194 protein-coding genes, 2 tRNA genes, 1 other RNA gene and 1 pseudogene (1 of these 198 cut by a window edge) are annotated in these 230,686 nt (G+C 73.8%); 80 read left to right on the forward strand and 118 right to left on the reverse strand.

Annotated features, from left to right (window positions below; all coding sequences use genetic code 11):
• From Q0840_RS00005 to Q0840_RS00105, 21 genes are all read right to left on the reverse strand, one after another.
• Nucleotides 1-1,461, reverse strand: a 1,461-nt coding sequence (locus Q0840_RS00005; RefSeq protein WP_298454513.1) for a serine/threonine-protein kinase, incomplete at its 3' end; no start/stop codon positions are given.
• Nucleotides 1,458-2,831 (reverse strand): FHA domain-containing protein, encoded by a 1,374-nt coding sequence (locus tag Q0840_RS00010; protein WP_298454516.1) that lies wholly within the window; start codon nt 2,829-2,831, stop codon nt 1,458-1,460. The genes Q0840_RS00005 and Q0840_RS00010, both read right to left, overlap by 4 nt.
• Nucleotides 2,832-2,843: 12 nt before the next feature.
• Nucleotides 2,844-3,629, reverse strand: coding sequence for a PP2C family serine/threonine-protein phosphatase (locus Q0840_RS00015; protein ID WP_298454518.1), 786 nt, complete (start codon nt 3,627-3,629; stop codon nt 2,844-2,846).
• 155 nt (nt 3,630-3,784) lie between these two features.
• Entirely contained in the window at nt 3,785-4,759 is a 975-nt protein-coding gene (locus tag Q0840_RS00020; RefSeq protein WP_298454520.1) for a MoxR family ATPase, read from the reverse strand.
• 76 nt (nt 4,760-4,835) lie between these two features.
• On the reverse strand, nt 4,836-5,843 hold the full coding sequence (locus Q0840_RS00025) for a polyprenyl synthetase family protein (RefSeq protein ID WP_298454522.1): 1,008 nt from the start codon (nt 5,841-5,843) through the stop codon (nt 4,836-4,838).
• On the reverse strand, nt 5,840-7,429 hold the full coding sequence (gene nuoN, locus Q0840_RS00030) for an NADH-quinone oxidoreductase subunit NuoN (RefSeq protein ID WP_298454524.1): 1,590 nt from the start codon (nt 7,427-7,429) through the stop codon (nt 5,840-5,842). Before nuoN ends, Q0840_RS00025 begins: the two co-directional genes overlap by 4 nt.
• Complete coding sequence (locus Q0840_RS00035) at nt 7,426-8,985, reverse strand: NADH-quinone oxidoreductase subunit M (RefSeq protein WP_298454526.1); 1,560 nt, start codon at nt 8,983-8,985, stop codon at nt 7,426-7,428. Before Q0840_RS00035 ends, nuoN begins: the two co-directional genes overlap by 4 nt.
• A gap of 12 nt (nt 8,986-8,997) precedes the next feature.
• Entirely contained in the window at nt 8,998-10,944 is a 1,947-nt protein-coding gene (gene nuoL, locus Q0840_RS00040) for an NADH-quinone oxidoreductase subunit L (RefSeq protein WP_298455490.1), read from the reverse strand.
• A gap of 57 nt (nt 10,945-11,001) precedes the next feature.
• On the reverse strand, nt 11,002-11,301 hold the full coding sequence (gene nuoK, locus Q0840_RS00045; RefSeq protein ID WP_298454529.1) for an NADH-quinone oxidoreductase subunit NuoK: 300 nt from the start codon (nt 11,299-11,301) through the stop codon (nt 11,002-11,004).
• Entirely contained in the window at nt 11,298-12,230 is a 933-nt protein-coding gene (locus tag Q0840_RS00050; protein ID WP_298454532.1) for an NADH-quinone oxidoreductase subunit J, read from the reverse strand. The genes nuoK and Q0840_RS00050 overlap by 4 nt, the downstream gene beginning before the upstream one ends.
• A complete protein-coding gene (gene nuoI, locus Q0840_RS00055; protein WP_298454535.1) occupies nt 12,227-13,000 on the reverse strand; it encodes an NADH-quinone oxidoreductase subunit NuoI in 774 nt (257 codons plus the stop codon). The genes Q0840_RS00050 and nuoI overlap by 4 nt, the downstream gene beginning before the upstream one ends.
• Nucleotides 12,993-14,414, reverse strand: a complete 1,422-nt coding sequence (gene nuoH / locus Q0840_RS00060) for an NADH-quinone oxidoreductase subunit NuoH (protein WP_298454538.1) — start codon at nt 14,412-14,414, stop codon at nt 12,993-12,995. Before nuoH ends, nuoI begins: the two co-directional genes overlap by 8 nt.
• Entirely contained in the window at nt 14,411-17,179 is a 2,769-nt protein-coding gene (locus tag Q0840_RS00065) for an NADH-quinone oxidoreductase subunit G (protein ID WP_298454541.1), read from the reverse strand. The genes nuoH and Q0840_RS00065 overlap by 4 nt, the downstream gene beginning before the upstream one ends.
• Nucleotides 17,176-18,525, reverse strand: coding sequence for an NADH-quinone oxidoreductase subunit NuoF (nuoF, locus tag Q0840_RS00070; RefSeq protein ID WP_298454544.1), 1,350 nt, complete (start codon nt 18,523-18,525; stop codon nt 17,176-17,178). Before nuoF ends, Q0840_RS00065 begins: the two co-directional genes overlap by 4 nt.
• Nucleotides 18,525-19,322, reverse strand: coding sequence for an NADH-quinone oxidoreductase subunit NuoE (gene nuoE / locus Q0840_RS00075; RefSeq protein ID WP_298454547.1), 798 nt, complete (start codon nt 19,320-19,322; stop codon nt 18,525-18,527). The genes nuoF and nuoE overlap by 1 nt, the downstream gene beginning before the upstream one ends.
• Nucleotides 19,322-20,722 carry an NADH-quinone oxidoreductase subunit D gene (locus tag Q0840_RS00080; RefSeq protein WP_298454552.1) on the reverse strand — a complete coding sequence of 467 codons (1,401 nt, stop codon included), beginning with the start codon at nt 20,720-20,722 and terminating at the stop codon, nt 19,322-19,324. Before Q0840_RS00080 ends, nuoE begins: the two co-directional genes overlap by 1 nt.
• Nucleotides 20,722-21,564 (reverse strand): NADH-quinone oxidoreductase subunit C, encoded by an 843-nt coding sequence (locus tag Q0840_RS00085; RefSeq protein ID WP_298454553.1) that lies wholly within the window; start codon nt 21,562-21,564, stop codon nt 20,722-20,724. Before Q0840_RS00085 ends, Q0840_RS00080 begins: the two co-directional genes overlap by 1 nt.
• A complete protein-coding gene (locus Q0840_RS00090; protein WP_298454554.1) occupies nt 21,561-22,112 on the reverse strand; it encodes an NADH-quinone oxidoreductase subunit B family protein in 552 nt (183 codons plus the stop codon). The genes Q0840_RS00085 and Q0840_RS00090 overlap by 4 nt, the downstream gene beginning before the upstream one ends.
• A 19-nt stretch (nt 22,113-22,131) precedes the next feature.
• Entirely contained in the window at nt 22,132-22,491 is a 360-nt protein-coding gene (locus Q0840_RS00095) for an NADH-quinone oxidoreductase subunit A (protein WP_298454555.1), read from the reverse strand.
• Between the two features lie 25 nt (nt 22,492-22,516).
• On the reverse strand, nt 22,517-23,812 hold the full coding sequence (locus Q0840_RS00100; protein ID WP_298454556.1) for a geranylgeranyl reductase family protein: 1,296 nt from the start codon (nt 23,810-23,812) through the stop codon (nt 22,517-22,519).
• A gap of 179 nt (nt 23,813-23,991) precedes the next feature.
• Nucleotides 23,992-25,068, reverse strand: coding sequence for a phosphatase PAP2 family protein (locus Q0840_RS00105; RefSeq protein ID WP_298454557.1), 1,077 nt, complete (start codon nt 25,066-25,068; stop codon nt 23,992-23,994).
• A gap of 156 nt (nt 25,069-25,224) precedes the next feature.
• On the opposite strand from Q0840_RS00105, the gene Q0840_RS00110 reads away from it, so the two are divergent.
• From Q0840_RS00110 to Q0840_RS00120, 3 genes are all read left to right on the forward strand, one after another.
• Complete coding sequence (locus tag Q0840_RS00110) at nt 25,225-26,847, forward strand: hypothetical protein (protein WP_298454558.1); 1,623 nt, start codon at nt 25,225-25,227, stop codon at nt 26,845-26,847.
• A 108-nt stretch (nt 26,848-26,955) separates the two neighbouring features.
• Nucleotides 26,956-28,305 (forward strand): FAD-binding oxidoreductase, encoded by a 1,350-nt coding sequence (locus Q0840_RS00115; protein ID WP_298454559.1) that lies wholly within the window; start codon nt 26,956-26,958, stop codon nt 28,303-28,305.
• Entirely contained in the window at nt 28,305-29,057 is a 753-nt protein-coding gene (locus tag Q0840_RS00120; RefSeq protein ID WP_298454561.1) for a decaprenylphospho-beta-D-erythro-pentofuranosid-2-ulose 2-reductase, read from the forward strand. Before Q0840_RS00115 ends, Q0840_RS00120 begins: the two co-directional genes overlap by 1 nt.
• Here the strand turns inward: Q0840_RS00120 and Q0840_RS00125 are convergent.
• From Q0840_RS00125 to Q0840_RS00140, 4 genes are all read right to left on the reverse strand, one after another.
• Entirely contained in the window at nt 29,002-29,466 is a 465-nt protein-coding gene (locus Q0840_RS00125) for a GtrA family protein (RefSeq protein ID WP_298454563.1), read from the reverse strand. The two genes, Q0840_RS00120 and Q0840_RS00125, sit on opposite strands and share 56 nt — an antisense overlap.
• The gene (locus Q0840_RS00130) at nt 29,463-30,344 is read right to left on the reverse strand and encodes a decaprenyl-phosphate phosphoribosyltransferase (protein ID WP_298454566.1); all 882 of its coding nucleotides are present in this window, start codon (nt 30,342-30,344) and stop codon (nt 29,463-29,465) included. Before Q0840_RS00130 ends, Q0840_RS00125 begins: the two co-directional genes overlap by 4 nt.
• Nucleotides 30,345-30,349: 5 nt before the next feature.
• The gene (locus Q0840_RS00135; RefSeq protein WP_298454568.1) at nt 30,350-30,847 is read right to left on the reverse strand and encodes a phosphatase PAP2 family protein; all 498 of its coding nucleotides are present in this window, start codon (nt 30,845-30,847) and stop codon (nt 30,350-30,352) included.
• 77 nt (nt 30,848-30,924) lie between these two features.
• On the reverse strand, nt 30,925-31,623 hold the full coding sequence (locus Q0840_RS00140; RefSeq protein WP_298454570.1) for a demethylmenaquinone methyltransferase: 699 nt from the start codon (nt 31,621-31,623) through the stop codon (nt 30,925-30,927).
• Nucleotides 31,624-31,695: 72 nt separating this feature from the next.
• On the opposite strand from Q0840_RS00140, the gene Q0840_RS00145 reads away from it, so the two are divergent.
• The 4 genes from Q0840_RS00145 to Q0840_RS00160 all read left to right on the forward strand — a co-directional run bounded on the left by Q0840_RS00145 (nt 31,696) and on the right by Q0840_RS00160 (nt 35,705).
• Complete coding sequence (locus tag Q0840_RS00145; protein ID WP_298454571.1) at nt 31,696-33,003, forward strand: isochorismate synthase MenF; 1,308 nt, start codon at nt 31,696-31,698, stop codon at nt 33,001-33,003.
• Between the two features lie 153 nt (nt 33,004-33,156).
• On the forward strand, nt 33,157-33,744 hold the full coding sequence (locus Q0840_RS00150; RefSeq protein WP_298454573.1) for a DUF6318 family protein: 588 nt from the start codon (nt 33,157-33,159) through the stop codon (nt 33,742-33,744).
• A 329-nt stretch (nt 33,745-34,073) separates the two neighbouring features.
• On the forward strand, nt 34,074-34,661 hold the full coding sequence (locus Q0840_RS00155) for a PKD domain-containing protein (protein WP_298454575.1): 588 nt from the start codon (nt 34,074-34,076) through the stop codon (nt 34,659-34,661).
• Between the two features lie 432 nt (nt 34,662-35,093).
• Complete coding sequence (locus Q0840_RS00160; protein ID WP_298454577.1) at nt 35,094-35,705, forward strand: DUF6318 family protein; 612 nt, start codon at nt 35,094-35,096, stop codon at nt 35,703-35,705.
• Between the two features lie 168 nt (nt 35,706-35,873).
• Here Q0840_RS00160 and Q0840_RS00165 read toward each other — a convergent pair whose 3' ends face one another.
• From Q0840_RS00165 to Q0840_RS00175, 3 genes are all read right to left on the reverse strand, one after another.
• Nucleotides 35,874-37,556 carry a S1C family serine protease gene (locus tag Q0840_RS00165; RefSeq protein WP_298454579.1) on the reverse strand — a complete coding sequence of 561 codons (1,683 nt, stop codon included), beginning with the start codon at nt 37,554-37,556 and terminating at the stop codon, nt 35,874-35,876.
• Nucleotides 37,557-37,682: 126 nt separating this feature from the next.
• Complete coding sequence (gene menD / locus Q0840_RS00170; RefSeq protein WP_298454582.1) at nt 37,683-39,554, reverse strand: 2-succinyl-5-enolpyruvyl-6-hydroxy-3-cyclohexene-1-carboxylic-acid synthase; 1,872 nt, start codon at nt 39,552-39,554, stop codon at nt 37,683-37,685.
• A 13-nt stretch (nt 39,555-39,567) separates the two neighbouring features.
• Nucleotides 39,568-40,560 (reverse strand): o-succinylbenzoate synthase, encoded by a 993-nt coding sequence (locus Q0840_RS00175; protein ID WP_298454585.1) that lies wholly within the window; start codon nt 40,558-40,560, stop codon nt 39,568-39,570.
• 109 nt (nt 40,561-40,669) lie between these two features.
• Here Q0840_RS00175 and Q0840_RS00180 point away from each other — a divergent pair, with 109 nt between their 5' ends.
• Nucleotides 40,670-41,626 (forward strand): 1,4-dihydroxy-2-naphthoyl-CoA synthase, encoded by a 957-nt coding sequence (locus tag Q0840_RS00180; RefSeq protein WP_298454588.1) that lies wholly within the window; start codon nt 40,670-40,672, stop codon nt 41,624-41,626.
• Between the two features lie 77 nt (nt 41,627-41,703).
• On the opposite strand, the gene Q0840_RS00185 is transcribed toward Q0840_RS00180, so the two are convergent.
• Complete coding sequence (locus Q0840_RS00185; protein ID WP_298454591.1) at nt 41,704-42,774, reverse strand: DUF3048 domain-containing protein; 1,071 nt, start codon at nt 42,772-42,774, stop codon at nt 41,704-41,706.
• Between the two features lie 77 nt (nt 42,775-42,851).
• Between Q0840_RS00185 and menE the strand changes: the two genes are divergently transcribed.
• A complete protein-coding gene (menE, locus tag Q0840_RS00190; protein WP_298454593.1) occupies nt 42,852-44,030 on the forward strand; it encodes an o-succinylbenzoate--CoA ligase in 1,179 nt (392 codons plus the stop codon).
• Between the two features lie 11 nt (nt 44,031-44,041).
• Nucleotides 44,042-44,926: a 1,4-dihydroxy-2-naphthoate polyprenyltransferase gene (locus Q0840_RS00195; RefSeq protein ID WP_298454596.1), complete on the forward strand. Its 885-nt coding sequence runs from the start codon at nt 44,042-44,044 to the stop codon at nt 44,924-44,926.
• 19 nt (nt 44,927-44,945) lie between these two features.
• Here the strand turns inward: Q0840_RS00195 and Q0840_RS00200 are convergent, their stop codons facing one another.
• On the reverse strand, nt 44,946-45,242 hold the full coding sequence (locus tag Q0840_RS00200; RefSeq protein WP_298454599.1) for a DUF4229 domain-containing protein: 297 nt from the start codon (nt 45,240-45,242) through the stop codon (nt 44,946-44,948).
• Between the two features lie 50 nt (nt 45,243-45,292).
• Here Q0840_RS00200 and Q0840_RS00205 point away from each other — a divergent pair, with 50 nt between their 5' ends.
• Nucleotides 45,293-45,772 carry a PLDc N-terminal domain-containing protein gene (locus Q0840_RS00205; RefSeq protein WP_298454602.1) on the forward strand — a complete coding sequence of 160 codons (480 nt, stop codon included), beginning with the start codon at nt 45,293-45,295 and terminating at the stop codon, nt 45,770-45,772.
• A 30-nt stretch (nt 45,773-45,802) separates the two neighbouring features.
• Here Q0840_RS00205 and ccsB read toward each other — a convergent pair whose 3' ends face one another.
• The 6 genes from ccsB to Q0840_RS00235 form a co-directional block, all read right to left on the reverse strand.
• Nucleotides 45,803-46,846, reverse strand: coding sequence for a c-type cytochrome biogenesis protein CcsB (gene ccsB / locus Q0840_RS00210; RefSeq protein WP_298454605.1), 1,044 nt, complete (start codon nt 46,844-46,846; stop codon nt 45,803-45,805).
• Complete coding sequence (locus Q0840_RS00215; RefSeq protein ID WP_298454607.1) at nt 46,843-48,567, reverse strand: cytochrome c biogenesis protein ResB; 1,725 nt, start codon at nt 48,565-48,567, stop codon at nt 46,843-46,845. Before Q0840_RS00215 ends, ccsB begins: the two co-directional genes overlap by 4 nt.
• Entirely contained in the window at nt 48,567-49,376 is an 810-nt protein-coding gene (locus tag Q0840_RS00220) for a cytochrome c biogenesis CcdA family protein (RefSeq protein WP_298454610.1), read from the reverse strand. Before Q0840_RS00220 ends, Q0840_RS00215 begins: the two co-directional genes overlap by 1 nt.
• 49 nt (nt 49,377-49,425) lie before the next feature.
• On the reverse strand, nt 49,426-50,034 hold the full coding sequence (locus Q0840_RS00225; RefSeq protein ID WP_298455493.1) for a TlpA disulfide reductase family protein: 609 nt from the start codon (nt 50,032-50,034) through the stop codon (nt 49,426-49,428).
• A 2-nt stretch (nt 50,035-50,036) separates the two neighbouring features.
• Complete coding sequence (locus Q0840_RS00230; RefSeq protein ID WP_298454613.1) at nt 50,037-50,714, reverse strand: histidine phosphatase family protein; 678 nt, start codon at nt 50,712-50,714, stop codon at nt 50,037-50,039.
• 106 nt (nt 50,715-50,820) lie between these two features.
• Entirely contained in the window at nt 50,821-51,294 is a 474-nt protein-coding gene (locus tag Q0840_RS00235; RefSeq protein WP_298454616.1) for a MarR family winged helix-turn-helix transcriptional regulator, read from the reverse strand.
• A gap of 138 nt (nt 51,295-51,432) precedes the next feature.
• On the opposite strand from Q0840_RS00235, the gene Q0840_RS00240 reads away from it, so the two are divergent.
• Nucleotides 51,433-51,987: a YceI family protein gene (locus Q0840_RS00240; protein ID WP_298454619.1), complete on the forward strand. Its 555-nt coding sequence runs from the start codon at nt 51,433-51,435 to the stop codon at nt 51,985-51,987.
• A 95-nt stretch (nt 51,988-52,082) separates the two neighbouring features.
• Here the strand turns inward: Q0840_RS00240 and Q0840_RS00245 are convergent, their stop codons facing one another.
• Both Q0840_RS00245 and Q0840_RS00250 read right to left on the reverse strand, forming a co-directional pair.
• Nucleotides 52,083-52,868, reverse strand: coding sequence for a redox-sensing transcriptional repressor Rex (locus Q0840_RS00245; protein WP_298454621.1), 786 nt, complete (start codon nt 52,866-52,868; stop codon nt 52,083-52,085).
• Between the two features lie 31 nt (nt 52,869-52,899).
• Complete coding sequence (locus tag Q0840_RS00250) at nt 52,900-53,181, reverse strand: glutaredoxin family protein (protein WP_298454623.1); 282 nt, start codon at nt 53,179-53,181, stop codon at nt 52,900-52,902.
• A 35-nt stretch (nt 53,182-53,216) separates the two neighbouring features.
• On the opposite strand from Q0840_RS00250, the gene Q0840_RS00255 reads away from it, so the two are divergent.
• Nucleotides 53,217-54,032: an HAD family phosphatase gene (locus Q0840_RS00255; protein ID WP_298454626.1), complete on the forward strand. Its 816-nt coding sequence runs from the start codon at nt 53,217-53,219 to the stop codon at nt 54,030-54,032.
• Between the two features lie 108 nt (nt 54,033-54,140).
• Here Q0840_RS00255 and Q0840_RS00260 read toward each other — a convergent pair whose 3' ends face one another.
• The 3 genes from Q0840_RS00260 to Q0840_RS00270 all read right to left on the reverse strand — a co-directional run bounded on the left by Q0840_RS00260 (nt 54,141) and on the right by Q0840_RS00270 (nt 55,907).
• A complete protein-coding gene (locus tag Q0840_RS00260; protein WP_003792170.1) occupies nt 54,141-54,239 on the reverse strand; it encodes a 30S ribosomal protein bS22 in 99 nt (32 codons plus the stop codon).
• Nucleotides 54,240-54,367: 128 nt separating this feature from the next.
• Nucleotides 54,368-54,574: a helix-turn-helix domain-containing protein gene (locus tag Q0840_RS00265; RefSeq protein WP_298454629.1), complete on the reverse strand. Its 207-nt coding sequence runs from the start codon at nt 54,572-54,574 to the stop codon at nt 54,368-54,370.
• 151 nt (nt 54,575-54,725) lie between these two features.
• Nucleotides 54,726-55,907, reverse strand: coding sequence for an acetoin utilization protein AcuC (locus Q0840_RS00270; protein ID WP_298454631.1), 1,182 nt, complete (start codon nt 55,905-55,907; stop codon nt 54,726-54,728).
• A gap of 82 nt (nt 55,908-55,989) precedes the next feature.
• Between Q0840_RS00270 and Q0840_RS00275 the strand changes: the two genes are divergently transcribed.
• Nucleotides 55,990-57,390, forward strand: coding sequence for a TrkH family potassium uptake protein (locus tag Q0840_RS00275; protein WP_298454634.1), 1,401 nt, complete (start codon nt 55,990-55,992; stop codon nt 57,388-57,390).
• A 4-nt stretch (nt 57,391-57,394) separates the two neighbouring features.
• A complete protein-coding gene (locus tag Q0840_RS00280) occupies nt 57,395-58,093 on the forward strand; it encodes a TrkA family potassium uptake protein (RefSeq protein WP_298454637.1) in 699 nt (232 codons plus the stop codon).
• Between the two features lie 98 nt (nt 58,094-58,191).
• On the opposite strand, the gene Q0840_RS00285 is transcribed toward Q0840_RS00280, so the two are convergent.
• The 6 genes from Q0840_RS00285 to Q0840_RS00310 form a co-directional block, all read right to left on the reverse strand.
• Entirely contained in the window at nt 58,192-62,547 is a 4,356-nt protein-coding gene (locus Q0840_RS00285) for an immunoglobulin-like domain-containing protein (protein ID WP_298454640.1), read from the reverse strand.
• Nucleotides 62,548-62,742: 195 nt separating this feature from the next.
• Complete coding sequence (locus Q0840_RS00290) at nt 62,743-66,474, reverse strand: alpha-L-arabinofuranosidase C-terminal domain-containing protein (RefSeq protein ID WP_298454643.1); 3,732 nt, start codon at nt 66,472-66,474, stop codon at nt 62,743-62,745.
• Between the two features lie 185 nt (nt 66,475-66,659).
• The gene (gene yjfF, locus Q0840_RS00295) at nt 66,660-67,697 is read right to left on the reverse strand and encodes a galactofuranose ABC transporter, permease protein YjfF (protein ID WP_298454645.1); all 1,038 of its coding nucleotides are present in this window, start codon (nt 67,695-67,697) and stop codon (nt 66,660-66,662) included.
• Nucleotides 67,697-68,740, reverse strand: a complete 1,044-nt coding sequence (locus Q0840_RS00300) for an ABC transporter permease (protein WP_298454648.1) — start codon at nt 68,738-68,740, stop codon at nt 67,697-67,699. The genes yjfF and Q0840_RS00300 overlap by 1 nt, the downstream gene beginning before the upstream one ends.
• Nucleotides 68,740-70,266 carry a sugar ABC transporter ATP-binding protein gene (locus Q0840_RS00305; protein WP_298454650.1) on the reverse strand — a complete coding sequence of 509 codons (1,527 nt, stop codon included), beginning with the start codon at nt 70,264-70,266 and terminating at the stop codon, nt 68,740-68,742. The genes Q0840_RS00300 and Q0840_RS00305 overlap by 1 nt, the downstream gene beginning before the upstream one ends.
• Before the next feature lie 74 nt (nt 70,267-70,340).
• Nucleotides 70,341-71,357: an ABC transporter substrate-binding protein gene (locus tag Q0840_RS00310; RefSeq protein ID WP_298454653.1), complete on the reverse strand. Its 1,017-nt coding sequence runs from the start codon at nt 71,355-71,357 to the stop codon at nt 70,341-70,343.
• A 596-nt stretch (nt 71,358-71,953) separates the two neighbouring features.
• On the opposite strand from Q0840_RS00310, the gene chvE reads away from it, so the two are divergent.
• The 5 genes from chvE to Q0840_RS00335 all read left to right on the forward strand — a co-directional run bounded on the left by chvE (nt 71,954) and on the right by Q0840_RS00335 (nt 78,155).
• A complete protein-coding gene (gene chvE / locus Q0840_RS00315) occupies nt 71,954-73,099 on the forward strand; it encodes a multiple monosaccharide ABC transporter substrate-binding protein (protein ID WP_298454656.1) in 1,146 nt (381 codons plus the stop codon).
• Nucleotides 73,100-73,213: 114 nt separating this feature from the next.
• Entirely contained in the window at nt 73,214-74,761 is a 1,548-nt protein-coding gene (gene mmsA / locus Q0840_RS00320) for a multiple monosaccharide ABC transporter ATP-binding protein (protein WP_298454660.1), read from the forward strand.
• Complete coding sequence (mmsB, locus tag Q0840_RS00325; protein WP_298454662.1) at nt 74,758-75,990, forward strand: multiple monosaccharide ABC transporter permease; 1,233 nt, start codon at nt 74,758-74,760, stop codon at nt 75,988-75,990. Before mmsA ends, mmsB begins: the two co-directional genes overlap by 4 nt.
• 43 nt (nt 75,991-76,033) lie before the next feature.
• On the forward strand, nt 76,034-77,245 hold the full coding sequence (locus Q0840_RS00330) for an ROK family transcriptional regulator (RefSeq protein WP_298454664.1): 1,212 nt from the start codon (nt 76,034-76,036) through the stop codon (nt 77,243-77,245).
• A 109-nt stretch (nt 77,246-77,354) separates the two neighbouring features.
• Nucleotides 77,355-78,155 carry an ATP-binding cassette domain-containing protein gene (locus tag Q0840_RS00335; protein WP_298454666.1) on the forward strand — a complete coding sequence of 267 codons (801 nt, stop codon included), beginning with the start codon at nt 77,355-77,357 and terminating at the stop codon, nt 78,153-78,155.
• 49 nt (nt 78,156-78,204) lie between these two features.
• Here the strand turns inward: Q0840_RS00335 and araA are convergent, their stop codons facing one another.
• From araA to Q0840_RS00365, 6 genes are all read right to left on the reverse strand, one after another.
• Nucleotides 78,205-79,713, reverse strand: coding sequence for an L-arabinose isomerase (gene araA, locus Q0840_RS00340; protein WP_298454670.1), 1,509 nt, complete (start codon nt 79,711-79,713; stop codon nt 78,205-78,207).
• Nucleotides 79,714-79,804: 91 nt separating this feature from the next.
• On the reverse strand, nt 79,805-80,524 hold the full coding sequence (locus Q0840_RS00345; protein WP_298454673.1) for an L-ribulose-5-phosphate 4-epimerase: 720 nt from the start codon (nt 80,522-80,524) through the stop codon (nt 79,805-79,807).
• A 49-nt stretch (nt 80,525-80,573) separates the two neighbouring features.
• Nucleotides 80,574-82,202, reverse strand: coding sequence for a xylulokinase (locus tag Q0840_RS00350; RefSeq protein WP_298454675.1), 1,629 nt, complete (start codon nt 82,200-82,202; stop codon nt 80,574-80,576).
• A gap of 110 nt (nt 82,203-82,312) precedes the next feature.
• Entirely contained in the window at nt 82,313-83,338 is a 1,026-nt protein-coding gene (locus tag Q0840_RS00355; RefSeq protein ID WP_298454678.1) for a LacI family DNA-binding transcriptional regulator, read from the reverse strand.
• 53 nt (nt 83,339-83,391) lie between these two features.
• Complete coding sequence (proC, locus tag Q0840_RS00360) at nt 83,392-84,234, reverse strand: pyrroline-5-carboxylate reductase (protein WP_367183050.1); 843 nt, start codon at nt 84,232-84,234, stop codon at nt 83,392-83,394.
• 124 nt (nt 84,235-84,358) lie between these two features.
• Entirely contained in the window at nt 84,359-84,907 is a 549-nt protein-coding gene (locus tag Q0840_RS00365; protein ID WP_298454681.1) for a hypothetical protein, read from the reverse strand.
• Between the two features lie 404 nt (nt 84,908-85,311).
• Between Q0840_RS00365 and radA the strand changes: the two genes are divergently transcribed.
• Nucleotides 85,312-86,739 carry a DNA repair protein RadA gene (radA, locus tag Q0840_RS00370; protein ID WP_298454684.1) on the forward strand — a complete coding sequence of 476 codons (1,428 nt, stop codon included), beginning with the start codon at nt 85,312-85,314 and terminating at the stop codon, nt 86,737-86,739.
• Nucleotides 86,740-86,900: 161 nt separating this feature from the next.
• Nucleotides 86,901-87,986, forward strand: coding sequence for a DNA integrity scanning diadenylate cyclase DisA (gene disA, locus Q0840_RS00375; RefSeq protein WP_298454687.1), 1,086 nt, complete (start codon nt 86,901-86,903; stop codon nt 87,984-87,986).
• A gap of 148 nt (nt 87,987-88,134) precedes the next feature.
• On the opposite strand, the gene Q0840_RS00380 is transcribed toward disA, so the two are convergent.
• The gene (locus Q0840_RS00380; RefSeq protein WP_298454690.1) at nt 88,135-88,854 is read right to left on the reverse strand and encodes a hypothetical protein; all 720 of its coding nucleotides are present in this window, start codon (nt 88,852-88,854) and stop codon (nt 88,135-88,137) included.
• A 274-nt stretch (nt 88,855-89,128) separates the two neighbouring features.
• On the opposite strand from Q0840_RS00380, the gene Q0840_RS00385 reads away from it, so the two are divergent.
• Entirely contained in the window at nt 89,129-90,040 is a 912-nt protein-coding gene (locus Q0840_RS00385; protein WP_298455498.1) for an A/G-specific adenine glycosylase, read from the forward strand.
• Between the two features lie 82 nt (nt 90,041-90,122).
• Here Q0840_RS00385 and Q0840_RS00390 read toward each other — a convergent pair whose 3' ends face one another.
• Together Q0840_RS00390 and Q0840_RS00395 are read right to left on the reverse strand one after the other, a co-directional pair.
• Complete coding sequence (locus Q0840_RS00390) at nt 90,123-90,635, reverse strand: amino-acid N-acetyltransferase (protein WP_298454693.1); 513 nt, start codon at nt 90,633-90,635, stop codon at nt 90,123-90,125.
• Between the two features lie 4 nt (nt 90,636-90,639).
• Nucleotides 90,640-91,683, reverse strand: coding sequence for a sugar-binding transcriptional regulator (locus tag Q0840_RS00395; protein WP_298454696.1), 1,044 nt, complete (start codon nt 91,681-91,683; stop codon nt 90,640-90,642).
• Between the two features lie 159 nt (nt 91,684-91,842).
• On the opposite strand from Q0840_RS00395, the gene Q0840_RS00400 reads away from it, so the two are divergent.
• From Q0840_RS00400 to glpK, 3 genes are all read left to right on the forward strand, one after another.
• Entirely contained in the window at nt 91,843-93,594 is a 1,752-nt protein-coding gene (locus Q0840_RS00400) for a glycerol-3-phosphate dehydrogenase/oxidase (RefSeq protein ID WP_298454699.1), read from the forward strand.
• A 103-nt stretch (nt 93,595-93,697) separates the two neighbouring features.
• A complete protein-coding gene (locus Q0840_RS00405; RefSeq protein ID WP_298454701.1) occupies nt 93,698-94,420 on the forward strand; it encodes an MIP/aquaporin family protein in 723 nt (240 codons plus the stop codon).
• A 112-nt stretch (nt 94,421-94,532) separates the two neighbouring features.
• The gene (glpK, locus tag Q0840_RS00410) at nt 94,533-96,050 is read left to right on the forward strand and encodes a glycerol kinase GlpK (protein ID WP_298454703.1); all 1,518 of its coding nucleotides are present in this window, start codon (nt 94,533-94,535) and stop codon (nt 96,048-96,050) included.
• Between the two features lie 115 nt (nt 96,051-96,165).
• Here the strand turns inward: glpK and Q0840_RS00415 are convergent, their stop codons facing one another.
• From Q0840_RS00415 to Q0840_RS00430, 4 genes are all read right to left on the reverse strand, one after another.
• On the reverse strand, nt 96,166-96,921 hold the full coding sequence (locus Q0840_RS00415) for an SDR family NAD(P)-dependent oxidoreductase (RefSeq protein ID WP_298454706.1): 756 nt from the start codon (nt 96,919-96,921) through the stop codon (nt 96,166-96,168).
• Nucleotides 96,922-96,968: 47 nt separating this feature from the next.
• Nucleotides 96,969-98,084: a sugar kinase gene (locus tag Q0840_RS00420; protein WP_298454708.1), complete on the reverse strand. Its 1,116-nt coding sequence runs from the start codon at nt 98,082-98,084 to the stop codon at nt 96,969-96,971.
• A gap of 110 nt (nt 98,085-98,194) precedes the next feature.
• Nucleotides 98,195-98,818: a bifunctional 4-hydroxy-2-oxoglutarate aldolase/2-dehydro-3-deoxy-phosphogluconate aldolase gene (gene eda, locus Q0840_RS00425; RefSeq protein ID WP_298454711.1), complete on the reverse strand. Its 624-nt coding sequence runs from the start codon at nt 98,816-98,818 to the stop codon at nt 98,195-98,197.
• Nucleotides 98,819-98,920: 102 nt separating this feature from the next.
• Nucleotides 98,921-99,691 (reverse strand): IclR family transcriptional regulator, encoded by a 771-nt coding sequence (locus Q0840_RS00430; protein ID WP_298454714.1) that lies wholly within the window; start codon nt 99,689-99,691, stop codon nt 98,921-98,923.
• A gap of 123 nt (nt 99,692-99,814) precedes the next feature.
• Between Q0840_RS00430 and Q0840_RS00435 the strand changes: the two genes are divergently transcribed.
• Nucleotides 99,815-100,768, forward strand: a complete 954-nt coding sequence (locus Q0840_RS00435; protein ID WP_298454717.1) for an AEC family transporter — start codon at nt 99,815-99,817, stop codon at nt 100,766-100,768.
• Between the two features lie 72 nt (nt 100,769-100,840).
• Here Q0840_RS00435 and uxaC read toward each other — a convergent pair whose 3' ends face one another.
• Nucleotides 100,841-102,265: a glucuronate isomerase gene (gene uxaC / locus Q0840_RS00440; RefSeq protein WP_298455501.1), complete on the reverse strand. Its 1,425-nt coding sequence runs from the start codon at nt 102,263-102,265 to the stop codon at nt 100,841-100,843.
• A 194-nt stretch (nt 102,266-102,459) separates the two neighbouring features.
• Between uxaC and Q0840_RS00445 the strand changes: the two genes are divergently transcribed.
• Nucleotides 102,460-103,476, forward strand: coding sequence for a LacI family DNA-binding transcriptional regulator (locus Q0840_RS00445; protein WP_298454720.1), 1,017 nt, complete (start codon nt 102,460-102,462; stop codon nt 103,474-103,476).
• A gap of 5 nt (nt 103,477-103,481) precedes the next feature.
• Nucleotides 103,482-104,999 (forward strand): mannitol dehydrogenase family protein, encoded by a 1,518-nt coding sequence (locus Q0840_RS00450; protein ID WP_298454723.1) that lies wholly within the window; start codon nt 103,482-103,484, stop codon nt 104,997-104,999.
• 91 nt (nt 105,000-105,090) lie between these two features.
• Here the strand turns inward: Q0840_RS00450 and Q0840_RS00455 are convergent, their stop codons facing one another.
• Nucleotides 105,091-105,594, reverse strand: coding sequence for a GNAT family N-acetyltransferase (locus tag Q0840_RS00455; protein ID WP_298454725.1), 504 nt, complete (start codon nt 105,592-105,594; stop codon nt 105,091-105,093).
• Nucleotides 105,591-106,016: a glyoxalase gene (locus Q0840_RS00460; RefSeq protein WP_298454728.1), complete on the reverse strand. Its 426-nt coding sequence runs from the start codon at nt 106,014-106,016 to the stop codon at nt 105,591-105,593. Before Q0840_RS00460 ends, Q0840_RS00455 begins: the two co-directional genes overlap by 4 nt.
• A gap of 239 nt (nt 106,017-106,255) precedes the next feature.
• On the opposite strand from Q0840_RS00460, the gene Q0840_RS00465 reads away from it, so the two are divergent.
• Nucleotides 106,256-106,471 carry a hypothetical protein gene (locus Q0840_RS00465; protein WP_298454731.1) on the forward strand — a complete coding sequence of 72 codons (216 nt, stop codon included), beginning with the start codon at nt 106,256-106,258 and terminating at the stop codon, nt 106,469-106,471.
• A 16-nt stretch (nt 106,472-106,487) separates the two neighbouring features.
• On the opposite strand, the gene Q0840_RS00470 is transcribed toward Q0840_RS00465, so the two are convergent.
• Together Q0840_RS00470 and manD are read right to left on the reverse strand one after the other, a co-directional pair.
• Nucleotides 106,488-108,041 carry a UxaA family hydrolase gene (locus Q0840_RS00470; RefSeq protein WP_298454734.1) on the reverse strand — a complete coding sequence of 518 codons (1,554 nt, stop codon included), beginning with the start codon at nt 108,039-108,041 and terminating at the stop codon, nt 106,488-106,490.
• A 191-nt stretch (nt 108,042-108,232) separates the two neighbouring features.
• Nucleotides 108,233-109,459, reverse strand: a complete 1,227-nt coding sequence (gene manD, locus Q0840_RS00475) for a D-mannonate dehydratase ManD (protein ID WP_298454737.1) — start codon at nt 109,457-109,459, stop codon at nt 108,233-108,235.
• A 332-nt stretch (nt 109,460-109,791) separates the two neighbouring features.
• Between manD and Q0840_RS00480 the strand changes: the two genes are divergently transcribed.
• From Q0840_RS00480 to Q0840_RS00500, 5 genes are all read left to right on the forward strand, one after another.
• On the forward strand, nt 109,792-110,802 hold the full coding sequence (locus tag Q0840_RS00480) for a LacI family DNA-binding transcriptional regulator (RefSeq protein ID WP_298454740.1): 1,011 nt from the start codon (nt 109,792-109,794) through the stop codon (nt 110,800-110,802).
• Between the two features lie 117 nt (nt 110,803-110,919).
• Nucleotides 110,920-112,155, forward strand: a complete 1,236-nt coding sequence (locus Q0840_RS00485) for an ABC transporter substrate-binding protein (protein ID WP_298454743.1) — start codon at nt 110,920-110,922, stop codon at nt 112,153-112,155.
• Nucleotides 112,156-112,157: 2 nt separating this feature from the next.
• On the forward strand, nt 112,158-113,300 hold the full coding sequence (locus Q0840_RS00490; protein WP_298454746.1) for an ABC transporter ATP-binding protein: 1,143 nt from the start codon (nt 112,158-112,160) through the stop codon (nt 113,298-113,300).
• The gene (locus tag Q0840_RS00495) at nt 113,297-114,262 is read left to right on the forward strand and encodes an ABC transporter permease (protein ID WP_298454748.1); all 966 of its coding nucleotides are present in this window, start codon (nt 113,297-113,299) and stop codon (nt 114,260-114,262) included. Before Q0840_RS00490 ends, Q0840_RS00495 begins: the two co-directional genes overlap by 4 nt.
• The gene (locus Q0840_RS00500; RefSeq protein ID WP_298454750.1) at nt 114,262-115,179 is read left to right on the forward strand and encodes an ABC transporter permease; all 918 of its coding nucleotides are present in this window, start codon (nt 114,262-114,264) and stop codon (nt 115,177-115,179) included. The genes Q0840_RS00495 and Q0840_RS00500 overlap by 1 nt, the downstream gene beginning before the upstream one ends.
• A 62-nt stretch (nt 115,180-115,241) precedes the next feature.
• On the opposite strand, the gene Q0840_RS00505 is transcribed toward Q0840_RS00500, so the two are convergent.
• Nucleotides 115,242-116,294 (reverse strand): D-2-hydroxyacid dehydrogenase, encoded by a 1,053-nt coding sequence (locus Q0840_RS00505; RefSeq protein ID WP_298454752.1) that lies wholly within the window; start codon nt 116,292-116,294, stop codon nt 115,242-115,244.
• A 31-nt stretch (nt 116,295-116,325) separates the two neighbouring features.
• Nucleotides 116,326-117,366: an aldo/keto reductase gene (locus tag Q0840_RS00510; protein WP_298454755.1), complete on the reverse strand. Its 1,041-nt coding sequence runs from the start codon at nt 117,364-117,366 to the stop codon at nt 116,326-116,328.
• A 77-nt stretch (nt 117,367-117,443) separates the two neighbouring features.
• Here Q0840_RS00510 and Q0840_RS00515 point away from each other — a divergent pair, with 77 nt between their 5' ends.
• Nucleotides 117,444-117,710 carry a hypothetical protein gene (locus Q0840_RS00515; RefSeq protein ID WP_298454758.1) on the forward strand — a complete coding sequence of 89 codons (267 nt, stop codon included), beginning with the start codon at nt 117,444-117,446 and terminating at the stop codon, nt 117,708-117,710.
• 96 nt (nt 117,711-117,806) lie between these two features.
• On the opposite strand, the gene Q0840_RS00520 is transcribed toward Q0840_RS00515, so the two are convergent.
• Nucleotides 117,807-121,982, reverse strand: a complete 4,176-nt coding sequence (locus Q0840_RS00520; RefSeq protein ID WP_298454761.1) for an S-layer homology domain-containing protein — start codon at nt 121,980-121,982, stop codon at nt 117,807-117,809.
• A 378-nt stretch (nt 121,983-122,360) separates the two neighbouring features.
• Here Q0840_RS00520 and Q0840_RS00525 point away from each other — a divergent pair, with 378 nt between their 5' ends.
• From Q0840_RS00525 to Q0840_RS00555, 7 genes are all read left to right on the forward strand, one after another.
• A complete protein-coding gene (locus tag Q0840_RS00525; protein ID WP_298454764.1) occupies nt 122,361-123,377 on the forward strand; it encodes a LacI family DNA-binding transcriptional regulator in 1,017 nt (338 codons plus the stop codon).
• Between the two features lie 161 nt (nt 123,378-123,538).
• Nucleotides 123,539-124,828 carry an extracellular solute-binding protein gene (locus Q0840_RS00530; protein WP_298454767.1) on the forward strand — a complete coding sequence of 430 codons (1,290 nt, stop codon included), beginning with the start codon at nt 123,539-123,541 and terminating at the stop codon, nt 124,826-124,828.
• A gap of 98 nt (nt 124,829-124,926) precedes the next feature.
• Entirely contained in the window at nt 124,927-125,910 is a 984-nt protein-coding gene (locus tag Q0840_RS00535) for a carbohydrate ABC transporter permease (RefSeq protein WP_298454770.1), read from the forward strand.
• Nucleotides 125,907-126,725, forward strand: coding sequence for a carbohydrate ABC transporter permease (locus Q0840_RS00540; RefSeq protein ID WP_298454773.1), 819 nt, complete (start codon nt 125,907-125,909; stop codon nt 126,723-126,725). The genes Q0840_RS00535 and Q0840_RS00540 overlap by 4 nt, the downstream gene beginning before the upstream one ends.
• 2 nt (nt 126,726-126,727) lie before the next feature.
• Entirely contained in the window at nt 126,728-128,659 is a 1,932-nt protein-coding gene (locus Q0840_RS00545; protein WP_298454775.1) for a glycoside hydrolase family 127 protein, read from the forward strand.
• Nucleotides 128,656-130,710, forward strand: coding sequence for a TIM-barrel domain-containing protein (locus Q0840_RS00550; RefSeq protein ID WP_298454778.1), 2,055 nt, complete (start codon nt 128,656-128,658; stop codon nt 130,708-130,710). The genes Q0840_RS00545 and Q0840_RS00550 overlap by 4 nt, the downstream gene beginning before the upstream one ends.
• Nucleotides 130,711-130,880: 170 nt before the next feature.
• Nucleotides 130,881-131,342 carry a tRNA (cytidine(34)-2'-O)-methyltransferase gene (locus Q0840_RS00555; protein WP_298454781.1) on the forward strand — a complete coding sequence of 154 codons (462 nt, stop codon included), beginning with the start codon at nt 130,881-130,883 and terminating at the stop codon, nt 131,340-131,342.
• A 61-nt stretch (nt 131,343-131,403) separates the two neighbouring features.
• Here the strand turns inward: Q0840_RS00555 and Q0840_RS00560 are convergent, their stop codons facing one another.
• The 11 genes from Q0840_RS00560 to Q0840_RS00610 form a co-directional block, all read right to left on the reverse strand.
• Entirely contained in the window at nt 131,404-133,272 is a 1,869-nt protein-coding gene (locus Q0840_RS00560; protein WP_298454783.1) for an ABC transporter ATP-binding protein, read from the reverse strand.
• Nucleotides 133,269-135,077 carry an ABC transporter ATP-binding protein gene (locus Q0840_RS00565; RefSeq protein ID WP_298455504.1) on the reverse strand — a complete coding sequence of 603 codons (1,809 nt, stop codon included), beginning with the start codon at nt 135,075-135,077 and terminating at the stop codon, nt 133,269-133,271. The genes Q0840_RS00560 and Q0840_RS00565 overlap by 4 nt, the downstream gene beginning before the upstream one ends.
• A 368-nt stretch (nt 135,078-135,445) precedes the next feature.
• On the reverse strand, nt 135,446-137,071 hold the full coding sequence (locus tag Q0840_RS00570; protein WP_298454787.1) for a methyl-accepting chemotaxis protein: 1,626 nt from the start codon (nt 137,069-137,071) through the stop codon (nt 135,446-135,448).
• Between the two features lie 164 nt (nt 137,072-137,235).
• Nucleotides 137,236-139,812 carry an ATP-dependent Clp protease ATP-binding subunit gene (locus Q0840_RS00575; RefSeq protein ID WP_298454790.1) on the reverse strand — a complete coding sequence of 859 codons (2,577 nt, stop codon included), beginning with the start codon at nt 139,810-139,812 and terminating at the stop codon, nt 137,236-137,238.
• 158 nt (nt 139,813-139,970) lie between these two features.
• On the reverse strand, nt 139,971-140,396 hold the full coding sequence (gene dtd / locus Q0840_RS00580) for a D-aminoacyl-tRNA deacylase (protein ID WP_298454794.1): 426 nt from the start codon (nt 140,394-140,396) through the stop codon (nt 139,971-139,973).
• Complete coding sequence (locus Q0840_RS00585) at nt 140,393-141,388, reverse strand: asparaginase (RefSeq protein WP_298454797.1); 996 nt, start codon at nt 141,386-141,388, stop codon at nt 140,393-140,395. Before Q0840_RS00585 ends, dtd begins: the two co-directional genes overlap by 4 nt.
• Nucleotides 141,385-141,723, reverse strand: a complete 339-nt coding sequence (locus Q0840_RS00590; RefSeq protein WP_298454800.1) for a DUF2516 family protein — start codon at nt 141,721-141,723, stop codon at nt 141,385-141,387. The genes Q0840_RS00585 and Q0840_RS00590 overlap by 4 nt, the downstream gene beginning before the upstream one ends.
• Nucleotides 141,724-141,757: 34 nt before the next feature.
• Complete coding sequence (locus tag Q0840_RS00595; RefSeq protein WP_298454803.1) at nt 141,758-142,870, reverse strand: aromatic acid exporter family protein; 1,113 nt, start codon at nt 142,868-142,870, stop codon at nt 141,758-141,760.
• 65 nt (nt 142,871-142,935) lie between these two features.
• Nucleotides 142,936-144,054 carry a folate-binding protein YgfZ gene (locus Q0840_RS00600; protein ID WP_298454805.1) on the reverse strand — a complete coding sequence of 373 codons (1,119 nt, stop codon included), beginning with the start codon at nt 144,052-144,054 and terminating at the stop codon, nt 142,936-142,938.
• The gene (locus Q0840_RS00605) at nt 144,054-144,695 is read right to left on the reverse strand and encodes an FABP family protein (protein ID WP_298454809.1); all 642 of its coding nucleotides are present in this window, start codon (nt 144,693-144,695) and stop codon (nt 144,054-144,056) included. Before Q0840_RS00605 ends, Q0840_RS00600 begins: the two co-directional genes overlap by 1 nt.
• 273 nt (nt 144,696-144,968) lie before the next feature.
• Nucleotides 144,969-145,703, reverse strand: coding sequence for a hypothetical protein (locus Q0840_RS00610; RefSeq protein ID WP_298454811.1), 735 nt, complete (start codon nt 145,701-145,703; stop codon nt 144,969-144,971).
• 193 nt (nt 145,704-145,896) lie between these two features.
• On the opposite strand from Q0840_RS00610, the gene Q0840_RS00615 reads away from it, so the two are divergent.
• Nucleotides 145,897-146,640, forward strand: coding sequence for a response regulator transcription factor (locus Q0840_RS00615; protein ID WP_298454813.1), 744 nt, complete (start codon nt 145,897-145,899; stop codon nt 146,638-146,640).
• Nucleotides 146,641-146,714: 74 nt separating this feature from the next.
• Entirely contained in the window at nt 146,715-147,641 is a 927-nt protein-coding gene (locus Q0840_RS00620; RefSeq protein ID WP_298454816.1) for an alpha/beta fold hydrolase, read from the forward strand.
• Nucleotides 147,642-147,651: 10 nt separating this feature from the next.
• Here the strand turns inward: Q0840_RS00620 and nth are convergent, their stop codons facing one another.
• On the reverse strand, nt 147,652-148,347 hold the full coding sequence (gene nth / locus Q0840_RS00625) for an endonuclease III (RefSeq protein WP_298454819.1): 696 nt from the start codon (nt 148,345-148,347) through the stop codon (nt 147,652-147,654).
• Between the two features lie 190 nt (nt 148,348-148,537).
• Here nth and Q0840_RS00630 point away from each other — a divergent pair, with 190 nt between their 5' ends.
• A complete protein-coding gene (locus Q0840_RS00630) occupies nt 148,538-149,215 on the forward strand; it encodes a Crp/Fnr family transcriptional regulator (RefSeq protein ID WP_298455507.1) in 678 nt (225 codons plus the stop codon).
• A 67-nt stretch (nt 149,216-149,282) separates the two neighbouring features.
• Here the strand turns inward: Q0840_RS00630 and Q0840_RS00635 are convergent, their stop codons facing one another.
• Genes Q0840_RS00635 through Q0840_RS00645 form a run of 3 tightly spaced genes read right to left on the reverse strand, consistent with a single transcriptional unit; the run spans nt 149,283 to nt 150,254 of the window.
• Nucleotides 149,283-149,753, reverse strand: a complete 471-nt coding sequence (locus Q0840_RS00635; RefSeq protein WP_298454824.1) for a RidA family protein — start codon at nt 149,751-149,753, stop codon at nt 149,283-149,285.
• A gap of 11 nt (nt 149,754-149,764) precedes the next feature.
• On the reverse strand, nt 149,765-149,923 hold the full coding sequence (locus Q0840_RS00640; protein WP_146899220.1) for a DUF4177 domain-containing protein: 159 nt from the start codon (nt 149,921-149,923) through the stop codon (nt 149,765-149,767).
• 13 nt (nt 149,924-149,936) lie between these two features.
• Nucleotides 149,937-150,254, reverse strand: a complete 318-nt coding sequence (locus tag Q0840_RS00645) for a WhiB family transcriptional regulator (RefSeq protein ID WP_298454834.1) — start codon at nt 150,252-150,254, stop codon at nt 149,937-149,939.
• A 165-nt stretch (nt 150,255-150,419) separates the two neighbouring features.
• On the opposite strand from Q0840_RS00645, the gene Q0840_RS00650 reads away from it, so the two are divergent.
• The 3 genes from Q0840_RS00650 (at nt 150,420) to Q0840_RS00660 (ending at nt 154,000) form a co-directional block, all read left to right on the forward strand.
• Nucleotides 150,420-152,918, forward strand: coding sequence for a transglycosylase domain-containing protein (locus Q0840_RS00650; RefSeq protein ID WP_298454837.1), 2,499 nt, complete (start codon nt 150,420-150,422; stop codon nt 152,916-152,918).
• Between the two features lie 5 nt (nt 152,919-152,923).
• Nucleotides 152,924-153,850, forward strand: coding sequence for a metallophosphoesterase (locus tag Q0840_RS00655; protein ID WP_298454842.1), 927 nt, complete (start codon nt 152,924-152,926; stop codon nt 153,848-153,850).
• Between the two features lie 76 nt (nt 153,851-153,926).
• Nucleotides 153,927-154,000 (forward strand) — tRNA-Pro (locus Q0840_RS00660).
• A 48-nt stretch (nt 154,001-154,048) separates the two neighbouring features.
• Here Q0840_RS00660 and xerC read toward each other — a convergent pair.
• The 5 genes and pseudogenes from xerC to Q0840_RS00690 all read right to left on the reverse strand — a co-directional run bounded on the left by xerC (nt 154,049) and on the right by Q0840_RS00690 (nt 158,927).
• A complete protein-coding gene (gene xerC / locus Q0840_RS00665) occupies nt 154,049-155,245 on the reverse strand; it encodes a tyrosine recombinase XerC (RefSeq protein WP_298454845.1) in 1,197 nt (398 codons plus the stop codon).
• Nucleotides 155,246-155,331: 86 nt separating this feature from the next.
• Nucleotides 155,332-155,544 (reverse strand): helix-turn-helix domain-containing protein, encoded by a 213-nt coding sequence (locus tag Q0840_RS00670; protein ID WP_298454848.1) that lies wholly within the window; start codon nt 155,542-155,544, stop codon nt 155,332-155,334.
• Between the two features lie 34 nt (nt 155,545-155,578).
• A pseudogene (locus Q0840_RS19000) lies at nt 155,579-157,077 on the reverse strand (replication initiator).
• Nucleotides 157,074-158,108 carry an FtsK/SpoIIIE domain-containing protein gene (locus tag Q0840_RS00685; RefSeq protein ID WP_298454858.1) on the reverse strand — a complete coding sequence of 345 codons (1,035 nt, stop codon included), beginning with the start codon at nt 158,106-158,108 and terminating at the stop codon, nt 157,074-157,076. Before Q0840_RS00685 ends, Q0840_RS19000 begins: the two are co-directional and overlap by 4 nt.
• Before the next feature lie 444 nt (nt 158,109-158,552).
• Nucleotides 158,553-158,927 (reverse strand): plasmid replication, integration and excision activator, encoded by a 375-nt coding sequence (locus tag Q0840_RS00690; RefSeq protein ID WP_298454861.1) that lies wholly within the window; start codon nt 158,925-158,927, stop codon nt 158,553-158,555.
• A 316-nt stretch (nt 158,928-159,243) separates the two neighbouring features.
• On the opposite strand from Q0840_RS00690, the gene Q0840_RS00695 reads away from it, so the two are divergent.
• Nucleotides 159,244-159,915 (forward strand): hypothetical protein, encoded by a 672-nt coding sequence (locus Q0840_RS00695; protein ID WP_298454864.1) that lies wholly within the window; start codon nt 159,244-159,246, stop codon nt 159,913-159,915.
• Nucleotides 159,912-160,718: a hypothetical protein gene (locus tag Q0840_RS00700; RefSeq protein WP_298454867.1), complete on the forward strand. Its 807-nt coding sequence runs from the start codon at nt 159,912-159,914 to the stop codon at nt 160,716-160,718. Before Q0840_RS00695 ends, Q0840_RS00700 begins: the two co-directional genes overlap by 4 nt.
• A gap of 97 nt (nt 160,719-160,815) precedes the next feature.
• Here the strand turns inward: Q0840_RS00700 and Q0840_RS00705 are convergent, their stop codons facing one another.
• Both Q0840_RS00705 and Q0840_RS00710 read right to left on the reverse strand, forming a co-directional pair.
• Complete coding sequence (locus Q0840_RS00705; RefSeq protein WP_298454869.1) at nt 160,816-162,972, reverse strand: AAA family ATPase; 2,157 nt, start codon at nt 162,970-162,972, stop codon at nt 160,816-160,818.
• 91 nt (nt 162,973-163,063) lie between these two features.
• A complete protein-coding gene (locus Q0840_RS00710; protein WP_298454875.1) occupies nt 163,064-164,500 on the reverse strand; it encodes a Shedu anti-phage system protein SduA domain-containing protein in 1,437 nt (478 codons plus the stop codon).
• A 607-nt stretch (nt 164,501-165,107) separates the two neighbouring features.
• Between Q0840_RS00710 and Q0840_RS00715 the strand changes: the two genes are divergently transcribed.
• The 3 genes from Q0840_RS00715 to Q0840_RS00725 all read left to right on the forward strand — a co-directional run bounded on the left by Q0840_RS00715 (nt 165,108) and on the right by Q0840_RS00725 (nt 168,578).
• Nucleotides 165,108-165,326: a hypothetical protein gene (locus Q0840_RS00715; RefSeq protein WP_298454878.1), complete on the forward strand. Its 219-nt coding sequence runs from the start codon at nt 165,108-165,110 to the stop codon at nt 165,324-165,326.
• Between the two features lie 777 nt (nt 165,327-166,103).
• The gene (locus Q0840_RS00720; protein ID WP_298454881.1) at nt 166,104-166,490 is read left to right on the forward strand and encodes a hypothetical protein; all 387 of its coding nucleotides are present in this window, start codon (nt 166,104-166,106) and stop codon (nt 166,488-166,490) included.
• A 396-nt stretch (nt 166,491-166,886) separates the two neighbouring features.
• On the forward strand, nt 166,887-168,578 hold the full coding sequence (locus Q0840_RS00725; RefSeq protein ID WP_298454883.1) for an S-layer homology domain-containing protein: 1,692 nt from the start codon (nt 166,887-166,889) through the stop codon (nt 168,576-168,578).
• Nucleotides 168,579-168,603: 25 nt separating this feature from the next.
• On the opposite strand, the gene Q0840_RS00730 is transcribed toward Q0840_RS00725, so the two are convergent.
• On the reverse strand, nt 168,604-169,506 hold the full coding sequence (locus tag Q0840_RS00730) for a PfkB family carbohydrate kinase (RefSeq protein WP_298454885.1): 903 nt from the start codon (nt 169,504-169,506) through the stop codon (nt 168,604-168,606).
• A gap of 256 nt (nt 169,507-169,762) precedes the next feature.
• Here Q0840_RS00730 and Q0840_RS00735 point away from each other — a divergent pair, with 256 nt between their 5' ends.
• Nucleotides 169,763-170,863, forward strand: a complete 1,101-nt coding sequence (locus Q0840_RS00735; RefSeq protein WP_298454887.1) for a hypothetical protein — start codon at nt 169,763-169,765, stop codon at nt 170,861-170,863.
• Nucleotides 170,864-170,966: 103 nt separating this feature from the next.
• Here Q0840_RS00735 and Q0840_RS00740 read toward each other — a convergent pair whose 3' ends face one another.
• The 3 genes from Q0840_RS00740 to Q0840_RS00750 form a co-directional block, all read right to left on the reverse strand.
• Nucleotides 170,967-172,199 (reverse strand): RtcB family protein, encoded by a 1,233-nt coding sequence (locus tag Q0840_RS00740; protein ID WP_298454889.1) that lies wholly within the window; start codon nt 172,197-172,199, stop codon nt 170,967-170,969.
• A gap of 107 nt (nt 172,200-172,306) precedes the next feature.
• Entirely contained in the window at nt 172,307-172,642 is a 336-nt protein-coding gene (locus Q0840_RS00745) for a hypothetical protein (RefSeq protein ID WP_298454891.1), read from the reverse strand.
• Nucleotides 172,643-172,735: 93 nt separating this feature from the next.
• Complete coding sequence (locus tag Q0840_RS00750; protein WP_298454894.1) at nt 172,736-173,272, reverse strand: DUF2809 domain-containing protein; 537 nt, start codon at nt 173,270-173,272, stop codon at nt 172,736-172,738.
• A 136-nt stretch (nt 173,273-173,408) separates the two neighbouring features.
• Here Q0840_RS00750 and Q0840_RS00755 point away from each other — a divergent pair, with 136 nt between their 5' ends.
• Nucleotides 173,409-173,900: an NUDIX domain-containing protein gene (locus Q0840_RS00755; protein ID WP_298454897.1), complete on the forward strand. Its 492-nt coding sequence runs from the start codon at nt 173,409-173,411 to the stop codon at nt 173,898-173,900.
• A 1-nt stretch (nt 173,901) separates the two neighbouring features.
• Here Q0840_RS00755 and Q0840_RS00760 read toward each other — a convergent pair whose 3' ends face one another.
• The 3 genes from Q0840_RS00760 to Q0840_RS00770 all read right to left on the reverse strand — a co-directional run bounded on the left by Q0840_RS00760 (nt 173,902) and on the right by Q0840_RS00770 (nt 177,239).
• Nucleotides 173,902-174,990, reverse strand: a complete 1,089-nt coding sequence (locus Q0840_RS00760) for an aspartate-semialdehyde dehydrogenase (RefSeq protein ID WP_298454900.1) — start codon at nt 174,988-174,990, stop codon at nt 173,902-173,904.
• Between the two features lie 2 nt (nt 174,991-174,992).
• Nucleotides 174,993-176,336: an aspartate kinase gene (locus tag Q0840_RS00765; protein ID WP_298454903.1), complete on the reverse strand. Its 1,344-nt coding sequence runs from the start codon at nt 176,334-176,336 to the stop codon at nt 174,993-174,995.
• Between the two features lie 120 nt (nt 176,337-176,456).
• Nucleotides 176,457-177,239, reverse strand: a complete 783-nt coding sequence (locus Q0840_RS00770) for a TSUP family transporter (protein ID WP_298454905.1) — start codon at nt 177,237-177,239, stop codon at nt 176,457-176,459.
• A 210-nt stretch (nt 177,240-177,449) separates the two neighbouring features.
• Here Q0840_RS00770 and Q0840_RS00775 point away from each other — a divergent pair, with 210 nt between their 5' ends.
• On the forward strand, nt 177,450-178,436 hold the full coding sequence (locus Q0840_RS00775) for an ABC transporter ATP-binding protein (protein ID WP_298454906.1): 987 nt from the start codon (nt 177,450-177,452) through the stop codon (nt 178,434-178,436).
• Nucleotides 178,433-179,539 (forward strand): ABC transporter permease subunit, encoded by a 1,107-nt coding sequence (locus tag Q0840_RS00780; protein ID WP_298454908.1) that lies wholly within the window; start codon nt 178,433-178,435, stop codon nt 179,537-179,539. The genes Q0840_RS00775 and Q0840_RS00780 overlap by 4 nt, the downstream gene beginning before the upstream one ends.
• Before the next feature lie 39 nt (nt 179,540-179,578).
• Here Q0840_RS00780 and Q0840_RS00785 read toward each other — a convergent pair whose 3' ends face one another.
• From Q0840_RS00785 to ffs, 5 genes are all read right to left on the reverse strand, one after another.
• A complete protein-coding gene (locus tag Q0840_RS00785; RefSeq protein WP_298454910.1) occupies nt 179,579-180,202 on the reverse strand; it encodes a DUF5063 domain-containing protein in 624 nt (207 codons plus the stop codon).
• Nucleotides 180,195-180,794 carry a recombination mediator RecR gene (gene recR / locus Q0840_RS00790; RefSeq protein WP_298454911.1) on the reverse strand — a complete coding sequence of 200 codons (600 nt, stop codon included), beginning with the start codon at nt 180,792-180,794 and terminating at the stop codon, nt 180,195-180,197. Before recR ends, Q0840_RS00785 begins: the two co-directional genes overlap by 8 nt.
• 76 nt (nt 180,795-180,870) lie before the next feature.
• Entirely contained in the window at nt 180,871-183,222 is a 2,352-nt protein-coding gene (locus Q0840_RS00795; protein WP_298454912.1) for a DNA polymerase III subunit gamma and tau, read from the reverse strand.
• A gap of 166 nt (nt 183,223-183,388) precedes the next feature.
• Entirely contained in the window at nt 183,389-184,105 is a 717-nt protein-coding gene (locus Q0840_RS00800; protein WP_298454913.1) for an ABC transporter ATP-binding protein, read from the reverse strand.
• Between the two features lie 170 nt (nt 184,106-184,275).
• Nucleotides 184,276-184,372: signal recognition particle sRNA small type (gene ffs / locus Q0840_RS00805), an RNA gene on the reverse strand.
• A gap of 133 nt (nt 184,373-184,505) precedes the next feature.
• Between ffs and Q0840_RS00810 the strand changes: the two genes are divergently transcribed.
• From Q0840_RS00810 to Q0840_RS00820, 3 genes are all read left to right on the forward strand, one after another.
• Nucleotides 184,506-184,590, forward strand: a tRNA-Ser gene (locus Q0840_RS00810).
• A 304-nt stretch (nt 184,591-184,894) separates the two neighbouring features.
• A complete protein-coding gene (locus Q0840_RS00815) occupies nt 184,895-187,042 on the forward strand; it encodes a DEAD/DEAH box helicase (RefSeq protein ID WP_298454915.1) in 2,148 nt (715 codons plus the stop codon).
• Nucleotides 187,043-187,074: 32 nt separating this feature from the next.
• Nucleotides 187,075-187,326: a toxin-antitoxin system YwqK family antitoxin gene (locus tag Q0840_RS00820; RefSeq protein WP_298454917.1), complete on the forward strand. Its 252-nt coding sequence runs from the start codon at nt 187,075-187,077 to the stop codon at nt 187,324-187,326.
• A gap of 188 nt (nt 187,327-187,514) precedes the next feature.
• Here the strand turns inward: Q0840_RS00820 and Q0840_RS19005 are convergent, their stop codons facing one another.
• A complete protein-coding gene (locus Q0840_RS19005) occupies nt 187,515-191,093 on the reverse strand; it encodes an S-layer homology domain-containing protein (protein WP_367183051.1) in 3,579 nt (1,192 codons plus the stop codon).
• Between the two features lie 273 nt (nt 191,094-191,366).
• On the reverse strand, nt 191,367-192,833 hold the full coding sequence (locus Q0840_RS00835; protein WP_298454919.1) for an MFS transporter: 1,467 nt from the start codon (nt 192,831-192,833) through the stop codon (nt 191,367-191,369).
• A gap of 156 nt (nt 192,834-192,989) precedes the next feature.
• Here Q0840_RS00835 and Q0840_RS00840 point away from each other — a divergent pair, with 156 nt between their 5' ends.
• The 3 genes from Q0840_RS00840 (at nt 192,990) to Q0840_RS00850 (ending at nt 196,429) form a co-directional block, all read left to right on the forward strand.
• The gene (locus Q0840_RS00840; protein WP_298454920.1) at nt 192,990-193,670 is read left to right on the forward strand and encodes a TetR/AcrR family transcriptional regulator; all 681 of its coding nucleotides are present in this window, start codon (nt 192,990-192,992) and stop codon (nt 193,668-193,670) included.
• A 123-nt stretch (nt 193,671-193,793) separates the two neighbouring features.
• Nucleotides 193,794-194,759 carry an ABC transporter ATP-binding protein gene (locus Q0840_RS00845; protein WP_298454922.1) on the forward strand — a complete coding sequence of 322 codons (966 nt, stop codon included), beginning with the start codon at nt 193,794-193,796 and terminating at the stop codon, nt 194,757-194,759.
• The gene (locus tag Q0840_RS00850) at nt 194,756-196,429 is read left to right on the forward strand and encodes an ABC transporter permease (RefSeq protein ID WP_298454924.1); all 1,674 of its coding nucleotides are present in this window, start codon (nt 194,756-194,758) and stop codon (nt 196,427-196,429) included. The genes Q0840_RS00845 and Q0840_RS00850 overlap by 4 nt, the downstream gene beginning before the upstream one ends.
• A 67-nt stretch (nt 196,430-196,496) precedes the next feature.
• Here Q0840_RS00850 and Q0840_RS00855 read toward each other — a convergent pair whose 3' ends face one another.
• Nucleotides 196,497-197,165 (reverse strand): hypothetical protein, encoded by a 669-nt coding sequence (locus Q0840_RS00855; RefSeq protein ID WP_298454927.1) that lies wholly within the window; start codon nt 197,163-197,165, stop codon nt 196,497-196,499.
• A 246-nt stretch (nt 197,166-197,411) separates the two neighbouring features.
• On the opposite strand from Q0840_RS00855, the gene Q0840_RS00860 reads away from it, so the two are divergent.
• A complete protein-coding gene (locus tag Q0840_RS00860) occupies nt 197,412-197,855 on the forward strand; it encodes a hypothetical protein (RefSeq protein WP_298454930.1) in 444 nt (147 codons plus the stop codon).
• 124 nt (nt 197,856-197,979) lie between these two features.
• Here the strand turns inward: Q0840_RS00860 and Q0840_RS00865 are convergent, their stop codons facing one another.
• The 3 genes from Q0840_RS00865 to Q0840_RS00875 all read right to left on the reverse strand — a co-directional run bounded on the left by Q0840_RS00865 (nt 197,980) and on the right by Q0840_RS00875 (nt 201,317).
• Nucleotides 197,980-198,744: an SRPBCC family protein gene (locus Q0840_RS00865; RefSeq protein ID WP_298454932.1), complete on the reverse strand. Its 765-nt coding sequence runs from the start codon at nt 198,742-198,744 to the stop codon at nt 197,980-197,982.
• A 169-nt stretch (nt 198,745-198,913) separates the two neighbouring features.
• Nucleotides 198,914-200,425: a diguanylate cyclase gene (locus Q0840_RS00870; RefSeq protein ID WP_298454935.1), complete on the reverse strand. Its 1,512-nt coding sequence runs from the start codon at nt 200,423-200,425 to the stop codon at nt 198,914-198,916.
• Between the two features lie 202 nt (nt 200,426-200,627).
• The gene (locus Q0840_RS00875) at nt 200,628-201,317 is read right to left on the reverse strand and encodes a DUF2993 domain-containing protein (protein WP_298454938.1); all 690 of its coding nucleotides are present in this window, start codon (nt 201,315-201,317) and stop codon (nt 200,628-200,630) included.
• Nucleotides 201,318-201,520: 203 nt separating this feature from the next.
• Between Q0840_RS00875 and Q0840_RS00880 the strand changes: the two genes are divergently transcribed.
• The gene (locus Q0840_RS00880; RefSeq protein ID WP_298454941.1) at nt 201,521-202,867 is read left to right on the forward strand and encodes an ABC transporter substrate-binding protein; all 1,347 of its coding nucleotides are present in this window, start codon (nt 201,521-201,523) and stop codon (nt 202,865-202,867) included.
• A 49-nt stretch (nt 202,868-202,916) separates the two neighbouring features.
• Here Q0840_RS00880 and Q0840_RS00885 read toward each other — a convergent pair whose 3' ends face one another.
• From Q0840_RS00885 to Q0840_RS00905, 5 genes are all read right to left on the reverse strand, one after another.
• Nucleotides 202,917-204,356 (reverse strand): NAD(P)/FAD-dependent oxidoreductase, encoded by a 1,440-nt coding sequence (locus tag Q0840_RS00885; protein ID WP_298454944.1) that lies wholly within the window; start codon nt 204,354-204,356, stop codon nt 202,917-202,919.
• Nucleotides 204,357-204,458: 102 nt separating this feature from the next.
• The gene (locus Q0840_RS00890) at nt 204,459-206,972 is read right to left on the reverse strand and encodes a hypothetical protein (RefSeq protein ID WP_298454947.1); all 2,514 of its coding nucleotides are present in this window, start codon (nt 206,970-206,972) and stop codon (nt 204,459-204,461) included.
• Nucleotides 206,973-207,302: 330 nt separating this feature from the next.
• Nucleotides 207,303-209,378 carry a fibronectin type III domain-containing protein gene (locus tag Q0840_RS00895; protein ID WP_298454949.1) on the reverse strand — a complete coding sequence of 692 codons (2,076 nt, stop codon included), beginning with the start codon at nt 209,376-209,378 and terminating at the stop codon, nt 207,303-207,305.
• Nucleotides 209,379-209,612: 234 nt separating this feature from the next.
• Nucleotides 209,613-211,823 (reverse strand): amidase family protein, encoded by a 2,211-nt coding sequence (locus Q0840_RS00900; protein ID WP_298454952.1) that lies wholly within the window; start codon nt 211,821-211,823, stop codon nt 209,613-209,615.
• Between the two features lie 106 nt (nt 211,824-211,929).
• Complete coding sequence (locus Q0840_RS00905) at nt 211,930-213,435, reverse strand: nitrate/nitrite transporter (RefSeq protein ID WP_298454955.1); 1,506 nt, start codon at nt 213,433-213,435, stop codon at nt 211,930-211,932.
• 188 nt (nt 213,436-213,623) lie between these two features.
• Here Q0840_RS00905 and Q0840_RS00910 point away from each other — a divergent pair, with 188 nt between their 5' ends.
• Nucleotides 213,624-214,733, forward strand: a complete 1,110-nt coding sequence (locus Q0840_RS00910) for an S-(hydroxymethyl)mycothiol dehydrogenase (RefSeq protein WP_298454958.1) — start codon at nt 213,624-213,626, stop codon at nt 214,731-214,733.
• Nucleotides 214,730-215,371 carry an MBL fold metallo-hydrolase gene (locus Q0840_RS00915; RefSeq protein ID WP_298454961.1) on the forward strand — a complete coding sequence of 214 codons (642 nt, stop codon included), beginning with the start codon at nt 214,730-214,732 and terminating at the stop codon, nt 215,369-215,371. The genes Q0840_RS00910 and Q0840_RS00915 overlap by 4 nt, the downstream gene beginning before the upstream one ends.
• Before the next feature lie 7 nt (nt 215,372-215,378).
• Here Q0840_RS00915 and Q0840_RS00920 read toward each other — a convergent pair whose 3' ends face one another.
• Nucleotides 215,379-217,232 (reverse strand): hypothetical protein, encoded by a 1,854-nt coding sequence (locus Q0840_RS00920; RefSeq protein ID WP_298454965.1) that lies wholly within the window; start codon nt 217,230-217,232, stop codon nt 215,379-215,381.
• 356 nt (nt 217,233-217,588) lie between these two features.
• Between Q0840_RS00920 and Q0840_RS00925 the strand changes: the two genes are divergently transcribed.
• From Q0840_RS00925 to murJ, 7 genes are all read left to right on the forward strand, one after another.
• Nucleotides 217,589-219,079, forward strand: a complete 1,491-nt coding sequence (locus tag Q0840_RS00925) for a SulP family inorganic anion transporter (RefSeq protein WP_298455513.1) — start codon at nt 217,589-217,591, stop codon at nt 219,077-219,079.
• Entirely contained in the window at nt 219,079-219,612 is a 534-nt protein-coding gene (locus tag Q0840_RS00930; protein WP_298454967.1) for a MarR family winged helix-turn-helix transcriptional regulator, read from the forward strand. Before Q0840_RS00925 ends, Q0840_RS00930 begins: the two co-directional genes overlap by 1 nt.
• A 56-nt stretch (nt 219,613-219,668) precedes the next feature.
• Entirely contained in the window at nt 219,669-220,490 is an 822-nt protein-coding gene (locus Q0840_RS00935; protein WP_298454969.1) for a DUF4397 domain-containing protein, read from the forward strand.
• Nucleotides 220,491-220,664: 174 nt separating this feature from the next.
• Complete coding sequence (locus Q0840_RS00940) at nt 220,665-221,348, forward strand: class F sortase (RefSeq protein WP_298454972.1); 684 nt, start codon at nt 220,665-220,667, stop codon at nt 221,346-221,348.
• 80 nt (nt 221,349-221,428) lie between these two features.
• A complete protein-coding gene (locus Q0840_RS00945; protein ID WP_298454974.1) occupies nt 221,429-222,004 on the forward strand; it encodes an RNA polymerase sigma factor in 576 nt (191 codons plus the stop codon).
• Nucleotides 221,988-222,827 (forward strand): anti-sigma factor, encoded by an 840-nt coding sequence (locus Q0840_RS00950; RefSeq protein WP_298454978.1) that lies wholly within the window; start codon nt 221,988-221,990, stop codon nt 222,825-222,827. The genes Q0840_RS00945 and Q0840_RS00950 overlap by 17 nt, the downstream gene beginning before the upstream one ends.
• Before the next feature lie 58 nt (nt 222,828-222,885).
• Nucleotides 222,886-224,400 (forward strand): murein biosynthesis integral membrane protein MurJ, encoded by a 1,515-nt coding sequence (murJ, locus tag Q0840_RS00955; RefSeq protein ID WP_298454981.1) that lies wholly within the window; start codon nt 222,886-222,888, stop codon nt 224,398-224,400.
• A gap of 15 nt (nt 224,401-224,415) precedes the next feature.
• Here the strand turns inward: murJ and Q0840_RS00960 are convergent, their stop codons facing one another.
• The 3 genes from Q0840_RS00960 to Q0840_RS00970 all read right to left on the reverse strand — a co-directional run bounded on the left by Q0840_RS00960 (nt 224,416) and on the right by Q0840_RS00970 (nt 226,902).
• Complete coding sequence (locus Q0840_RS00960) at nt 224,416-225,615, reverse strand: hypothetical protein (protein WP_298454983.1); 1,200 nt, start codon at nt 225,613-225,615, stop codon at nt 224,416-224,418.
• A gap of 76 nt (nt 225,616-225,691) precedes the next feature.
• Nucleotides 225,692-226,174, reverse strand: coding sequence for a VOC family protein (locus Q0840_RS00965; protein WP_298454985.1), 483 nt, complete (start codon nt 226,172-226,174; stop codon nt 225,692-225,694).
• Between the two features lie 113 nt (nt 226,175-226,287).
• The gene (locus Q0840_RS00970) at nt 226,288-226,902 is read right to left on the reverse strand and encodes a GNAT family N-acetyltransferase (RefSeq protein WP_298454987.1); all 615 of its coding nucleotides are present in this window, start codon (nt 226,900-226,902) and stop codon (nt 226,288-226,290) included.
• Between the two features lie 127 nt (nt 226,903-227,029).
• On the opposite strand from Q0840_RS00970, the gene Q0840_RS00975 reads away from it, so the two are divergent.
• From Q0840_RS00975 to Q0840_RS00995, 5 genes are all read left to right on the forward strand, one after another.
• A complete protein-coding gene (locus tag Q0840_RS00975) occupies nt 227,030-227,521 on the forward strand; it encodes a CrcB family protein (protein WP_298454990.1) in 492 nt (163 codons plus the stop codon).
• On the forward strand, nt 227,518-227,895 hold the full coding sequence (locus tag Q0840_RS00980) for a CrcB family protein (protein WP_298454992.1): 378 nt from the start codon (nt 227,518-227,520) through the stop codon (nt 227,893-227,895). Before Q0840_RS00975 ends, Q0840_RS00980 begins: the two co-directional genes overlap by 4 nt.
• Before the next feature lie 60 nt (nt 227,896-227,955).
• Complete coding sequence (locus Q0840_RS00985) at nt 227,956-229,071, forward strand: AI-2E family transporter (protein ID WP_298454995.1); 1,116 nt, start codon at nt 227,956-227,958, stop codon at nt 229,069-229,071.
• 9 nt (nt 229,072-229,080) lie between these two features.
• Nucleotides 229,081-229,377, forward strand: a complete 297-nt coding sequence (locus Q0840_RS00990) for a type II toxin-antitoxin system VapB family antitoxin (RefSeq protein WP_298454997.1) — start codon at nt 229,081-229,083, stop codon at nt 229,375-229,377.
• A gap of 100 nt (nt 229,378-229,477) precedes the next feature.
• The gene (locus tag Q0840_RS00995; RefSeq protein WP_298455000.1) at nt 229,478-230,125 is read left to right on the forward strand and encodes a LytR C-terminal domain-containing protein; all 648 of its coding nucleotides are present in this window, start codon (nt 229,478-229,480) and stop codon (nt 230,123-230,125) included.
• A 27-nt stretch (nt 230,126-230,152) separates the two neighbouring features.
• Here Q0840_RS00995 and Q0840_RS01000 read toward each other — a convergent pair whose 3' ends face one another.
• Nucleotides 230,153-230,686, reverse strand: partial view of a uracil-xanthine permease family protein gene (locus Q0840_RS01000; RefSeq protein ID WP_298455003.1) — the final stretch only. It continues 774 nt past the right edge of the window; only the last 534 of its 1,308 coding nucleotides appear in the window; its start codon lies beyond the right edge, outside the window — the gene reads right to left on this strand; its stop codon occupies nt 230,153-230,155.

Genomic DNA, 230,686 nt, shown 5'->3' on the forward strand with positions numbered 1-230,686 from the left:
CCCCCCCCCGCCCGGCCGGGCCCCCCCCCGGCCCGCCGGCCCACCCCCCTGCCGCCCCGGCCCCCCCCCCCCCCCAGGGGCCGGGGCCGTGCGGCAGACGGGGGGGGGGGGGTCCTCCCCCGGGGGGGGGACCGGGGCCCCCCCGCGGGGGGCGGCGCCGGCGGCCGCGCCCAGGACGACGACCGCCGCCAGCGCGGTCAGCGCCCGGTGGGCACCGGTCCGGCCGGGCACCGGCCCGCCGACCGCGGCGGCGTCGTCCCCGGGCTCGGTGGGGGGCGCCGCCGCGGCCGGCACGGCGAACGTCGGCAGCGCCGCGGCGGTCACCGCGGCGGTCACGGTGGCGGTCACGGTGGCGGTGCCGGCGGGGGTGGCGCCCTCGGGCGAGATGCTGGCGACCGGCCGACGGCGGGTGACCGTCGCGGCCTCCTCGGCGGCGGTCCGGACCGGCCCGGCCGGCGCCGGAGCCGGGCCGTCAGCGGGGTCGCCCTCGGGGTCGATGGTCACCACGGGCCGCAGGCGGGTCGGGCCGTCGTCGGCACGCTCCGGCGCCCGGACGCCCGCGGCCGGGTCGGTGCGCGGCTCGGCGCCCTCCTGGGCGAGCTCGACCGGGGTGCCGGGGAGCATGAGCTCGAGCTCGACGGCCTGCAGCGCGCGGGCCAGCGCGAGGGCGGAGTGGAAGCGGTGGACCGGGTTCTTCTCCATGGCGCGCGCGAGTGCCGCCTCCAGGCTCGGCGGCACGTCGGTGCGGCCCGTGCCGGCCAGCGGCTGGCGCTCGATGCGCGCAACCAGGTCCGCCGCGCCGTTGGACCCGCCGGGCACCTCGAACGGGGACCGCCCGGCGAGCAGGGAGTAGACCGTCGCGGCCAGCGAGTACACGTCCGCGCGCACGTCCCCGTCCGGGACCGCGGCGAGCAGCTCCGGCGGCGACCACGGGATGGACATGCCGACCGCGCACCCGCCGGACCAGCCGGTCGTGGCCGCGATGCCGAAGTCGGTCAGTGCCGGCCAGCCGAAGTCGGTGGTGAGCACGTTGGCGGGCTTGATGTCGCGGTGCAGGATGCCGGCCCGGTGCGCGGTCTCCACCGCCGACGCGAGCCGGATCCCGATCCGCAGCGCCTCCGCCACCGAGATCCGCTCGGTGCGGTAGCGGGCACCCAGCCCGGGGCGCGCGCAGTACTCCATGACGAGGTAGGGCCGGCCGTCGTCGGCGACGGCGGCGTGGTGGATGGTGACGATGGACGGGTGGTGCGACAGCTGGGCCATCAGGTCGGCCTCGGTGCCGAAGCGCGCCAGCACGTCGGCGTCGAGCGACTCGGCCGGCACCACCTTGACGGCGACGGGCCGGCGCGGCAGGTGCTGGGTGTAGAGGAAGACGTCCGCGAACCCGCCCATGCCCAGCAGCCGCCCGACGGTGTAGCCGGGGATCTGCGGCGGGGAGGACGGTCGACGACCGGTGGTCACGCGCTGCGCTCCACGGTGAAGGTCACACCCTCCCCGAGGTCGACGAGCACGCCGGGCTGCAGGACGGTCGCCTCACCGGGCTGCAGCCGCTGCGGCGTCGCCGCGGGCCGGACCACCAGGACGCCGTTGGTCGAGCGCAGGTCCGTCAGGACGACGTCGTCGCCGTCCATGCGGACCTCGGCGTGCGTGCGGGAGATGTCCTGCAGGGGGCTGGGCACGGTGACGAGCTGCGGGACCTGGCTGCTGTGCACCCGGGACGCCTGCGGGGCGCGTCCCAGCAGCACCGGGCGGGTCAGGGTGACCCGCTCACCGGTGGACAGCGCGAGCCGGGCGGGGACCGGGGCCGTGGTCACGGGGACGGCGGCCGGGGTCGGCTGCGCAGCGGTCCGGCTGTGGCCGGCCCAGTCCGGCAGCCGCCGGCGCAGCTCGACGACGTCGGCGCTGAGCACGGTGGTGCCGTCGTGGTCGGTGGACCCGGGCGCCGCCACGGCCGGGGCGACGCCGGAGGCGGGGGCGTCGTGGGCGGGCGCGTCGACGACGGGCGTGTCGGTGTCGGGTGCGGCGTGGGTGCCGTCATCGGGGTCGGTGCCGGCGGCGGGGTCGGTGCCGTCGTCGGGGTCGGTGCCGCCGGCGGGCTCGGACGCGGTGGACGGGCGCAGCACGGTGAGGTCGACGGGCTCGTCGTCCGGGACGTCGTCCCCGGCGGTCGCCGGCGTGGGCAGCACCGCACTCGTCGATCCCGGTGAGGCGGGGGCCGCGGGGGGGACGGCGGGTGCGAGCACGAGGGCCGGGACGGGTGCGGTCGGCAGGCCCGCGGATGCCGCCGGCACCGGGGACTGGTCGATCAGCGCCTCGGCCGGTGGCTCGGCCGACTCCCGGACCGGCTGCCCGGCCGGCAGGCTGCCGGGCAGGGTGCCGGGCAGGGTGCCGCGCGCCGCGACCCGGAGCCGGACGGCGCCGGCGCGGGCCACCCCGGCCACCAGCGGCAGCCCGGGGCCGGCGGCCGGCTCGTCGCCGGGGACGCGCACGGTGACGTGCTCGACGCCGTCGACGACCTCGTCGGACCAGGTGGACACCCCCGGCGCGGTCAGCACGAAGGTCCGGCCGGACGCGGTGACCTCGACCTCCACGGCGCCCCGCACGACGGCGTGCAGGCGTGCGCCGTCCACCGTCAGCAGCGCGAACGGGGGCAGCGTGGCCAGCCCGTCCCGTACGAGCACCTGCAGGTGGTCGACGACGCCCGCGCCGTCGGCCGAGCGCAGCGACTGCCACAGCCGGCCGACGACCGGCTCGGTGGTGGTGGGCGGCAGCAGCGCGACCGCGCCGTCGGTCACGACGGCGACCCACTCACCGGGGGTGTACTCGGTCACGTCCACGCCTCGTCACTGCTCCGTTCCGGCCCCGCCGGCGGGCGGGGTCACGGGTCGTTCGATGGTCGCCTCGTCCACCCCGGCCGGCTGGGCGTCGTCGACGTCGACCACGACGACGGTGACGTTGTCGCGGCCACCGGCCTCGACCGCCGCCTGAACGAGGATCTGGGCGGCGGCCTGCGGGTCGGGCTGGTCGAGCAGGAGGTAGCGGATCGCGTCGTCGTCGAGCTCCTGGGTGAGCCCGTCCGAGCAGAGCAGGAGCCGGTCGGCCGCGCCGGCCGGGATGAGCCAGTAGTCCGGCTCGGGGACGGCGCCGGTGCCGACCGCGCGGGTGATGACGTGCCGGTCGGGGTGCCACTGGGCGTCCGCGGGCCGCAGCCGGCCGCTGTCGACCAGGTCCTGCACCACCGAGTGGTCCACGCTTACCTGCTCCAGGGCGCCACCGGCGAGCCGGTACACCCGCGAGTCGCCGACGTTGAACACGAGCCAGTAGGGCGCACCGCCCGCGGCGACCGCGACGCCCGCGACGGTGGTGCCGGCGGTCCGGCCGGCGCCCACGGCCTCGCGCACGCGGCCGGCCGCACGCGCGAAGGCCGCCTCGACGTCGTCGTGCGTGACGCCGTCGCGACCGCCCAGGGCGGCGAACTCCTCCACGGTGACCCGGCTCGCGACGTCCCCCGCGTCGTGGCCGCCCATCCCGTCGGCGACGACGAACACCGGCGAGTGCGCGAGCAGCGAGTCCTCGTTGAGCCGGCGGACCCGACCGCGGTCCGTGGCCGATCCCCAGGATGTGCGCACGTGCCCTCCTCCGCGGTCGCTCGACGTGGCGCGCCCGTGCCGGACGGCAGGGCGGTCTCACCGTCCCCATCGTCCGGTTCGCCCCGGCTGTGAGGGTTTCCGCGGGGAGCAACCGGTACGGACGCCGCACATCCGGCCGCGGACGGGCCGCCGGGTCAGCCCGCGGTGCGGCGCTCCAGCGGCGCGGGCACCTCGCCCAGCACCCGGGCCAGCACCGCGTCGGCGGTCGTCCCGGTGAACTCCGCGTCCGGGTCGAGCACCAGCCGGTGGTTCCACACCGGGTGCACCAGCCCCTTGACGTCGTCGGGCAGGACGTAGTGGCGGCCGTGCGCCGCCGCCCACACCTTCGCCGTGCGGACCAGCGCGATCGCCCCGCGCACGCTCACGCCGAGACGGGCGTCCGGTGCGACGCGGGTCGCCTCCGCGAGCCGCGACACGTACTCGAGCACCGCGCCGTCGACGTGCGTGGTGGTGGCCAGCGTGATCATGGCGGCGACGTCGTCCGTGCTGACCAGTGGCTGCAGCCGGCCGGACCGGTCCCGTTCGGCGGCGCCGGCCAGGATCTGCACCGTGGAGGCGTGGTCGGGGTAGCCGATCGACGTCTTCATCAGGAACCGGTCCAGCTGCGCCTCGGGCAGCCGGTAGGTCCCGGCCTGCTCGATCGGGTTCTGGGTCGCGATCACCATGAACGGGCGCGGCGCCGGGTGGGTGACCCCGTCCACCGTCACCTGGGCCTCCTCCATCACCTCCAGCAGCGCGGACTGGGTCTTGGGGGACGCCCGGTTGATCTCGTCCGCGAGCACGATGGAGGCGAACACCGGCCCCCGGTGGAAGTCGAACGCCCGGGTGGCCTGGTCGTAGATGGTCACCCCGGTCACGTCGCTGGGCAGCAGGTCCGGGGTGAACTGGATCCGGCTGTGGCTGCCGCTCACGGTGGCGGCGATCGCCCGCGCCAGCGACGTCTTGCCGGTGCCCGGGGCGTCCTCCAGCAGCAGGTGCCCCTCGGTGAGCATGCACGTCAGCGCGAGGCGCACGACGTCGGCCTTGCCCAGCACGGCGCCGCCGACGTGGTCGACGAGGCGCTCGAAGGTGCCGGCGAACCCGGCGGCCTGCTCGGGTGTCATGGTCATGCGGTCGGTCCCCCTGTCGGCGACGGCGGACCCTCGCCGCCGCGCACGGGCCGCCGCGACGGCGTGCCCGTGATCCCTAGGATGCCCGGTCCACCAGGGCGTCGGCGAAGGCGACCAGCGCGTCGCGGGCGTGGCTGGCCGGCAGCGGGCCCAGCTCGGCGACGGCGTCCCGCGCCCACGCCACGGCCAGCGCGCGGGTCTCCTCGACCACGGGGTGGACGCGCAGGGCGGCCACCGCCTCGGACAGCGCGGCGTCGTCGGACAGGTCCGAGTCGAGCAGGGTCAGCAGGGCGCGGTCGGAGGGTGTGGCGTCGGCGGCGGCCACCCGGGCGCGCAGCAGCAGCACGGGCATCGTGGGCACCCGCTCGCGCAGGTCCGTGCCGGGCGCCTTGCCCGTCCGGGACCCGTCGGCGGACAGGTCGATGACGTCGTCGGCGAGCTGGAACGCGACGCCGACCTTCTCGCCGTACCCGGTGACCGTGCGCAGCACCTCCGGCGGGCAGCCGGCGAACATCGCCCCGAACCGCGCCGAGGTCGCGATCAGCGACCCGGTCTTGTCCGACAGCACCTGCAGGTAGTGGGCGACGGCGTCCTCGTCGGTCTGCGGGCCGACGGTCTCGTGCAGCTGCCCCAGGCACAGCCGCTCGAACGTCGCGGCCTGCAGCCGCACGGCCTCCGGGCCGAGCCCCGCGACGACGCTGGACGCCCGCGCGAACAGCAGGTCGCCGGTCAGGATCGCCACCGAGTTGCCCCACACCTCGTGCGCCGCGGGGGCACCGCGTCGCAGCGGGGCGCTGTCCATGACGTCGTCGTGGTACAGCGTCGCCAGGTGCGTCAGCTCCACCACGACGGCGGCGTCGAGCACCTCGGGGCGGTGCCCGTCACCGAGCTGCGCGGTGAGCAGGGTCAGCAGGGGGCGCAGCCGCTTGCCACCCGCGTTGACCAGGTGCCGGGCGGTGGCGTCGGCGAGCAGGTCCGCGTGCGCGACGGCGTCGCGCAGCCGCTCCTCGACCACCGCCAGGCGGGCCGTGAGCAGGTCCGCCAGTGCAGGGTCGGGCAGCGGGAACGCTGTCGTCGGGGTCACGGGATGAACCTAGCCGCCTCACCGACCAGATCGAGAACCGGCGTGGGCAGCACGCCCAGGCCCAGGGTCGCCAGCGCGGCCACCGCGATCGCGACCGTGGTGAGCCCCTCGGACCGCACCACGGTGACCGTGCCGTGGCCCGAGTCGGCGGGCCGGTCGGTGAAGAACAGCAGCACCACGATGCGGATGTAGAAGAAGACGGCGACGGCCGACCCCAGGACGCCGGCCACCGCCAGCGCGGTCGCGCCGCCGTCGACGGCCGCCGAGAAGACCGCGAACTTGCCGACGAAGCCGGCGGTCAGCGGGATGCCGGCGAAGGACAGCATGAACACCGCGAACGCCCCCGCCAGCCACGGGCTGCGCCGGCCCAGGCCCGCCCACTGCGACAGGTGCGTCGCCTCCCCCAGGACGACCCCGTCGGCGTCGACCTCGCGGACCAGGGTCACGACCGCGAACGCCCCCACCGCCGCGGCGCCGTAGGCGAGCAGGTAGAACATCACGCCGGACACGCCCCGCACGTCCAGCGCGACGACGCCGGTGAGGATGAAGCCGGTGTGGGCGATCGCCGAGTACCCCAGGATGCGCTTCATGTCGGTCTGGACCAGCGAGGCGAGCGTGCCGACCGCGATGGTCGCGATGACGACCGTCCACAGCGCGCGGCGCAGGTCCCACTCGATCGCGGGTGCGACGACGTACACGACCCGCAGCAGCGCGCCGAACGCGGCGATCTTGGTGCAGGCGGCCATGAAACCCGTGATCGGCGTCGGGGCGCCCTGGTACACGTCCGGGGTCCAGGAGTGGAACGGCACCGCACCGACCTTGAAGAGCAGGCCGACCAGCACGAGCAGGGTGCCGGCCAGCAGCAGCGGGTCCAGCCCGACGACGGCCGCGGTGGCCGCGGCGATGGCGCTCAGCCGGACCGACCCGGCGAACCCGTAGAGCAGCGCGACCCCGAACAGGAAGAAGGCGGAGGCGAAGGAGCCGAGCAGGAAGTACTTCATCGCGGCCTCCTGCGACAGCAGGCGACGGCGTCGCGCCAGGCCGGACAGCAGGTACAGCGGCAGCGAGAGCACCTCGAGCGCGATGAACATGGTGAGCAGGTCACCGGCGGCGGGGAAGATCATCATCCCGCCGGTCGCGAACAGGACCAGGGGGTACACCTCGGTCTGGGCCAGGCCCTGCCGGCGCGCGACCTCCTCGTAGTCCGAGCCCGGCACGGCGGCGGCCTGCGGCGCGAAGGCGTCCTGGCCCGCGGCGCCCCCGGCACCCCGGTCCGCGACGACCAGCACGGCCACCAGCGCGAGCAGCGCGACCAGCCCCTGCAGCACCAGCGCGGGGCCGTCGAGGATCATCGCCCCGCCCAGCACGACGGTCCCGCCGGTGTCCCGCACGTCGGCCCACAGGGCCGCGAGCACCACGAGCGCGCCGGCCGTGGCGGCGAGCGTGAGCGTGAGCTGGACCGGTCGGCGCACGCGCTGCGGCGCGAACGCCTCGACCAGCACCCCGATCACGCCGGCGCCCAGCACCAGCAGGACGGGCGCGAGCTGCGCCCAGTCGATGTGCGGCGCGGTGAAGGCCCCGGTCACGTCGTGCTCCCCTCGTCGTCGGTACCGGTGCCCACCAGCAGGCCCTGCGTCGGGGCGACGTCGTCCACCCCGACCTGCTGCAGCGTCCCCTGCGACGGCTCACGCACGAGGTCGACCATGGGCGCCGGGTAGAAGCCGAACACCACCATCAGCGCGATCAGCGGGGCGACCACCCAGCGCTCGCGGCCGGACAGGTCCGGCGTGGCCGCCAGCTCGGGGCGGACCGGGCCGGTGAAGACCCGCTGGTAGGCGATCAGCACGTACAGCGCGGCCAGCACGACCCCGATCACGGCGACGACCGCGGCGGGCCCGGACCGGGCGTAGGTGCCCACCAGCACCAGGAACTCGCTGACGAACGTGGACAGCCCCGGCAGGGAGAGCGCGGACAGGCCGGCCACCAGGAACGTGCCGGCGAGCACCGGGGTGACCTTCTGCAGCCCGCCGTAGTCCGCGATCCGCTGGCTGCCGTGGCGCGAGACCAGGAAGCCGGCGGTCAGGAACAGGGCGGCCGTCGACAGCCCGTGGTTGACCATGTAGAGCGCCGACCCCTGCACGCTGACCGACGTGAACGCGAAGATGCCGAGCACGATGAACCCGAAGTGGGACACCGAGGTGTAGGCGATGAGCCGCATGAGGTCCTGCTGGCCGATCGCGAGCAGCGCCCCGTAGAGCACCGAGACGACCGCGAGCACGATGATGACCGGCGCGGCCCACCGGGAGGCGTCCGGGAACAGCGGCAGGCACAGCGTGAGCATCCCGAAGGTGCCCACCTTGTCCAGGACGCCGACGAGGAGCGTCGACGTGCCGGCGGTGGCGTTCTGCGCGGCGTCGGGCAGCCAGGTGTGGACCGGCCACATCGGCGCCTTGATGGCGAACGCCAGGAAGAAGGCGAGGAAGAGCAGCCGCTCGGTCAGCACGGGCATCTCGAGCCCGGTCAGCCGGGTGGTGAGGAACCCCTCGGGCCCGCCGGGGCCCTGCAGGTACAGGGCGATGACGGCGACCAGCATGATGAGCCCGCCGGCGAGGGAGAACACGAGGAACTTCACCGCGGCGTAGCGGCGCTGCACCCCGCCGAACACCCCGATGAGGAAGTACACCGGGATGAGCATCGCCTCGAACAGCACGTAGAACAGGAACACGTCCCGCGCGGCGAACACCGCGACCATGAACGCCTCGAGCACGAGCACGAGCGCCAGGTAGTGGCGCAGCCGGTCGGCCGACCCGGCGGTGGTCCGGTCCGAGGCCAGCACCACGAGCGGCGTCAGCAGCACCGACAGCAGGACGAGCAGCAGCCCGACCCCGTCGACGCCGACGGCGTAGCTGGCGCCGATCGCGGGGATCCACGGGTGGGTCTCGGTGAGCTGGTGGGTCGCGGCCGCCGCGGTGTCGAACGCGGTCAGCGCGGCGAGCCCGACGACCAGCTCGAGCACGGTGACCACCACCGCGACCGTGCGGACCCGCTCGCGCAGGCCCGCTGGCAGGGCCCACAGCACGACCGCGCCGACGAGCGGCAGCACGATGAGGACCGTGAGCAGGGGAAGTCCTTCGAGGTTCACGTCAGATCTCCCTCAGATCCGGGTGGCCAGGACGACGACGCCGAGCACGACCAGCCCGATCGTCATCGTCGAGGCGTAGGAGCGGACGAACCCGGTCTGGACGCGGCGTGCGGCGTCGCCGGCGCCGACCAGCACCTTGCCGAGGCCGGTGAACGCGCCGTCGACCACGGTCCGGTCGCCGTACACCAGCGAGCGGGTCAGGTACTGGCCGGGCTGCACCAGGAGCGTGTCGTTGACGGCGTCCTGGTGCAGGTCCCGACGGGCGGCCCGGGTCAGCGCGGAGCCGGCCGGGGCCGGGACGGCCACCGTGGACACCGCGTACTGACGCCAGGCGAGGAAGGCGCCCACCAGGACGAGCAGCATGGTCAGGGCGATGATCAGCCACACCGGCAGCACGGGCTCGTGGTGCTCGACGTGCCCGGTGACCGGCTCCAGCCAGGTGACGAACCCGTCGCCCAGCGCGAGCAGCCCGCCGAGCGCGACGGACCCGACCGCGAGCACCACCATGGGGACCACCATGAGCAGCGGCGCCTCGTGCGGGTGGCGGACCGGTGCGGCGGCGACGTCCTGCTCCGCGCCGTGCCCGTCGTCCCACCGACGCCGGCCGTGGAAGGTCATGAAGAACAGCCGCGACATGTAGAACGCCGTCAGCCCGGCCCCGAGCAGCGCGGCGGACCCGAACACCCACGGTCGCCAGCCTTCACCGGTGAAGGCGGCCTCGATGATGAGGTCCTTGCTCCAGTACCCGGACAGGCCCGGGAACCCGATGATCGCCAGCCAGCCGGCGGCGAAGGTGAGCCAGGTGATCTTCATGTACCGCGACAGGCCCCCGAAGCGGCGCATGTCGACGGAGTCGTCCATGCCGTGCATGACCGAGCCCGCCCCGAGGAACATGCCGGCCTTGAAGAACCCGTGCGTCACGAGGTGGAAGATCGCGAACGCGTAGCCGATCGGGCCGAGCCCGGCGGCCAGCACCATGTACCCGATCTGGGACATCGTCGAGGCGGCCAGCGCCTTCTTGATGTCGTCCTTGGCGCAGCCGACGATCGCCCCGAACAGCAGGGTGATCGCCCCGACGATCACCACGACCAGCTGAGCGGTGGGCGCCCCCTCGAAGATCGGGCCGGAGCGCACGATGAGGTAGACCCCGGCGGTGACCATCGTGGCGGCGTGGATGAGCGCCGACACCGGCGTCGGGCCGGCCATGGCGTCCCCGAGCCAGGACTGCAGCGGGAACTGCGCGGACTTGCCGCACGCGGCGAGCAGCAGCATGAGCCCCATCGCGGTCAGCACGCCCTCGCCCGCGCCGGGGGCGGCGGCCAGCACGGTGTCGAAGTCGACCGCGCCGAAGGTGGCGACCATGAGCATGAGGGCGATCAGCAGGCCCAGGTCGCCGATCCGGTTCGCCACGAACGCCTTCTTGGCGGCGACCGCGTTCGGCGTGTGCTGGTTCCAGAAGCCGATCAGCAGGTACGACGCGAGGCCGACGCCCTCCCAGCCGACGAAGAGCAGCAGGTAGCTGTCCGCCAGGACCAGCACCAGCATGGCCGCGACGAACAGGTTGAGGTAGGCGAAGAACCGCCGCCGGTCGACGTCGTGCTCCATGTACGCGACCGAGTACACGTGGATGAGCGTGCCCACGAAGGTCACCAGGAGCACGAACGACAGCGACAGCGGGTCGATCCGCAGTCCCGCGTCCACGTCGAGCGGGCCGGTCGGGATCCACCGGAACAGGTGCAGGTCCAGCACCCGGTCCTCGGCGTCCCGGCCCAGCAGGCCGATCAGCAGCAGCAGCCCGACGACGAAGGACCCGGCGGACGCGGCCACGCCGACCCAGTGCCCCCACCGGTCGGCGCGGCGCCCGGCGAGCAGGAGCACGGCGGCGCCGAGCAGCGGCAGGGCGATGAGCAGCCACGCCTGGGTGAAGGTGCCGTCCGCCGGGACGGCGCCGGGGAGCACGGCGCCCGGCAGCGGCGCGGCCGTGACGGTCGCGATGGTTGAGGTCACCGGGGCCTCTCAGCTCTTGAGCAGGTTGACGTCGTCGACCGAGGCCGACCGGCGGGTGTGGAAGATCTGCACGATGATGGCCAGCCCGACGACGACCTCGGCCGCGGCGACGACCATGACGAAGAACGCCATCACCTGGCCGGACAGGTCCCCGTGCATCCGCGCGAAGGTGACCAGCACGAGGTTGGTCGCGTTGAGCATCAGCTCGACGCCCATGAACACGATGATCGCGTTGCGCCGCAGCAGGACCGTCGTGGCGCCGATCGCGAACAGCACGCAGGCGAGCACGAGGTAGTGGGTCAGGGTCACGGGACGACCTCCGGGCCGCGGCCGGTCGTGATGGGCGTGGTGGGTCCGGCGGTCTCGCCGGGGTCGCCGGCCTCGGGCGTGGGCCGGTCGACCTGGCCGCCGCCGTGCTCGCCCGGCCCGAGCTGGACCGCCACGTCGGCGACGCCGCGCTCCTGCCCGCGCACCCGCAGCACCCGGGAGATCGAGGTCTCGATGGGCCTGCCCTGCGGGTCCAGGGCCGGCACGTCCATGGCGTTCGTCCGGGCGTACACGCCCGGCGCGGGCAGCGGCGTCAGCGACCCGCCCGCGGCGACCCGGGCGTCGGCGCGCTCACGCTGGCCCACGCGCCGGGACAGCCGCTGGCGGTGGGTGAGCACGAGCGCGCCGAGCGCGGCGGTCACGAGCAGCACGCCGACGACCTCGAAGGCGAAGAGGAAGTCGCTGAACACCAGCCGGGCGATCCCGACCGGGTTGGACACGGCGTTGGCCTCGAGCAGCCCCACCGGCACCGCGTAGGTCGCGCGGGTGACCACGCCGACCAGCAGCGCACCCAGCCCGACGCCGAAGATCAGGCCGATCCAGCGCTGGCCACGGATCGTCTCGGTGAGCGAGTCCGAGGCGTCGACCCCGACCAGCATGAGCACGAAGAGGAACAGCATCATGACCGCGCCGGTGTAGACGACGATCTGCACGATCCCCAGGAACGGGGCGTCCTGGGCGATGTAGAGCACCGCCAGGGAGATCATCACGAAGACCACGCACATGGCGGCGTGGATGGCCCGCCGCGCGAACAGCAGCCCGAGCGCCGCCAGCACCATGAGCGGCGCGACGACCCAGAACAGCACCGTCTCGCCGGTGGAGGTCTCGCCCAGCTCGGTGAGGGACGCGGGCACGGAGGTGGGCAGCGCGCCGGTCAGCGCGCCGACGCCGGCGAGCAGCGGGCCGCTCATCGGGCGTCACCGGGCGCACCGGCGGGCACGTCGGCCGGTGTGGACGCCGCGGTCGCGCCGTGGGTGACCGGACCGTCGACCGTCTCCAGGCTCGGGTCGTCGGGGCGGTGCGCGCGGACCCACTCGGCCTGCTCGGGCGTCGGCCCGCTGATCTCGCCGCGGTAGTACTCGGTGTCCGTGGTGCCCGCGACCATGGGGTGGGGCGCGGAGAGCTGGCCGGACCGCAGCGGTGCGAGCAGGTCCTCCTTCTCCCAGATCAGCCCCTCCCGGGTCGGACCGGCGAGCTCGTACTCGTTGGTCATGGTCAGGGCCCGCGTCGGGCACGCCTCGATGCACAGCCCGCAGAAGATGCACCGCAGGTAGTTGATCTGGTAGACGCGGCCGTACCGCTCCCCGGGGGAGAACTGGGCGTCGGGGGCGTTGTCGGCGCCCTCGACGTAGATGGCGTCGGCCGGGCAGGCCCAGGCGCACAGCTCGCAGCCGATGCACTTCTCGAGCCCGTCGGCGTACCGGTTGAGCTGGTGGCGACCGTGGTACCGCGGCTTGGGCGGGACCTTCTCGAACGGGTACTGCTCGGTGACCGTCGGCTTGAACATCGAGGCGAACGTGACGCCGAAGCCGGCGACGGGCGCCAGCACCTCGCCGATCCCCGTGCGGGGCTCCCGGAGCGGCCGGTACGGCTCCGCGGCGGGCCGCCCGACCTCGCCGCCGCGCTGCCGGGGGGCGACGGCGCCGTCGTCGTCGGGCTGGGGGGTGCGGCGGTCAGCCACGGGGCACCTCCGGGTGGTGGTCGGGCTCGGGATCGGCCGTGGCGGTCGCCGTGCTCGACGCCGTGCTCGACGCCGTGCTCGACGCCGTGCTCGACGACGCGGCGGCCATCGCGGCACGCCGGCGTGGCGAGGGCGGCAGGTGCTGACCGGGCAACGGCGGGACCGGGTAGCCGCCCGCGAACGGGTCGAACTCACCGGCCGGCGGCGGCGTGGGGCGGTCGGCTCCCCGCGCCCCGCGGCGCCGGTCGACCACGGCCATGACGACGTACGCCACCAGCACGATGCCGAAGATCGCCCCGAACAGCGGCAGCAGGTCGACGTCGCTGAACTGGCGGATGCCCTGCACGACGGCGACCAGGACCACCCAGGCGAGCGCGAAGGGGATCAGGACCTTCCAGCCGAACTTCATGAACTGGTCGTAGCGCAGGCGCAGCAGCGTGCCGCGGACCCAGACGAACAGGAACATGAACATCCACATCTTCGCCAGGAACCACAGCACCGGCCACCAGCCGGTGTTGAGCATCCCGTCGTTGATGGCGGACAGCGGCCACGGCGCGCGCCAGCCGCCGAGGAACAGCGTGGTGGCGATCGCCGAGACGTTGATCATGTTGATGTACTCGGCGAGGAAGAACCACGCGAACTTCATCGACGAGTACTCGGTCATGTACCCCGACACGAGCTCGCCCTCGGCCTCGGGCAGGTCGAACGGCAGGCGGTTCGTCTCGCCGATCATCGAGATGACGTAGATGACGAACGCGGGCAGCAGCGGCAGCGCCCACCACAGGGCCTCCTGGGAGGCGACGATCTGCGACGTCGACATGGACCCGGCGAGGATGAACACGCTGACCAGCGACAGCCCCATCGCCAGCTCGTAGGAGATCACCTGCGCGGTGGAGCGCACCGAGCCCAGCAGCGGGTACGTCGAGCCCGACGACCAGCCGCCCAGCACGATCCCGTACACGCCGACCGCGGCGCAGGCCAGCACGTACAGCGCCGCGACCGGCAGGTCGGTCAGCTGCAGCGGCGTGGTCACACCGAACACCGTGACCGCGGGCCCGAACGGGATCACCGCGAACGTCAGCAGCGCGCAGAACACCGAGATCATCGGCGCCAGGATGTAGACGAGCTTGTCCGCCGCCTTGACGGTGATGTCCTCCTTGAGCAGCAGCTTCATGGCGTCGGCGAGGGACTGCAGCAGGCCGAACGGCCCGTGCACGTTGGGCCCGGGCCGGATCTGCATCCGCGCCACGACCTTGCGCTCGAACCAGATCGCGATCAGCACGCTGGTGAGCAGGAACACCAGGATCGCGACCGCCTTGATCAGCCAGACCCAGAAGGTGTCCTGGCTGAAGTCGGCGGCGATGGCCGGGTCGCTGCCGATCGTGGTCGTCCCGAGCTGGGTCAGCACGCTCATGCCCGTCCCTCCGAGGTGAGGTCCTCGCCGGGGGTGCCCGCGACGTCGGCCACGCCCCACTCCTCGGCCCGCTCGGCGGCAGCGGCTGCCCCGCCGGCGCGGACGTCCGCCGGCGGCGCGGCGACGCCCACCGGTGCCGGCGACAGGTTCACCAGCGCGCCCGCGCCGATCCGCAGGGTCGTGCGGACCGCGCAGCCGGGCGAGTTGGTGGGCAGCCAGACGACGTGGTCGGGCATGTCGGTCACGACGACCGGCACGACCACCGCACCGGCCGGTGTGGAGACCTGGACGGCCGACCCGTCGCCCACGCCGACCTCGGCCGCGGTGGCCGCGGACAGCCGGGCCACGGCCCGCTTCGCGGTCCCGGCCAGGAAGGCCTCGCCGTCCTGCAGGCGGCCGGCGTCGAGCATCGTCTGCCAGCTCGCGAGCACGGCCTGCCCGGGTCCGACGGCGACCGGCTCGGCGGCCGGGACCTGCGGGTCGGCGAGCCGCGCACCCTCCCAGGCCCCGAGCTGGTCGAGCTCGGCGTGCACCGCGTCGAGGGTGCGCAGGCCGAGGTCGGCGCCCATCGCGTCGGCGAGGGCGTCCAGCACCCGGTGGTCGGACATCGCCGTCGAGGCCAGCGCCTGCGGGAAGGGGCGCGGGCGCCCCTCCCAGTTGAGGAACGTGCCCGGCTTCTCGGACGGCGGCGCGACCGGCAGCACGACGTCGGCCCGCTCGGTCACCGCCGACCGGCGCACCTCGAGGCTGACCACGAACCCGGCCCGCTCGATCGCGGCCAGCGCCAGGGCCGGGTCCGGCAGGTCCGCCGGGTCGACCCCGCCGACCACCAGTCCGCCGAGGGAGCCGTCGCGTGCGGCCTGCAGGATCTGGGCGGTGGAGCGACCGGGAGTCGCCGGCACGTGCGCCACGTCCCACAGCGCCGCGATGTCCACCCGCGCACCGGGGTCGGTGACCGGCCGGCCACCGGGCAGCAGGGACGGCAGCGCCCCGACCTCCACGCCGCCGCGCTCGCCGGCCCGGCGCGGGATCCACGCCAGGCGCGCCCCGGTGCGTCGCGCCAGACGCAACGCGGCGGACAGCCCGCCCGGGACCTCGGCGAGCCGCTCACCGACCAGGACGACCGCGCCGTCGGCGGCCAGCGCCTCGGCGGCCCGGCCGAGCGGGCCGGCCGTCGGCGCACCGCTCGCGGCCGGCCCGCCCAGGGCGTCGAGCACCTCCGCCTCCGTGCCCGGTGCGGCGGGCACGAGCGTGCCCTCGAGCCGCTCCAGGCCGCGGCTGGCCAGCGCGGCGACCGCGAACACGTGCGTCCGCCCGGCCAGCACACCCTTGCGCAGGCGCAGGAAGGTGACGCCGGCCTCCTCCTCTGCCTCCAGGCCCACCAGCAGGACCGCCGGGGCGGTCTCCAGGTCGGCGAAGGTGACCCCGACGCCGGAGCCGGCGACGTGGGCACCGAGGAAGGCCTCCTCCTCCGCCGAGTGCGGGCGGGCCCGCAGGTCGACGTCGTTGGTGCCGAGCGTGACGCGGGCGAGCTTGGCGTAGGCGTAGGCGTCCTCGACGGTGAGCCGGCCGCCGGGCAGCACGCCGACCCCGCCCCCGCGGACGGCGGCCGCCAGACCACCGGCGGCCACCTCCAGGGCCTCGGCCCAGCTGGCCGGGACGAGCTCCCCGGTCGCCTCGTCGCGCACCAGGGGCGTGGTGACGCGGTCCGGCGCGGACTGCCAGGTGAAGGCGAACCGGTCCTTGTCGGTGATCCACTCCTCGTTGACCACGGGGTCGTTGCCGGCGAGCCGGCGCAGCACCACGCCGCGGCGGTGGTCGACCCGGATCGCGGACCCGGACGCGTCGTGCTCGGAGACCCCGGGCGTCGAGACCAGGTCGAAGGGGCGGGCGCGGAACCGGTACGCCGCGCCGGTCAGCGCGCCGACCGGGCAGATCTGGATGGTGTTGCCCGAGAAGTACGAGGCGAACGGCCGGCCCGACTCGTCGGCGAGCGCGGGCCCGCGCGGGGAGTCGCCGGTCCGGGCGTACCCGGCCGCCGCCGCGGCGCCCGCGCCCCCGGGGACCTCGGCCCCGCCCGGTGGCAGCTCACCGGCGAAGCCGAGCACCTCCGGGGAGAACGTCCCGATCTGCTGCGCCGCGCCGCGCTGCTGCAGGTCGATGAACGGGTCGCCGGCGATCTCGCGGGAGAACCGGGTGCACCGCTGGCACAGCACGCACCGCTCACGGTCGAGCAGCACCTCGGTGGAGATCGCGATCGGCTTGGGGAACGTGCGCTTGACGTCCACGAACCGGCTGGTCGCGCGGCCGTTGCTCATCGCCTGGTTCTGCAGCGGGCACTCCCCGCCCTTGTCGCAGACGGGGCAGTCCAGCGGGTGGTTGATCAGCAGCATCTCCATGATGCCGTGCTGGGCCTTGTCGGCGACGGCGGACGTGCGCTGGGTGCGCACGACCATGCCGGCGGTGGCCTCCAGCGTGCAGGACGCCTGCGGCTTGGGCATGGGCTTGAGGTTGCCCTCGCGGTCGGGCGTGGACACCTCGACCAGGCACTGCCGGCACGCGCCGACCGGCGCGAGCAGCGGGTGGTCGCAGAACCGGGGGATCTGGATGCCGACCTGCTCCGCGGCGCGGATCACCAGGGTGCCCTTAGGCACGGCGACCTCGACCTCGTCGATCGTGAAGGTGATCTCGTCGGCCTTCGGCGGCTGGTTGGCGATCGCGCCGCCGGCTCCCGGGCTGGTCTTGGGGGTCGTCGTGGCGGTCATGCGTGCACCGTCCCGACCAGGGCGCGCCCGGTCTCGCGCGGGGTGTAGGGGAACAGCGAGGACCGCTCGGGCGGGAACAGCACCCACGCCGGGGTGTGGGTGCCCGCCTCGAACTCCTCGCGGAAGTACTGGATGGCCGACGTGATCGGCGACGTCGCGCCGTCCCCCAGCGCGCAGAACGCGCGGCCGAGGATGTTCTCGCAGGTGTCCAGGAGCAGGTCGATGTCCTGCGGCGTCCCCTGCCCGGCCTCCAGGCGCCGCAGCACCTGCTTCATCCAGAACGTGCCCTCGCGGCACGGGGTGCACTTGCCGCACGACTCGTGCGCGTAGAACTCCGTCCACCGGGTCACCGCCCGGACCACCGACGTCGTCTCGTCGAAGATCTGCAGGGCCCGGGTGCCGAGCATGGAGCCGGCCGCGCCGACGGACTCGTAGTCCAGCGGGACGTCCAGGTGCTCCGCGGTGAAGATCGGGGTGGACGAGCCCCCCGGCGTCCAGAACTTCAGCTCGTGCCCCGTGCGGACGCCGCCGGCGAGGTCGAGCAGCTCCCGGAGAGTGACCCCGAGCGGCGCCTCGTACTGGCCCGGCCGCTCCACGTGGCCGGACAGCGAGAACAGGCCGTGGCCGGCGGACTTCTCGGTGCCCATCGAGCGGAACCAGTCCGACCCGCCGGTCAGGATGCCGGGGACCGAGGCGATCGACTCGACGTTGTTCACCACGGTCGGCCGGGCGTACAGGCCGGCGACGGCGGGGAACGGCGGCTTGAGCCGCGGCTGACCGCGCAGCCCCTCGAGCGAGTCCAGCAGCGCGGTCTCCTCACCGCAGATGTACGCCCCGGCGCCCGCGTGCACGGTGATGTCGAGGTCGTACCCGCTGCCGAGGATGTCCGTGCCCAGGTACCCGGCCGCGTAGGCCTCCTCCACCGCCCGCAGCAGGCGTCGGTACACGTGCAGGATCTCCCCGCGCACGTAGATGAACGCCTGGCGGCAGCCGATCGCGTACGACGTGATGATCGAGCCCTCGATGAGCGCCTGCGGCGACGCCATCATCAGCGGGGTGTCCTTGCAGGTGCCCGGCTCGGACTCGTCGGCGTTGACCACGAGGTACCGCGGGCCGCCGTCGGGCGCGGGCAGGAAGCCCCACTTCATGCCGGTGGGGAACCCCGCTCCGCCGCGCCCGCGCAGACCGGAGTCCTTGACGGTCGTCACGACGTCGGCCGGGTCCAGCGCCAGCGCCCTGCGCAGGCCCGCGTAGCCGCCGTGGGCCTCGTAGGTGGCCAGGGTCCAGGAGCGCTCGGCGTCCCAGTGCGCGCTGATCACGGGTGCGAGCGGGGTGGTCGCGGCCATCAGGACTCCTTGTCCGAGGACGTCTTCGTCGCTGCCGAGGTGTCGGCCGGGGTGGTCGGGGGACGCTCCGCGCTGGACTGCGGCTGGCCGTCGTCGGGCACGCCGCCGCCGGCGTCCGCGGCGTCGTCGGCGGGCACGTCGAACTCCGGGGCGCTCCACCCGCGCTCGCGGGCGAGCACGGTGCCGCGCACCGTCGCCGGGCCGGCGCCCACGCCCTCGTCGGCACGGCCGTCCGGGAAGCCCGCCAGCACCCGGGACATCTGCCGGAAGGAGCACACGGTGTCCGCGCCCCGGGTCGGGGACACCGGCTGCCCGGCGCGCAGCCGCTCGACCGTCTCGACGGTGCTGGCCGGGGTCTGGTTGTCGAAGAACTCCCAGTTGACCATCACGACCGGGGCATAGTCGCAGGCCGCGTTGCACTCGATCCGCTCGAGGGTCACCGCACCGTCGTCGGTCGTCTCGTCGTGCCCGATGCCGAGGTGGGCGGAGAGCTCCTCCCAGATGGCGTCGCCGCCCATGATCGCGCACAGCGTGTTGGTGCAGACCCCGACGGTGTACTCCCCGTTGGGGTGGCGCTTGTACTGGGTGTAGAAGGTCGCCACCGCGGACACCTCCGCGGTGGTCAGCTCCAGCAGCCGCGCGCACAGCGCGATGCCCGCGGGGCTGACGTACCCGTCCTCGGACTGCACCAGGTGCAGCATCGGCAGCAGCGCGGAGCGCGCCTGCGGGTAGCGGGCGATGATCTCGCGCGCGTCGGCCTCCAGCCGGGCCAGGGTCACCTCGTCGTAGCCGGCCATCAGCGGTCCACCCCTCCCAGGACGGGGTCCAGCGAGGCCACCGCGACGACGACGTCGGCCACCTGGCCGCCCTCGCACATCATCGAGACGGCCTGCAGGTTGTTGAACGACGGGTCGCGGAAGTGCGCACGGTACGGACGGGTGCCGCCGTCGGACACCAGGTGCACCAGCAGCTCACCGCGGGGCGCCTCCACGGACTGGGCCACCTGCCCGACCGGGACGCGGAACCCCTCGGTCACCAGCTTGAAGTGGTGGATCAGGGCCTCCATCGAGGTACCCATGATCTCGCGGATGTGGTCCAGGGAGTTGCCCATGCCGTCCGAGCCGATCGCCAGCTGCGCCGGCCAGGCGACCTTCTTGTCCGCCACCATGACCGGCCCCGGGCCCATCGTCTGCAGCCGGTCGAGGGCCTGCTCGATGATCCGCATCGACTGGTAGCACTCCTCGATCCGCAGGATGACCCGGGAGTAGGAGTCCGCGTCGGTCGACGTCGGGACGTCGAAGTCGTACGTCTCGTAGCCGCAGTAGGGGGACGCCTTGCGCACGTCGTACGGCAGGCCCGTCGACCGCAGCACCGGCCCGGTCACACCGAGCGCCATGCAGGCGGACAGGTTCAGGTGGCCGACGCCGACCAGCCGGGCCTTGAAGATCGGGTTGGCCAGCATGAGGTCCTCGAGCTGGCGCAGGTACGACCGCACCTGGCCGAGCGCCTCACGCACGCTCTCCAGCGTCCCCGGCGGGATGTCCTGCACGACGCCGCCCGGCCGGATGTACGCGTGGTTCATCCGCAGCCCGGTGACCATCTCGAGCAGCTTGAGGACCTCCTCGCGGGCCGTGAAGCCCAGGGTCATGATGGTCGTCGCGCCGAGCTCGTTGCCGCCGGTGGCCAGGCACACCAGATGGGACGAGATCCGGTTGAGCTCCATCATGAGCACCCGGATGACGGTGGCCCGCTCCGGGACGTCGTCGGTGATGCCGAGCAGCTTCTCCACCCCGAGGCAGAACGCCGTCTCCTGGAACAGCGGGGCGAGGTAGTCCATGCGGGTGCAGAAGGTCACGCCCTGGGTCCAGGTGCGGTACTCCATGTTCTTCTCGATGCCGGTGTGCAGGTAGCCGATGCCGGCCCGCGCCTCGGTGACGGTCTCGCCGTCGATCTCCAGCATGAGCCGCAGCACGCCGTGCGTGGACGGGTGCTGGGGGCCCATGTTGACGACGATGCGCTCCTCGCCGAGGCGCGCGGCCTCCTCGGCGATCTGCGACCAGTCACCGCCGGACGCCTCGAACGTGGTGGTGCCGCTCGCGCGGTCCTCGAAGCCCCGGGTGGCGCGGGTGGCGCCGCCGGATCCGGTGGCGCGCGTCGCGCCGGGGGCGCCGGCCGGGCCGGCGTGGGACGGAGACATCAGCTGTACGCCTTCCGCTGGTCGACCGGCGGCACGGTGGCGCCCTTGTACTCCACCGGGATGCCGCCGAGCGGGTAGTCCTTGCGCTGGGGGTGCCCGGGCCAGTCGTCGGGCATCTCGATGCGGGCCAGGGCCGGGTGACCGTCGAAGACGATCCCGAAGAAGTCCCAGGTCTCGCGCTCGTGCCAGTCGTGCGTCGGGTACACCGACGTGGTCGACGGCAGGTGGGGGTGGGCGTCCGGCACGGCGATCTCCAGGCGCAGGCGACGGCTGTGGGTCACCGACACCAGGTGGATGACGGCGTGCAGCTCACGTCCGGTCTCGTGCGGGTAGTGCACGCCCGAGACGCCCATGCTCAGCTCGAACCGCAGGTCCGGGTCGTCGCGCAGGGTCCGGCACACCGCGAGGAGATGACGGGCCGCCACGTGCAGGGTGAGCTCGCCACGGTCCACGACGACCCGCTCGACGGCGGCCGCGAAACCGGGTCCGTCCTCGTCCAGCACCTCCGTCAGCACGTCGACCGCCTCGTCGAACCAGCCGCCGTAGGGCCGCTCGCTGGCGCCCGGCATGGCGATCCGGCGGACCAGCCCGCCGTAGCCCGAGGTGTCCCCGCCGTCGGCGGCGCCGAACATGCCGGTGCGCACGTCGATGACCTCGATCGGCTCGCGCCCGCCCTGGTCGGGCCCGGGCGGGGCCTGCCCCTGCTGGGCGCGCTCGACGTCCGCGTGCACGACGGCGTCGCGCTCGACCGGTGAGGCGTCCGTGCGGATGGGCGCCGGCGGCGTCTCGGCCGGCGCCGCGACGGCGTCCAGGGGGCCCTTGTCGTCCGGTCCGGTGGTCACCGCAGCAGGCCCTTCTGGTGGGACGTCGGCGTCGCGGCGAGCGCGGCCGCCTCGGCGGCGCGGGCGGCCTCGCGACGGTTCACACCGAGCGGCTCGGCCTGGATCTGGTCGTGCAGCGCGAGGATCGCGTTCAGCAGCATCTCCGGGCGCGGCGGGCAGCCGGGCAGGTAGATGTCCACCGGGACGATGTGGTCGACGCCCTGGACGATCGCGTAGTTGTTGAACATCCCGCCCGAGGACGCGCACACGCCCATCGACAGCACCCACTTGGGCTCGGGCATCTGGTCGTAGACCTGCCGCACGACCGGCGCCATCTTCTGGCTGACCCGGCCGGCGACGATCATCAGGTCGGCCTGGCGCGGGGACGCCCGGAAGACCTCCATGCCGAACCGGGAGATGTCGAACCGGGGTGTGCCGGTCGCCATCATCTCGATCGCGCAGCACGCCAGCCCGAACGTGACCGGCCACAGGGAGCCCTTGCGGAAGTACCCCGCCAGGTTCTCCACCGTGGTCAGCAGGAAGCCGGACGGTGCCTCTTCGATGCCCATCAGAACCCGCTCCGTCCTGTCAGTCCCACTCGAAGCCGCCACGGCGCCACTCGTACACGAACGGCACCGTGATCAGCAGGAGGAACGCCATCATCGCGACGAGCCCGTACACGGCGACCTCCGCGAAGGAGACGGCCCACGGGTAGAGGAAGACCACCTCGATGTCGAAGATGATGAACGTCATCGCCACCAGGTAGTACTTGATCGGGAACCGGCCGCCGCCGGCCGCGTGCGGGGTCGGCTCGATGCCGCACTCGTACGCCTCGAGCTTGGCCCGGTTGTACCGCTTGGGGCCGATCAGCACGCTCGAGGCGACGCCCCCGAGCGCGAGCACCGCGGCCACGCCCATGAGCACCAGGATGGGGACGAAGGGATTCACCGTTGACTCCTTGCCGTCGTCGTGCTCATGCCGCGGGCACCAGCCGGGTCAGCCCGGAGATGACCCGGTCGACCATGTCGCCACCGCGTGGCTCGTAGCAGTCCGAGAGCAGCTTCAACGTGAAGCGCATGACCAGCGGCCGGGGCAGCCCGTACCGGGTGCACACCCGCATGACCTCGGGGTGCTCGATCAGCCGCACGAAGTACCGGCCCAGCGTGTAGAAGCCGCCCAGGTCCTCGCGCATGGTGGTGGCGTAGGTGGCCAGCGCCCGCTCCTTGGCCTGCGGGGTGGTCCGGGCGTGCGCCTGCACGACGGCGTCCGCGGCGACCCGTCCGGCCTGCAGCGCGTAGGCGATCCCCTCGCCGTTGAACGGGCTGACCATCCCGCCGGAGTCCCCGACGAGCATCAGCCCGCGGCCGTACAGCGGGGTGCGGTTGAAGCCCATCGGCAGCGCGGCGCCCTGCACGGGACCGACCTGGTTCTCGGGCGTGAACTCCCACTCGGCGGGGGCGTTGGCCATCCAGCGGGCGAACAGGTCCTTGTAGTCGACCTTCGTGGCGTTCGGCGTCGAGGCGACGCTGCCGAGGCCGACGTTGGCGGTGCCGTCGCCGAGCGCGAAGATCCAGCCGTAGCCGGGCATGAGGTCGGAGGCGCCGGGGGCGCCGTCCCACAGCTCGAGGTGGCTCTCCATCCAGGCGTCGTCGTGCCGCGGGGTCCGGAAGTAGGTGCGGACGGCGACGCCCATGGGCCGGTCCATCCGCTTCTCCAGGCCCAGGGACAGCCCGAGCCGGGCCGAGACGCCGTCGGCGGCGATGACGACCGGGGCGCGGTACTCGACCGGGTCACCCGAGCGGCGTCCGGCGTCGTCCACCGGGCGCGCGGTCACCCCGACCACCCGGCCGGTCCGGTCGTCCAGCAGCGCCCCGGTGACCTGCGTCCGCTCGAGCAGCTTGGCCCCGGCGCTGCGGGCGTGGTCGGCGAGGGCCTGGTCCAGGCTCATCCGCGAGCGCGCGAGGCCGTACGAGGGGTAGCTGGACAGCTCGGGCCAGGGCAGCTCGAGCCGGTGCCCGCCACCGATCACGCGCAGCCCCTGGTTGCGGATCCAGCCGTCGCTCTCGCGCAGCGGGACGCCCATCGCGACGAGCTCCTTGACGGCGCGCGGGGTCAGCCCGTCACCGCAGACCTTGTCCCGCGGGAAGGAGGCCTTCTCCAGCAGCAGGACGTTCAGACCTGCGCCGGCGCACCAGTAGGCGGCCGCGGACCCGGCAGGTCCCGCACCCACGACGATGACGTCAGCGTCATCGTTCCGCCCACCGATCACGGCTCGCCTCACCTGTGAAGACGTTCACGAACTCCAGCGCTGCCCACTGTAGTCAGCGGCCGTGGGCGCTGTCTGCGAAGGCTTGCCTCACCCGCCGAACGGGTGCCACCGGAGCCGGCCGGCGCCCGCGCGGCCGGGTGCACCGTGGCCTGCTCACCGGGCTTGCTCACCGGGCTTGCTCACCGGCCGACGGCGCGCTCCTCGACCGCACCCAGGCCGCGCAGCTCGCCGGACACCCGCGGGTCCTCCCCGGACCCCCGCCCGACCGCCATCGCCGCCAGCCGCACCGCCAGCCAGCCGACGGCGACCCCGGCGAGCACGTCCACCAGGTAGTGCCACCCGAAGTAGACGGTCGCCAGGACGGTCAGCAGCACGAACAGCCACAGCGCCCACCGCACCGGCCACGGGAGCCGGACCAGGTGCGCCACGAGCGCCGCCGTGACCACGATCGAGACGTGCAACGAGGCGAAGGCCGCGATGCCGTGCACGGATTGCGTGGCGTGCGGGCCGGCCAGCACCTCGAGCCGGTTGTTCCACAGGGCGTTCTGCAGGTCCGACACCCCGGTCGACGGCAGGTCGGCGAACCGGAACCGCTCGACGTAGATGGGTCCCAGGGACGGCAGCACGTAGTACGTCGCCGTCCCGAGGATCCAGTTGAAGCTCAGCGCCGTCGCGTACCAGGCCCCCCGCGCGAGGTCGGAGGACCAGACCAGGGCGGCGGCGAGGGAGAACGGCACGAAGGTGAGGAAGAACAGGTACACCCACGACAGGACGTCGGCGGCCACGCCGGTGCCGAGGACCTCGTGCAGCACGTTGCCCGGGTGGTGGCCGAAGGCGAGCAGCCGGTCGGAGGCGACCAGCGACGCGTCGGTCAGGTGCTGCCGCAGGAACGGCAGGAAGCTCTTGAGGTTGCGGTAGGCGACGTAGGCGACGTAGAAGGTCGCCAGGCCGGCGGCGACGACGGCGAGCCGGGACGGGTGCCACCGCGTGCGCACGACGTCCCGGAGCACCGCCGGCGCGTCCCGGGGCGCGGGTCGACGGGCCAGGACGCGCGGCACCACGTCGAGCGCGATCATCGCGGCCACGATGAGCGGCAACCGGACATAGCTCGGGCCGAGGAAGCCGTCCGGGTCCCGCAGCGGCAGCCCGTCCACCACGGCGACGACCAGCGTCATGGCGCCGAACACGAGCGAGACCGTCAGCGCGACCCCGAACAGCGCACGCCATGAGGCGCGCTCGACGTCGACCTCACGCATCATTGCCTCCTTCGATGCGACCCGCGCATCGACCTCATCCCACGACGGGGCGGGCGGTCCCGGCACCAGGGTCCGCCCGGCTCGTCATCGAGCAGCGTCGGAGCCGCCGTGCACCGCCCGTCGCGAGCACCATCCTCCCAGACGCCGGCCGGGGACGTGCCCGAGCCCGCCCGGCGAGCCGCGCTCGCCGTCACCGTCGTGGCCTGCCTGGGCTACCTGTCGCTGTGCTGGGCGCTGCGGGGGTTCGTGGCCGACGACTCCTGGATCTCGGTGCGGTACGCGGAGAACCTCGCGGCCGGTGCCGGGCCGGTGTGGAACCCCGGCGGCCCGCGGGTCGAGGGCTACAGCAATCCCGCGCTGGTCGGGCTGGAGGCGGTGGCCGACGCCGTCGGCTGGTCGGCGCTGGGGGCCGCGCGGGCGGTGGGCGTGCTCAGCGGTCTGGTGTGCGTGCTCCTGGTGCACCGGGCCGGGCGCGCCGTGGTCGGGCCGGTGGCCGCCACGGCCGGGGCGGTGCTGACCGCCGTCAGCGCACCGTTCGCGCTGTGGGCGGTCGGTGGGCTGGAGACGACGGCCACGGCCGCGGTGCTGACCGCCGGGGTGCTGCAGCTGGCCCGGCCGGACGGTGGCCGCGCCGGTCTCGCCGGGGCGCTGCTCGCCGTGCTCCCGTGGCTGCGACCCGAGGGGCTGGTGGTCGTGCTCGCCGTCGTGGTGGCGTCCGAGGCGCCGGCGCTGCTGCGCGGCGGGCACCGGCGTCGTGCCGCGCGCCGGCTCGCGCTGGCCGGCGGGGTGCCCGTGCTGTCCCAGGTGGCCCTGGAGGGACTGCGCCTGATCGTCTACGGCCACGCGCTGCCGAACTCGGTGCTCTACAAGTCCGGCACCGGCGAGACGCTCGGGGTCGCGCTGAAGTTCGCCGACGAGTCCCTGCCGGTGCTGCTGCTCGCCGGGGCCGGGCTGCTCGGCCTGCGGCACCGGGGCGTGCTGCTCGCCGTCCCGGCCCTGGTCTACGGGATCGGGTCGGTCGGCACCCTGGACAGCGCGAACCCCTTCAGCCGCTTCTTCATGCCGGTCTGGCCCCAGGTCGCCCTGCTCGCGGGCGTGGCCGTCGGCGCGGTCGCGACGCTGGCCGTGCGGTGGGTGCGGTCGGCGCGGGCTCGGGGGGCGGGGCACTCGGTGCGGCGTGGGGCTGCCGCTGCCGCCGTGCTCGCCGGGGCCCTCGCGCTCGCCGCCGCGCTCGTGGTCCCGGCCGACGTCCCCCGGGTGTCCGGGTGGCAGGAGCGCTACATGGGCTGCCGGGCCGCGGCGCGCCAGGAGGCCGCCCGGTGGCTGGTGGACTCCACCGCGCCGGGCACGTCCTTCGCCGTCTCGGACGCCGGGTACGTGCCCGCCCGCGCCGGCGGGCGGACCGCGATCGACAGCTTCATGCTGAACGACCCCCTCATCCAGCGGACCGGCCCCCTGTCCCCGCGGCAGCGCGCCGACGTCGTGCACGCACGCCGGCCGGACGTCCTCGTGCTCGCGAGCCGCGACCCGGCGACGTTCGACCCGGTGTACCCCACCGAGCGCGCCCTGCACGAGCACCCCGCGGCCGGGGACTTCCGCCTGCGCCACGTCGCCAGCGGCGAGCCCGCGTGCGGCTACCACCTGTTGCTGCTCGAGCGGTCGGCACCGGCCGGCGCACGAGTACGGGCGTCGAGCCGCTGCACGACCTGCGGATCCGCTGCTGGGGGACGTCCACCTCGCGTGGACGGCCGACGACTGGCCGTCGGCGGGCGCGGGTGAGACGGTCGGGACCGTGATCGGGCTGCGTCCGCGGTGGGGCCGGCTCCTGCTGCTGCGCAGCCGCGCGGTGGTCGTCCTGCGCACCGGCACGGGCGGGGGCCGGTCGCGATGACGCCGCGGAAGACCCTCACCGGCTGGGGCGGGACCGCGCCCACCGCCGCCGACGTCGTCCGGCCCGGCGACGCGGACGGCGTCGCCGCCGCGCTCGCCCGCCGCGACCCCCGGGGGGTGGTGGTGCGCGGGCTGGGGCGCAGCTACGGCGACGCGGCCCAGAACGCCGGCGGCACCGTGCTGGACCTGACCGGGCTGCGGCGGGTGCTCGCCGTCGACGTCGAGCGGGCCACGGTGACCGCCGAGGCCGGGGTGTCGCTGGACCACCTCATGCGGACCCTGCTCCCCCTGGGGCTGTTCGTGCCCGTCACCCCGGGCACGCGGCAGGTCACCGTGGGCGGGGCCATCGCCGCCGACGTGCACGGCAAGGACCACCACGTGCGGGGCAGCTTCTCCCGGCACGTGGCCGGCATGGATCTCATGCTGGCCGACGGCAGCGTGCGCCACCTGACCCCCGACGGCTCACCGGACCTGTTCTGGGCCACGGTCGGGGGGATGGGCCTGACCGGCGTGATCCTGCGGGCGCAGCTGCGGATGCTGCCGGTGCAGACGTCGTCCGTCGTCGTCGACACCGAGCGCGTCCCCGACCTGGACGCGGTCATGGACCGCATGACCACCGACGACGAGCGCTACACGTACTCGGTGGCGTGGGTGGACTGCCTCGCCCGCGGCGGCGCGCTGGGCCGGTCCGTGCTGACCCGCGGCTGGCCGGCCCGGCTCGACCAGCTGCCGCCCGGAGCCCGCGGCCGGGCGCTGGCGTTCGCCCCCCGCCGGGCACCGACGGTCCCGGTGACCAGCCCCGTGCCGCTGGTGAACCGGTCCGCGGTCCGCGTGCTCAACGAGGCCTGGTACCGCCGCGCGCCCCGCGAGCGCCGACGCGACGTCCAGGGGATCGCGGAGTTCTTCCACCCGCTGGACGTCGTGGAGTCGTGGCCGCGGGTGTACGGCCCCCGCGGCTTCGTCCAGTACCAGCTCGTCGTCCCCTTCAGCGCGCCCGACGCCGTCCGGCGCTGCCTGCAGACGCTGCACCGGCACGACGTCGTCGTGTCGCTCGCGGTGCTCAAGCGGTTCGGCCCGGGGACGCCCGCGCCGCTGTCCTTCCCGGCCCCCGGCTGGACCCTGGCGCTGGACCTGCCGGTCGTCCCGGACCTGGCCGGCGTGCTGGACCGGCTCGACGCCCTGGTGCTCGACGCCGGTGGCCGGGTCTACCTCGCCAAGGACGCCCGGTTCCCGGCGAGCGACCTGCACCGGATGTACCCCGACATCGACCGCTGGCGGCAGGTACGCCGCAGCGTCGACCCGGACGGCGTGCTCAGCTCCGACCTGTCCAGGAGGCTGGGCCTGTGATGGATGCCGTCGGGACGCCGCAGTCCGTGCTGGTGCTGGGGGGCACGTCCGACATCGGGCTGGCCGTGGCGCGCCGCCTGGTGGCCCGGCGGCCGGCCCGGCTGGTGCTCGCCGCGCGCCCCTCCCCCCGCCGGGACGCCGCCGTCGCGAGCCTGAGCGCTGCGGGTCACGAGGTGACCGCGGTCGACTTCGACGCCGAGGACCTGCCGGGTCACCCCGGCGCGGTCGACGCCGCCTTCGCCGGTGGCGACGTCGACGTGGCGGTCGTCGCGTTCGGCGTGCTGGGTGACCAGGAGCGGGCATGGCGCGACCACGCCACCGCGGTGCACCTGATGCAGGTGAACACCACGGCGGCGGTCAGCGTGGGGGTGCTCCTCGCGAGCCGGATGGCGGCCCAGGGGCACGGCACCGTGATCGCGCTGTCCTCCGTGGCCGGTGAGCGACCGCGGCGGTCCAACTTCGTCTACGGGGCCAGCAAGGCCGGCATGGACGCGTTCTACACCGGGCTGCGGGAGGCCGTGCGGGCCGACGGCGTCCGCGTGGTGGTCGTCCGGCCCGGGTTCGTCACCAGCGCGATGACGCAGGGGCTGGCGCGGGTGCCGCTGTCCACCGACCCGGACACGGTCGCCGAGCACGTGGTGCGGGGGCTGGCGCTGCGGCGCGAGACCGTGTGGACGCCCCCGGCACTGCGCTGGGTCATGAGCGCCCTGCGCCACCTGCCCGGACCCGTCTTCCGCCGGCTGCCGATCTGAGCGCGGGCGCGCGGAACACGACGGTGCGGAACGCCCAGAAGCGGAACGCGGTCGCGATCGCCATGCCGACCACGTTGGCGGAGACGTTGTCCGCCACCGGGCTGCGCAGGCCGAGCACCCCCCGGGACACCAGCAGGCACGCGACCTGCAGCGCCGCCGCGAGGAGGCTGACCGCGACGAACCGGACGGACTCCCGGGCGACGTCGGGCCCGCGCCGGTCGCGCCACGTCCACCACCGGCTGCCCGCGTAGGCGACCACGATCGCGGCCCCGCCCGCGCCCACCTTGGCCGGCACCGAGGGCACCGCCGCCCCGAGCAGCAGGACGTTGAACACGACCAGGTCGGTGCCGTAGGCGGTCAGCCCCACCGCCGCGAACCGCATCGCCTCCCCCGGCCGTGGGCGGCTCACAGCAGCTCCGCGACGACGAGCGACGCCGCCCAGATCAGGCCGAGCGTCAGCAGCATCCGGTCGTGCAGGACGATCTCCTCGGGCTCCTCCGCGCGCCCCGCGTCGACGTTCATGGCGTAGCGCAGCAGCGCCAGCACGAACGGCACCGTGGAGAGCATCGTCCAGGTGGAGTGGCTCTCGGAGTCCACCTGGAACGCCCACAGCGAATAGGTCCCCACCACGATGGCCGCGGCGGTGGTCCACACGAACCGCAGGTAGCTCGGGCTGTACGCGCGCACGACGTCGCGGACGTACGTGCCGTCGGCCTCGCCGCGGCGCGCCTCGCCGTAACGCTTGCCCGCGGCCACGAACAGCGAGCCGAAGCCCGCGGTGAGCAGGAACCACGGGGACAGCGGGATGCCCGCGCCGACGCCGCCCGCGAGCGCCCGCAGCAGGAAGCCGGACGCGACCGCCCCGAGCTCGAGCACCGGCACGCGCTTGACACCCAGGCAGTAGGCGACCTGGATCGCCAGGTAGGCCACCGCCACGACCACCAGGTCCGTCCCGCGCACGGTCGCCAGCCCCAGACCGCCCAGCAGCAGGGCGCCGGCGAGGACCAGCGCCGACCCGGCGGTCACGGTCCCGGCGGCGACCGGCCGGTGCCGCTTGACCGGGTGCGCACGGTCGGCCTCGACGTCGAGCACGTCGTTGAGCAGGTAGATCCCGGACGACAGCAGGCAGAACATGGCGAAGGCGACGCCGGCGCCGGCCAGCGCGTCCGGCCCCACGAGCTCGGCGGCCGGCAGCAGCGGCGCCACGACCAGCAGGTTCTTGATCCACTGCCGCACTCGCAGGGCCGCGAGCATGCTGCCGGTCGCACCCAGCGCGAGCGTGGTCATCGCCGTTACCGCCGCAGACCGAGCGCCGCGATCGCCCCGACGGCGCAGCCGGCGACGACGTCGCTCGGGTAGTGCACCCCGAGCACGAGCCGGGACAGGGCCATCGCGGGGGGCAGGACCATCGTCGACCGGGTCTGCAGCAGCCGGCCGAAGACGATCGCGGCGGCGGTGGCGGACGCCGTGTGCGACGACGGCATCCCCCACCGTCCGCCCCGTCCGCGGTGCACGTGCAGGTCCGCGTGGACGGGCCGGGCGCGGCGTGCCGCCTGCTTGAGCGCGACGCTCGCGGCGTGCGCCACCACGACGACGCCGGTCGCCCGCAGCCAGCGGAACCGGCGGGGGGCGTCCAGGACGGCACCGGCCGCGCCCGCGGCGATCCACGCGCCGGCGTGGTCCCCGGCCACCCCCAGCGCGTGGGCCGCGCCCACGGCGACCGGCGCGCGCAGTCGTCCCTGCACCCGCAGCAGGAGATGGAGGTCCGCGGTGCGGACGTCGCCGGCCACCCGCCCACGATGGCTCCTCGGGCACCGCACCGCACGTCGTGGGCGGGCCTCAGGGACGTCCGGAAGAGGTCAGGCGGTCAGCCCGCCGGGCGCGTCGCCCGGTGCAGCGCGACGACGCCCCCGGTGAGGTTGCGGTAGGCCACCTGCTCCCAGCCCGCGGCACGGATCTGACGCCCCAGGCTGCGCTGGTCCGGCCAGGCCCGGATGGACTCGGCCAGGTAGGTGTAGGCGTCGGTCTCCTTCGAGACCGCCCGCGCCACGGTCGGCAGCGCCCGCATCAGGTAGTTCTCGTAGACGGTCCGGAACGGCGCCCAGGTCGCGTGGGAGAACTCGCAGACCACGAGCCGCCCGCCGGGCCGGGTCACCCGCAGCATCTCGCCGAGCGCACGCCCGGTGTCGACGACGTTGCGCAGCCCGAAGGAGATCGTCACCGCGTCGAACGAGGCGTCCGCGAACGGCAGCCGGGTGGCATCCCCGGCGATGAACCCCAGGTCGGGCCGGCGCCGCTTGCCGACCTCGAGCATCCCGAACGACAGGTCGCACGGGACCACGAGCACGCCCCGGTCGGCGAGCGGCGAGCTCGAGGTGCCGGTGCCGGCCGCGAGGTCGAGCACGCGGTCACCCGGGCCCACCTCCAGCGCGCCCAGGGTCGCCGCGCGCCAGGCACGGTCCTGCCCCAGCGACATCACGTCGTTCGTGACGTCGTAGCGGCGGGCGATCCCGTCGAACATCCGGGCGACCTCATGCGGCTGCTTGTCCAGGCTGGCACGCGACATGTGCTCATCGTCTCAGGTCGCGGCGCTGCCCCGGTGCCGCGGGCACCGCGAGGCCGTCCTACGCTGGCGGAGATGACCGCCGACCCGACCCAGGACGCCGTCCCGCACCCGCTGGTGGTGCGCACGGTCCGCGTCGAGGACCCCGGCTCGCTGCTCGACCTGCTGCCCGCGGACGCCCCCCTGGCCTGGGTGCGGCGTGGGGACGGCCTCGTCGGCTGGGGTGAGGCGCTGCGGCTGGAGGTCGTCGGCCCCGACCGGTTCGCCGACGCCGAGCGCGCCTGGCGCCGCGTGCTCGCCCACGCCGTCGTGCGCGACGACGTCCGACTGCCCGGCACCGGGCCGGTCGCGTTCGGGTCCTTCGCGTTCGACGCTCATGCGGCGGCGCCGTCCGCGGGCGCGCTCGTGGTGCCGCGCGTCGTCGTCGGGCGCCGAGGCGGCACGACCTGGCTGACGACGATCGACGTGGGTGCCGTGATCGGGGGCGCAGCCACCGTGCGCGGCGCGACCGGTCGGCGCACCGCGGTGCGCGCCCCGGGCGACGTCACCTACACCGACGGCGCGGTGCCGGCCGACGGCTGGCGCGACGTCGTCGCGCACGGGGTCGCCGCGATCCGCGCCGGGCGGGTGGACAAGGTCGTGCTCGCCCGTGACGTCTCGGCGCGCACGTCCGAGCCGATCGACCCCCGATGGCTGCTCGGCCGGCTGGCCGACGCATACCCGACCTGCTGGACCTTCAGCGTCGACGGCATCCTCGGGGCGACGCCCGAGCTCCTCGTGCGCAGCGAGAAGGGACTGGTCACCTCGCGCGTGCTGGCCGGCACCATCCGCCGCACCGGCGACGACGACGCCGACCTCGCCCGGGCGGCGATCCTCGCGCACTCCTCCAAGGACCTCGAGGAGCACGAGTACGCCGTGCGGTCCGTGGCCGACGCGCTGGAGCCGTTCTGCTCCTCCACCAACGTCCCAGACGTGCCGTTCGTGCTGCACCTGCCCAACGTGCTGCACCTGGCCAGCGACGTGACCGGTGTGCTCGCGCACGCATCCGGTGGGGCGCCCGCGCCGTCCAGCCTCGCGCTCGCCGCCGCACTCCACCCGACCGCGGCCGTCTGCGGGACCCCGACCGTCGCCGCGCGCGACCTCATCGCCGAGGTCGAGGGCATGGACCGCGGCCGGTACGCCGGCCCGGTGGGCTGGCTCGGCGCCGACGGCGACGGCGAGTGGGGCATCGCGCTGCGGTCCGCCGAGCTCGACCCGCGGGACCCGCACCGGCTGCGGCTGTTCGCCGGTTGCGGGATCGTCGCCGCGTCGGACCCGGCGGCCGAGCTCGCCGAGTCCGAGGCCAAGCTCGAGCCCATGAGGCACGCGCTCGGCAGCGACTGAGCCGGGAGCGCCGTCGCCCGTGCGACGACGGCGCCCGTGCGGTGACGGCGCCCGTCCGGTGACGGCGCCCGTCCACAGCACCCTCCCGAGGTCTGTCGGCCGCGTGCTCGGCGTTGGTACGGTCGCCGCCGGGTCCTCACGCAGGGGGTGGGCATGCTGCTCAGGCGCGGCATCACGCTGACCGCGACGCTCGCCGTGCTGCTCGCGGCCGGGTGCACCTCGCAGGACCCGGAGCCCGAGCCCCCGCCGGTCGCGCAGTCGCCGACCCCGACGGTCGAGCCACCCGAGCCGACCCCCACGGTGGCTCCCGTGGTGGCGCCGCCGCCGCCACCCGAGCTCGAGCGCACCGACGAGGTGGGGGCGGCAGCGGCGGCGGAGTATTTCCTGGAGCTGTACGGGTACGTCATGCAGACCGGCGACGTCGCAGCGTGGGACGCCTTAAGCTGGGAAAGCTGCGGCTTCTGCTCGCGAACTAGCGGCATTGCGACCGAAATCGCCGATGCGAATGAGAATTTCGAGGGCGCAAATATCACGGTAACCGATACGTTCGTTCACCCATACGACGACCTGGTCGGCGGGTATCCGGTCGACGTCGATTTTTCGCAGGATGAGGGCACACGTCGCGACGCGTCCGGCGACCTCATCGAGGCGAGCCAAGCGGACAGCGGCACCATCGGAGTTGACGTGATCCACTCCGATGGCGGCTGGAAGGTCGTCGCCGTTACCGCACAGGACCGATGATGCACCGATCTCTAATCTCGATGCTTGTACCGGTGGTCGCGATCATCACTGGATCGCAGAGCGTCCCAATGGCTACAGATCCGGCTACGCCAGGGGGAACTTCGGCTCGCGCCCTTTTCGACGGCAATTCAGCGTTCGTTCGGGGTGAGCGTGCGGACTATCCGGCGGGGACGCGCGCGAACGGCAGGCGCGACGCGTCGCCGGAGGAGTTCCGGCGTGCGCCTTGGTGGGTGTGCGGTCCGACGTTCGACAAGGTCGACTTCGCCGATCCGCCTCCGGTCGTGGACACCAGGCCGCAGCCCGAGTGTGGCGACAACACGCTGAACTTGGTGCGGGACGCAGCGACCTGCGCCCCGGACCAGCGCTCGGTCGAGCCCTTGTTCCGCCGCACGCAGGACACCGCGGCAGCGGGCGGATGGTCGGACTGGGCGATGATCGACCCCGGCGGCTGCGTCGTGGACGTCGACCTGCGCGCAGCCATCGCCCAAGAGCTCCAGCGACTGCCGCTCACACCATCGGCGCTCTCCGTCGAACCACCGTCGGGCTGGACCCTGGTCAACGCCGACACCGTGGTGTTCACCGACGACTCCGCACAGGTGCTGGACACCACGGTCGTCGGCATCGCCGTCCGGATCCGCGCGACACCGACGACATTCGCGTGGGACTTCGGGGACGGCTCTCAGCCGCTCCGCACGACCGACCCGGGCCACCCATGGCCCGACCACACGGTCGCGCACCGCTACAGCACCGAGGGCACCCGCCAGATCAGCCTCACCACGACCTGGTCGGCCCAGTTCCAGGTCGCCGGCACGACCGGCTGGGAACGGGTCGACGGCACAGCAACCACCACGTCGACGAGCCAACCCCTCACCGTGCACGAAGCCCGCGCCCACCTCGTCGCCGAGCCGACCACCTGATCGCCCCGACTCCAGAGGCGTGACGGCGGGTGGCCGCGCTGTCGATCCGGTCGTCTCACGCCACGGTGGACCGCCCCGAGCCGACCGGGCCCTGGCACGGCTGCTCCGCGCGCGCACTGCCGCAGCGTCCCGACCGTCTCAAGCCCGGCCCGCGGACGATGCGCCGTCTCGAGCACACTCCTGCCGCTCCTCCGGCGTCGTGAGCCCGGCCCCACCGATTCCCCGGCGCGGCGCTCCGAGCCGGTCGTTGTGCGAGCCACCGTCCCGGCAGTCGCGCGCCGGCGTTCCACCGGCTCGACCAAGCCCAGGGCACGCGGCCGACCCCACAACTCCACGAGTGCGAGCGCGTCCACAGCCACCGGTCGACGCCACACCGGCAGCCTCCGACGCCTCGATACGGTCGCCGCCCGGTCGTCGTCGAGGGAGATGCGCATGCTGCCGAAGAGGTCATCGACGTTCGCGGTGGCGGCCACCGCGATCATGCTCGGCGCGTGCACCGTGCAGGTGCCCGCACCCGCGTCCGAGCCGGCGTCCGAGCCGGCGCCCGTCGTGTCGACCACCCCTGCGGCGCCGCCGGCACCTGCGATGGCGCCACCCGTCGCGCCGGCCGAGCTGGAGCGCACCGACGACGTGGGGGCGCAGGCCGCCGCCGAGTACTTCGTGACGCTGTGGAGCTACACCATGCAGACCGGCGACGTGGCGGCCTGGGACGCCCTCAGCGACGAGCTCTGCCAGTTCTGCCTGTGGACCCGTGGCCTCGCGCTGTCGATCCGCGATTCGGGTGACACCTTCACGGGCGGTGAGATCACCCCGGTCGGCACGTACCTGCACCCCTTCGACGCCGCCGCGGCCGCGTACCCCGTCGACGTCGACTTCGTCCAGGCACCCTCGCTGCAGGCCGACGCCACCCGCGCGGCCATCTCGGCCGGGCCCGCCCACTACGGCACGTTGGGGGTCGACGTCGCCCGGCTGGACGAGGGCTGGAAGGTGCTGGAGGTGACGTCCCAAGGCGAGTCCGACCTCGGGGCCGAGCCGAATGGATGACGCCCGGCTCAGACCCCGACCGGGCACGTGCGAGGCGGCCCGATCACCGGACCGTCCGGCGCACCGGACGGCCCGGACCCGCCGCGATGGCCCCGGACGGACTCAGCGCCACCGCGGGGGGCCGCGATGGCGCTGAGTCGATGCTTCACCCGGCAGGCAGGCGCTGGGTCAGCCCCGGCCGCCGAACCAGTCGAAGCCCGGCACGTTGTTCGGGTTGGTCGGGTCGCCCGACCCGTCCAGACCCGGCAGCTGCAGGCCGTCGTCGGACGAGTCCTGCGAGCCGCTGTCCTGGCTGGTCAGTGCGTCCTCGCGGGTGGCCAGGGTGACCGTGACGTCGAGCGCCTGACCGTCGCGGACGACGGTGAGCTCGGTCGCGTCACCGGACGCACGCTCACGCACGTACGCCGTCAGCGACTCGGCACCGGCGACGGCGTCCCCGTCGATGGCGACGATGACGTCACCCTGCTCGAGGTCCGCCGCCTGCGCGGGCGAGCCCGAGGTCACCTGCTCGACGACGGCGCCGCGGCGGGTGACGCCGTCCGCCGTCGCGGTGCCGTCGCTGAGCGAGACCCCGAGGAAGGCGTGCTCCGCCGTGCCGTCCTCCACGAGCTGCGCGGCGACGTCGCGGGCGAGGTTCACCGGGATCGAGAAGCCCAGACCGATCGAGCCGGACTGCGAACCACCGCTCGAGAGCGTCGCGATCGACGACGTGATGCCGATGACCCGGCCCTCCGCGTCGAACAGCGGGCCGCCGCTGTTGCCGGGGTTGACCGCCGCGTCGATCTGGATCGCGTTCGTGACGACCACGTCGGACGCACGGGTGGCGCTGCTCGACGACGCCGAGACCGGCCGGTCGATCGCGGACACGATGCCCGTCGTGACGGTGTTCGCCAGACCGAGCGGGTTCCCGACCGCCATCACCGGCGCACCGACGATGACGTCGTCGGAGTCGCCGAACGCCGCCGGCTGCAGGTCGTCCGGCACGTCGTCGATCTTGACGATGGCGAGGTCGGTCGAGGGGTCGAGGCCGACGATCGTGGCCGTGAAGAGCCGCCCGTCGGTCAGGGTCACCTGGACCGTGTCCTCCTCGGCGCCGGCCACGACGTGGTTGTTCGTGAGGATGTGCCCGTCCTTGTCGATGATGACGCCCGAGCCCTCACCCCCACCGTTCGCCGTGCTGACCTGGATGGCGACCACGGAGGCCGACACCGCCGAGGCGACCGACTCCCAGTCCGGGTTGTCCGACGTGGAGCCGGAGACCGGCACGGTCGCGGTCGAGGTCTGACCGATCGCCGCCAACGACGAGGGCGTCGTGGTGCGCTCCTCACCGAAGCCGCCGGTCAGACCGACGGTCGCCACGCTGGCGAGCACGGCCGTCGCGGCCGCGGTGCTGACGAGAGGCAGCCAGGTCGGACGGCGGCGGTCGGTGCGCGCCGTGCCCTGCGGCTGACCCGCGGTCGCCTGGGCACCCCAGTCGGTCGTACCGGGGATGCCGGGTCCGGCGGGCCCCTGAGCCGTGGCCCAGGCGGGTGCGGCGCCTGCTCCCGTGCCAGTTGGGTGGGCGCCGGCCGGCGACGTGGGCGAGGGCGACCCGAGCGTCCAGTCCGGCACCGGCGTTCCGACCGGAGCCGGACCGTCGGTCGGCGCGGCGCCGGCGACGGTCGGCATGGGGGCCACCGGCTGCGTCGGGGCGACCGGCATCGGGGCGGTCGCGTCGGTACGGGCGGTCGGCATGGCCTGCGTCGCGTCGGGTGCGCGGAAGGTCTGGGTGGGCTGGTCGTGGTGGTGCGGGTGCGGGGCCGTCGCGTCGTCGGTGCGGGCGGCCTGCGGCGCCTGGTCGTGCTCGTTCATGGGTGCCTCCTGTCGTTGGTGACCATGGAAGGCCCTCGACCTGGAACGACCCTTCGGGTTGCCTGGGAGTTGGCTGTGAGCGCCGACGGCGCGCCGTGCGTCCGGGAGGCGACGTCGGACCTGGGGTCAGTTCAACGCGTCGCTGACCGCCGCGGCGATGCGCTCACCGAGCGCACGCCGCCGCGCACGGTCCACGCGGACCTCCACGACGCTCACGCCGGGACCCGGCGTCGCGAGCGCCACGGCGACCTCGTCGGCGTCGCGCACCAGCTCGTGCCGCACCCCGTACCCGGCGCACAGGGCGCCGAGGTCGGCGCCGTGCGGGGTGCCGAACACCCGCTCGAACGCGTCGGCGTGCTCACGGGCCCCGTGCTCGAGCGTGGCGAAGATCGACCCGCCGTCGTCGTTGGCCACGACGAGCTGGAGGTCCGGCTGCGGCTCGAACGGGCTGCGCAGGAGACCACCGACGTCATGCAGGAAGGTCAGGTCTCCGAGCAGCGCGCGCACCTGCCCGACCCCGTCCAGACCGCGCGCCGCCAGGGCGACCCCCAGAGCCGTCGACACCGTGCCGTCGATGCCGGCCAGCCCCCGGTTGGCGAGGACGACGGGGGGCCCGTCCGCCCAGGCTCCGACCAGGTCCAGGTCGCGCACCGGACTGCTGGAGCCGACCACGAGCACGTCCGCCGCCCGGCAGACCCGAGCGACCTGCCGGGCCAGCTGCGGGCCGGTGATCCGAGGGCCGCTGCGGGACCGGCGTCCGCGGGGGGCGTCGTCGAGCACACCGTCGACCGCGGCGGCGGCCCGCTGCCCGGCGTCCCGCCAGCGCTCGAGCCACGCCCCCGGCTGGGCGACCGGCGTCACCGGCACCCCGTTCTCCTCGCCGACCAGCCGCGGGGGCACGTCGGCCAGCACCGTCCCGGCCCGGCGGGCGGCGTCCGGCCAGGTCGCTCCGCGCGGCGCGACGACGAGGACCTCGACGTCGTCGCGCGCGAGCAGCGCCTGCACGGGGCGGGACAGCGTGGGCCGGCCCAGCACGACGGCCCGTCGCACCGCACCGCCCAGCGGCTCGTGCCCGAGCAGCAGCCGGTACGCCGGGACGGCGTTCGGCCCGCCCAGCGCCCCGGACGACGGCTCGGCCAGCAGCGGCCACCCGTTGACCTCGGCGATCCGGCGGGCGACCGGACCCGCACCGTCCCCGGCGACCACGACGGTCGGCACGGTGTCGTCGGGACGGCGGCCGTCCGTGCCGGGTGCGGCCTCGAGCACCGCGCTCTCGCCGTAGCCGTGCCAGACGGCCGACCCGAGCGCACCGCGCGGCACCACCGACACCAGGCCGTCGCCGCTCGGCTGCGGCCAGTCGGCGTCGTCCGGGCCGGGGGCGAGCGGCTCGCGGTACGCCAGGTCGAGGTGCACCGGGCCGGGGTCGCCGGTGCGCGCTCCCCGCGCGGCGGCCACGGCCCGCGCGAGCAGCTGGCGCAGGTCCCGCGACTCCCCCGGCCGGCCGCTGGGTGCGGGCACGTCGACCGCGAAGCGGACTGCGGCGCCATACAGGCCGACCTGGTCCGTCGTCTGGTTCGCGCCGGTGCCGCGCAGCTCGTGCGGCCGGTCGGCGGTGAGCAGGATCAGCGGGACGCCCGCGTGGTGCGCCTCCAGCACGGCCGGGTGCAGGTTCGCGGTCGCGGTGCCGGACGTGGTGACGACGGCGACCGGTCGCGGCCCGGCGAGGCCGTCCGCCGACCCGTCGAGCGCCGCGGTCCCGCGCGCGATCCCGAGCGCCAGGAAGGCCGCGGCACGCTCGTCGACGCGCACGTGCAGGTCGATCGCCGGGGCGCCGGCGGGGCGCTCGCCGTCCGGCAGCGCGGCAGCGGCCAGGGCGTACGCGAGCGGCGCGGACCGCGAGCCCGGCGCGAGGACGACGTCGCGCACCCCGAGCCGCGCCAACGACTGGACGAGCACCCGGGCCGCCGTGGTGGCGGGGGCAGGGGCGGGCTCGCTCATGCGTCCACCGTAGTCACCGGGCTGCGGTGGTCCGGTCCAGCCCCCGGACGCGGTTCACCCGCTCGAGCCACCACGCGCGGGACTCCGGCGACGCCTCGGCCGCAGCCAGCCGCCCCGGCTCGGGCAGCGGGCGCCGGACCGCGATCGCGCCGTCCACCGGCAGCAGCGGATGGGCGACGACGTCCGCCGTCAGCAGCTGGGCGGTGGCCAGCCCGCAGGCGTGCGTGAGATCGGGCAGGGCGGCCGCCAGCGCGATCCCGGCCGCGAGGCCGACCGAGGTCTCCAGCGCGGACGACACGACGACGGGCAGCCCGACCTGCTCGGCCAGCCGCAGGCAGGCCCGGACGCCCCCGAGCGGCTGGACCTTGAGCACGACCACGTCGGCCGCCTCGGCGCGGGCGACCTCGAGCGGGTCCGTCGCCCGGCGGATCGACTCGTCCGCCGCGATCGGCACGTGGGTCGCGCGGCGCACGGCGGCGAGGTCGGCGACGGTCGGCACCGGCTGCTCGGCGTACTCGAGCCCGCCCGCGGCCCGGTCCAGGACGCGCAGCCGGGCGACCGCGGTGTCGACGTCCCAGGCGGCGTTCGCGTCCACCCGGATGTGGCCCTCCGGTCCGAGGGCGTCCCGCACCGCCTCGAGCCGGGCGATCTCCTGCCCGACGTCCTGGCCGGGCTCGGCGACCTTGACCTTGGCGGTGCGGCAGCCCCCCGAGCCGGTGACCAGGCGGTGCGCGGTCGGGCCGTCCACGGCGGGGACCGTGACGTTGACCGGGATCCGGTCGCGGACCGCCGCCGGCCACTCGTCGTCGGCGGCTTCCCGGGCGGCGCGCCACCACGCGAGCGCCTCCGCGTCGTCGTACTCGGTGAAGGGGCTGAACTCCCCCCAGCCGGCGGCGCCCCGCACCAGCACGCCCTCGCGGACCGTGATCCCGCGGAAGCGGGTCCCTAGCGGGATGCTCCACACGACGACGTCGCCGGTCGCGGGGGGCGAGGTGGCAGGGCTCACCGGGCCAGGCTAGGCGGCACCGCCCACGCATCGCCGGCCGCGACACCGCCGTCGAGCACCGTGCGCCCGGCGAACCGGGGTGTCGGTGCCCGCGGCTAGGGTGACGCGCGTGAGCGACCTCCCCGCCTCCGTGTCCGCGACCTTCGACCCGTCGCGGTGGCGCACCGTGGTGGGGTTCGAGGGCCTCACCGACCTCACCTACCACCGCGGGGTCGAGCGGCACCAGGACGGCACGGAGCGGGACCTGCCGGTGGTCCGGATCGCGTTCGACCGGCCGGAGGTGCGCAACGCGTTCCGCCCGCACACCGTCGACGAGCTGTACCGAGCGCTCGACCACGCCCGGATGACGTCCGACGTGGGCACGGTCCTGCTGACCGGCAACGGTCCGAGCCCCAAGGACGGCGGCTGGGCGTTCTGCTCGGGCGGGGACCAGCGCATCCGTGGACGCGACGGGTACCGCTACACCGACACCACCCAGGCGCAGACGGCCGACGCGATCGACCCGGCGCGCGCGGGCCGGCTGCACATCCTGGAGGTGCAGCGCCTGATCCGCACGATGCCCAAGGTCGTGGTGGCCGTGGTGAACGGCTGGGCCGCGGGCGGCGGGCACTCCCTCCACGTGGTCGCGGACCTGTCGATCGCGTCCCGCCAGCACGCCCGGTTCAAGCAGACCGACGCCAACGTCGGGTCCTTCGACGGCGGCTACGGGTCGGCGTACCTGGCCCGGCAGGTCGGGCAGAAGCGCGCGCGGGAGATCTTCTTCCTCGCCCGGGAGTACTCCGCGCAGGACGCCGAGCGGTGGGGCGCCGTGAACGAGGTCGCCGACCACGACGACCTGGAGGACCTGGCGCTGGAGTACGCGGCCATCATCGCCACGAAGTCCCCCCAGGCGGTGCGCATGCTGAAGTTCGCGTTCAACCTGCCCGACGACGGCCTGGCCGGCCAGCAGGTGTTCGCCGGGGAGGCGACCCGGCTCGCCTACATGACGGACGAGGCCGTCGAGGGGCGCGACGCCTTCCTGGAACGGCGCGACCCCGACTGGTCCCGCTTCCCGTACGCCTTCTGACCCTGCTGCCCTGCCGACCCCGGCGGTCGCCGCAGGTCCCGTCGAGCGCTGCTGCCCCCTGCGGGGCCGTCGGGCGGTCAGCCGACCGACACCGCGCCGCTGCCGTTGGGCACCAGCTCGACCCAGGTGACGCCGGGCGCCAGGCGGACCTCCTCGCCGTCGGCCGTGGTCAGCCGCAGCGGCTCCGTCACCGAGCCCTTGTTCCAGGTCGCGGCGAGCGTGCGACCACCGGTGGCGACCAGCGCCTCGCCGGTCCCCTCCAGCAGCGTCTCGGGGACGACCGCGCCGGACGGGTCGCGGGTGCCGGAGTCCACCAGGTCCACGCGCAGCACCACGACGTTCGCGGCAGCCAGCCGCGCGCCGGACGCCGCCGTCGCCGGGGTGCCCTTCTCGGTCCGCAGCCACGCCGCCGTAGCCGGGTCCCAGGTCCAGCCGGGCCGGGAGTAGGACGACATGGTCACCGCCACGGACGTGGTCGGCGCACCGGTCGTCGCGACCGTCGCCAGGTCAGGCCGCAGCGCGTAGGCGAACTGCGGCGGCGGAGCGGCGGTGTGGTCGGGGTCGGCCTGGTCGAGGAACGTCGTGGGCCGGCCGAAGACGTTGTGCGGGGCGCCGATACCCGACCGACGCCAGAACCCGTCGTCACCGGCGTCATGGCTGACCACCTGCAGGCCGGCGTCGGCGAGGGCCGAGACGAACCTCGGCTGCCCGCCGGAGAACGCGATGACCCCGTGCAGCGGCGCCGCGATGGCCGGGTCCATCGGCCGCACCGACCGGATGGGCCCCACCTCGTCGGGCAGCGTCGAGTGGAAGACCACGACGAACCGGGTCACTCCTCCCTCCACGACCTGCTCCCAGACGATGTCGGCTGCGTCCAGGCCGGTCTGCGGACGCACCGACACGGGGTTCTCGATCTTGACCGCCAGCGCGGGCCGCGCCGCGACCTCGGCGGTCTCCACACCCGTCAGCGGCCACGTCACGGGCACCTGCGGCGGTGGTGGGGCGACCTTGTCGGTGGTGATGTCCGCGGTCTGGGTGACCGGGGCGGGGACCTGGGGCGCCTCGGCGGAGCACCCGCCGATCGCGAGCAGCGCACCGACCGCTGCCGCCAGCAGGGTCGGACGCGTCAGGGCGGGACGGGTGCGCACGTCGACAGGCCTCTCCTCGCACCGACCGCGGCGGACGGCGACCGCCGACACTCTACGGCGGCACCTACCCTGGGCCGGTGACCCGCGCCCTGCGCGCCGTGCCTGCCGGGCCCGGCGACGTGACCCGGCTGGCCGACGCGCTGCGGGCCGCCCTGGACGGGGACGGCGCCGCCGTCCAGCCCGTGCCCGACGAGGGCGGCCCGGGCCCCGATCCGTCCGGGGCCGGCGCGCGCGGGGTGCCCGACGACGTCGCCGTCGTCGTCCGGACCTCCGGGTCCACCGGGGAGCCGCGCGGGGTGATGCTGTCCGCCGCCGCCCTGCGCGCGTCGGCCGCGGCGACCGAGACCCGGCTCGGCGGGCCGGCCCAGTGGCTGCTGACCCTCCCGGCCCACCACGTCGCCGGGCTGCAGGTGGTGGCCCGGTCCGTCCTGGCCGGGACCCGGCCCGTCGTCGCCGCGCCGGGGACCTTCCGGCCGGACCGGTTCGTCGCCGACACGGCGCGGCTGACGGCGGACCGCCGCTACACCTCGCTCGTCCCCACCCAGCTGCACCGACTGCTCGACGACGACGCCGGGCGGGCGGCGCTGCGCCGCTACGACGCCGTGCTGCTCGGCGGTGCCGCGACCCCGGCCCCGCTGCTCGACCGCGCGCGCTCCGCCGGGATCCGGGTGACCACCACCTACGGCATGTCCGAGACCTGCGGCGGCTGCGTGTATGACGGCGTCCCGCTCGACGGGGTGCGGGTCCGGCTCGACCCGGACGACGGCATCCTGCTGACCGGGCCGGTGCTCGCCACGGGGTACCTGGGGCGCCCGGACCTGGACTCCCGGACGTTCGTGGACGTCGAGGCCGCGCGCTGGCTGCGCACGCACGATCTCGGCCGGCTCGACGACGGGCGGCTGGTGGTGCTCGGCCGGGTCGACGACGTGCTGGTCACGGGGGGCGTCAAGGTCGCGCCCTCCGCCGTCGAGCGCGTCGTGGCCGAGGTGGTCGGGGTGGGCGAGGTCTGCGTGGTCGGGGTCGCCGACCCGGAGTGGGGCCAGGCCGTGGTGGCCGTGGTGGTCCCGAGCCGCGGGCGGCGCGCGCCGTCCCCGGGGCAGGTCCGTGAGCACGTCGCCGCTACCCTGGGGGCGCCCGCTGCACCACGGCACCTCGTCGTGGTGGACCGCCTGCCGCTGCGCGGACCGGGCAAGGTCGACCGTCGCGGTGCTGCCGCGCTCGCCGCGGCGCGCCTCGACCGCCCCCTGCCGAGCTGAACGGAGCACGCATGGCCACCGCCGCCGAGTGGATCGCCGGTGCGCGTCCGCGCACCCTGCCGGCTGCGGCTGCGCCGGTGCTCGTGGGCAGCGGTGCCGCGGCGCACGCGTCCGACTGGGGCCTGCGCGAGACGGGGCTCGCGCTGCTCGCGTTCGGTGTCGCCGCCGCGCTCCAGGTCGGCGTCAACTACGCCAACGACTACTCCGACGGGGTCCGCGGGACCGACGTCGACCGGGTCGGCCCCCTGCGGCTGACCGCCTCGGGCACCGCGCCGCCTGCGGCGGTCAAGCGCGCCGCCTTCGCCGCGTTCGGCGTCGCCGCGGCGCTCGGGCTCGCCGTCGTGCTCGTCACCGGCCACCTGTGGCTGCTCGCCGTCGGTGCCGCGTCCATCGTGGCCGCCTGGTACTACACCGGCGGCCGGCGGCCCTACGGCTACCGCGGCCTGGGCGAGGTGGGCGTGTTCGTCTTCTTCGGCCTGGTGGCCGTGCTGGGGACCACCTACGTGCTGATCGACGCGACCACCTGGCCCGCGGTCGCCGGCGCGGTCGGCGTCGGACTGCTCGCCTGCGCACTGCTCATGGTGAACAACCTGCGGGACGTGCCGACGGACGCCGTGGTGGGCAAGCGGACCCTGGCGGTCCGGCTGGGCGAGCACCGCGCTCGACGGCTGTACGTGGCGTTCCTCGCCGTGCCCGTGCTGCTCGCCGTCGCGTGCGCCGTCGCGGCGCCGTGGACGCTGCTCGTGCTCGCGCTCGTGCCGTGGGCGGCGTTCCTGGCGATCGCGGTCCGGGTGGGCGCCCGCGGCGTCGCCCTCGTCCCGGTGCTGGCCGGCACCGGGATGCTCGAGCTGGCCTACGGCGTGCTGCTCGGTCTCGGGCTCGCTGTCTCGGGCTGACCCGCGTGCGCCGACCCGCTCAGCGCTCGCGTGGCTCCGTGCCGGACGCGCCGTCCACCACGGAGTCCTCGTGCTCGGCGTCCGACTCCGCAGATCCCGAGAACCGGCGCCCGCTGACCCGCCGGTCCTCGGCCCGCTGCGCGAGGTAGGTCGCGGCGCGGTCGCGGGGACCGGCGAGCAGCACGTAGGACAGGCCCCACGCGGCCAGCGTCGCCACGACCAGCAGCAGCCAGGTCCGCAGTCCGGCCCAGTAGCCGAGCCCGAAGCACGCCGCGAGCAGCGTGATCCGGAGGGCGGAGTACGTCACCAGGGGCACCCGACCAGGGTAGGCCCGAACGGTGCGCACCCCGACATAGGCTGTCGTCCATGCGGAACCTGCTGTTCGTCGCGCTCCTGGGGCTGGTCGTGTACTCGGTCCTCGACGTCTGGCGCAGCGAGTCCGACGAGCGGTACGGCATCTCCCGCGTGCTGTGGATCCTGCTCATCGTGCTGCTGCCGGTGCTCGGCTCGATCGCCTGGCTGGTCGCCCGGTCCCAGGCCCGCGCGCGCGGTGCGGGCGGGGGCTCGGGCGGCACACGTCCGCGGGCCCCGCGGCCGGGTCCGCGCAGGCCCCCGGGTCCGCTGGCACCCGACGACGATCCCGAGTTCCTGTGGCGGCTCGAGCAGCAGCAGCGCCGCGCGGACGCGGCCGGCCGGCGCACCGGCGAGGAGCCCGGGCGGCAGCCGGGCGACCCCGCCCGGGGCTCCGACGGCGGATCGACCGGTGAGGACGACGCCCCCGGGCACGACTCCCCCGGTCACGACTCACCCGGCCGCGGCACCCCCGGCCCGCGCACCGGCGGCTGACGCCGCCACCGCTCCTTGCGGCCCGGCCGGTCACAGGCCGGAGTACGAGTGCTTCCCGTCGAAGAACATGTTGACCAGCGTGAAGTTCGCCAGCACGCAGGCGTACCCGACCAGGACGAACCACGCGGCGCGGCGTCCACCCCAGCCGCGGGTCGTGCGCGCGTGCAGGTACGCCGCGTAGACGACCCAGATGACGAACGTCCAGACCTCCTTGGGGTCCCAGCCCCAGTAGCGGCCCCACGCGTGCTCGGCCCAGATGGCACCGGCGATCAGCGTGAACGTCCACAGCACGAAGCCAACGGCGTTCAGCCGGAACGACAGCGCCTCGAGCTCGGTGGGCCGCGGGACCGCCTCGAGCCAGCGCCAGCCGCGCCCGGCCAGGGCCGTCGACCCGCGTCCGCGGGAGTCGCGGAGCAGCTGCAGCACGCTGGTCGCGCAGGCGACGGTGAAGACTCCGGTCGAGGTGATGGCCACCCCGACGTGGATCACCAGCCAGTAGCTGTCCAGGGCGGGCTGCACGCCGTCGGCCTGGATGAAGAACACGAGCAGCCCGGCCGCGAGCGCCAGCACGGCGAAGCCGGTGACCACCACCCCGAGGAACGGCAGATCACGGCGACGCAGCACCGCCAGCAGCACGACGACCGCGACGAGGGTGCCGACGAGCGTGAACTCGTACATGTTGGCCCACGGCGCGCGGCCGGCGGCGAAACCGCGCGCGACCACCGCGACGACGTGCAGCACGAGTCCGAGCGTCGTCGTGGAGCGGGCGATGCCCCGCGCCTTGGACCGGCGCCGCCCCGGGGCGCCCACCCCCGGCGCGGTGCCGGGCACCCGGCCCGCCCCTGCGCCGAGACCGCCCGCGGCCGTCGCGCCGTCCCGGTCGCCCCGGTCGGCCACGAGCGTGCCGGTGGCCCGCCCGCCGGACCGGACGCCGGCCGCGGCCACCCGGGCGGCCGGCAGCCGGTCGACCATCCGTGCGAGGTCGAGCGTGTACGCGACCAGCGCGATCGTGTAGACGGTCGCCGCCGCCCACACCATGCCTGTGCTGAGGTCGCCGAGCTGCGCCGTGGTCATCGTGATCCCTCCGGACGCGTGCCCGCGTCCTGGTGTCGGTCGTGCTGCTGCGGGTGCGGTGGGGCGTCCGCACCCGGCGGGGCGTCGTCGTCCGCACCGGGGTCCGGCCCGGCCACCTGGGCCACGACCGAGTCCAGCTCGGCCTGCAGCCCGACGTCGTCGCCGCGAGCCAGCGCTGCGGCGGTCACCACTGTACGACCGTCCGGACCGGGCACCGCCCGCAGCCAGACCCGCCGCCGCGGCGTGAACAGCGACACCGCGAGACCGGTCAGCGCGGTCAGCGCGAACACCAGGACGAACAGCAGCGTGGGGTCGTGCCGCAGGTCGAGGGCCACGAACCGTGGGGTCGCCGCGTAGGTCAGCTCGCCGAGGCCGTCCGGCAGTGCGACGGTCTCGCCCGGACGCAGGTAGAGGGTGACCGGTGCGCCGCCGGCGTCGACGGACTGCTCGAGGCCGGACTGGTCGAGCTCGTAGACGTTCTGCGGGACGCCGTCGTCCAGGCCGAGGTCGCCCGAGTACACCGTGATCACCATCAACGGGTCGCGCGGCAGGGGGTGCGTCGAGCGCCACTGGCCCGGCAGCAGCTCCTCCGCCGTGGGCAGCAGGAAGGCGATCATGCCGATCTGCGGCCCGGCGGACACGTCCGGCACCTTGATCACGCCGCGCGAGGTGTACACCTCGTCCTGCGGCAGGAACGGCACGGCGCCGCTGAACGCCACCTCGCCGGCGGCGTCGCGCACCGTGACCTCGGGCGCGTACCCGTTGCCCTGCAGGTACACCTTCGCGCCGCCCGCGGTCAGCGGGTGGTTGACCCGGATCGACTCCGCCCGCTCCGCGCCGTCGGGGTCACGGACGGTCACGTCCGCGCGGAAGTACCGCGACGCGAGCGTCTGCGGGTCGAACTCGGCGGTGAACGCGTCGAGCGTGAGGGAGAACGGCACCAGGCTCGACGGGTCGAAGCCGGCGCCGCTCTCGAAGGTGTCGTAGTCCACGACGGCGTTGGCGAACCCGCGGCCCTCGAGGACGATCGCCTGGCCGCGGTAGTGCAGGAACTGTCCCGTCCCCACCGAGATGAGCAGGCCCACGAGCGCGAGGTGGAAGGCGAGGTTGCCGGTCTCGCGCAGGTAGCCGCGCTCGGCCGAGACGGTGACGCCCGGGCCCTCCTCGCGCACGTCCACCCGGTACCGCGGCAGCCACCGCAGCCGGCCACGCAGCGCCGCCCGGGCCGCGCCGGCGACGTCACCGGGTGACTGCGACGTCGTCCACCCGCCCTGCGCCGGGAACCGGTCGAAGCGGCGCGGCGTGCGCGGCGGGCGGGCACGCAGTGCGCCCAGGTGCGCCCGGGTGCGCGGCACGATGCAGCCCACCAGCGAGATGAACAGCAGCAGGTAGATCGCCGAGAACCACACCGAGGCGTAGACGTCGAACGCACCGACCCGGTCCAGCCACGGCCCCAGGTCCGGGTGGTCCGCCAGGTACTCCGCCACCCGTGCCGGGTCCTGCGGACGCTGCGGCAGGACGGATCCCGGGACGGCGGCGACCGCGAGCAGCATGAGCAGCAGCAGCGCGACGCGCATGCTGGTCAGCTGTCGCCACATCCACCGCAGCCACCCGACGAGGCCGAGCCGCGGCAGCTCGACGGGCGCCCCGGGGCGCCCGTCCGCGGCCTGGGTGCGCTCGTCGAGCGTGTCCTCGATGCCCTCGGGCCGGTAGCCGACCATCAGACCACCGGCCGGAAGCCGGCGACCAGGCCCTGCAGCGACTGGGTCCAGCTGCCCCACAGCCCGGTGACCAGCGCCAGCCCGATGACGATCAGGAGCCCGCCGCCGATCCGGCTGACCGCGAGCCGGTGCCGGCGCAGGAACGCCAGCGCCCCCGCGCTGCGGCCCAGTCCGAGCGCGATCACCAGGAACGGCAGCCCCAGGCCCAGGCAGTAGGCGACCGACAGCGTCGCCCCGCGCGCCGGGGACCCGCCGTCGAGGGACAGCGCGATGACCGCGGCCAGGGTCGGGCCGATGCAGGGAGCCCAGCCGAGGCCGAAGACGACGCCGAGCAGGGGCGCGCCCCACAGACCGGCGGTCGGCGTCAGGTGCGGGCGGGTGTCGCGCTGCAGCGCGGGCACGAGCCCCAGGAAGGCGAGCCCCATCGCGATCACGACGACGCCCAGGACGCGGGTGAGCGGGTCCTCCCAGCGCCCCAGCAGGGCACCCACCGAGCCGGCGAGGGTCCCGAGCGCGACGAAGACCACGGTGAAGCCGGCCACGAACAGCCCGACACCGGCGAGCAGCCGGCCCCGGCCCGCCGCCGCAGCCGGACGCGCGCCGCGACCGAGCCCGGTCTGGCCCAGCGCGGCGCCGCTCATCCCGCCCAGGTACCCCAGGTAGCCGGGCACCAGCGGCAGGACGCACGGGGAGGCGAACGAGACCAGCCCCGCGATCAGGGCGACCGGGATCGCGAGCAGCATGGACCCCGAGAAGGCGGTGGTCGCGAAGTCCGCCCCGACGCCGGCGGCAGCGTGGGCGCCGGTCATGTCGACCTCACGGTGACGTCATCGCCGCGCCACGTCGACCCCTGGGTGCTCACGCCTGCTCGGGCTCCTGGTCGCCGGCCGGCTCGGCCAGCAGGTCGTCCACCATCGCGCGCAGCGTGGAGCCGTCCGCGAGGCCGAGGATCCGTGCCGCGACGCGCCCCTGGCGGTCCAGGACGACCGTGGTCGGCACCGCCTCGAGCGGCACCGACCCCTGCAGCGACGCGACGGCCCGGCCGTCGGTGTCGGCGAGCGAGGGGTACGGGATGTCGAAGGTGCGCTCGAACGCCTCGGCGGCGCCGGCGTCGTCGGTCCCGTTGATGCCGAGCAGCCGCACGCCGTCGTCGGCGTAGTCGCCCGCGATCGCGGCGAGCTCGGGCGCCTCGGCGCGGCACGGCGGGCATGCGGCGTACCAGGTGTTGAGGACGACGACGTCGCCCCGCCACTGCGCGACGTCGACCGGGGCGCCGGTGAAGTCGGTGCCGGCGACCTCGACCGGCTCACCGCGCTCGTCCGGCGCCCACGTGCGGGTGCTCCCGTCCGCGGCGATGTAGCCGCCCGGCTGCCCGTCCTCGGTCCGGCCGCCCCCCGCGGCGGACCCGGACGTGCAGCCGCCGACCGCCAGCACGGCGGCCAGCACGAGGGCCGCGCCCCGACGCACGCTCACGCGCCCGGGACCTGGTTGGCGGCGGGCAGCAGCGCGGCCGCGGGCTCGGTGTAGTGCAGACCGACGAGGCGGTCGTCGGAGTAGCGCAGGGACGTCAGCGACGCCAGCGAGCACTGCCGGCGGCGCGGGTCGTGCCACAGGCGCTCCCCGGACAGGGCCAGCCGCGTGACCCAGATGGGCAGCTGGTGGCTGACCAGCACGATCTCGTGGCCCCGCGCGGCCGCGCGCGCCGCGTCGACGACCGCGAGCATGCGCCGCACCTGCCACCGGTAGGGCTCGCCCCAGGAGGGGCGCAGGGGGTTGAGCAGCAGCGGCCAGTGCTCGGGCCGTCGCAGGGAGCCGGCGCCCACCCCGAAGGTCAGGCCCTCGAAGCGGTTCTCGGCCTCGAGCAGCCGGTCGTCGGTCCGGACGGTCACACCGAAGGCGGCGGCGACGGGCGCGGCGGTCTCCTGCGCGCGCTCCATCGGCGAGGCGACGACGTCCACGACGTCGGAGCGCTCGCGCTGCGGCGCGTCCGGCTCCGGACCGGTCTCGCCGGCGAGGTAACCGGCGACCCGCTGGGCCATCGCGACCCCGCGCTCGGACAGGTGGTACCCGGGCAGCCGCCCGTACAGCACGCCCGCAGGGTTGTGGACCTCGCCGTGCCGCATCAGGTGGACCGTGGTGGCGACCATGCCCTCAGTCTCGCAAACCCGCACGCGTGCTGGGCGCCGGGGAGCCCCGCACGGGGTGTGAGATCCGCCCGGACGCGCCCGCCCGGCCGGCTGTGCCGGGACGCCCCTAGGCCGGCTCGAGCGCGTCGCGGACGGCGGCCATCGCGTCGCCGAGGGCTCCGAGCTGGTCGTCGGTCAGCACGTCCACCAGGTGCGCCCGCACGGCCTGCACGTGACCGGGGGCTGCGGCCTCGAGCCGCGCGAAGCCGGCGTCGGTCATGTGGCAGTTCACCCCGCGCCCGTCGGAGTCGCATGCCTGCCGCTCGACGAGGCCGGCGCTCTCCAGCCGGCGCACGGTGTGCGTGATCCGGCTGCGGGAGTGCGCGAGCTCGTCCGCGAGCAGGGACATGCGCAGCGTGCGCCCCGGCGCCTCCGAGAGCCGGACCAGCACCTCGTACTCGCTCAGCGACAGGTCGCTGTCCCGCTCGAGCTGGCGACCCAGCGCGTCCTGCAGGCGCGCGGTCGCCACCAGGTAGGCGCGCCAGTGCGCCTGCTGCCCGGCGGACAGCCAGCGGACCTCGGTCGGCGACGGGGTGGACATGGACGCACCTCCTGCGGGCGCCGCCCCGACCGGTCGTTCCGGGCAGGGCCTTGCGCATCACCGCCCATCATAGTAGAAATATCAACTAACAGGTCGTTGAGCCTTCAACGACTGGCCCGGCCCACCACGGAGGACACCATGACCAGCACCACCCTGCCGACCGAGACGCTCACCGGCACCTGGACGATCGACGCGTCGCACAGCGAGGCGGGCTTCACCACTCGCCACGCCGGCATCGCCAAGGTCCGCGGCTCGGTGGCGATCACCGAGGGCACCGTCGAGATCGGCGACGACGTCGCCTCGTCCTCCGTCACGGCCGTGCTGGACCCGACCACGATCGACACCCGCGACGCGAACCGCGACGGCCACCTGCGCAGCGCCGACTTCTTCGACGTGGAGAGCTTCCCGACCTGGACGTTCACCTCCACGTCCGTCACCGCGCGCGGCGACGACTACGTCCTCGTCGGGGACCTCACCATCCACGGGGTCACCCGGTCCGTCGAGCTGGACCTGGAGTTCAACGGCACCGCGACCGACCCGTTCGGCAACGCGCGCGCCGGGTTCTCCGCCTCGACCGAGATCTCCCGCAAGGACTTCGGCCTCACCTGGAACGCCGCGCTGGAGACCGGCGGCTTCCTGGTCAGCGACAACGTCAAGATCGCTCTCGAGATCTCGGCCATCAAGCAGGGCTGACCTCCCGCCGATCGGCCGACCGGTCCACCGGCCGGTCCGGCACCCGGGCGTCGAGCCGCCGCACCCCGCGGCCGGCTCGGCGCCCGGGCCGCGTCTCAGGGCGCGAGCACGCCCCGCCTGGTCATGCCCTGCGCCTCCACGCCGCGCTGCTGGACACCGGGCTCGGGCGCGCCGAGCTCGCGCACGCCCTGCTTGCGGCGGTCGTGGAACGCCAGGATCTGCAGCTCGGACCCGAGGTCCACCGTGCGCAGGTCGACGTCGTCCGGCACCCGCAGCGCGCGCGGGGCGAAGCACAACACCCCCGACACACCCGCCGCGACCGCCCGGTCGCACACCTCCTGGGCGACCTCGGGCGGCGTCGCGATGACCGCGATGGTGGCCCCCGTCCCGGCCACGACGTCCTCCAGCCGCTCGGCCGGGTCCACCCGCAGCCCGGCCACGGTCGTCCCCACGACCGCCGGGTCGGCGTCGACCAGGCCCACGACGGCGAAGTCCGGACCGACGAAGCCGGTGTAGTTCGCCAGCGCGTGACCGAGGTGGCCGACGCCGATGATGACCACGCGCCGCCGGCTGGTCAGGCCGAGCACCACGGTGACCTGCCGGCACAGGTGCGCGACGTCGTACCCCACGCCCTTGGTGCCGTGGCTGCCGAGGTAGGACAGGTCCTTGCGCAGCTGCGCCGACCCGACGCCCGCGATCGCCGCGAGCGCCCGGGACGACGTCGTCACCACTCCCTGGTCGGCGAGCACCTGCAGTGCGCGCAGGTACACGGGCAGGCGTCCGACCGTCGCCGGCGGCAGGTCGCGCACGCTCGCGGTCGCCAGCCCCGGACCGGTCGTCCGGGCCGTGCTGCTCGTGCTCACCGCGCTCGCCGTGCTCACACCGGGGCTCCCTCGCCGTCCTGCGGCCAGGCTAGGGGGTGCGGCGGGGCGCTGACAGGGCCTTGCGCAGCCGGTCGGGGTCGATCCGGAAGAACCCGCGCGGGACGCCGTCCACCAGGACCACCGGGACGTCCTCGCCGTGCTCCCGCCGCAGCGCGCCGCCGTCGTGCGCCGCCGCCGCGTCGACGTCGACCTCGACCCAGGTGTCCCCGGTCTGCGCGGTGACCGTCCGGACGACCGCCCGGGCGTCGTCGCACAGGTGGCACCCCGCCCGCCCGAGCAGGACGACCCTGGCCCCGTCGCCGACCGTCATGAGGCAACCCTAGGCCCGCTGGCTACAGTGATCGGGTGCCCGATCCGACGCCCGGCGAGTCCGTCGCCTCCGAGCCCGGCCCCCGGATCGCCGCCTTCTTCGACGTCGACAACACGATCATCCGCGGTGCCAGCGCCTTCCACCTGGCGCGCGGCCTGTTCGAGCGGGGGTTCTTCCGCCCTCGGGACATCCTGTGGGCGGCCGTCATGAACGCCCGCTACCAGCTCTTCGGGGAGAACACCGAGCAGATCGACGAGATCCGGTCCTCGGCGCTGAGCATCATGACCGGGCACTCGGTGGCCGAGGTCGTCGCGATCGGCGAGGAGGTCTACGACCAGGTCATGGAGCTGCGGATCTTCCCCGGGACCCGCGCCCTGCTCGACGAGCACCTGGCCGCCGGCCACCAGGTGTGGCTCGTGACGGCGACGCCGGTCGAGATCGGCGAGGTGATCGCGCGCCGGCTCGGCGCGACCGGGTGCGTGGGGACCGTCGCGGAGCACCGCGGCGGCTTCTACACCGGCCGGCTGGTCGGCGACCTGCTGCACGGCAAGGCCAAGGCCAGCGCCGTCCGCGCGCTGGCCGAGCGGGACGGCATCGACCTGGCCGCGTCCTACGCCTACGGCGACTCGGCGAACGACGTCGCGGTCCTGTCCTCGGTCGGGCATGCCTGCGCGATCAACCCGGACAAGCGGCTGCGCCGGCACGCACGGGCGGCCGGCTGGCCGATCCGTGACGTGCGCGGGCGTCGACGCGCGGCCACCCGTCACGGGCTGCGTACCGCCAGCTGGGCGGGCGTGGCGTGGGTCGCGGGGCTGGCGCTGCGCCAGGTGCGACGCCGCCTGCAGGGCTGACGGCGAGGGCTGGCGGCACGAGCCGACGGCGCGCACGCCGCCCCGGGACGACCGGGCTCGCCGCCCGGACGCACCACGGGCCCGGCATCGACTGCCGGGCCCGGAGCACTACTTCTTGTTGCGACGCTGGTGGCGCGTCTTGCGCAGCAGCTTGCGGTGCTTCTTCTTCGCCATGCGCTTGCGGCGCTTCTTGATGACGGAGCCCATGAGTCCTCACAATCTCGGGTGCTGGTCGGATCGACACGCGGCGCGGTCAGATCGTCCACGCACGCCGAAAGTCCTCGGTCACTTTACCCGCTCCCCCGCCACCGACGCGACGCGCCCGGGTTCGCCGGTCAGGACGTCAGCCGGTCGCCCTCGATGTAGGCCGTGGACAGGTAGTGGTCCAGGGCGTCCTGCGGGACCCGGAACGACCGGCCGACCCGGACGGCGGGCATCTCCCCGGAGTGGACCAGGCGGTACACGGTCATCTTCGACACGCGCATCACCTCGGCGACCTCGGCCACCGTGAGGAACCGCACGCGGGGCTGGTCGCTCGACATGTGGCGCTGGACTCCAGGGGACGGGCCGGCGGTGCGGCGACGGTCGCGATCCGCCGACGGCGGGACACGCAGCGCTCACCCTAGGGCCTGTGGCGTCGGCGGGAAAGGGGACCGAGCGAGCCCACCCCGCCTGGCCCATCCGCCGCGCGCGTCACTCGTACAGGGTGTCCAGGCCGTGCAGCGGGAACGACGCCTGCCGGGCCGCGCGGATGGCGCGGTCCAGCTCGTCAGCGGGGTCGAAGCCGTCCGCCCACCGCGGGAAGTCGGGCTCGACGCCGTCGCCCATGGTGTGCGGCGCGGACGCGCCGGAGAGCGTCTCGACGGTCTCCCGCCAGGTCTGCGGCACGGGGGTGGACGCGTCCAGGCCCGCGTGGGCGGCGATCGCGATCAGGTGCGCCCACACCCGCGGGACGACGTCGTACAGCGCGTAGCCGCCGCCACCGAGCGCGAGCCACCGTCCGGCGGCGACCTCGTGCGCGAGGTCGTGGACCCGCCCGGCGACGTACCGCTGCGCGTCCACGCTCACCCGCAGGTGCGCCAGCGGGTCGCGCCGGTGCGCGTCGCACCCGTGCTGGCTCACGACGACGTCCGGTGCGAAGGCCCGCACCACCGGCTCGACGACGGCGTCGATCGCCCGCAGCCAGCCACGGTCGCCGGTGCCGGCCGGCAGCGGGACGTTGACCACCGTGCCCTCGGCACCCGGCCCGCCGAGCTCGGTGACGTGCCCGGTGCCGGGGAACAGGGTGCGCCCGCTCTCGTGCACCGACACGGTCAGGACGCGCGGGTCGTCCCAGAACACGCGCTCCACGCCGTCCCCGTGGTGGGCGTCCACGTCCACGTACGCGACCCGCTCGGCGCCCGCGTCGAGCAGCCCGCGGATCGCCACCGCCGCGTCGTTGTAGATGCAGAACCCCGACGCCGCGCCCGGCATCGCGTGGTGCATGCCGCCCGCGATGTTCACCGCGTGCGCGACCTCCCCGGCCCACACCGCGCGCGCGGCCGCCAGGCTCCCGCCGACGATGCGGGCGGCGGCGTCGTGCATGCCGGGGAACACCGGGTCGTCCTCGGTGCCCAGCCCGCGCGCCAGGTCCAGCTGCCCGTCCCGCGACGCCTTGACGACCGCGGCGACGTAGTCGGCGTCGTGCACGGTGAGCAGGTCCGCCTCGGTGGCCGGCGCGGCGTCGACCACCTGCACGCCCTCCTCGGCGAGCGTGCCCAGCGCCCGGGACAGCTGCATGGTGAGGTCCAGCCGCAGGGGCGACATGGGGTGCCCGTGGCCGAAGCTGTACGCGAGCAGCGCGGGGCTCCACACCACGCGCACGGAGTCGCTCATGAGAGGTCACGGTAGCCGTGCGCGCACCCGTCCAGCACGCCGCGTGCGCCACCGGGGGCACGGCGTGCGAGAGTGGGCGCTCATGAGCGTCGGCGGCAGGAGCGCAGGGTTGCGCGACCGCCTGCGGGACCGGCCACCGGGCCGTGACGGCCTGGACCGGCTCGCCCGGCAGTCGCCGGCCCGCCTGGCGATCGGTGTGTTCGCCGCCGTCGTCGCCGTCTTCGCCGCGCTGCTGTCCATCCCGGCCGCGACGGCGACCGGTCAGCGTGCCCCGTTCGTCGACGCCCTGTTCACGGCGACGTCGGCGGTCTGCGTCACCGGGCTGGTCGTGCAGCCGACCGGCACGTACTGGTCGACGCTCGGCCACGTGATCATCCTCGTCGGCATGCAGATCGGCGGGCTGGGGGTGATGACCCTGGCGTCGCTGCTCGGCCTGGCCGTGTCCCGGCGGATCGGGCTCACCCAGCGGCTGCTGGTCAGCGCCGAGACGAAGACCGGGCGCCTGGGCGAGGTCGGGTCGCTGCTGCGGATCGTCGTCCTGACGTCGGCGGTCTTCGAGGTCGCGATCGCGGCGGTCCTCATCCCGCGGTTCGCCATGCTGGGCGAGAGCTGGGGCGACGCCGTCTGGCACGGCGTCTTCTACGCCGTCTCCGCGTTCAACAACGGCGGGTTCGTGCCCACGGCCGAGGGGTTGGACCCGTACGTCTCGGACTGGTGGGTCCTGCTGCCCATCATCATCGGCGTGTTCGTCGGCTCCCTCGGCTTCCCGGCCCTGCTCAACGTGCTGACGCTGTGGCGCACGCCGCGCCGGTGGAGCCTGCACGCGAAGCTGACCATCGTGACCAGCCTCGTGCTGGTCGTCTCCGGTGCGCTGATCGTCGCCGCGTTCGAGTGGACCAACCCGCGCACCTTCGCCCCGCTCGACGCGGACGCCACCGTGCTCGCGTCGCTGTTCGCCGGGGTCATGCCCCGGTCCGGCGGCTTCTCCACGGTCGACGTCGGGCAGATGCACGAGGGGACCTGGCTGCTGCTCGACGCGCTCATGTTCGTCGGCGGCGGCAGCGCCTCGACCGCGGGCGGCATCAAGGTGACCACGCTCGCGGTCATGCTGCTGGCGATCGTCGCCGAGGCCCGCGGCGACCGGGACGTCGAGGCCTTCGGCCGGCGGATCCCCCGCGAGGGACTGCAGGTCGCCATCGCGGTCTCGCTGGTCAGCGCGACGATCGTCCTGGTCGCGAGCCTCGCCATGCTCGCCGTGACCGGCCTGACCCTGGACGTCGTGCTGTTCGACGTCATCTCGGCGTTCGCGACGGTCGGGCTGTCGACCGGCATCACCTCCACGCTGCCGGACGAGGGCAAGTACATCCTCACCGTGCTCATGTTCGTCGGCCGGACTGGCACGATGACCCTCGCCGCCGCGCTCGCCCTGCGCAGCCGTCGGCGTGTGATCCGCTACCCCGAGGAGAGGCCGATCATTGGCTGACAGCATGCGCTTCGACCGCGGCAGCCGGGCGTCCCGGGAGAAGGAGAAGCAGCAGCGGGACTCCGGCGTCCTGGTGATCGGGCTCGGGCGGTTCGGCTCGGCCATCGCGTCCACGCTGGACAACCTCGGCCAGGACGTGCTGGCCGTCGAGCGGCAGCCGGAGCTGGTGGCGCAGTGGACGGGGCGGGTGCCGCTGGTGGAGGCGGACGCCGCCAACCCCGAGGCGCTCGAGCAGCTCGGCGCCCGGGACTTCCCGGTCGCCGTCGTCGGCGTCGGCTCCTACCTCGAGGCCAGCGTGCTCATCACGGGCAACCTCGTCGACCTCGGCACCCCGCAGATCTGGGCCAAGGCCACGTCCAACGAGCACGCGCGCATCCTGCAGCGGATCGGCGCCCACCACGTGGTGCTCCCGGAGGCGGACGCGGGAGCGCGGGTGGCCCACCTGGTCTCCGGCAAGATGCTGGACTACATCGAGGTCGAGGACGGCTTCACGATCGTCAAGATGCGCCCGCCGCGGGAGACGCAGGGGTTCACGATCGGCCAGACCAAGATCCGCGAGCGGTACGGGGTCACCGTGGTCGGGGTGAAGTCGCCGGGTCAGGACTTCGTGTACGCCGAGCCCGACACGCGCATCTCGCCCGACGACCTGCTGGTCGTCTCCGGGCACGCCGACCTGCTCGAGCGCTTCGCCGCCCGCCCGTAGCCGCTCGCCGGCGAGCGCCGCCGGTCGGCGCCCGGTCCGGCGGGACGCCCGAGGGCCGGGCACCGATCGGTGCCCGGCCCTCGGATCACTGCTCCGGCTCAGTCCGCCGCGCGTGCGGGACGGAACAGGAACTGGTCGAACCGGTAGAGGAACGCCGCCATCGCCTGTCGGGTGACCGGCGCGGTCGCCCGGAACGTGTGGTCCGGGTACCCCTCGGTGATGTCCGTGTCCTCCAGCCACCCGATCGCCGTGGCGAACTGGTGGTCGGCCGGCACGTCGGAGAACTCCGGCGCGTCGGCCTTCGGGGAGCCCGCGAGGCGGTGCAGGAACGCCGCCATCGCCTGCCGCGAGACCGGAGCCGTCGGACGGAACGTGCCGTCCGCGTACCCGTTCGAGTACTCGGCGGCGTGCATCCACTCGATCGCCTCGTAGAACGGGTTGTCGGGATCGACGTCGGAGAAGGTCTGCTGACCCTCCTCCGGCGTGTACTCGACCCCCGAGTAGCGGTACATGAACGCCGCCATCGCCTGCCGCGACACCGGCACCGCCGGGTAGAAGAACCGCTGGTCGCCGACGGGGGTGCCCAGGCTCAGGCCCCGCTCGGCCATCCAGCGGATCTCGTCGTAGAACGGGTGGCCGGCCATGACGTCCGCGAACTGCGGCGCCGCGGCGACCACGGTGACGGTCGCGGTCGCCCGGGCGCTGACGCCCGCACCGACCGTGCCGGTCACCGTGAACTGGCCCGGACCGGCGTACGACGCGGGGTCGACCGCGTCCCACGTGACCGGCAGGTCGTTCGTCGAGCCGTCACCCATCGTGACCGTGACGGTCGCCGGCAGGACGGGCGCCTTGCCGGCCGTGGTGCTCACGGAGACCGGTGCGACCGACTCCACGAAGGCGTCCGGCTGGTAGCTCGCGAGCAGCCGGTCGTACTCGGTCTGGGTGACCGGGATGACCGTGCCGTGCCGCGGGCTGGACGGCAGGTCCGCCGAGGGGATGGACGTCCAGTCGCCGGAGGCGATGTCGTCGGTCTCGAAGGCCATGTACCCCTGGCCGCCGTGGTACGAGGGCTGGTCGATGAACATGAACCAGTGCGACGGGTCCTCGTTGTCGCGGAACGCCAGCGGCCCCTCGCCCTGGGTGAACGTCCCACCCCAGGGGTTCGGCTGGCCGACGCCCACGCGCTCCTTGACCAGCTGCCACGGCGACGACGTCGTCGTCGGCAGCGTCCCGGTGACCACGGCGGTCAGCTCGGGCGAGCGCTCCTGGCGGACCGTCATCGAGGCCTCGTCCTTGATGAACCGGTAGAAGGTGTCCCCGTCCTGGACGACGGTCGCGTCGATCATGCCGCGGCCTGCACCGCGCCGGACGTCGACCCACGGCCGGGGCTCGCTGAAGGTCACGAAGTCCCGCGTGGTCGCGAACATCATCCGGTTGTAGCTCGTCGCGACGTCGCGGGACGCCTCGTCGGTCGTCTCGTACAGGTTGGAAGCCCAGTAGACGACGTACTGACCCGACTCGGAGTCGTAGAACGCCTCCGGCGCCCAGGTGTTGCCGGCGAAGTCGGAGGAGACCTCCACCGCACGCGGCTCGGACCAGTTCACCAGGTCCGTGGACTCCCACACGACGATGTTCTGGCTGCCCGACTCCTGCGCCCGGCCGAAGTCGAACCCGCCGTACAGGTCGTGCATGTTGAGGTCCGTCGCGATGAGGAAGAACCGGTCCCCCTCGGGCGAGCGGATGATGAACGGGTCGCGGACGCCCTCCTCGCCGACGTCCGACTGGAGCACCGACTCACCGTCGTTGAGCTGCTGCCAGCTGAGCGGGTCGTTGCCCTCGCTGACGGAGAAGTAGATCTCCTCGAAGTTGGTGTTCGTCTCCCCGCGGAAGTACGGGAAGAAGTACGCCGCCTTCTCCTCCTGCACGGGCATGGGCTGCACGGTGGCCACGATCGTCCGCGACGCGCTGGCCCCACCGCGCGTGGCCGTGACGGTCAGCGTGACCTCGACCGGCTCGGCGCCGGGCGCCGGGCGGGTGACCTCACCGGTCGCGGTGATGACCGTCGGCGCGCTGGAGGTCCACGTCAGCGTGGAGCCCTCGTCCCCCGCCGTCGGCAGCGTGATGTTGCCGCGGACGTCGTCGACCGAGGGGATCGCCACGTCGCCGAGGTCGGCCGCGACCGCGGCGGCATCCGTCGCCGCCTCGCCGTAGGCCGCCTGCAGCGCGGCCCACTCGCCGCCGGTCACGGGCAGCACGGTGCCGTGCCGGAACCGGGCCGGGAAGTCGACGTCGTCCTCGGGGACGAGCGACCACTGCCCGCTGTCGAGGTCGGTGGTCGTGAACGGCAGGTAGCCGCGGCCTCCGTATTCGTCGATGAACATGTACCAGCGCTCCTCGGTGTTCGACTTGAACACGAGCGGGCCCTCACCCCGGTCGATGCCGGGAGCGGTGTCGGTCGGGGCGCCGATGCAGTCCGCGACCAGCTCGTAGTCCGTCGAGAGCAGGTCGGTCGACTTCTCCCCGGTGATGTACTTCGAGCACGGGGTGCTCGAGGTGTTGTCCCGCTCGTCCTTCGTGTACCGGTAGTACACGCCGTCGTGCTCGACGACGGTCGAGTCGATGACCGAGTAGCCCGGGTCGATCCAGACCTGCGGCTCGCTGAACGTGTGGAAGTCCCGGGTGGTGACGTACATCATCCGGTTGTAGGTGTCCCCGGTGTGGTCCGGGTCGTCGTCGGCGTAGAGCTTGGACGCCCAGAAGACGACGTACTCCCCGATCGCCTCGTCGTAGAAGGCCTCGGGTGCCCAGGCGTTGCCGGCCTCCGGCGGTGCCACCTCGGCGAGCCGGCCCTCGGACCAGGTCACCAGGTCGGTCGACTCCCAGATGACGATGTTGCGGCTGCCCTGGCGCTGCACCTCGTCCCAGCTGCCGCTGGACCCGTTGTACATCCGCAGGTCGGTGGCGATCTGGTAGAACTTGTCGCCCTCCGGGGAGCGGATGATGAACGGGTCGCGCAGGCCCATCTCGCCCGTCTCGGACGTCATCACCGGCTCGCCGTCGTTGAGCATGGTGTAGCGCAGCGGGTCGTTGCCCTGGCTCAGCGCGAAGTACACCTGCTCCCCCTGCGGCAGCCCCTCGCCGAGGAAGTGCGAGAACAGGTAGCCCTCGTACTCCTGCGGCGCCGGCAGCGCCGGGACGGTGGCGGTGAAGACGCGGGTCGCGGTCGCGGCACCGATCGTCACGGTGGCCGTGAGGTCCACCGATGCGGCGGCGGACCCGGGCGCGGGGCGGTTCACCTCACCGGTCGCCGTGATGGTCGCCGGGGCCGACGACGCCCAGCTCACCGTGCTGCCGTCCGGACCGGTGGCGGGCAGCACGAGGTCGCCGCGCACGTCCCCCACGTTGTGGACCACGAGCGCCGCGGCGGCGGCGTCCACGCGGACCTGGTCGGTGGGCTGCGGGAGCACCGTGACGGTGAACTCGGTCGTGGCCGTCGCGCCGCGCTGGGTGAGCGTCGCGGTCAGCGTGGCGGACGCAGGCCCCGCGTCCGCGGCGGGGCGGGTGATGGCGCCGTCGGCGGTGACCACGCCGGGGTCCGACGACTGCCAGGTGACGGCCGAGCCACCGGGCGTGGTGGCCGGCAGCACGAGGTCGCCCGACACGGCCGAGGTGTCGCCGATCGTGAACGTGGCGGCGTCGGCCGCGACGGCCGCCGCGGCATTCGCCGCGCTGATCTCGGCGACCTCGCCGGCGTCCAGGGCCCGGTCGTAGATGCGGAAGTCGTGCACCGCGCCGCGGAAGTACGGGTCGGCGGTGTAGAGCGAGCGGCCGATGTAGTTCGCGGTGGTCGTGCCGTCGCCGATGCTGCCGGGGGTGATGGTGATACCGGTGTTGCGGGCCACCTCGGCGCCGTCCTCGTAGATCACCGCGGTGCCGTCGGCGAGCGTGTACGTCAGGTGCTTCCACACGCCACGGGTCAGGTTCGCCGCCGGGGACGCCTGCGTGTTCTGCTCCGTCGACCAGTTGCCGCTCGCGATCGCGGTCCGGTACGGGTTGCCCTCGGTGAACAGGTAGCCGTCGCCGGCGCCGTCGGCGCCGGTGTTGCCGAGCCCGTAGATGAAGTAGTTGCCGGCCTGTGCCGGGTCGATGCGCACGTCGAGCGCGATGCTGATCGCGTCGAGGCCCGCCATGAGGTCGTCGGGCAGGTCGACGTAGTCGTCGACGCCGTCGAGCACGAGCCCGTCCGGGGTCAGCTCGGCGCCGCCGAGGACCTCCGCGTCGTTCCCGTTGCCGGAGGCGTCCGGGACGGCCGTGCCCCCCGCACCGGCGAGTGCGTAGTGCGCGACCAGCCCGTCGGTGGGTGCCGCCGCGGCGGCCGCCATCGGCAGCGTGGTCATCACCCCGCCCGCCAGTGCTGCGGCCGTGAAGGCGGCCGCTGTCCGTCGATGTCTCATCGCCGGTCCTCTCTGCTGTCGCCGGCGCGCGTCGTCGCTCGCCGGGATCCGTCGGGTGGTGCCCCCGCGTGCGTCGTCGCCCGTCGGGGTCGTGCGCCGGCGCACGTGGGGCGCGCGCCGGGTGTCACCGGTCCGCGCCCTGGGCGCGGAGAGGCACAGGGGCCGGCGGGAGAGCTCCCGCCGGCCCCTGTGGTGTCAGCCCTCCGTGGGGAGCGCGTCGAAGCGGTGCAGGAACGCCGCCATCGCCTGCCGGCTGATCGGCGTCGCCGGGCGGAACGTCCCGTCGGGGTAGCCGTTGGCGACGTCCGCCTCCTCGACCCATGCGATGGCCTCGGCGAAGTCGTCGGTGGGCCGCACGTCGGTGAAGGACGCCGCACCCTGCGGCGCCGGCTCACCGGCCGCACGGTGCAGGAACGCCGCCATCGCCTGCCGGCTCACCGGACGCGTCGGACCGAACGTCCCGTCCGCGTACCCACCGGCCAGCCCCATCTCGGCCATCCACTCGATCTGCACGTAGAACGGGTCCGTCGGGTGCACGTCGGTGAACGACCGCGTGCCCTCGGCAGGCACCCACGTCGCACCGGCGTACCGGTACATGAACGCCGCCATCGCCTGCCGGCTCATCGGCGCGGTGGGCAGGTAGAACACCTGGTCACCGATGGTCGAGCCGGTCGACAGGCCGTTGTCGGCCAGCCAGCGGATGTCGGCGTAGAAGGGGTGCCCCGGGGAGACGTCGGCGAACACCGGGCCCTGCGGGGGCTCGGCCTCGGTCGTCGGGATCCGCAGGAAGCTGATCGAGTACGCCGGGAAGGTGTACTCGAACTGCTCCGACAGACCGGTCAGCTCACGCTCGACCGGCACGATGTTCGTCGGGTCGGCCTTGGTGTTGGTCGCCGTCAGGGAGTCAGCCGTCATCTCGATGACCGAGCCGGTCCCGGCCACCTCGACGTCGGTGATGGTGACGTCGGTGGCGATCGCCGCCGGCGCCGTGTTGACGACCTTGACCAGGAGGTCCCCGGTCTCGACGTCCCGCGTCACGACCTGGTGCACGACCTCCGGCGGGACCGGCTCGGTGTACTCCAGCTGCAGCTCGTCATCCAGGTACAGCCGGACGGTGGACCCGTCGACCTCGACCCGGATGTCGTAGGTCTGCCCGGTGACCAGGGAGAAGTTCTCCCGGGCGGCGACCTCACCCTGACGGGCGCCGTTGGCGCGCTCCAGGACGGAGCGGGTGTTGTTCCAGCCGCCGAGGTTCCACCAGTAGAAGTCCTGGGCGCCGTTCGCCGCGAAGCCGACGAGGAAGCCCTCGTTGCCGGCCTCCTTCGTCGCCTGGAGCTCGAACGTGTAGTTCGTCCAGTCCTGCCCGTAGGCGTCCGGCGCGAGCGTCCGGGCGTCCTCGACCGTGGTCGACGTCTGGCGGTACTCGCCGTCGACGACCTCCCACGTGCCGCGCTCGGGCGTCCAGTCGTCGGCGCCGTCGGAGAAGTCCTCGGCGTACAGGACCTCGCCGTCCGCGCCGGTCACCTGCAGGTTGTCGTAGCTCGCGCTCGTCGCCCACGTGGACAGGAACACCCCGCCGGAGATGTCCTGGGTGGGGACGGTGACGTCCGGCAGGTCGAAGTCGCTCGGGACCGTCTGGTCGCCCCGGTTGTTGGCGAACAGCTGCTGCACGTAGTAGTTCGGCGTGCCCCACACCTCGTCGTTGTCGAACCAGATGGCGTCCGGGGACCACTGGATGTAGTCCTCGTTGGCCAGCAGCGGGGCGTACGACGCGAGCTCGACCAGGTCGGAGTTGCGCTCGATCCCGGTCATGAACGCGGCCTCGGCGAGCGCGTTCCAGAAGGTGTTGCCGCGCGAGGCGTACTCACCGAGGAAGACGTGCGGCCCGTCCCGGTCGTAGTCGTCGTAGCGGTGGGTGTTCGACAGGAACCACGCCGGGTCGTTGTAGTAGTGCTCGTCGACCATGTCCACGCCCTGCGCGCGGTTGAACTCCCACAGCTCGTCGAACCGGGCACCGGTGTCGTCCGGACCCGAGTTCGAGATGATCGTGATGTCCGGGTAGACCTCTTCGATGGCGTCCCGGAAGACCGGGAAGTTCGCCTGGAACGTGTCGGTGTTCTCCTCGTTGCCCAGGCCGATGTAGCGCAGGCCGAACGGCTCCGGGTGACCGAGCTCGGCGCGGACGGCGCCCCACTCGGTGGTGACGTCACCGTTGGCGAACTCGATCAGGTCCACCGTGTCCTGGACCCAGCGGTCGAACTCGGGGTGGTCCTGCGTCATCTCGGGGATGGTGCTGCCGCAGCCGTTCGCACCGACGGAGACGACCGGCAGTGGCGTGGCGCCCAGGTCCTCGGCGAACTTGAAGTACTCCAGGTAGCCGATTCCGTAGGACTGGTTGTAGCCCCAGAAGTTCCAGTTGGTCGCACGCTCCTCGACCGGACCGATGGTCTCCTTCCACTGGTACGTGCGGCGACGGTCCTCGAAGTCGCTGCTGACGTAGCTGTCGAAGGTGCCGACGTTCGTCACGCAGCCGCCGGGGAACCGCAGGAACGACGGGTTCATCGCGGCGATCGTGTCCGCGATGTCCTCGCGCAGGCCGTACTCGCCGTTGACCGGCCCCTCCCACTGGTCCTCGGGGAACAGGGACACCATGTCCAGCGCGACGGTGCCCGCCGCGCCGGCGACGACCGCGAGGCGGCCCGCCGTGGTGGACCCCGTGGCCGTGAGCGTCGTCTCGTACTTCTTCCACTCACCGGACCCGTCGACGGCGACGGTCCCGGTCGCGAAGGTGGCCTCGCCGGCCGCGTCCTCGACGGCCACGGTGAGCGGCTGCGCCGTCTGCGACCGCGCCCACACCGAGAACAGGTACTCCTCGCCCGCGACGACGGGGACGCCGGTGTTGTAGCTCGTGTTGCGGATGCCCGCACCGGCGCCCGACGCCTCGAGCTGCAGGTAGAACCTGTTGGTGTCGTTCAGCCGGCCCTCGTCCGTGACGACCGCCGTGGTCGCGGTCGCGCCCGCGCGCTCGACCTCCTCCCACGCCGTCATGCCGGTGAAGGACGCGTTGTCCGCGCTGGTGAACTCGAAGGACCGGTTGCGGACCAGCTCGGCGTACAGACCGCCGTCGGCCGCGTAGTTGATGTCCTCGTAGAACAGCCCGTACAGGTCCGGGCTCATCTCGACGCCGGTCGCGTCACCGTCGATGGTCAGCTCACCGGGCAGGACCTCGGGATCGACCGGCCCCGGCTCCTCGGGCTCGTCGGCCGGCACGATCGCGAAGTAGTCGAACGTCGCCGTGTGCGACGGCGCGCCGCCGGCCGCGAGGGCGTACAGGCCGACCTGCGTGATGTCGAAGCCCACGGTGACCTGGGCGGCCTGCACCCACGCACCGTCGACCCAGATGCTGGTGGTGACGGTGTCGCCGGTGCGCTGCAGCCTCAGGGTCTCCCCCGTGGAGTCCGCGCGGGCCGTGGTCGTGGACCCGAACACCCCGCCGGTCTCGACCGCGTTCTCGACCACGAGCGGGCCGTTGGTGGCGATGCTCACGTGCGCGAAGCCGGCACGGATGTAGTTGTCCAGGTCCTGCATGGCGATCAGGCCGGCGCCCTGGAAGTCCACCGAGGCGGGCGCGACGAACGAGGTGACGGCGGTGAAGTCGCCGACCGGGACGTCGACGAGGAAGAGGTTCCGAGCGTCGTTGCTGTCCTGGTACGTGTCACCGACCAGCGACTCCAGCGTCAGCGTCCCGGCCCCGGCGTCGAGCGACCAGCTGTCGGGTGCCTCGTTCATGACGGTCCAGCGCTGGTCGAGGGTCTCGCCGTCGAACTCGTCGACCCACGCGCCCTCGGGCAGCACCTCCGGCGGTGCGGCGGCCGTGGCCGCGGTGGCGCCACCCAGCAGGGTGACGGCCAGGGTGAAAACGGTCACAGTTGCCAGGCCCGCTGACGCGCGGGCCCGTCCTCGCGAAACAATCATGGTGCTCCTACCACTCGGCAAGGGTGTTCGGGGGCCCGGAGGCGGGCGTCGTGCGGAGATCTCCTCTCGTGCGGACGGTCGTCGACGGCGGCGTGCCGCGCACCGGGAGGTCGCACCCTCCCGGTGTGCGGCACGTGTCAGTGCCGTCGACGGATGACGAGCAGCCGCTGCAGGATCACGAACGCCAGCAGCAGCGCGCCGATCACGATCCGGGTCCACCACGAGCTGAGGGTGCCCTCGAACGTGATGATGGTCTGGATCAGACCGAGGATGAGGACGCCCACCAGGGAGCCGAGGACGAAGCCGCTGCCGCCGGTGAGGATCGTGCCGCCGATCACGACGGCGGCGATCGCGTCGAGCTCCATCCCGACGCCGGTCAGCGAGTACCCCGACCGGGAGCCGACGGCGAACAGGAACCCGCCGATGCCGGCGCAGGTGCCGCTGATGACGTAGACCAGCACCTTGGTCCGCGCGACGGGCAGACCCATGAGCTGGGCGGACTGCTCGCCGCCGCCGATGGCGTACACCGTGCGGCCGAACCGCGTGTGGTGCAGCACGTAGAAGCCGACCGCCACCACGACCAGGGCGATGATCACGCTCGGGGTCGCCGACCAGGTCTCGCCGATCCGCAGGCGGGTGCTGGACAGCCACACGATCGTGGGGTCGGTGATGGTGATGGAGGACAGGCTGATGACGTAGGCCAGGCCGCGGGCGAGGAACATCGCCGCCAGGGTCGCGATGAACGGTTGGACCTCGAACACGTGCACCATCACGCCCACCACCAGCCCGATGACCGAGCCGACGAGGATGATCATCGGGATCACGACGGGCGCGTCCCAGCCGGCCTGGAACAGCGAGGCCGCCATGATCCCCGAGAGGGCCACCACCGCACCGACCGACAGGTCGATGCCCCCGGTGATGATCACGAACGTCAGGCCCACCGCGAGCACGATCAGGTGCGCGTTGTTGATGAAGAGGTTCGACACCACGCGCCCCGACAGGAAGTTCTCGTACCGGGACCCTCCGATGGCGAACATCAGCGCCAGGACGACGATCGTCCCGATGACCGGCAGGAATCGCCGGTCGAGGCCGCCGCCGCGCAGCGGGCCGGTGAGCCGGCCGACCAGGCCCGGTCCGGTGCTCTTGGTCGGCGTGACGAGCTGGTCCGCGGACATCAGGCCGCCACCTCCACGGGGGTCTTGGGTGCCGGCGCGGTCTGCGTGGGGCGCGGCGGGCCGGACGACATCCTGCGCCGCACGATCGGCGCCTGGACGAGGACGACGGCGATCACGACGATCGCCTTGAACAGCGGCGTGATCGACGGCGAGATGCCGAGGATCGTCACGGTCAGGGTCAGGGTCTGGATGATGAAGACCCCGACGACGGTGCCGGCCAGGGAGAACTTGCCGCCGGCGAGCGACGTGCCACCGATGACCACGGCCAGGATGGCGTCGAGCTCGATGAACAGGCCCGCGTTGTTGGCGTCGGCCGCCATGACGTTGGAGCTGATCATGAGGCCGGCGATGCCCGCGAACAGGCCCGACAGCGCGTACACCGTCCACACGATGCTGCGGGACTGGACGCCGGCGAGGCGGCTCGCCTCGGGGTTGATCCCCACCGACTCGATCAGCACCCCCAGCGCGGTTCGCCGGGTCAGCACCGCGACGAGCGCGAAGATCGCACCCGCGATGAGGATCGACACCGGCAGCCCGATCCAGTAGCCGCCGCCGATCACCCGGTAGGGCGCGCTGTTGATCGTGGTGATCTGGCCCTCGGTGATGAGCATGGCGATGCCGCGTCCCGCGGTCATCAGCACGAGCGTGGCGATGATCGGCTGGATCCCGAGCACGGAGACGAGGAAGCCGTTCCAGACGCCGAGCACGAAGCACAGCGCGAGGGCGATGCCCACGGCGACGAGCACCGTGGACAGCGCGCCGGGGTCGGATGACGACCCGATGAAGCTCAGGGCGACGGCACCGGAGATCGCCACCACGGCACCCACGGACAGGTCGATGCCGCGGGTGGCGATGACCAGCGTCATCCCCAGCGCCACCAGCAGGAGCGGTGCGCTGTTGCGCAGGATGTCGATGGGCGCTCCGAAGAGGTGGCCGTCCTGCAGTCGCAGCCCGAGGAAGTCCGGGGTGTTGATGGTGTTGGCCACCAGCAACGCCACGAGCGCGACGAGGGGCCAGAACAGCCGGTGTCTGGTGAAGCGCATCAGGACCTTCCCCCGCTGGCGATGAGCTCGACGACGTCGTCGACCGACGTCGTGGAGTCGTTCGTGATCTCCGCGACCTTGGTGCGGTCGCGCATGACGGCGATCCGGTGGCTGAGCCGGAGCACCTCCTCGAGCTCGGCCGAGATGAAGACGACCGACATGCCGTCGGCGGCGAGCTGCGCGACCAGCCGCATGATCTCCCCCTTGGCGCCGACGTCGATGCCCCGGGTCGGCTCGTCGAGGATGAGCACCTTGGGCGCGGTGGCGAGCCAGCGGGCCAGCAGCACCTTCTGCTGGTTCCCGCCGGACAGGTTGCGGACCAGGGCCTCGGGGTTGGCGGGCCGGATGCCCAGCGCGTCGATGTACTTCGCGACCACCTCGTCGGCCTTGCGGGACGGGATCCGCCGGGCCCACCCGCGGTCGGCCTGCAGGGCCAGCATGATGTTCTCGCGGACGGTGAGGTCACCGACGATGCCCTCGGCCTTGCGGTGCTCGGAGGAGAACGCCACCCCGAGCTTCATCGCGGCACGCGGGGTCCGCAGCCGGCCGGAGTGCCCGCCGATGGTCAGCTGCCCGGTGTCGGCGTGGTCGGCGCCGTAGAGCAGGCGGGCGAGCTCGCTGCGACCCGAGCCGAGCAGGCCGGCCAGGCCGACCACCTCGCCCTCGTAGACGTCGAGGTCGAACGGCGAGATCGCGCCGCGTCGGCCCAGGCCGATCGCCTTGACGGTGGGCTCGCCCCCGGTCGACGCGCTCGACCGGGCCGGGACGGCGGCGTCCAGCGCGCTCAGCTCCTCCACGGACTGGCCGATCATCTTCGCCACCAGCTCGCGCCGGGACAGGTCGCCGACGAGGTACTCCCCGACGAGCTGGCCGTTGCGCAGCACCGTGAGCCGGTCGGAGATCTCGTAGACCTGCTCGATGAAGTGCGAGACGAAGAGGATCGCCACGCCCTGGTCACGCAGGGACCGCATGACGGCGAACAGCTGCGCGACCTCCCCGGCGTCCAGGCTCGACGTCGGCTCGTCGAGGATGAGCACCTTGGCGTCGACCACCATGGCGCGGGAGATCGCGACGAGCTGCTGGATGGCCAGGGAGTGCGAGCCGAGGGCCGACCGGGGGTCGATGTCCAGACCCAGTCTGGCCAGGTAGGTCCCGGCTTCCCGGCGCAGGGAGCGCCAGTCGATGCGCCCGCCCCGGCGGGGCTCGTGGCCGAGCATGATGTTCTCCGCGACCGAGAGGTTCTCGCAGAGGTTGACCTCCTGGTACACCGTGCTGATCCCGGCCTCCTGGGCCTGGGCGGGGCCGGAGAACGTCTTCGGCTCGCCGTACACGGTGATACGGCCCGAGTCGATGCCGTAGACGCCGGTGAGCGCCTTGATCAGGGTCGACTTCCCCGCGCCGTTCTCCCCCATGAGGGAGTGGACCTCACCGGGGTACAACCTGAAGTCGACACCGTCGAGGGCCTTGACCCCGGGGAACTCGATGGAGATCCCGGTCATCTCGACCGCGGGTGCGGGCGTTGTCATCGTCGACCTTCCGTGCGGCAGGGTGACGGAACCTGACCGGCCCCGGGCGCGGGGCCGGTCAGGTTCCGGTGGGCTCAGTACTCGCGGGTGGGCAGGGCCTCGATCGCGGCGGCCTGGTCGAAGGCCTGGTCCTCGACCACGATGCGCTTCTCGACCTCCTCGCCGGCGACCACGCTCTTGATGATGTCGGCCAGGTCCGGGCCCAGCAGCGGGTTGCACTCGACGATGTAGTTGATCTTCCCGTCCGCCAGCGCCTGCATGCCGTCCTTGACCGCGTCGATCGTCACGATCTTGATGTCCTCGCCCGGCGTCAGACCGGCGGCCTCGATCGCCTCGATGGCACCCAGACCCATGTCGTCGTTGTGGGCGTACACCAGGTCGATGTCGTCATGCGCCTGCAGGAAGCCCTCCATCACCTGACGGCCCTCGGTCCGGGTGAAGTTGCCGGTCTGGGACGCGATGATCTGGATCTCGGGGTTGCCCTCGATCGCCATCTCGAACCCTTCCTTGCGGTCCACCGCCGGCGCCGCACCCGTGGTCCCCTGCAGCTCGACGACGTTCAGCGGCTCACCGCCCAGGTTCTCCACGACCCACTCGCCCGCACGCTGACCCTCCAGCACGAAGTCCGAGCCGATGAACGACTCGTACAGCGACTCGTCCTCGGAGTCCACCGCGCGGTCGGTCAGCACGACCGGGATCCCCGCGTTCTTCGCCTCTTCCAGGACCGCGTCCCACCCGGACTCCACCACCGGGGAGAACGCGATCACGTCCACCCCCTGGGCGATGTACGACCGGATCGCCTGGATCTGGTTCTCCTGCTTCTGCTGCGCGTCGGAGAACGAGAGCTCGAAGCCGTTCTCCTCGGTCAGCGTGTCCTTGATGGACTTGGTGTTCGCCGCGCGCCAGCCGCTCTCCGCGCCGACCTGGGAGAAGCCGACCGAGATCAGGTCGCCACCGCCGCCGCCCTCGCCGCCCGCCCCGGCCTGCGCGTCGTCGCCGCCGTCACCACCGCCACAGGCGGCCAGACCCAACGCCATGAAGCCGGCCGCGACCGCTGCCACAGTCCGCTTGGTGAAGTTCGTGCTCCGCATGGTTCTCCTCCTCGAGACGCGTCTGCCGGTCGGGTCCTCGGTGGCCCGGGGGCACGGCAGCGCGGTGTCGCCCTCGACCCGCTGCGAGCAAGTGTTAACGCTCACATGCAGCCGGTCAAGGTGCATCAGCATCACAGGTCGATAACGGCGTGACCGGCACGGGAACCAACTCGGAGGCGGCCGAGCGACCCGGTCCGTCGGGGCAGACGAGCGATCCTGTCCGGCGGTCACCGACCGGACCGCAGATCGGGCGACGCCCGTGGCGGCGACGGGCGCGAGCCGCAGGGACGGTCCGCGCCGACCGGTCCTCACCGTCGCATCGCCGGGCGACGGACGACGGCCCGGGCGGCGCGAATGTTGAGTTCACGGTCCGGACGCAACGCCGGCCCCCCTCGGTGTCGAACGGCCCAACGGGCGCAAAAGACACGGTTCGGTCACGACGCTTGGCACGCTTGGCTTCAGGTCCTAAAGTCAGGACCACAACAGCGGCATGGCCGGCCCTCTGTCGCAACGACCGGGGCCGGCCTGGACCGGGCGTCGACGCCTCGTCCCTGCCCGGGCGGCCGGAAGCCGTACAGAACAGAAGGTGGACAAGGATGTCTCGTATGTGGAAGAGGACCGCGGCTGGTCTCCTGACGGCCGGCCTGATGGTCGGCTCGCTGACCGCGTGCAGCAGCGAGCGGGAGCCCGCCGCGGGCGGCGGTGACGCCACCGCGGGTGGCGCCGCGGCGGCCGAGGACACCCTGGTGGGCATCGCGATGCCGACGAAGAGCCTCGAGCGCTGGAACCGTGACGGCGCGAACCTGGAGGAGCAGCTGCAGGAGGCGGGCTACGAGACCACGCTGCAGTACGCCGACAACAAGGTCGACCAGCAGATCACCCAGCTGCAGAACATGATCAACCAGGAGGCCGACATCCTCGTCGTGGCCTCCATCGACGGCACCGCGCTCGCGCCCGTCCTGCAGACGGCCGCGGACCGCGACATCACGGTCATCGCGTACGACCGCCTCATCAACGACACCGAGAACGTCGACTACTACGCGACGTTCGACAACTACCAGGTCGGCCAGCTCCAGGGTCAGTTCATCGAGGAGCAGCTCGGCCTCGCCGACGGCGCCGGGCCGTTCAACCTCGAGCCCTTCGCCGGGTCGCCGGACGACAACAACGCCAAGTTCTTCTTCTCCGGCGCGTGGGACGTCCTGCTCCCCTACGTCGAGAGCGGCCAGCTCCAGGTCCCGTCGGGCAAGGCCCCGGCGTCGAACGACGACTGGCAGAGCATCGGCATCCAGGGCTGGGGCTCGGACACCGCCCAGGCCGAGATGGAGAACCGCCTCAACTCGTTCTACAGCGGCGGCACGAAGGTCGACGTCGTCCTGTCCCCCAACGACTCGCTCGCGCTGGGCATCGCCCAGGCGCTCGAGGGCGCCGGGTACACCCCCGGTGAGGACTGGCCGATCATCACCGGTCAGGACGCGGACAACGCCAACGTGCTCAACATGCTCGCCGGCAAGCAGGCCATGACGGTCTGGAAGGACACCCGCGAGCTCGCCGACCGCACCGCCACCATGGTCGACCAGATCGCCCAGGGCGAGACCGTCGAGGTCAACGACGAGGAGACGTACGACAACGGCGTCAAGGTCGTCCCGACGTTCCTGCTCCCGCCGGTCGTCGTCACGCCGGACAACGTCCAGGAGACCCTCGTGGACTCGGGCTTCTACGAGGCCGGCGACCTCGGTCTGTAGACCGACCGCACCTCGACGCCGCCGGCGTCCGCCTCCGCGGACGCCGGCGGCGTCGAGGTGGCCGTGCCCACCACCGGACATCGACCGTCGGGTGACCGACAGGGGCGAGGGAGCATGAACGACCACATCCTCGAGATGCGGGGCATCACCAAGCGGTTCCCCGGCGTGATCGCGCTGCAGGACGTCACGCTCGCGGTCCGCCGCGGCGAGGTGCACGCGATCTGCGGCGAGAACGGCGCCGGCAAGTCGACGCTGATGAAGGTGCTGTCCGGGGTGTACCCGCACGGCGACTACGAGGGCGACATCGTCCTCGACGGCAAGACCGTGGAGTTCCGCGGGATCCGCGACTCCGAGGCCGAGGGCGTCGTCATCATCCACCAGGAGCTCGCCCTGAGCCCCTACCTGTCGATCGCCGAGAACATCTTCCTCGGCAACGAGCAGCTCTCCTCGCGCGGCGTCGTCGACTGGAACCGGACCAACGCACGGGCCGCGGACCTGCTCCGGCAGGTGGGCCTGACCGAGCGACCGGACACCAGGGTCATGGACATCGGTGTCGGCAAGCAGCAGCTCGTCGAGATCGCCAAGGCGCTGTCCAAGGAGGTCAAGCTCCTCATCCTCGACGAGCCCACCGCGGCGCTCAACGACGAGGACAGCGCGCACCTGCTCGGCCTGATCCGGGGCCTGCGGGACCGCGGCATCACGTCGATCATCATCAGCCACAAGCTGAACGAGATCGAGGCGATCGCCGACTCCACGACGATCATCCGCGACGGCCGGACGATCGAGACCCTCGAGATGCACGGCGCCGAGCCCGTCAGCGAGGAGCGCATCATCCGCGGGATGGTCGGCCGCTCGCTCGACAACCGGTTCCCGGAGCACACCCCGAGCATCGGCGCCGAGGTGCTGCGGATCGAGGACTGGACCGTGCACCACCCGGTCGACCAGAGCCGGCTCGTCGTCGACGGCGCCAGCATCACCGTGAACCGCGGCGAGATCGTCGGGCTCGCCGGTCTCATGGGCGCGGGCCGCACCGAGCTCGCCATGAGCGTCTTCGGCCGCTCCTACGGCTCGCGGATCTCCGGGCGGGTCTTCAAGGACGGCAAGCCCGTCCACCTGCACACCGTCGACCAGGCCATCAAGAGCGGCCTCGCCTACGCGACCGAGGACCGCAAGCACTACGGGCTCAACCTCATCGACACGGTGCAGCACAACGTGTCGGCGGCCGCGCTGGACAAGCTCTCCCGCGGCGGGGTCGTCGACCGCCGGCAGGAGGGCACCGTCGCCGAGCGGTTCCGCAAGGACCTCAACATCAAGACCCACACCGTGCAGGCCTTCGTCGGCAAGCTCTCCGGCGGGAACCAGCAGAAGGTCGTGCTGAGCAAGTGGATCTACGCCGACCCGGACGTGCTCATCCTCGACGAGCCCACCCGCGGCATCGACGTGGGGGCCAAGTACGAGATCTACACGATCATCAACAAGCTCGCCGAGCAGGGCAAGGGCGTGCTGGTCATCTCCTCCGAGCTGCCCGAGCTGCTCGGGATCTGCGACCGCATCTACACCCTGAGCCAGGGGCGGGTCACCGGTGAGGTGCCACGCGCCGAGGCCACCCAGGAACGACTCATGCAGTACATGACCATGGAGAAGGACGGGAAGGCGTCATGAGCGTCGACATGAACACCACGCCGAACCTGCCGGCCGGTGAGCGCGCCCGCGTGCCGCTCTCCCAGCGGCTCGGCGGGCTCGGCGGCAACGCGCGCCAGTACGGCATCTTCGGGGCGCTCGTCGTCATCATCCTGCTGTTCCAGGTGCTGACCGACGGCAAGCTCCTGCTCGCCAACAACGTCGCGTCCCTGTTCCAGCAGAACGCCTACGTGATGATCCTGGCGATCGGCATGGTGATGGTCATCGTCGCCGGGCACATCGACCTGTCGGTGGGATCGGTGGTCGCCTTCGTGGGCGGCATCGTGGCCCTGTCGATGCGGGACCTCGACCTGCCGTGGGCCGTGGCGATCCTCATCGGCCTCGCGGCGGGTGCCCTGGTCGGCGCCTGGCAGGGGTTCTGGGTGGCGTACATCGGCATCCCGGCGTTCATCGTCACCCTGGCGGGGATGCTGGTCTTCCGCGGCCTCGCCCTGGTCCTCGTCGGGGAGACGGTGGCCGGGCTGCCGCCCGAGTTCATCTCGATCGCCGGCGGCTCGCTGCCCAACGTCCTGGGCTTCGTCGGCAACGCCGACGTCGTCACGCTGGTCATCGGCGCCGTGGCGTTCCTCGCCCTGGCGTTCACGCAGGTCCGCGCCCGCCAGTCGATGCGCAAGCACAACCTGCACGCCGAGCCGGTGGGCGTGTTCATCACCAAGCTCGTCCTGGTCGCCCTCGGCATCGGTGCCCTGACCGTGATCCTGTCCTTCTCGGCCGGCGGCACGCCGATCGTGCTGGTCATCGTCGGCGTCCTGGTGGTCGTCTACTCCTTCCTCATGGGCCGGACCGTCTTCGGCCGGCACATCTACGCGATCGGCGGCAACCGGGCGGCGGCCGCGCTGTCCGGGGTGAGCACCAAGCGCGTCGACTTCTGGATCTTCGTCAACATCGGCGTGCTCGCCGCGGTCGCGGCGATCGTCACCACGTCGCGGGCGGGCGCCGCGATCGCGGCCGCCGGGCAGAACTACGAGCTGGACGCCATCGCCGCGTGCTTCATCGGTGGCGCGGCGGTCACCGGCGGCATCGGCCGGATCTCGGGCGCTATCGTCGGGGCGCTCATCATGGGCGTGCTGAACATGGGCCTGTCGATCATGGCGGTCGACCCGGCGTGGCAGCAGGCCATCAAGGGTCTCGTGCTGCTGCTCGCGGTCGCCTTCGACCTGCTGAACAAGAGGCGCGCCGGCACCCGCTGAGGAGCGACGTCCGGACCGGATCGCGACACCAGGGGGGCGTGCGGTGAGCAGGCGCGCAGGGGCGACGGCGGGGTCGCAGTCGTCCCTGCGCCTGGCGAACCGCTCCCTGGTGGTGGACACGGTCAAGCAGTACGGCGGGCTCACGCAGGTCGAGCTCGCCGCGGCGACCGGCCTGTCGGCCGCCACGGTGTCGACGATCGTCCGTGAGCTCCTCGCCGCGGGCGTCGTCGACATCGCGACCACCACCCGCAGCGGTCGACGTGCCCAGATGGTCACCCTCGCCCGGCGGGTCGGGCTCGCCGTCGGCGTCCAGGTCGGGCACCGGCACCTGCGGATCGTGCTCGGTGACTTCACGCACGAGGTGATCGCCGAGCAGAGCCTGCCCCTGCCCCACGAGCACCGCGTCGACACGACGCTGGACCGGGTCGCCCTGCTGGTGATCGACCTGCTCGAGCAGATGGGCTCCACCCTCGAGGACGTCGTGGGGCTGGGCATCGGGCTGCCCGCGCCGGTCGACACCGCCACCGGCACCATCTCCGTGCAGGACATCATGCGAGGCTGGGAGGACGTCCACGTCGGCCGGATCATGTCCGAGCGACTGGGCCGGCCGGTCTACGTGGACAACGACGCCAACCTCGGCGCCCTCGCCGAGAGCACGCTCGGGGCCTCCGCCGACCGGGTCGACTCGGTGTTCGTCCGGGCGTCCTACGGGACCGGCGCCGGCATCGTGCTGAACCGGTCGCTGCACCGCGGCTTCGCCGGGACCGCCGGGGAGATCGGCCACCTCCAGCTCGACCCGCAGGGTGCGATCTGCCGCTGCGGGAGCCGGGGCTGCCTCGACACGGTCGTCGGGGCGACGGCGCTGATCGACGCGCTGCGCAGCGCCTACGGGAGCCTGACGCTGCGCGACGTCATCTCCCGTGCGAACGACGGCGACCGCGGGTGCGCCCAGGTCATCTCGGACGCGGGCGCCACCATCGGCGCCGTCATCGCGTCGCTGGCGGTCGCCGTCAACCCGCAGTGCGTCGTCGTCGGCGGCGAGCTGGCCGAGACCGGGGAGCTGCTGCTCGCGCCGCTGCGCGAGGCGGTCAACCGCCGTCTGCTGCCGAACCGCGTCGCCCCCATGGAGGTGGTGCTGGGTGCCCTCGGCACCCGGGCCGAGGCGCTCGGTGCGATGCTGCTGGCCCTGCAGTCCACCGACGTCCCGCTCGACGAGCTCGACCGGGACGCGTCCGCACCGGGGGTGCTGCGATGATGCGAGGCGCCCGGACCGGGGTGCCGCCACGGCGGCGCCGGTCCACGACCTGGGACCCGCCGGGTCGACCGCACGGGGAACGAGCCGACGAGGGAGCAGGTGAGAGGCGATGAGCGACGAGGCTCGGGTGCCCCTGCTGGCGATGCGCGGCATCACCATGCGGTTCGGCGCCGTGGAGGCGCTGGTCGACGTGGACCTCGAGGTGCACGCCCACGAGGTGGTCGCCCTGGTGGGCGACAACGGGGCCGGCAAGTCCACGCTGGCCAAGATGATCTCCGGCGTGCTCCAGCCCGACGCCGGGATCATCGAGATCGACGGCGAGCCGGTGACCGTGCCGACCCCCCAGGCCGCCGCGGCGCTCGGGGTCGCCACCGTGTTCCAGGACCTCGCGCTGTGCGAGAACCTGGACGTGACGTCCAACCTCTTCCTGGGCCGCGAGCTGCGCTCGCGCTGGGTGCGCGACGACGGGCAGATGGAGGAGGTCGCCCGCCGGATCCTGCGCAGCCTCAGCTCCCGGATCCCGTCGGTGCGGTCCCCGCTGTCGACCCTGTCCAAGGGACAGCGTCAGTCCGTGGCGATCGCCCGCACGCTGATCGGCTCGCCGCGCATCGTCGTCCTGGACGAGCCCACCGCCGCGCTGTCCGTGGTGCAGACGGCCGAGGTGCTCACGCACATCGAGCAGCTGCGCAACCTCGGCCTCGCCGTGGTCCTCATCAGCCACAACATGACCGACGTACGCGCCGTCGCGGACCGCATCGAGGTGCTGCGGCACGGCCGCAACAACGGGTCCCTCGACGTGGCGACGTCCAGCTACGAGGAGGTCATCGCGGCGATCACCGGCGCCCCGACCGAGCCGCGCCCCGCACAGCACGCGCCCCTGCGCAGCTCGACCACCGCTTGGCCGGCCTGACCGCCGGTCGCACGGCCCGACCCCGCGGGGCCGGGCCGCGCGGCGCGTCCTACAGCCCCTGCGCGAGCCGGTAGTACGCCTGGTTGGTGCGGACCTCGCGGGCGAACGAGCGGCGCGTGGTGTCCTCGTCGATGACCAGCAGCTCCGTGCGGGCGATCTCGGCGAAGTCCTCCCACACCTCCACGTCCAGCGCGGTGGTCAGCACCGTGTGGTGGGCGCCGCCCGCGGTGAGCCACGCCTCGGCCGACGTCGTGAAGTCCGGGCGCGGCTTCCAGACCGCCCGCGCGACCGGGAGGTTGGGCAGCTCCGCATCGGGCGCGACGACGTCGACCACGTTGGCGGTGAGCCGGAACCGGTCGCGCATGTCGGCCAGGGAGACCACCACGCCGACGCCGGGGTCGGTGTCGAAGACGAGGCGGACCGGGTCCTCGCGGTCGCCGATGCCCAGCGGGTGCACCTCGAGCGACGGCCGGCCGGTGGTCAGGGTCGGGCAGATCTCGAGCATGTGGGCGCCGAGGATCTTCTCGTCGCCCGGCACGAGGTCGTAGGTGTAGTCCTCCATGAGCGAGGCACCGCCGGGCAGCCCCTGGCCCATGACCTTGGCGGCGCGGACCAGGATGGCTGTCTTCCAGTCGCCCTCGGCGCCGAAGCCGTACCCGTCGGCCATCAGCCGCTGGACGGCCAGGCCGGGCAGCTGCCGCAGCCCGCCGAGGTCCTCGAAGTTGGTGGTGAACGCCTGCGCACCGACCCGCTCGAGCAGCGTGCGCAGGCCGATCTCCTGCCGCGCGCCGTAGCGCAGCGACTCGTGCCGCTCGCCGCCCGCGCGGAGCTCGGGGACGACGTCGTACTGCTCTTCGTACTGCCCGACCAGGGCGTCGATCTCGGCGTCGCCGACGGCGTCGACCACCTCGACGAGGTCGTTCACGCCCCAGGTGCTGACCTCGACGCCGAACCGCAGCTGCGCCTCGGTCTTGTCGCCCTCGGTCACCGCGACGTTGCGCATGTTGTCGCCGAAGCGCGCCAGCCGCAGCTCGTGGGTGGCCTTCCAGCCCGCGGCGGCGCGGACCCAGCCGCCGATCCGCGCACGCACCGCCGGGTTCGTGGCGTGCCCGACGACCGTCTTGCGGGCGACCCCGAGCCGGGTCTGGATGTATCCGAACTCGCGGTCGCCGTGCGCGGCCTGGTTGAGGTTCATGAAGTCCATGTCGATGTCCGCCCACGGCAGCTCGACGTTCGCCTGCGTGTGCAGGTGCAGCAGCGGCACGCGGAGCGCGTCCAGGCCCGCGATCCACATCTTGGCCGGCGAGAAGGTGTGCATCCACGCCACCACCCCGAGCACCTCGTCGGCGGCGTTGGCCTCCAGCGCCATCCGTCGGATGGCGTCGGAGCTCTTCAGGACGGGCTTCCACACGATCTTGACCGGGATCTCGCCGGACTCGTCCAGCACCCGCGCGATGCCCTGGGACTGCTCGGCGACCTGGCGCAGGGTCTCCTCGCCGTACAGGTCCTGGCTGCCGGTGAGGAACCAGATCTCGCGGTCGGCGTACGGCTTGGTCATGTCGGGCTCCTGGTGCTGGGGGTCGATCGGGCGGGCGCCGGGCTGCGTCCCGCCGGGGGTCGGGTGGTCCCGGGGGCCACGACCGGGGCGGTCAGCCCTGGCCGTAGACGTTCTGGTAGCGCGCGTACAGCGAGTCGACGTCGGACTGCGCGATCGGCAGCGGGTCGCCGAGCTGACGCGCGATGTGGATGGTCCGGGCGACCTCCTCGGCCATCACGGCCGCCTTGACGGCGGCGCGGGCGTCCCTGCCGATCGTGAACGGCCCGTGGTTGCGCATCAGCACCGCCGGCGACCGGCTGCCGCGCAGCGTCTCGACGATCCCGCGGCCGATCGAGTCGTCGCCGATCAGCGCGAACGGGCCGATCGGGATGGGGCCGCCGAACTCGTCGGCCATCATGGTCAGCACGCACGGCACCTCCTCGCCGCGCGCCGCCCACGCCGTCGCGTAGGTGGAGTGGGTGTGCACCACGCCGCCGACCTCGGCCATGTGCTGGTAGACGTACGCGTGCGCCGCGGTGTCCGACGACGGCGACCGGTCGCCGTCGACCAGGGCGCCCTCGAGGTCGCACACGACCATCTCGGCGGCGGTGAGCGCGTCGTAGGAGACCCCGGACGGCTTGATGACGAGCAGGTCGTCCGGCCCCGGTCCGGCGTCGGGATCGACGACGACGCGCTGCGAGACGTTGCCCGCCGTCCACACGACGAGCCCCCACCGGGGCAGCTCGGCGTGCAGTGCGGCGACGACGTCCCGGGTCCGCGCGACGGCGTCGCGCACCTCGTCGGGGTACGCGTCCAGTCCTCGCGTGGTCATGCCGGCCTCCTGCCGTGGGTGGGGGTGCGCGTGCCTGCGGCCGCGCGGGTCAGTCGAGCTCGACCGTGGTCGCCGCCTGCTCGATGGCGAGCCCGGCGACGTAGCGCTCGAGGAAGGTGGTGAAGCCGGCGACGTCGGCGGCGTCGGGCTCGACGACGTCCACCGCGGAGCCGGCGAACACGTGGGCGCGCAGGTAGGAGTCCAGGTCCTGCCCGCCGCCGGCGCCCAGGTATCCGGCCAGCACGGCCATCCCCCACGGCCCGCCCTCACTCGCCGTGCGGGCGACCCCGACCGGCGCCCGGACCGCCGCGGCCAGCAGCCGCTGGGCCACCCCGGCGGTGCGGAACATGCCGCCATGGGCGTACAGGGTGTCGAGCTGGACCCCCTCGCCCTCCAGGACCCGCATGCCCAGGCTGAGCGTGCCGAAGGCGCTGAGCACCTGGGTGCGCATGAAGTTCGCCAGCGTGAGCCGGCTGCCGGGGCTGCGCACGATCAGCGGGCGGCCCTCGGTCAGCCCCGTGATGGGCTCGCCGGACAGGTAGTTGTAGGCCAGCAGGCCGCCGCCGTCCGCGTCGCCGTCCAGCGCCGCGCCCAGCAGGGCGCCGAAGACGGCGTCGGGCTCGGCGGGACGGCCGAGCGCCGCGGCGAACTGGCCGAAGACCTCGGCCCAGGCACCCAGCTCGCTGGCGCCGTTGTTGCAGTGGACCATCGCGACCAGGTCGCCCGCGGGCGTGGTGACCACGTCGAGCTCGTGGTGGACGCGCTCGAGCGGACGCTCGAGGACGACCATCGCGAAGATCGACGTGCCGACGCTGACGTTCCCGGTGCGCGGCGCGACGGCGTTGGTCGCGACCATTCCGGTCCCGGCGTCCCCCTCGGGCGGGCACATCGGGATCCCGGCCCGCAGCGTCCCGGACGGGTCGAGGAGCGCGGCACCCTCCTCGGTCAGCCGGCCGGCCTCCTGCCCGGCGACCAGGACCTCGGGCAGCAGGTCCCGCACCGCCGGCATGCCGGGACGACGCTCGGACAGCAGCTCGTCGAGCTGCCCGAGCATCCGGGCGTCGTAGTCGCGGGTCTGCGGGTCGACCGGGAACATGCCCGACGCGTCGCCGACACCCAGGACGTGGCGTCCCGTGAGCCGCCGGTGGACGTACCCGGCCAGGGTCGTCAGGGTGCGGACCCGGGCGACGTGCGGCTCGTCGTCGAGCACGGCCTGGTACAGGTGGGCGACCGACCAGCGCAGCGGGATGTTCTGGCCGAACAGCTCGGTCAGCTCCCCGGCGGCTCGCTCCGTGGTGGTGTTGCGCCACGTCCGGAACGGGACGAGCAGCTCGCCGTCGTCGTCGAAGGCGAGGTAGCCGTGCATCATCGCGGAGACGCCGAGACCACCGACGGTCGTCGGCCGCACGCCGTGCCGGCGCTCGGCGTCGTCCCGCAACGACGCGACGCAGCTGCGCAGACCGTCCCAGACGGCGTCCAGCGAGTAGGTCCACATCCGGTCGACGAGCTGGTTCTCCCAGTCGTGGCTGCCGCTGGCCACGGCGGCGCCGTCGGGACCGATCAGCACCGCCTTGATCCGGGTCGAGCCCAGCTCGATGCCCAGGGACGTGCGCCCCTCGACGATGGCTGCGGGCGTGCCGGCGCGCGGGTCGGTGCCCTGCTGCGGGTCGACGGCCATGTCGCTCCCGTCCGTGACGACGTGGGCATCTCCGCGCAGCGACGCGACGGAGAGTACGGCGCCGGCAGGCCGCCGGCGATGCCGCCATGTTAACGCTCACACGGGGCGCGTCAAGGCACGGCGTCCGCGGCGGGCGCGTCGTGCGACGCCGGCATCCGTGGTGGGCCCGTGGTGTCACGCACGACCAGGCGGGGCTCGATGGGGGCGTGGTCGGCGGGCCGACCCTCCATCACGTCGAGCAGCACCCGCAGGCAGCGCCGGCCGAGCTCGCCGAAGTCCTGCCGGACGGTGGTCAGCGGCGGGTAGAAGTGCGCGGACCCGTCGACGTCGTCGAACCCGACGACCGACACGTCGTCGGGCACGCTGACGCCCGCCTCGGCGAACGCGCGCAGCAGGCCCAGGGCGAGCTGGTCGTTGGCGGCGAACACCGCGGTCGGCACGCCCTCGGCCGCGAGCCCGCGGCCCACCTCGTACCCCTGGCCGGCGTGCCAGGTGCAGGCGATCGGCGCACCGGGATCAAGCCCCCATGCGATGAGCTCGTCGGACCAGCCGCGCACCCGCTCACGGGCGTCGAGCCAGTCCTGCGGGCCGGCGAGGTGGATGACCTGTCGGTGGCCGAGGTGGAGCAGGTGGCGGGTTGCCGCACGGGCGCCGGCGTACTGGTCGACGGCGACCGTGTGCAGGCGCGGGTCGGCGAGGTCGCGCGGGCCCACCATCACCAGCGGCACGGGGGCCCCGAACGAGCGGACGGCCTCGACCGCGTGGTCGTGCGCCGCGATGACCACGACGCCGTCGACGCCCTGGGACATGAAGTGCTCGAGCACCTGGTGCACCCCCGCGGCGTCCCAGCGCGCCAGGGTCGCCATGCTGACGAACAGCCCGGCGTCGCGCGCCGCGCCCTCGACCGCGATCAGCGTGCTCGTCGGTCCGAACAGGGCCGAACCGGACGTGACCACGCCGATGGTCCCGGTGCGCCGCGTCACCAGCGCGCGGGCCGCGGTGTTGCGCCGGTAGCCCAGGTCCGCGATCGCGGCCAGCACCCGGTCGCGGGTCTCGGCCCGTACGCTCGGGTGGTCGTTCAGGACGCGCGACACCGTCTGGTGGGAGACCCCCGCCACCCGCGCCACGTCGCTCATCGCGGGCGGCCGCGGGCGGGCCGGCACCGACGCCGACGGACGGGGGGGTGCGGTCACGACCCCTGCGCCCCGAGCTCGACGGAGCGGTCGCGGGCGGCGGCCACGGCCGCGACGACGGCGGCACGGACGCCCTGTGCGTCGAGCTCGCGGACGCCGGCGACCGTGGTGCCTCCCGGGGACGACACCCGCTCACGCAGCACCACCGGGTGCTCGCCGGTCTCACGCACCATCGCCGCCGCGCCCTCGACCGTCGCGACCGCCAGCTCGCGCGCCCGGTCCCGGGTCAGCCCCACCAGCACCCCCGCCTCGGCCATCGCGTCGATCAGGTAGAAGACGTAGGCAGGGCCGGACCCCGACAGGGCGGTCACCGCGTCGAGGTCCTTCTCGGGAGCGCGCACGACCAGCCCGGTCGCCGCGAGGATGCGCTCGGTGAGGGCCAGGTGCTCCTCCCCGGCGTGCGTGCCGGCGCTGACGACGCTGGCCCCGCGACCGATCACCGCCGGGGTGTTCGGCATCACCCGGACCACCGGGGTACCCGCCGGCAGCGGACCCTCGAGCTGGGCGCACGTCAGGCCCGCGGCGACCGACACCACCAGCGTCCCGGGGCGCAGCGAGTCGCTGACCTCCGTGAGCACGCCGGCCACGTCGTGCGGCTTGAGCGCGACGACGACGACATCCGCCCACCCGGCGACCCGGGCAGCGGGATCCATCGCCCGGACGCCGTACCGCTCGGAGAGCTCGTTGGCCCGCACGGCCGACCGCTCCACCACGCGGACGTCGTCGAAGGTCCAGCCGGCCCGCAGCGCGGCGGAGACGACGGTCTCCCCCATCACGCCGCCGCCCAGCACGCCGAGGCGAGGTGTCGTCGCGTCGTCGGTCATCTCGTCCCTCTCCACGCCCGGCACGGTGGCCCCACCGTGGCGGGACGCTCGCGGACAGCGTAGTGAGCGCCGCCACCCCCGGCGCCGGGTGCCGGTCCGGTCGGCGGTCGCCGACGGCGCGACCGGCGGCGGCCGGCCGTCAGTAGGGGTAGGCGGCGTGGACGTCCCGGACGGCGGCGAGCGGTCCGGCCACCTGGAACGTCGCGGTGCCGTTGCTCCAGACGAGCACCGCCGTCCCGTCCGCCCCGGACGCGAGCGCCCAGGTGCCGGCGGGCGCGCCGGCGACCGTGACGTCCCCGGACGTCGGCCGGCCGTCGTCGACCGTCCCGGCGCCACCATCCGGCACCACCCGCGCTGCGGCCTCGCGGGCGTCGTCCGGGGTGCGCCACTGGGCGGCGATCACGGTCACCCCGCCACCACCGCCGTCGGAGTACTCCAGCCGGTACGCCTCGAGCGCGCCGGCGGCGACTAGGGGCGTCTCCTCGGTCAGTCCGGTCAGCGCGAACGACAGCACGGCGGACGGCAGCACGTCCGCGAAGGCGCTGACCGGCGCCCGCTCGACGGGCGCGAGCGTCGGCGTCGGGGACGGCAGGACGACGACCTCCGGTTCCGCCGCGGGGGGAGCCTGCGTGCGGAGCATCCCCTGAGCCACGGCCGCACCGCCGAGGAGCACCAGGGCCGCGGCCACGCCGGCGACCCACGCACGACGGCGGCGGCGGAGTGGGGCGGGCGTGGCGGGGTTCCCGCGTGGGTCGCCGCCGCCGGACGTGGCCGCCGACCCGCGGTACGACGTCGTGGGGTCCGACGACCACCGGGCGTCCGGACCTCCCGGGCCTGTGCGCCGCGTCGCCCGTCCCATGCCTACCCCCTGTGCCGCACCCGTGTGCCCGTGCCCGCCGTCGACCCGTGCCGGTCGCTCTCCGCTCCGCCACGGGCACCGGCGCGGCGTCGGCGCGAGCCTACGCAGCGCGCGGCGGCCGGGGCACGGCACCACGCGGCACGGCCGACCCCCGGTCCTGCGTGCCGACGGCCTGCGCACACTCCGGTGCGGTGCGCCCGACCGTGTCGGTGGGGGTGGCTAGCCTCCCGAGCATGGCCACCTCCTCGACCGCCCGCCGTCCCGAGCGCACCCCGCGGCCGGGACTGCGCTGCGCCGAGTGCGGCTGGACGACCGCCAAGTGGGTCGGCCGCTGCGGGGAGTGCCAGGCGTGGGGCACCGTGGTGGACGACGCCGGCGCGGGCGGCGCGGCGCCCCGGACGGTCACCACCTCGCCGGTCCGCACCCCGGCCCGCCCGATCGGCGAGATCGACGTCGAGCTGTCCCGCGCACGCCCGACCGGCGTCGCCGAGCTCGACCGGGTGCTGGGTGGCGGGCTGGTGCCCGGAGCGGTCGTCCTGCTGGCCGGGGAGCCGGGCGTGGGCAAGTCGACCCTGCTGCTCGACGTGGCCGCGCGCGCGGCACGCGGGGGCAGGCGGGTGCTGTACGTGACGGGCGAGGAGTCGGCCGGGCAGGTGCGGTTGCGTGCGGAGCGGATCCACGCCCTGGATCCCGGTCTGCTGCTCGCGGCGGAGACCGACCTGGGCACCGTGCTGGGCCACGTGGACCAGGTCGCGCCCGACCTGGTCATCGTCGACTCGGTGCAGACGATCGCGTCGGCCCAGGTCGACGGGACGGCCGGCGGGGTGAGCCAGGTCCGGGAGGTGGCCGCGGCGCTGATCGCGGTGGCCAAGGACCGGGACATCCCCACGGTGCTGGTCGGCCACGTGACCAAGGACGGCGCGATCGCCGGGCCACGCACGCTCGAGCACCTGGTGGACGTCGTGTGCCAGTTCGAGGGCGACCGGCACTCGCGCCTGCGGATGGTGCGGGCGACCAAGAACCGGTACGGCCCCACGGACGAGGTCGGCTGCTTCGACCTGTCCGAGACAGGCATCGTGGGCCTGACCGACCCCAGCGGGCTGTTCCTGTCCCAGGCGCTGCACCACGTGCCCGGGACCTGCGTCACCGTCACGCTCGAGGGACGGCGGCCGCTGGCCGTCGAGGTGCAGTCCCTGGTCGCGCCCAGCGTGCTGACCAACCCGCGACGCACGACGAGCGGCGTCGACTCGAGCCGGCTGGCGATGGTGCTCGCGGTGCTGCAGCGACGGGTCGGCGCACGCCTGGCGGACTCCGACGTCTACGTCTCGACCGTCGGCGGCGCCCGGGTCGTCGAGCCGTCGGCCGACCTCGCTCTCGCACTGGCCACGATCAGCGCGCGGGAGGACGTCGCGCTCATGACGAACCTCGTCGCGGTCGGCGAGGTGGGCCTGGCCGGTGAGATCCGTCCGGTCGCCGGTGTGTCGCGTCGCCTCGCCGAGGCTGCCCGGCTGGGGTTCACCCGTGCCATCGTCCCGCGCGGATCGGTCGAGCCCGGAGGCGGCCCGGACGGCATGACGGTCGCGGAGGCCGCCAACCTCGCCGAGGCGGTCCTCTACGCCGGCGGGCCGCGCGACGCGCCCGGGGGCGACCACCGCCGCTGACCCCCCGACGCACCGCCTCGGTGCCGCGGTACGGACGCTCGCCGAGCCGTGTCGGTGCAGCATCGGCGCACGTGACGACGTCTGGTCGCGCGCCGGCGAGGCCCGCACGACGGTCCCGGACCTTCCCGGTCGGGCGCGGGTCCGGCGCGTAGGATCCGGTCGTGGCCACCCCCTCGCTCACCCCCGACGACCTGCTGCGCACGACGCTGGCCGCCGTGGCGCCCGGTGGTGAGCTGCGCGACGGCCTCGAGCGCATCCTGCGCGGCCGGACGGGCGCACTCATCGTGCTCGGGTTCGACCGGACGGTGGAGTCCATCTGCACCGGCGGCTTCGCCCTCGACGTCGAGTTCTCCGCCACCCGGCTGCGCGAGCTGGCGAAGATGGACGGTGCCGTCGTCCTGGACCGGGACGCGACCCGCATCCTGCGCGCCGCGGTGCAGCTGCTTCCCGACCCGACCATCGAGACGACCGAGTCCGGGACCCGGCACCGCACCGCGGAGCGGGTCGCGAAGCAGACCGGGTTCCCGGTCATCTCCGTGAGCCAGTCCATGCGGATCGTCGCCCTGTACGTGGGCGGGCTTCGCTACGTCCTGGAGGACTCCGACACGATCCTGTCCCGGGCCAACCAGGCGCTGGCGACGCTCGAGCGGTACAAGTCCCGGCTCGACGAGGTGAGCGGCACGCTCTCCGCACTCGAGATCGAGGACCTGGTCACCGTCCGGGACGTGTCCGCCGTGGTGCAGCGCCTGGAGATGGTGCGGCGCATCTCGGAGGAGATCGCCGGCTACGTCGTCGAGCTCGGGACCGACGGCCGCCTGCTCGCGCTGCAGCTCGACGAGCTCATCGGCGGGATCGGCGCCGACCACGAGCTCGTCATCCGCGACTACGTCGAGACGTCGCGACGCGACCGCGAGCCGGCCGCCGTCCAGGCGGCGCTGGCGGCGCTGAACTCCACCGAGCTGCTGGACCTCACCCACATCGCGCGCATCCTCGGCCTGCCCGGGGCGGGCGACGCGCTCGACGCCGCCGTCGGACCGCGCGGGTACCGGCTGCTGTCGAAGGTGCCGCGGCTGCCCAACACCATCGTCGACCGGCTGGTCGGCCACTTCGGCGGTCTGCAGAAGCTGCTCGCGGCCGGCATCGACGAGCTCATGGCCGTCGACGGGGTCGGCGAGCAGCGGGCGCGTGCCGTGCGTGAGGGGCTGTCCCGGCTCGCGGAGTCGAGCATCCTCGAGCGCTACGTCTGACGCCGGCGCGGTCGGTTCCGGACGCCGGACGCGCTGCGGCTCGGCGGCTCGATGACGGCTCCTTGAGCCGTCGCCCCCGGGGGTGCGCCGCGCCGACGGACCGCCGCCGCACGGCACCGCCGGTGCGCGGCGACCCGGGCAGCACCGCCTACTGCAGGATGAAGACGACGCTCTGCGAGCTCGCCGCGCCCAGGGTGGCGACGGCCTGGTAGGTGCCGGACCGCGGCGCCGGCAGGTCGCCCGGGCAGCCCTCCGCCGAGCGGACCCGCGCCCACTCCACGGGGACCGCGTCCGCCGCACCGGCAGCCAGCAGCAGCTGGCGCGAGGCCCGGTCCTCGGGCGCGCAGTCCTTGCTCGACCACACACGGTCCTCGCCGGACGTGATGACCACCTCGCGCGAGGCGTCGCCGGCGTCCACGGTGCACGGCACGTCACCCACGTTGGTCACCGTCGCCGTGAGCACGGGGTTCGTGGTGGGCGCGAACTCCACGTCGGCCGAGGTGAGCGTCACCTGCAGCGCCGCCGGGGTGCAGTCCACCGGTGTGGCGGGCGGCACGTCGGAGTCGTCGGAGCCTTCGGGCTCGGCGTCCTCGGCCTCGTCGGCCTCGTCGGGGTCAGCGGTGCTGTCGGCCCCGGACCCGGCACCGTCCGCACCGTCCGACCCGGCGCCGTCGGCTCCACCGGCCACGTCCTCGGTGCCCTGCTCGGTCGCCGCGGCGGCGCCGGCGTCCCCGCGGTCACCGCGCAGCCACGACACGAGTGACGCGGAGCCCACGACCAGAGCGCCCACGACGAGCACGACCAGGAGGCGGCGCACCCAGTAGACGCGGGCTCCCTGCGGACCGACAGGGTGCAGGACCGTGCTCATCACCACTCCTCCGCTGACCGACCTCGCTGGCGGCCGACCTCGTCTGCTGACCGACCCGGCCCGTTCGACGCGAGGCCGGCGGACCGACGTCGCCGTCGACGACCCGGTCCGGGGACCGGGGGCTCGTGGCCGGCGGCGGGATCGACCCACCCACCGTACGGCGCCCGACCTCCGGCGCCGGGGCGCCGCGCCGGACGCCGCCGTCGGGCCGGTCAGGCACCATGTGCGCGTGCCCACCGAGCCCCCCGAGCCGCCCGTCCCGTCCTGCCCGGCCGTGCCCGTGGCCGACGACGCGGGGGCACCCGCGGCCGACCTCGTCCCCCGGACCGTGGCCTGGTTCGCCGAGCATCGGCGTGACCTGCCCTGGCGTGCGCCGGACCGCACGCCGTGGGGCGTCCTGGTCAGCGAGGTCATGCTGCAGCAGACCCCGGCAGCACGCGTCGCGCCGGTGTGGACCCGATGGATGGAGCGGTGGCCGAGCCCGCGTGACCTGGGGCAGGCCCCCACCGCGGAGGTGCTGCGGGCCTGGGGCCGGCTGGGGTACCCCCGCCGTGCCCTGCGCCTGCAGGAGTGCGCGCGCGCGGTGGTGGACCGTCACCGCGGCGTCGTCCCTGGGGACGAGGGGGCGCTGCGGGCGCTGCCCGGGGTGGGCAGCTACACCGCCGCCGCCGTGGTCGCGTTCGCCCACGGCGGCCGCTCGGTGGTCCTGGACACCAACGTGCGCCGGGTGGTCGCGCGCGTCGTCGGCGGGCACGCGCTGCCCCCGCCGTCCCAGACCGCCGCCGAGGTGCGCCAGGCGACCGCGCTCGTGCCCGCCGCCGCAGCGGACGCGGCCGCGTGGGCCGCGGCGTCGATGGAGCTCGGGGCGGTGGTGTGCACGGCACGGTCACCGCGGTGCACCGACTGCCCGGTGGCCGACCTGTGCCGGTGGCGGGCCGCCGGCTACCCCGGGGACCAGCATGCCGACCGGCGACGCAGCCAGGGCTGGGTCGGCACCGACCGGCAGGTCCGGGGCCGCGTCATGCACGCCCTGCGGGACGCCACCGGCCCGCTCCCCCTGACCGCCGTCGCGGACCTGTGGCCCGACGCCGGGCAGCTGCAGCGCTGCGTCGACGGGCTCGTCGCCGACGGCCTGGTGCAGCGGGTGGGTGCCGGCGAGGACCCGGCACTGCGCCTGCCCGGCTGAGCTCCCGCCGCTGGGCCAGGGCCCGCCCTGCCCAGCCCCGCCCGTGGCCTGACAGGCACGGGCCGGGTCCGCCCCGCGCCCGTCAGTCGATCTCGATCAGCATCCGGGTGTTGCCCAGGGTGTTCGGCTTGACCCTGGCCAGGTCCAGGAACTCCGCGACGCCGTCGTCGTGCGACCGGAGCAGCTCGGCGTAGACCTCCGGGGCCACCGGGGTGCCGTCGATGGCCCGGAACCCGTGGGACGTGAAGAACTCGACCTCGAAGGTCAGGCAGAACAGCCGCCGCAGGCCCATCGCGCGGGCCCGGTCGACCAGGGCGTCCAGCAGCGCGTGCCCCACCCCGCGCCGCCGCCACAGCGGCGAGACCGCCAGCGTGCGGATCTCGGCCAGGTCGTCCCACATCACGTGCAGGGCGCCGCACCCGACGACCTCGCCGGCCTCGTCCTGCGCGACGACGAACTCCTGGACCGACTCGTAGTAGCCGACCAGCTCCTTGGCCAGCAGGATCCGCTCGGTGGCGTAGGGGGCGACCAGGTCCCGGATCGCGCGCACGTCGGCGGGTACGGCGGGGCGCACGGTCAGGGAGGTCCGGGTCACGGCTTCACCGTATCGGCGCCCGCCCGACGGCGGCCGTGGCACCGGTCCCCGTCGAGCCCGACCGGCGGCCGCCGTCCGCACCCCCGTACCCCGGACCGGCGACGTCGAGCAGGCGCTGCGCGGTGAGCTCGTCGATGACCAGGTCCGTCACGACGCCGGACCGCAGCGCCGCGAGCAGGGGGACGGCCTTGTTGTCCCCCGACACCACGCACACCCGGCGCGGGACGCGGTGCAGCTCGGCGGGCGTCGGGCCGGTGGCCCGGGCGTTGAGGGCGACGTCGAGGTAGCTGCCGTCGGCCCGTAGGAACACCGTGCACACGTCGCCGACGACGCCCTCCCCGTGCAGCATCTCGATGTCGGCGTCGTCGAGGTAGCCGGCGGAGTACACGTGGCTCGGGACCGCCCCGGCGACCGCCCCGACGGAGAACAGCGCGATGTCTGCACGTCGTTGCACGTCCAGCACGCGGCGCACCGACCGCTCGCGCCACATGGCCGCCTTGGTGTCCGGGAAGTCGAAGAACGCCGGGACCGGGAAGTGGTGCACCGCGGCGTCGAACGCCGAGCCGAAGCTGGAGATCAGGTCGCTCGCGTACTCGATGCCGCTGGTGCGGGTGTTCGCGGCCCCGTTGAGCTGGACCACGGCGCTGCCCCGGGTCGGCTTGTGGACCAGGTGCCGGCTCACCGCGGCGAGCGTCGTCCCCCACGCGATGCCCATCACCATGTCGGAGTCGAACCACGACGCGAGCAGCTTGGCGGACGTGACCGCGACCTGGTCGAGGCGGTCGATCTGCGCGGCGGAGTCGGGGACGGGCACCACGTACGCCGCGACGCCGAACCGCGTGCCGAGCGTGTGGCCGAGCCCGGGCGCGCGCGTGCTCGCCGGCCGCAGCGTGATCTCCACCAGTCCGGTCTCCCGGGCCCGCTTGATCAGTCGCGACACCGTCGACCGTGAGGTCTGCAGCTGTCGCGCGATGACCTCCATCTTCATGTCCTGCAGGTAGTACATCGACGCCGCCCGCAGGACGTCCTGCTCGCGCTCCTCGGCCATGTCCACCCCTTCGTGGTGTGCACATATGTGCACGGTGCTTGCGCGTCCGTTCGCGGAGTGAGAAGCATAGGGGCTGCATGCGGGACATTCCGGACAACGGGGGTCGGGAGGCACGTGTGCGCAGCGGGACCCGACCGGGTCGCGCAGAGGGAGGACACGGTGAAGACAGCGGCACTGACGGCGCACGCACGCAGCTCGGCCCTGACGGAGCTCGAGGCGAGCACCACCTCGGGCCACGAGCTCGACGTCCTGGTGATCGGTGGCGGGGTGACCGGCGCGGGCATCGCGCTCGACGGCGTCACCCGTGGCCTGAAGGTCGGGATCGTCGAGGCGCAGGACTGGGCCAGCGGCACCTCGAGCCGGTCCAGCAAGCTCGTCCACGGTGGCCTGCGGTACCTGCAGATGCTGGACTTCCACCTCGTGCGGGAGGCGCTCACCGAGCGCGACCTGCTCATCACCCGCCTCGCGCCGCACCTCGTGCGGCCGGTGTCGTTCCTGTACCCGCTCGAGCACCGCATGTGGGAGCGGGCGTACGTCGGTGCCGGGGTCGCGCTGTACGACACGCTGGCCAGCGTCAACGGCCGCCGTCGAGCGCTGCCGATCCACCGGCACGTGACCCGTCGCGGCCTGGAGAAGCTCTTCCCCGACCTGCGCCATGACGCGGCGATCGGGGCGGTGCGCTACTGGGACGCGAGCGTCGACGACGCACGGCTCGTCTCGACCCTGGTCCGCACGGCCGTCTCCTACGGGGCGCACGCCGCCTCGCGCACGCAGGTGGTCGCGATGACCACGACCGAGGGCGGCACGGTCACCGGTGCGACGGTCACCGACCTGGAGACCGGCCGCACGTTCGACGTCCGCGCACGCCACGTCATCAACGCGACCGGCGTGTGGACCGAGGAGACCGAGTCCCTGGCCGGGACCGACGGCGGCCTGCGCGTCCTGGCGTCCAAGGGCATCCACATCGTCGTCCCGCGGGACCGGATCGCCGGTGACGTCGGCCTGATCCTGCAGACCGAGAAGAGCGTGCTGTTCATCATCCCGTGGTCCCGCTACTGGGTGATCGGCACGACCGACACCGCCTGGCACGAGGACCTGGTGCACCCGGTGGCCAACGCCGCCGACGTCGACTACGTCATCGACCACGCCAACACGGTGCTGTCCCGCCCGATCAGCCGGGAGGACGTCATCGGGACGTGGGCCGGCCTGCGCCCGCTGCTCCAGCCCGGGACCAAGGAGGGCACGTCGTCGGCGAAGGTGTCGCGCGAGCACACGACCGCCTCACCGACGCCCGGCCTGACCGTCATCGCCGGCGGCAAGCTGACCACGTACCGGGTGATGGCCAAGGACGCGATCGACTTCGCGATCGGCGGGCGCGCGCACACCCTGCCGTCCATCACCGACACGATCCCGCTCGCCGGGGCGGAGGGGCTGCAGGTCCTCCAGCGGCAGGCGCCCACGATCGCGCGGCGCTACGGGTGGTCACGCGCCATGCTCGACCACCTGCTGCACCGGTACGGCTCCATGCTCCCCGAGCTCCTGGAGATGGTCGACGCCGACCCGGGCCTGGGTGAGCGGCTGGCCGGCGCCCCCGCGTACCTGCGGGTCGAGATCGCCTACGCGGTCACCCACGAGGGCGCCCTCCACCTCGACGACGTCTTCCTCCACCGGACCCGCCTGAACTACGAGCAGGCGGACCGAGGGTTGGGCGCCATCGAGGAGATCGCGGACATCGTGGCGCCGCTGCTCGGCTGGGACGCGTCGACCCGTGCGGAGGAGGTCGCCGCCTACACCGCACGCGCGGAGGCGGAGGCGGCCGCCGAGCTGGCACCGGACGACGAGGCCGCCCAGCGCGTGCGGCACGGCGCCCCGGACATCACCCCGCTGCGCGAGCTGACCCGCGCCGACTGAGCTCCGCCGGTGCCCGCATGGGCACCGGCGGTCCCGCGCCGCGGCCCCTGCCGGCGGCGCGGACGTGACAAGGACGTCCCGTCAACACACCTGAGAGGTCAACGTGGGAGAAGTCTTTCTTTCCGAGGTCATCGGCACGGGGCTGCTGCTCCTGCTCGGTGCCGGCGTGGTGGCCAACGTCATCCTGCCGAAGACCAAGGGCTTCGGCGGCGGCTGGCTGCTGATCAACTTCGGCTGGGGCCTGGCGGTGTTCGTCGGTGTCTTCGCCGCCTACCGTTCCGGGGCTCACCTGAACCCGGCCGTCACCCTGGGCCTGCTCGCCAACGGCGCCGCCGAGTACGCCCCGGGGGTCGAGGTGACGGTGACGTCGACCCTGGTGTACCTGGCAGCCGAACTCGTCGGCGCCTTCCTCGGCGCCGTGCTGGCGTTCCTGTGCTACAAGAACCACTTCGACGAGCCGGCCGACCCGGCGGTCAAGCTGGGCGTCTTCTCGACCGGCCCCGAGATCAGGTCGTACGGCTGGAACTTCCTCACCGAGCTCGTCGGCACGTTCGTGCTCGTGTACATCATCCTGCAGTTCGGCAACACGCCGAGCGGGCTCGGCCCGCTCGCCGTGGCTCTGCTCGTGGTCGCCATCGGCGCGAGCCTCGGTGGCCCGACCGGGTACGCCATCAACCCGGCCCGTGACCTCGGCCCCCGCATCGCGCACGCCGTGCTGCCCATCAAGGGCAAGGGGTCGAGCGACTGGGCCTACTCCTGGGTGCCGATCCTCGGGCCGATCGCCGGCGGCATGCTCGCCGGCTGGGTCGCGGCGCTGATCGACTGACCTGACCGAGCTCGCCCGTCGCCCGAGGCCGGCGGGCGCCGCTGCCACCCACCTTCCGCCTCCCGCCGCCGACCCGGCGGCACCCTCAATGATGAGAAAGGCCCCCATCCCCATGGCTGACTACGTCCTCGCGATCGATCAGGGCACCACCAGCACGCGCGCCATCGTCTTCGACCACTCCGGCTCCATCGTGGAGTCCGGCCAGCTCGAGCACGAGCAGATCTTCCCCAAGGCCGGCTGGGTCGAGCACGACGCGGCCGAGATCTGGCGCAACACCCGGGAGGTGGTCGGGCTCGCGCTGACCCGTGCCAACCTCAGCCACCGTGACATCGTCGCGGTGGGCATCACCAACCAGCGCGAGACCGCGGTCGTGTGGGACAAGACCACGGGCGCGCCGGTCTACAACGCGATCGTGTGGCAGGACACCCGCACGCAGAAGATCTGCGACGAGCTGGCCGCACTGGGCGGTGGGGCGGACCGGTACAAGGACCGGGTCGGCCTGCCGTTGGCCACGTACTTCTCGGGCCCCAAGGTGAAGTGGGTCCTGGACAACGTCGACGGCGCCCGGGAGAAGGCCGAGCGCGGCGACCTGCTGTTCGGCAACACCGACTCGTGGTTGCTGTGGAACATGACCGGCGGCACCGACGGCGGCATCCACGTCACCGAGCCCACCAACGCCTCGCGGACGATGCTGATGAACCTCGACACGCTGTCGTGGAACGAGGAGATCGCGGGCGAGATGGGCATCCCGATGTCGATGCTGCCCGAGATCCGGTCCTCCTCGGAGGTGTACGGCAAGGGCCGCGAGGGCGGGATGGTCCCCGGGGTGCCGATCGCCGGGATCCTCGGCGACCAGCAGGCCGCGACGTTCGGGCAGGCGTGCTTCGAGGTGGGCACCGCGAAGAACACCTACGGCACCGGCAACTTCATGCTGCTCAACACGGGTACCGAGCCGATCCCGTCCAAGAACGGGCTGCTGACCACGGTCTGCTACAAGATCGGCGATCAGCCGACCGTGTACGCGCTGGAGGGGTCGATCGCGGTGTCGGGGTCGCTCGTGCAGTGGCTGCGCGACAACCTGGGGATGATCAGCTCGGCGCCGGAGATCGAGCGGCTGGCCGCGACGGTGGAGGACAACGGTGGGGCGTACTTCGTGCCGGCGTTCTCCGGTCTGTTCGCGCCGTACTGGCGCTCGGACGCACGAGGGGCGCTGGTGGGGCTGACCCGGTACGTCAACAAGGGTCACATCGCCCGGGCGGTGCTCGAGGCGACGGCGTTCCAGACCCGCGAGGTGCTGGACGCGATGAACGCCGACTCCGGCGTCGACCTGACCGAGCTCAAGGTCGACGGCGGCATGGTCGTCAACGAGACGCTCATGCAGTTCCAGGCCGACATCCTCGGCGTGCCGGTGATCCGCCCCCAGGTCGCCGAGACCACGGCGCTCGGCGCCGCCTACGCGGCCGGGATCGCCGTCGGGTTCTGGAACGGCGAGCAGGACGTCATCGACAACTGGGCCGAGGACAAGCGCTGGGAGCCGGCGATGGACGAGGACGAGCGGGCCCGCCAGTACCGCCTGTGGAAGAAGGCCGTCACCAAGACCTTCGACTGGGTGGACGACGACGTGAGGTAGTCCCCACCCGCACCGCCCCACCCCACCCCACCACCACCGCCGAGTGCGACGTTTTCGCCCCTTCGAGGTCCTCGAAGGGGCGAGAACGTCGCACTCGGCGGGTCTGTGGGGCAGGTCAGCGGAGCCAGGCGCCGCCGTTGACGTCGATGACCGCGCCGTTGGTGAAGCCGGCCTGCTCCGAGGCCAGGTACACGGCGGCTGCGGCCACGTCCGCGGGCACGCCGGGGCGGCCGACCGGGATGCCCGCGATCGCCGCGCGCTGGGCGTCCTGCGGCGTGAACGTCTCCTGGAACGGCGTGTCGCCGATGAAGCCGGGCGCGACGGAGTTGGCGGTGATCCGGCGCGGGCCGAGCTCCTTGGCCAGCGCACGGGTCAGACCGTCCATGCCGGCCTTGGCCGCCGCGTACGCCGCCGCACCCGGTCCCCCGCCGTTCTGACCGGCCTGGGAGCTGATCGAGATGATCCGGCCACCGTCGGGCATGTGGCGCAGGACGGAGCGCGTCACCAAGAACATGCTGGTGAGGTTGACGTCCAGGACGGCGTGCCAGTGCTCGTCGGTCATCTCGGTGACCGAGCGCCTGCCGACGAGCCCGCCGGCGTTGTTGACCAGGACGTCGATCCCGCCGCCCAGCGCCTCGGCGGCGTGCGCGACCACGCGGTCCACGTCCGCGCTGTCCGTGGCGTCCATCGGGAGGGCGACGGCGGTGCGTCCGAGCGCCGTGAGCTCCGCGACCACCGGCCCGCCGTCGTGCGTGCGGTAGGTGATCGCCACGTCGGCGCCGGCACGGGCCAGCTCCAGCGCGACGGAGCGGCCGATGCCGGTCCCGGCGCCGGTGACGAACGCGCGCGTGCCGGTCAGGTCGAACGTCATGGCTCTCCTCGCAGGTCGGGTCGTGCCGGTCCGGGTGGGCCGATGGCTCAGCGGTCGACGCGCGCCCCGCCGCCACCGGCGAGCTTGAGCACCTCGGCCTTGGTCACCATGGTGGTGTCACCCGGCGTGGTCATCGCCAGCGCGCCGTGGGCGGCGCCGTACTCGACCGCCGTCTGCAGCGACTGGCCGTCAAGCAGGCCGTAGATCAGGCCGGACGCGAACGAGTCACCGCCACCGACGCGGTCCATGATCTCCAGCCGCTCGCGGTGGGTGGACTGGACCACGCCGGTCTCGCGCGACCAGGCGATGGCGCCCCAGTCGTTGACGCTCGCGGAGTGGACCGTTCGCATGGTGGTCCCGATGACCTGGAAGTTGGGGTACGCGGCGGCGGCGGTCTCGATCATCGCGGCGAACTTGTCCACCTCCAGCGCGGAGAGGTTCTCGTCGACGCCCTCGACCTCGAACCCGAGGGACGCGGTGAAGTCCTCCTCGTTGCCGATCATCACGTCGATGTGCTTCGCGATCTCCTTGTTGACCTCCTGCGCCTTGGCCTGGCCGCCGATCGCCTTCCACAGGCTCGGCCGGTAGTTCAGGTCGTAGGAGACGACGGTCCCGTGCCGCTTCGCCGCCGTGACGGCCTCGATGACCGTCTCGGCAGCGGTCTCGCTGAGCGCTGCGAAGATGCCCCCGGTGTGCAGCCAGCGCACGCCCAGCTCACCGAACAGGTGGTCCCAGTCGACGTCGCCGGGCGTGAGCTGCGACGCGGCGGTGTTGCCGCGGTCGGACACGCCGACGGCGCCGCGCACGCCGAAGCCGCGCTCGGTGAAGTTCAGGCCGTTGCGCACGCCGCGGCCGATGCCGTCGTACGGCACCCACCGGATGAACTGGGTGTCGAGCCCGCCGGTCATGATGAAGTCCTCGACCAGGCGGCCGATCTCGTTGTCCGCGAGCGCGGTGACGATCGCGCCGCGCAGGCCGAAGGCACGGCGCAGGCCGCGGGTCACGTTGTACTCGCCGCCCCCCTCCCAGGCCTTGAACTGGCGGGCGGTGCGGATGCGGCCCTCCCCCGGGTCGAGGCGGAGCATGACCTCGCCCAGCGAGACCGCGTCGTAGCGGCACTCCTCGGCGGGCCGGATGGTCAGGGCGGTGGTCGGCTCGGTCATGCGCGGGGTCCTCGCTGCTCGGCCGGACGGCTGTCCGGTGGGTGCGTGCGGTGGTGTGTGGGGTGCGGTGCTGTGCCCGCGGGCCGGCGCCGGGACGGGCGACGCGGTGCTCAGCCCTGGACGAGGGCGACGGCCTCGGCCGTGAGGGTCCGGACGCGGTCGAAGTCGCCGTCCTTGACCGCGTCGCGAGGCACCATCCACGAGCCGCCGACGGCGGCGACCGAGGCGATGCCGAGGTAGTCCTGCAGGTTCTTGGGACCGACGCCGCCGGTCGGCACGAAGGAGACGCCGGCGAACGGGGCGGCCAGCGCGGCGATCGCCGGCGCACCGCCGGACGTCCCGGCCGGGAAGAACTTCACGGTGGTCAGCCCGAGCTCGACAGCGGCCTGGATCTCCGTCGCGGTCACCGCGCCCGGCAGCGCGAGCACACCGTGCTCGCCGCACCGCTCGACGACCGCGCGGCTCAGTCCGGGCGAGACGACGTAGCTGGCGCCGGCGGCGACGGCCTGGTCGACCTGCTCGGGCGTCAGCACGGTCCCCGCACCGACGAGCATGTCGCCACGGTCGGCCATCGCGCGGATGGAGTCCTGCGCGGCGGACGTCCGGAACGTCACCTCGGCGACCGGCAGCCCACCGGCGACCAGGGCGGCGGCCAGGCCGTCGGCCTGCCGGGCGTCGTCGAGCACGACGACGGGGACGAGACGGGCGGCGCGCAGGGAGGACAGGACGTCCATCGGGGGTTCCGTTTCGCTAGGCGGAATGGCAATATCGCTCTCCGCAACACAGGATCGCACACCGCCGCGGGCTGCTCAAGGGACAGCCCGGGCGGGCGCGGGTCAGGGCAGGTGCAGCCCGGCCGGCAGGAGCGGCGGGAGGACGTCGAGCACCTGTGCGTGCAGGGCGGCGACCCGCTCGGGTGTCATCCGCTCCGCAGGTGCGGTCACGCTGACGGCCGCGACCGCGGACCCCGACCGCAGCAGCGGTACGGCGACGCAGCTGATGCCGGCCTCGTTCTCCTCCACCTCGGTCGCGTACCCGCGGGCGCGCGCCTGCTCGAGGACCTGCCAGACGTGGTCGACGTCGACCCCGTCGCGTCCCGCGGCGCGGACGTAGCCGGCCAGCGCCGACCGGTCGGTGCCCCGGAAGGCGAGCAGCGCCCGGCCGAGCGCGGTCGTGACGGCGGGGCTGCGCCGGCCCACCGCCGACCAGACCCGGACCGACCGCTCCGGCTCCACCTTGTCGAGGTAGACGACCTGGGTGCCGTCGAGCACGCCGAGGTGCACGAGCTCGTCGGCGACGCCGCACAGCGCGACCAGGCCCGCGTGCAGCAGGACCGGCAGGTTCTCGTCGCCGAGGAAGTCGTCGGACAGCCGGGTCGCGGCCGACCCCAGCAGGTAGGCACCCGTCGCCGAGTCCTGCGCGACGAAGCCACGGAACCGCAGCGCGGCCAGCGCGCGGTGCACGGTGGACTTGTTCAGGTGCAGGGCACCGGCCAGCTCGGCCAGCGACATCCCGGTGGCACCGGCGCGTGCCAGCGTCTGCAGGGTGAGCAGCGCCCGGTCGACGCTCTCCACCGGGGACGTGCCGGCGTCCACGGGCTCGGCCATCGGGTCGGCCTCCTTCGGTCGGGTCTCGGGCCAGCGTAGGACGGCGTCGGCGGGGGCCCACCGCCTCTGCGAGGATCACCGCGTGCCCGTGCCCAGCCGTCCGTCCGCGACGGCGGCACGCTGATGGGAGCCGTGGCGACCGCGCTGGGCACGATGGCGGCGATCGGCGTCGTCGGCTGGCTGATCGGGCGGGGCCGCCTGCTGGGTGAGGGGGCCGATCGGGTGCTGGCCCGCACGGTGTTCGCGGTCGCGACGCCCGCCCTGCTCCTGGTGACGATCGCCCACGCCGACCTGCACCTGCTCGCGTCGCGGACGGCGCTCACGATCGCGATCAGCACGGTCGTGGTCGCGGCGATCGCGCTCGCGGTCGCGCGCGGGCTGTGGCACCTGGGCGGCGGCGAGGCGACCGTCGTGACCCTGGCGTCGTCGTACGTCAACGCCGGCAACCTCGGCCTGCCGCTCGCGGTGTACCTGCTCGGCGACGCGACCGCCGTCGTGCCCACCCTGCTGTTCCAGCTGCTCGTGCTCGCGCCGGTCGCCTTCACGGTGCTGGACTCCCGGCGCCCGGTGCCCGACGACGCCGCGGCCGGCGCCGCCGGCAGCGTGAGCGTCGGTGCCCGGGGCGTGCTCGGGCGCACCCTGCGCAACCCGATCATCATCGGCACCCTGACCGGGCTGCTGCTGTCCGCCCTGCCCGGGGACGTGCCGGACGTGCTGCTCGAGCCGTTCCGGATCGTGGGCGCCGCGGCCGCCCCGCTGGCGCTGCTCACGTTCGGCATGTCGCTCGCCGGCCCGCGAGGCACCGGCCGGCACCGGGTCGGCCGCGAGCTGGTCCTGGCCGTGTCGCTGCGGTCGGTCGTGCACCCGCTGCTCGCGGCCGGGATCGGCCGGCTGCTGGGGCTGGACGGTGCGGCCCTGCTGGCGGTCGTCACGATGTCGGCGCTGCCGACGGCGCAGAACGTGCTGGTCTACGCGCTGCAGTACGGACGCGGGCAGGCGGTCGCGCGCGACGCCGGCCTGGTGACGACGCTGCTGGCGGCGCCGGTCATGCTCGTCGTCGCGGCCACGCTCGCCTGACCCGACCCGCCGACCGGTGCCGCGCCGGCTCGGCACGCCGGCGTGCCGCCCGGGCACCGGTCGGCGCCGACCTCAGCGCAGTGCGGGGTAGGCCGCCTTCGGCAGGGCGTACGCGAGGTCGACCGCCGTCTCGACCGCCTCGTCCAGCTCCAGCCGGTGCTCGGCCACGAGCCGGGCGAGGTAGCCCGCGTCGATCCGGCGGGCCAGGTCGTGGCGGGCCGGGATGGAGAAGAACGCCCGGGTGTCGTCGACGAAGCCGGTGGTGTTGTAGAACCCCGCGGTGTCGGTGACGGCCTCGCGGTAGCGGCGCATGCCGTCCGGCGTGTCCAGGAACCACCACGGCGCACCGAGCTTCATCGCCGGGTACACCCCGGCCATCGGGGCGAGCTCGCGCGCGAAGACGGTCTCGTCCACGGTGAAGACGATCAGCCGCAGGTCGGGGTGGTGCCCGAACGCCTCGAGCACGGGCCGCAGGCTGTGGGTGTACTCCGTCGGCACCGGGATGTCGTAGCCGACGTCGGCCCCGCGCGCGGCGAAGACCTCGGCGCTGTGGTTGCGCAGCACGCCGGGGTGGACCTGCATGGTCAGACCGTCCTGGGTCGACATGCGCGCCATCTCGAACAGCATGTGCCCGCTGAACGCGTCCGCCTCGGCGGCGCTCACCTCACCGCGCAGGGCCGCCGCGAAGATCCGCGACGCCTCGTCCGCGGACAGCGGCGTCGTGCCGGCGGAGAGGTGACCGTGGTCGGTCGCGCGGGCACCGGCGGCGACGAACGCGGCTCGGCGCTGCTCCAGCGCACGCAGGAAGGCCGGGTAGGCGTCGACCGCCAGGTCCGCCCGCTCGGCCAGCACCGCGACGTCGTCCACCCAGCCGGGCCGGTCGACCTGCAGCAGGGAGTCGGGACGGAACGTCGGCACGATCCGCTCGCCCCAGCCGCGCTCGGCGAGCGCGGCGTGGTCGGCGAGGGTCGCGGTGGCGGGATCGGTGGTCGCGACGATCTCCATCCCGAACCGGTCGAACAGCGCGAGCGGCCGGTACTCGTCGGTGGCCAGCTTGGCGACGACCTCGTCGTAGAGCGTGTCGGCCGTCTCGGCCGACGGCCGTGCGCTGAGCCCGAACACCTCGACGAACACGTGCTCGAGCCAGTAGCGGGTCGGCGTGCCGCGGTACAGCGTCCAGTTCGCGCAGAAGGTGCGCCAGATCTCCCGGGGATCGGTCTGGACCGGCGCGCCGTCGCGGCGCGGGACGCCGAGGGCGTCGTGCGGGACACCCTGCGAGACCATCATCCGCACCAGGTAGTGGTCGGGGACGACGAACACCTCGGCCGGGTTCCCGAAGTGCTCGTCGCGCCGCAGCATCCCGGCGTCGACGTGCCCGTGCATCGACACGATCGGCAGGTCACGGGTCTGGGCGTAGACCGCGCGGGCCAGCTCGCGGGTGACCGGGTCGGCCGGCAGCGCCCGGTCGGGGTGCAGCGCCCAGGCGCCCGGGGACAGAGCGGTCACGACAGACCTCCACGATGAGACGGTGTGAAACACGAGTTCGCCTCGAGTCTGCGGGATCGGCGCTGCTCAGGCAAGGGACCGGCGAGGGCGTGACCGAGCGCTCGGCCATCCTTGTGAGGGACGGTGAAACGTGGTGCAATCGCGTTTCAACTAGCCGACGATGCCGACGACGCCGAGGGGAGCCCGTGGTCACCCTCCGCGACGTCGCCCGCGCTGCCGGGGTCTCCCCCGCGACGGCGTCCCGCGCCCTGGCGGCGCCGCCCGGCGGGGTCGCGACCGAGCGCCGTCAGCGGGTGCTGCGCGCCGCGGACGACCTCGGGTACCGACCGCCCGGCGTCGACCGGGGCGGCGCCGCCCACCGCACGCGCCGGCTCGGGGTGATCGTGCCGGACATGGAGAACCCGTTCTTCTCCGGCCTGGTCAAGGGCATCCAGCACCGCGCGCGGACCGCGGGGATGACCGTCGTCGTCGCCGACGCCGACGAGGACTCCGCCCTCGAGTCGGAGCTCGTCGACCACCTCGCCCCGGACGTGGACGGTCTCGTGCTGTGCTCGCCACGCATGTCCGACGACGCGCTGGCCGCGCTCGCCGCCCGGGCCGGCGGCCCCGCCGTGCTGCTGGTGAACCGCGACGCACCGGGACTGCGCGGCATCACGGTGGACAACGTCGACGGCGTCCGCCAGGCGCTGGAGCACCTGCACGCGCTCGGGCACCGCCGGATCGCCTACGCCGGCGGCCCCACCGACTCGTGGTCCGACCACGAACGTCGTCGCGGCCTCGCTGCGGTGGTCGCCGCCCGGCCGGACGTCGAGCTGGTCGACCTCGGTCACTTCCCGGCCGTCTTCGCCGGTGGGGTGGCCGCCGCCGACCTCATCACGGCGAGCGGGGCGACCGCGGTGCTCGCCTACAACGACCTCGTCGCGCTGGGCGTCCTGGACCGGCTGCGGCTGCGGGGCGTCCGCGTCCCGGACGCCGTGTCCGTCGTCGGGTTCGACGACGTGCCGCCGGCCACCCAGGTCAGTCCGGCGCTCACCACGGTCGCCCTCCCGCTGCGCCTGCTCGGCCGTACCGCCGTGGACGCGCTGCTGCGGCCCGCTGCCGAGGTGACCGACCGGCCACCACGACCGGCCCCCGTCTCCCTCGTGGTGCGGGGCTCCACCGGTCCCCGCCCGCCCGCCGTCCGCACCCCCGACGAAAGCTGACCCCCATGACCTCCCCCGATGCGCTGCCCCGACTGTCCCTGAGCACGCTCGACGCCGCCGCACCCACGGCCGACGTCCGTCCGCCCGCCGTCGACCCCCGCTCGACGTCGGTCGGCATCGTGCACCTCGGTGTCGGCGCGTTCCACCGGGCGCACCAGGCGGTGTTCACCGAGGAGGCGGCCGCCGCCGCGGGCGAGAACCGCTGGGGCATCCTCGGCGTCACCGGCCGCAGCGCCCGGGTCGCCGAGCAGCTCAGGCCGCAGGACGGCCTGTACGGGGTGCTCACCAAGGGCCGCGAGAGCACCTCGCTGCGGGTGATCGGCTCGATGCGGGGCGCCGCGTCGCTCGTGGACGACGCCGAGCGCGTGCTGTCCGCGATCGCCGCCCCCGGCACCCACATCGTGTCGTCGACCGTGTCGGAGAAGGGCTACCGCCGCGCGCCGGCCGGCGGGCCGGACCTGGCCAACGCCGACCTCGCCGCCGACGTCGCCGCACTCACCGCCGAGCTGTCCGGCTCGTCGGGGGACGAGCCCGCGCGCACGCCCATCGGCGCCCTCGTGCGCGGGCTGGCCCGCCGTCACCGGGCGCACGGTGCACCGCTGACCGTCGTGTGCTGCGACAACATGATGGACAACGGCCGGGTCGTCGCCGGGCTGGTCGACGGGATCCTCGAGGCCGTCCCGGGTCCCGGCGCTGCCCGGCTGCGCCAGTGGGTCGAGGAGTCCGTCCGGTTCCCGGTCACCATGGTCGACCGGATCACGCCGGCCACCACGCCGGCGCACCAGGCCGAGGCCAGCGCGCTGTCCGGGTGGCGCGACGAGGCGCTCGTGGTGGCCGAGCCGTTCATGCAGTGGGTCGTCGAGGACCTGTTCGCCGGCCCGCGCCCGAGCTGGGAGCTCGTCCCCGGCGCCACGCTCACCGACGACGTCGCCCCGTACGAGCGGGCGAAGCTGCGGATGCTCAACGGCACCCACTCCACGGTCGCCTATCTCGGCGCGCTGCGCGGTCACCGCCTCATCGACGAGGCGGTCTGCGACCCGGAGATCGCCGCGGTCGCGCGTCGACTGCTCGACGAGGACGTGATCCCGACCCTGACTGCTCCGGCGGACCTCGAGCTGGGGCAGTACCGCGACGACATCCTCGAGCGGTTCGCGAACCCCAGCACGGGCTACACGACCCTCCAGGTCGCCGGCGACGGCTCGCAGAAGGTGCCGATCCGCCTCGTGAGCACCATCGCCGACCGGCTGGCCGCGGGCACCGTGCCGGCTGCCGCGACCCGGGCGGTGGCCGCCTGGGTGGTGTTCGTGGCGCGGGGCCGCGACGTCACGGGTCGCGAGCTGCCGCTGGACGACCCGCTCACGGACCGGCTGCGCGAGGTCGCGGCCGGCGACGACGCGGGGCTGGCCGACCGGATGCTCGGCGTGCACGAGGTGTTCAGCGAGCCGGTCCGCGAGCACGACGGCTTCCGCAGGGCGCTGCGCGCGGAGGTCGCCGACCTGCTCGGTGCCGTCCCGGCGCGGTGAGCTGACCGCGCGGGCCGCCGCGGGGCGCGCACGGCCCGCGCCCGGGTGCGGGCCACCGGACGCCCTCCGGCCGCTCCCGGCCCGCGCGGGCTCACCCGCCGGCCTCGCTCGTCCCCGCCCCGCTCGTCGAGCCCCCGAGCGGGCGCCGCATCCGGAAGTTCGTCAGGGCAGTGCCGCGGACCACCGGTCGTTGCTCGGCGACGACCGTGAAGCCGTGCGCCTCGAACACGGGCCGGGCGGTCAGGCTCGCGTTCGTCGTCAGCTCGTGCGCGCCCAGCCCTTCGGCGGTGGTGCGCGCCCACTCGAGCAGCGCCGAGCCGATCCCCTGGCGTACGTGGTCCGGGTGGACGAACAGCATGTCGACGTACCCGTCCGCGTCGACGTCCGTGAACCCGACGACACGGTCGCCGACCTCCGCCACCTGCGTACGGCGCGAGCGCCGGCGATCGGCCCAGCCCGCGGCATCGGTGACCGCCCCCGCCCACGCGTCGATCTGGTCCGGTGCGTAGTCGCGGCTCGCGGCCTCGCGCACGGCCCGACGGAACACCTCGAGGGTCGCCGGACCGTCGTCCTCGCGGTACGGGCGCAGCCTCACGGCGCGGCCTCGCCGTGCATCCACGGGGTGTGGCTGATACCCACGAGCAGCGCCTCCGGGCTGAGCAGGCGCGACGTCGTCTGCCCCCAGGGCTCCTCGTGGGCGTCGGACAGGACCGTGTGCCCCGCCGCCCGGAGCTCGGCGACGGCGTCGGCCACGGCCTGCGGCGAGGCGACGTCCAGCTCGATCCAGGCCTGCGGGACCGGCAGGTCGGCCGGCCACTGCGGGGAGCCGAAGGTCGCCTCGGCCGCCTGAGCGAGCGGCCAGATCGCGAACGCCTTCACGCCGGCCACCGCCTCGGTGTGGAAGTACCCCGGTGCCGCCTCCTCCAGCGTGAGCCCCAGCGCACCGGACCAGAACGCGAGCGACTGCGCGCCGGACCGCGCGATGGGGCCGAAGCCGGCCACGAACTCGATCTTCATGCGCACTCCTCCTGGTGCTGCCCGCTGGGCCGTACCGGCATCGAAGCACGGATCACCGACACGTCGGACGCAGCGCACTCCCGCCGGCCCGGCCTCCGTGCCGCCGTGCCGTGCTGGGCGAGCACGACGCAGCCGAGCGCCGCCGGCCCCACCGCTTGGTCCGCACCACGCCGGCACACCACCGCGGTCGGGCCCAGCCGGCCGTAGCAGGTGGGGCGTCGGCGGCCGGACCGGGCCCCATGCTGACGACCGGTGGCATGACCGGCCGGCTGAACCGGCTGGACCGGCTGGAGCGAGCCGGTCACGTGCAGCGGGCACCCGACCCGCACGACCGCCGCGCCCTGCTCGTCAGCCTCACCACCACCGGCCGGAGACTCGTGGACGAGGCCGTCGCGACCGCGAACGCGGTCCTTCGCGACGTGCTCGCCTCGGTGCAGGCCCGCGCCGGTCGCTGACCCTGGGGGCGGCCGGTCAGGTCACCGTGCCCAGCTGCCACGGGATGAACTCGTCCTGCCCCAGGTCGAGCTCCTCGCTCACCGTCGTCTCGCCCGAGGCGACGGCGATGATGCGCTCGAAGATCTCGTCGCCGACCTCGGGCACCGTCGCGGTGCCGTCCACGATGCGCCCGCAGTTGAGGTCCATGTCGTCGCTCATGCGCTCGTACATCTCGGTGTTCGTGGCGAGCTTGAGCACCGGCGTCGGTCGGCCACCCAGGACGGAGCCGCGACCCGTGGTGAAGCAGACGACGGTCGCGCCGCCGGCGATGATGCCGGTCACCGACACGGGGTCGTAGCCGGGGGTGTCCATGAACACCATGCCCCGTGAGGTGACCGGCTCGGCGTACTCGTACACGTCGGCCAGGTCCGCCTGCCCCGCCTTGGCGACCGCGCCCAGGGACTTCTCCAGGATCGTCGTCAGGCCACCCGCCTTGTTGCCCGGCGAGGGGTTGTTGTCGAGGCTGCCGCCGCCCGCACGGGCGTAGTCCTGCCACCAGTCGATCCGGGTCAGCAGCTTGCGACCGACGGCCTCGGAGACCGCGCGCCGGGTCAGCAGGTGCTCGGCACCGAAGACCTCGGGCGTCTCGGCGAGGATCGACGTCCCGCCCATCGCCACCAGACGGTCCGACGCGTGACCCAGCGCCGGGTTGGCGGTGATGCCCGAGTAGCCGTCCGAGCCGCCGCAGTTCAGACCCAGCACGAGCTCGCTCACCGGGGCTGGCTCCCGCCGGCGGGCGTCCAGCTCGGGCAGCATCTCGGTGATCTTCTCGATGCCGGCCTTGACGGTGGCGCGGATGCCCCCGGTGGCCTGGATGGTGAGCGTCTGCACCAGGGTGTCCGCCGGCAGGTCGAGCCCGTCGACGAGCGACTGCACCGGCACCATCTCGCAGCCGAGCCCGAGCACGAGCAGTCCGGCGACGTTCGGGTGCTGGGCGTACCCGCGCAGCGTGCGCACCAGCATGTTGGAGCCGTCGCTGCCGGGAACCAGCCCGCAGCCGCTGCCGTGCGTGAGCGCCACGACGCCGTCCACGTTCGGGTAGGCGTCCAGAGCCATCCCCCCGAAGTGGGCCGCGATCATCTTCGCGGTCGAGGCCGAGCAGTTCACCGACGTCAGGACGGCGATGTAGTTGCGGGTGCCGACCTTGCCGTTCGCCCGGCGGTACCCCTGGAAGGTGCGGACGGGTCCCTCGGGGGCGGTCAGCTCGTGGTGCACCGCCGCGAACTCGTACGCACGGGCGGTGTCGTCCATGCCGAGGTTGTGGCCGTGCACGTGCTCACCGGGCTGGATGTCCGCGGTGGCGCGGCCGATCGACTGGCCGTACTTGCGCACCGGGGCGCCGGCCGCCACCGGACGGACCGCGAGCTTGTGGCTGCGCGGCACGTCACCGGGCAGCACGATCTCCCCGGACGCCGTGCGCACGCGCGTCCCGGCCGGCAGCTCCCGGGTGAGGACAGCGACGTCGTCGTCGGGGCGCAGCAGCAGCGCGCAGTCGGCGAGCGCGAGCGCCCCGGGGTCGGTGGTGGTCATGGTCGGACCTCCTCGAGGGTCACTGCGTGTCCTTGCCCGCGCGCCGCGCGGCCGGGCTCCGGCCGTCCGCCGGTGGGCCGCCGGTGCCGGTCAGCCGAACCGGCGGATGCGGTGGGACGGCCTCGTCCCGTCAACCATGGTAAGCGCAATCCCACTCCGCCGACCCGGTCTCGGTCGCCCCACGACCGGCGTCACCAGTCGTGCACCGTGCCGTCCAGCAGCCGGTTCACCGGCAGGTAGGCGGGCGTGTACGGGAAGGTGGCGGCGAGCTCGTCGTCGACCTCGACCCCCAGGCCGGGCGCCTCGCCCGGGTCGAGCAGCCCGTCGGTGAACGTGTACCCGGTCCGGAACACCTCCAGCGTCTGGGCGTTGTGCGGCATGTACTCGACGATGCCGAAGTTGTGCAGCGCGATGCTCAGGTGCAGGGCGGCGGCCATGCCCACGGGAGAGATGTCGGTCGGCCCGTGGAAGCCGGACCTGATGCCGTAGATCGCGGCGAAGTCCATCAGCTTGCGCATCGCGGTGATGCCGCCGCCGTGGGTGACCGACGAGCGCACGTAGTCGATGAGCTGCTCGGTGATGAGCGTCTGGTAGTCGTGCACGCTGTTGAGGACCTCGCCGATCGCGAGCGGCGTGGTGGTCATCGCCCGCACGCGTCGCAGCGCCTCCTGGTTCTCGGCCGGGGTGCAGTCCTCGAGCCAGAACAGGTCGTACGGCTCCAGGGAGCGCCCGAGCTGAGCCGCCTGGTTCGGGGTGAGCCGGTGGTGCGCGTCGTGCAGCAGCGGCAGGCCGGCGCCGAACTCCGCGCGGACCGCCTCGAAGACGCCGGGGATGTGCTGCAGGTAGAACCGGGTGTCCCAGTCCTCCTCGACCGGGACCGCGGTGCGCCCCGCCGGCTCGTAGTCGTACTTCTGCCCGCGCGCCTGGTCGCCGCCGACGCCGTAGATCTTCTTCAGGCCGGGGACGCCGGTCTGGATGCGGATGGCCCGGAAGCCCTCGTCGAGGTGGTTGCGCACCGAGGTGAACAGCGCCTCGAGAGTGCTGCCGGACGCATGACCGTAGGCGAGGCCCCCCCGACGGCTGCGACCGCCGAGGAGCTGGTAGACCGGCAGACCGGCGACCTTGCCCTTGATGTCCCACAGCGCCATGTCGACCGCCGCGATCGCCGACATCGTCACCGGGCCGCGACGCCAGTAGGCCCCCCGGTACAGGTACTGCCAGGTGTCCTCGATGTCGTTCGCCTCGCGGCCGACCAGCAGCGGCACGAGGTGGTCGCGCAGGTAGGACACCACGGCGAGCTCGCGGCCGTTGAGGGTCGCGTCGCCGAGCCCGACGACGCCGTCCGTGGTCGTGATCCGCAGCGTGACGAAGTTGCGTCCCGGGCTGGTGACGAGGACCTCGGCGCGCTCGATCCTCACGACCGCACCCCGGGAGCCGGGCACGGGCGGCGGCGTGGCGCGCGGGCCGCGGGATGGGGGCGAGCCGGCATGACGTCTCCTCGTCGAGGCGTTGACCCACGCCGACGCGACGGGCGGCGTCGTGACACTGGGCTGAGACGACGATGATGACCCCGTTGCAGCCCGGGTGGCAACTGTCCACCTCGCTGAGCAGGAAAGTCGCCGCCAGGTGCCGGTGCAGGACGCGAAGAGGTCACGATCCGCTGCGAGGTCTTGACGCTCTGCTGCAATCGTTTGCAGGATGACCGTCGGACGGCCACACCGAGGTGGCCGGACGAGGCGAGGGGGGTCCGGTGGCCGTCAGCGCTCGCGACGTCGCCCGCGTCGCCGGGGTCTCGGTGTCGACGGTCTCGCGCGCGCTCAGCCGCCCCGACGACGTCGCCGCGCACACCCGGGACCGGGTGCTCGCCACCGCCCGCGGGATGGGATACCGCCCCAACGCGGCCGCCCGCACCCTGATCACCGGACGCACCGGCAACATCGGGCTGATCGTGCCCGACATCGAGAACCCGTTCTTCGCCTCGGTGACCAAGGGCGTCCAGCTGCAGGCACGCTCGGCGGGGTACGCGGTGTTCATCGCCGACTCCGACGAGGACCCGAGCATCGAGCGCGAGCTCGCCCGCAACCTCGCCAAGCAGGTCGACGGCCTCATCCTGTGCTCCCCGCGGGCGCCCGGCGAGGTGCTCGACGACCTCGCCCGGGAGTGCACGCTCGTGCTGGTCAACCGTCGACGTGGCGACATCCCGTCGGTCACGGTGGACAACCGGGAGGGCGTGCGCCAGGCCATCGGCCACCTGCGGGCGCTGGGCCACCGGCGGCTCGCCTACGTCGGCGGGCCCGCCACGTCGTGGTCCAACCGAGAGCGTCTGGCCGCCTTCCTCGAGCTCGGCGGCGAGCACGAGGACACCGAGGTGGTCGACCTCGGCTTCTTCCAGCCGTACGTGTCCGGCGGGGTCGCCGCCGGCGACCTGGCCCTGGCGAGCGGCGCCACCGCGGTGCTCGCCTACAACGACGTCGTGGCCTTCGGACTGCTGGAGCGCTTCCGGCAACGGGGGGTCCGCGTGCCCGACGACGTCAGCGTCGTCGGCACGGACGACATCCCGGTCTCGGCACTGACCTCCCCGGCGCTGACCAGCGTCGGGCTGCCGCTGGTCAGCAGCGGACGCGCCGGTGTCGACATGCTGCTCGGCCTGGTCGGGGACCCCGCGGCCGTTCCGGTGCACCACCACCACCTGGCCGTCCAGCTCGTCGTGCGTGGTTCGACCGGACCTCGCGACGCCGCCGCCCGGCCCCATCCCGGCTGACACCGCCGCCCCACGGCCCGCCCGACCGCCGGCGGCCGACCCGACGCCACCGGCATCACCGCTGCACCTGGTCAACCCCGGGCGACGACGCCCCGGGAACGAGAGAAGAGGATCACCATGCGAGCTGCCAGACCCCTGCACGCCGTCGCCGGCATCGCCGCGCTCGGCCTCCTGCTGACCGCGTGCAGCGCCCCCGACACGGGCGGCGGCGCCGCGGAGCCGGCGGCCAGCGATGCCGCCGAGGTCCCCGAGACCCCGTCGGAGCCGGTCGACCTGAACATCCTCGACGTCGGCGGCGTGCTGCGTCTCGCCCAGCCGGCCATCGAGCAGTTCGCCGCCGACAACCCCGACGTCATCGACCAGGTGACGTTCGAGAGCGGCGGCGCACCCGACGTCGTCGGCACGCTCAAGCCGCAGGTGGAGACGGGCAACCTGCAGATCGACCTCGTGCTGACCGGCAACGACGCGCTGTCCGCGGGCATCGCGGAGGACCTGTGGGTGCCGGTCGTCGAGGACTTCGGCGACCGCATCACCAACCAGGAGAACTACATCGACGCGGCGGCCGACATGCAGGAGCTGTCGGAGGGCTACGGCGTGCTGCTGTCGTGGACGCCCGGCGGCCCGCTGCTCAGCTACAACCCCGACGCCGTGCCGGAGAGCGAGGTGCCCACCACCCCGCAGGAGCTGCTGGACTGGGCCAAGGCCAACCCGGGCAAGTTCGGCTACGCGCGCCCCGCGAACAGCGGGCCGGGCCGCACCTGGCTCCAGGGCCTGCCGTACATGCTGGGCGACTCCGACCCGCGCGACCCGGAGAACGGCTGGGACAACACCTGGGCGTACCTCAAGGAGCTGGGCCAGTACGTCGACACGTACCCGACCGGCACCGGCCAGGTCATCACGAACATGGCCGACGGCACCTGGTCGATGACGCCGATCACGATGGGCTGGGACATCAACCCGCGCACCGACGGCCGGATGCCGAACACGATCGAGGTCGGCGAGTTCGACGACTACACCTGGATCAGCGACTCGCACTTCGCCGCGATCCCCGAAGGCCTGTCCGCGGACAAGCTCTCGGCCATCTCGCTGCTCCTGCAGCACCTGCTGACGCCGGAGGCCAACGCCACGTTCTACGACAACGGCTACCACTACCCCGGCCCGGCCATCGAGGGTGCGACCCTCGACCTGGCGCCCGAGGAGAGCCAGCAGGTCATCGAGGAGTTCGGCCGCGACTGGTACGACGAGGCGATCGAGTCGCACCCGGTCGAGACGCAGCTCGACGCCGACGCGATCGTCACCGCGTTCGACATCTGGGACCGCGAGGTCGGCGCCGGCAAGTTCGAGGGCAGCTGATCATGGCCATCGCTGCCGGCACCTTCGACACCCTCGAGCTGCGCGGGGTCGGTCGCAGCTTCGGCGGGGCCACCGCCCTGGCGGACCTGGACCTGACGGTCCGGGCGGGGGAGTTCATCGCCCTGCTCGGCCCGTCGGGCTGCGGCAAGTCCACGGCGCTGAACTGCCTCGCGGGGCTGCTGCCCCTCACGCACGGCGAGATCCTCATCGACGGCGAACGGGTCGACACGGTCGCCGCCGAGAAGCGCGGGTTCGGGATGGTGTTCCAGAACTACGCGCTCTTCCCGCACCTGACGGTGGAGAAGAACATCGCCTTCGGGCTCCAGATGCGCGGTGTCGCCAAGCCGGAGATCAAGCGCCGGGTCGGCGAGGCGCTGGAGCTGGTCAAGCTCGAGCAGCACGCCAAGAAGCTGCCCGGCCAGCTGTCCGGTGGTCAGCAGCAGCGCGTCGCGATCGCCCGCGCCGTCGTCCTGGAGCCTCGCCTGGTGCTCATGGACGAGCCGCTGTCCAACCTCGACGCCAAGCTGCGCCTGGAGATGCGGACCGAGATCCGCCGCCTGCACCAGTCCCTGGGACTGACGACGATCTACGTGACGCACGACCAGGAGGAGGCCCTGTCCATGGCCGACCGCCTGGTGGTGCTGCGCGAGGGCCGGGTGCAGCAGGTCGGCACCCCCGAGGAGCTGCACAACGCGCCGGTCAACTGGCACGTCGCGGACTTCATGGGCTACCGCAACCTGATCGACCTCGAGGTCTCCGCGGTGGCGGGTAACGCGGTGACCGTCGAGGGCCGGGGGCTGACGCTGCGCGGCACCGCCGTCGACCCGGCCGCCGTCGGCGACCACGTCCGGGTGGCGATCCGGCCGGAGGACCTCACGGTGGTCTCCCCCGGCGCCCCGGTGCAGGGCGGCAACACCACCAGCGCACGGGTCTCGGTGGTGGAGTACCACGGCCGGGAGTTCGCCGTCGGGGTCATGACCCCCGGTGGGCTCGCGCTGCACGTGCGCTCCGACCACGCGCCCCGGGTGGGCAGCACGGTGGAGCTCACCGCCGACCCGGACCGGGTGCGGGTGTACCGGGCCGAGCTCGAGGACCCGTCCCGGATGTCGGTCGAGGAGCGCGAGCTCGCGGAGGTGCGGCGATGAGTGCGCCCACCGCCGGCCGTGGGACACCCGCGGCGCGACGGGGCGGCCGAGCGGCGCGGGGCAAGTCGACGGCGAGCATGCGTCACCGGCTGGCCGAGCGCGGGGTGGACGTGTCCCTGCTGATGCTGCTGCCCGCGCTCGTGTTCGCCGTCGTGCTGTTCATCTACCCGTTCTCCTACGGCATCGGGCTCACCTTCCAGCCGACGCCGGCCATGCAGGAGCAGTGGGGGGCCGGCATCTGGTCGAACTACGTCGCGTTCTTCCGCGACGGGTTCATCTTCGACTCGGTCTGGATCACGATGCGACTGGCCCTGCCGGTCGCGCTGTTCAACGTGCTGGTGTCCATCCCGGTGGCCTTCAAGCTGCGGCACCGCTTCCGGGGGAAGAAGGCCCTGACCACGCTGCTCGTGCTGCCGATCACCCTGGGCACCGTGCTCACCGCGCAGGGGCTGCTGATCTTCGCCGGGCGGCAGGGCTGGCTCAACCGGTTCCTGCTCGAGATCGGGGTGATCGACCAGCCGCTGCAGCTCGTCAACAACTACCTCGGGGTGATGTTCTCGCTGATCATCTCGGGCTTCCCGTTCGCCTTCCTGCTGATCTCCTCCTACCTGTCGGGGATCGACCCGTCGATCGAGGCCGCGGCCAAGACGATGGGGGCCGACTGGAAGCAGCGGTTCCGGCGGATCACGCTGCCGTTGCTCGCCCCGGGGCTCGCGACGACGTTCATCCTCACGTTCGTGCTGGCGTTCAGCGTCTTCCCGTCGGCCCGCCTGGTCGGTGACGCCTCGGGCGAGACCCGGGTGATGGCGCTCATGGCCTACCGGGCGTTCGGGGAGCTGCTGGACTACCCGATGGCGTCGACCATCGCGGTGATGATGGGCGTCGTCGAGCTCGTCGTGATCGCGGTGGTCCTGCTGTGGCGCTCGTCCATGTACAAGGGCTCGACCGGAGGCAAGGGCTGATGACCGCACACACCACCGCACCCGGCGTCGACCTGCCCCTGCCCGAGCCGCGGCGCAAGGGCAGCTCCCGCGCACCGGGCGAGAAGGCCCTGGTCGCCGCACCCTCGACCTGGATCGTCTGGGCCGGGGTCGCCGCGTTCTTCGTCTTCCTCCTGGGCATCCTGACCAGCGTGGTCGTGGACTCCTTCGGCCGGCCCTGGTTCGACACCTGGCTGCCCGAGACCGCGACCGCCGAGTGGTACTCCGGCGCCTGGGACCGCTTCGGGATGGCGGAGGTCATCGGCGTCACGCTCGTGGTGGCCGTCTCGGTCATCGTGCTGTCGGTGCTGATCGGCGTCCCGGCGGCGTACCTGCTGGCGCGGCGCACGTTCCCGCTCAAGCGGACGATCACGCTGCTGTTCCTGCTCCCCGTCCTGATGCCGCCGATCACCTACGGCATCCCGCTGGCGACCGTGATGTACAACATCGGCCTGGGCCGCACGCTCACCGCGGTCATCCTGGTCAACCTGGTGCCGTCGGTGCCGTTCGTGATCATGACCATGACGCCGTTCATCGAGCAGATCAACCCGACGATCGAGAACGCGGCCCGGATGTCGGGGGCGAGCATGCGGATGGTGTTCCAGCGCATCCTGCTGCCGCTGCTCGTGCCGGGGATCCTGGCGGCCTCGGTGCTCGTGCTGGTCCGCACGGTGGGGATGTTCGAGCTGACGTACCTGGTGTCCGGCCCGGGCTCGGACACCCTCGTCGTGGCGATCTACCGGGCGATGACCGCCTCCGGTGGTGGCGAGGCCCGTCAGCTGGTCTCCTCCATGGCGGTCGTCTACACCGTGACCATGATGGTGATCCTCATCATCGCCCTGCGGTACGTCAGCCCGACCCAGCTGGTGGCCCGGGTCAAGGACTCGCGCGAGGACTGACCGGTGTCCCCGGCCCGCCGTCGCGCGGGCCGGGGACACCGCGGGTCAGCCTCGCCGAGCGGTCACAGGTCGTCGGGCCGCACCACGTTGCGCAACGGCTCACCGTCCAGCAGCCGCCGCGCGTTGTCGGCGGTGAGCTCGGCGATGCGGCGGTCCTCCTGGACGCTGAGCGCGGCGGTGTGCGGGCTGATCAGCACGTTCGGCAGGTCCCACAGCGGGCTGCCGTCCGGCAGCGGCTCGACCGACGTCACGTCGAGCACCGCGCAGCCGACCGCCCCGTCGCGCAGGGCCGCGACCAGCGAGTCCTCGTCGATCACGCTCCCCCGGCCGACGTTGACCACCGTGGCCCCGGGGCACAGCGCCGCGAGCACGGCGGCATCCACGAGCCCGACCGTGCTCGGGGCGCCGGGGAGGGTGACGACCACGGCGTCGGCCTCGGCGGCGACGTCGGCCAGCCGGTCGAGGCCCACGACGCGCTCCACGCCGTCGACCGCGACCGGGCTCCGGTTGGCGCCGAGCACGCGCGCGCCCACCGCGGTGAGCAGCCGTGCGGTCTCCCGGCCGATCGCGCCGAGACCGACGACGAGCACGGTCTGCTCGCGCACCTGGCCCATGAACCACCGGCCGGGCCACTCGTGCGCGCGCTGCTGGGTGACCAGGCGGGGCAGCGACTTCGCACCGGCGAGCACGCCGAACAGCGCGAACTCGGCCAGCGTGCCGGCGTGGACGCCCGCCGACGTGGTGAACGTGACCCGTTCGAGGGCGTCGGCGCTCAGGTCGGCCGCCGCCACCGAGGCGGCCCCGCCGGCGGCCATGGTCTGCACCCAGCGCAGGCGCGGGTTGGCCGCCACGGTCCGGGCCAGCGCCGACGACGACACGTCCGGGATGCCGTAGAGGGCGTCCGCGGAGTCGACCAGCCGGTCGAACCGGCTCTGCTGCTCGGGGGTGCGCCGCCACGCCGGGTCACCGGTGTGGTCACCGGGCTGGCGCATGGGTGGCAGCAGGGTGTGGTCCCGCACGAGCTCCACCCGCGGCTCGGTACGCTCGACCAGCCGGCAGAGCTCCTCGGGCAGGGGTGTGGCGAGCACCATCCGCAGCCGCTCGGTGCGCGTCATGCCGTCCTCCGGGGGTGCCGCACCACTGGCGTCAGCGGGCGGTGCCGTCGACGGCGTGCGGCTCGATGGCGGCCAGCTCGTGGTCGGTCAGCGGTGGGGCGGACAGCGCCGCGACGTTGTCCTCGAGCTGGGCGACGCTGCTGGCGCCGATCAGCGCGGACGTGACGCGCTCGTCCCGCAGCACCCAGGACAGCGCGAGCTGCGCCAGGGACTGCCCGCGGGCCGCGGCGACGTCGGCGAGCGCCCGCGCCCGCGCGAGGTAGGTCTCGTCGATCCGCTCGGGCTTGAGGAAGTGCCCGACGGCGGCGCGCGAGTCGGCCGGGATGTCGCCACCCAGGTAGCGCCCAGTCAGCAGCCCCTGCGCGAGCGGGGAGAAGACGATGGTGCCGATGCCCAGGTCGCCGACGACGTCGAGCAGGCTCTCGGGTCCGCCCTCGCCACCGCCCTGCGGGATCTCGATGTGCCGGTTGAACATCGAGTAGGACGGCTGGTGGATGAGCAGCGGCGTGCCGAGGTCGGCCAGGACACGCGCGGCCTCGCGGGTCTGGGCGGGGCTGTAGTTGGAGATGCCCGCGTACAGCGCGCGGCCGCTGACGACCGCGGTGTGCAGCGCACCCATCGTCTCCTCGATCGGCACGGTGGGGTCCGGCCGGTGGGAGTAAAAGATGTCGACGTAGTCCAGGCCCATCCGCGCGAGCGACTGGTCCAGCGAGCTGAGCAGGTACTTGCGCGAGCCGCCGTCCCCGTACGGCCCGGGCCACATGTCGTACCCGGCCTTGGAGGAGATGACGAGCTCGTCGCGGTACGGGCGCAGGTCGCGGGCCAGGTGCCGGCCGAAGTTGTCCTCCGCCGAGCCGTACGGCGGGCCGTAGTTGTTCGCGAGGTCGAAGTGCGTGACGCCGAGGTCGAACGCGCGCAGCAGCACCTCACGCTGGGTCGACAGCGGCGTGGTGTCGCCGAAGTTGTGCCACAGGCCCAGGGAGAGGGCCGGCAGGTCCAGCCCGCTGCGGCCGGTCCGGCGGTAGCGGATCTGCTGGTAGCGGTCGTCCGCGGCACGGTACGGCGTCGTCATCGGTCAGGATCCTCTCGGGGCGGGAGCGCGGTCAGCGTATCGGCGCGGCGGTCGCACGGCCGGACGGGTCGGTGCTGATGATCTCGACGCGGTCGCGCAGCCGGGTCACGACGGGCGAGTCAGGCGGCGCGTCGGTGATGATGCCCGCCGCGGACCCGAGCGGGATCACCCGGTACGGCGCGGCGGTCCCGACCCTGGGTGGTGGCCTGGAGGACGACGGCGAGGACATCGAGATCCTCGAGCTGACCGTCGACGGGGCGCTGACGATGGTCGGTGACGGACGCATCGTGGACGGCACGACGATCATGCTGCTCCAGTGGCTCGCGCTGAACCGCTCGTCCTGACGCTCCCGCGGGGGCGTGGGGTGAGCCGCCGGACCCCGGGCACGCGGCGACGCCCGGGTGGCAGGACCACCCGGGCGTCGCCGTCGTGCGTCAGGATCAGCCCTGCGCGGCCTCGTCGGCCGTCCGGTGCAGGAAGGCCGCCATCGCCTGGCGGGACACCGCGGCGGCGGGTCGGTAGGTGCCGACCTGGTCGCCGGTGGAGATCCCGGTCTCCTTCATCCAGGTGATCGCCCCGCAGAACGGGTTGACCGGGTGCACGTCGGTGAACGGCGACCCCGCGCACGTCGTCGGGGCGTCCGGGCCCTCGGCGGCGCGGTGGAGGAAGGCTGCCATCGCCTGCCGCGACACGGGCGTCGCCGGGCGGAAGGTCCCGTCGTCGTACCCCGTCGAGATGCCCTCGTCCATGAGCCAGGCGATCTCGCCGCAGAAGGCCGCGTCGGCCGGCACGTCAGCCGCCGCGGCGACGGCGCACGCCGGCGCCTCCTGCTCGCCGGTCAGCAGCCGGTACAGGAAGGCGGCCATCGCCTGCCGGGTGACCGGCCACGTCGGCCGGTAGGTGCCGTCGTCGTAGCCCGTGGTGATCCGCTGCTCGACCAGCCAGCGGATGTCCGCGTGGAACGGGTTGGCCTCGTCCACGTCGCTGAACGACGGGACCGGCGTGACGTCCACCATCGTGCTGCTGAACGGCGCGACGGTGATCCGGTCGACGATCGGCGCGAGCTCCGCACGCAGCGGCAGGCCCGGCCAGTTGTCCTCGGCGTACGTCTCCCCGTCCCAGTTGGGCAGCTCCTCCGAGCGGACGGTCAGGGTGTTGGCGCCCTCCGCCAGGTCGAGCAGCACCGTCCGCTCCCAGAAGTTGTTCCGGTGGAACGTCGGCACGAACATCACCCGCTGCGCCTGGCCACCGTTGACCGAGATGTCCGCGTGGCGGCCCATCGGGTTCGGGTTGTAGTGGGTGGCCGGGACCTGCTCGGGGTTGGAGAACCGGATCGTCACCCCGTGCAGGCCGGCCGTGGCCGCCTCGACGTCGATGGTCAGGGTGTTGTCGTTGCCCGGGTCTCCCCCGATGCCGTCGACCGCCTGGCCACCGCTGGCGAGGGAGAGGTCCACGACCGCCGCCGAGCCGTTCACGTCGCCGTCCTCGGCCTCGTAGCTCGTCGTGGGCAGGGCACCCGTGGTCGGCTCGACCAGGAGCCGGTCGACGGCGACGGTCGAGGCGGCGACGCCCGAGACGACGACCTTGTTCACGCCGCCGTACAGGTACACCGACACCGTGGTCGTCCCCTCGACGTCGACGACGTCGTGGTCGTTCACGGCCAGGGTGCCGCGCCCGTCGCCCACCGTGTCGACCGTCAGCGTGTTCTCGCCCTCCTGCTCGGAGTAGACCCAGAAGGTCAGCCTGTCGCCCTCGGACACGTCGGCGACGCCGGCCCCGGAGACGTCGGCGGACGCCGGTACGTCGTAGCGGGCCTCGGCACCGAAGGGCTCGGCGAGCTCGGCCTCGTAGACCTGCTCGGCCGCGGCCGGGTTCGCCTTCGCCAGCACGATGCGGTCGATGAGCGCGTCACCGGTCGTCGACCGGCTCCCGTCCAGGCTCTGCGCCGCCAGCGAGATGGTGTGCGTGCCGGCCGTCAGCTCGACGGTCGTGTCGGCGTGGTCCCAGACCACCCACTTGTAGGCCAGCGGCAGGTGGATCTCCTGCTCGGCCTCGCCGTCGACCCGGACGAAGATGTTCGTCGGACCGTTCGCCTGCACCGCAGGGAACGTGTTGAGCGTGTTCGCGAAGACCTGGAGGTCGTAGACGCCGTCCTGCGGCACCTCGACGGTGAAGTCCAGGACGCCGTCGGACCCGGTCCGCAGGCCCCCCACGTCGTAGAAGCCGGAGGTGAAGAACCCGCCGACGTTCGACGGGCTGCCCTCGGGACCGTTGCGGCTGTAGCCGGAGCCGGAGTACTCGGCGTCCTCGGCCTCGTACGACTGCTCGACGACAAGCGGGGCCACCGACGTCGTCTGCCCCGTCCCGGCGGGGCTGACGAAGATCTCGTACGCCGAGGACTCCTCGAGCGCCGGCAGCGTCGCGCCGCCGAAGTCCAGGGCGACGGTGCCGTCGACCACGTCGGCGGTGTACTCCGTGACGTGCTGCGGCTGCGGGGAGTCACCGAGCTGGCCGGTCCACGGGATCTCGCGGACGGTCACCCGCACCTCGTCACCGAACACGTCGGCCGGGACGTCGTCGACCTCCACGTAGGCCTTGCCGCCCTTGCCGCCGATGAGGGCCTGCGCCAGGGCGCGGTCCTCGTCGAGCGTGGCGACGCCCTGCAGGGTGTAGCTCTCACCGGGCTGCGGCGGGGTCACCTCGACCGTGTGCCCGGTCATGCTGCTGTAGGCGTTGTAGAGCCACCACTGCCCGTTGCCACGGTTGGTCTGGACGGCGGAGTCGGCGAGGTTCCCGTTCATGTTCCAGAACGCGATCATCGCCTCGATCTTCGACTCCTCGATCGCCGAGATCCACTGGATCATCTGGCCGGGGACCGAGGTGTGGTAGTTGAAGGCGTACTCGTTGACGTTGACCGGGAGCTCGGTCCCCTCGAGGTCGGTGCCGGCGAGCACCTCGGCCTCCATCGCCCGGTACCGCGCGACGGACTCGCGCACGCGCCCCGGGTTGCTGAGCTCGTGCCAGGTGATGATGTCCGGCAGCGTGCCGGCCTCGATCGTGTGCTCCATGAAGCCGCGGACCTGGTCGAACAGCTGGCTGGTGCCCGGCCCGGCGATCTCCACGCCGGGCAGCGTCGCCGTGATCAACCCGTGCGCGTGGTCCCAGGCGGTGAAGTAGTCGGCGGGCTCGTCCAGCCAGCTGGTGCCGTCCAGGCTCCACTCGCCGGTCCCGAACATGTTGCCCTCGGGCTCGTTGAACGGCTCGATCACCACGTTGTCCGTCAGGTCGGGCCGCTCGGCGAGCAGGTCCGCGATCTGGTCGAGCTGGGTCTGCATGACGTCCCAGTAGCCCGCGAGCTTCTCCTCGGGGGTGTCGCCGGGCCACTGGTACGGGAAGCCCCGGTACCAGTCGGTGGTGCGGACGTAGACCTTGCCGTCGGTGGTGCGCGCGAGCTGGCCCAGCACCTCCAGGGCGTCGGAGCCGGGGTGCTGCGACCCGTCCTGGCCCTTCGTGGCGACGGTGCGCAGACCGAAGCCCTCGATGAGGTTGTCGCTCGGCATGCCGTCGGCGTAGAGCCCGTAGAGCACGCCCGAGGCGCCGCCCATGAACTCGCCCGTGTCGGTGCCGAGGTCGATGCTCAGCTCGCCCTCGCGGACCACCGTCACGGTGGCCGTCACGGGGCTGCCGGCCGCCGTGCCGCCGACCGTGAACTGCCCCTGGGCGGCGTAGTCGTCGGGGTCGACCGCATCCCAGACGACGGGGACCTCGCGGTCGTAGCCGTCGGAGAAGGAGCCCAGGATCGTGGCCGGGAGCGCCGGTGCGGCACCGATCGCGGTCCGCAGGTCGAACGTGGTCGCGCTCAGGTCGGTGACCACCGGCGCGTCACCGGGGACGAGCTGGTCGACCTGCTCGGCGGTCAGAGCGGTGTGGAACACCTGGAAGTCGTCGACGGCACCGTCGAAAAGCGGGTCACCGTAGAAGGACCGGCCGACGTAGCCGGCGCTCTCGGCCGCGGCGGTCAGCAGGTCCGCGGCCGACGTCGTGGCGGTGGTCGAGGCGACCGCGACGCCGTCGAGGTAGGTGGTGAGCCGGTCGGCGTCGTCGTCCAGGGTCACCGTCACGGTGCGCCACTGCTCGGCCGGCAGGGCGCCGGACCCGGTGACCTGGGCCTCGCCACCGCCGCCCGAGCGGGTCAGCGCGGTCCGCAGCCGCCCGTCGCCGTTCGACGGCGTCGAGAACAGGTAGCGCGTGGTGTCGGTCCCGAGGGCGTACATCCACTGCCACGCACCGCCGCTGCCGTCCCAGCGCGCCCGGATCGACACCGTCAGGTCCGTCGCCCCGGCGAGCACGTCCCGGGGCAGCCGGACGTAGGCCCCGGTGGTCGGCTGCCCGCCCGGCAGGACGAGAGCGTCCCCCTCGGCCCCGGCCACGGACGTCGCGGTCCCGGCGTTGACGAGCGTGCCGTCCCGGCCTGAGCCGCTGCTGTCCACGACGACGCCCGACGCGGGATCGTCGTCGAAGGTGTAGTGCACGGCCGGCTGCGGGAGGTCCCCGCCCACCACCGCCACGGCCGCCGAGCCCAGCCCACCCACGAGCAGAGCGCCGGTCGCACCCACCGCCGCACATCGCCGGCCCACGGAGCTGCCTGCCCGCGGGCGCGGTCGTTCTTCCGTCAGCGTCATCGCTGTCCCCTCACTGGTCGCACGCGCAGCGGGCGGACCCCCCTGCGGCGCAGCGTGTGGCACCACGACACCGTGGCGCCCCCACCGTCGAACCGGTTCGACGCACGGCGAGCATGCGGCGGTCGAGACGGGTTCGGGGGTGAGATGCGCCACCATGCGCGCCGCCGGAGGCCCGTGTCAAGGGCCACCGGCGGGCTCATGAGCCGGCGCGACCGGCGGCCGGGAGCCGGGTTTACGAGCACCGCACCCAGCCGCTAGTGTCGAACCGGTTCAACCGCTCGACAGCCCGACGACGGGAGCGAAGGAGGCATCGTGGCCACCATCGGAGACGTGGCACGCGTCGCCGGCGTGTCCCGCAGCACGGCGTCGTACGCGCTGTCCGGCAAGCGGTCCATCTCGGACGAGGTCCGCCAGCGCGTCATGGCGGCGGTCGGCGAGCTCGGCTACACACCGAACGCCGGCGCCCGCGCCCTGGCCACGTCGCAGACCATGGTCATCGGCCTGCTCGCCCAGTTCCTCCCCGACGAGTTCGCACCGGCGATGCTGCAGTACATCCTCGGCATCTCGGACAGCGCCCGCGAGCTGGGCTACGACGTCCTGCTGGTCACCGAGGAGGACGGGACACGCGCCCTCAAGCGCATCACCGACTCGCGCATGGTCGACGGCGTCGTGCTGCTCAACGTCGCCGAGGACGACGAGCGGCTGCCGATCCTGCGAACGGCGAGCCAGCCCGGTGCCCTGGTCGGCCTGCCCGGCGACTGCACCGGGGTCGACGTGTTCGACCTCGACTTCGAGGAGGCCGGCCGGGTGATGGTGGAGACCCTGCACCGGCTGGGCCACCGTGAGCTCGTCCTGGTCTCGCAGCCCGAGCACGTCGTCGAGCGCGGCGGCGCCTACGTGTGGCGCCTGCAGAACGCCGCGACGGAGCAGGCGGCGCTGCGCGGGATGGTGCTCCACACGGCGTTCGGCGCCGCGCAGCAGCCCGAGGTCGGCCGCCAGCTCCACGCACTGCTGGACGCACATCCCCGGGCCACGGGGCTGCTGCTGAACAACGAGGCGGCCGCGGCGGCACTCCCCTCCGTGCTCACCGAGCGCGGGCTGCGGGCACCGCAGGACCTGTCCGTCATCGGCCGCTACTCCGACGCCTTCGCCCGGACCTTCTCGCTGCCCTACTCCTCGATCGAGAGCGCGCCGGACCGGCTGGGCCGGATGGCCGTGCGACAGCTCGTCGACCGCATCGAGCGCAAGGCGCGCGCCGGTCCGCACGTCGTGCGGTTCATCTCCCCCGAGCTCGTCGACCGCGGGAGCACCGCCGCACCCCGGTCCTGACCGCGGCCGGATCCACCAGGACGGTCGTCCCCGGACCCGGCGCCACCGACCACCTCGACCACCCGCACGACACGCAATGCCCCGCACGTGCTCCCGCCTGCGAGGCGAACCGGTTCGACACAGACCCGCCCCCGAATGTCACCACTTCAAGGAGGAATGTCGTGAAGCGTCTCACCCTTCCCATCCGCACCCTGCCCAGGCTCAGCCTGCCCGTCCGCGGCCTGGCTGCCGTGGGCGTGCTCACCCTCGGCCTGACCGCCTGCTCCTCCGGCGGCACCGAGGGCGGCGCCGGCGGCGACGGAGCCACGGACAGCACGTTCACGTGGTGGGACCCCTACCCCCAGCACGACGACTCGTCCGACTGGGCGCAGCGCGTCCAGGCGTGCGGCGACGAGGCCGGCGTCACCATCGAGCGCACCGCCTACGACACGACCGCGCTGACCAACCAGGCCCTGCTCTCCGCGCAGGAGGGCACCTCGCCGGACGTCATCCTCATCGACAACCCCGCCGTGTCGACGCTGGCCGACACCGGGATGCTCACCACGATGGGTGAGCTCGGATTCGAGACCGACGCGTTCGACGAGAACCTGCTCGCCGCCGGCGTCGTCGACGGCGAGACCTACGGCATCCCGATCGGGGCCAACACGCTCGCGCTGTACTACAACAAGGCCATCCTCGACGCAGCAGGCGTGGACCCGGCGTCCATCACCGACTGGGCGAGCCTGGACGACGCGCTGGCCAAGGTCGCCGCCACGGGCAACAAGGGCATCACGTTCGCGGGCATCGGCACCGAGGAGGGCTCGTTCCAGTTCCTGCCGTGGTTCTGGGGCGCGGGGGCCGACCTCACCGCGCTGGACTCGCCCGAGGCCGTGGAGGCGCTGTCGCTGTGGAAGGGCTGGCTCGACGCCGGCTACGCCCAGCAGTCCGCCATCAACAACTCCCAGAACACCACCTGGGAGGAGTTCCTGACCGGCACCTTCGCCTTCGGCGAGAACGGGACCTGGCAGGTCAACAGCGCGGCGGAGGCCGACTTCGAGACCGGCTACATCCAGATCCCGGCGGTCGACGGCGGCGGCGCCCCGGCGCCCACGGGCGGTGAGTTCATCACCGCCCCGGTCCAGGACGACGAGGCACGCTACGAGACGACGTCGCAGATCATCGAGTGCATGACCACGCCCGAGGGCCTGGTCGAGACGGCGAACACGTTCGCCTACTACATCCCGCCGACGGAACCCGGTCAGGAGGCGCTGCTCGAGGAGCACCCCGAGCTGCAGACCTGGGTCGACGCCGTCCGGGACGCCAAGGGGCGCACGAGCGACGACCTGGGCACCGACTACCCGGTCATCTCCGAGCAGCTGTGGACGGCGGTGCAGAACGCCCTGTCCGGCGCCATGTCCCCCGAGGAGGCTCTCTCGGCCGCCCAGCAGGCCGCCGAGTCCGCCACGAGCTGACCCCTCGACCGGCGCCCCGGCAGGAGCCCTCGGCATCCCGCCGGGCCCTGCGGGGCGCCGAGCAGACCTGACCACCACGACCTCACCTGGATGACGTCATGAGCACGACCTCCACCCCGGTCGGGAGCACGGGCACGCCCGGGGGGGCGTCCGGCACCGCACCGGTCGTCGCCCCCCCGAGGCGGTCGCCCCGCCCCCGCGCCCGCTCCAACCGGTGGGCCGCGGCGGCCTTCGCGGCGCCGCTGCTGATCTACATGCTGGTCTTCTACGTGTTCCCGCTGTACCGCAACCTCGAGCTGAGCCTGCACGACTACACCGTGCGCGCCTTCGTCCAGGGCGACGCGCAGTTCGTGGGGCTCGAGAAGTACCGCGAGATCATCACCTCGGCCACGTTCGCGCCGGCCGTGCGCAACACGGTGGTGTTCGTCGTGGTGTCGCTGATCTTCCAGTACGCCCTGGGCCTGGCGCTGGCGGTGTTCTTCCGCAACAACTTCCGCCTGTCCGGCCTCCTGCGGGGCATGTTCCTCATCCCGTGGCTGCTGCCGCTGATCGTGTCGGCGTCCACCTGGTCGTGGATGCTCAACAGCGACAACGGGATCGTGAACTCGGTGCTCGCGGCGTTCGGCGTCGGCCAGATCAACTGGCTGACCTCGCCGACGATGGCGATCTGGTCGGTCACGATCGCCAACATCTGGCTGGGGATCCCGTTCAACCTCGTCATCCTGTACTCGGGGCTGCAGAACATCCCCGGCGACGTGTACGAGGCCGCGTCCCTGGACGGCGCCAACGGCTGGCAGCAGTTCTGGCGGATCACGTTCCCGCTGCTGCGACCGGTCTCGGCGATCACGCTGCTGCTGGGGTTCGTCTACACGCTCAAGGTGGTCGACGTGATCTGGATCATGACCAACGGCGGGCCGGCCAACGCGTCGACCACCCTCGCCGTGTGGTCCTACCGGGAGGCCTTCGGAACCGGCCAACCCGACTTCTCGCCGGCCGCCGCCGTCGGCAACGTCCTCATCCTCGTCGCCCTCGCCATCGGCCTGCTCTACCTGCAGCTGCAGCGCCGTCAGGAGAAGTCATGAGCACCACGCGCACCTGGTGGAAGACCGCGCTCGGCGTCCTGTTCACGGCGCTGATGCTGTTCCCGGTCTACTGGATGGTCAACGTCTCGCTGACCCGGACCAACGACCTGCGGCTCGACCCCCCGCAGTGGTTCCCCGTCGACCCCACCTTCGACGGCTACGCCAACGTGATGGCACAGCAGCTGCCGGCACTGGGCACCAGCCTGCTGGTAGGGCTCGGCTGCGTCGCGCTGACGCTGCTGATCGCCGCACCGGCCGGCTACGCGATCGCGATCCTGCGCCTGACCGGGCGCGGGCCGCTGAACTTCCTGCTGCTGGTCGCCCAGATGATCCCGGCCGTCGTGATGGCGATGGGGTTCTACGCCATCTACGTCCGCCTGGGTCTGCTGAACTCGGTCGGCGGGCTCATCGTCGCGGACTCCACCATCGCGGTGCCGTTCGCGGTCCTGCTGTTCAGCGCCTTCATGGCCGGCATCCCGCGCGAGCTCATCCAGGCTGCGACGATCGACGGCGCCGGCCCGTGGCGGGTCTTCCGGTCGATCGTGCTGCCGGTGAGCCGGAACTCGGTGCTGACCGTGTCGCTGTTCGCGTTCCTGTGGGCCTGGTCGGACTTCATCTTCGCCTCGACCCTGGACCGCAACGGCGACCTCATCCCGGTCACGCTGGGCATCTACAAGTACATCGGCAACAACACCACGGAGTGGAACTCGATCATGGCGACCGCCGTGGTCGCCTCCGTCCCCGCGGCGATCCTCCTGGTCGTCGCCCAGCGCTATGTCGCCGCCGGGGTCACCGCCGGCGCTGTGAAGGACTGAACATGACTCACGAGCTCCTCGACGCCGCCGTCGGGCAGGCCACCGCGCGTCCCGTCGTGCCCGCCGCGGGCGTCCGCCGCGGTGCCGGTGCGGGCGAGGTCCGCCTGGACGGCGGCTTCTGGGGCGACCTGCAGGGCGCCAACGCGCGCGCGTCGCTGCGGCACTGCCTGACCTGGATGGAGCGGCTGGGCTGGCTGGCGAACTTCGACCGGGTCGCCGAGGGCGCCACCGGGGCCGAGCGCCCCGGGTGGCAGTTCTCCGACTCCGAGGTCTACAAGCTCATGGAGGCCCTTGCGTGGGAGTACGGGCGGACCGGCGACGCCGACGCCGACGGGCTGCTCGAGGAGCTCACCGCCCGGGTCGCCCGCGCCCAGGACGCCGACGGCTACCTCAACACGTGCTTCGGCCACGCCGGTCAGCGGCCGCGGTACTCCGACCTGGAGAGCGGGCACGAGCTCTACTGCACGGGTCACCTGCTCCAGGCCGCCGTCGCCGTCCACCGCACCGGTGCGCCCGGCGGCCTCGTGCCGATCGCGCGCCGCGCCGCCGACGAGGTCTGCCGCACTTTCGGCGCCGGCGCGCGCGAGGGCATCTGCGGACACCCCGAGATCGAGGTCGGGCTCGCCGAGCTCGGCCGAGCGCTCGACGAGCCGCGCTACCTCGAGCAGGCCCGCCTCTTCGTCGAGCGTCGGGGCCGCGGCCTGCTCGCCCCGATCGCCCTCCTGTCGCCCGCCTACTTCCAGGACGACGTCCCGGTCCGGGAGGCCGACGCCTGGCGGGGCCACGCCGTGCGCGCGCTGTACCTCACGGCCGCGGCCGTCGACGTGGCCGTCGACACCGGCGACGCCGAGCTGCTCGCGGCGGTCGAGCGCCAGTGGGAGCGGTCCGTCGGGCGCCGCACCTACATCACCGGCGGGATGGGCTCGCGCCACCAGGACGAGGGGTTCGGCGAGGACTGGGAGCTGCCGCCGGACCGCGCCTACTGCGAGACGTGCGCCGGCGTGGCCTCGGTCATGGTCTCCTGGCGCCTGTACCTGGCGACCGGTGACGTGCGGTACGCCGACCTCGTCGAGCGCACGTTCTACAACGTCGTGGCCACGTCGCCCCGGTCCGACGGTCGGGCGTTCTTCTACGCCAACCCGCTCCAGCAGCGGGTGGCCGGCACCGACGTCCTGGAGGACGCCGAGAACGCGCGTGCCGAGGGCGGCGTCCGCGCGCCCTGGTTCGACGTCTCGTGCTGCCCGACGAACGTGGCCCGCACCCTCGCCACGTGGCACACCTACGCCGCGGCCGTGGAGGGCGACACCGTCTCCCTGCTGCAGTACGCGGCCGGTGAGGTCGACGTGGAGCTGCCCGGTGGTGACCGGGTGGTCCTGCGGGTCACCACCGGCTACCCCGTGGACGGGGACGTCGCGGTCGAGGTGGTCAGCGCGCCGGACCGTCCGCTGACGCTGCGGCTGCGGGTGCCGCACTGGGCGTCCGGCGCCGTCCTGGACACCGCCGACGGGACGTCCGCGGTGGAGCCGGGCTGGGCCGACGTGCCCGACGTCGTCGCCGGCCGGCGCGTGACGCTGCGCCTGCCGGTCGAGCCGCGGTTCACCTGGCCGGACCCGCGGATCGACGCCGTCCGCGGCTGCGTCGCCGTCGAGCGCGGCCCGGTCGTGCTGTGCCTGGAGTCGACCGACCTGCCGGCCGGCGTCGGGCTCGACGACGTCCGGCTCGACGCCGGGGTGGAGCCGGTCACCGACGGGGACGGTGCCCGGGTGCGGGTGCGCGCGACCCCCGCGGTCGAGAGCCCCTTCCCGTACGGCGGCCGGCCGGCCGTCGCCACCGCCGGTGACGCGCACGACGTCCGGATGGTCCCGTACCACCAGTGGGCCGAGCGGGAGCCGTCGACCATGCGCGTGTTCGTCCCGACGCTGCCGGCGTCGTGACCGGCCCCGGGACCGGCGAGGCGACCTCGGCCTTCACGGTCGACGGCGCCCGGGTGGTGTGGCGCGGCGGCGGGGAGGTCCTCGTCGTCGAGCCGTGGGGCGCCGACAGCGTGCGCGTGCGGGCCACGCTCAAGCGCGACGTCGAGGACACCGACTGGGCGCTGCTGCCGCCGGACGCCACACCGGCGACGGTGAGCGTCCGCGGGGAGACCGCGACGCTCGTCAACGGACGGCTGCGCGTGGTCCTGGAGCACACCGAGAACCTGCAGGAGGTCGTCGGCCACCGCGTGTTCCGGTGCGAGGTCTCGTTCTGGGACCACGTCGAGGACCGACTGCTGTTCCGCGAGCTCGGGACCGGCGGGTCGCTCAACCTGCGCGCCCGTGCGCTGCGCCCGCACCTCGGCGGGGACCTGGAGGTGACCGCGTCGTTCGAGCCGGTCCCGGGCGAGAAGCTCTACGGGATGGGCCAGTACCAGCAGCACGTGCTGGACCTCAAGGGCTGCACGCTCGAGCTCGCCCACCGCAACTCCCAGGCCAGCGTGCCGTTCCTGCTGTCCAGCGCCGGGTACGGCTTCCTGTGGCACGACCCGGCCATCGGCCGCGCCACCTTCGCGACCAACCGGACGGAGTGGGTCGCGGGGCACACCCGTCAGCTGGACTACTGGGTGACCGCCGGACCGACCCCGGCCCGCATCGCCTCGGCGTACGCCCGCGCGACCGGGCACGCTCCCCCGATGCCCGAGCACGGGCTCGGCTTCTGGCAGTGCAAGCTGCGCTACTGGAACCAGGGGCAGCTCCTGGACGTGGTGCGCGAGCACAAGCGCCGCGGTCTGCCGATGGACGTCGTCGTGGCCGACTTCTTCCACTGGCCGCGCATGGGTGACCTGCGGTTCGAGGACGAGTTCTGGCCCGACCCGACCGCCATGGTCCGCGAGCTGCGGGAGCTCGGCGTCGAGCTCATGGTCTCGGTCTGGCCCCAGGTGTCCGTCGAGTCGGAGAACTACGCCGAGTTCGCCCGGGACGGGCTGCTGGTGCGCAGCGAGCGCGGGATCGACGTCCAGATGGCGTTCGAGGGTCCGAGCGCCTTCCTCGACATGACCGACCCCCGCACCCGTGAGCGGCTGTGGCAGACCTGCCGGCGCACCTACGGCCGGCACGGGATCCGGCTGTTCTGGCTCGACGAGGCCGAGCCCGAGTACGGCGTGTACGACTTCGACAACTACCGCTACCACCTGGGGCCCAACGCGCAGGTCGGCAACATCTACCCCCAGCTGTTCTCACGCGCCTTCTTCGACGGGCAGCGAGCCGACGGCCACGACGCGGTCGTCAACCTCGTGCGGTGCGCCTGGGCGGGCAGCCAGCGGTACGGCGCTCTGGTGTGGTCCGGTGACATCTCCTCCACCTTCGACGACCTGCGCCGGCAGATCACCGCGGGGGTCCACATGGGGGTCGCCGGCATCCCGTGGTTCACCACGGACATCGGCGGCTTCCACCGCGGCGACGGTCGCGACCCCGCATTCCGCGAGCTGCTGGTGCGGTGGTTCCAGTTCGCCACCTTCTGCCCGGTCATGCGCCTGCACGGCGACCGGCTGCCGTACGAGGAGGTTCGCGCCGCCGACGGCTCGCGTCGCCTGCGCAGCGGGGGCCCCAACGAGCTGTGGAGCTTCGGCGAGGAGGTGTTCGAGGTCCTCGCCGACCTGGTGCACCTGCGCGAGACGCTGCGTCCCTACACGCGCGCGGTCATGGACGAGGCGCACACCCACGGGCAGCCGGTCATGCGGGGGCTGTTCCACGAGTTCCCCGACGACGGCCGTTGCTGGGACGTCGACGACCAGTACCTGTTCGGACCGGACCTGCTCGTGGCCCCCGTGCTCGCGGCGGGTGCCACGAGCCGCGAGGTCTACCTGCCGACCGGTGCTCGCTGGACCGACCTGCGGGACGGCCGGACGTACGACGGCGGTCAGCAGGTCCAGGTACCGGCTCCGCTCACCTCGGTCCCGGTGTTCGCCCGCGACGGCAGCCACGGCGACCTCGTCGGCCGACTGCGCTGAGCTGGTCCGGACGTCACCCGCCACAGCACCCCTACCCCTGCCCAGTGCGACGTTCCGGACCTCTCAGCACGCCGGAAAGGTCCGGAACGTCACGCTCGGCATGGGGTGGGGTGGGCTGATGCGCAGGCCGTCATGGCACGCGGTCCCGGGACCGGTGGGACGATCGGGCCGTGGTCCGCATCCTCTTCTTCGAGCCCCGCATCCCCCAGAACACCGGCAACGCGATCCGGCTCGCCGCCGTGACGGGTGCCGAGCTGCACCTGGTCGAGCCGCTGGGCTTCGACCTGTCCGAGCCCAAGCTGCGCCGCGCCGGCCTGGACTACCACGACCTCGCTCACGTCGAGGTGCATCCGGACCTCGCCGCGGCGTGGGCCGCGTTCGGTGACGCGCGCGTGCTGGCGTTCACCACCCGCGCGGACACCGTCTACACCGACGTGGCGTACCGGCCCGACGACGTGCTGCTCTTCGGGCCCGAGCCCACCGGGCTGCCCGAGGAGGTCCTCGCCGACCCCCGGGTGGCGGACCGGGTGCGCATCCCGATGCTGGCCGGGCGGCGCTCGCTGAACCTGACCAGCTCGGCGTCGATCGCGGTGTACGAGGCCTGGCGCCAGCTCGGCTTCACCGGGGCCTGAGCGACGACGCCCGGTCGGACGGCGGCGGCCACCGGGCCGGCGCGCTGCCGGCGCGCCGCCCTCAGACGAGCGAGTCGCGCCACGCGGCGTGCATGGCGGCGAACCGGCCGTCCCCGCCCACCAGCTCGGCCGGCGAGCCGTCCTCCACGACGCGCCCGTCCGACATCACCAGGACCCGGTCGGCGATCGCCAGCGTCGACAGCCGATGGGCGATGATCACCGCGGTGCGGTCGGCGAGCAGGGTCTGCAGGCCCTGCTGCACGAGCCGCTCCCCGGGGATGTCCAGCGAGCTGGTGGCCTCGTCGAGGATGAGCACGGCCGGGTCGGCGAGGAACGCGCGCGCGAAGGAGATGAGCTGTCGCTGCCCGGCCGAGACGCGGCCGCCGCGCTTGTTGAGGTCGGTGTCGTAGCCGTCCGGCAGCTCCAGGACGAAGTCGTGCGCGCCGACGGCCCGCGCCGCCCGGACCACCTCCTCGTCGGTCGCGGTGGGCTTCGCCAGGGCGATGTTCTCCCGGACGCTGCCGGAGAACAGGTACGCCTCCTGCGTCACCATGACCACCGCCCGGTGCAGGTCGGCCGAGGAGATGTCGCGCAGGTCCACGCCGTCGAGCGTCACCCGGCCCTCGCTGACGTCGTAGAAGCGGGACAGCAGCTTGGCCAGCGTGCTCTTGCCCGAGCCGGTCTCGCCGACCACCGCGACCGTCTGACCCGCCGGGACGTCCAGCGTGAGGTCGGGCAGGACGAGCTCGCCCTGCCCGTACCGGAACGCGACGTGGTCGTAGCGCACCGCGCCGGCCACGTGCGGCATCGGCACGGGACGGACGGGCTCGCGGATCGAGGGCTCCTCCTCGAGCAGGCCGGAGATCTTCTCTAGCGCGGCCGCGGCGGACTGGAAGGCGTTGTAGAACATCGCCATCTGCTGGACCGGCTGGAAGAAGCGCTTGGTGGCGAGGACCACGGCGAGCAGCACGCCGACGTCCATGGTCCCGTCGAGTACCCGCAGGCCGCCGGCGGCCAGGACCGCGGCGACCGTGAGGTTGCCGATGATGACCAGGCCGGGGTCCAGCACGCCGTTGAGCCCCATCGCCCTGGCGTTCACCGCCCGGTAGTCCTCGGTGAGCTCGGCGTAGGTCGCGTTGTTGGCGGGCTCGCGCCGGAACGCCTGGACGGCGCGGATCCCGGTGACGGTCTCGACGAAGTTGACGATCAGCCGCGCCGAGGCCACCCGGGTGATGCGGTAGTACAGCTGCGAGCGCTTCCGGAACCACCTCGTCAGCAGGTAGACCGGCCCGACCGCGACGCCCAGGATGAGCCCGCTGCGCCAGTCGAGGGCGAACAGCGTGATGGCGGTGAACGCCATGAACAGCGCGCCCTGGACCAGTGCGGTGAGCCCCGAGTCGAGCAGCTCGCGGACGGCCTCGAGGTCCGAGGTCTGCCGGGAGATGATCCGACCCGACGTGTAGGACTCGTGGAACTCCAGGCTCAGCCGCTGGGTCTGGCGGAACACCCGCCGGCGCAGGTCCAGCAGCACCGCCTGGCTCACCCGGGCGGCCACCCGGATGTAGCCGGCGGTGCACGCCCCGGCGACCAGGGCCGCCAGCACGTAGGCCCCGCCGATCAGCGCGATCCGGCTCGGGTCGCCGTCCCGCGCGGCGGGCAGGCCGGCGTCGATGCCGAGCGCGATCAACGGTGGTCCGGCCACCCGGGCTGCTTGCGCGAGGACGACGAGCGTCACCGCGAGCGCGAAGTCCGGTCGCCGGGACTCCAGCAGGGACGACAGCAGCCGCAGCGAGCGGCGGCGGATGCTGCGGGACTGCCCCCGGTCGGGGTCGGTGTTGTCCTCGTCGGCGACGCCGAAGCCTGCGGCCGCCTGCGGGTCGCGGCGGGCGGCGTCGGCCATCTCCACCGCGGACACCCGAGGTGCGCTCATCGCTGCACCCGCGCCATCTGCTCGCTCTCCTCCAGGCTCGAGATCACGTGCCGGTAGTGGTCGTGCGTCGCGAACAGCTCCGGGTGGGTGCCGACCGCGCTGATCCGACCGTCCTGCAGCACCGCGACCCGGTCCGCGAGCGCGACCGTGGACGGCCGGTGCGCCACCACCAGCGTCGTGGTGCCCTCGACCTCCTGGCGCAGAGCCTGGGTCACCAGCTCCTCGGTCGAGACGTCCAGGGCGGACAGCGGGTCGTCCAGCACGAGCACGCGGGGCCGGGCGGCGATCGCGCGGGCCACCGCCAGGCGCTGACGCTGCCCGCCGGACAGCGCCAGGCCCTCCTCGCCGATCTGGGTCTCGACGCCCTGCGGCAGGTCGTGGACGAACCCGGCCTGCGCCACGGTGAGCGCCCGGTCCAGGTCGGCGTCGGTGCGCGCGGACGGCGGCGCCCCGAGCAGCACGTTGGCGCGCACCGTGTCCGAGAACAGGGTCGCGTCCTCGAAGGCCACCGCGACCAGGCTGCGCAGGTCGCTGCGCGCCATGTCGCGCACGTCGACCCCGTCGATCCGCACGCTGCCGGCCGTCACGTCGGTCAGGCGGGGGACCAGCATGGCGAGCGTCGTCTTGCCCGACCCGGTCAGCCCGACCAGCGCCATGGTCTCCCCCGCGCGCACGTCCAGGTCGACGCCGTCGAGCACGTCCCGGGCTCCGGCCGCACCGAGGGCGTCCGCGGACTCGGCGTGGTCCCCGGACCGCCGGTCACCGTGGGCGAAGTGCACCCCGCAGAAGGTCAGCGCCCCGCGCGCGGTGACCCGGCCGTCGGCGTCCCGCGGCAGGGGCGCCGGCTCGGTGGGGTCGGCGACGTCGTTGGCGGTGTCGAGGACCTCGACGTGCCGGTCGACGGCGGTCCTGGCGGTCAGCGTCATCGACAGCAGCTGCCCCACCTGCTCGACCGGGGCGTTGACCACCGACGCCGTCGCGAAGAACGCGACCAGGGCACCGACGTCGATGTCGCCCTGGGCCACCCGGAACACGCCCCAGAACAGGCAGACGCCCAGGACCACCTCGGGGATCGTCGACAGCGAGAACGAGATCGCGGCGAGCGCGCGGGCCTTGTGCAGCTCCGTCGAGCGCAGGGTGTCGGCCTGCTGCGCGAACCCCTCCAGCGCGTGACCGCCGCGGCCGAACGCCTTGAGCACGCGGATGCCGTGCACCGACTCCTCCACGGTGGTCGCCAGGTCACCGGCCTGGTCCTGGCTGCGCCGCGAGATGACGCGGTACCGCCGGGAGAACCGGAAGCTCAGGACGACGACCGGCACCGCTCCGAGCAGGTACAGCACGCCGAGCGGCCCGCCCAGGGAGATCATCAGCGCCGCGCCGACCAGGATCGTCGTGGTGTTGACGACGAGCATGACGATCCCGAAGGACAGCCACCGGCGCAGCAGCCCCAGGTCGGACATCGCGCGGGACAGCAGCTGACCTCCGGGCCAGCGGTCGTGGAAGGAGACCGGCAGGTCCTGCAGGTGCTCGAACAGCCGGCGGCGCAGGCGCGCCTCGACGTGCGTGCCGGGCACGAGGATGAACGCGCGCCGGGCGAAGATCAGGACCGCCTCCAGGACGCCCAGGCCCACCACCACCGCGACCGCACGCCACAGACCGGACCGGTCGCCGGTCCGCGCGTCCAGGAGCGTGGCGTCCACCAGGTGCTCGAGGACCTGGGGGACCGCGAGCGCCGCGAGGCTCGCACCGAGGGCGCACAGCATCCCGGCCACCAGCCGCGGGAGCACGGGGCGGACGACCGGCATCAGGCGCCGGAAGCTGGCGAGCGTGCTGACGACGGGTGCGCCGGCGTCCGAGCCGGTGCGGGTGCCGGTGCGGGTGCCGGTGCGGGGGTGGGGACGGTCGGCGGGGCGGTCCGAGGTGGGCATGAGGGGGCGTCGAGCTCCACGTCCGTGCTGGGAGGGTCCGGTGGTGGCCGGCCGGTGGGCTGCCGGCGGGCCGGGCTCGCACCCGAGGGTCGCCTGCAGCGTCCGACGGTAGACCGGTGCGGCGGCGGGGGCCCGCCGAGAGCCGCCCCCACCGCGACCGACGCCGCGCCACCGCCCCGCCGCGCTGCCACGCCGCGGCCCCGGGCCGACGACCGGCCGACCCGGGCCCTCGCCCGGCCGACGGCTCACAGGCGGAAGCGCCCGACCAGCCCCTCCATCTGCGACGCCATCTGGGACAGCTGCTCGGAGGCGTGCGAGGCCGAGTCGGCACCCTCGGTGGCACCGCGTGCGGCGGTCGCCACCGCGTGGACGGAGTGCGCGATGGCGTCGGCACCCCCGGCCGCCTCGACCACGTTGCGGGAGATCTCCGTGGTGGTCGCGGTCTGCTCCTCGACGGCGGCCGCGATCGTCGACTGGAAGTCGTTGATCCGCGCGATGGTCTCGGAGATGCGACCGATGGCCGCGACCGCCTCGGCGGTGTCCCCCTGGATCGCGGTGATGCTGCGGGCGATGTCCTCGGTGGCGCGTGCCGTCTCCTGCGCGAGCTCCTTGACCTCGGCCGCGACGACGGCGAACCCCTTGCCGGACTCACCGGCCCGGGCCGCCTCGATCGTGGCGTTCAGAGCGAGCAGGTTGGTCTGCTCGGCGATGGAGGTGATGAGGCCCACGATCGCGCCCACCTGCGCCGACGACGCCCCGAGCCGGGTCACCGTCTGCGTGGTCGAGAGCGCCTCGTCCACCGCGTGCCCCGCGACCCGGGCGGCCTCGGCGGCGTTGGTGGCGATCTCCTGGATGGAGGCGCCCATCTGCTCCGCGCCGGCCGCGACGGTCTGCACGTTGCCCGACACCTGACCGGCCGCGGCCGAGACCGCCTCCGCCTGGCCGGCGGACTCCTGCGCCGCGCGGGACAGGTCCGACGACGTCCCGCGCAGCTCCTCGGCAGCCCCGGACAGCTGCCTGACGTTGCCGCTCATCGTGGCCATCGACGCCCGCAGGGACGCGCGGGCCTCCTCCAGGGAGCCGGCCATCTGACCGACCTCGTCACCCGAGGCCACCGTGGTCGCGGTGGACAGGTCACCGGCGGCGAGGCGGCGCAGCCCGTCCTGGAGCCGGCCGAGGGACCCGGTGACGCCGCGCGCGACGAGCACGGCGGTGGTCAGGCCGATCGCGATCCCGACCACCAGCAGCACGATGCTCAGCGTCCGCGCACCGTCGTACGCATCGGCAGCAGCCGCGGCGCTCTGCGCCGCCTGCGCGTCCTCGCTGTCGATGATGTCGCCGAGCGTGCTGCTGACGCTCTCGGCCAGCGGTGCGACGGCCGAGTTGTTCGTCGCGAGCCAGCCCTGCCCGTCCTGCTGCTCGACGTAGGGCGCGAGCAGCCGCTCGACGCCGTCGACGTACTGCCCGAGCGCGACCCGCACCTGCTCCACGCGCTCCGCGTCCTGCGCGGTGACGCCCGTGGCCAGGTAGGCGTCGAGCTGGTCGTCGAACGTCTGCTGCAGGTCCGTGTACTCCTGCGCCGTGGCGGCGGCGTCGGGTCCGTCGCCGGCCAGGTAGATGTCGCGGACGCTGAGCGACAGGCTCTTGCGCGTCACCGACAGCGCGTTGAGGGCCTTGATGCCCTGGATGTTGCCCTCGTACATGTCCTGGCTGCGCTGCGCGCTCGCGCTGAGCTCGGACAGGCCGACCAGGCCGATCACCAGGGCGACGAGGGCACCGACGAGGGCGGGGGTGAGCACCTTCTGCCGGATGGAGCGACGTGACCACCAGCTCAGCCGGTGGTCGTGACGGGCGATGGACTGCTGCGACATGGGGCACCTCGGGACGGGTCGGGGGCAGCCCGCCGGTGGGCTGCGCCCTCCCCATCGGTTGCCCAGAGCGACATCTGACCCGTGCGCCGCAGATGTCTGCCCCGGACGCACGAGGGCCCGGACCCGCTGGCAGCGGATCCGGGCCCCGTGAGGCTTCGGCGCGGTCAGCCGAGCTGCGGCATCACACCCGCGTCACCCGACGCCGAGGCCGGCGGTGCGGGCGGGACGTCGGTGCCCGAGCCGGGCGTGCCCGCGGCGCCGATGCCCACCGGCTCGAAGGTCCGGTCACCCTTGGGCTCACCGCGGAAGGTGAACTCCCCGAGCAGACCCTCGCCGACGGCGTCGACGACGACCTTCTGGCCCGCGTGCAGCTCGCCGAAGAGGATCTTCTCCGAGAGCTGGTCCTCGATGTCGCGCTGGATCGCACGGCGCAGCGGACGCGCACCGAGCACCGGGTCGTACCCCTTCTCCGACAGCAGCTTCTTGGCGGCCGGCGTGAGCTCGATCTGCATGTCCTTGTCCGCGAGCCGCAGGTCGAGCTTGCTGATCATCAGGTCGACGATCGCGAAGATCTCGGGCTGCGACAGCTGCGGGAACACCACGACGTCGTCCACGCGGTTGAGGAACTCGGGCCGGAAGTGCTGCTTGAGCTCGTCGTTCACCTTGGCCTTCATGCGCTCGTACGACGTCGACAGGTCGCCGCCGGCCTGGAACCCGGTCTGCACGCCCTTGGCGATGTCCCGGGTCCCGAGGTTGGTCGTCATGATGATCACGGTGTTCTTGAAGTCGACCACCCGACCCTGGGAGTCGGTCAGGCGACCGTCCTCGAGGATCTGCAGCAGCGAGTTGAAGATGTCCGCGTGCGCCTTCTCGACCTCGTCGAAGAGGACGACCGAGAACGGCTTGCGCCGCACCTTCTCGGTGAGCTGACCGCCCTCGTCGTACCCGACGTAGCCGGGGGGCGAGCCGAACAGCCGCGAGACCGTGTGCTTCTCGGAGAACTCGGACATGTCGAGCTGGATCAGCGCGTCCTCGTCGTCGAACAGGAACTCCGCCAGCGCCTTGGCGAGCTCGGTCTTCCCGACGCCGGTGGGGCCGGCGAAGATGAACGAGCCACCGGGACGCTTCGGGTCCTTGAGCCCGGCCCGCGTGCGGCGGATCGCCTGGGACAGCGCCTTGATGGCCGCCTCCTGGCCGACGACCCGCTTGTGCAGCGACTCCTCCATGTGGAGCAGGCGCGAGCTCTCCTCCTCGGTGAGCTTGAACACCGGGATGCCGGTCGCGATGGCGAGCACCTCGGCGATCAGGTCCTCGTCCACCTCGGCGACGGAGTCCAGGTCACCGGACTTCCAGGCCTTCTCCTTCTCGACCCGCTTCAGGCCGAGCTGCTTCTCGGTGTCGCGCAGGCGGGCGGCCTTCTCGAAGTCCTGCTCGTCGATGGCCGACTCCTTGTCGCGGCGTGCCTCGGCGATCTGCTCGTCGAGGTCACGCAGCTCCGGCGGAGCGGTCATCCGGCGGATGCGCAGCCGCGCACCGGCCTCGTCGACCAGGTCGATCGCCTTGTCCGGCAGGAACCGGTCGTTGACGTACCGGTCGGCGAGCGTCGCCGCCGCCACCAGGGCGCCGTCGGTGATCGAGACGCGGTGGTGCGCCTCGTACCGGTCGCGCAGACCCTTGAGGATCTCGATGGCGTGCTTGAGGTTCGGCTCCGAGACCTGGATGGGCTGGAACCGGCGCTCGAGGGCGGGGTCCTTCTCGACGTACTTGCGGTACTCGTCGAGCGTCGTGGCCCCGATGGTCTGCAGCTCGCCGCGGGCCAGCATGGGCTTGAGGATGCTGGCCGCGTCGATCGCGCCCTCGGCGGCACCCGCCCCGACGAGGGTGTGGATCTCGTCGATGAACAGGATGATGTCGCCGCGGGTGCGGATCTCCTTGAGGACCTTCTTCAGCCGCTCCTCGAAATCACCGCGGTAGCGGGACCCGGCGACGAGCGCACCGAGGTCGAGGGTGTAGAGCTGCTTGTCCTTGAGCGTCTCGGGCACGTCGCCGCGCACGATGTCCTGCGCGAGGCCCTCGACGACCGCGGTCTTGCCGACGCCGGGCTCGCCGATGAGGACGGGGTTGTTCTTCGTGCGGCGGGACAGCACCTGCATGACCCGCTCGATCTCCTTCTCGCGCCCGATGACGGGGTCGAGCTTGGTGTCCCGAGCGGCCTGGGTCAGGTTGCGACCGAACTGGTCCAGCACCGCGGACCCGGCGGGCTGGCCCTCGGCGGGGCCGCCGGCCGCGACCGGCTCCTTGCCCTGGTAGCCGGACAGCAGCTGGATGACCTGCTGGCGCACGCGGTTGAGGTCGGCGCCGAGCTTGTTGAGGACCTGGGCGGCGACGCCCTCGCCCTCGCGGATGAGGCCGAGCAGGATGTGCTCGGTGCCGATGTAGTTGTGGCCGAGCTGCAGCGCCTCGCGCAGCGAGAGCTCCAGCACCTTCTTGGCGCGCGGGGTGAACGGGATGTGGCCGGACGGGGCCTGCTGGCCCTCGCCGATGATCTCCTGCACCTGCGAGCGGACGGCGTCGAGCGAGATCCCCAGGGACTCCAGCGCCTTGGCTGCGACGCCCTCACCTTCGTGGATGAGGCCCAGGAGGATGTGCTCGGTGCCGATGTAGTTGTGGTTGAGCATCCGCGCCTCTTCCTGGGCGAGGACGACCACCCGGCGGGCTCGGTCGGTGAATCTCTCGAACATGTGCACTCCTCACGAGCGGCGTGCAGCCGGGCGTGGGAGCCCGACCTGGGTCTGCGTGTTGCCCAGGCTAACCGCGGGCACCGGCCCGTACTGCCCGTGTTCGCCGCAGGCGTGACGGCCCCCGGCGGGGCGTCACGGTTCGGTCACGACGGCGGCGCTCAGGCCTCGAGGAGCAGGGTGACGGGCCCGTCGTTGACCAGCTCGACCGCCATGTCGGCACCGAACACGCCCGTCGCGACGGTCAGCCCCCGGGCCCGCAGCGCCTGGACGACGGCGGTCACGACCGGCTCGGCGACGGGGCCGGGGGCGGCGGCGTTCCAGGTCGGGCGCCGGCCCTTGCGGGTGTCCCCGAGCAGGGTGAACTGGCTGACCACGAGCACCGGCGCGCCGGCCTCGGCGGCCGACCGCTCGCCGCGCAGGACGCGCAGCTCGGCGACCTTGCGGGCGATGGTCGCGACCTGCGCGTCGCCGTCGTCGTGCCCGACGCCGAGCAGCACCACCAGGCCCGGCTCCGTCAGCTCGCCGACGACGGCGCCGTCCACGGTGACCGACGCCCGGGTCACCCGCTGGACGACCGCCCTCATCGACCGGCCCGCGCGGCGTCCTCGGGGCCGAACGTGGGCAGCACCGCGCCGACCGGTCGCCCGTGCCCGAGGACCGGGGTCCGCGCGACGGCACGCAGGGCCTCGCCGTCGGCGCCCGCGACCGCCAGGGCCGCCCCGAGGACCGCGGCCCGCGGCCGGTCCCCGCCGTCGAGCACCTTGAAGGCGACCGCGGCGCCGTCGGGCAGGCCCGCGCCGTAGACGCCGTCGGCGCCGTCCTTGGCGACCAGCCCCGGCACGGCACGCATGACGCGGGTGACGTCGCGGCCGGCGCCGCCCACGAGGTCGGGATGCGCCGACATCGCGGCGGCGACCCGGGCGGGGGCCCCACCGGGCGCGCGGCGCGGGGCGGCGGCGATGGTGGCGAACGCGCGTGCCAGGCCGCTCAACGTCGTGGAGAACAGCGGGGCGCCGCACCCGTCCACCGTGGCGTGGTCGACGGCCACGCCGGTGAGGGCCTCGACACCGTCCCGGACCGCCCGCTGCAGCGGGTGCTCGGGGGCCAGGTAGTCGGCCGTGGGCCAGCCCGCGGCGACGCACGTGGCGAGCATCGCGGCGTGCTTGCCCGAGCAGTTCTGGACGACCGGCTGCGGGCCCCGGCCCGCGCGCTGCCAGTCCAGCGCGGCGGCGGCGTCCAGCGGGAGGGTCGGGGTGTTCTGCAGATCCGTCTCGGACAGCCCCGCGCCGGCCAGCACCGAGCGCACCACGTCGACGTGGACGGGCTCACCGGAGTGGCTCGCGCACGCGAGCGCGAGCGCGGCACCGTCGAGGTCGAGGCCCGCGCCGAGCAGCGCGACCGCCTGCAGCGGCTTGAGCGACGAGCGCGCCCACAGCACGACGTCGGGGTCCCCCAGGGCGAGCCGGACGTCCCCGTCCGGCCCGAGGACGACGAGGTGGCCCAGGTGCACCGACTCCACCAGCTCCCCGCGCGTCACCCGCGCGAGCGGGACGGCGCGGGTGGCGACGTCGGTCACCAGCCACCGCCGCGCGACGGCGGCGTACCCCGCCCGCGCCCGCCGCGGCCGCCGGAGTACGGCTTGACCGCCGGCCGCACGTCGGCGAGGTACACGCCCGCGGCGACCGCGGCGATGATCACCAGGAAGCCACCGAGGCCCAGCGGCGGCAGGGCGATGAACGAGACGGCGGTCGCGGCGCCGGTCACCACGAGCCAGAACGTCTTCGTCCGCTTGCCGGCGCTCACGAACGCCGAGGCGGGGCGGACGGCGGCGTCGAGCAGCGCCCAGGCGGACAGCACGAAGACGACCAGGTACAGGGCGATGTAGACGAGCGTCTGCGCGGTGGCGATCACGGGCCGAGCCTACGAGACGCCCCGGGGGGCGGCGTCAGATCTCCGGCAGCAGCGCCCGCGCCGCCGCCGGGTCCTCGCCCGCGACCTCGAGCAGGTCGACCACCAGGGATCTGAGCAGCAGCACCAGGCTCTGCACCTGCCAGTCGTCCGGCGCCAGTGCGAACGGGTCCAGCCGCCGCCCGATCTCGCCGAGCCGGCCGCGCGCCCCGTCGAGCCCGATCCCGGCGCCGAACGCCTCGGACAGCCGCTCGGTGGCCGCGGCCACCTCGTGGACGACGACCGCGAGCTCGTCCAGGTCGTGCGGCCCGGTGGCCAGGGTGACCGACCGGCGCGCGAGCACGCGCGCGTTGCGCAGCGCCCGGTCGCCCAGCGCGGACGCCGTCTGCAGGGCGGTGAGCTCGGTCCGGTAGCGCAGCCAGCGCGGCGAGACGCGGGCCATGTCCCGCGCTCCGAGGGCGACCGCACGCCACTCGTCGAACGCCGGCTGGGACGCGCGCCCGCGCAGCAGCGCGTCCTCCAGGTCGTCGGCGTCACGCCCGCGCAGGCCGCGCACCAGCTGGTCCAGGGTGGCGGCGAGCTCGAGCAGCGCCGCCCGGGCCGCGCGGCGGGGCAGCCGGCGGGGGTCGCCGGGCGTGAGCGCCGCGACGGCGACCGCGACCGCGCCACCGACGAGCGCGTCGGTCCACCGGCCCAGGGCGCCGCCGCTGGCGACCGAGGCGGGCAGCCCGACCACGACGACCGCCTGCACGCCGGCCTGGGTCGCGAGCATGCCGCCGCGGTCCAGGAACCGGCCGACGGAGGCCGCGAGCACGAGCGCGAGCCCGATCTGCCACCACCCGCTGCCGATGACGTGCGCGAGCAGGTCTCCGAGCCCGACGCCGATCGCCACCCCGATGGCCAGCTCGGCCACCCGGCGCAGCTGGCGGGTCTGGCTGAACCCGAGCGCGATCCACGCCGAGACCGGGGCGAAGAACGGGTACGGGTGGTCCAGGCCGTAGCGGGCGATCGCGTACGAGCCACCGGCGGCCACGCCGGCCTGGAGGATCGCCAGCGCGGAGCCGCGTACCCGCGACGCGCCCTGGCGGACCCGCGAGCGCAGCCGCACCGCCCGGCGCCGCGACGCCGGGACGGGCTGGGCCGTGCTCATCGTCTGCTCATCGCGTGCTCACCGCGCCGGATCCGCCCGCCGAGCCGCGTGCCGGTCCACCGGACTCACAGGGAAGGGCGGTGCCCCAGGCCCCGGGCGACCGGGCCCCGCTGCGCCGGCCGGTCCACCGAGACCCCCTCGCCGGGCACCACGACCTCCTGGCCGGCGGCCACCGCACCGCCGTCGCAGTCGACCACCAGGTCCACGTCCTCGGGCGTGCTGCGCTTGACCACCGCCAGAGCCACCGGGCCGAGCTCGTGGTGGCGCGCCACGGTCGTGACCTGGCCGACCGCGCGCCCCGCGGCGTCGCCGGCCCGGACCTCGGCGCCGCGCTCGGGCAGCAGGTGCCCCGAGCCGTCGAGGTGCAGCATCACCAGCCGGCGCGGCGGCCGGCCGAGGTTGTGCACCCGGGCGACCGTCTCCTGCCCGCGGTAGCAGCCCTTGTCCAGGTGCACCGCGGTGCGCATCCAGTCGAGCTCGTGCGGGATCGAGCGGTGGTCCACCTCGGTGGCCAGCCGCGGGCGCCAGGCCTCGACGCGCAGCGCCTCGGCGGCCCAGGTGCCGGCCAGCCGCCACCCGGCCGCCTCCCGCTCGGCGACCGCGGTGAGGAGGTCGGCGCGGGGCACCAGCACCAGGCGCCACGGCCGGTCGGCCCCGGGGTGCTCGTCGTCGGGCCGGCCGTAGCGGGTGCCGCCCGGCTGGGTGTGCGGCCACGGGTCCCGCCACGTGACCGGCTCGCCCTGGCCGCCGTCGGACGCGACCGGCTCGCCCAGCGTGGCCCAGTCCGCGGACACGTCGGCGACCTCCACCCGCAGGGTGAACCGCATCCGGTCCAGCCACGCGGCCAGCGGCGCGGCGTGCGAGCCCTCGGTGAGCAGCCAGGTCGCCTCGCCGTCGTCCACGACCCCGGCCGCGTGCTCGATGTGGCCCTGCGGGCTGAGCACGAGCAGCTCGGTGGACACCCGCGGGGGCAGGCCGACCAGGTTCTGGGAGGTGATCGAGTGCAGCCAGGTGAGGCGGTCCGGCCCGGCCACGCGCACCACACCCCGGTGGGACAGGTCCACGACGGCGCCGCCCGCGGCCAGCGCACGCTGCTCGGCCGTGGGGTCCCCGTAGTGCCACGCCACCCCGTCGTCGACGCCGGCGGCGGGGACGGCGCCGCGGCGACCGAGCAGCGGGCTCATCACTCCCCCTGACGGGTCAGGCGCGCGGAGGCGTACGTCTGCATGGGGTTGCCGAAGGCCGCCAGGTCCCAGGCCCACATGAGCTCGCCGTTGACCAGGCCGTACAGGCGCTTGGCGGCGGCCACCTCGGCGGCGGTCGAGGTCCGCGCGACGAGGTCGCTCACCAGGTCGACGCGGCCGTTGCCCACGCTGCCGACGTACACCGCGACGTGCCCGGCCGGGTCGGCCATGAGCACCTCGACCGGGAACTGGTTCTCGGCCAGGTCCGGTGTCCGCTCGGTCGAGACCCGCCAGTAGCCCGACTCGGTCGACCAGACCGGTCCGGCGTCCGGGGCGGCCTGGGGCGGCACGACGCCGCCGGCGGTGCGCAGCGGCTCGTCGTCCGGCCCGGATGCCGCGGGGTCCCCGGACTCGTCCGCGTCGGAGGTGAGCTCGGCGGCGTCGTCGGGCACGACGATGAGGCGGATCGTGGAGGTGTAGCGCAGGTACGGCCCGCCGTCGTGGTCGAACTCGACCTCCTGGGTGAAGGCGGCCTCCTCGATGCCGGGGTAGCCCACCACCCCCTCGCCGCGCCACCGCCCGACGAGCCAGGCGAGCGGGTACACCTCGGGCGCGAGGCCCTCGGGCAGGGAGAACGGCATGGGGAACCTTCCGTCGGCGCGGGGCTCTCCGGCGTGGCCGGGCCCCGCTGCGGTCGTTCGGTCAGATCAGCGCTGGCCCTTGTACAGGCGCCAGATCACCAGGCCGGCGATCCAGCCGATCGCGAGCGTGGCCAGGACGAGCAGGCCGATGTAGAAGATCTCGAGCGCGGGGATCGACATGCGGCGATCCTACCGACCGGTCGCGGCGCGGGGCGTCGGGAGTGGCCGAGGCCACAGCGCGGGGGAGCCGGTCGGTCGGCGGCTCCCCGGCCATCAGCCGACCAGCACCCGGCCGACGACGTAGACGAGGATCCCGGTCACGGTCACCGGCAGGACCGCCCCCGCGACGGCGGGCCAGCGACGGCGCATCACCGGCAGCCGGTCGAACAGCCGGTGCAGGGTCGCGATGAGGATGCCGACGGCGACCCCGATGAGCGCGCCGGGGAGCACGTCGACCTCGGGCAGCAGGGCGCCCCCGCCCGCCCCGGCGCCCGCGGCGGCGACGATCGTCACCAGCGCGGACAGCCACCCGGCGAGGTGCACGGCGGACACCGCGGAGCCCACCGCGAGCGCGAGCGCCCCGGTCACCACGACCGGCTCGCCGCCCGTGGTGCGGCCGGCCGCGACCCACCCGGCGACGGACGCCGCCACCAGGACGCCGGACACGACCGCCGCGACCGACTCCACGAGCCGCTCGCGCCCGTCGCGGCGCACGAGCTCGTGCAGGAACGCGAGCACGACGGCGAGCGCGAGCACCTCGGGCAGCTCACGCAGGTACGGCTCCCCGGTCGTGAAGGTCACCGCCAGGACGCCGCCGAGCCCGCCCAGTGCGATCACCGCGCCCGCACCGCGCCGCGCCGGGGCGTCGGCCAGTCCCGGCCAGCCGGCGGCGACCGCCAGCGCGAGCACTGCCGCGAGCACGACCAGCGCGACCTCGCCGAGCGAGGCCGCGACGGCGACCAGCGCGGCGACGGCGGCGGTGACGACCGCGCGGGTGGAGACGGTCATCGGGTGGTGGCCGTCTCGGTCCGGCGCCGGGCCGGTCGCCGCCGCGCGGCCGGTGTCGCGGGGACCGGGGACGGGCGGGTCAGCGGGGGTCGTGGGCGGGCGAGCACGCCGAGGAGTCTCGCAGACCATGGCGTGACGCCGTCGGAGCCGGGCCGCGGGCTACTCTGGCCCCTCACCCCTCCCGGGAGGTCCTGTGGCAGAGCTCCTGCTCCTGACGCCGACCGCCGGGGGTTCAGCGCAGGTGCTCCCCGCCCTGGGACTGCTGTCCCACCGGGTGCGGGTGCTTCCCGTCGAGCCCTCCGCGTTGGTCGACGCGCCGGATGCCGACGTCGTCGTGCTCGACGCCCGACGCGACCTCGTGGTCGCCCGCACCACCTGCCGGCTGCTGCGCGCCACCGGACTCGCGGTGCCGCTGCTGCTGGTGCTCACCGAGGGCGGGCTGACCGCGCTGACGGCCGAGTGGGGCGCGGACGACATCGTGCTGGAGCAGGCGTCCCCGGCCGAGGTCGAGGCCCGCATCCGCCTCGTCATCGAGCGCAGCGCGCGCGAGACGGTCCAGGACGCACCGCAGGAGATCTCGTCGGGGGAGCTGACCATCGATGCCGGCGGCTACACCGCCCGGCTGCGCGGCCGCCCGCTCGACCTGACCTACAAGGAGTTCGAGCTGCTCAAGTACCTCGTGCAGCACCCCGGCCGGGTGTTCACCCGGGCCCAGCTGCTCCAGGAGGTGTGGGGCTACGACTACTACGGGGGCACCCGCACGGTCGACGTCCACGTCCGCCGCCTGCGCGCGAAGCTCGGCCTCGAGCACGAGGCCCTGATCGGCACCGTCCGCAACGTGGGCTACCGGTTCGACCCGCCCAAGGACCGTCGCGCGTCGGCCGCCGACGACGGCGTCCGCCCAGCCGCGGGGCTGGCGGCACCGGCCGACGTGTAGGCCACGCCGACGTCACCCGCACGGGCACGCGGGGCGGCGCCCCCGACCCGCGCGACTGAGTAGCCTTCGGTCCGATGACCTCGGACCCCAGCACCGTGCTCGTCGACGGGCCGTGGCAGCACCGGTTCGTCCCGGCGAACGCCGCCCGCTTCCACGTCGCACTCGCCGGACCCGACGACCGTGACGCGCCCCTCGTGGTGCTGCTCCACGGGTTCCCGCAGTTCTGGTGGGCGTGGCGGCACCAGCTCACCGCGCTGGCCGACGCCGGTCTGCGCGTCGCGGCGATGGACCTGCGCGGCACCGGCGCGTCGGACAAGCCGCCGCTGGGCTACGACGTCCCCACGCTCGCCGCCGACGTCGCGGGACTGGTCCGCGCGCTGGGGGCCGACCGCGCCGTCGTCGTCGGGCACGGGACGGGTGGGACGGTGGCCTGGGCGATGCCCGCACTGCACCCCGGCGTGACCCGCGCGGTCGCCGCGGTCTCGTCGCCGCACCCGCTGCGGCTGCACGCGTCGGTCGCCCGCACGCTGCGTCCGGGTCCGCTGCGCCACCTGGCCTACTTCCAGCTGCCCGCGCTGCCCGAACGGTCCCTCGCCCAGGGGGACCGCGTGGACCGGGTGCTGCGCGAGTGGAGCGGGCCCGGCTGGCCGGACGCCGCGACGATCGCCACCTACCGCGCCGCCGCGCAGGTCCCGTTCGCCGCGCACGGCGCGATGGAGCAGCTGCGGTGGCTGGTCCGGTCGACGCCCCGGGCCGACGGGCGCCGGTACCTGACCGCGCTCGAGACCCCGGTGGACGTGCCGGTGCTCCAGCTGCACGGCGCGGCCGACCGGTGCCTGCCGGTGGGGACCGCGCGGCTGACCGGTGCGCACGCCGGACTGGCCACCGGCGGGTACCGGTTCGAGGTGGTCCCCGGCGCCGGCCACTTCCTGCCCGAGGAGGCCCCGGACCGGGTCAGCGAGCTGCTGGTGGGGTGGCTGGGCGAGGTGGGCACGGCCTGACCCGCCCGGGTCAGCCCTTGAGCATCGCGGTCGCCGCGTCCGGGTCGACCTCGCCGACCCCGAACGACGGGCAGTCCCGCGCCACCGGGCACGCCCCGCACGCGGGCCGGCGCGCGAAGCAGGTGCGCCGACCGTGGAAGATCAGCCGGTGGGAGAGCATCGTCCACTCCGACCGGGGCACCAGCTCGCCGACCGCGTGCTCGACCTTGACCGGGTCCTCCTCCGCGGTCCAGCCCAGCCGGCGCACCAGCCGCCCCACGTGCGTGTCGACCGTGATCCCCGGGACGCCGAACGCGTTGCCCAGCACGACGTTGGCGGTCTTGCGGCCGACGCCCGGCAGGGTCACGAGGTCCTCGAGGCGCGACGGGACCTGCCCGTCGTACCGCTCGACCAGTGCACCGGCGAGCCCCAGGAGCGACTGCGACTTGGCCCGGAAGAAGCCGGTGCTGCGGATGATCTCCTCGAGCTCGGCACGGTCGGCGGCGGCCAGCGCGTGGGCGTCCGGGTAGCGGGCGAACAGGGTCGGGGTCACGAGGTTCACCCGGACGTCCGTGGTCTGGGCGGACAGCACGGTCGCCACCAGCAGCTCCAGCGGCGTGCGGAAGTCGAGCTCGCAGCGGGCGTCGGGGTACCGCTGGGCGAGGGCGCGGTTCACCCGCCGCGCCCGGCGCACCAGCGCCAGCCGGGACTCCGGCGTCGTCGTCACCCGCCGAGCGTACGACCGCGCGCCCACGCGGCGACCACCGCGCCGGACCGCCGCGCCGGCCGGTGACGTCGACCGGACGTCGCACGGCCTCGACACGGCGGTGGCCCCGCACCCGACCCGCCGCCCCAGACCCGGCACCATGGGGCAGACTGTCGTCCAGGACGTGACCACCAGCACAGTGAGGATCCACGTGGACGACGACGTCGTGCTCTCCGCACCGCTCTTTGCCAACATGGACCGCGAGCAGACCCGGGCTCTGCAGGCATCGATGACGCCGATGACCCTGACCCGCGGCGAGGTCCTCTTCCACGAGGGCGAGCCGGGCGACCGTCTGTACGTCATCGCGAGCGGCAAGATCAAGCTCGGCCGACGCTCGAGCGACGGGCGGGAGAACCTGCTGGCGGTCCTCGGCCCGGGCGAGATGTTCGGCGAGCTGTCGCTGTTCGACCCCGGTCCCCGCACCGCCACCGCCAGCGTGGTCGCCGACGCCCAGCTGCTCGAGCTGGGCCACCAGGACCTCATCGACTGGCTGCAGTCCAGCCCGACCGTCGCCAAGCACCTCCTCGAGGCGCTCGCCCGACGCCTGCGCCGCACCAACGAGGCGCTGGCGGACCTGGTCTTCTCCGACGTCCCCGGCCGGGTCGCCAAGGCGCTGCTCGACCTGTCCACCCGCTTCGGCGAGCCGGTCGACGACGGCCTGCGCGTCGCGCACGACCTCACCCAGGAGGAGCTCGCGCAGCTCGTCGGGGCGTCGCGCGAGACCGTCAACAAGGCGCTCGCCGACTTCGCCGCACGGGGCTGGGTCCGTCGTGAGGGCCGCGCCGTGGTGCTGCTCGACATCGACCGCCTGGAGCGTCGCGCCCGCTGACCGGGTCGGACGCGGATCGCTCGCCCGGGCGGACCGGCACCGACGGCACCGGGCCGCCGCGGACCGGTCAGCGGACCTCGACGACGATCTCCACCTCGACCGGCGAGTCGAGCGGCAGGACCGCGACACCGACCGCGCTGCGGGCGTGCACGCCCGCGTCGCCGAGCACCTGGCCGAGCAGCTCGCTGGCGCCGTTGACGACCTGCGGCTGACCGGTGAAGGACGGGTCGCTCGCCACGTAGCCGGTCACCTTGACGACCCGCACGACGGCGTCCAGCCCGCCGACGAGCGAGGCGACCGCGGCGAGCGCGTTGAGGGCGGCCGTGCGCGCCAGGTCGGCCGCGGCGGCCGGGTCGACGAGCCCGTCCCCCACGCCCACCTTGCCGGTCAGCGCCAGCGCCCCGTCGACGAAGGGCAGCTGCCCGGAGGTGTGGACGAGGTCGCCGGTCCGGACCGCGGGGACGTAGGCGGCGACCGGTGCGGCGACGTCGGGCAGGGTGACCCCGAGCTCGGCGAGGCGTGCGTCGACCCGGCCCATGGCGGGGCGGCTCAGGCGGAGGTGGGGCGCTTGAGGTAGGCGACCAGGCCGGCGTCCGGTCCCTGGATCACCTGCACGAGCTCCCAGCCGTCGGATCCCCACTGGTCGAGGATCGCCTTGGTGGCGTGGATGATCAGGGGGACGGTCGCGTACTCCCACGTGGTGGCCATGGTGGGAGCGTAGTCAGGCGCTGACGCTGGCGTCGTCCGGGGACCGGCCGGCGACCACGAGCGCGTCGTACCAGGAGGGGACGTCGGGCTGCCGGCGCAGCAGTGCGCGGCGCTCGCGCTCGGTCATCCCGCCCCACACGCCGAACTCCACGCGGTTGTCGAGCGCGTCGGCCAGGCACTCGAGCCGGACGGTGCAGCCACCGCACACGCTGCGGGCCGAACGCTGCGCGGCACCCTGGACGAACAGGTCGTCGGGCGCGATCTGCAGGCACGCGCCGCGGCTGGTCCAGTTGACGTCTTCTGTGACGCGCACGGCGCCTCCTCGAGCCATGGCGATCCACGATGTCGCCTGTGCGCCGAAACGTACCTGTGAATCGTCACGCGCAACAGGAGTCACACCGGGTCAATTCTCGTGGGTGTGAAGGAGGCGTGCAGGTACCCCGCGCGTGCGGTGTCGGCTCTCGGTCCCTCCGACCGCTCCGCGTAGTCTGAGCGAATGCCTCAGTCTGCCCGTTCGCGGGGTCGCCAGGTCAACCTCTTCCAGGCCTTGGCCCTCCTCCTCGCCCTCCTGCTGGTCGCCGGGGTCGGTGGTGTGCTCACCGCCGGTCTGCTGCTGCCCGCGGTCGCCGGTGCCAGCGCCCTGACCGGCGCCACCACGGAGGTGTTCGACGACCTCCCGACCGAGCTGCGCGAGGAGCCGCTGTCGGAGAAGTCCACGGTCCTCGCCGCGGACGGGACCACCGTGCTGGCGACGTTCTACGCCCAGAACCGGATCGTCGTGCCGCTCGAGGCGATCTCGCAGGACATGCAGAACGCGGTCGTGGCGACCGAGGACAAGCGGTTCTTCGAGCACGGTGGGATCGACCCCACCGGCATGCTGCGGGCGGCCGCGAAGAACGTCCTCACCGACGACGTGGAGGGCGCCTCGACGCTCACCCAGCAGTACGTGAAGAACGTGCTCATCGAGTCCGCGACCCGGCTGGAGCCGGAGGAGCGGGAGATGGCGATCGAGGCCGCGCGGGAGGCCGACGGCGCCGCCGGCATCAGCCGCAAGCTGCGCGAGGCCAAGCTCGCCATCGCGCTCGAGCAGCAGTACACCAAGCCGGAGATCCTCGGGAAGTACCTCAACATCGCCCAGTTCGGGGCCTCCGTGTACGGCGTCGAGGCGGCGGCCCAGTTCTACTTCGCCATGCCGGCCAGCCAGCTCGACTACCTGCGCGCCGCCACGCTCGCCGGGGTCACCCAGAGCCCGACCCACTGGGACCCCGTCGTCAACCCGGAGAACTCCGAGACGCGGCGCAACGTCGTGCTGTCCCTCATGCTCCAGCAGGGGTACATCGACCAGGCGCAGTACGACGCCGGCGTCGCGACCCCGCTGGCGTCCTACGTGACGCCGACGTCGACCCGCCTGGGGTGCATGACCGCCAACGCGGTCGCCAACGCCGGCTACTTCTGCGACTACGTGACCAAGGTGATCCGCAACAACGCGGCGTTCGGCGAGACCGAGGACGACCGCGTCCAGCTGCTGTACCGCGGGGGCCTGACGATCACCACGACGCTGGACCCCGCCCGGCAGGCCATGGCCGACGAGGAGGTCAAGGCCGGGATCCCCGTCGACGACCCGTCCGGCGTGGCCTCCGCGATCTCCGTCGTCGAGCCGGGCAGCGGCAAGATCCTCGCAATGGCGCAGAACCGCATCTACAACAACACCTCGACGGCGGGCCCGCGCGAGACGTCGGTGAACTACAACACCGACTTCGCCTACGGCGGCTCCAGCGGGTTCTCCCCCGGCTCGACGTTCAAGCCGTTCACCCTCGCGCAGTGGCTGAAGGAGGGGCACAGCCTCAACGAGGTCATCAACGCGAACCTGCGCCCGTACAAGATGAGCGCGTTCAACTCCCCGGGCTCGGAGTGCGGCCCGTACACCGGCCCGGACTACAAGTTCGGCAACGCCGAGGGCGACGGCGGCGTCATGACGGTGCTCAACGCGACGAAGAACTCGGTCAACTCCGGCTACATCGAGATGGCCAGCCAGCTGGACCTGTGCGGCATCTTCGACACGGCGAAGTCCCTGGGCATCCACCGGCCGGACGGCTCGGACTACCCGGCGCTGCCCGCCAACGTCATCGGCAGCAGCGAGGTGGCGCCCCTGACGATGGCCGCCGCGTTCGCGGCGTTCGCCGCGAACGGCACCTTCTGCGAGCCGATCGCCCTGGTCAGCGTGCGTGACGCCGACGGCAACGAGCTGCCGGTGCCGTCCGCCAACTGCCGCGAGGCGCTCGAGCCGAACATCGCCGCGGCGATGAACTTCGCGCTGAGCCACGTGTGGGAGGGCACCGCGAAGGGGCTGGGCGGCATCGGGCGGCCGTCGGCGGGCAAGACGGGGACGACCTCGCACAACGAGGAGACCTGGTTCGTCGGGTACACCCCGCAGCTCGCCGCCGCGGTGTGGGTCGGCTTCTCCGAGGGCGTCATCCCGGTGCAGAACATCGTGGTCAACGGCAAGAGGGTCCGGAACGCGTACGGCTCGACGATCGCGGCCCCGACGTGGCAGCGGTTCATGCGTCGCGCGCACGAGGGGCTGGAGGTGGCGGAGTTCGCGCCGGCCGGCTCCAAGGAGATCAACGGGGTGCGGGTCACCGTCCCGCGGGTCGCCGGACGTTCCGAGTCGCAGGCGCGCGCCACCCTGCGCGACGCCGGCTTCACCGTCCGGGTCGCGAGCGAGCCGGAGCCGTCCGACGTGCGCGCCGGCGCCGTGGCGTCGACGTCTCCCGCGTCGGGCGCCAAGGTCAGCCGCGGCGCCGTCGTCACGATCACGCTGTCCAGCGGTCCGCAGGGCGGCGACGCCGATCGCGCGGAGGACGAGGAGGACGACCGCGCCTCGCGCAGCGGCACGCGGGACAGCCGTCCGGCCCCCGAGCCGGCGCCCGGACGCACCGCGGGGCCGACCACCGAGCCGACCACCGGGCCCGCCACCGAGCCCGCCGACGACTGAGCCCGGTGCCGCACCCCGCCGTCCGAGCCGCCGGCGCTCTCGCCCTCTCCGGGGCGGCCGCACTCGCCTGGGCGAGCCTCGTGGAGGTCCGCTGGTACGCCCTGCGCGAGGTCACCGTCCCGGTGCTGCCCGCCGGGCAGGCGCCGCTGCGTGTGCTGCACCTGTCCGACCTGCACCTGGTGCCGCGCCAGCAGCGCAAGATCGACTGGGTCCGGGACCTGGCGACCCTGCAGCCGGACCTGGTCGTGGACACCGGTGACAACCTCGCCGACACGCACGCCCTGCCGAGCCTGCTGCACGCGCTCGAGCCGTTGCTGGGCACGCCCGGCGCCTTCGTCCTGGGGTCCAACGACTACTACGCGCCGCGACCCAAGAACCCGGCCCGGTACCTGCTGCCCGACGCCCGGCTGCCGCTGCCGGCCAAGCCGACCGCCCTGCCCGCCGGTGAGCTCGCCGCGTCGCTGAGGGACGCCGGCTGGAAGGACCTGACCAACCGGCGCGACGTCGTGCACGCCGGCGGTCGGACGATCTCGCTGGTCGGCGTCGACGACCCGCACATGGACCGCGACCGCTTCCCGGCGCCCACCACGCCACCCACGCCCGACGCCGACCTGCACCTCGGTGTCTCGCACGCCCCCTACACCCGCGTGCTGGACGCCATGTGGGCCGACGGCGCCGCGCTGGTGCTCGCCGGTCACACCCACGGCGGTCAGCTGGCCGTGCCGGGGTACGGAGCGCTGGTCACGAACTGCGACCTGGACCGGGACCGGGTCAAGGGCCTGCACGGGTGGCCCGGCCCGCGCCCGGACGCCCCCGGCGGCGAGGACTCGACGTGGCTGCACGTCAGCGCCGGACTGGGCACCTCGCCGTACGCCCCCGTGCGGTTCGCGTGCCGCCCGGAGGCGACGCTGGTCACACTCGTCGCACGCTGAGCGTGGCGGTGGGGACGGGCCGAGGCCGCCGGTTTCGTGGCACGGCCCGTGGTCGGCTATCCTGAGCAGGCTTCATCGGGGTGTGGCGCAGCTTGGTAGCGCGCTTCGTTCGGGACGAAGAGGTCGTGGGTTCGAATCCCGCCACCCCGACACCGATGACAAGGCCCGTACCAGCGGAAACGCTGGTGCGGGCCTTCGTCATGCCCGAGCCAAACGGCGGCTGGGTGACAAAGTGGGTGACAAGTCGGCCGGCTCCCCCATCGCCTCGGCCACTCCGAACAGCGGTTCCATCACCCACACCGGGTCCGCCTCGACGTGCGCAAACACCGCATCCATCACCTGCGCACCGGTCTGGATCACCGGCCGCAGCTCCTTCCGGTACACCGCCTCCGTGACCGCGGTCCCCGAGTGGCCGAGCAGCCGAGAGATCTCCTCGAGCGGCACGCCCCGCTCGGACATGATCGACGCGAACGAGTGCCGCAGGTCGCGTGGCGTCCACTGCGCCGGCTCGATGCCCGGCACCAGGGCCAGAGCGTCCCGGAACAGGTCGCGCACGTTCGACGCGTCCAGCACCGTGCCAACCTGCGACGTGAACACCAAGCCAGACTCCTGCCACCGGGAGCCGGCAGCGAACCGTGCCGCTGTCTGCGCTGTCCGGTGCCGCTTGAGCACCGCCACGGCCAAGCCCGAGAGCGCGATCGTGCGCCGGGACTTCGCCGTCTTGGTGTCGCCACCCATCCGGACTGAGCGCCACACCGCCACCGACGGTGGGAGGCCGGCGTCCGGGTCACCTTCGAGGTCGACGTGATCCCACCGCAGCGCCCGCACCTCCTCGGTCCGGAGCCCGGTCACCAGCGACACGACGATGTAGGCGTGCATCGGGTGGCCGGCGGTCAACGTGAGCACGTCGGCGGCCTCCTGCATCGTCATGGACCGCGACCCTCGACCGGCACGCCCCCTCGGTGTCTCGACGAGCTCGACGACGTTGCGCGTCACCATCCCGTGCGCCATCGCGCGCTTCACCGATCGGTTGAGCACCGACCGCACGTCGGCCAGCGTGCGGTTCGTCATCGACCCCGCCAGGAGCCGAAGCCACCGCTCCACCTCGTCGGGCCGGAGGTCCTTCACCTTCCGCGCGCCCAGGTGCTCGATCACGTGTTTGGCGAGGTGCGTGTCCTTCTCCAGTGTCCGCGCACTCGTGCGAGCGTGGCCGAGCTGCAACCACTCCTCCACGGCCTGCTTCACGGTGTATCGGTCCGCCCCGACGACCAGGCCGGCCTCGTACTCCTTGATCCGCTCGCGCAGAGCCCGGAGTGCCGCCGTCTCCGACTTGCCCGTCCCCTTGCGCACGATCCGCTTGCCGCGCCCGTCGTAGCCAACCGTCGCCTGGGTCACGAACCGATTGCGCGCCTCGTCGAAGTAGACGCCGTGATCACCATTGGGCCGACGTCGTGCGCGAGCTTCCTCGGCCGGCGGGACACTCACCCCGCACCAGCCAGTGCGGCAGCCACGAACTCGTCGAGGGCCAAGACCGGCACCAGGCGACGCGAGCCGACCTTGATCGTCCGCAGCCTCCCCGACCGGATGAGCTCGTACATCGTGTCTCGCGAGACCCGCAGCGCCTGTGCTGCTTCCTCGACCCGGTACACCACCGGCGCCACGGGGACGCCTGTTGCCGCCGTCGATCTGTCCATCGTCTCCCCCAGCGTTCGGTCCGATCCGGTCACGTCATGCCGCCACACGTCCCGCGGCTCGCCACTGCTCGTACTCCCGAGCCCGTGCAGCGGCCGCGTCGGCCAGGGCCTTGTCGCCGGCGTTGGTCCAGCCCGAGCCCTGGTAGGTCCACGAGCCGATGACGAGCGTCGTCTCGTCGTCGGCGAGGAGCCGGGCCTCGAGGTCGCGTGTGTCCAGCAGGACGCCGTCGCGAGCGGCATCGGCGGTGACCTGGCGGTAGCGGTGACGGGCACGGCGCAGCCGGCCGAGCGTGACGGAGTAGCGGCGGGACTTGGTCGAGAAGTAGCCTCGGAAGCCGAGCATGTGCGCCCACTTGCCGAGCAACGCGTACGGCGAGACGTCGTCGCCGACGCAAGTGCTCAACGCAGCTCGCTCCGCGAAGACGCGGCACGTGTGCGCGAGGCGGGTCAGGTGCGGGCGGGGCGATGTCGGATCCACGGTGGTCGACTTCGTCGCGTACTTCGCGAGGTAGCCGGCGACCTGCTCGGCACGTAGGGCGTCGTCGTCGTCGTCGTTCACCGGTAGGCCGGTGCGCACGGTTCGCGCGTCGAGCTGCGCCCCGAAGGCAAGCCTGCGCGACACGTCCGCACCGTCGACCGGCGGAGCGACGAAGGACACCGACCCGGCGGCCTCCCGGATGAGGTCCGCCAGGCTGCCGCCGTCGAGCGGAGCCAGCGACCCCGCCCCGCCCGGACCGTCGAGCCGCACAAGCGCGTGGAAGTGACCAGGCCGCGCGCCTGGTACTCCGCGACCTTGGCGAATTGGACCGAGGCTCGCTCCTTGAGTCGGGATTCGCTGGCGCCGAGGCGGGAGGCGAGGGACCGGCGCAGGGTGATGGTGAAGCGGCGCCACAGCTCCGGAGCCCACCACTGCCACACGACCGCCGATCCCCAGTCGTAGCAGTCGACGCACAGCGGCCCACCCACGTCCGGGTCGTCGTCGGTGTGGACCGCCATGCAGCCCACGGGGCGCCCGTGCTCGCACCGGTCCGCGGTGTCGCGGGGACGGCACCGTCCACCCGCCGGATGCCCGCCCTTGGCCCGGACGCCGTGCACGTGCCCGAACGACGGCGCGGTCAGCGTGGCGAAGACGAGCGGGTTGGACGCCACCTCCTGCGGCACGGTCTTCCCGCCCAGCAGGCCGGCCCGGACCATCGCGAAGGTGTCGCGGGCGTACACCCGCGAGCAGGCCGCGCACACGTCCGCGCGCCGGTTCCCGCACGGGCGGTAGGCCACGCCCAGGGGAGCGTCGTCCGACGAGAACGACCCGAGGATTTCGCCGGTTCGTCCGTCGATGGTCTGGGACGACCCGACCAGGCGAATGGGCTTGGAGCAGTAGCCGACCGACGCCGCCACGTCCGCGAACCGAGCCGCCGAACCGTCTGCGATCCGCTGCACGATCGCCCCGACGGCCGTGGCCGACAGGTGGCCGAGGACGAGCCCTGCGTCCTCGGTGTACCCAGGGAACGTGTGAGGCCCCGGAGACTCGCTCACGACGCCTGCTCCTGCTCGGCGTCGGGTGCACTAGGGGCCCTCGGCTTGCGGGGTGCACGCGGCTTGCGAGCCGGTGCCGGGCCGGGAACCGCTGCAAGGTGGTCCGTCTCCTCGACCGTGGACGTCGATTCGGTCGTAGTCATGCGCTCGGGCGCCAGGGGTGTGTCGGCAGCCTTGGCCGTGTCGGGGAGGTCGCCGAGGTCCGGGGCCGGGTGGATCCGGGCGACCGCGCGGACGGCGTCGTCGGTCCAGTAGTGGGCACGGACCCGGTCGACCGAGCCGTCGTCGTCGACCACGTAGGCGGTGCCCGGCTGCGCGCGGGCGATGGTGTGAGCCGGCGCCACCGAAGCCATGCCGTCGCCGAGGACCATCCGGGACTCGTCCGCCGACAGCAGGCGCAGTGCGACCCGTTGGGTGAACAGGTTGCGCATGCCCACCGTCTCCTTGCGGGGGTCCTGCACGAACGCCGCCACCACGACGCCGAGCGCCCGACCTTGGGTCAGGATCTTGGACAGCAGCCGCGAGGCCTCGGTCTTCGTCTCTGAGTCCGCGTACGCCGTCAGCGCCGCGAGCTCGTCGATCACCAAGACGTGCACCGGGTCGCCTGGCGTCGGCTCGAAGTTCCGGGACACGCCGTACATCGCCTGCTGACGCTCCTCGACGACGGTCAACAGCCGCCGCAGCAGCGACACTGCCTGCGGCTCGCGGGTGCACACGGCCGAGAACAGGCCTGCCCCGACGCCGACCTCGAGCCCGCCCTTCAGGTCGACGGCCCACAGCCGCACCAGCCGGGCAGACACGGCCGGTGCCAGGCCGCCGCAGACGCCCCACAGCACTGAGCCCTTGCCGGACCCCGAGGCGCCTACGACCAGGGTGTGCCGACCGAGGAGTGGCAGCCACCACGTGGCCCCGTCCTGCCGGCGACCGATCGGCACGGCGTCGACCACGACGTCGCGCGGCGTCGGCGCTTCCGTGACGTCCCGGAGCAGGTCGCCCATCACCAGCTCGATGTCGACCAGCCCTGGACCCACCGGACTTGCGGAACACGCCTCCGCGCCGGCCGCCGTCCCGAGCCGGGCGACCGCTGCGTGCAGGGTCGTCCACCGTCTGTCCGGCGCGCGCCCGCACCCGGAGAGTCAGCGTCGTGCGGGACGCGCGTGTGCGGACCAGCCGAGGAACCAGGACCCCGCCATCACGCGTGGACGTCGCGAGGCCGCACGATGCCGTCAAGGACGGCCACGCGTCCCTCGCCCACCGCCGCCAGCTACGACGGCGCAGTGGCCCGGCGACGACGCCCTCGAACGACACCGGGTCGGCCGTCGCCCACGTACCCAGCACCAAGGCCACAGCCGGCCACGCGAGGAAGAGTGCCGTGGACGCCCGTGTCGCTCCGACGAGGTCGGCCAGCAGCCCGAGCATCAGCGTCACCACCAGGAACCGCCAGTGGCGACGCGACCACCGGGCGCCCGACTGGATCACGCAGCTGCCTCGTCTGCCTCGCCCGGCGCGACAAGCCGCTCGGCGCGGAAGGACCACGCGATGCGCGGCCGGGTGCCGCCGTCGTCGATGTACGGCAGCGCCGTCAGGCCGACGAACTCGACCGGGGTCCACGGGAAGCCGGACTTGTTGGCCGGCGGGACCGGCTGGTGCGGTGCCGCGAACTTCACCGTCACGCCGATGTCCTTCTTGCCGGCGTCGTCGTCGGCGTCGATCACGACGCACTGCCACAGCGGCAGCGCCGTCTCCTTGTCCCGCTGCTGCGGGCGACCGCCGTCCGGGCGCTTCTCCGCCTGGAAGTCCGCCACCGGCTCGACACCACCCCGCAGGAACGCACCCTTCGGGAACGCCACCGAGTGCTCGATCTAGAACCGCTGCTTGATCGCCACCGTCATGCCTCGGTTCAGCCCCCTAAACTCTCGGCACGCTCATCGACCGATGGGAGGTTTAGGGTCTAGACCGAACCGTAGGTGGTGGGCGGCGCGCCCGTCAATACCCCTAAACTGTGGGCGTGTCCGACGCCACCGAGTTCGAGAGCGTGCGCCGCGACCCGGACCCGATCCGGCGCGGCCGCCGCGCCACTGAACTACTCACGACCTACCAGCAGCGGACTACTGAGCTCGCGCGCCTCCGCGTTCCGCAATCGAGGAGGCGCGCGACGGTTTGGGCATGAACTACACCGACATCGCGAAGGCGCTCGGCATCACCAAGGGACGCGTCTCGCAGATCCGCGCCACCGCTCCGCCGGCCGAACGCGCCTTCTTCGGCGTCGGACCCGTTGCAGTCGGCGTGCCGTACCGCTACCAGACCACCGACCGGGAACGGCCCCTCGTCGCCGCCGAGGACGCCCAAGCTGGCGAGCTCGCCACGGCGCTCCTCACATCCCTTGGCTTTGCGACATCGTCGTTGCAGTTTGGACCGGAGACAACGGAGCTTCCGCCTGGTGACCTCCTCGTCATCTGCGGCCCAAAGTCCGCACCCGCAGCACGGGACCTACTCGCTGAGGACGCCGCTCTATCGTTCATCGACTACGACGGCCGGTGGTACATCCAAGACCACACCACGGGAACCCGCCACGCCTCATCGACCGACGGCCCCGAACGCTCCTCTGTTGATCTGGCATACCTAGGGCGCCACGTCCGGCACGGGCGAGTGGTGGTCCATGTCGCAGGCATCCACGCCATCGGCTCGCTCGGTGCGCTCCACTACCTGGCGAACCAGCTACCCAACCTCTACTCGCGCGCACCAACGGATTCCTCACTCTCGCTCGCCGTTGCGGTCCGGTACCGGGGCCTCACCGCCGAGTCCGTGGAGCTGCTATGCGGACCGCACGTGTCATGACTCCGCTGCAAGCCGTCTCAGCGCAGGTGCCTGAACTCCCGGACAGTGACGACCGCGTTTACCTACTCGACCACGCGGTCGTGGTGCTCGACGGCGCGTCCGCCGTGGACCCCAGAGAAGTGTCGACTGGGACCTACGTCGACACGCTTGGTTCGCTGCTGGTCCACGGACTCGCAGACGGTCGCTGTCGTCGCCTGACCGACGTACTCGCCGCTGCTATTGAAGAAGCCGCTGCCCTACTCGACCTGCGACGCGGGGACTCGCCCAGCAGCACGGTCGCGATCGCCCGAGCCAATGACGAAGCTCTCGATGTCCTCGTCCTCGGAGACTGGCAGCTCGCCACGCCCTCTGGCGCAATCCGGGATGACCGCCTCGCAAGCATCGCGACGGCCGAACGGGCCGCCTACCGACGCCGCCTAGCCGAAGGCGCCGGCTACGACCCACAGCACCGTGACTTACTTCGCACCTTGCAGGCCGAGCAGACACGTCACCGCAACAAGCCGGGCGGCTTTTGGATCGCCGAGGCTGACCCGGGGGCCGCTAGACGCGCCATCACCGCGACCATCACCAAGGAAAAGGCGCCGTGGTTCGCTCTCATGACGGACGGCGCCTACCGCCCGGCGGAGCACCTCAGACGCGATGACTGGTCGGCGATGGCGGGCGCCACACCGCATCAGCTCCAAGAGTTCCTTCACGACCTGCACATGTGGGAATCATTGACGGACCCTCACGGCATCCTCCTACCGCGTGCGAAGCCACACGACGACAAATCCCTGGTCCTCGCGAGGCGCGGCAGCACCTGAGGAAATCGGGGTTCTCAATGCGGTATTCCGGACGAGCGCACGCGCCCCACCGCCGCATGGGTCTGCGCAACACACATCGCAGACCAGTGCTACCCACTCATATAGCTACCGCTTGCGTCACTAACGCGGAGCAAGCGCTAATAACATACTCTGGCACGGCATCGAAGTCTTTCGGATTCAATTGCATGACGTATTCGTTCTCGATGTGATAGGTCTCGTTGACAAATTTTGTGAAGACTTCATCGCCCTCCAGAGGCACCGAGCTAGCGTTAGACATCACCCGGAAGAGTTGCACCTTTTCATACCCCACGTCCGTGGCGTCAAATCTTGCTTTCAGCTCAATAGGATCCTCGAGCACCGTGAGCAGCTTCGCGTAATCGAAATGCGGGACATGGGTTCTCACATCGGCGGTCGCCCGGAGCACATCCGCTTCTTCGAGCTCGATGTGTTCACCCGTCTCCGTCTTACGAGTCGGCGCCTTCCGTAAGTGGAGCAAACTGGACAGGAGGTCGTACTCGACGCCCCGTGAATTATGTACCTCGTAACGGCGCCTGAGGTAGATACACTTGATGACATCGTCGCTCGCAGCGGCGATGTTGGCGTCGCACACCTCCGAGAACGTGACGATGTCGCTCCTCTCGATGACCTTCTCGCTCACTACGCCTGACCGACCACTGAGGAAGTGCGCCACCGGCTCTGCGGCGACGAACTGGTTGGCCGTTCCAGTCCGTACGACATCTATGGCTGGTTCGATGTCGTGAGTGAGTAGTAGTGACGTAACATCTCGAAGACTATTCTTACCGTGGAACAACTGGTGCAGGATGGCGAACTTTTTTGTCTTGTCAAAACTCGACACGGGATCATCAAGCACAACAAGGTCTGGCTTTTCTCGGTGAACGTGGTGCATGAATAACACGAGCGCGAAGGCGTTCTTCTCGCCATAACTTAAATGGCTTGAAGCCGCCTCGAGGTGCCCTGGCGCGTCCTGATGCTCCAGAAGCATGCGATAGGAGTCGTCGCTCGCTTCAATCCGTACCGAGTACCTGTAGCCCGCAGAGCGCAGAAACGCGTTGATCGCGGCTTGATTGGACGAAATGAGCTTCTTCACCCGTGAATTCTGCTGGCCTATGTGTCGACGAACGTCATCGATCCGACTGGCGACCTCGTCAAGTTTTGCGTTGACCGTCGTGACGACGGATGCGGTCGCCTCCGAGTTTAGTGCATGCAGAAGCGACAGGTCGATCTTAAGCTCGGCTAAGACTTCCGCGACATTCTTCTCATCTCGCAGCGCATGAAATGACAACGAACGCAGCGCGGATAGTTTGCGCAAAAGGGTCTCCACCTGACCTCTCATGGTGGCAAGAAAAAGACCTTGCTCCGGGGTGAGGTCGGAGATCGACGTCGTCAAGTCTTCTAGTTGCTGTAGATAGCCGGCGTCGAAGTAACGGCCCAGCTTGTCGATCACGCTACGCAGCGCGCTCATGTTCTTGACAGCCGCCGATTCGTACTCCGCGGAGACCTTGGTCGCAGCCTCCTTGTCTACGCTGGCGATCGAGCAGAACGGGCAGTTGTCCGAGAGCTCGAGGTACGCCTTCCCCTTTGCTTGCCAGGTGATCCATCCCGCCGGATCAGCGCTATGCAGGAACGCCTTATAGCCCTGCAGTGACTCGGGAACGTTCTGCAACTTTCCGCCAACACTCAGGGCCCTGATGCCTCGGCTGGTTTTAGCTACGGCGCCCGTTTTCGTGACGTTGAAGGCGTCGCGCAGCTCCGTGAAGCTGGTCAAGGCGTCGTTGAACTCAGTTTGTTCCACGAACGTATCCTTTAGGGCCTCGAACATCGACTCGATTTCCTCGAGCCCTCTCCTATACTCGTCCGTATTGATGAAAATCTCGAAACTGTTCTTGAGCACTTCGTCACGCTGAAATACGAACTGCGACACGTAGGCGTCATTGAACGTGAGCACGGTGTTTACCTCTTCGGCACCTTCGACCGTGGGTCGTGGTCCGTCGACGGCCGCCCTGTGCTTGAAAGGAATGAGCTCATCAAGGCGTCCCTCGCCCTCAGTCCGCAGCGTAAGTGCACGCGCGATCGTACTCTTGCCGATTCCGTTCGGTCCATACTTGATGTTCAGCGACGACCGGCGCAACGAGATGGAAGCCTCAACGATACTGTTGCAGTTCTTAATCTTGATAAACATGACGTCGATCGGTTGAGCGTCCCTTTTCTTGGCGTGTTCCACTATCTCGGCCATAATTTTCTCCCTCGCACTAGCGTAACGAATCGCGCCTACATCCCCCGCTACTGATGCTTAGATCAGAGCACCAAGTCTAAGGCTGAGGTCCCTAACTTGGCGACGCCTTGAGCATCGCGTGCAAGTACTTCAGCCGTTCCCCGACCTCGTCATAACCGAGAACAGTTACTGCCGTGAGGCCCTCGCGGTACCGGAGGAAGGAGGCCCGTTGCTCGTCGTTGAGCTCTGAGACTCGTCCAGTGATCACAGCTCCGCGTACATGCCACTGATCCACCGCTCCGAGCGCCGGGTTCATTCTCAAGTCGCGAGGTACGGATTCTATCTGCGCCTGCAACTGACTGACTGCGCCGCTCAAGTCCCGATGCGTGGGGTAAACCTCTGCGCTTCCACTTCCGCGGTATCCCTTAGCTGCAATCAACCGCGAAGCCGGAGTCTTGATCTCAACTACAACGGCGCTACGCGTGACGGCGTTGACACACAGGAAGTCGGCGATGCGCGATCCTTGGCCGAGAGCGTCTGTTCCCCTCACATGCACCTGACCGGCTACTACTAGAATTGGGGCCGAAAACACCTGCTGCAGCGCAAACGTATTCGTTGCGAAAAATTTCTGCCAGTGGTCTTCACTGCGTGCTGCGCGCCCGGAAAGTCCCTTCTCAAACTGCTCGATGAGGACCTCGAGCGACACGAGCTCTATGTCGTCCCTCAGTCGGCCAAACTGTTGGGGCGCCTCGTGCGCAACCTTTGGGGCCGCAAGAATGACGTGCTGCACCAAATTATCGCGGTCACTCGCAGTTGTCACGTAACCGCTTGCCACTTCTTCGGTAATAGCGTTAATTACGGCGTTCCTGCCGTACTTCGGCTCCACCGCTTCGCGGCGAAATAGTTCAGCGACGGCATTGTGACTTTCTGCATCAATGACCCGACGCACCGCAGTGGCACCCCGCCGTCGATTTCGATCTACGACCGCCTTATAGGTCGCGAACCGGTCCAGACTGAGCCGAAATATCGCGCCATCTACGCTTTCGTCACCTGATCGAATAAAACGAACCGTGTTGCACCCCGTGTGCTTTTCGAGCTCATCAAGGAGGCCGCGGTAGTCGCGCGACACCCCCAGCCCGTACTGGTAAATCGCGCTGAACCCCTTGGGAAGACCCACCACGTGCAGCAATCCATACCGGTCGCTTACGTTCGAGTGCAACCTCGAGTTCCACCGCGGGGCTTCAATCTGGAGCTCGGTCAAGCGGGAGAACGGATTTTCGTAGTTCATGTTCCGATGGATCATTGGGAAGATTCGGAGAATTTCCGTTGCACGGTCGAAGCGCAGCATTTCCGTGGCATCCCGATCGCCACGCCATTTCCAAGAGAGCACTAGTTCGCTGCCCTCGTTGCTTTCCTCGACTGAACCGCTGCGGTCTCTAAGCGGGTCGTCGTCCTCGACGTCGTCCTCGACGTCGTCCTGGGGTCCGCGCTCGAAGTCCTCATCGAACGGATCAAACAGGTCGCCGAGTTCGCGGTCTCCCTGGTCCAAGTCTGTCTCCACTAGCTCTCAGCGGGCGGCTGGTGCAGCGCCCCGAAGGGCACCCAGTCTGCTGCAACTCGCGCCGCCGCGCGGGCGTATTGACGACGCCGGGCGCGGGCACGGACACGCTCCTCCCTTGCCTTGGCCGGTACCCGGACGGCCGACCCGCGTCTGGTCAACGACGAACAGCTCACGGGTGGGTCCGCACGTCGGTGGATCGACGTCGGTCACTGAGTGGCACAACCCTGATGGACCGTGATCGGCATCAGACCCGCCCCGGGGGCGGCCCGGACAAAGACGTGTGACTGCTAGCGGGAGCCTCACGCAGCTCCGCCGAGCTAGGTTTGGGAGTACTTTCCTTACTGACTCAAGCGCCGCGCTACGCGCGGCGGCGCGTGGGCGGGGCGGGGCCCCGCGACGGGGGCCCCGCGCTCCGGTCGCTTCGCTCCCTACGCGCACCCCGCCGCACCCCACCCCGCCCACGCGCCATCCCAACGGAGACGACGGGCGGCTCGCAGCCTCCACCTGCTTCGGCGTGCGATGTGGGTGACGCCCGCCAGACTGAGTCGCGGCCGGACGACCGGACGGCCGACGTGCCAACGATTGGATGTGCCCCATGGCAGACCTGAAATGGACCGTGGTCCGATACTTCAACAACACGAACGACGCCCCAGAGGGCATCGTCACGTTCGATGGCGTTACCTCGGCAACGCTCGTCGACGGCAGCCTCGTGTTGTCCAGTGGCAACACCGTCCTGGGTGTGTTTGCCGCGGGCGCGTGGGTAGCCGCCTATAGGGACTCAGCGATGACGGGCGCGACGACCGCGGACGGCTGAGCGTGCACCTGCCGGTTCCGCCCGTCCGCGGTACGCGCGACGGCCGCTCGTCACGGCCGAGTTCGTGTCGGCTCCTGGGAGGCCGGGCGGGGGATCCAGGGATGCCGTGAGCAGGGCCAGGTCGGCCTTGCTGACCGCACGGAGTCGACTACCGCGGTGCACGGTGGCGGCCCTGCTCATGCGCTGTCCGGTTGCGCCGCCGAGCCGGCGACTTCGCAGCGCTCGTCAAGTCCTCACCACGGACGGCGATCGGCTCCACGACGGTCTTTGTCGCCGTCCGGCCGCATCAAGGGCGCTCCGCGTCGCTCCGCGATGGCCGCAAGCGGCCCCCCTTGACCCGACCACACGGCGACAAAGGCATGCAGGGATCCGAACGACGCCCCACTCTGACCGGTCCTGTCACTCGTCGCCCTGGGTGACAAAGTGGGTGACAACTCCGCTGCTATACCCGCCGACGAGGGGCGACGCCGACCGACGATCCAAACGTAGACCGCCCTCGTCGAGCCCCCTAAACAGACGCCTGGGCTGCCTTCGGGACGAAGAGGTCGTGGGTTCGAATCCCGCCACCCCGACACGATGAGCAAGGGCCCGTACCAGCGGAAACGCTGGTGCGGGCCTTCGTCATGCCCGGTGCGTACCCGTCGCCGTGACGACAGGCGGGTCGTGCCGCCGGACGAACTGCTCTGCGGCGAGTCCAGGAGGACGGACGAGGGAACCCCGACCGCCGACACCTCGGCTACCGTGACGGGTGTCGCCCGCCCACCTCGAGGAGCACCGGTGAGCATGCTCGACACGCTCATCGGCGTGAGCCTCGGGGTCGTCTACGCCGGGTTGGTCAACCGGCGCTTCGGTGCACGGTCGTGGGTGACCTGGGCGCTGGTGGCGCCGGTCGTCACAGTCTGGGCGCTGATGGCACTGACCTCCGATGTCACCGAGCCCGCCCGGCGGATGTTCCAGTCGTTCGCGATCGGTGCGCTCCTGCTCTCGGCGCTCAGCACCTTCCTCACCGAGCGTGGCCCGGACGAGCGGGCCGATGCTGAGGACGCGGTCCGTGCCGCCGAGGAGGACGACGTGCGCCGGCGCAACCGTGAAGCGACCGCACGCCTGACCGATCAGCTCCCCGCACCCCAGGGGCGATCCACCACGCCACGCGAGCCCGAGTAGGCACCAGGGGCGAGGCCACGAGGCTCGCGGCGTAGCTCCACGGCCTCCTCATCGCCGAGCTCGCGGTCCAGGACGACGACCGCGACCGGTATGGAGCGTGAGCGTCATGCCGGCTCGCCGCCCTCGGTGCTCAGCAGTCGCTTCCACATGAGATCACCACTCAGCCTCGGCGGAACATCGCGCCCACCGCCCTCCTCGCGTGCGTGGCGGGGGTCAAAGGGGGCGACCGGTCGAGCACCTGATCCGGCGACCCAGCGCACCGCCGGACGACGCGGGGCCACTGCGCCGAACGGGTGCACTCCGTCCCGGCGGTCCGACGCGCATTGCTCGTGGGAGAGCGCCGCCGTCACACTCCCGCGGGGAGTGGCGATGCGGCCACGCGGACGAGGGAGCAGCATGCGCAAGGTCCTGACGGTGGCAGCGCTGGCTGTCCTCTCGCTGGCCGTGGGTTCGGTGTCCGCGACCGCCGCATCGGGCGGTGCCGACGTGATGCCGGGCGCCGTCGACCCCGAGTCGGTGCTGATCGGCTCCGACGCCGTCTACACCGTCAGCCTGGAGCCCGGACGCGGCCTGGAGATCTTCAGCCGGTCCCTGGAGCAGACCGCGTCCGGCGTCACCCTGGGCCCCGCGGCGCGCGTCGCGCCGACCGGTGGGTACGAGCTCGCCGAGCACGACGGCACCCTGGCCTACGTCGACCGCGAGCAGCACCTGGTGCTGCGGTCACCGGACGGGACGGTGACGACGCCGACGTACGGGGCGGACCCGCTGTTCGCCGACTACGGCGGACCGCAGGCGCTGACCGACCGGTGGGTGCTGCTCGGGTCCTTCCTGTTCGACCGCGGCACCGGCGCGAGGACGTCCCTGGGCGACGTGCCGGTCGTCACCACGGACGGCACTCCGGTCGACGACGTGCCGGCGAGCATCCACAACCTCGGCCCGCGTCAGGTGGCGGTGTCCGACGACCGCGCGGTGTGGGTGATGGACGGCATCTCCGACGAGCCGCCGCTCGAGCGCTACGTGGCGCTGGTGGTGGCGGACCTCGACGAGCAGGGCGTCGCCGGACCGGCGGTGCGGCTGGACTGGTCGGTGCGCAGCGCCGGGGAATGGCGGTTCACCGACCTCGAGCTCGTCGGCCTGACGGACGGTGACGCACCGGTGTGGCTCCGGGAGCCGACCGGCGCGGACGGGCACCCGAGCCTCACGTGGCAGGTGGGCGACGTCGACGGCGAACCGTCGTCGATCCCGCTGGAGCCCGACCTGATGGCCACCACGCTGGGCGTCGAGGGCACGACGGCGGTGCTGCACACCTACTCCCGTGACTCCACGGTGCCCCCCGCGGTCCGCTGGTACGACCTAGGCGTGGACGGGACGACGCCCGTCCGGACCCTTCCGGTGCGCACCTTCCCCACCGAGATCACCACGCTGCTGCACGACGTCCGGGGCACGCTCGTCGTCCAGCAGGGTCCGGACCAGCGCACGCGCGTCGTCGACGCCGACGGCCGTGCGATCACCGCCGACGCCACGCCGCCGCCGGCCGTCCAGCGCTTCGACGACGTCCCGCTGAGCCACCGCTTCTTCACCGACATCGACTGGCTCGCGATGCAGCGCATCACGGACGGCTACGCCGACGGCGGGTTCCACCCGACCGATCCCGTCTCGCGCCAGGCCATGGCGGCGTTCCTGCACCGGGCCGTGGGCAGCCCGTACGTGGAGCCCGTCGCGCAGTTCCCCGACGCACCGCTGGAGAGCCGCTTCGGGTACCCCATCTCGTGGGCGGCGACGACGGGCATCGCCGGGGGCTACGCCGACGGGCTGTACCACCCCGCAGCACCGGTGACCCGGCAGGCGATGGCGGCGTTCCTGCACCGGCTCGCCGGGAGCCCGTCCGTGGCCTCGCCCGCTGCCCCCTTCCGCGACGTGCCCTCGACCGGCGCGTTCGCCGAGGAGATCGCCTGGCTCGCCGCCACCGGGATCGCCGGGGGGTACGACGACGGCACCTTCCGCCCCGCCGAGCCGGTGTCGCGGCAGGCGATGGCGGCGTTCCTGCACCGGTTCGTCGTGAAGGGTCTCGTGCCAGGCGCGGCGTAGGCCCGAGCCGCGCGACGGGCCCCCGTCAGCGGCCGGCCCCGGCGGCACGAACCCGGCGGGTCTGGGCGGCGGTGGGGATCGCGGCCTGCGCGCCGGGCCGCTGCACCGCCAGGGACGCCGCCGCACCGCCCCACCGCGCGGCCTCGACCAGGTCGTCGCCGGCGGCCAGGCGCGCGGCGAGGACACCGCAGAACGTGTCGCCCGCACCGGTGGTGTCCACGGCGGCGACCGGGGTGCCGGGGACGTCGGTCCGCTCGCCGTCGACCACGACGGTGCAGCCGGCCGCGCCGAGGGTGACCACGAGCGCCGGGACCCGGGACCCGAGCACCGCCAGCGCGTCGGCAAGGGGCACGCCGTCGGCCAGGTCGCGGGCCTCGTGCTCGTTGACCACCAGGACGTCCACCGCCGCCCACAGCGCCGCGGGCAGCTCGCGCGCGGGGGCCGCGTTCAGCACGAACCGGGCCGCGGGCCGGCGCACCGCGGCCGCCTGCAGGACGACGTCGACCGGGACCTCGAGCTGGGCCAGGACGACGTCGGCCGCGGCCACGGCCGCACGCTGGGCCGCGGACAAGCGCTGCCACCCCGCGTTGGCGCCCCCGACGACGACGATGACGTTCTCCCCGTCGTCCGACACGCAGATCAGGGCGGTGCCGGTCGGCTCGTCGGACTCGGACAGGGCGTCGGTCACGACGCCGGCGTCCGCCAGGGCCGTGCGCAGCACGGCGCCGTCGTCGTCGCGGCCGACGACTCCGACGAACGCGGTCGCGGCACCGCCGGCTCGGGCCGCGGCGACGGCCTGGTTGGCGCCCTTGCCGCCCGCACCCCTGGTCAGGCCGGAGGCGAGCAGGGTCTGGCCGGGACCGGGCAGGTGCGGCACCCGCACGACGACGTCCACGTTGACACTTCCGACGACGGCGACGTCGCTCATGGGTCCGCTCCTGCCGATCCGCTGCTGGTCCGCTGCACCGGTGCCCGGCGCCAGACCAGAGCCGGCCGGCGGCGGTGCCGTGGCCCCATCATGGCGGCGGGCCGAGGACCTGACGCGTCGTCGGCCGGGGACGGCCGAGTCGGACGACGTCGGACGGGGTGGGACCGAGGTCCCGGGTCGGGGCCCCGGCGCCCGCCTAGCGTCGGCGTCGTGCCGGACGCGACCCGCGCACACCGACCTCACCCTGGGACCCGACATGACCACCGCCCGCACCACACCCGCCCGCACCACGCCCACCCTGGCCGTCCTCGCCGGACGGGCAGCCGCCGTCACCGGCGCCGCCGCCGTCCTCACGCTCGCCGCCGCCGCGCCGGCCTCCGCGCACGAGCGCTGGTTCGCCGACCTCGCCGACGGGGGCGACTGGGGGTTCTTCCTCTCCCCGCTGCCGCTGGCGCTCGCGGCGACGATGGTCGTCGTGACCGTCGCCTGGCGGCTCGTGGCCCGCCGGCTGCCCCGTCCCGAGCTCGGCGTGCTGCGGCCGATGGGGCGCCTGGCGCCCTACGTGCCGCGGCTGCTCGGCATCCACCTCGGGGTGTCGCTGCTCGCGTTCTCGGTGACCGGCTCGTTCCTCACCCCGTCGCTGCCGCTGCACGACGTGCCCGGCGGTGACCTCGCCGGTCTGGCCGAGGCGGCGGTCGGCATCTGGCTGATCACGGGGGTGCGGCTGCGGGTGGCCGCGCTCGGCGTCGTGCTGCTCGGTCCCGCCGCGCTGCTCGCCGCCGGGCCGGTGGCGCTGCTCGAGACCGCGGCCCTGCTCGGGATCGCGCTGTTCCTCGCCGTGCTGCCGCCGTCGGACGGCACGTTCGGCCGCGTCGACGCCACCCCCCGCCAGCTGCGGACCGCCCTGCTCGGCCTGCGCGTCCTGGTCGCCGTGGCCCTGGTCACGCTCGCGTTCAGCGAGAAGTTCACCAACCCCGAGCTGGCCCGCAACACGCTGGCCGAGTACCCGCAGCTCAACGTCTTCGCGCTCGTCGGGCTGCCGGTTCCCACCGACGTCTTCATCGTGGTGGCGGGCTCCGTCGAGCTGCTGTTCGGGCTGCTCGTGCTGTCCGGGGCGATGCCGCAGGTGGCGGTCCTGGTGGCGATGGTGCCGTTCAACGCGACCCTGGTGCTGTTCGGCACCACCGAGGTGATCGGGCACCTGCCGGTGTACGGCGTCTTCCTCACCCTGCTGGTGTACGGGTCGAACCGGGCCACGGCCGCCGAGGTCGCGTGGCTGCCCTCCCGGGGCGACGTCGCCGCCGTCGTCGACCGGTCGCGCACCCGGCCCGCGCGCCGCACCGCACCGGCCGTCTGAGCCGCACCGGGGCCCGGCGCCACGCCCGGCTCACCCGCCGGCCCACACCACCGGCGGCCGAGGCCCGGGTCACCCGCTCGCGGGGGACCCGGGCCTCGTCGGGTCAGCCCTTGACGCAGAGGAGCGTGCGCAGCCGCGCCACCACCTCGACGAGGTCGGTCTGCGCGGCGATGACCGCGTCGAGGTCCTTGTACGCCGCCGGGATCTCGTCGACGACGCCGAGGTCCTTGCGGCACTCGACCCCGGACGTCTGGGCGGCGAGGTCCTCGGCGGTGAACTGCCGCCGCGCCTGGTTGCGGGACATCCGCCGTCCGGCACCGTGCGACGCGGACTGGTACGACGCCTCGTTGCCCAGGCCCCGGACCACGTACGAGCCGGTCCCCATGCTGCCCGGGATCAGGCCGAGGTCACCGCGTCCGGCCCGGATCGCGCCCTTGCGGGTGACGATCAGGTCCGCCCCGTCGATCCGCTCCGTCGCGACGTAGTTGTGGTGGCAGTTGACGCCCTCGTCGAAGGTCAGCGTCCGGTCCGCGAAGTGGTCGCGCACGGCCTGGACGACGAGCGCCATCATCACCGCGCGGGACCGCGCCGCGTACTCCTGCGCCCACCACAGGTCGTCGAGGTAGGCCTGCATGGCCGGGGTGCCGGCGAGGAACACGGCCAGGTCCCGGTCGACCAGGCCCTGGTTGTGCTCGAGCTGCTTGGCGACGCCGACGTGGTGCTCGGCGAGCTCCTTGCCGATGTTGCGCGACCCCGAGTGCAGCTGGAGCCACACGGCGTCGTCGTCGTCGACGCAGAGCTCGATGAAGTGGTTGCCGCCGCCGAGCGTGCCCAGCTGCTTGCGTGCGCGGTCCTCGAGAGTGCGGGCCTTGCCCTGCAGCCCGCCGAACCGGCTCCAGAACGCGTCGTGGCCGGCGAGCCGCTCCCGTCCGGCCGGTCCCGCCACCGGGCGCAGCCGGGCGAGGTCGACCGGCTCGTCGTGGGCGTGGAAGCCGACGGGGACCGCGGCCTCGATCCGCAGCCGCAGGGCGTGCAGGTCGTCGGGCAGGTCGGACGCGGTCAGGGACGTGCGCACGCCGATCATGCCGCAGCCGATGTCGACGCCGACCGCGTTGGGGGAGACCGCGTCGCGCATCGCGATGACCGAGCCGATCGTCGCGCCCTTGCCCAGGTGGACGTCCGGCATCACGCGGACGCCGTGCACCCACGGCAGCCCGGAGACGGTGCGGAGCTGCTCCAGCGCCTGGGGCTGGACCTCGTGCGGGTCGGCCCACATCAGGGTCTGCGCGGTGGCGCCGGGCAGGGCGACCGGGAACCCGGTCGTGGTCGTGCTCATCGTGCTGCTCGCCCCCTGGAGGTGTCGGTCGGTGCGGGACCAGACCGTCTCCCGGCGGGGGACGCCGCGTCGAGCGGATAACGCGGACGGGTGAGAGCGACCGGCGGTCAGGCGGCGAGCTGGAGCTCGGCGGCGGGGTCGGCCACGGGGCCGAGGGCGACCACCGGTGCGGTGATCGCACCGCGGCGCAGGACGACGATCGTGGCCAGCGCGATCGGCAGGTTCACCACCGCGGGGGCGCCCAGCCACAGCGACCCGAGCAGGACCGCGTAGACGCCCCACAGCAGGTTGCCCGCGACCGCGATGACCTGGGTGCTCAGCGCGATCCCGGACAGCTGCGCGGGGTCGTGGCGGTGCTTCCAGACGCGTGCCCCCTGGGGGAGCCAGAGCAGGAACGAGGTCAGCGAGGCCATCATCCCGATGACCTCCGTGGCGGCGTGCATGTGTGTCGTGTCCTCGAACCCTGCGGGTGGCGCAGGCGTGCTGGTGCGGACCGCGGCGTCGGACGACGTGCGGGCGGGCGGGCCGCGCACGGGTCACGTGGGCGGTCCCTGGGGAGTGGCGCCCGGGGTGGTCCGGCGGGCACGAGCGTCCATCGGCGCCCACGCAGCGGCCGTGAGCCGGCCACCGTGCGACGTGCACCACAGCACTCCCCCGGCGGCAGCCGCACCCGCGAGGTACGCGACCAGGTCGGGGGCGTGGAAGGTGGTGCCCAGCACGAGTCGGGCCGGCCACCAGCGCTCGGCGAGCGCGGCCGGGACGCCGGTCAGCTGGGCGAGCTCCAAGGCGGTGCACACCGCCAGGCCGGTGAGCCCCAGCTGCCACGGCCGTCCGGCCGGCCGGCAGACCGCCGCGAGCGCGACGACGAGCGCGGCGAACAGCGCGTCACCGAGCCCGTCCGCCACCGCGGCACCGGCGCCGTCGAGCCGCCCGCCCACGGTGTGCACGGCCAGCCCCGAGGCGACCACCGGCACCGCCGCGAGCGCGGTCGCCACCCGTCGTCGGCGCGCGCCGCGGGGCCGCGGGACGCCGCCGGTCGTCGCGGGTGGGCCGCCGATGCGCCGAGGGGTCACCGGGCCATCCTGCGGACGCCGCCGGCATCCGGGGGCCGCCGGACCGGTCGGGTCGTGGGGAGATCGGGTGCACACCCGGTGGCGGCCGGCGCCGCCGCCGAGAACCCCGGCCGGGTGGCTGGCTAGGCTCGCCGGCGTGCCGGTCCCCGAGTTCATCACCCGACTGCGCGGCCAGATCGGGCACGACCTGCTCTGGCTCACCGGCGTCAGCGCCGTGGTGCTCGACGACGACGGCCGGGTCCTGCTGGGGCGCCGCTCGGACGACGGCCGGTGGGCCGTCGTCAGCGGCATCCTCGAGCCGGGCGAGCAGCCCGCGGTCGCGGCCGTGCGCGAGGTGCTCGAGGAGACCGGCGTCGTCGCGCGGGCCGACGCGCTCGCGTCCGTCGCGACCGACGCCGACGTCATCGTCTACCCCAACGGCGACCAGGCGCTGTACCTGGACCTGACGTTCCTGTGCCGCGCGGTCGACGGACGGGCGCGCGTGGCCGACGACGAGTCGACCGAGGTCGGCTGGTTCGCGCCGGACGCGCTGCCCGAGCCGCTGTCCCCGACGTCGCGGGAGCGCATCGACCGGGCGCTCGCCCTGCGGGCCGATCCCACCCGCGGACCGTGGTTCAGGCGGGACTGAGTCAGCCCGCCGGGACCGGGTCGGTGACGCGCTGCCAGGCGCCGCGGTCGGCGAGCAGCACCTCGGCGACCTGCACCGCGTTCAGCGCCGCCCCCTTGCGCAGGTTGTCGTTGGAGATGAACAGCGCCAGGCCGCGGCCGTCCGGCACGCCGGGGTCCTGCCGCAGCCGGCCGACGTAGCTCGGGTCGGCGCCGGCCGCCTGCAGCGGCGTCGGGACGTCGGTCAGCTCGACGCCGGGGGCGTCGCGCAGCAGCTCGTGCGCGCGCTCGACCGACATCGGCCGGTCGAACTCGGCGTTGACCGACAGCGAGTGCCCGGTGAACACCGGGACCCGCACGCACGTGCCGGAGACCCGCAGCTCGGGGATGCCCAGGATCTTGCGGCTCTCGTTGCGGAGCTTCTGCTCCTCGTCGGTCTCGTGCGACCCGTCGTCGACGAGGGCGCCGGCGAGCGGGACGACGTCGAAGGCGATGGGCCGCACGTACTTCTGCGGCTCGGGGAAGGTGACCGCCGACCCGTCGTGCACCAGGGCGAGGGTGTCCTGCTCGACGGCGCCGCGGATCTGCTCGTCCAGCTCGGTCGCACCGGCGAGGCCGCTGCCGGACACCGCCTGGTAGGTGCTGACGACCAGGCGTTGCAGCCCGGCCTCGTCGTGGAGGACCTTGAGCACCGGCATCGCGGCCATCGTGGTGCAGTTCGGGTTGGCGATGATGCCCTTGCGCGCGTCGCGGACGGCCTCGGGGTTGACCTCGGAGACGACGAGCGGGACGTCGGGGTCCATCCGCCAGGCGGAGGAGTTGTCGATGACGACCGCACCGGCGGCGGCGAACCGCGGTGCCTGGGCCTTGGACGTCGCGCCGCCGGCCGAGAACAGCGCGATGTCCAGGCCGCCGGGGTCGGCGGTCGCGGCGTCCTCCACGACGACGTCGGCGCCCCGCCACGGCAGGGTCGTGCCGGCCGAGCGGGCGGAGGCGAAGTACCGCATCTCGGCGACCGGGAAGTCGCGCTCCTCGAGCAGCCGGCGCATCACCGCACCGACCTGACCGGTCGCCCCGACGACGCCGACGCGCAGCCCGTTGCCCTGGCTCATGACTACCGCCCCGTCCCGCCGTAGACCACGGCCTCGTCCTCGGTGCTGTCCAGCTCGAACGCGGTGTGCACGGCCCGGACGGCGTCGTCCAGGTGGTCCGCGCGGGTGACGACCGAGATGCGGATCTCGGAGGTGGAGATCATCTCGATGTTGATCCCGGCCGTGCTCAGGGCGGCGAACAGCTTCGCCGAGACCCCCGGGTGCGAGCGCATGCCGGCACCGACCAGCGACAGCTTGCCGATGGTGTCGTCGTACTGCAGCGACTCGAACCCGATGTCGCCCTGCACGGCGGTCAGCGCGGCGATGCCGACCTGGCCGTCGGTGGCCGGGAGCGTGAACGAGATGTCGGTCAGGCCGGTCGAGGCGGCCGAGACGTTCTGCACGATCATGTCGATGTTGACCCCGGCGCCCGCGACGACCTCGAAGATCCGCGCGGCCTTGCCGGGCACGTCGGGGACGCCGACGACCGTGATCTTGGCCTCGCTCCGGTCGTGCGCGACGCCGGAGATGATCGGCTGCTCCACGGCTCCCTCTCCCTGCTCGTCGGACTGCTGGTCGGTGTGCTGGCCGGAGCCCGTGGCCGACCGGGGGGCGGTCGGGTCGACGGCGGTCGCGGCGGACGTCACCAGTGTCCCCTGGCGGCCGGAGAACGAGGACCGCACGTGGATGGGCACGTCGTACCGGCGCGCGTACTCCACGCACCGCAGCACGAGCACCTTGGCGCCGCTGGCGGCCATCTCCAGCATCTCGTCGTAGGAGATGCGGTCGATCTTGCGCGCGGTGGGCACGATCCGCGGGTCGGCGGTGAAGACGCCGTCGACGTCGGTGTAGATCTCGCAGACGTCGGCCATGAGCGCTGCGGCGAGGGCGACCGCGGTCGTGTCGGAGCCCCCGCGGCCGAGCGTGGTGACGTCGTTGGTGTACTGGGTGACGCCCTGGAAGCCGGCGACGATGGCGACGGCGTCCTGCGCGATGGCGTTGCGGATCCGCGACGGCGTGACGTCGATGATGCGCGCCTTGCCGTGCGCGGAGTCGGTGATGACGCCGGCCTGCTGGCCGGTGAACGACTGCGCCTGGATCCCGAGGTTGGCGATCGCCATGGCCAGCAGCGACATCGAGATCCGCTCGCCGGCGGTCAGCAGGATGTCCATCTCGCGCGACGGCGGCATCGGGGACACCTCGTTGGCGAGGTCGATCAGCTCGTCCGTGGTGTCGCCCATCGCGGAGACCACGACCACGACGTCGTGCCCGGCGCGCTTGGACTCGGCGATGCGCTTGGCGACGCGCTTGATGCTGGCGGCGTCCGCGACGGACGACCCGCCGTACTTCTGCACGATCAAAGCCACGGGGCCACGCTCCGGAGGTCAGGCAGGGCAGGGGGTCAGGCAGCGGCCGAGTCTACGGGCCGCCCAGACTGTGGACGGCCCGCGTGCCACATGGCGGACAGGCGGCCGGGACGCCACCGGTCAGGCGAGCACGTCCCAGCCCAGGCGCAGGATCAGCCCGCCGACGACGACCATGAACACGACCCGCACGAAGGCGCTGCCCTTGGCCACCGCCATCCGCGCCCCGAGGTAGGACCCGGCGATGTTCGCGGCGCCGACCATGAGCCCGAGCTTCCACAGCGGGGCACCCTGGGCGCTGAACACCGCGAGCGCGCCCAGGTTGGTGGCGGCGTTGACGATCTTCGCCTTGGCCGACGCCTCGAGGAACGCGTAGCCGAGCACCGCGACCAGCCCGATGACGAGGAAGGTCCCGGTCCCCGGACCGAGCAGCCCGTCGTAGAAGCCGATGCCGAGGCCGAGACCCAGCGCGGCCCCGAGGTGCCGTCGACCCGCCCAGCGCAGGTCGGTCGCGCGGCCCAGGGAGGGCCGGGCGACGGTGTAGACCGCGACGGCGACGAGGGCGACCAGGATCACCGGCCGGAACACCGCGGGTGGCAGCGAGCTCGCGAGCACCGCTCCCCCGGCCGCGCCGGCCAGCGCCGCGAGCGCCATCGGACCGGCGGTCCGCAGGTCCGGGTGCACCCGGCGGTAGTAGGTCACCGCACTGACCGAGGTGCCCATGATCCCGGCGAGCTTGTTGGTCGCCAGCGCCTGCACCGGGCTCAGGCCGGGGACCAGGAGCAGTGCGGGCAGCTGGACCAGGCCGCCGCCGCCGACGACGGCGTCGATCCACCCGGCCAGGAACCCGGCCAGCACCAGCAGGACCACGGTGCCGACCGCGACGTCGACACCCCCGCTGATCACGCGCGCTGGTCTACCACAGCGCCCACGGCGCACCCGGAGACCGTCCGCGGGTCACGGTCGGGCCGGCGGCGGCCCACCGGCGGCACCCCGCACCGGCGCGTCGGCAGCACCGCGCGTCCGGAAGACCTGCACCGGTCGGCCACAGGGTCCGCACGCGAGTCGGCGACGGATCACGCCCGGCCGGCGGTCCTCGCCCCTACGGTCGGAGCCATGTCGATCACCGCGGGCGACCGCGCTCCCACCCCTGCGCCGGCCGTCCCCCCGGGGATCGAGGTGACCGGGCTGCACCGGTCCTTCGGCGCGGTCCGCGCGCTCGACGGCGTCGACCTCGTCGCCCGGACCGGCGCGGTCACCGCGCTGGTCGGACCCAACGGCTCCGGCAAGACGACGCTGCTGCTCGTGCTGGCCGGCCTGCTCGTGCCGGACGGCGGCCGGGTGCGCATCGCCGGGCACGACCCGGTGACGGACGGGCCGGCCGCCCGCGCCCGCACCGGCTGGATGCCGGACGCCTTCGGCACCTGGGACTCGCTGACCGCCCGGGAGGTGCTGCTGACCTTCGGCGCCGCGTACCGGCTCCCGCGGGAGGTCGCCGCGGCGCGCGCGGCGGAGCTCCTCGAGACCGTCCACCTCACCGAGTACGCCGACCGGCCCGCGAGCGTGCTGTCCCGCGGTCAGAAGCAGCGGCTCGGTCTGGCCCGGGCGCTCGTGCACCGTCCCGAGGTGCTGCTGCTCGACGAGCCCGCGAGCGGGCTCGACCCGCGCTCGCGGGTGGACCTGCGGGTGCTGCTGCGCGACCTGGCCGCGGCCGGGACGACCGTGCTGGTGTCCAGCCACGTGCTGGCCGAGCTCGACGAGATGGCCGACGACGCGGTGTTCCTCTCCGGTGGGCGCACGGTCCGCCCCGATCGTGGTGACGTGCCCGCCGACGGCGCCCGCGAGTGGCGGCTGCGCGCGCTGTCGCTGACCGCGCTGACCGCCTGGCTCGACTCCGTCGGTGCCCGGTGGCGGCCGGACGACGGGATCGGGGGCGACGGTCCGCCCGGGTCCGGCGGCGTGCTGCTGCCGGTCGCCGGCGAGGAGAGCGCGGCGCGCCTGCTCGCCGACGCGGTCCGGGCCGGCGTGCCGGTCGCCGGTCTTGCCCCCGCGGCCGGTGCGCTCGAGCGCGCCTACCTGACCCTGGAGGAGGAGCGGCGATGAGCGCGTCCTGGCACGGCGTCCGGACCGTCGCGGTGCTCGAGCTGCGTCAGCGGGTGCGCTCGACCCGGTGGGTCGTCGCCCTGGTGGTGTGGTTCGTCGTGGTCGGCGCGATCACCGCGTTGAGCTGGGCGGCGATCCACGGCCTAGGCGGCGGCCCGGGGGTCGACGGCGGCCTGCCGGAGGAGGTCTTCACCGGCCCCCCGATCTTCGGCGTGGTGGTGTTCTTCGTGCTGTTCCTGGGCCTGCTCGTCTCGCCCACCCTGAGCGCGACCTCGATCAACGGGGACCGCAACGCCGGCACGCTGGCGACCCTGCAGGTCACGATGCTGAGCCCGGCGCAGATCGCCGTCGGCAAGCTGCTCGCCGCGTGGGTCGCCGCGCTGGCCTTCCTCGCCGTCAGCGTGCCGTTCCTGGTGCTCGCGCTGGCTGCGGGCGGCGTCCCCGTGGTGGCCGTGGTGGTGTGCCTGGTGGTGCTCGCGCTGCTGCTCGCCGTGGTGTGCGCGATCGGCCTGGGCTTCTCCGCGCTGTCCCCGCGCACGTCCGGGTCGGCGGTGCTGACGTTCCTGTCCGTCGCGGCGCTCACCGTGCTGAGCCCGGTCGTGTTCGCGCTGACCGTGCCCGCCGTCACCCAGGACGAGCCCGTGCGGGTCTGGTCGGTGCCGCTCGACTACGACTGGGAGAGCGGGGAGCCGCCGGAGTGCGAGTGGCGGACCGAGACGATGCCGGTGTTCCACACCGAGCGCACGTGGTGGCTGCTGGCGGTCAACCCGTTCGTCATCCTGGCCGACGCCGCCCCGGAGGCGCGGCAGGCGGCGACGGTCTCCGACCCGCTCGCGGCGATCCGTACCGCGGTGCGGGCCGCCCGGACGGGACCGGCGACCGAGCAGGACTGGTGCACGGACACCTTCGGGTCCTTCACGTCCGACGGAACCCCGGTCGCCCCGGCGCAGTCGCCGGTGGACGTGCCCGAGCCGGACCGCAGCGTCGTGTGGCCGTACGGCCTGGCGGTCGAGCTGCTGCTCGGCGCCGCGGGGCTCGCGGTGGCGATCCGGCGCCTGTCGATCCCGCAGCGCCGGCTGGCGCGCGGCACGCGCGTGGCGTAGCCGGGACCCGGCCGGGTCCGCGTGCGGCGCGCGGCCCGCTCAGGCCTGGAGGGCGTCGTACTCCGCCTCGGCGGCGACGTCGTCCTCCACGTCCAGGCGCAGGTGGGCGAGCATGAGCTGCAGCACCCGCAGCACGCTGGACGCGCGCTCGCCCCACACGGACAGGTAGGAGAACTGCCACCACCACAGGGCCTCGAGCACCTGGCCGGCCTCGAAGTGCCGCAGGCCCTGGGCGAGGGCGCCGGCGATGGCGACCAGGTCGCCGGACAGGGTGGCCGTGCCGACCTCCAGGCCCAGCACGGGGTCGACGATCTCCGGGTACTCGTCCAGGCCGTCCAGCACGTTGGCGAGCGCGGTGTGCAGCGGGTCGACGTCCGGGTCCGGGCCGACGTCGGGCTCGAAGCGCTCGGGCGGGACGATGTCCTGCATGGCGCCGAGCCGCGCGCCGGCGGCGAGCATGTCCGAGACGGCGAGCAGCAGCAGCGGGATCGTCGCGTCGGGCGTCGAGCCCGCGGCGACCTCCGTGACGGTGCTGAGGTAGCTGCGCGACTCGTCGGCGACGGCGCGGGCCACCGAGATGAGGTCGGCGGCCTCCGCGGCGACGGCCTCGTCGACCACCGGCTCGCGCGGCTCGGGGATCGCTGAGGTGCGGTTGTCAGGCATGGATCCGCCGTCTTCCTTCGAAGGCACGGCCGAGGGTGACCTCGTCCGCGTACTCGAGGTCACCGCCGACCGGCAGCCCGGAGGCGAGCCGGCTCACGGTGAGCCCCATGGGCACGAGCATGCGTGCGAGGTAGGTGGACGTGGCCTCCCCCTCGACGTTCGGGTCGGTCGCGAGGATGACCTCGGTGACCACCCCGCTGGCCAGCCGCGAGAGCAGGTCCTTGATCCGCAGGTCGTCCGGGCCGACGCCGGCGATCGGGTTGATGGCGCCACCGAGCACGTGGTACTTGCCGCGGAACTCGCGGGTGCGCTCGATCGCGACGACGTCCTTGGGCTCCTCCACCACGCAGATGACCTCGTCGGAGCGGCGGGGGTCACGGCAGACGCGGCACTGCGGCTCCTGGGAGACGTTGCCGCAGATCTCGCAGAACCGGACGCGGGCCTTGACCTCGGTCAGCGCGTCGGTGAGCCGGCGGACGTCGGTCGGGTCCGCCGCGAGCAGGTGGAACGCGATCCGCTGCGCGCTCTTGGGACCGACGCCGGGCAGCCGCCCGAGCTCGTCGATCAGGTCCTGGACCGCGCCCTCGTACACCCCGCCAGCCTAGGGCGTCCCGCCCACACCGGCCGCCGCGCGACCCGCGGGGTCCCGCGCGGTCGACCCACGGGTCTCAGCCCCCGTCGCCGACCTGCTCGTCGATGACCGTTCCCCCGAGGAGCTGCGCGACCAGCGGCGGGCCGGTCAGGTGCGAGCTGGCGATGTCCGGGTCGTCGGGGTCGGGCGAGTCCTCGACCGCAGGCGCCGAGGCGGCGGCGGCCTGCACGGCGGCGGCGTGCGCACGCTCACCCGCCGCGCGGGCGCTGGGACGTCCCGGCCCGGGGTCGGGCGGGGCGACGTCGACCACCGGCCCCTCCGGGATGTCGTCGTCCGGCGGCTCGACGGTCGCCCACGACGCCTCGGCCGCGGCGCGGTCGACGACGTGCGCCGGCGGGGCGTCCGTCCACGGCGCCCGGCCGCGCCCCGGAGCGTCGGCGGGACGCACGGGGGCGGACGACGGCGCCCCGCCCGCCGAGGCGGTGGAGTCGCCGACCCGCCCCTCGATCCGGACGTCGAAGCCGAGGGTCTCGCGCACCGCCCGCTGCACGACGTCGGCGTGCGGGCCGGAGCGGAACGCGGTCGCCAGGCCGGGCCCCGGGAACAGCAGGGTGAGCGAGGTGCCGGTGAGCTCGCCGACCTGCGCGTGCTGGCCGACCATCGCCCAGGTCGCCTTCTTCAGCCGGCTCAGCGTGTCGAGCACCTCGGGCCAGCGCCGGCGCAGCACCTCGGTCTCCACCCCGGCGACCCCGGACCCGGACGCGGACGCGGGGGCAGCGGCGGCGGGGAGGGCGGGGCCGGGGGCCGGGCGAGCCGGGCCCGGCGGCGGGGTGACCGGCGTCGGGGTCGCCGGGGCCGCGTTGGGCGTGCCCGAGGCCAGCAACGACGGCGCCGGGCCGGGCGCCTCGGGCGCCTCATCCACCCCCGACGCCGGGGGCGGACCTGCCGGACGCCCGGCGGCGGGTGCAGCAGGCTCCGGACGCCCGGCGGCGGGCGCGTCGGGCTGCGGACGGGCGGGGAAGGCATCGGCGATCTCGACCACCGGCCCGGGAGCCGGCACCGGCGCGGGCTCCCGCGCGGCCGCCGGCTCGACCGGTTCGGCCACCACCGGGGTCGGCAGCGGCGCGACGGCCGTGACCTCGTCCGCGGCCGGCTCCCCGACGGGCGTGGCACCGAGCCGGTCCCGGGCCCCCGTGGCGACCGGCACCGGGGTCCCCGCTCCGGCCGACGCCACCTCGGGCACCGCGCGGTCACGCGGCCCGGCCGGCAGTGCCACCCCCCGCTCGAGGCGGTCCAGCCGCGCGGCGTGGCCCAGCGTGCCGTCGTCGGCGGCGGGCAGCAGCAGCCGCGCGATCAGCAGCTCCAGGTGCAGGCGGGGCGACGTCGCCCCGGTCATCTCCCCGAGTGCCGCGTTGACGACGTCGGCCGCCCGGGACAGCTCCGCCGAGCCGAGGTGCGCGGCCTGGGCGCGCATGCGGGTCAGCTGGTCGCCCGGCACGTCACGCAGGGCGGCGTCGGCCGCCTCGCCGGCCGCAGCGAGCACGATGAGGTCCCGCAGCCGCTCGAGCAGGTCCTCGACGAACCGGCGTGGCTCGTGCCCGGTGGTGATGACCCGCTCGACCACGCGGAACGCGCTCGCGCCGTCGCCGGCGGCGACCGCCTCGACGAGGTCGTCGAGCAGGGTCGCGTGGGTGTAGCCCAGGAGCTGGACGGCGCGCTCGTAGTCCAGGCCGCGCTCGTCCGCGCCGGCCACGAGCTGGTCCAGGACGGACAGCGAGTCACGGACCGACCCGGCGCCCGCGCGGATCACCAGCGGCAGCACGCCCGAGCCGACGGGGACGCCCTCCGCCGCGCACAGGCCCTCGAGGTAGCGCCCCAGCACGTCCGGCGGGACCAGCCGGAACGGGTAGTGGTGGGTGCGCGAGCGGATCGTGCCGATCACCTTGTCCGGCTCCGTCGTCGCGAAGACGAACATCACGTGCTCCGGCGGCTCCTCGACGATCTTCAGCAGGGCGTTGAAGCCCTGCGGCGTGACCATGTGCGCCTCGTCGAGGATGAAGATCTTGAAGCGGTCGCGCGCCGGGGCGAACGTCGCCCGCTCGCGCAGGTCACGGGCGTCGTCGACCCCGCCGTGGCTGGCGGCGTCGATCTCCACGACGTCCAGCGACCCGGGTCCGCCGCGGGCCAGCTCGACGCACGAGGGGCACACGCCGCACGGGGTGTCCGTGGGGCCCTGCGCGCAGTTCAGGCAGCGCGCGAGGATCCGGGCCGACGTCGTCTTGCCGCAGCCGCGCGGGCCGCTGAACAGGTAGGCGTGGTTGATCCGACCGGTGCGCAGCGCCTGCATCAACGGCACCGTCACGTGCTCCTGACCGATCACCTCGGCGAAGTTCTCCGGCCGGTAGCGGCGGTACAGGGCTGTCGTCACCCACGGCACTCTAGACGCCGCCTCCCACGCTGCCGCAGCCCGGTAGCACCCCGGCTGTGGACCCGCCGACGCCGCCCCTGCACGGCGTCGGCGGGTGTCCCCGGGGGCGCGCACGACCCTCCCGCCGACCACCGCCCGAGCGGCGGAGCGGGCGGGACGACGGGGCCTATCGCGCCGTCGCGCCGACCGCCGCGCGCTCGTCCGCCACCACGCGCCCGTCGCGGACCTCGATCCGGCGTGAGCACCACGCCGCGACCTCGCGGTCGCCGGTGACGACGACCAGCGATGCACCGGCGGCGCGGGTCGCCTCGGTCAGCACGCGCATCACCTCGGCACCCGTGGCCGGGTCCAGGGCGCCGGTCGGCTCGTCGGCGAAGACGACGGCTGGCCCGGTGACCAGGGCCCGGGCGACGGCGACCCGCTGCGCCTGGCCGCCCGTGAGCTCGCCCGGGCGCCGGTCCTCCATGCCCTCCAGGCCGAGCGCGGCGAGCCACTGCCGGGCGTGGGTGAGCGCCTGCCCTCGCGGGGTGCCCAGCAGCATGGGCGGCAGCGCCACGTTCTCGGCCGCGGTCAGCTCGGACAGCAGCTGGCCGAACTGGAACACGAAGCCGAAGTGGCGCCGGCGCAGCAGGGACCGGTCGCGCTCGCCGAGGGTGGCGACGTCGCGGCCGTGCAGGCGCACGGACCCCTCGTCCGGCACCAGCACACCCGCGAGGGTATGCAGCAGGGTCGACTTGCCCGAGCCGCGCGGCCCCGTGACCGCGAGCGACTCGCCGTCGGCCAGGTCGAGGTCGACACCGGCCAGGGCGGTCGTCGCGGCGTACCGCTTGACGAGGCCGCAGGCCTGCAGGCGCGGGAAGGGGGTGGCGCTCGGTGAGGTCATGTCCCCAGGCTGGCCCCGCGGGCCGGGCCGCCACATCGCCCCCGAGCACGGTCTGGGCCCCCCGCCCGGTACGACCGGGGTCGCGGCGTCGTCCACCCTGAGTCGTAGGCGGTCGTCGGCGGACCCCGGGAGAACCCGGAGGGCGGCCCGCGTCCGGACGGTCCCGGGCATGGCAGGACCCCCCGCACACCCGCCAGAGCTCACCTGCCCTTGCTGCCTTCCGGCCCTGGGGGAGTTCAGCGAGATGACGCCGCACGAGGGGTCTGCCGCGAGCCTAACCCAGCGCGGCGCGCCTCCTCCAACCCGGCGGCGGACCCGGCTGCCCCACCGGGTGGGCGGCGACCGGTGCTCAGCGTCACGTTCGGCAGCACGGCGTGGCTCCGGTATCCTCGTCCGGCCGGGAGGATTCGCCTAGTGGCCTATGGCGCACGCTTGGAAAGCGTGTTGGGTGAGAGCCCTCGGGGGTTCGAATCCCCCATCCTCCGCTCCGGTTGCACGACGATGGGCCCGTGATCTGCAGGGATGTAGGTCACGGGCCCTCGACCGGGCTCTGCCAGGGCAGCCCTGCGCCGGATGTGGACGCAGCGCGAGCGCTGATGGTCGACGAGGTGCGCACCGCGTCGGCGACACCGCACGACCGGTGCTCGGCCCCACGTGCCGACGCCGACCGGGAGTCCGGCACCCGAGCCGTCGGCACGGGGCCCGACGGCGGTGCGCCGCCGACCGCACCGGGTCGGGCACGGCACCGTGCACCGCGACCGCGGTGCGTGGGTGCGAGAAGGAGGAGATGTGGCACGAGCAGGCCGACGCCGGTCCGGTGGCGCGCGCACCGAGCGGAGCGCCGGGCACCGCCGTCCCCCGCGTCCCTCCGAGAAGGGGCTCATCCCGGTGCTCGCCGAGGTCGCCCGTGAGGTCGACAGCGCCGTGCAGCGACCGGGGACGCGTCCGGCCGTGCGCACCAAGTTCCAGGTCGTGGCCCTGCTCGTGCGCGAGGAGCGCGCCCGGGTGATGGCCGAGGCCGGCACCACCGACGCCGAGCGGGCCAAGCAGCTCAAGCGGCTGGACGGGGTCGCGACGATGCTGGCGCGGACCGCGGCGCGGGACACCTCGCTGCTCGCGCTGCTCGCCGAGGACGCCCGGGTGACCGACTCGGCGCGTGCCTTCAAGGCGACGGTGATGCGCGCGGGTGGCCTCGAGCCGCCCGAGGAGCCCGAGCCCACCCCGCCGGCCACCCCGCCGCCGGGCGCCGACACCCGGGTGGTGCCCCGCTCGGTCATCGCGCGCCAGCTCGCGAACCCGTTCCTCGCACCGGACTTCGAGGCCGCGGCGGAGCGGATGCCGGCGCGCACCGGCCGCCTGGCCGGCTGGGAGCTGCTCGAACCGCTCTTCCGGTCCTTCGAGTACGCCGGCGCGGGTGCGCCGGCGTGCATGGAGCTGCCCGAGCCGCGCTCGGTGCCCGCGCTCCGCGACCGCGACCTGATGCCGCACCAGGCCCGGCTCGTCGCGGCCGCGGCCGGCGGTCACCGCACGTTCCTGCTCGCCGACGAGCCCGGGCTGGGCAAGACCGCCCAGGCGCTGCTCGCCGCCCAGGCGGCCGACGCCTACCCGCTGCTGGTCGTCGCACCGAACGTCGTCAAGGCCAACTGGGCGCACGAGGTGCACCTGTGGACGCCGCAGCGCAGGTCCACGGTCGTGCACGGCGACGGGGAGCGGGTCGACGGGTTCGCCGACGTCGTGATCGTGAACTACGAGCTGCTCGACCGGCACGTCGGCTGGCTCGGCGACCTGGGCTTCCGCGGCATGGTGGTCGACGAGGCCCACTTCATCAAGAACAAGAGCTCGCAGCGCTCGCAGCACGTGCTCGCGCTGTCCCAGCGGATCCGCGAGCGTGCCGCCCGGCCGCTGCTCATGGCCCTCACGGGGACCCCGCTGATCAACGACATCGAGGACTTCCGCGCCATCTGGCAGCTCCTCGGCTGGATCGACGACACCGCGCCGCTCGGTCCGCTGCAGGCCGCGCTGGAGGAGACCGGCCTCACCCCGGCCGACCCCGGGTTCTACGCCGCCGCGCGGGCCAGCGTGATCGATCTGGGCATCGTGCGCCGACGCAAGGTGGACGTGGTCGCGGACATCCCCGCCCGCCGGGTGGCGGACCTGCCGGTCGAGCTCGACGGCGCAGCCGGCCGGTCGATCCGCGCCGCCGAGGCGGCGCTGTCGCGCCGGCTGGTGGAGCGGTACCGGTCCGCCCTGGAGTTCCGCGCGGGCGACGCGGTCGTGGACGGGATCGACGAGGCACTCGTGCGCCGGGTGGCGGCGGCCGAGCTCAAGGACTCCTCGTCGCCGGCCGGTGGCGAGAACGTGTTCACGCTGGTCCGGCGGATCGGCCAGGCCAAGGCCGGGCTGGCCGCCGACTACGCCGCACAGCTGGCCCGCAACGTCGGCAAGGTCGTCTTCTTCGCCAAGCACCTCGACGTGATGGACGAGGCCGAGCAGACCTTCGCCGACCGTGGCATCCGGTACGTCTCGATCCGCGGCGACCAGACCGCCAAGGCCCGCGAGAAGAGCATCACCGCGTTCACCGAGGACCCGGACGTGTCCATCGCGGTGTGCTCGCTGATGGCCGCGGGCGTCGGGCTGAACCTGCAGGTCGCGTCCAACCTGGTGCTCGCGGAGCTGTCGTGGACCGACGCCGAGCAGACCCAGGCGATCGACCGGATCCACCGCATCGGCCAGTCGGAGCCCGTCACCGCGTGGCGGATCATCGCCGCCCAGACCATCGACGCCCGGATCGCCGAGCTGATCGACAGCAAGTCGGGGCTCGCCGCCCGGGCGCTGGACGGCGCGGACGACGAGGACGTCCCGTCCTCGGCGTCGGTGCAGCTCGAGGCCCTGGTACGCCAGCTCACCGATGCGCTCGCCGCGGAGGGCGTGGGCTGAGACCGGCCGGCGCTCGCACCTACCCTGGTGGGATGAGCTCCGATCCGGTCTCGCAGGGCAAGCGCACCGAGGTCGTGGACGGGGTGACGATCACATACCACGCCAACGGGCAGACGGTCTGGTCCCGCGGCCGGGTGGAGAACGGCCAGCCCGCGGGGTACTGGGAGTGGTACCGGATCGACGGGACGCTCAAGCGGTCCGGCACGTTCGACGCCGGCACGCCGGTCGGTTCGTGGACCACGTACGACTCCCAGGGTGAGCCGTACAAGACGACCCAGCGGTAGCCGCGTCGTCGGTGTGGTCGCGCGCCCAGCCCGCGTCGCGTCGCCGGGGCCGCCTGCACGACGGCGACGCGGCCCGGGCACCGACGAGGCGACCGGCCGGTAGGCGTGCTCCTCACCGGCCGGCCGCCTCGCTCGTCGCACCGGGCCGTCGACCTCCGTCAGCCCGACCTCCGTCAGCCCGACCTCCGTCAGCCCTGCGTGCCCGCCCCGCCGGTGGCCGGGCGCACCAGGTCGTCGTACCGGTGCAGGAACGCCGCCATCGCCTGCCGGGTCACCGGCCGCGTGATCCCGTAGACCTCGCCGTCGTACCCGCGGGCGATGCCGCCGGCCTCGACCCACGCGATCGCCTCCGCGAACGCGTTGTCCGGGTGCACGTCGGAGAACGACGAGCCGGCCGCGACCGCCGGCTCACCGGCCAGCCGGTACAGGAACGCCGCCGTCGCCTGCCGCGAGACCGGCGCGGTCCCCCGGAAGGTGCCGTCGCCGTAGCCGGTCGCGTAGCCGGTCTGCGCCATCCACTCGATCTGCGTGTAGAACGGGTGCTCGGGATCGACGTCCGGGAAGGTCTGGACCCCGGCCTCCGGCTCCCAGTCCGCCCCCGCGTACCGGTACAGGAACGCCGCCATCGCCTGCCGCGACATCGCCGACGCCGGGTAGAAGAACACCTGGTCACCGACCGGCGTGCCGTTCGACAGGCCGGTGTCCGCGAGCCAGCGGATGTCGGCGTAGAACGCCTGCCCCGGCACGACGTCGACGAAGTCGGGTCCCTGCACCGGCCCCGGGACCGGCTCGCCCGGCTCGGCCGGGGTCGTGTAGTCCAGGGCCGGTGCCGGCGGCGTCGTCATGCCCACGCCGATGAAGTACGAGGGGTGCGGAGGCTGGTTGTAGGCCGTGTTCTGGCCGGCCACCGCCACCCGGTACTGCGAGTCGGACAGCAGGGTCCGCAGCCGCACGTCCGTGGGGTCCACCGTCGTCGCGACGCGCAGTGCGGTCGAGTCGTCGGTGCGGGTCACGAGCTCCTCGCGCCAGTCACCGAGCAGGTCGGCCTGCAGCGACGGGTTCCCCTTGGTGTCGTTGTTCGACAGCGTGCCGGTCGCCCGGTACAGCTCGACCGACTCGGCCGCCTCCGGGTCCCACTCGGAGATGATCGGGACGCCCGTACGGGTCGCCTCGTCGAAGTCGTGGTCGCCGATCTCGCGCAGCAGGTCGCCGTCCCACCAGGTCACGAAGTTGGCGGCCGGGATGCTGGTGGAGATCAGCTCCCCGGACGCCGACCGCAGCTCGCCGGTCGGGGAGTTCCAGGCGGCGTCCCCGCCGACCGCCCACCACTCCGCACCCGGGTGACCGGGGTCGATGTCGCCGGCCGCCGCGCGGCCGGTGTCCCGGGTCGCGGGGATGGCGGACAGCACCTCGCCGGACCGGGCGTCGCGGAAGGTCGCACCCCGGCTGCCCGAGCGCGCCATGTCCTCGTGGGCCGCGACGACCTCGAGACCTGCCCGGGACGGGTCGAAGTCGGACACGTGCAGGGCGTCGCCGTGCCCGAGGCCGGTGTTGTCCAGGACGTCGCCGTCGTCGTCGATCGTCATGGACCCGAAGACGATCTCGTCCTTCTGGTCCCCGTCGACGTCGGCCACCGAGAACTGGTGGTTGCCCTGGCCCTCGTACTGGTCTCCGGCCTCGTCGCTGTCGAACACCCAGCGCTCGGTGAGGTTCTCCCCGTCCCAGTCCCACGCCGCGACGACCGCGCGGGTGTAGTAGCCGCGGGAGAAGATCGCGCTCGGGTGCTCCCCGTCGAGGTACGCCGTCCCGGCGAGGAAGCGGTCGACGCGGTTGCCGTAGGTGTCCCCCCAGGCGCCGACGTCACCGCGCGCCGGCACGTAGTCGACCGTGTCCAGGGCGGCGCCGGTCGCGCCGTCGAAGACGGTGAGGAGCTCCGGGCCCGCCAGCACGTAGCCGTCGGTGTTGCGGTGGTCGGCGTCGGCGTCGCCGATCACCGTGCCGGCGCCGTCGGTGGTGCCGTCGGCGGTCTTCATCATGACCTCGGCCCGGCCGTCGCCGTCGTAGTCGAAGACCTGGAACTGGGTGTAGTGCGCCCCGGCCCGGATGTTGCGTCCGAGGTCGACCCGCCACAGCCGGGTGCCGTCCAGCTCGTACGCGTCGACGTAGACGGTGCCGGTGTAGCCGGGGCGGGAGTTGTCCTGGGAGTTGGTGGGGTCCCACTTCAGGACGATCTCCAGCTCGCCGTCGCCGTCGACGTCACCGACGGACGCGTCGTTCGCGCGGTACTCGTAGGTCTCGTCCGTGGGCGTCGTCCCGCCGGCGGGCTTGTCCAGCGGGACGTCGAGCGTCTGCTGGTCCCACACGCCGAAGCTGTCGGTGGCCCACCGCTCGACCCCGTCGACGACGGCGCTCACCCGGTACGCCGCATCGGCGTCGCCCTGCGCGTCCACGAGGTTCGTGCTGCCGGTCACGGGTGCGTCGGTGATCCGCTGCCCGTCCCGGTACACGTGGAAGGCCAGCCCCAGCGGGTCGTCACCGAGCAGGCGCCACCCGAGGTAGACGCCGCCGTCCGTCGCGACGGCGACCGGCGCGCGGTCGAGGCGCTCGGCCTGCCGCTGCAGGACGACGGACCGGTCGAGCTGGACGCCCGGGGCCAGCGCCGAGCGGCCACCGACGCCGACGGCCGCGACCCGGTAGACGTGGTCGGCCGTGGCGCCCGCACCCGGGTCGGTCCACGTGGTGCCGTCCGTGCGCGTCACCCGCACCGGCTCACGTCCCGGCCCGGCGCGGAGGACGTCGTAGGCCACCGCCCCGTCCACCGCCGCCCAGGACACCCGGGCCCCGCCGTCGGTCCAGGCGGCAGCCAGGCCGGTCGGCACCGCCGGCGCGGGCACCGCCGGGTCGACGACCTGCACGGTGAGCGGCTCGGACGGCCGGCTCTCCCGGCCCGAGGCCCGCACGGCGGCGACGGTGTACGTGTACCCGTCGGCGAGCTGGACGTCGGTGTCGGTCCACCGCGGGGCGTCGGCGGCCGGCACGTCGGCGACCAGCGTCGCGGCCCCGCCCGCGGTGCCCCGGTACACGTGGTAGGACGCCGCGCCGTCGACCGCCGGCCACGACAGCGTCGTCGACGACGTGCCGGCACCCGCGGCGACCGTCGCGGTCACGGCGGGGGCGTCGAGCGGGGTCAGCACCTCGATCGCGTTCAGACGGATCGAGGAGCCCGCCGCGACGACCGTCAGCCGACCGTCCGTCACCTGCACGCCCTCGAGCGTCCGGACGTCGATGTTCCCCGACCCCGGCCCGCGCGGGGCGACCGTGGTCCCGTTCACCGTGAAGCCCTGGTTGGACGACGCGATCAGGTCGCCGGAGCGCAGGACGACGGTGTAGGTCCCGTCGGGCACCTGCGCGACGAACGTGCTGCCCGCGCCGGGCAGCACGAAGTCGCGGTCGGCGACGTCGCCGTCACCGCCGCGGTCCCGGCACGCGTTCACGGCGAACGGCTCCACGAAGCCGAACCCGGCCTCGTCGGTGTAGGCCGTGGTGGGCAGGACGGGCGTCCAGCCGGCCGCCACGGGGTTCCCCTCGCACTGGAAGTCGAACAGGTGGTCGGTCAGCGGCTCGGCGGCGAGCGCCGGCAGGCCGGACCCGGCGGCCAGCGCGGCGGCGAGCGCACCGGCTCCGGCCAGGCGCGCGGGCCGACCGCCCCCTGCGGCGCCACGGCCCCGGGGTCGTCGGGAGGGGTACAGGGACTGGTGCACGGACACCGGGCATCACCATGGTCTCGTCGTCGAGTCCGCTGCCCCGGGAGCGTTCCGGCCGGCCGTCGGCGTCGTCGCCGTCAGCGCGAGTGACGCCCGGGGCGTCGGTTAGGTGAAACGTTTCTATCCGACATCCCCGCTGTGACCCAGCGGGTCTCGCATCATGGAATGCGCTCTCCCAGGACGCGTCGGGTCGCCGTCATCGACCGCGGGGCCCCAGCCATGGCGGGCTCGCACGCCGGCACGGGCGCCGGCGGGGCGCCGCGGCAGCCGCGGCACTCACCGCGTCGAGAGCTCGCCGGCGGTCAGCTGGGCGGCCGGCTCGGGCGCGGTCGTGCGGGCGTAGGAGGCCGACAGCGCGCGGTACTGCGGGCTGGCCAGGGCCACCACGGTCGCGACGAGGCCGAGCAGCCCGGTGACCACGAACACCAGCGCGATCGCCCGGGCCTGCCCGGTGCCGAACCACCCCCCGATCGCGACCGCGCCCGCGCCGTCGTCGGTCATGAACGGGACCACCACGAACTGCGTGAGCGGGCCGATGAGGAACGCCGTGAGCGGGGCGGCGGACTGCTCGACGCTCTGCGCGAAGCCGAACACCCGGCCCTGCCGCTCGTAGGGCACCACCCGCTGCAGCACCGTCTGCTCGGCCGCCTCCGCGAAGGGCATCACCAGCATGAACACCGCCATGGCGACCGTGAGCGTCACCACCGAGGACGCGAGCGGGAAGATCATCGTCGCGGTCCAGGCCGCGGCGTTGACCAGCAGCAGGACCCGGACCGGTCGGCTGCCCAGGCCGACGCGCGCGACCAGCAGCCCGCCGACGATCATCACCGCGCTCAGCCCGCCCCACAGCAGACCCCACACCTGCACCGAGACCAGCGACAGCCCGTACGCGTCCATCAGCGCCATGAACGCGCCGCCGATGAAGTTGTTGAAGCAGCTGAACGCGATCAGCGCGACCAGGCCCGGCACGCCGCGGACCAGACGCCACGTCCCGCGCAGGTCGACCCCTCCCTGCCCGGCGGCCGGGTTCGGCGCCGCCGCGCCGTCGGGCTCGGCAGCCGGCTCGGCGCCCGGCTCCACCGCCGCCTCGGCGACCGTGACGACGCGCGTCTCGGGGACGTCCACCCGCGCCAGGTGCACCATCGAGGCCGCCAGCACGACCAGGGCCAGCACGATCACGACGAGCATGCCGCCGGCCGCGACGAGCACCCCGCTGATCACCGAGGTCACCAGCATCGAGGCGCCCGTGACGGTGCCCACCAGCCCGTTGGCCCGGTCCCGGCGGTCCGCCGGGACCAGCAGCGTGACCAGGGTGGGCAGGGCGATGGTGCGCGGGTTGCCGGCGATCACGCCGGTCATCAGCAGGACGACGAACACCCACAGCCACCAGGACCCGACGTCGGCGAACACGCCGTCGGGCGCCAGCAGGTAGATCGCCAGGCACACGCCGTAGACGGCGATCGATGCCAGCGCCGACCCCTGCATCACCGCCTGCTTGTGGTGGTTGTCGACCAGGCTGCCGAACGGGATCCCGGTCACCGCGATCGCCACCACGAAGATGCCCGCGATCATCCCGGTGGCGAAGACCGACCGCGTCTCCAGGAACACCCAGAACGTCACCGCGAACCAGACGGTGTAGTTGATGACCGCGACGACGGCGTTGTTGGCGAGCAGGTGGGCGAACACCCGCTGGGTGCCGTGTCGCAGGTCCAGTCGGGGCGAGGGGGTGTCGGTGGTCGGCACGGCCGGCTCCAGTCCGTCGACGCGGGTCCGCCGCCGCGGCGTCGCGGGGGCGGATCGGGATGACGACGGGCTGACCGCGGCGCCGTCCGGAAGTCATCGGCGGACCCCGGCACCGCCCCTTGCCGACGGACTGAACACGCGTATAGCGTCCTGTACATGCGTTCAGGGCACGCGCCGCGCGGGGTCTCCGCCGACGACCTGACCACCCGCGCCCGGATCCGCGACGCCGCCGTGCTGCGGTTCGGCCGGGACGGCTTCGGGACGCCGCTGCGGGCGATCGCGACCGACGCGGCGGTCAGCGCCGGGCTGGTCATCCACCACTTCGGCACCAAGGAGCGGCTGCGGGAGGCGTGCGACGAGCACGTCCTGGACCAGATCAGGCACGCCAAGCAGGACAACCTCGGGGAGGCGTCCGGGGGGCGGTTCCTGGAGTACCTGGCGACCGCGGAGCAGTTCGCGCCGGTCTTCGCCTACGTGCTGCGCTCGCTGCAGCACGGCGGGCCGCTGGCCGCGACCTTCGTCGACCACATGGTGCGCGACGCCGTCGACTACCTCGCCGAGGGGGTCGCGGCCGGGGTGATCGTCCCCAGCCGGGACGAGCCGGCCCGGGCGCGCTACCTCGTGCTGTCCTCGCTGGGGGCCGGACTGCTGGCGATGACGGTGGACCCGCCGCGGGACCCCACGGACCTGGCCGCGATGATGCGCCGCCACGTCGACGCGATCACCCTGCCCGCCCTGGAGCTGTACACCGAGGGCTTCCTCACCACCCGCCGGATGCTCGACGAGTACCTGCTGTACGTGTCCGACCCGCCCCCGGCCGGCGAGCACGCACCCTGACCCGTCGCCGCCCCGGCGACGTCCCCGCCCCGGCGACGTCCGCGCCCCGGCGACGTCCGCGCCCCGGCGCCACCACAGCAGCACCCCGCAGCGCTCTGCACCACCCGGTGAACGAGGACCGACATGACCACCAGCACCCCGGGCGCACCCGCACCCGCCATCGACATCCACGGCCTGCGCAAGTCGTTCGGCAGCGTCCGGGCCCTCGACGGCCTCGACCTGACCGTCCACGCCGGCGAGGTGGCCGGCTTCCTGGGCCCCAACGGTGCCGGCAAGTCCACCACCATCCGGGTCCTGCTCGGGCTGCTGCGCGCGGACGCCGGCAGCGTGCGCCTGCTCGGCGGCGACCCGTGGGCCGACGCCGTCGACCTGCACCGCCGGCTCGCCTACGTGCCCGGCGACGTGAGCCTGTGGCCGAACCTCACCGGCGGCGAGGCGATCGACCTGCTGACCCGGCTGCGCGGCCCCGTCGACCCCCGGCGCAAGGCCGAGGGGCTCGAGCGCTTCGACCTCGACCCCACCAAGAAGGCGCGCACCCTGTCCAAGGGCAACCGGCAGAAGGTCGCGCTCGTCGCCGCCTTCGCCTCCGACGTGGAGCTGCTGGTGCTGGACGAGCCCACCTCGGGCCTGGACCCGCTGATGGAGGCCGTCTTCACCGAGTACCTGCGCGACCTCAAGGCCGAGGGCCGCTCGGCCCTGCTGAGCAGCCACATCCTGCACGAGGTCGAGAAGGTGTGCGACACCGTGACGATCATCCGCGCGGGCCGCTCGGTGGAGTCCGGCACGCTGGCCGAGCTGCGACACCTGACGCGCTCCACCGTCGACGCCGTCGTCGTCGGTGACCCCGGCGGGATCGCGCGGGTCCCCGGCGTGCACGACGTCGTCGCGGAGCCCGACCGCGCGGGCACCCGGGTGCGGTTCGACGTCGACGACGACCGGATGGGCGCCGTGCTGACCGCGCTCGGGTCGCTGGGGGTGCACCGGTTCACCGCGACGCCGCCGTCGCTCGAGGAGCTGTTCATGCGCCACTACGGCGACGTGCCGGCCGAGGGCGGGCGGCGTCCCGTCCAGGCGGCAGGTGCGCGATGAGCGCCACCGCCACCGCACCGCGGCGGGAGGTGGCCCGGCCCGACGCCGCCCGCGACCGGGTGCTGCACCTGACCGGCACCGGTCCCCTGCTGCGGTTCGTGCTGCGTCGCGACCGCGTCCGGCTCGGGGTCTGGACCGGCTCGGTGGTCGGGCTGCACGTGTACTTCGTGGGAGCGCTGTCCGCGCTGTACACCACGGCCGAGGAGCGGCAGTCGCGCGCGGCGATCATGGACACGCCGGTGAGCACGATCATGGGCGGTCCCGGCTACGGCCTGGACGACTACACCATCGGCGCGATGCTCTCCAACGAGCTCATCGGCTGGGTCGCGATCGCGATGGCGCTGCTGAACGTCCTGGGCGTGGTGCGCAACACGCGCGCCGAGGAGGAGTCCGGCCGCGCCGACCTCGTGCGGGCCGGGGTCGTCGGGCGCCACGCGCCGGCCGCGGCCGCCTTCACGGCCGTGGTCCTCGCCGACGTGGTCATCGGCGCAGGCAGCGCGGTGGTCATGATCGGCGGCGGCCTGGCGGTGGCGGACTCCCTTGCCGTCGGGGCGGCGACCGCGCTCGTCGGCGTGGTCTTCGCCGCCGTGGGGGTCGTCGTCGCCCAGCTCAGCGCGACCGCGCGCGGCGCGAACGGGCTGGGCGTGGCGGTGCTCGGAGCCGCCTACGCGGCGCGCGCCGCCGGCGACGTGCAGCGCGCGCACGGGTCGTGGCTGTCCTGGACCTCGCCGATCGGCTGGGCGCAGCAGCTGCGCGCGTTCGTGGACCTGCGGTGGTGGCCGCTGGGCCTGCACCTCGCGCTGGCCGCCGTGCTGCTCGCGGTCGGCGTCTCGCTCGCCTCACGCCGCGACGTCGCCGCCGGACTGGTCGCCCCCCGCCCCGGACCGGCCGACGCCGCACCCGCCCTGCGGTCCCCGGCCGCCCTGGCCTGGCGCCAGCAGCGCGCGACGCTCGGGTGGTGGACCCTCGGCCTCGGGCTCATGTGGACGGCGAGCGGCACCTACATCTCGGGCGTCGAGGACATGCTCGCCGAGGTGTCCCGCACCAACCCCGACCTGCTGCTGCTCTTCGGCGGCCGCGACCAGCTCGTCGGCGGCTTCATCGCCGTGATGGTGCTGTTCGGGATGCTGCTCGCCGCGGGCTACGGCATCGCCGCGGTGCTGCGCGCCCGCGGCGAGGAGTCCGCCGGCCGGCTCGAGCCCGTGCTCGCGCTGCCGGTGTCCCGGACGAGGTGGCTCGGCGCCCAGCTGGGGGTCGCGGCGCTCGGCACCCTGGTGCTGGCACTCACCACGGGCGCGACCGTCTGGCTGGGGGCCACCCTCGTCGGCATCACCGACCCCGACCTCGGCACCTACCTCGGTGCGGTGCTGGCCTACGTCCCCGGGCTCGCGGCATACCTCGGCCTGACGGCCGCGCTCTACGCCTGGGCACCCCGGGTGGCGGCACCGGTGCCGTGGGCACTGCTGGCGCTGGCCTTCGTCGTCGGCGTGTTCGGTCCGCTGCTCGACCTGCCCGACGCCGTCGCGGCCGTCGACCCCTTCCACGCCGTGCCGCGCCTCCCTGTGGAGGAGGCGAGCGCCGGTCCGCTGCTCGCACTCGCCGCGGTCGGCGCGGCCCTGTGGGCGCTCGCGTTCGCGGGCTTCCGGCGGCGCGACCTGACGGGGGCCTGACCGGGACCGGGTCGGTCGCCGGAGCCGGGCGCGGGGCGACCCACCCGGCGCGGCGGCTGTCCCGGCGTCACGGGGTCGTCGCCGTCGTCGCCGCGACCGGCCCGCGGGCCGCGAGGACCGCCAGGACGGCACCGGCCGGCAGCGTCCAGCCGAGACCGAGCATGGCGAGCAGACCGGCCGGGATGCTCGGCGCGAGCCCCGCCGGCAGCGCGAGCACGACCATCGCCGCGACTGCGCCCAGCCCGCCGGCTCCGCTGAGCCAGGCGAACCAGCGGGGGACCGCGCCGCGCGCGCCCGCGACCGCGGTCCCCAGCATCATCGCCGCCGTGGCCGGCAGCACGAGCCTCGCCGCCTCCCACCCCGAGGTGATCAGCACGCCGGCCGTGGCCGCGTCCCCCGCGTCGACGGCGACGCCCGCGGCGAGGTTGGTCCGGGCGAGGTCGACCATGAACAGCGCCGCCGCCACCGCCCCGCCGCCGGCGAGCGCCGCCGGCCACTGCGGTCCCTGGGCCGCGCGCAACCGGTCCCACAGGACCGCCGCGAACACGAGCATGCCCAGGGCCGCCAGGAGGTCCAGGGCCGCGCTCGGGCCGGCACGCTCGACGTCCACGGCGAGATGGCCGAGCAGCCGCTCCCCCGGCTGCGCGGGGTTGGCGCCGACCGAGGTGGGGGCGTAGAGCTCGCCGCCGACCACCATCGCCACCAGGGCCAGCAGCCCGCTGAGCGGGACGGCCACGTCCAGCCATCGGCCCGGGCGGCGAGCGGCAAGGAGCGGGCGACGATCCGTCGACACAGAGGCCATCTGTCCGTCCAGGGTGGTGGAGGGGCCGGGGACGCCGTCGGACGGCGCTCTGCACGTACTGTGCCCGGCGACCCGCCGTCCCGCAGGCGAACGGCAGCCCCGCATGCGAACGGCGGCCCCGCAGGCGAACGGCGGCCCGGGCCGACGGCGAGGCGCCTCGGGCCGACGTAGCCTCACCCCGTGGCCACGTTCTCCTCCGTTCACCGACAGCACGTCCTGCAGGCGATCGCCGAGCACGACGCCCGGGGCGCCGGGGAGTTCCTCGACGTGTACGGCTTCACGCCGTCGCCGGAGTACGCGCTGCTCCACGACGACCGCTCCTACGACGCGACGGCGATCCTCGGTGTCGCCCACCGGTACGCCACCGGACGGCTCGCGACACCGGACGAGTTCGGCGCCGGTCCCGCGGCGACCGTGGCGCTGCTGCGTCGCCGCGGCTTCGAGGTGACCGAGCCGGCCGCGGCGCGCGTGGCACGGCCGCCGGCCGCCAGGACCCGCACCGCGGCGGCGCGCACCGCCACGCCTCGCCGTGCGGCCCCCGCGACCGTGGAGCGGCCGGTCGCCATCTGCCCGACGTGCTCGATGACCCTGCCGGCCACCGGCGTGTGCGACACCTGCGGCTGACGACACCTGCCGCTGACGACGTCTGCCGCTGACGACACCCGCGGCGAGGGGCACGGCCCGATGACGCACGCCGGCTCGTGACCCCGGGTGGAGGTCACGAGCCGGCGGCGGCGTCGGTGGACGGTCAGATCTGGTTGGCCTCGTCGCCGGGGACGGCGCCCGTCTCGCTGACCGGCAGCGCGTCCGTCCCGCCGGCCGGCGGCACGACGGTCTCGGTCACCACCGCGTCGACGACGACGGTGTCGACCGGTGCCGTCTCGCTGACCGCGACGTCCTCGGTGGAGTCCTCGCCGTGGCTGCGCGCGGCGGCGACCGCACCGGCCGCGGCCGCGGCCAGCCCGACGCCGGCGGCGACCGCCGCCTTGGAGACGCCGGCCTTGCCCGAGTCCCCCTCGGACGCGGCGGCGTCCTGGACGCCGGGGTGCGTGCCGGCGCCCGGGTTCACGGTCCCCTGCCACGACCCGGTCGGGGTCCCCTGCGACTCGATGAAGGACTTGAACCGCTCCAGGTCACCCTCGGCCTGCTTCTCGACGACGTTCAGCTTGTCGCCGACCGTCTCCACCACGCCCTCGGGTTCGTACTCGAGGTGCAGGTGCACGTGCGTCTGGCCGGCACCGGCCGGCTCGAACGTCACCGAGCCGGCGTTGGTCGCCCCGGACGTCGCCGCCCAGGACACCGTGCGGTCGGGGACCTGCTCGAGGACCTTCGCCTCCCACTGGCGCTTGACCCCGGCGATCTCGGCGACCCACTCCAGGCGGTCGTCGGACAGCTGCGTCACGCTGGTGACGCCGCTCATGAACTGGGGGAAGCTCTCGAACTGGGTCCACTGCGCGTACGCGACGCTCACGGGCACGTCGACGATGGTGGACTTCTCGACCTTGGTCGTCATGGTCTGTCGAACCTCCTGCGGGGGCGCGGGCCCCTCGTCATGGGTGCCGGCTGCCGCAGGTGAGCGGCGCCCGGACGGTCGCCTCGACCGTAGGTGCCGCCGGACGGACCCGCGACCGCAGGGCCCGGCCTCCGGCGCAGCGGCCGCTGCGCCACGTCCTGCGGGACGGTCAGGCGGCCACGGGCGCGCTGACCACGGCGTCGCGTCCGCCGGCCTTGGCCGCGTACAGCGCCGCATCGGCGAGCCGCAGCAGGTGCTCGGGGTCCTCGTCGGCGGGCCGGGTGGCCACGCCTGCGCTGATGGTGACGCCCACCTCACCTCGCGGCGTGCGGACGCGGATCGCCGCGCACCGGGCACGCACGTCCTCGGCCCGCCGCTCGGCCACCCGCATGGAGGCGCCCGGCAGGAGCAGCACGAACTCCTCGCCACCGAAGCGCGCCACGGTGTCGCCGTCCCGGACGCTCTCGGCGAGGACGCGGGCCACCTCGACCAGGACCCGGTCACCGACCGCGTGCCCGTGCTCGTCGTTGACCCGCTTGAAGTGGTCGACGTCCACCATGACGGCGCTGACCGGCGTCACCCCGGCGCCGGTGCCGGTGAGCACCCCCTCGAGGTAGCGGCGGTTGTGCAGCCCGGTCAGCCCGTCGCGCATCGCCTGCTCGGCGAGCTCGGTGCGCAGCCGTTCGAGCTCGGTGACGTCGCGCAGGACCACCACCGAGCCGACCCCGCGGCCGCCGTCGGCGGACATCGTGGTGACCCGGACGTCCAGGACCGTGCCCGACGCCGTGGTCAGCACGGTGCCGGTGACCGCGGTCAAGGCCGGCCGCAGCTCGGCCGCGACCACGTCACCCCAGTCCGCCCCGACCACGCGGGACCCGGCCCCACCGCCCGACTCCCGCACGAGCCGGCGCGCCGCCAGGTTCGCGTCCAGCACGCGGCCGCGCGGGTCGACGACCACGACGGCGTCGGCGATGGCTTCGAGGACCTGACGGGTCGAGACGGGGACGACGCCGTCCAGGTGCCCGTAGCGCTCGACCCACCACCACAGGACCGCACTGGCCAGGAAGAAGACGGGCGTCAGGTGCAGCGTCTGCGCGTTCACGGCGAGCACGTGCGTGCCGACGTTGCCGGCGAACGGCAGGGCCGCCCCGGTCAGGACGATCGCGTGCACGTGCCGGTGCCCGGGGACGGCGTGCAGCATGGCCCGGAAGACCGCTCCCAGGCCGCGCAGCAGCAGCCCGTAGCTGTAGGCGGTGTGCACCCAGAACAGCGGCCCCACCGAGATCACGTCGTCGTCGCCGGTCAGCGGCCGCAGGAACAGGTGGTGCCAGGGGTCGGTCGCCAGCACCACGAGGAGCACGCAGGGGTGCACGGCGAGCAGCAGGCAGGTCCGGCGGGACAGCGCCGCGCCGTGGCCCGCGAGCACCATGAAGTACCAGAACGACGCACCGCTGACGACGGCCGCGCCCGGGAACACCGCGTACTCGAGGACGACCCGCAGCGCGAGCGTGTCGGCGACGCCGAGCAGGGCGCGCGCGGCGGCCCACTGCGCCGCACCGACGAGCATGAGCGCCAACGGCAGCGCGAGCGGAGAGGTGCGGCGTCGGCGCAGCACGAGGCCGCTGGTCGCGACGGCGACCACGGCGGCGAGCAGCGAGACGGTCTCGACGAAGCTGGGCACGGTGGGCCTCTCGACGGTGTGCCGTCCCGATCGGGCCCGCGGGGGCGGGGTTGAGCACCGGCCGCGCGACGTACCGCCAGGTGGATGACGACCGCGGCACCCCACGAGCCGATCGGCCGCATCCGCCCCGCCCTGGTCCGGCTGGCGCTGGGCCGGCTGGCGCTGGTCCGGCTGGCGCTGGGCCGGCTGACGCTGGGCCGGGCTACGGCGCGAGCACCACGTCCTCGCCCCGCAGCGTCGCGCGCAGGCCGTCGTCGCGGACCCGGACGTCCTGCAGGACGAGACCCTCGGGCAGGCCCTCGACGCGCTCCTCGATCGTCACCAGCCGGCGCGCGACCGCCGCGAGACCGCGGGACAGCGGCGCCGGACCGCCGAGGTCGATCTCCGTCGGCACGATCGCGAGCTGCCCGTCCACCACCTCGATCGTCCCCGTCGCGGCCACCTGCAGTCGGCGCCCGGCCACCTCGACGGTGCGCACGAGGGTCGCCCCGGCGCCGTCGTCCGCGCGTCGCAGCGTCGTCCGACCGCCGATCTGCGCGGCGACGACCTCGAACGGCACCGTGACGTCCACGGCGAGCACCCCCGCGGTCAGCCCGTCGGCACCGGCCAGCGCGTCGTCCCCGACCGCGTGCACGTCGTGCAGCAGCGCGTCGGGCGTCGCGAGCAGCTGCGCGTCGAGCGTGAAGTCCCCCAGCCAGGTCTCCCCCGGCGCGACGTCGGACGGCGGCCGGCCGCCGCCTGCCGTGAGCGGACCGGACGCCGACGGCCGCGCGACCCCCGCGCCCGGCACGGGGTCGGTGATCCACCACAGCACCCCGGCCGTCACCAGGAACAGCGCGACCAGGGTGATCCCCGCGCCGACCAGCCCGTCCCGCACGCGTCGTCGCTCCATGGCTGCAGTCTGCCCGCGGCCCGCCGGCGCGACATCCGGCATACGCTCGGTGCGCACCACCGGGACGCCAGGACCGCGACGAGGCGATCCGCCGTCCCGCAGCCAGGCGCGCACGACGCCTGCACCACGCGCCCCACGCCCACCGGCGGCCTGGGCAGCGCCCGCACGGACCGGCCGGCCGCACCACCCCCGGGGGAGACACCATGCGCACCACACCATCCGTCCCAGGGCGGGCGACGACGTCCCGCCGTCCGCTCACGGCCGCCGCCGGGATGCTCGTGGCCGGCTCGCTCGTCCTGACCGCGTGCGCCCAGGACCCCGGCGGCTCCGCGGACGACGGCGACGGCGGCTCCGACGGGGACGTCGAGATCCGCTTCACCTGGTGGGGCGCCGACGCGCGTGCCCAGATCACCGAGCAGGTCGTCGAGCGGTTCGAGGAGGCCAACCCCGGCATCGACGTCGAGACGGAGTGGAGCACCTGGGACGGGTACTGGGACAAGCTCGCGACCAGCGCCGCCGCCGGGGACATGCCCGACGTGGTGCAGATGGACGAGAGCCAGATCAACGCCTACGGCTCCCAGGGGTCGCTGCTGGACCTGGAGTCCCAGCCCGACGCGCTGGACGTCAGCACCATCGAGCCCGAGGTGCTGCTGACCGGGGAGGTCGACGGCACGATCGTCGGTGCCCCCGTCGGCATCGCCCTGTACTCGGTGGGGGTCAACCCCGACCTGCTCGAGCGTGCCGGGGTCGAGATGCCGGACGACACCACCTGGACCTGGGACGACTTCGTGGAGAAGGCGACCGCGGTGAGCGACGCGCTCGGCGACGAGGGGATCACCGGGATGGACTTCTTCGGCATGGACTCGGCCGAGATCGGCGCCTACGCGCGGCAGCACGGCGAGCAGGTCTTCCCCCGTGAGGACGAGGAGCCGGTCAGCGAGGAGACCCTGGTCGAGTTCTTCGAGCTCGCCCTGCGGATGCAGGAGACGGGCGCCACCCCGCAGCCGTCCCTGCAGACCGAGACGATCGTCGCGGCGATCGAGCAGAGCCCGTTCGGCACCAACACGTCGGCGTTCCACCTGCAGTTCCACACCCAGATCCAGGCCTTCGTCGACGCCAGCGGCACCGAGCTGCAGCTGCTGCGGCTGCCGGCGGTCGAGCCCGGCGAGCCGCACATGGTCAACAAGGCGTCGATGTACTGGTCCGTCGCCGAGACGACCGAGCACCCGGAGGCGGCCGCGAAGCTGGTCGACTTCATGCTCAACGACGAGGAGGCGGCCCTGCTGCTCGGGGTGGAGCGCGGGGTCCCCGGGATCCCGGCGATCCAGGAGGTGATCCGGCCCGAGCTCAGCCCGACCGGGACGATGGCGCTCGACTTCGCCGCCGAGATGCAGGAGGAGGTCGTCGAGCCGCCCCAGGTCACGCCGAGCGAGGCGTCGAGCTTCGACGGCGAGATGGGGCGGATCGGCAGCGAGGTGCTGTTCGGCTCGATGACGCCCGAGCAGGCAGCTCAGGCCGTGCTCGACGTCATCGCGGCGTACGAGGACTGACCGGGCGGGGCGACCGCGGGCGGCGCCCCCGGGGCTCGCGCGGCCGGCGTCAGCGGGACGCCGGCTGCGCGAGCAGCTGCCGGGCCGCCACCCCGATGACCGCGCTGTAGGTGGGGTAGGCGAACTCGACCCGCGCGAGCGTGGCGACGTCGACCCCGGCGGCCATGGCGGTGGTGACCGCCTGGATCACCTCGACCGCGTTCTCCCCGACCGCGTGCGCGCCGAGCAGCAGCTCGCGTCGCCGGTCGGCGACGAGCTTGAGGAACCCGCGCGGGCGGTCGTCGATCAGCGGCCGCTCCATGCTGTCGTACGGCACGTGCGCGACCAGGCACTCGCGGTCGCGGTCGCGGGCCTCGTCCTCGGTGAGCCCCACGCCGGCGTAGTCGGGGTCGGTGAACCCGCCGGACGGGAGCAGGTGGTGCGGGCTGCGCTGGGTCGCACCGAGCACCGCGTTGCGGGCCGCGGCCTCCGCCTCGACGTGCGCCGCCTGGACGAGCATCGCCTGACCGTTCGCGTCGCCCGCGGCGAAGATGTGCCCGACGTCGGTGCGCAGGTACTCGTCGACGGGGATCCGTCCGCGTTCCGCGGTCACGCCGGCGGCCTCCAGGCCCAGCCCCTCCACCGACGCCGGCCATCCGGCGGCCATGATGACCGCGTCGAACCGTGCGGTGGTCGCGCCCCCGTCCCCGCCCGTGTCCTCGGCGGCTCGCTGCCCGGCGTCCGCGGGCGGCATGCGCCAGGTGAGGTCGATGCCGCCGTCGTCGGCTCGAGCCAGCGCCACCACGCGCGGCACCGAGGTCAGCACGCGCACGCCCTGCTCGACGAACGCCCGCTCGACCTCCGCGGAGACGGCAGCGTCGGCGGGCGCCAGGATGCGCGGGGCGACCTCGAGCAGGGTCACCTCGCTGCCGAAGGCGTTGAAGATGGTCACGAGCTGGGCGCCGGTGTTGCCCGCGCCGATGATCGCGACCCGCCGCGGCAGCTCGGCCAGGCCCAGCACCTCCTCCGGCAGGGTCGCGAGCTCGGCCCCGGGGACGGGCAGCCGGCGGGAGTGGCCGCCCACGCACAGGATCACCGACTGCGCACGGATCCGGCGGCCCGTGCCGGCCAGCTCGACCTCGTGCGGGCTCACGAACCGCGCACGGCCCTCGAGCAGCAGCTCCACGCCCGCGTCGGCGAACCGCTCCGGGTCGGACTTGGCCGCCTGGACGCGGTCCACGGTGGACCGCACCCGGGCCACCGTGGTGGACCAGTCGATCGCCTGCTCGGCGACGGTGATCCCGTAGGCGTGCGCGGCGCGGACCTCGCGCATCAGCCGGGCGGTCTTGGCGAGCACCCGGGTGGGGACGCAGCCGGTGTTGACGCAGGTCCCGCCGGTGCGTTCGGCGTCGACGACGACGACTCGGGCGCCGAGCTCGGCGGCGCGCAGGGCGGCGGACGTGCCGGCGGGGCCGGCACCGATCACGAGGACGTCAGGGGTGTCGGTCACGCGCACACTCTGGTGCCTGGTCGGTCCGTGCGCGCCCCGACGTGGCGCTGCCCCCACCCACCGTCGCCGGTGGGTGGGGGCTCGGGCCGCCGGGCGTGGACGTCAGTCGACGGTGACGAACCCGTCGCTGGTCACGGTCGCGCGCCCGCGGGTGCCCTCGACCACGACCGTGATCGTGTGCGTGCCGACCTCGTCCCACCCGTGGGTGAACACCACGTCGCGGTGGCTCTTGGTCGGCGCGCCCAGGTCGACCGTCGCCTGCAGGACGTCGTCGACGTAGACGTGGGCCCGGCCGTGGTCGGGGGCCTTCATGGCGACCCAGGCGACGCTGCGGCCGGTGAACGTGTGGCTCATCGACGCCCCGCCGCGGTTGGTCCGCAGGGCGGAGCCGTCCAGCAGCGCCGACCCGCCGACGGTCCACCAGTAGCTGGCCCGGGACGCCTGGGTGTCCGGGACCAGCGTGACCGTCCGGGTCGCCGAGGCCGAGGCGGTGTTGCCCGCGGCGTCGTCCGCGGCCACCGCCACGGTGCTCGGGCCGGCCGGCACGTCGAGGTCCGTCGCGGTGGCCGTCGCGCCGAGCTCCGCGCTCGCCGGGGAGGTGAGGCGGACCGCGTCCACGGCCACGTCGTCGGTCACCGACCAGCGGGCGGTGACCGGGACCACGCCCGACGTGGACACCGCGCCGGGACGCAGGTCCAGCAGCGGGGTCCCGGCGAAGACGGGAGCGGTGACGTCCAGGACGGTCGCCGTCCGGCAGCCGAAGGACGTGTCGGTGCCGGAGCCGACGTTCACCGCCGTCACGCAGACCTCGTGGCTGCCGACGGGCAGGGACACCACGGTGTCGAACCCGGCCGACGCGCTCAGGTCGCCGAACACCGCACGCACGTCCGGCCGTGACGCGTCGGCGGTGACCCGGGTGGTCGTCCCGGCCACGGTGACGTCCACCGCGATCGGCCCGGTGGTGTCACGGTCCGCGGCCCAGCCGCGCACCCGCAGACCGCCGGGCACCGGCGCCAGGCTGTCGAAGCTCCCCACCGGCGACACCTCGGGTGGCACGACCGGCGCCGGGTCCGGGGCTGCGAGGGTGCCGTTCGTGGTCGTCGCCCCGGTCAGGGCGACGTAGGAGTCCGTCCCGCCCGGCGCCCTGGTCCCGGTGACCCGCACGGTGAGGCTGTGCGGTCCCGCGGTCAGCTCCGGGGTGGTGAAGAAGGTGTCGGTGGTGCCCGGGTTGCGGTACTGGCTGACCATCACCTCCGGGCCGCCGTCGACGCTGACCGCCGCCATGCCCTTGTTGGTGCCCAGGATGCCCTGCAGCGAGACGCTGCCGCCGCCCTCGCCGACCTGCGCGGTGATCGACGCCGTGCGCCCGGCCACCTTCGTGTAGTGCTCACCGCGCGCGGTGGACACCGACCAGGCGCCGACGTACCCGAACGCCGTGTGGTCGACCGACGACGGCTGGGGCGCCGGTGCCGGTGCGGGGACGGGTTCGGGGGCGGGTTCGGGGGCGGGGGCGGGTGCGGGCGTCGCCGCGGGTGCGGTCGCCGGGGTCGCGGCGGGTTCCGGCGCGAGGTCGACCGAGGTCGGCACGGACGTCGTCGGCGGGACCGCGTCGACGTCGGCGGACGACCGGTAGCCGGGCGAGACGTAGTCCACCCCCGCCGTGCCGACCGGGACGAACTCACCCTGTGCCGGGCTGCCGATGTTGACCGACGGCCACGCCTCGGAGCCGGGCAGGGTGCCCTTGGGCCACAGGAACCCGTCCCGCCAGGACGGATCCTTCGGGGCCACCCACACGTCCCGGACCGTCAGGGGCCAGCCGAGGCCGTCGCGCCACATCAGGTACCCGCTGGTGGGGGTGCCGTGCAGGTCGACCCGCCGCAGGTCGAACAGCTCGGGCTCGACGGGATCGGCCCACTGCTGGGTCGGCAGCATGAAGAAGCCCTGGTACTCGGTGTGCCCGGTCAACCCGTCCACGAGCAGCTGCCGGGGCCCCGCCCAGCTCTGCAGCACGTCGGCGTGCGCACCGGACTGCGACCCGTGGGCGGTGTCCACCCGGATGTTCTGCAGCTGCACCCGGGCACCGTAGATCTGGCCGAGGTTGATGCCGTCCTCGAGGCCCGGACCGGTGATGCGCAGGCCCTCGACGTGGACGGTGCCGCGCTGGTTGTGCAGGTACAGGCCGCGACCGGCGTGCGTCGTCCCGGCGATCGCCTCCTCGGGGAGCTCGATCTGACCGCCGATGAGCACGACGTTGCGCCCGCCGTGGATCTGCAGCCCGTTGATCGCCACCAGCGGGGTGTCGGGCATCTGGATGATGTAGTCGCGCGTCGGGTCGAGCTTGAGGTTCCGGTTGGCGACGCTGACGCTGACCGTCGTGGGGTTCGTCAGCTCCGGCGGGGCGAAGCTGAGCGGCTGCGTGGCGGCAGCGTCGGCGGGGGCGGCGGCGTCGGCGGTGGACGCGGCCGCGGGGCCCACGGCGGGCGTCGTGACGGCCGCGGCGAGCGCCAGGGCGGCGCCCGCGGCCCACCGCGCCGAGGCTCGGCGCCGGCGGGTGGTGGCGCCGTGGGTGCCCGCCGCCGGGTCGGCGGCGGGCGGGCGGACGGGTCGAGCGAACATGGTGGGGGTCCTTGCGGTCGAGGTGAGGTTCGCTCCCCACATCGATCCGGTCCCCGCCCCGCCCAGGCCCGACCCGGACGCTCACCCGTCTGCCCTGGCCCGGTCACCGCCACGGCCCAGTCCCCGCTCATCCGGACGAGTGCGTCTGCGTCCGACCCCTCACGAGCGGCGCGCAGGGTGAGCACCGCCTGCACCCGCCGGGCCGGGCGCGCGTCCCGTGCCGCACCCGGTCGCGTCGGGGCGCCGGCCCGCCGCGTCCCGGCGGGACCGGGAACGACGACGGGGGAGGTCACCGGCGGACCGGCGACCTCCCCCGTCAGCGGTCGGACGTCAGCCCAGGCGGCGACGCATCCGCACCAGGGCGGCCCCGGCCGCCACCAGGAGCACCTGCAGCCCGACGAGGGCTGCGGCGTCGCTGCCGGTGGACGCGAGCGTCCGCGTCGACGTGGCCGCCGACGTCGTGGCCGCCGAGCCGCCGGCCGAGGCGGGAGCCGACGCGCTGACCGGCGCGCTGACCGGCGCGCTGACCGGCTCGCCGACGACCGGCTCGTCGACCGGCCCGTCGGTGTCCAGCGGCGACGGCACGAGGTCCTCGACGACCGTGAAGCCCAGGTCGCCCCAGACACCCGACGCCCCGCCGGTCGCCCGGATGCGGTAGTCACCCGCGGCCAGCTCGGGCAGGACGGCGGTGACGGTCGCGCGGCCCTCGTCGTCGGCCACCCCGGTGCCGAGCAGCACGTCGCCCGGGTGCAGGTAGAAGGCCACCGTCTCGCCCGGCTGGAACCCGCCGGCGGTGAGCGTCGCGGAGTCGCCGTCGACCGGGGTGGCGGTGACGTCGGCGGTGGGCTCGTCACCGTCGGCGACCGGCTCGCCGGCCACGGTCACGGTCACGGTCGTCTCGCCGGCGAGGACCTCGTCGGTCGCCGGGGTGCTCACCACGAGCCGGTGCGTGCCGGGCTCCAGGACCGGCAGGACGATCGTGAACGGCCCGCTCGGGGGCACGTCGACGGTGACGAGCACGTCGTCGCCCCGGCGCACCGTGAGCGTCGTGGGCCGCTTGCCCGCGGGCAGGTCGACGGTCAGCACGGTCGGGGTGCCGACGGGGGTCCGGACGTCCTCGGGCAGGTCCACCGGGACCTCCACCGGGACCGGCGCGACCACGAGGGGCTGCTCGGCCGAGTCGACCTGCTGGTACAGGCCCTGCGTCGACGAGCCGGAGTAGTGCGCGAGCACGGTCCAGCGACCCTCGGCCAGCGTGGGGAAGGTGGCCTGGGCGCGACCGTCCACCAGGACGGTGCTCTGCACGACGGCGGGCTCCCCGTCGCGGTAGGCGATCACCTGGATGCCTCCCTCGGGGGTGCCGTGGGCGCCGGTGGCCGCGACCTGCACGGTGAACGGCGAGCCGACGACGACCTTCGCCGGGGCGTCGATCGTGAGCCCCGGGAGGGCCGCGTCGATCCACAGCGAGGCGGTGGCCGACGACGGCCGGGCGGCCGGGCTGCCGTTGTACGTCGCGGTGAGGCCGACCTCGCCGGCGCGCACGGGCGCCAGGATCGTGGTCGAGGCGGCGCCGTCGAGGACCGCGAGGTCGACGGTCGCGTCCGAGCCGGCCATCGCCAGGGTGACCGTCCCCCCGGTGACGGGTCGCCCGGCGGCCTGGACGGTGACGGTCACGGGGACCTCGGCGCCGGGGGCCGCGTGCGCGGGGACGCCGAGCTGGACGGTGGCGACCGGCTGCAGGGGCGTGGCGGTCACCGAGGCGGTGGGGCTCGTGCCGGCCCTGTTCACGGCGGCCACGGAGAAGGTGTAGGGGGTCCCGTTGGCGAGCCCCTCGGCCACGTACCGGGTCCCCGTCACGGGAACGACCACGCCGCCCGGCTCACGTGTGACGACGTAGGTGACGGGCGCGCCGCCGTCGGACACCGGGGCCGCCCAGGCCAGGGCGACCGCGCCGTCCTCGGCCGTCGCGACGACGTCGCGCGGGGCCGACGGTGCGGTGGCCGGCGCGGTGTAGGTGACGTCTGCGTAGCCGTTCATGGTGTGGGTGCCGGCGGTGGGGTCCCACACCGGGACGTAGACGCAGCGCAGCCAGACGGAGTAGGTCCGGCTGGACAGGTCGCGACCCTCCAGGTCGAACGTGTACCGCGCGGCCGGTGCGTACCGCGTCTCGGAGCCGTTCACGGTGCCGATGGCGTAGCCGATCTGCCAGTTGTCGGGGTTCATGGGCAGCCGCTCGTCGCAGCCCCAGGAGACCTGGTTGCCGGCGACGGTGACGTCCCGGACGTCGGCGGCGGCGGGCAGCGCGGCGAGCGTCAGGCCGGCGCCGGTGAGCGTCAGGGTGGCGGTCGCGGCGGCGGCGCGGCGCGTGAAGGCGCGGCGGTGCCCGGTGGCGCGGGGATGGGTCACGGTGTCCTCTGGGTGGGGCGCGGGAACGGTCGCCGGGCGACCGGCTGCCCCTCGGGGGGGCGGCATCCCGACCATCGGCCGCTGGGCCGATCGTGTGAGCGGTCGGACGCCGGGCGGCCAGACCCCGGCTCGGCGCCCCGGCGCGCACGACGGCGGGGGACCGGCCGTCGGACCGGTCCCCCGCCGCCTCGTCACCGTGCGCCGACCCGTCGGGTCAGCGCGCCGGGTGCCGGCTCAGCCCTCGCTGCGGTGCAGGAACGCCGCGGTGGCCTGGCGGCTCACCGGCTCCGTCGGCCGGTAGGTGCCGTCGGAGTACCCCGTCGAGATCCCGGCGCCCGTCATCCAGCGGATCGCCGCGTCGAACGGCGACCCGGCCGGCACGTCGACCGGACCCGCCACCGGGGCCGGCTCGGGTGAGCCCTCGGTGCGCCACAGGAACGCCGCCATCGCCTGCCGGGAGACCGGCAGCGCCGAGCCGAACACCGGCTTGCCCGGCGCGGGGTACCCGCTGGCGAGGCCCTCGGCGGCCATCCACTCGATGGCCGCGTAGAAGGGGTGCGTGGCCGGGACGTCGGCGAAGGTCTGGGTTCCGTCGGCCGGGGTCCAGGTGGTACCCGACGCGCGGTAGAGGAACGCCGCCATGGCCTGCCGGGAGACGGCGTCGAGCGGGTAGAAGTACCGCCCGCCGTCGACGACGGTGCCGGTGGACAGCCCGTACTCGTACATCCACCGGATGTCGTCGGCGAAGACGTACTGCGGGGTGACGTCGAGGAACGGCTGGGCGTTGGGGTCGTCCGCGCAGGACGCGTCCCACTCGGTCGTCGGCGTGATGCTCGTGCACCGGAACGCCGACGGGTTGACCACCTCGGGCGGCAGCCACGCGTCCGCGGCCTGCTCGAAGTCGTACCCGAGCGCGAGCAGCGTCTGCTCGGACCAGGCGGTGCCGGTGAACACCACGGACGACGGTCGCCGGTTGGTCGGGGCGTAGCCGGCGGGGACGATCACCGACGGGTAGCCGGCCCGCGCCGCGAGCCCGGTGGTGCGCGAGTTCGACACGATCGCGTCCAGGTCGTCGCCGGCGAGCACGGTGTCGATGGCCGCGCGGGACTCCGTCAGTCCCTGCTGCAGGTTTGCCTCGTAGGTGGCGAGCTGCGCCGGGTCGGTGAGGTCGACGGCCTCGGACGCGACCAGCAGCGTCTGGCCGAACTTCAGCGCCTCCTCGGGGTGGGCGGCGTTGTACTCGACGATGTCGGTGAGGGTGTCCATCGGCGCGTCCTCGGGCAGCCGCGCGAGGTAGCTGTTGAGGTCCCGCTCGAACTCCTCGACCAGGATGCTGGGCGCCGTGGTGCCGCCCAGCGTGACCGGCACCAGGGTCGCGCCCTGCGCCTCGAGCGTCGCCAGCGCCTCGGTCCAGACGGCGTCGGTCGCATCCGTCTCGCCGGTCACGACGCCGAGCCGGGCGCCCTGCAGGGCGGTGTCGCTGAGCCCGGCGGTGAAGTCCACGCCGACGCTCGGGTTGGCCGCCGTCCACGGGTCCTCGGGGTCCACCCCGGTGATCGCGGTGAGCAGCGCCGCCGCGTCGTACACGCTGCGGACCATCGGTCCGGCGGTGTCCTGCGTCGCCGAGATGGGGACGACCCCCGTGCGAGGGACCAGCCCGACCGTGGGCTTCACCGCGGCCAGGGAGTTCGCCCGCGCCGGGCTGAGGATGGACCCGGAGGTCTCGGTGCCGATCGTCAGCGTCGCCAGGCCGGCCGCCGCGGCGGAGCCCGGACCGGAGCTGGACCCGCTGGGGCTCTGGCTCAGGTCGTAGGGGTTGAGCACCTGACCGCCGAGCGAGCTGTACCCCGCCGGCATGCCGCTGGTCATGAAGTTGGCGAACTCGGTCAGGTTGGCCTTGCCGAGGATGATCGCGCCGGCCTCACGCAGCCGGGCGATCAGCGGGGCGTCCGCGGCGGGGTAGGAGTCGGCGAGCGCGACGCTGCCCGCGGTGGTCGGCATGCCGGCGACGTCGATGTTGTCCTTGACGATGACGGTGACGCCGTGCAGCGGTCCGCGGACCGTCCCGGCGGCCCGCTCCGCGTCCAGGGCTGCCGCCTCCGCGAGCGCCTGCGGGTTCACCGCGAGCACCGAGTTCAGGTGCGGCCCGTTCGTGCTGAGGGCGTCGATCCGGGTCAGGTAGGCCCGGGTGAGCGAGACGGACGTGAAGTCCCCGGCGGTGAGGCCGGCCTGCACCTCGGGGACGCCGGCGGTGGCGAGGTCGATCGGGGCGTGCCACGCGTCGGCGACGGCGGTGGTCGAGTCCCCCGCCCCCGGGTCGGCGGTGCGGGCGGTCGGGGCCGCGGTCGCGGTGAGCGGGACGGTCGCGAGCGAGGCGGTGAGGACGGCGGCGAGCAGGCACGTGGTGCCTGCCCGCCGGGCGGACGTGGTCGAGCCGTGTGACATGGGTTCCCCTTGGTGGACGTGCACCGGGGCCGGCCCCCAGCGGCCGGTCCTGCGGTGCTCTCGCCCGCGACGTGCGGCGGCGCCGCCCGGACGGGTGAGGACGCGATCACAGCACCGCGGGGTTTCCGGCGATCGACCGGCCCGTGTCGGGGGTGTTGCGCGAGGAGCGGGGGGCACCGGCGTCGTCCCGGGTCCGCACCACCCGCGCCGACACGACCAGTCCGACCATCCCGACCACCCACACCACGCCGGCGCTGAGCAGGGCGACGCGGTAGTCGGCCAGCGGCAGGTCGACGCCGGCCGCGCCACCACCCCGCGCGTCGAGCACCAGCCCGACGCCGAGCATGGTGAGCAGGGCCGCGAGGAAGCCGCCGGCGTTGGCGACCCCGGTCGCCGTGCCCATCCGCTCCCGGGGGTTGTGGGCGCGGGCGATGTCCAGACCCACCAGCGACACCGGTCCGCCGACCGCGACCACCGCCATGAAGGCGGCGAGCGCACCGAGCGGCAACGGCTCGGCGGGCACCAGCAGGCCCGTCCACGCCGCACCGATCAGCACCGCGACCGCCGCCACCATCGCCAGCCGCCGCTCGGGGTGCCGGCCGCTCACCTGGCCGACGACGGGCCCGGCGACGATCGCCGCCACGACGCTCACGCTCAGCAGCGCGCTGGCCTCGACCGGGGTGCGTCCCTGCGCCGAGACGAGGAACGGGAAGGCCCACAGCAGCACCATCGCGTTCAGCGAGAACGCCGACACGAAGTGGACCCAGAAGCCGAGCCAGGTGCCCGGCTCGCGCAGGGTCGCGCCCAGCCGACCCGGCGGGCGCGGCGCTGCGGTGGTCGACGACCGGACGCCGTCCGCGGCGGGGCGCGCCCGGGTGGCCCCGGTCGGACCGGTCGGACCGCTCGGACCGCTGGGCTCGGCCAGCTGGGCGAGCTCGGCCAGCGGCAGCGTCTCCGCGCGCTCGGCCGACCGGCGTGGCATCCGGAACCGCCGGACGTCCGCGCGGCCGTGCTCGGGCGAGTCCCGCACCACCACGAGGACCGCGAGGACCGCCAGCACCCCCAGCACGGCGGTGGCCCCGAACGCCTGCGTCCACCCCAGCCGGTGCAGGGCCAGCACGAGCGGCACCGCGGCCAGCAGCTGGCCGAGCATCCCCAGGATGCCGGTCAGCTGCGTCGCCAGCGGCACCCGGCGCATCGAGAACCACGACGGCAGCAGGCGGATCACCGAGACGAAGGTGCACGCGTCGCCGGCCCCGATCAGCACCCGCGCGGCGATGGCGACCTCGGCCGTGGTCGCCATCGCGATCGCCGCCTGCCCGACGGCCATCAGCAGCGCACCGGCCGCGATGAGCCGCCGTGGTCCCACCCGGTCCAGCACGACGCCGACCGGCACCTGCAGACCGGAGTACACCACCAGCTGGACGACGACGACGGCGGCCAGCGTGGACGCCCCGGTGCCGAACCGCTCGGACGCCTCGAGCCCGGCCACGCCGAAGGAGGACCGGTGCAGCACCGCGACGACGTAGGCCGCGACCGCCGTCCCCCAGACCGCGAGCGCGTACCTCCGGGACGGCAGTCGCGCGGAGGGGGCGATCGGCGAGGACGTCACGATGGGCCATTCTCCCGTGCCCGCGACGTCGTCGCTCCGGCGGTGCTCCGTCCGCCGGGTCGTTACCGTGACCACGGCGACCGCCCACCCCGGCGGCCCGACCACAGCGGCCCAGCCCGCCGGGCCGCGAGCACCACCCCCGTCCCCGAGCACCGAGCACCGAGCACCGAGCACCGAGGAGCAGACACATGCCGCACACCGTCCAGGGGATCGTCTCCCGCGCGAAGGGGGCGCCCGTCGAGCTGGTGGACATCGTGGTGCCCGACCCCGGCCCGGGTGAGGCCGTCGTCGACGTGCAGGCGTGCGGGGTGTGCCACACCGACCTGCACTACCGCGAGGGCGGCATCACCGACGACTACCCGTTCCTGCTCGGCCACGAGGCCGCCGGGGTCGTGTCGGCGGTGGGCGACGGCGTCACGCACGTCGCCGTCGGCGACACCGTGGTGCTCAACTGGCGCGCGGTGTGCGGGGAGTGCCGGGCCTGCAAGCGCGGCGAGCCGCGGTACTGCTTCAACACCCACAACGCCGCCCAGCCCATGACCCTGCCCGACGGCACCCCGCTGTCACCCGCGCTCGGGATCGGTGCGTTCTGCGAGAAGACGCTGGTGCACGCGGGCCAGTGCACCAAGGTCGACCCCGACGTCGACCCGGCCGTCGCGGGTCTGCTGGGCTGCGGGGTGATGGCCGGCCTCGGTGCGGCCGTGAACACCGCACCGGTGCGCCGCGGGCAGACCGTCGCGGTGATCGGGTGCGGCGGCGTCGGCTGCGCCGCCGTGGCCGGCGCGGTGCTCGCCGGAGCGCGGCGCGTCATCGCGATCGACCTCGACGAGAGCAAGCTGGCCCGGGCGCGCGACCTCGGCGCGACCCACACCGTGTGCTCCGCCGGCATGACCGAGGACGACGTCGTCGCGGCCATCCGGGCGCAGACCGACGGCGTGGGCGCGGACGTGGTCATCGACGCGGTCGGCCGCCCCGAGACCTGGCGGCAGGCGTTCTACGGCCGCGACCTCGCCGGGACGGTCGTGCTGGTCGGGGTGCCGACGCCGGACATGCAGCTCTCGGTGCCGCTGGCCGACGTGTTCGGCCGGGGCGGGGCGCTGAAGTCGTCCTGGTACGGCGACTGCCTGCCGGAGCGGGACTTCCCGGCGCTGCTCGAGCTGTACGCGCGCGGGCGGCTGCCGCTGGACGCGTTCGTCTCCGAGCGCATCGGCCTGGGCGACGTCGAGGAGGCCTTCGCCACGATGCAGCGCGGCGAGGTGCTGCGCTCGGTGGTCGTGCTGGACGGGGACCGGGCGTGAGCGCCCGCGTCGACCACCTGGTCACGTCCGGGACGTTCAGCCTGGACGGGCAGACCTTTGACGTCGACAACAACGTGTGGCTCGTCGGTGACGACCACGAGTGCGTGGTGGTCGACGCCCCGCACGACGCCGACGTCATCGCCGCGGCGGTCGCCGGCCGGCGGCTGCTGGCCGTGGTCGCGACGCACGCGCACGACGACCACGTGCGCCAGGCGCCCGCGCTCGCCGCGCGGTTCGGCGCGCCCGTGCTGCTGCACCCGGCCGACCGGCCGGTGTGGGAGCTGACCCACCGTCCGCAGGACGGCGCGCCGGCCCCGACCACCGACCTCGCCGACGGCCAGGTGATCTCCGTCGCCGGCACCGAGCTGCACGTGCTGCACACGCCCGGGCACAGCCCCGGCTCGGTGTGCCTGTACGCGCCGGGGCTGGACACGGTGTTCACCGGGGACACCCTGTTCGCCGGTGGTCCGGGCGCGACCGGGCGGTCGTTCTCGGACTTCCCCACCATCGTGAGGTCGATCCGGACCCGGCTGCTGACGCTGCCCGCCGAGACGCGGGTCCTGACCGGGCACGGCGACTCGACCACCATCGGGGACGAGGCGCCGCACCTGCAGGAGTGGATCGACCGGGGCCACTGAGGGCCGGTCAGGCGGGGACGTCGACCTCGCGGCACGCCACCGGGTGACCGGCGCGGCTGGCGGTGTCGACGGCCTCGACGCAGACCGTGTGCCGCCCGGGGGCGACCGACCGGGTGTGGGCGAACCCGTGCCGGTCCCCGCGGCGGAACACCGCGCCGACGTCGGGGCGGGACAGGTCGGACCGCACGGCGGCCACGACGCCGTCCACGGACACCCGCACGTCGGTCGGGTCGAGGCTGTCGGGGTCCAGCGCCCACCCGGACACCGACACCTGCCCGGGCGCGGCCCGCACGCTGTCCACGAACCCGAACGGTGCCTCGTTCGGCACCGTGACGTCCCGGCAGCCCAGCAGCGTGTCCGGGCCCACGCCGGTGTTGAGCGCGGACACGCACACCCGGTGGGTGCCCGGGGGCAGGCTCGCGGTGTGCCGGAACCCGCGCCGGTCGGTGGTGCCCAGCGCCGCGGCGACGTCCGGGCGGGACCGGTCGGCCATGATCCACGCAGCCGCGCCGCCCACCTCGACCCGGATCCGGGTCGGGTCGCTGCTGTCGGGGTCCAGGCTCCAGCCGGCGACCGTCACCCCGACCGACGACGGCGTCGCGCCGTCGAGGTGACCGATCGGCGGCGCGCTCTGCACCGCGACACCCACGGAGCGGCAGGCGAGCCGCGCGGGCGCGCCGGACTCGGTGTCCACGCCGTCCACGCACAGCTCGTGCAGACCCGGCGCGAGCGGCGTCGAGACCGTGAAGCCGTGCCGGTCCCCGCGACCGAGCACCGCCTGCACGTCGGGCCGCAGGTCCTGCGCCGGCAGCTGCGCGACGACGGCGCCGTCCACCAGGACGCGCACGTCGCTCGGCGCGGTCGTGTCGGGGTCCAGCGTCCAGCCGGTGACCGTCGCCGACGACGCGGTGCTTTCGACCGTGTCGACGTGCCCGACCGGCGCGGCGTTGGCCACGGCGACCGTGCGGCAGCCGAGCGTGGTGAACCCGACCCCGCTGGAGTCGATCGCGTACACGCACACCTCGTGCGGGCCGGGTTCCTGGCCGGGGAACGTGACCGCGAACCCGTGCCGGTCCCCGCGACCGTGCACCGCGGCGACGTCGGGCCGGGACAGGTCGGCGTGCTGGGCCACGCCCGCGCCGTCGACGTACACGTGCACGTCCGTCGACGCGCTGGTGTCCGGGTCCAGCGCCCAGCCCTGGACGGTCACGGACCGGCCCTCGGTCGACACCCCGTCGAGGTAGCCGATCGGCTTCTGGGCGGTCAGCGAGCCGGTCCACCAGGAGGTCCGCATGTGCGCGCCGTTCCAGCTCAACGACACGTGCACGTGGTCGGTGTGCGGGACCGCGCCGTTGTACGGCCGCCAGCCGGTGGACATCGCCGTGGACGCCGTCCAGATCCGGCGGTCCCAGATGACGTACATGACCCCGAGCCGCCGGGCGTTGTAGCCGGGCTTGCCGTCCGGCCCGGCGGCGGTCAGCCACGTGGTGAACGCGTCGCCCGCGGCCTTCTCGGCCGGACGGTCGGTGCGCAGTCCCCAGTCGAACGCGCGCCCCTCCTTGTGCTCGCTCTGCCCACCGGTGCTGCAGCTGCGGCTGATGCCGGTGTCGCGACCGATCCGGTAGAAGTCCATCGCGAGCCGCAGCACCGCCCGCGCCCCCGGCTTGGCCGTCGGGTCGCAGGTGGTCTGGCCGACGTACGGCGCGAAGGGGTCGACCGGCGACGGAGCCGGCACGGTCGCCGTCGGGCCGTCCGGCCCGGCCGCCTCGGCGGCAGGCAGCAGCACGCCGGTCAGCAGCGCCGCGAGGACGACCAGGACGGCGGTACGGGCACGGCGGGGAGTTCTGCCGCAGGAGCGCATGAGTGTCCAAGCGAACGGGGTCAGGTGGCCCCGTCATGATCGGCCACCCGACCCGGGCCGTGAGCAGTGCGTCCGGACAGGGTCGCGACGGGCACCCGGCCGCAAATCGACATGTACGTTAGAGTCGATTCAGACCGCCGGTCGCCGCGCGCGATGGCGCGACGGACGGGCCGCCCCTCTGACCGCGCACCGTTGCGGACCCCACCTGCCGACCCGATCGGGCCGCGGCCCGCCGCCGGTCGACCGGTCGGCTGCGCCCGCCCAGCTGAACGGACCACCACGTGCCCCACGCCACCCCAGCCGCCACGCCCGCCACCGACCCCCGCACGCCGACGGCCACCCGGCCGTCGCCGGCCGTGCCGGAGGCCGACGAGGCCCACTCCGTGCTGGCGGCGCTGCGCTCGCCGGCCCGCCTGCGCACCGAGGTGCTCGCGGGGCTGGTGGTGGCCCTGGCGCTCATCCCGGAGGCCATCGCGTTCTCCGTCATCGCCGGCGTGGACCCGCGGCTGGGCCTGTTCGCGTCCTTCACCATGGCGGTGTCCATCGCCGTCCTCGGTGGTCGCCCGGCGATGATCTCCGCGGCGACCGGCGCCATCGCGCTCGTCGTCGCGCCGGTGGCCCGCGAGTACGGGACCGACTACCTCATCGCGACGGTGATCCTCGGCGGCGTCATCCAGGTCGTGCTCGGGGTGGCGGGCGTGGCCCGGCTGATGCGGTTCATCCCGCGGTCGGTCATGGTCGGCTTCGTCAACGCGCTGGCCATCCTGATCTTCCTGTCGCAGGTCCCGCACCTGACCGGGGTGCCGCTGCTGGTGTACCCGCTGGTCGCCGCCGGCATCGCGGTGATCGTGCTGCTGCCCCGGCTGACCCGCGTCGTCCCGGCGCCCCTGGTGGCGATCGTCCTGCTCACCGCCGCGGCGGTCCTGGCCGCCCTCGACGTCCCCACCGTGGGTGACGAGGGTGCGCTGCCGGACAGCCTGCCGGCGCTGTTCCTCCCCGACGTGCCGCTGACGCTCGCGACCCTGCAGATCATCGCCCCGTTCGCCCTGGCGATGGCGCTCGTCGGCATCCTGGAGTCGCTGCTGACCGCCAAGCTCGTCGACGACGTCACCGACACCCACTCCGACAAGACCCGGGAGGCCTGGGGGCAGGGCGGCGCCAACATCATCACCGGCTTCTTCGGCGGCATGGGCGGCTGCGCGATGATCGGCCAGACGATGATCAACGTGAAGGCGTCCGGCGCCCGCACCCGGATCTCGACCTTCCTCGCCGGGGTCTTCCTGCTGGGCCTGGTCGTCGGCCTCGGCGACGTCGTCGCGATCATCCCCATGGCCGCCCTGGTCGCGGTGATGATCATGGTCGCCGTCGGCACCGTCGACTGGCACTCGGTCCGGCCTGCCACCCTGGCGCGCATGCCGCGCTCGGAGACGGCCGTGATGCTCTCCACGGTCGTGGTCACCGTCGCCACCCACAACCTCGCCTACGGCGTCGGGGTCGGCGTCCTGGTGGCCATGGTGCTGTTCGCCCGCCGCGTCGCCCACGTCACCACGGTGACCCGGCTGGCGGCGTCCGACGACGACACCCGGCGGGTCTACGTCGTCACCGGCGAGCTGTTCTTCGCCTCGTCCAACGACCTCGTGTACCAGTTCGACTACGCCGGCGACCCCGCCGACGTCGTCCTCGACATGACCGACGCCCACATCTGGGACGCGTCCACCGTGGCGACCCTGGACGCGATCACCACCAGGTACGCGGCCAAGGGCAAGACCGTCACGATCGTCGGGATGAACCCCGACAGCGCGCGCCGCCACGGGCGGCTCGCCGGCAGCCTCGCGGCCGGGCACTGATGACCGGTCCGTCCCCGGGCGCCCGCCCGGGCGCACGGACGGGCAACGACGCCGTCGACCGGGTGGAGGGCGCGCTCGGCAGCCTGCTGCGCCGGGCGCGGGCCGCATCGGCCGACGTCGCCGCCCGGGCGCACCCGACCCTGGACCCCGGTGCCTACCTCCTGCTCGCTCAGGTCGCACGCTCCCCCGAGGTCCGCGTCAGCGACCTGGCGGCCCACGTCGGCGTGGGGAGCGCGACCATCTCCCGCCAGGTCACGCGCCTGGAGGCCGACGGCATGCTGATGCGGCGCCCCCACCGGGCCGACCCCCGGTCCCGGGTCATCGAGCTGACCGCGCAGGGACGCGAGCAGCTCACCCGCTCCCAGGACGCCCGCCGCACCCTGCTGCGGGCCGCGCTGGCGTCCTGGCCGGGGGACCAGCAGGAGGAGCTGGCCGCCGTGCTGCACCGGCTGAACGTGACCCTGCACGACGACGCGGGTGCCCGCGGAACTGCTCGGCCGACGCTGCATCCGGACGCACCCCTCGCGCCGTAGTGGTGGGTGTCAGGCAGTTCCGGTGCCGATCCCGGCACGACCCAGGAGGAACCACCATGCACACTCGTCTCATCGCCGGCGGCGCAGCCGGACTCGCCCTCGCCCTCACCACCGCGGTGCCCGCCACCGCGGACAACCACGAGGCCATGCTGTCCGTGCTGCACGGCGTCCCCGACCTGACCGTCGACGTGTACGTCAACGGCGAGCGGACGCTGGACGACTTCGCCCCGGGCGACCTCGCCGGGCCGCTCGAGCTCGCGCCCGGCACGTACAGCGTCGCGATCACCGCTGCGGACGCCGCCGACGCCTCGGCCCCCGCCATCGGCCCCGTCGACCTCACCCTGGTCGGTGGCGAGAACTACACCGCCGTCGCGCACCTGGACGCCGCGGGCGCGCCGACCGCGACCCTGTTCACGAACGACACCTCGACCACCGCCGCGGGCCAGGGCCGGCTCACGGTGAGGCACACCGCCGCCGCTCCCGCGGTCGACGTGCTCGCCGGCGGCAGCCCCGTGATCACGAACCTGACCAACCCCGAGGAGGAGGTGCTCAACCTGCCGGCCGGCACCGTCTCCGCGGCCGTGGCCGCGACCGGCACCACCGACCCGGTCATCGGGCCGGCCGACGTGCCGGTCCGCGAGGGCGTCAACACGATCGTCTACGCGTGGGGCAGCCTCGAGGCCGGGAACCTGCAGCTCGCCATCCAGGACATCGAGGGCCTGCACTCCGCACCCTCCGGCGTCCCGTCCGGTGAGCTCGGCCTCGCGAGCGACCCCGCACCCGCGACCGGCTGGCTGATCGGCGCGGCCCTCCTCCTCGCCGCCGGCGGGACCCTCGTGGCCTCCCGGCGCACCCCGGCGCGCGTCTCGCGCGACTGAGCCGGCACGGGGCCGCGGCGCCCATCCCGCCCGCCCCGGGCGCCGCGCCCCGCTGCCATGTCCCCCGGCGACCGTCCGGACCGGACACGCCGGCGGACCGGGCACCACCCCGAGCACCATCCGCAGCACCCGACGGCCGGACCGCCCGGCCCGTCCACGACCAGGAGGACCGCCGTGCCGCACCGCACCCGCCGGCGTCGCCGGGCACCGCACCGGGCGGCGACCGCCGTCCTGGTCGCGGTGCTGGCGGCGTCGGCCGGGTGCAGCACGGCGGAGCCGGTCACCACGCCGACGTCGCCGTCGGCGGCCGCCGCCCCGGCCCGACCGGCGCCGGCACCCGAGCCCGCCGTCCCCGACGTGCCGGTGCGCAGCTCAGGCCTGGACGCGGCCGTCGTCCCGTCGGTCGTGCCGCCGGTCGGCCTGGCGGTCCCCGCCCTGGACATCACCCTCCCGCTGGACCCGGTCGGCGTCACCGACGACGGCCAGATGGAGATCCCGCCGCTCGCCGAGCGCGGCGGCTGGTACCGCTTCGGCGCGTCCCCGGCCGACGCGTCGGGCACCGCCGTGGTGGCGGCGCACGTCGACTCGGTCGCGTCCGCCGGGCTCGGCCCGTTCGCCCGGCTGCCCGACGCCGCGGTCGGGGACGTGGTCGACGTGACGCTGGCGGACGGCTCGACCCGGCAGTACACGGTGGTCGACGTCGCGCGGCAGGCCAAGCCCGAGGTCGCCTGGGCCGACGTCTTCACCCGCGGCGGGCCGCACCGGCTCGTGCTGGTCACCTGCGGTGGTACGTTCCAGCGCGACGTGGGCCACTACTCGGACAACGTCATCGTGACGGCGGAACCCGTCGGTGCGTGATGTCTGTCCGTGCGGCGACCGCCGTGCCTGCCCCCCGCGTCGTGCCCGCCACCCGGTCGAGGAGGCCCGTCCTGACACCCGTGCCGCGCGCCACCGCGCTCGACACCCCCGACACCTGGCCCGACCACGCCGTCGGCCAGGCGTTCCGTGCGGGCGACGAGCAGGCGATGGCCGAGGCCTACCGCCGGTGGTCCCCGCTGGTGCACACCCTCGCCCTGCGCTCGCTGCACGACGTCGGCGACGCGGAGGACGTCACGCAGCAGGTGTACGTCAACGCCTGGCGTGGTCGGTCCGGCTTCGACCCGGACCGCTCGCCGCTGCCGGCGTGGCTGGTCGGGGTCGCCCGCAACGCGATCGCCGACGTGCACGCCCGCCGCGCCCGGGAGCGTCGTGACACCCTGGCGGTCGCCACGACGGCCGGCCCGGCCCCCGAGCCGGTGACCGCGGCCCTCGCCGAGCGCCTGACGGTGGTGGACGAGCTGGGCCGGCTCGGTGAACCGCAGCGCACCATCGTGGCGATGGCGTTCTACGAGGACCTGACCCACGACCAGATCTCCGCCCGGCTGGGCCTGCCGCTGGGCACGGTCAAGAGCCACATCAGACGTAGCCTGCTGCGTTTGCGAGACCGGTTGGAGGTGGATGGTGGAGCACAGTGACGAGGACGTCCTCGCGCTGGCCGCGCTCGGCGAGCCCGTGCCGGACGCCGACCGGTCCCACCTCGACCGCTGCCCGCGCTGCGCGGCCGAGGTCGCCGCGCTGTCCCGCGTCGTGACGGTCGGCCGGTCGGTGACGCCTGCCGACGCGCTCGTGGCTCCGGCTCCCGCGGTGTGGGACCGCATCCGGGCGGAGCTGGACCTGCCCGGCGCGGGGTCGACGACGTCCGCGGCCGCACCGTCGGCCGCACCGTCGCCCGGGCCGGCGGCCGCACCGTCCGCCGCGTCGTCTGCGGCGCCCTCCGCTGCGCGGTCCGCCGTACCGGCGGGTGACGTGCCGGCGGGTGACGTGCCGGCGGGCGACGTGGCCCCGGTCGTGCCGCTGCGCCGCCGCCGGGTCGCGCCGTGGGTGGCTGCGGCCGCGGCCTGCGGCGTCGTCCTGGGCGGCGCCGGCGGCGCGTGGTGGGCGAGCCGCGACGACGTCACCCCGCCCGACGTGGTCGCCGAGGCCGCGCTGGAGCCGCTGCCCGGCTGGTCCTCCAGCGGGGACGCCCGGGTGGAGGTGACGGCGGACGGCGTCCGCGAGCTGGTCGTGACGCTGCGCGGGGACGGCGCGGACGACGGCTACCACGAGGTGTGGCTCATCGACCGGGACGTCACCCGCCTGGTGAGCCTGGGGGTGCTGACGGGGACCGAGGGTCGGTTCACCGTCCCGACCGGCCTGGACCTGGACGAGTTCCCGGTGGTCGACGTGTCCGACGAGCCCCTGGACGGCGACCCCGCCCACTCCGGCGACAGCATCATCCGCGGCGTCCTGGGCGCGTGACCGCGCCCGGTGACCGCTGACGTGCGCGGTCGTGGCTAGGCCGCGCCGACGACCGGGCGTGGCCCGGGCCGCGGTCGTGGTCACCGGCTTCACCGCGGTCTCGACGCTGCTCGGGTTCGGCCGCGACGTCGTCATCGGCGCCGTCTTCGGCGCCGGCGCGGGACTGGACGCGTACCTGGTCGCGCAGGGGCTGATGAACGTCGTCCTGGCGCTGATCGCCGGGGCGATGGCCCGCTCGGTCACCCCGGTCACCGCCCGCGAGGCGGCCGCGGAGACCGACGGCTGCGCCGGTCACCGCGGCTTCGAGGTCGCGCTGACCGTTACGGTCGCGGTGCTGGGGGTCGGCGCGGTGCTGATGGGGATCTTCGTCGGCCCGGTCACCGCGGTGCTCGCCCCCGGCTTCGACGGCGAGCAGGCCGAGCTGGTCCGCTCCCTGACCCGGGTGGTCCTGCTGGCGACCGTCCTCATCGCGGGCACGAACCTGCTCGCCGCACTCGCCCAGGCCCACGGGCGGTTCGGGTGGTCGTCGCTCGAGGGCGTCCCGTTCAACCTGGTGATGATCACGGCCGCGGGCGTGTTCGGCCCCCGCTACGGCGTCACCGCGCTCGCGGTCGGGTTCGTGGTCGGGTCCGGTGCCCGGCTGCTGCTGCAGCTGGTGCCGGTGCGGTCCCTGGGGGCGCCGGTGCGGCCGCGCTGGGCGGTGCGCGACCCCGCGTTCCGCGAGATCGCCCGGCTCGCGCCGCCGATGATGGTCGGCACCGCCCTGGCCAACGTGAACACGCTCGTCGACCGCGCGTTCGCCTCCACGCTGGCCGACGGGAGCATCACCGCGCTGTCCTTCGGCTGGCGGCTGGTGAACCTGCCCGAGGTCCTGCTCGTCGCGTCCGTGCTGGTGCCCCTCTACCCCGCGCTCAGCGCCGCGGCGGACGACCCGGCCGAGCTGCGCCGGCTGGTCGGTCGCGGGCTGTCGCTCACCGTCACGCTCCTCGTCCCGATCTGCCTCGTGCTGGCGCTGGTGGCGGAGCCGCTGGTCGAGATCGCCTTCGGTCACGGCGCCTTCTCCGCCGACGACATCGCGCTGACCGCCACCGCGGTCGCGTGGTTCGCCCCGGGCCTGCTCGCGCTGGGCTGCCGGCAGGTCGTGGTCCGCGCCTCGTACGCCGTCGGGGACTCCCGCGCGCCGGTGACGGTGGCGGTCGGTGCCGTCGCGCTCAACGTGCTCGGGGACGTGCTGCTGGTCGGCGTGATGGGGCTGAGCGGGATCGCGCTGGCCACCAGCGTCTCGCTGGTCGCCGCCGCGGTGCTCAACGGCGTCGTGCTGCACCGCCGCCACCGCGCCCTGCCCGGCCGCGACGTCCGGGACCTCCTGGTCCGCGCCGGGGCACTGGCCGTCGTGGTCGGGCTCGCGGGCCTCGGTGTCCGCGAGCTCGCCGCAGGGCTGCCGCCGCTGCTCACCGTGACCGCCGTCGCGACGGTCGTGCTCGGTGGTCACGTGCTCGGGCTGGTGCTGCTGCGGGCACCCGAGCGTCGGCTGCCCGCCGAGATGCTGCGGGCGGCACGGCGCCGGTCGTGACCGCGGGACCGCGGCTCAGCGCGCGGACTGCTCCGACCGGAGGCCCGACACCGCTCGCCCCGCGACCGGGCCCCTGCGGGACGCCGGCCGCAGCCGGCCCGACGCGAGGTACCAGGCCGGCGCGGGGTCGCGCAGGTCCCACACGCTGTGCCGCGCACCGTGCGCCCACCGCATCGTGTCGACCAGGTCGGCGACGACGCCGCCGCGACGCTCGGTCCGGGCACGGCGCACGTCCCCGGCGATCCACGAGTAGCGCAGCCCGGGCGCACCCTCGGGCAGCGACCCCACCGGCTCGCCGACCGCCGCCCGCGCCCACAGGTCCACCAGGCCGGGGCTCGCGGCGTCGGCGAGCGCGAGCGACCCGTAGAACCGACCGTTGAGGTCGGTCAGGTGCGGGACGCCGTCGTCGCCGGTGAGGAACTGCAGCTCGACCAGACCGTGCCACCCCAGCCGGCCCAGCAGCCTCTCGGCACGCGCGCGCAGGCTCGGGTCGACCGGGACCGTCGTGGCGCGCGCGGAGGCTCCGTACGGCGTCGGCCACAACCGGGGGCTGACCTGCTGCACGCAGCCGTGCAGCCGCCCCTCGTGGAACACCCCCACGAGGGCGCCCAGGCCGCCGCGGACCGGCGTCTGCAGCACGGGCTGCCCGCCGGCGCGGCGGATCCGCTCGACCTGCTCCCGCGCGGCGCGTGCGTCGGGGAACAGCCGGGCGTCGATCCGGTGCGGCCGGGTCTGCCCGGGTGCCCAGTGTGTCCGGCACTTGACGACGACCGGGCCGTCCCACGCCGCGAGGGCCGCGTCGTCGGCCGCCTCGGTGTGCGGGGCGGCGAGACCGGACCGGTGCGCGAGCTCGGTCAGGGCGACCTTGTCCAGCGCGGCCTGGGCGACCTCGACCGGCGGGTGCGCGATGCGGGCACCGATCGCGTCCCGGTAGGTGGCCAGCGCCGCCATCCAGTCGTCCCCGCCGCCGAACACCAGGTCGTAGCCCCCGTCGGCCACCGCGGCGCGGACCCCCGCGACGAAGGCGGCGCCGTCGCCGCGGGGCCGCGGGACCACGTGCCGCGCCGAGCACGCGTTGGACGCGCCCGGCATCCCGCCACCCTCGGGGGTGCCGATGCCGACGTGCCACCCCGAGCGCCGCAGCGCCCGGGCACCCGCCAGCGCTCCCCGGTCACGGCCGGTGCTGACGATCAGGGCACGCCGTCGCTCGACCACGCGGCGGACGCTAGCAGCCGACCGGGTGACGCCCGCGCTGCCGCGCGGGCAGCCGGCCGGGGAGGCGGGCGGGTCGTCAGGTGGCCGGGACGCCGTCGGCGGCGGCGCGCAGCGCGTCGATGTCGAGCTTGCGCATCGACATCATGGCCTGCATCGCACGCTCCACCCGCTCGGGGTCCGGGTCGGCGAAGACCTCGTCCATGCCGTCCGGCACGACCTGCCAGGACAGGCCGAACCGGTCCTTGAGCCAGCCGCACATGCTCTCCTGGCCGCCGTCCGTCAGCCGCTCCCAGTAGTGGTCCACCTCCGCCTGGTCGCGGCAGGTCACGATGAACGACACCGCCTCGTCGAAGGTGAACTGCGGCCCGCCGTTGAGCCCGACGAAGCGCTGGCCGGCGATCTCGAAGTCGACCGTCATGACGGAGCCGGCCGGCCCCGGCGCACCCTCGGGGTAGCGCGCGACCGTGCGGATCCGCCCGCCGAAGACGGACACGTAGAACTCGGCGGCCTCCTCGGCCCGGGTGTCGAACCAGAGGTTCGGGGTGATCGTCGGTGACATGGTCGTGGTCCCTTCGCGTGACGCCGGACGGACGTCCCGGTGCGGTCCACCGTCGTCCACCCCGTCCGACCGGGACCGGTCCCGCAACTCATCGCCGCGTCGTCACCGCGTCGTCACCGCGTCGCCGCCCCGGCGGCGTCCCGCGTCGCCGCCCCGGCGGCATCCCGCTCCGCGGGCCCGCCTCCCGGCGCGACGGGCCTGGTCATCCCCAGCAGCGCGAGGTCCGGCCGCCGGGGCTCGCCGAAGCGCTGGTCGCCGTACGGGAACTCGTGCCGCTCCCCGGTCGCGGTGAACCCGCACCGCTCGTACCAGGCCATCAGCTCGGGGCGGTGGTTGAGCACCGTGATCTCCAGCGTGGTCGCCCCCCAGGTGCGGGCGGCGTACCGCTCGGCGGCGCCCAGCATCGCGCGTCCCACGCCGCGGCCCTGCAGGCCGGGCCGGACCGCGAACATGCCGAGGTACGCCGAGGTCTCGCGGCGCTCGAGGTGGCAGCACGCGAACGGCTCACCGTCCTCGCTGAACGCCGCCAGGACGACGTTGTCGGCCAGCCCGACGACGTGCCGGACCATGGCCGCGTCCGCGCGCTGGCCGCCGACGAGGTCGGCCTCGGTCGTCCACCCGCTGCGGCTCTCCTCGCTGCGGTAGGCCGAGTGCACGAGGGCGGCGAGGGCCTCGGCGTCGGCGACGGTGGCCGGGCGCACCGGCAGGGGCGGGGTCGACGACGACATGGCTCCATGATGCCCGCACCGGGTGCGGTCGGCCGGGCAGCGTCGGCGCCCGGGCGCGGTCGGCCGCGCGCCGTCGGCGGGTCGGGCGCCGTCGGCAGGCCGCGGCCGTGGGGCATAGCGTCGGCCCGTGAGCTCCGCACCGCGCCCGCATCCCGAGCGCCCGGCGCACACCCACCCGCGGCTGGTCGCACTGGTCGCCGTGGGCGGCGCGATCGGGACGGCGCTGCGAGCCGCCGTCGCGGCGGCCCTGGGCGACGCGGGCACGTGGCCGTGGTCGACCTGGGCCGTGAACCTCACCGGGGCGTTCGCGCTCGGGCTGCTGCTCGAGCACCTGGCGCGCCGCGGTCCGGACGACGGCCGCCGCCGCGAGGTGCGCCTGCTCGCCGGCACCGGGCTGCTGGGCGGCTACACCACGTACAGCACGTTCGCGCTGGACGCCGTCCTGCTCGCCGACGCCGGACGCGCCGCCGTCGCGCTGCTCTACGCGGGCTCGAGCGTCGTCCTGGGCGTCGCGGCGGCCGGCGCCGGCGTCGCGGTCGGCCGGCACGCCCACCGGCGGGCGGACCGGGACGACGACCGGGCCCTGAGCCCGCACGACGACCGGCCGGTGCGCCGATGACGACCGTCGCGATGACGCTCGCGGTCGCGCTCGCGGGCGGCCTGGGCGCGGCCACCCGCTTCGTGGTCGACGGCGCGCTCCGGCGCCGGTTCTCGCTCGTGGCGACCCTGCTGATCAACGTCACCGGCTCGTTGCTGCTCGGCCTGCTCGCCGGGCTCGCGCTGGCGCACGGCTGGGCGAGCCCCTGGTCCACCCTCGCGGGGACCGGGTTCCTCGGCGGCTACACGACCTTCAGCACCGCCGGCACCGAGACGGTCCGGCTGCTGCAGGCACGGCGGTACACCGCCGCGGCGCTCACCTGGGTCGGCATGCTGGTGCTCGGCGTCGGGGCGTGCGCCGCCGGCCTGGCACTGGGGCGCCTGGGGGGTGGGTGACCGGCGGGTGACCGCGCTGCTCAGCGCGCCGCTCCAGGGACGGGTCCCTACGCTGACCGCATGGCGAACCCCACCGCGCCCACGCCCATCCCGGCGACCCGGCGCCCCATCTGGCAGGACCTGCTCGGCCGCACCGCGATCCGCAGCGGCCAGATCCTGCTGGTGCTCACCCTGACCGCGCTCGTCGTGCTCGGGCTGCGGCAGCTCAAGCTGATCGTCATCCCGGTCCTGATCGCCGCGATCCTCGCCGCCGCCGTCACGCCGCTGGTGCGGTGGCTGCGCCGACGCGGCGTGCCCAACGGGCTGGCGACCTGGATCGCGATCCTGCTCGGCGGCGGCACGCTCGGCGTCGTGGTGTGGCTGGTGGTCCGCGGCATCCGCAACGGCTGGTCCGAGCTCGCCGCCTCCGCGAGCGAGGGCCTGGACGAGCTGCAGGCCTTCCTCACCGACGGCCCGCTGGAGATCACCTCGGACCAGATCGACCAGGCCCGCGAGGCCGCCACCGACCTGCTGGCCAGCGACCAGGTCCAGAGCGGCGCGATCGCGGGGGCGACCGCCGTCGCGGAGGTGGTGACCGGGATCTTCCTCGGGGCCGTGGTGCTGTTCTTCCTGATCAAGGACGGGCGCCGCATCTGGGAGTTCTTCCTGCAGCCGTTGCGCCCCTCCGCGGCCGACCGCGCCCACCGCATCGGCGACCGCTCGGTCGAGGTGCTCGGCGGCTACGTCCGCGGCACCGCCGTCGTGGCGCTGGTGGACGCCTTCTTCATCGGTCTGGCGCTGGTCATCCTGGGCGTCCCGCTCGCCCTGCCGCTCGCCACGGTGGTGTTCCTCGGCGCGTTCATCCCGCTGGTCGGCGCGACGGTGGCCGGCATCCTGGCCGGCCTGGTCGCCCTGGTCTCCAACGGCCCGACGACGGCGCTCATCGTGCTCGCCGTCGTGGTCGCGGTGAACCAGCTCGAGGGCGACCTGCTCCAGCCCGTCGTCATGGGCAAGGCCCTGTCGCTGCACCCGCTGGCCATCCTGCTCGCGCTGACCGCGGGCACGATCCTGTCCGGGATCATCGGCGCACTGCTCGCCGTGCCGATCGCCGCGGTGGCGTGGACGGTCATCAAGGAGTGGAACGCGCACGACGACGGGGGCGCGTCAGCGAGCCGGGTCACAGCAGTCGCGACCTAGACTGACGGCGTGATCTTCAAGGCCGTGGGCGACGGGCGCCCGTACCCCGACCACGGTCTCGTCACCCCCAAGCAGTGGGCGCAGGTGCCGCCGCGCCAGGTCCGGCTCGACGAGCTGGTCACGACCAAGCGCACGCTCAACCTCGACAGCCTGCTGTCCGACGACTCCACGTTCTACGGCGACCTGTTCGCGCACGTCGTGTCCTACCGCGGGGTGCTCTACCTCGAGGACGGGCTGCACCGAGCGGTGCGGGCCGCGCTCCAGCAGCGCCCCGTGCTGCACGCCCGCGTCCTCGTGATCGAGTGAGCTCGCCGGGACGCCGATCACGGCAGCGGGCGGCGGACCCCAGGGGCCCGGCGCCGCACCTGGCCTCGGCCGGCCCGGGGCATCGGCTAGGTTCGCCCCCGTGAGTGCGCCGATGGACCCCGACCGCGGACGCGCCGTGCGCCGACGTCACAAGCGTGAGCGTCAGGCGGTGGTGTTCGGGCTGCTGATCGCGGCGCTCGCCGTCGGCGCGCTGGGCGCCGTGGCCGTGTTCACCGGTGGCATCGAGGCCCCGTTCAGCCGGCCCTTCACCACCCAGGAGCCGACCCCGCTCCCGGTCGCGGCACCGCCGCCGTGCCCGCCCGACGGGACGCTCCCGGTCGCCTACGGCGAGGTCCAGGTCACCGTGCTGAACGCGACCGACCGCACCGGACTCGCGGGTCAGACCGCCGAGGCCCTCGCGGCCCGCGGCTTCGCGATCGCGTCCGTGGGCAACGCGACGTCGGCCGTCCCCGGTGCGGCGCGGATCAGCTTCGGCCCGGCCGGGGTCGGCGCGGCGTACACCCTGGCCGCGCACCTCGAGGGTGCCCGGCTGGTGCTCGACGAGCGCACCGACGCGTCGGTGGACCTGGCACTGGGCACCGGGTTCGTCGGCCTGCTCGACCCGGGCGTCATCCTGCTGGACCCGAGCACCCCGCTCACCGGGCAGGACGGGTGCGTCCCGCTCGCCGAGGCGCAGGTCAGCCCCCCACCCGTCGACGCCGCGCCGGAGCCGCAGCCCGAGGCGTGACCCGGCGACCCGCCACCGGCCCGGTGGTCAGTGCCGCCCGTCCACGCCCGGCACGGACGCCGGGCTGGCCGGCTCCTGGGTGGTCCCGCGCCACCGCGCCAGCGACCGCATCAGGTGGTAGATCCCGATCGCCGCGGCGGTGCCCAGCGCGATCCCCTCGAAGACGACGTCCCCGGGGGACCAGGTGAAGTTGGCGATGCCGACCACGAGGGCGACGGCCGCCGTCGTGAGGTTCACCGGGTCGGAGAAGTCGACCCGGTTCTGCACCCAGATCCGGGCACCGAGGATGCCGATCATCCCGTAGAGCATGGTCGTGGCCCCGCCCAGCACCCCGGCCGGGATGGTCGCGATGAGGGCACCGAACTTGGGCGACATGCTGAGCAGCAGCGCGCCACCGGCCGCCACCCAGTAGGCGGCGGTCGAGTACACCCGGGTCGCCGCCATGACCCCGATGTTCTCCGCGTAGGTCGTCGTCCCGGACCCGCCACCCAGACCGGCGAGGCTGGTCGCCACGCCGTCGGCCAGCAGGGCTCGCCCCATGAGCGGGTCGAGGTCACGACC

It is taken from the genome of uncultured Cellulomonas sp., from assembly GCF_947494015.1.
Taxonomy (GTDB): Bacteria; Actinomycetota; Actinomycetes; order Actinomycetales; family Cellulomonadaceae; genus Pengzhenrongella.

What these genes read in the sequence shown, in the direction of transcription:
- Q0840_RS00020 (WP_298454520.1), bottom strand. Translation starts at nt 4,759, where the DNA reads ATGACCATGACACCCGAGCAGGCCGCCGGGTTCGCCGGCACCTTCGAG.
- Q0840_RS00050 (WP_298454532.1), bottom strand. Translation starts at nt 12,230, where the DNA reads ATGAGCGGCCCGCTGCTCGCCGGCGTCGGCGCGCTGACCGGCGCGCTG.
- nuoH (WP_298454538.1), bottom strand. Translation starts at nt 14,414, where the DNA reads ATGAGCGTGCTGACCCAGCTCGGGACGACCACGATCGGCAGCGACCCG.
- Q0840_RS00065 (WP_298454541.1), bottom strand. Translation starts at nt 17,179, where the DNA reads ATGACCGCCACGACGACCCCCAAGACCAGCCCGGGAGCCGGCGGCGCG.
- nuoF (WP_298454544.1), bottom strand. Translation starts at nt 18,525, where the DNA reads ATGGCCGCGACCACCCCGCTCGCACCCGTGATCAGCGCGCACTGGGAC.
- nuoE (WP_298454547.1), bottom strand. Translation starts at nt 19,322, where the DNA reads ATGGCCGGCTACGACGAGGTGACCCTGGCCCGGCTGGAGGCCGACGCG.
- Q0840_RS00080 (WP_298454552.1), bottom strand. Translation starts at nt 20,722, where the DNA reads ATGTCTCCGTCCCACGCCGGCCCGGCCGGCGCCCCCGGCGCGACGCGC.
- Q0840_RS00090 (WP_298454554.1), bottom strand. Translation starts at nt 22,112, where the DNA reads ATGGGCATCGAAGAGGCACCGTCCGGCTTCCTGCTGACCACGGTGGAG.
- Q0840_RS00105 (WP_298454557.1), bottom strand. Translation starts at nt 25,068, where the DNA reads ATGCGTGAGGTCGACGTCGAGCGCGCCTCATGGCGTGCGCTGTTCGGG.
- Q0840_RS00115 (WP_298454559.1), top strand. Translation starts at nt 26,956, where the DNA reads ATGACGCCGCGGAAGACCCTCACCGGCTGGGGCGGGACCGCGCCCACC.
- Q0840_RS00120 (WP_298454561.1), top strand. Translation starts at nt 28,305, where the DNA reads ATGGATGCCGTCGGGACGCCGCAGTCCGTGCTGGTGCTGGGGGGCACG.
- Q0840_RS00130 (WP_298454566.1), bottom strand. Translation starts at nt 30,344, where the DNA reads ATGACCACGCTCGCGCTGGGTGCGACCGGCAGCATGCTCGCGGCCCTG.
- Q0840_RS00140 (WP_298454570.1), bottom strand. Translation starts at nt 31,623, where the DNA reads ATGTCGCGTGCCAGCCTGGACAAGCAGCCGCATGAGGTCGCCCGGATG.
- Q0840_RS00145 (WP_298454571.1), top strand. Translation starts at nt 31,696, where the DNA reads ATGACCGCCGACCCGACCCAGGACGCCGTCCCGCACCCGCTGGTGGTG.
- Q0840_RS00150 (WP_298454573.1), top strand. Translation starts at nt 33,157, where the DNA reads ATGCTGCTCAGGCGCGGCATCACGCTGACCGCGACGCTCGCCGTGCTG.
- Q0840_RS00160 (WP_298454577.1), top strand. Translation starts at nt 35,094, where the DNA reads ATGCTGCCGAAGAGGTCATCGACGTTCGCGGTGGCGGCCACCGCGATC.
- Q0840_RS00165 (WP_298454579.1), bottom strand. Translation starts at nt 37,556, where the DNA reads ATGAACGAGCACGACCAGGCGCCGCAGGCCGCCCGCACCGACGACGCG.
- menD (WP_298454582.1), bottom strand. Translation starts at nt 39,554, where the DNA reads ATGAGCGAGCCCGCCCCTGCCCCCGCCACCACGGCGGCCCGGGTGCTC.
- Q0840_RS00195 (WP_298454596.1), top strand. Translation starts at nt 44,042, where the DNA reads ATGGCCACCGCCGCCGAGTGGATCGCCGGTGCGCGTCCGCGCACCCTG.
- Q0840_RS00205 (WP_298454602.1), top strand. Translation starts at nt 45,293, where the DNA reads ATGCGGAACCTGCTGTTCGTCGCGCTCCTGGGGCTGGTCGTGTACTCG.
- ccsB (WP_298454605.1), bottom strand. Translation starts at nt 46,846, where the DNA reads ATGACCACGGCGCAGCTCGGCGACCTCAGCACAGGCATGGTGTGGGCG.
- Q0840_RS00215 (WP_298454607.1), bottom strand. Translation starts at nt 48,567, where the DNA reads ATGGTCGGCTACCGGCCCGAGGGCATCGAGGACACGCTCGACGAGCGC.
- Q0840_RS00220 (WP_298454610.1), bottom strand. Translation starts at nt 49,376, where the DNA reads ATGACCGGCGCCCACGCTGCCGCCGGCGTCGGGGCGGACTTCGCGACC.
- Q0840_RS00230 (WP_298454613.1), bottom strand. Translation starts at nt 50,714, where the DNA reads ATGGTCGCCACCACGGTCCACCTGATGCGGCACGGCGAGGTCCACAAC.
- Q0840_RS00235 (WP_298454616.1), bottom strand. Translation starts at nt 51,294, where the DNA reads ATGTCCACCCCGTCGCCGACCGAGGTCCGCTGGCTGTCCGCCGGGCAG.
- Q0840_RS00240 (WP_298454619.1), top strand. Translation starts at nt 51,433, where the DNA reads ATGACCAGCACCACCCTGCCGACCGAGACGCTCACCGGCACCTGGACG.
- Q0840_RS00250 (WP_298454623.1), bottom strand. Translation starts at nt 53,181, where the DNA reads ATGACGGTCGGCGACGGGGCCAGGGTCGTCCTGCTCGGGCGGGCGGGG.
- Q0840_RS00260 (WP_003792170.1), bottom strand. Translation starts at nt 54,239, where the DNA reads ATGGGCTCCGTCATCAAGAAGCGCCGCAAGCGCATGGCGAAGAAGAAG.
- Q0840_RS00265 (WP_298454629.1), bottom strand. Translation starts at nt 54,574, where the DNA reads ATGTCGAGCGACCAGCCCCGCGTGCGGTTCCTCACGGTGGCCGAGGTC.
- Q0840_RS00270 (WP_298454631.1), bottom strand. Translation starts at nt 55,907, where the DNA reads ATGAGCGACTCCGTGCGCGTGGTGTGGAGCCCCGCGCTGCTCGCGTAC.
- Q0840_RS00275 (WP_298454634.1), top strand. Translation starts at nt 55,990, where the DNA reads ATGAGCGTCGGCGGCAGGAGCGCAGGGTTGCGCGACCGCCTGCGGGAC.
- Q0840_RS00280 (WP_298454637.1), top strand. Translation starts at nt 57,395, where the DNA reads ATGCGCTTCGACCGCGGCAGCCGGGCGTCCCGGGAGAAGGAGAAGCAG.
- Q0840_RS00285 (WP_298454640.1), bottom strand. Translation starts at nt 62,547, where the DNA reads ATGAGACATCGACGGACAGCGGCCGCCTTCACGGCCGCAGCACTGGCG.
- yjfF (WP_298454645.1), bottom strand. Translation starts at nt 67,697, where the DNA reads ATGTCCGCGGACCAGCTCGTCACGCCGACCAAGAGCACCGGACCGGGC.
- Q0840_RS00300 (WP_298454648.1), bottom strand. Translation starts at nt 68,740, where the DNA reads ATGCGCTTCACCAGACACCGGCTGTTCTGGCCCCTCGTCGCGCTCGTG.
- Q0840_RS00305 (WP_298454650.1), bottom strand. Translation starts at nt 70,266, where the DNA reads ATGACAACGCCCGCACCCGCGGTCGAGATGACCGGGATCTCCATCGAG.
- Q0840_RS00310 (WP_298454653.1), bottom strand. Translation starts at nt 71,357, where the DNA reads ATGCGGAGCACGAACTTCACCAAGCGGACTGTGGCAGCGGTCGCGGCC.
- chvE (WP_298454656.1), top strand. Translation starts at nt 71,954, where the DNA reads ATGTCTCGTATGTGGAAGAGGACCGCGGCTGGTCTCCTGACGGCCGGC.
- mmsA (WP_298454660.1), top strand. Translation starts at nt 73,214, where the DNA reads ATGAACGACCACATCCTCGAGATGCGGGGCATCACCAAGCGGTTCCCC.
- mmsB (WP_298454662.1), top strand. Translation starts at nt 74,758, where the DNA reads ATGAGCGTCGACATGAACACCACGCCGAACCTGCCGGCCGGTGAGCGC.
- Q0840_RS00335 (WP_298454666.1), top strand. Translation starts at nt 77,355, where the DNA reads ATGAGCGACGAGGCTCGGGTGCCCCTGCTGGCGATGCGCGGCATCACC.
- araA (WP_298454670.1), bottom strand. Translation starts at nt 79,713, where the DNA reads ATGACCAAGCCGTACGCCGACCGCGAGATCTGGTTCCTCACCGGCAGC.
- Q0840_RS00345 (WP_298454673.1), bottom strand. Translation starts at nt 80,524, where the DNA reads ATGACCACGCGAGGACTGGACGCGTACCCCGACGAGGTGCGCGACGCC.
- Q0840_RS00350 (WP_298454675.1), bottom strand. Translation starts at nt 82,202, where the DNA reads ATGGCCGTCGACCCGCAGCAGGGCACCGACCCGCGCGCCGGCACGCCC.
- Q0840_RS00355 (WP_298454678.1), bottom strand. Translation starts at nt 83,338, where the DNA reads ATGAGCGACGTGGCGCGGGTGGCGGGGGTCTCCCACCAGACGGTGTCG.
- radA (WP_298454684.1), top strand. Translation starts at nt 85,312, where the DNA reads ATGGCCACCTCCTCGACCGCCCGCCGTCCCGAGCGCACCCCGCGGCCG.
- Q0840_RS00380 (WP_298454690.1), bottom strand. Translation starts at nt 88,854, where the DNA reads ATGAGCACGGTCCTGCACCCTGTCGGTCCGCAGGGAGCCCGCGTCTAC.
- Q0840_RS00395 (WP_298454696.1), bottom strand. Translation starts at nt 91,683, where the DNA reads ATGGCCGAGGAGCGCGAGCAGGACGTCCTGCGGGCGGCGTCGATGTAC.
- glpK (WP_298454703.1), top strand. Translation starts at nt 94,533, where the DNA reads ATGGCTGACTACGTCCTCGCGATCGATCAGGGCACCACCAGCACGCGC.
- Q0840_RS00415 (WP_298454706.1), bottom strand. Translation starts at nt 96,921, where the DNA reads ATGACGTTCGACCTGACCGGCACGCGCGCGTTCGTCACCGGCGCCGGG.
- Q0840_RS00420 (WP_298454708.1), bottom strand. Translation starts at nt 98,084, where the DNA reads ATGACCGAGCCGACCACCGCCCTGACCATCCGGCCCGCCGAGGAGTGC.
- eda (WP_298454711.1), bottom strand. Translation starts at nt 98,818, where the DNA reads ATGGACGTCCTGTCCTCCCTGCGCGCCGCCCGTCTCGTCCCCGTCGTC.
- Q0840_RS00430 (WP_298454714.1), bottom strand. Translation starts at nt 99,691, where the DNA reads ATGGCCGAGCCCGTGGACGCCGGCACGTCCCCGGTGGAGAGCGTCGAC.
- Q0840_RS00435 (WP_298454717.1), top strand. Translation starts at nt 99,815, where the DNA reads ATGGGAGCCGTGGCGACCGCGCTGGGCACGATGGCGGCGATCGGCGTC.
- Q0840_RS00450 (WP_298454723.1), top strand. Translation starts at nt 103,482, where the DNA reads ATGACCTCCCCCGATGCGCTGCCCCGACTGTCCCTGAGCACGCTCGAC.
- Q0840_RS00460 (WP_298454728.1), bottom strand. Translation starts at nt 106,016, where the DNA reads ATGAAGATCGAGTTCGTGGCCGGCTTCGGCCCCATCGCGCGGTCCGGC.
- Q0840_RS00465 (WP_298454731.1), top strand. Translation starts at nt 106,256, where the DNA reads ATGCTGACGACCGGTGGCATGACCGGCCGGCTGAACCGGCTGGACCGG.
- Q0840_RS00470 (WP_298454734.1), bottom strand. Translation starts at nt 108,041, where the DNA reads ATGACCACCACCGACCCCGGGGCGCTCGCGCTCGCCGACTGCGCGCTG.
- Q0840_RS00485 (WP_298454743.1), top strand. Translation starts at nt 110,920, where the DNA reads ATGCGAGCTGCCAGACCCCTGCACGCCGTCGCCGGCATCGCCGCGCTC.
- Q0840_RS00490 (WP_298454746.1), top strand. Translation starts at nt 112,158, where the DNA reads ATGGCCATCGCTGCCGGCACCTTCGACACCCTCGAGCTGCGCGGGGTC.
- Q0840_RS00495 (WP_298454748.1), top strand. Translation starts at nt 113,297, where the DNA reads ATGAGTGCGCCCACCGCCGGCCGTGGGACACCCGCGGCGCGACGGGGC.
- Q0840_RS00500 (WP_298454750.1), top strand. Translation starts at nt 114,262, where the DNA reads ATGACCGCACACACCACCGCACCCGGCGTCGACCTGCCCCTGCCCGAG.
- Q0840_RS00505 (WP_298454752.1), bottom strand. Translation starts at nt 116,294, where the DNA reads ATGACGCGCACCGAGCGGCTGCGGATGGTGCTCGCCACACCCCTGCCC.
- Q0840_RS00510 (WP_298454755.1), bottom strand. Translation starts at nt 117,366, where the DNA reads ATGACGACGCCGTACCGTGCCGCGGACGACCGCTACCAGCAGATCCGC.
- Q0840_RS00515 (WP_298454758.1), top strand. Translation starts at nt 117,444, where the DNA reads ATGATCTCGACGCGGTCGCGCAGCCGGGTCACGACGGGCGAGTCAGGC.
- Q0840_RS00535 (WP_298454770.1), top strand. Translation starts at nt 124,927, where the DNA reads ATGAGCACGACCTCCACCCCGGTCGGGAGCACGGGCACGCCCGGGGGG.
- Q0840_RS00540 (WP_298454773.1), top strand. Translation starts at nt 125,907, where the DNA reads ATGAGCACCACGCGCACCTGGTGGAAGACCGCGCTCGGCGTCCTGTTC.
- Q0840_RS00545 (WP_298454775.1), top strand. Translation starts at nt 126,728, where the DNA reads ATGACTCACGAGCTCCTCGACGCCGCCGTCGGGCAGGCCACCGCGCGT.
- Q0840_RS00560 (WP_298454783.1), bottom strand. Translation starts at nt 133,272, where the DNA reads ATGAGCGCACCTCGGGTGTCCGCGGTGGAGATGGCCGACGCCGCCCGC.
- Q0840_RS00565 (WP_298455504.1), bottom strand. Translation starts at nt 135,077, where the DNA reads ATGCCGGTCGTCCGCCCCGTGCTCCCGCGGCTGGTGGCCGGGATGCTG.
- Q0840_RS00570 (WP_298454787.1), bottom strand. Translation starts at nt 137,071, where the DNA reads ATGTCGCAGCAGTCCATCGCCCGTCACGACCACCGGCTGAGCTGGTGG.
- Q0840_RS00575 (WP_298454790.1), bottom strand. Translation starts at nt 139,812, where the DNA reads ATGTTCGAGAGATTCACCGACCGAGCCCGCCGGGTGGTCGTCCTCGCC.
- dtd (WP_298454794.1), bottom strand. Translation starts at nt 140,396, where the DNA reads ATGAGGGCGGTCGTCCAGCGGGTGACCCGGGCGTCGGTCACCGTGGAC.
- Q0840_RS00595 (WP_298454803.1), bottom strand. Translation starts at nt 142,870, where the DNA reads ATGAGCACGGCCCAGCCCGTCCCGGCGTCGCGGCGCCGGGCGGTGCGG.
- Q0840_RS00600 (WP_298454805.1), bottom strand. Translation starts at nt 144,054, where the DNA reads ATGAGCCCGCTGCTCGGTCGCCGCGGCGCCGTCCCCGCCGCCGGCGTC.
- Q0840_RS00605 (WP_298454809.1), bottom strand. Translation starts at nt 144,695, where the DNA reads ATGCCGTTCTCCCTGCCCGAGGGCCTCGCGCCCGAGGTGTACCCGCTC.
- Q0840_RS00610 (WP_298454811.1), bottom strand. Translation starts at nt 145,703, where the DNA reads ATGACCGTCTCCACCCGCGCGGTCGTCACCGCCGCCGTCGCCGCGCTG.
- Q0840_RS00620 (WP_298454816.1), top strand. Translation starts at nt 146,715, where the DNA reads ATGACCTCGGACCCCAGCACCGTGCTCGTCGACGGGCCGTGGCAGCAC.
- Q0840_RS00635 (WP_298454824.1), bottom strand. Translation starts at nt 149,753, where the DNA reads ATGGGCCGGGTCGACGCACGCCTCGCCGAGCTCGGGGTCACCCTGCCC.
- Q0840_RS00640 (WP_146899220.1), bottom strand. Translation starts at nt 149,923, where the DNA reads ATGGCCACCACGTGGGAGTACGCGACCGTCCCCCTGATCATCCACGCC.
- Q0840_RS00645 (WP_298454834.1), bottom strand. Translation starts at nt 150,254, where the DNA reads ATGGCTCGAGGAGGCGCCGTGCGCGTCACAGAAGACGTCAACTGGACC.
- Q0840_RS00650 (WP_298454837.1), top strand. Translation starts at nt 150,420, where the DNA reads ATGCCTCAGTCTGCCCGTTCGCGGGGTCGCCAGGTCAACCTCTTCCAG.
- Q0840_RS00670 (WP_298454848.1), bottom strand. Translation starts at nt 155,544, where the DNA reads ATGGACAGATCGACGGCGGCAACAGGCGTCCCCGTGGCGCCGGTGGTG.
- Q0840_RS00695 (WP_298454864.1), top strand. Translation starts at nt 159,244, where the DNA reads ATGAACTACACCGACATCGCGAAGGCGCTCGGCATCACCAAGGGACGC.
- Q0840_RS00700 (WP_298454867.1), top strand. Translation starts at nt 159,912, where the DNA reads ATGACTCCGCTGCAAGCCGTCTCAGCGCAGGTGCCTGAACTCCCGGAC.
- Q0840_RS00705 (WP_298454869.1), bottom strand. Translation starts at nt 162,972, where the DNA reads ATGGCCGAGATAGTGGAACACGCCAAGAAAAGGGACGCTCAACCGATC.
- Q0840_RS00715 (WP_298454878.1), top strand. Translation starts at nt 165,108, where the DNA reads ATGGCAGACCTGAAATGGACCGTGGTCCGATACTTCAACAACACGAAC.
- Q0840_RS00725 (WP_298454883.1), top strand. Translation starts at nt 166,887, where the DNA reads ATGCGCAAGGTCCTGACGGTGGCAGCGCTGGCTGTCCTCTCGCTGGCC.
- Q0840_RS00730 (WP_298454885.1), bottom strand. Translation starts at nt 169,506, where the DNA reads ATGAGCGACGTCGCCGTCGTCGGAAGTGTCAACGTGGACGTCGTCGTG.
- Q0840_RS00735 (WP_298454887.1), top strand. Translation starts at nt 169,763, where the DNA reads ATGACCACCGCCCGCACCACACCCGCCCGCACCACGCCCACCCTGGCC.
- Q0840_RS00740 (WP_298454889.1), bottom strand. Translation starts at nt 172,199, where the DNA reads ATGAGCACGACCACGACCGGGTTCCCGGTCGCCCTGCCCGGCGCCACC.
- Q0840_RS00745 (WP_298454891.1), bottom strand. Translation starts at nt 172,642, where the DNA reads ATGCACGCCGCCACGGAGGTCATCGGGATGATGGCCTCGCTGACCTCG.
- Q0840_RS00760 (WP_298454900.1), bottom strand. Translation starts at nt 174,990, where the DNA reads ATGAGCCAGGGCAACGGGCTGCGCGTCGGCGTCGTCGGGGCGACCGGT.
- Q0840_RS00775 (WP_298454906.1), top strand. Translation starts at nt 177,450, where the DNA reads ATGTCGATCACCGCGGGCGACCGCGCTCCCACCCCTGCGCCGGCCGTC.
- Q0840_RS00780 (WP_298454908.1), top strand. Translation starts at nt 178,433, where the DNA reads ATGAGCGCGTCCTGGCACGGCGTCCGGACCGTCGCGGTGCTCGAGCTG.
- Q0840_RS00785 (WP_298454910.1), bottom strand. Translation starts at nt 180,202, where the DNA reads ATGCCTGACAACCGCACCTCAGCGATCCCCGAGCCGCGCGAGCCGGTG.
- Q0840_RS00800 (WP_298454913.1), bottom strand. Translation starts at nt 184,105, where the DNA reads ATGACCTCACCGAGCGCCACCCCCTTCCCGCGCCTGCAGGCCTGCGGC.
- Q0840_RS00820 (WP_298454917.1), top strand. Translation starts at nt 187,075, where the DNA reads ATGAGCTCCGATCCGGTCTCGCAGGGCAAGCGCACCGAGGTCGTGGAC.
- Q0840_RS00840 (WP_298454920.1), top strand. Translation starts at nt 192,990, where the DNA reads ATGCGTTCAGGGCACGCGCCGCGCGGGGTCTCCGCCGACGACCTGACC.
- Q0840_RS00845 (WP_298454922.1), top strand. Translation starts at nt 193,794, where the DNA reads ATGACCACCAGCACCCCGGGCGCACCCGCACCCGCCATCGACATCCAC.
- Q0840_RS00850 (WP_298454924.1), top strand. Translation starts at nt 194,756, where the DNA reads ATGAGCGCCACCGCCACCGCACCGCGGCGGGAGGTGGCCCGGCCCGAC.
- Q0840_RS00865 (WP_298454932.1), bottom strand. Translation starts at nt 198,744, where the DNA reads ATGACGACCAAGGTCGAGAAGTCCACCATCGTCGACGTGCCCGTGAGC.
- Q0840_RS00875 (WP_298454938.1), bottom strand. Translation starts at nt 201,317, where the DNA reads ATGGAGCGACGACGCGTGCGGGACGGGCTGGTCGGCGCGGGGATCACC.
- Q0840_RS00880 (WP_298454941.1), top strand. Translation starts at nt 201,521, where the DNA reads ATGCGCACCACACCATCCGTCCCAGGGCGGGCGACGACGTCCCGCCGT.
- Q0840_RS00890 (WP_298454947.1), bottom strand. Translation starts at nt 206,972, where the DNA reads ATGTTCGCTCGACCCGTCCGCCCGCCCGCCGCCGACCCGGCGGCGGGC.
- Q0840_RS00900 (WP_298454952.1), bottom strand. Translation starts at nt 211,823, where the DNA reads ATGTCACACGGCTCGACCACGTCCGCCCGGCGGGCAGGCACCACGTGC.
- Q0840_RS00910 (WP_298454958.1), top strand. Translation starts at nt 213,624, where the DNA reads ATGCCGCACACCGTCCAGGGGATCGTCTCCCGCGCGAAGGGGGCGCCC.
- Q0840_RS00920 (WP_298454965.1), bottom strand. Translation starts at nt 217,232, where the DNA reads ATGCGCTCCTGCGGCAGAACTCCCCGCCGTGCCCGTACCGCCGTCCTG.
- Q0840_RS00930 (WP_298454967.1), top strand. Translation starts at nt 219,079, where the DNA reads ATGACCGGTCCGTCCCCGGGCGCCCGCCCGGGCGCACGGACGGGCAAC.
- Q0840_RS00935 (WP_298454969.1), top strand. Translation starts at nt 219,669, where the DNA reads ATGCACACTCGTCTCATCGCCGGCGGCGCAGCCGGACTCGCCCTCGCC.
- Q0840_RS00950 (WP_298454978.1), top strand. Translation starts at nt 221,988, where the DNA reads ATGGTGGAGCACAGTGACGAGGACGTCCTCGCGCTGGCCGCGCTCGGC.
- Q0840_RS00965 (WP_298454985.1), bottom strand. Translation starts at nt 226,174, where the DNA reads ATGTCACCGACGATCACCCCGAACCTCTGGTTCGACACCCGGGCCGAG.
- Q0840_RS00970 (WP_298454987.1), bottom strand. Translation starts at nt 226,902, where the DNA reads ATGTCGTCGTCGACCCCGCCCCTGCCGGTGCGCCCGGCCACCGTCGCC.
- Q0840_RS00980 (WP_298454992.1), top strand. Translation starts at nt 227,518, where the DNA reads ATGACGACCGTCGCGATGACGCTCGCGGTCGCGCTCGCGGGCGGCCTG.
- Q0840_RS00985 (WP_298454995.1), top strand. Translation starts at nt 227,956, where the DNA reads ATGGCGAACCCCACCGCGCCCACGCCCATCCCGGCGACCCGGCGCCCC.